This window comes from Frateuria flava (assembly GCF_017837635.1).
GTDB classification, from domain to species: Bacteria; Pseudomonadota; Gammaproteobacteria; order Xanthomonadales; family Rhodanobacteraceae; genus Frateuria_A; species Frateuria_A flava.
On record NZ_JAGJRS010000019.1, the window covers coordinates 1 to 175,622 of the forward strand.

The window sequence follows — 175,622 nt, forward strand, 5'->3', positions numbered from 1 at the left end:
AGGGCTACCGTCCGCAGTTCTACTTCCGCACCACCGACGTGACCGGCGCGGTCACGCTGCCGGAGGGTGTGGAGATGGTCATGCCGGGCGACAACATCAAGATGGTGGTGAGCCTGATCCACCCGATCGCGATGGACGAGGGCCTGCGCTTCGCCATCCGCGAAGGCGGCCGCACCGTCGGCGCCGGCGTGGTGGCCAAGGTCATCAAGTAAGCATCAGGCGGCGGTCCTTCGGGGCCGCCGCTTTTTCGCGTGGGTGCCGGCGCGGCTGGCATCTTGCGCAAGTTGACTGCTATACTTGTCAGCTTGACGGCTCCGGTGTTGCCTGGAGCCGATACCGCGAAATGAGGCGCAGGACGTGCTTCGAGTTCGCAGGCCGGGATGGCCCTCGCAACGCACCGATCCGTCGCAGATGACGTTCTGTTGACGTATGTGTGTTGTGCGACTTATAATTTTCTGTCTAGGCGAGCCGTTTGTGCTCGCCTAGCTTTTTCGCTCAACGCGCCATGGCGTGCTGAGCTGCTCCAGAAGGGTTGTGCGGGGCGGTGAGAAGCCACCTCGAGACAAGCATTTGTTCTTTCGATAACAGGACACGGTTTTATGGCGAACCAGAAGATTCGCATCCGCCTCAAGGCGTTCGATCATCGCCTGATCGATCGCTCGGCCAGCGAGATCGTCGAGACGGCCAAGCGCACCGGCGCTACGGTGCTCGGCCCCATCCCGCTTCCGACCAAGATCGAGCGCTACACGATCCTGGTCTCGCCGCACGTCGACAAGGACGCGCGCGACCAGTACGAGACCCGTACGCACAAGCGTGTGCTCGACATCGTCGACCCCAACGACAAGACCGTGGACGCGCTCATGAAGCTTGACCTCGCCGCTGGCGTGGACGTCCAGATCAAGCTCGGCTGAGCGATAGACAGGATACGAAGATGAGTATCGGACTGGTTGGCCGCAAGTGCGGCATGAGCCGGCTCTTCACTGAAGACGGACGCTCGATTCCGGTGACGCTGATTGAAGCGACCCCGAACCGCGTCACCCAGCTGAAGACCGAAGACAACGATGGTTACACCGCGATCCAGGTCACCGCGGGCGTCAAGCGCGCCTCGCTGCTGACCCAGCCGGTGAAGGGCCACTACGCCAAGGCGAAGGTTGAGCCGGGTCGTGGCCTGTGGGAGTTCCGCGTCGCTGCCGAGGACCTCGGCAAGTACAGCGTCGGTGCCGAGATCAAGGCGGACGAGATCTTCTCGGCCGGCCAGATCGTCGACGTCGCCGGCGTCTCGAAGGGCAAGGGCTTCCAGGGCACCATCAAGCGCCACAACTTCTCGATGGGCGATGCGACGCACGGTAACTCGCTGTCGCACCGCGCGCCGGGTTCGATCGGCCAGCGCCAGACGCCGGGCCGCGTGTTCCCGGGCAAGAAGATGGCCGGCCACATGGGTGCGGTGAACCGCACGCAGCAGGGTCTGGAAGTGGTCAAGGTCGACGCCGAGCGTCACCTGATCGCGGTCAAGGGCGCGGTGCCGGGTGCGACCGGCGGCGACGTCGTGATCCGCCCGACCACCAAGGGTTGAGGAGAGACGCCATGGAACTGAATGTCATTGGCGCCAAGCCGCTCAGCGTGTCCGACGAAGTGTTCGGCGCGGAGCTCAAGCAGGCCCTGATCCACCAGGTGGTGGTTGCGTACCAGGCCGGCGGTCGTGCCGGTACCAAGGCGCAGCTGTCGCGCGGTGAGATGTCGGGTACCACCAAGAAGTTCAAGAAGCAGAAGGGCGGCGGCGCCCGCCACGGCGACTACCGCGCCCCGATCTTCGTCGGCGGCGGTGTCACCTTTGCGGCCAAGCCCCGCAGCTTCGAGCAGAAGGTCAACCGCAAGGCATACCGCGTCGCGATCCGCTCGATCCTGTCCGAGCTCAATCGTCAGGATCGCCTGAAGGTCGTCGACGGCTTCGGCATCGAAGAGGCCAAGACCAAGGCGATGGTTGCCAAGCTGGCCGAGCTGCAGGTTGCAGGTCGCGTGCTGCTGGTGTCCGAGGATGCCAACGAGGCGCTGTTCCTGGCCGCGCGCAACATCCCGTACTTGCACGTGGTCGACGTGATGGCGCTGAACCCGGTCAGCCTGGTCGGCTCCGACTATGTCGTGCTGACCGCCGAGGCCGTGAAGAAGATCGAGGAATGGCTGGCATGAGCAACGAACGCATTCTCAACACGCTGCGTGCGCCGCACATCTCCGAGAAGTCCGCGCGCCTGGCCGAGAACAACCAGTACGTATTCGTGGTCGCCCCCGAGGCGACCAAGGCCGACGTCCGCGCGGCGGTGGAGCAAATGTTCGACGTCAAGGTCGAGCAGGTGAACCTCGTCAACGCCAAGGGCAAGGTCAAGTCCTTCCGTTTCCGCGCTGGCAACCGCCAGGGCAAGCGCAAGGCCTATGTCCGCCTCGCCGATGGCCAGTCCATCGACGTGTCGGCCAAGGCCTGAGCTCAAGGAGTTGAATTGAGATGGCACTGATCACTCACAAGCCGACCTCGCCGGGCCGCCGCGACTCCGTCAGCGTCCGCACTGAAGGTCTGCACAAGGGCGCGCCGTATGCGCCGCTGACCGAATCGCAGTCGAAGACGGGTGGCCGCAACCACTACGGTCGCATCACCACGCGTCATCGCGGTGGTGGCCACAAGCAGGCCTACCGCATCATCGACTTCAAGCGCGACAAGGAAGGCATCGCCGCCAAGGTCGAGCGCATCGAATACGATCCGAACCGCACCGCGCACATCGCGCTGCTGTGCTACGCCGACGGCGAGCGCCGCTACATCATCGCGCCCAAGGGTGTGGCGGTGGGCGACCGCCTGGTGTCCGGTTCCGACGCGCCGATCAAGGCCGGCAACAGCCTGCCGCTGCGCGCCATCCCGGTCGGTTCGACCATTCACTGCATCGAGATGAAGGCAGGCAAGGGCGCGCAGATCGCCCGCAGTGCAGGCGCCTCCGTGCAGCTGGTCGCCCGCGAGTCCGGTTACGCCACGCTGCGCCTACGCTCCGGCGAGATGCGCCGCGTGCCGGTCGACTGCCGCGCCACCATCGGCGAAGTCGGCAACTCCGAGCACAGCCTGAAGAAGCTGGGCAAGGCCGGTGCCAAGCGCTGGAAGGGTATCCGCCCGACCGTGCGCGGCGTGGTGATGAACCCGGTCGACCATCCGCACGGCGGTGGTGAAGGCCGTACCTCCGGCGGCCGTCATCCGGTCAGCCCGTGGGGCACGCCGACCAAGGGCTACAAGACCCGCAACAACAAGCGCACGCAGCATTTCATCGTGCGTCGTCGCAAGTAACAGGAAACGATCATGCCGCGCTCCCTAAAGAAAGGTCCGTTCATCGACCTGCACCTCGCAAAGAAGGTGGAAGCCGCCGTTTCCGCCAACAACAAGCGTCCGATCAAGACCTGGTCGCGCCGCTCGATGATTTTGCCCGAAATGGTGGGCCTGACCATCGCCATCCACAACGGTCGCCAGCACGTGCCGGTACTGATCAACGAGAACATGGTCGGGCACAAGCTCGGCGAGTTCGCGGTGACCCGTACCTTCAAGGGCCACGGCGGCGACAAGAAGGGTAAGTAAGATGAGCACCGAAGCCAAAGCGATCCTGCGCAGCGCCCGCATCTCGGCGCAGAAGGCACGCCTGGTGGCTGACCTGGTCCGCGGCATGCCCGTGGGCCGCGCCAGCGACGTGCTCCAGTTCACCAACAAGAAGGCCGCCCACCTCGTCCGCAAGGTGCTGCTCTCGGCTGTCGCCAACGCCGAGAACAACCTGGGCGCCGACGTCGACGAGCTGAAGGTCTCGCGCATCTTCGTGGACGAAGGTCCGTCGATGAAGCGCATGTTTGCCCGCGCCAAGGGTCGCGGCTCGCGCATCCTGAAGCGCACCAGCCACATCACTGTGGTCGTCGGCGAGTAAAGAGGACAGAAGACGATGGGTCATAAAGTTCATCCCACCGGTATCCGCCTCGGCATCGCCAAGGACTGGAATTCGAAGTGGTACGCCAACAAGGGCGAGTACGCCCAGTACCTCGCGGCTGACCTGAAGGTCCGCGAGATGCTGCGCAAGAAGCTGGCGCAGGCCGGCATCTCCAAGATCCAGATCGAGCGTCCGGCCAAGACCGCCCGCGTGACGATCCACACCGCCCGTCCGGGCGTGGTGATCGGCAAGAAGGGCGAGGACATCGAGAAGCTGCGCAAGGAAGTGTCCGACATGATGGGCGTTCCGGCGCACATCAACGTCAACGAAGTGCGCAAGCCCGAACTGGACGCGCAGTTGGTGGCCGAGTCGATCGCCCAGCAGCTGGAGCGCCGCATCATGTTCCGCCGCGCCATGAAGCGCGCGGTCGGCAACGCGATGCGCCTGGGCGCCCTGGGCATCAAGATCAACGTGTCCGGCCGTCTGAACGGCGCCGAGATCGCCCGCTCCGAGTGGAGTCGCGAGGGTCGCGTGCCGCTGCACACCCTGCGTGCCGACATCGACTACGGTTTTGCCGAGGCGAAGACCACCTACGGCATCATCGGCATCAAGGTGTGGGTCTACAAGGGCGAGATCTTCGACCTGGCGGCAGCGTCGCAGGAGTCGAAGGACGAGCAGTCGCAGCCGCGCCGCGAAGGTGGCGAGGGTCGTCGTGAATCGCGTCGCGAGGGCGGTGAAGGCCGCCGCGAGCGGACGGCGAAGTAAGGAGAGTTGCCATGTTGCAACCGAAGCGAACCAAATACCGCAAGCAGTTCAAGGGCCGCAACGATGGCCTGGCCCAGTGCTCGAACCTCGTCAGCTTTGGCGAGTACGGCCTGAAGGCGACCACCCACGGTGCGCTTACCGCGCGCCAGATCGAGGCGGCCCGTCGTTGCATCACGCGTTTCGTGAAGCGCGGCGGCAAGTTGTGGATCCGCGTGTTCCCGGACAAGCCGATCACCAAGAAGCCGATCGAAGTCCGCATGGGCGCGGGCAAGGGCGGCGTCGAGTTCTGGGTCGCGCCGATCCAGCCGGGCCGCATGCTCTATGAAATCGAGGGTATCGACGAGGCAACGGCACGCGAGGCGTTCCGCCTGGCCGCCGCCAAGCTCTCGGTGCAGACCCAATTCGTGACCCGGGCGGTGATGTGATGGCCACCAACGATCTGAACACCAAGTCGGCCGACGAGCTGAAGCAGCACCTGCTGGACCTGCGCAAGGAGCAGTTCAATCTGCGCATGCAGAAGGGCACCGGCCAGCTCAGCCAGCCGCACCAGCTGCGCCGCGTCCGGCGCGACATCGCCCGCACGAAGTTCGTGCTCGGCACGAAGAAGTAAGGGACCGCCGACATGAGCGACAACCAGAAGCAGGCGCGCACCCTCGAGGGTCGCGTCATCAGCAACAAGATGAACAAGACGGTCACCGTCCTGATCGAGCGCCAGGTGCAGCACGGCCTGCTGGGCAAGATCATCCGTCGGTCGACCAAGCTGCACGCGCAGGACGACCTGGGTGCGAACGAGGGTGACCTGGTCCGCATTACCGAATGCCGTCCGCTGTCCAAGACCAAGCATCACCGCGTGGTCGAAATCGTCACGCGCGCAGCGGTCTAAGGGGAGGGTGCAGACATGATCCAGATGCAGAGCACGCTTTCCGCGGCCGACAACAGCGGCGCCAAGGAACTGATGTGCATCAAGGTGCTCGGCGGTTCTCACCGTCGTTACGCCGCGATCGGTGACGTGATCAAGGTCACCGTGAAGGATGCGATTCCGCGCGGCAAGGTGAAGAAGGGCGAGGTCTACAACGCCGTGGTGGTGCGTACCGCCAAGGGCGTGCGCCGTCCCGATGGCTCGCTGATCCGTTTCGACGGCAACGCAGCGGTGCTCCTCAACAACAAGCTCGAGCCGATCGGCACCCGCATCTTCGGGCCGGTCACGCGTGAGCTGCGCGGCGAGAAGTTCATGAAGATCGTCTCCCTCGCGCCCGAAGTGCTTTGAGCGGAGATAAGAACCATGAACCGTATCCGCAAGGGTGATCAGGTCCTCGTGATCGCCGGCAAGAACAAGGGCCAGCGCGGCGACGTGCTGCGCGTGGACGGCGACCGCGTGTTCGTCTCCAACGTTAACGTCGTCAAGCGCCACACCAAGCCGAATCCGCAGGCCAACCAGGCCGGCGGCATCGTCGAGCGTGAGGCCTCGATCCACATCTCCAATGTGCAGCCGTTCAATCCCGCCACCGGCAAGGGTGAGCGCGTCGGTGCCAAGTCGCTCGAGGATGGGCGCAAGGTCCGCGTGTTCCGCTCCAATGGCGAACAGCTGGACGTGTAAGGAACCAATGTCATGACGCGCCTTGAAAGCTTTTACAAAGAACAGGTCGTGCCGAAGCTCACCGAGCGTTTCGGCTACGAGAACGTGATGCAGGTTCCGCGCATCACCAAGATCACCCTGAACATGGGTGTGGGTGAGGCCGCCGGCAACAAGAAGATCCTAGAGAACGCCGTAGCGGACATGACCAAGATCGCCGGTCAGAAGCCGATCACGACCAAGGCGCGCGTGTCCGTGGCCTCGTTCAAGATCCGCGACGGCTGGCCGATCGGCTGCAAGGTCACCCTGCGCCGCGCGAACATGTGGGAATTCCTGGACCGACTGATCAACGTCTCGCTGCCGCGTACCCGCGACTTCCGCGGAGTGTCCGGTCGCGCCTTCGATGGCCGTGGCAACTACAACTTCGGCATCAAGGAACAGATCATCTTCCCGGAAATCGACTTCGACGCGATCGACGCGATGCGTGGCATGGACATCTCCATTACCACCACCGCCAAGACCGACGAAGAAGCCAAGGCGCTGCTGGAAGCCTTCAGCTTCCCGTTCCGCAACTGATTAGCGAGAGAAACGCAATGGCAAAGACCTCGATGGTCAACCGCGACATCAAGCGGACCAAGCTCGTCAAGAAGTACGCCGCCAAGCGCGCCGAACTGAAGGCGATCGTGATCAACCCGAACGCCTCGTACGACGAGAAGATGGACGCGCAGACGAAGCTGCAGAAGCTGCCGCGCGACGCCAGCCCGGTGCGCCAGCGCAACCGCTGCGAGCTGTCTGGTCGTCCGCGTGGCGTCTATCGCAAGTTCGGTCTGGGCCGTAACAAGCTGCGCGAAGCGACCATGCGCGGTGACGTGCCGGGCCTGCGCAAGGCCAGCTGGTAAGTCTCCAGGCGACGGGCGCCACGCGCCTGTCGCTACGCAGGTGGCCTGGTGGCTGCCCGGTGCATAAATCGCGCCGACGTTCGCTAAAAGTGGAAATAGCTGCTATAGTCGTCGGTCTGCGCAATGCAGGCTGGCTTCTTTTTGCCGGCTCACAATCTGATTGATTTCCGGTTTTATCGGATATCGGTGCACTCTGAAGGATGTTTTCATGAGCATGACTGATCCCATCGCCGATCTGTTTACGCGCATCCGCAATGCCCAGCTCTCGGGCAAGCAGGCCGTAAGCATGCCGTCGTCGAAGCTGAAGGTTGCGATCGCCAACCTTCTCAAGAACGAGGGCTACATCCTCGACGCCAAGTCTTCCGACCAGGAAGGCAAGCCGGTGCTCGAGATCAAGCTCAAGTATTTCGAAGGCCGCCCGGCCATCGAGGCCATCTCCCGTGTTTCCCGCTCCGGCCTGCGCGTGTATCGCGGCAAGGACGAGCTGCCGAAGGTGCTCGGCGGCATGGGTATCTCGATCATTTCGACTTCCGCCGGTCTGATGACCGATGCGCAGGCCCGTGCCAAGGGCCTGGGCGGCGAAGTCATCGGCCAAGTGGCGTAAGGAGTTCCCATGTCCCGCGTTGCCAAACAACCGATCAACCTGCCCAAGGGCGTGGAACTGAAGTCCGACGCCAACGGCATCTCCGTCAAGGGCCCGAAGGGTACGTTGTCGGTGCATGCCCTGCCGGGCGTGTCCGTTGCCGTGAATGACGGTGTTGCCAGCATTGCGCTGGCCGAGGGTGCCGACGACAAGTTCGGCGGTACCGCGCGTGCGCTGTTGGCCAACATGGTCAAGGGCGTGTCCGAGGGTTACGAGCGCAAGCTGGAACTGGTCGGCGTCGGTTACCGCGCCTCGATGGCCGGCAAGGCGCTGAACCTGAGCCTGGGCTTCTCGCATCCTGTCGTATTCAACGCGCCGGAAGGCATCACGCTCGAGACGCCGACGCAGACCGAGATCCTCATCAAGGGCTCGGACAAGCAGCGTGTCGGCGAGGTTGCCGCCAAAATCCGCGCTTTCCGTCCGCCGGAGCCCTACAAGGGCAAGGGCGTGCGCTATGCCGGCGAGAAGATCACCCTGAAGGAAGCCAAGAAGGCGTAAGTGAGTTGATACGTAGTCCCTGCGTGTGGAAGTGGCCATCCGTGTCCGCCGTCGCAAGAAGAGCAGGGTAGTCCACTCATATAAGTCGATCCGCTTTCGAGGAACACACAGATGAACAAGAACGAATCCCGCCTGCGCCGTGCCAAATCCACGCGCGCCCACATCCGTAAGCTCGCCGTGGCACGCCTGTCGGTGCACCGCACCGGCCAGCATCTCTACGCCCAGGTGTTCGATGCTTCCGGCGAGAAGGTCGTGGCCGCCGCGTCGACCGTGCAGAAGTCGGTCGCCGAGGGCTTGAAGGGCACCAAGAATCTGACCGCCGCCGCTGCGGTGGGCAAGGCGGTGGCCGAGCGTGCGCTCGCTGCCGGCGTCGAATCGGTCGCTTTCGACCGCTCGGGTTTCCGCTACCACGGTCGCATCAAGGCTCTGGCCGATGCGGCGCGCGAGGCTGGCCTGAAGTTCTGAGAGGCCGGAATACGGGGTCGAAGATTCGGGATTCGAAAGAGCCCGCTTCTAAGAATCCCGAATCCCATCTCCCGAATCCCAGCAGTAAACACAACAACAAGCGGCCAAGCCGCAAGCAAAAGTCCCGGATGGTCCGGGCACACGGAATAGAGAAATGTCTTCCAACGATCGCGAAAATTCCGACGGCCTGCTCGAGAAGCTGATTGCCGTCAACCGCGTGGCCAAGACCGTCAAGGGTGGCCGCCAGATGAGCTTCACCGCCCTGACCGTGGTCGGTGACGGCGAGGGCAAGGTCGGCTTCGGCTATGGCAAGGCACGCGAAGTGCCGGTGGCCATCTCCAAGGCGATGGATCGCGCCCGTCGCAACATGGTGAGCATCGACCTGAACAACGGCACCCTGTGGTACGCCATCAAGGCCAACCACGGCGCGGCGCGCGTGTTCATGCAGCCGGCTGCCGAAGGTACCGGCGTGATCGCCGGCGGCGCCATGCGTGCTGTGCTGGAAGTGGTCGGTGTGAAGAACGTGCTCGCCAAGGCGGTCGGTTCGCGCAACCCGATCAATCTGGTGCGCGCCACCATCAAGGGCCTGCAGGCAATTGCCTCGCCCAAGCGCATCGCCGCCAAGCGTGGCAAGACCGTGGAAGAGGTGATGGGCAATGGCTAAGAACAACGACACCGCCGCCACCGTGCGCGTGCGCCTGGTCAAGGGCCTGCGCGGCGTGCAGGGGCGTCATCGCCTCAGCGTCAAGGCGCTGGGCCTGAACAAGCTCAATGACGTCCGTGAACTGAAGGACAGCCCGCAGGTGCGTGGCCTGATCAACACGGTCTACTACCTGGTCCGGGTCGAGGAGTAATCATCATGCGTCTCAACGACATCAAGCCGGCTGCCGGTGCGCGCAAGACGCGCCTGCGCGTCGGTCGCGGTATCGGCTCGGGCCTGGGCAAGACTGCCGGCCGCGGCCACAAGGGCCAGCACGCCCGCGCCGGCGGCACCCACAAGTTCGGCTTCGAGGGCGGCCAGATGCCGCTGCAGCGTCGCCTGCCGAAGGTCGGCTTCCGCTCCAAGAAGAAGGCCGAGAGCCAGGAAGTCTTCCTGTACCAGCTCGCCAACCTGAAGGTCGATGTGATCGATCCGATCGCGCTGCACCAGGCCGGCCTGGTGGACAGCAAGGCGAAGAAGATCAAGGTCGTCGCCAAGGGCGAAATCGGCCGCGCGGTCAAGCTCTCCGGCGTGCTTGCCACGGCCGGTGCCAAGGCGGCCATCGAGGCTGCCGGCGGCAGCGTGGAGTAAGACGGTGGCGCAAGCCCAGGGCAACGCGCTTGGCGCGCTCGGCAAGCTGACGGAACTCCGCCAGCGCATCTTCTTCGTGATTGGTGCGCTGGTCGTCTTCCGGCTCGGCTCGTTCATCCCCGTACCGGGTGTCAACCCGGAAGCCATGACGCGCCTGATCCAGGGCGGCGGCGGCCTGCTGAACATGTTCAACATGTTCTCCGGCGGCTCGCTGGAGCGCTTCTCGGTCTTCGCGCTCGGCGTGGTGCCGTACATCTCCGCCTCGATCGTGGTGCAGATGATGGGTTCGGTGGTGCCGAGCCTGCAGGCGCTGCGCAAGGAGGGCGAGGCGGGTCGTCGCACGATGACCATGTACACCCGCTTCGGCACGGTGGGCCTGTCCGCGTTCCAGGCGTTCGGCATTGCCGCGGCGCTGCAGACGCAGACGGCCGCCGGCGGCGCGCCAGTGGTGTACACGCCGGGGATGGGCTTCATCCTGTCGTCGGTGGTTGGCTTGACGGCCGGGTCCATGTTCCTGATGTGGCTGGGCGAGCAGATCACCGAGCGCGGTATCGGCAACGGCATTTCCCTGCTGATCTTTGCCGGCATCGTGGCGGGCCTACCTGGCGCGGTGTCCAGCACGCTCGGCATGGCCAGCAACGGTGAATTGTCGGTGTTGCGCCTCATCATGGTGGTGGGCCTGGTGCTGGCGGTGACGGCGTTCGTGGTGTTCATGGAGCGCGCGCAGCGGCGCATTACCGTGAACTACGCGCGGCGGTCCGGTGGCCAGCGCGCGTACATGAACCAGACCTCGCACCTGCCGCTGAAGATCAACATGTCGGGTGTGATCCCGCCGATCTTCGCCTCCAGTCTGCTGATGTTCCCGGCGACCGCGGTGAGCTGGTTCGGTGCGGGTCACGAGTCGCGCTGGCTGCAGGGGCTGACGCAGGCGATCGCGCCGGGACAGCCGCTGTACGAAATCATCTACGCGGTGCTGGTGATCGTGTTCGCCTTCTTCTATACGGCGATCGTCTTCAACTCGCAGGAAACGGCCGACAACCTCAAGCGGTCGGGCGCGCTGATCCCCGGCATCCGCCCGGGTCGGGCCACTGGCGAGTACATCGACGGCGTGATGACCAGGCTGACGGGCGTGGGCGCGATCTACCTGGTGCTGGTGTGCCTGGTGCCGACGTTCATGCAGAACTACTGGCACGTGCCGTTCTACTTCGGCGGCACCTCGCTGCTGATCATCGTGGTGGTGGTGATGGACTTTACCGCCCAGGTGCAGGCGCATCTGGTCAGCCATCAGTACGAAAGTCTGCTCAAGAAGGCCAATCTCCGCCGCAACTAGTGGCTGCTGGGGCGAACGGGGTTGGTCACGTTGGAAAGCGGGCGGCACGGTGCCGCGGGGCTTTCCTGTTAGGGTAATTCAGGTTAAAATTGCGCGTTTACCGCGCAAGAAACGCATCGGAGAAAGTACATCATGGCGCGCATCGCGGGTGTCAATTTGCCGGTCCACAAGCATGTGTGGGTTGGCCTGCAGAGCATCTACGGCATCGGCCGCAGCCGGGCCAAGAAGGTCTGTGCGGATGCCGGGGTGGTTCCGACCACGCCGATCAAGTCCCTCAGCGAGGGCGAGGTGGAGAAGCTCCGCCACGAAATCGGCAAGTACGTTGTCGAGGGCGACCTCCGCCGTGAGGTGGGTATCGCCATCAAGCGCCTGATGGACCTGGGTTGCTATCGCGGCCTGCGCCATCGTCGCGGCCTGCCGGTGCGCGGTCAGCGCACGCGTACCAATGCACGCACCCGCAAGGGCCCGCGTCGCGCGATCAAGAAGTAACGGACACCAATTATGGCCAAGCCTGTCAAGACCAAGAAGAAGATCAAGCGCGTTGTCACGGATGCCGTGGCCCACGTGCAGGCCTCCTTCAACAACACCATCGTCACCATCACCGACCGCCAGGGCAACGCGCTGTCGTGGGCGACTGCCGGCGGCGCGGGTTTCCGCGGTTCGCGCAAGTCCACCCCGTTCGCCGCCCAGGTCGCTGCAGAGAAAGCTGGCCGCGCGGCCGGCGACTACGGCGTGAAGACCGTGGAAGTGCGTATCAAGGGCCCCGGCCCGGGCCGCGAGTCGGCGGTGCGTTCGCTGAACGCGCTGGGCTACAAGGTCCTGAACATCATCGACGTCACGCCGATTCCGCATAACGGCTGCCGTCCCCCCAAGAAGCGTCGAGTCTAAGGAGTAACCCATGGCCCGTTATCGTGGAGCTACCTGCAAGCTCGCCCGCCGCGAGGGTGCGGATCTCAGCCTGAAGAGCCCGGCCCGCGCGCTGGACTCCAAGTGCAAGCTGGAGAACAAGCCCGGCCAGCATGGCGCCAACAAGCGCATGCGCATGTCCGACTACGCCGTCCAGCTGCGCGAAAAGCAGAAGGTCAAGCGCATCTACGGCGTGCTCGAGCGTCAGTTCAGCAACTACTACACCAAGGCGTCGACCCTCAAGGGCAACACCGGTGAGAACCTGCTGCGCCTGCTCGAGAGCCGCCTGGACAACGTCGTCTATCGCATGGGCTTCGCGGTCACCCGCGCCCAGGCCCGCCAGCTGGTCGCCCACAAGGCGGTGCTGGTCAACGACAAGAAGGTCAACATCCCGTCCTACCAGGTCAAGCCGGGCGACGTGGTCGCGCTGACCGAGCGCGCGCGCACCCAGCTGCGCGTGCAGGAAGCGGCGACCGTGTTCGACACCATGGACCTGCGTCCGATCTGGCTCGAAGTGGACTCCAAGAAGTTCACCGGCACCTTCAAGTCGGTGCCCGACCGCGGCGACCTGCCGTCGGATATCAACGAAGCCCTGATCGTCGAGCTGTATTCGAAGTAATTACCGGAGCCCTGCATGGCAGTTTCGTCAACTAGTGTGCTGCGGCCTCGTGGCCTCAGCGTCGAGCAGCTCGGAGCCAACCGCGCCAAGGTGGTGGTGGAGCCGCTCGAGCGTGGCTTCGGTCACACCCTGGGCAACGCGCTGCGCCGCGTGCTGCTCTCGTCGATCCCGGGCAGCGCCATCATCGAAGTGGAAATCGATGGCGTGCTGCACGAGTACACCACCCTCGAGGGGCTGCAGGAGGACGTGATCGAAGTCCTGCTCAACCTCAAGGACGTGGCCATTCGCCAGCATTCCGGCGACGAAGTCACCCTGACCCTGTCCAAGAAGGGCAAGGGCGTGGTCACGGCCGGCGACATCGTCGTCGACCACTCGGTGGAGATCGTCAACCCCGAGCACGTGATCTGCCACCTGACCAAGGACATCGCGCTCAACATGCGCCTGAAGGTGCGTCGCGGCGTCGGCTACCAGCCGGCCAGCGCGCGTCAGCATCCGGACGACGAAGCGCGTCCGATCGGCCGTCTGCAGCTCGATGCCTCCTTCGCGCCGGTGCTGCGCGTGGCCTACGAGGTTGACGCGGCCCGCGTGGAGCAGCGTACAAACCTCGACAAGCTGGTGCTCGATATCGAGACCAACGGCACCATCGGTGCGGAAGACGCGGTCCGCAAGGCCGCCGAGATTCTCAACGACCAGCTGTCGGTTTTCGGCGACTTCTCGCGTCGCGAGAGCTCGGCGGACAAGGCGGAGAAGGGCGGTTTCGATCCGCTGCTGCTGCGCCCGATCGACGACCTGGAGCTGACGGTGCGTTCGGCCAACTGCCTGAAGGCCGAGAGCATCTACTACATCGGCGACCTGGTGCAGAAGACCGAGGTCGAGCTGCTCAAGACCCCGAATCTCGGCAAGAAGTCGCTCACCGAGATCAAGGACGTGCTCGGTTCGCGCGGCCTGGCCCTCGGCATGAAGCTGGAGAACTGGCCGCCGCCGGGTCTTTCGCACGGCATGCAGCTGGGTTGATTGTCAGCGGCGGCGATCGGGAGATCGCCGCCGAAGTTTCAGGCTGGCGGCTCCTAGGGTTCCCGTCAGTCGTTGTTTTGGAGCGGTCGTTTTGGCTGCCCGTCGAAGGGCCGGTTTGGCCCATGCGGTCCCCGTGATCGCCAGAGCAATAGACGGCCACCCATGGCCGCACTCCTCACGAGAGCCTGTTCTTAAAAGGCTCGGAACAGCGGGCAACCGCGGAAAGCCGGACATGACCGCCGGTTTTTCATAACAACAGACCGAAGAGAGTTCACCATGCGCCACCAGAAATCGGGCCGCAAGCTCAATCGCACCAGTTCGCACCGCGAAGCGATGTTCAAGAACATGGCCGCCTCGCTGATCAAGCACGAGCTGATCCGTACCACCCTGCCCAAGGCCAAGGAGCTGCGCCGCGTCGCCGAGCCGCTGATCACGCTGGCCAAGGCTGACGGCGTGGCCAACCGCCGCCTCGCTTTCGCGCGCCTGCGCGACAAGGAAGCCGTGGGCAAGCTGTTCGTCGAGCTGGGCCCGCGTTACCGCGAGCGCCCCGGTGGCTACCTGCGCATCCTCAAGTGCGGCTTCCGTCCGGGCGACAACGCCCCGATGGCCTATGTCGAATTGGTGGATCGTCCGCAGACGGCCGTTGCCGCCGACGCCGAGTAAACTTCGCGCCGACGGGCGTCCAGACGTCCAAACGATCAACCCCGGCCGGGCGACCAGCCGGGGTTTTTCTTTTCCGGTCAAGCCTTGCTGACAGGGGGCCGGCAAGCGGTTAATGTCGGCTTTCCGCAACGCAGCACGCCGCCATGAATCCTTTGCACTGGTCGTACCGCATCAGCTTTCTCGTAGGCTTCCTTGTCTGCGTGGCGCTGCTCGGCTTCGCGCTGTACAGCGAATATGCCTGGGGGCTGATCCCTTGTCCGCTGTGCATATTCCAGCGCATCGGTTTCCTGGTAATGGCGGTCTTCTTCCTCGTCGGCGCTCTGCATGCGCCGCGGCGTGGCCTGCGCTGGGTCTACACCGGCGGCGTTTTGCTCGGGGCGCTGTGGGGCATGGCCGTCGCCGGAAGGCATTTGTGGATCCAGTCGCTGCCGGCCGATCAGGTGCCCTCGTGCGGGCCGCCGCTGGACTACATGTTTGACGCCTTCCCCTTTGCGCAGGTGCTGCGCATGGTGTTCACCGGCTCCGGCGAGTGCGCCAAGGTCGAGCCGGTGCTGGGCCTGCCGATGCCCGCCTGGACCCTGCTGTGGTTCGTGCTGCTGGCAATCCTCTCGCTTGTCGCTACTTTGCGCCGCCCCACTTCTGACCGGACAACGCCGTGAACGACCGCCCCAACCTGCTGGCCAATCTGCCCGCCGACTGGGAGCCGGCATCCTGGCAGCGACGCGTGGCGTTGCAGCAACCGCACTACGAGGATGTGGCAGAGCTGGCGCGTGCCACCACGCAACTGGCAGCCTTGCCTCCGCTGGTGACTTCCTGGGAAGTGCTGGCGCTCAAGCAGGCACTGGCCGAAGCACAGGAGGGCGAGCGTTTTCTGCTGCAGGGCGGCGATTGCGCTGAGAGTTTCGCCGACTGCACCAGTCCGGTGATTTCCAACCGGCTGAAAGTGCTGCTTCAGATGAGCCTGGTTCTGGTACACGGGCTCAAGAAGCCGGTGCTGCGTGTGGGCCGGTTCGCTGGCCAGTATGCCAAACCGCGTTCGGCCGATACGGAGACGCGCGACGGCCTCACGCTGCCGAGCTTTCGCGGGGACGTGGTCAACGGCCCGGCCTTCACGGCCGAAGCGCGCCGCGCCGATCCGCAGCGGCTGATCCGGGCGCATGCGCACTCGGCACTGACGATGAACTTCGTGCGCGCGCTGATCGACGGCGGCTTTGCCGACCTGCATCACCCTGAATACTGGGACCTGGCCTGGGTCGAGCATTCGCCGCTGGCGGCCGAATATCGCCGCATGGTTGCCGCGATCGGCGATTCGTTGCGCTTCATGGAAACCCTGGCCGGCCCCATCGCCAGCTTCTCACGGGTCGATTTCTTTACCTCGCATGAGGCGCTTTTGCTGCACTACGAGGAGGCGTTGACCCGGCAGGTGCCGCGCAACCCCGGCTGGTTCAACCTGTCCACCCACTTCCCCTGGATCGGCATGCGCACGGCGGCGCTGGAGGGTGCGCACGTGGAGTATTTCCGCGGCATTCGCAATCCTGTGGCGGTAAAGGTCGGGCCATCGGTGACCGCAGAGCAGTTGCTCCCCCTGATCGACGCACTCAATCCGCAGGACGAGCCGGGCCGACTGACCCTGATCCACCGCATGGGCAACGCCTCCATCGCCCGGGCACTGCCGCCGCTGCTGGAGGCGGTCCGGCGCGAGGGGCGGCGCGTGTTGTGGGTCGCCGACCCGATGCACGGCAATACCGAGAGCACGTCCAACGGCTACAAGACCCGCCGCTTCGACAACATCCGTGGCGAGCTGGACCAGGCCTTCGACATCCACGCGGCGGCCGGTACACGGCTGGGCGGCGTGCACCTGGAACTGACCGGCGAGGACGTCACCGAGTGCATGGGCGGTGCGCGCGACCTGTCCGAGACGGACCTCAAGCGGGCCTACAAGTCGATGGTCGATCCGCGGCTCAACTATGAGCAGTCGCTGGAGCTGGCCATGTTGATCGTGCGCAAGTCCGAGGGGGGTCGCGGGCTGACGTACGGCGTGCGCCGGAAAGCGCATTGGGCCGACCGCAACGCGCCAGAATGACAGGCGTCATGGGCGGAAGCTGGCAGTCGGTACTGGGTTCGCCCGGCGTATCGGCCCATGCTTGAATGCGGGCTCACAGGGAGAAATGACCATGGCGGGGCAACCTGCGCGGGTAGACTCGCGCGTCGACGTGTGGACCGTGGTTGGGCTGGCATTGTTGCTGCTGCCGCTGCTGACGATGGCTCACGAGCTGATGGGGCACGCACTCGCTTGCGTGGCGACCGGGCACCAGCCCAGCCAGCTTGGCGCCTACTACGTCGAATGCAGTGGCACTGGCGGTTGGAGCCGGCGTCTGGTGGCGATGGCCGGCACCTCGATGGACGTGCTGCTGGCCTGTCTCGGCTTCCTGCTCTGGCATCGGGCAAACCGTCCGCTGGCGCGGCTGGTCGGGTGGATCGTGTTCACTGTCAAGGGCATGGTGGCCGCTGGATACTGGATGTTTTCCGGTGTGACCAATCTGGGGGACTGGGGACCGGCCGCCGGCGGCGGCATCGGTCCGTTGCCCTGGCCATGGGCATGGCGCCTGCTGCTCTTCGGGGTGGGCCTGGTCGCCTATATCGCGGTGACGCGCAAGGCCATCACCATGATGGCCGCCATGCTGGGCGGTGGATCGGCTGCGCAGCGTACGCAACGGACGGTAGCGATGACGCTCTATATTGTCGGAGGCGTCGCGGCCGTGCTGGTCAGCCTGTTCAACCCGTTGGGGATATTTATCACGCTGGTGTCCGCCGTGGCCTCCTCCTTTGGCGGCACGGCAGGGCTGTTCAATGTCGCCTATGCCCGGCCGCGCGAGCGTCCACCGACCGACTTTGCGGTAGGGCGTCATCTGTCGCTGGTGGTTGCCGGCGCGGCCATGACCATCGCCTTCGCAGTCATCCTGGGACCGACCATCACGCTGGGGTGAGTGCGCCGCTGGTGCTGCGCGCCATCGGGCCGTCGCCGGACCGGCGCTAGTGCAGCGCAGTCCCCACCGGCCTGCACCCGGCATGCCGTGACTGGCAGGATCGAGCGACAGCGTACGAAACGCGCACGTCCGACGATTTCCTCCCGCCGCACGAATCCGAAGAGCCGCGAGTCGTAGCTGTCGTCGCGGTTGTCGTCGCCAGATAATGGTCCGCGAGATTGTGACGGGGCCATGCTCACTGGCAGGGCTCGGCAGATGCGTGACAGCCGGATGAGAGGGGCGGATCCGCCGCGCAGCGATTGCATCGCATAGCTTGACGGTAGCGTCCGGTCCGCTGCGATATTCCCTCCCACCTGCACGGACCTCCTCCAAGCCGCTCACCGGTTCCGCTACCGGCAACATCCTGTTTGCGCCTGCACCGGCGGACACGACATGTCGCCCCGGGAGCCGACGACGCGGCAATCGCCGGGTTTCGGCTCGCGCAGTGCACCGCAGCCGGGTCAGTCGTGGAAGAACAGGCAGGCATCGGTCGGCATGGTTTCCACCGATCGGTGCGTTCGGGCAGGTCAGTGCGCCTTGCAGGCGCAGCTAATGGATGCTCAGGGCGAACCCGCAACCGGCTTGCCACCGACCGTGTCCAGGAAGCGCGGCGGCTGCCAGGCCTGGGCATGCTGCTCGAAGCCGTAGCCGATCGAGATCAGCGTGGGCTCGCTCCACTTGGCGCCGAACAACACGATCCCTACCGGCAGGCCATGGGCGAAGCCGGCCGGCACGGTAATGGATGGATAGCCGGCCACCGCCGCTGGTTGCGATGCGCCGCCGACCGTCGGGTCGCCGCTCACGATATGGTCGCCGAGCACCAGGTCGGTGACGAATGCCGGACCCCACGACGGCGCCAGCAGCGCGTCCAGGTGATCCTTGGCCAGTGCCGCATCGATGCCTTCGGGGCCGGCCAGCCGCTTGGCCCTGGCCAGCGTGTCGGTGTATTTCTTTTCGGTGAGCGGCCCCATGCCTTGCGCCTGCTCGAACAACTCCTGGCCGAACCACGGCATCTCCTGCTCCGCGTGCGCCTTGTCGAAAGCGATCAGATCGGAGAGCGTTCTGACCTTGAGGTTCGGGCGGCTGGCCAGATACGCATTGATGTCGTGCTTGAACTCGTACAGCAGCACGGTCATTTCCGGTGCGCCGAGGTCCGACAGATGCGGCACGGTGACCGGGTCGACGATGACGGCGCCTTGCGCCTTCATCAGCGCGATGGCCTGCTCCAGCACGCGGTCGGCGTTGGGTTCGGCGCCGGCGAGCTGGCGCACCACGCCGATGCGCTTGCCCTTCAGGCCATTGGGATCGAGGAAACGGGTGTAGTCGGTGGCGTGCTTGTCCGCTTCGGCCGTGGCCGGATCGCGCGGATCGCTGCCGGCGATCACGCTGAGCAGCGCCGCGGCATCGGCCACGCTGCGCGCCATCGGCCCGGCGGTGTCCTGGCTGTGTGCGATCGGCACGATGCCGCTGCGGCTGACCAGACCCAGCGTGGGCTTGATGCCGACGATACCGTTGCTGGCGGCGGGGCAGATGATCGAGCCGTCCGTCTCGGTGCCGATCGCCACGGTCGCCAGCCCGGCGGCCACTGCCGCGCCGGAACCGGCACTCGAACCGCAGGGGTTGCGGTCGAGCACATAGGGGTTCTTCGTCTGCCCGCCACGTCCGCTCCAGCCGCTGCTGGCATGGTTGGAGCGGAAGTTGGCCCACTCGCTGAGGTTGGTCTTGCCCAGCACCAGCGCGCCGGCCTTGCGCAGCCGTTCGACCAGTCCGGCGTCGCGCGGTGCCGGCGCGTCGGCCAGCGCCAGCGAACCGGCGGTGGTGAGCATGCGGTCGCCGGTGTCGATGTTGTCCTTGAGCAGCACGGGCACGCCGTAGAGCGGGCCGCGCTTGGCCTTGGCACGCCCGGCATCGAGCGAGGCGGCGAGCTTGAGCGCGTCGGGATTGGTTTCGATCACCGATCGCAGGGTCGGTCCGGCCTGGTCGATCTGCGCGATGCGGTCGAGGAACTGCCGCGCCAGCGTGCGGCTGTCCAGCGAGCCGGCGTCCATCTGCTGCTGCAGCTGGTCGATCGAGGCCCAGGCGAGTGGCTGGACCGGTTGCGCCGCCATCGCCGGACCGGCGAGCAGCAGGGAGATGAGCAGGGCAAGGCGGGCGGGCGAGAGTTTCACGGCGGCCTCCGGTGGGTCGGTGTGCAATGGCGCATGACGGTGCGGCATGGTGTCGCGCCGGCGCAGCATATCCCTCCTGCGCGCCTGCCGCGCCTCCTGCCGCTACCTATAATCCCACGCATGAGCCTGCTTTCCTCCGTGTGCCTGGCGCCGGCCCTTCTGGTCGTCGCGCTGTCCGTCACCGCCGCGCGGGCCGCCGACGCGCCCAACGTGCCCGATACCCTCAAGCAACGCATCGCCGCCTGCACCGCGTGCCATGGCGAGCATGGCGAGGGCACGCCCGAGACCGGCTTCTTTCCGCGCCTGGCCGGCAAGCCCGCCGGCTACCTCGCGCGACAGATCCGCAACTTCCAGGATGGCCTGCGCAAGTACGCACCGATGGAATACACCGTGCGCGGCCTGTCCCCCGAATACATGCACGAGATCGCCGGCTATTTCGCCGCGCAGCAGGTGCCTTACCAGCGCTCGCCGCTGCCGCGTGTGACCGACGCGATCCTCAAGCGCGGCGAGGTACTCGCCACCCAGGGCGACCCCGCGCACAAGGTCCCCGCTTGCGCGGCCTGCCACGGCGAGCATCTGACCGGTGTGGAACCGGACATCCCGGGCCTGGTCGGGTTGCCCTACGACTACATCAGCGCGCAGCTGGGCGCATGGCGCACGCACACACGCGCGATGGTCGCTCCGGACTGCATGGCGACCATCGCCGGTCGCCTGAGCGAGGCCGACATCACGGCGGTGTCGGCCTGGCTGGCCGCGCACGACGTGCCGGCCAACATCCACGCCCAGCCGGCCGGGTCGGTGACGCCACCGCTGGCCTGTGGTGTCCTGCAGGCGAAGGAGGCCACGCGATGAAGTGGCTTCTGCGTGGTTTCTTCGCCCTGCTGGTGGTTGCGATCGCCGTGGTCGCCTGGTGGCTGTTCGCCCGGCACCACGCTGCGATACCACCCGCGCAGACCACCGCGGCCAAACTTCAGGACCCGGCATTGATCGCGCGCGGCGCCTATCTGGCTACGGTCGGCGACTGTGCGGCCTGCCACACCGCCCAGGGCGGCAAGCCCTATGCCGGCGGGCGCGCGCTGCCCACGCCGTTCGGCCAGGTGCCGGCTCCCAACCTCACGCCGGACGACGCCACGGGCCTGGGGCAGTGGTCGTTCGACGCGTTCTGGCGCGCGCTGCACGAAGGCGTCGGACGGGATGGCCATGCGCTCTACCCGGCTTTCCCGTACACCTCCTACACCAAGGTCAGCCGGGAGGACGCGTTCGCGCTGTTCGCCTACCTCAAGACCCTGCCGCCGGTGCGCAACCAGACGGGTGCGCCGTCGCTGCGCTTCCCCTACGACCTGCGGGCCGGCCTGGCCACCTGGCGCACGCTCTACTTCCGCCCCGGCGAATTCGTGCCCGACCCGAAGCAGTCGGCCGAGTGGAATCGTGGCGCCTACCTGGTGCAGGGCCTGGGCCACTGCAACGAATGCCACGTCGCCCGCGACAATCTCGGTGGCCTGCCCAGCAACGAAACGCTCACCGGCGGCCAGATTCCCGCGCAGAACTGGTACGCGCCCGACCTCAGTACGCACGCCCACGGCGGCCTGGAAGGCTGGAGCACGGACGACATCGTGACGCTGCTACGCACCGGCCAGTCCCGCAAGGGCGCCGCGTTCGGGCCCATGGCCGACGTGGTCATGCAGAGCACGCAGCACATGCACGAGGACGACCTGCGTGCCATTGCCGTCTACCTGCAGTCCCTGCCGCCGCGCCCCGCGCCGGCGCCCGGTGGCAGCCAGGTGGACGCGACCGCGCGGCTCGACCGCGGTGCCGACCTCTACGACCGGCAGTGCGCCAGCTGCCACGGCAAGGACGGCCAGGGCGTGACCAATGTCTATCCACCGCTGGCCGGTAATTCGTCAGTGACCGAGCCGACCGGCATCAACGCCATCCGCATCGTGCTGCTTGGCGGCTTCGCACCCACCACCGCCGCCCACCCGCGGCCGTATTCGATGCCGCCGTTCGCGCAGCAGCTGAGTGACGGCGACGTTGCCGCGGTCGTCAGCTACATCCGCCACGCCTGGTCGAACAACGCGGCGCCGGTGACGGAGCGCGACGTGGCGGCGTATCGGCACACACCGGTCGAGTGACATCGGCGCCTGCCCCGCGAGCATGGGGCGCGAGCGCGGCGGTGCGCCCTCAGCCGATGCCTTCGACAAGAAGCGGCAACTCGCTGCCGATGGAGCGCCGCACCGCGTCCAAAGCTGCCCTCGACCCTGCGGCGGAATGACCTATTGCAGCGAACGTGTGATACGCGTTTGGTGCAACCACGCATGATCCGGTCGTGCCGGTACGTTGGCACGCTTTCTGCTCACCGATCCGCGTCGTGAAAAGCAGGTAAAGATTCTCGGGTAGCACGGTGTCCGTGCGGCACGACGTTCCCTTTTCCCCCTCGACAGACTTCGCGTACGCGCCACTGGCGTGTGCGCTCCTTCAGTGCACCCGGAACGTTCCCCTCCCAATGAACAAAATCTTCCGCATCGTCTGGAACAAGGCGCTTCGTCAATTCATGGTGGCCTCCGAACTGGCGCGGTCCGCGCGCGCCGCCGGCACGGTGGACATGCGCCGCCGCACCGTGTTGTCTGGCGCGCTCGCGCTTGCCATGTTGACCGTGGCGCCGCTGAGCCAGGCGCACACCACTTCGGTCGGCTACGTCGCGCCGCTGGGTACCAGTGGCACCATCACGTTCTGGTACGGCACCTACCATCCCATCGGCTCCGATGCGGCCGGCACCTACGAGGGGCATTTCGAGCTGTCCGGCGACAACGGATTTTCCGCAACGGCGAACTTCTCGCAGATCGTGGGCGCAGGCCAGACCGACACCAACCGGCCCATCGGGCTGGAAGATGGCGTGAACAATTTCTATGCACTGAGCGATTCGGGCACGTATCTCTCTCCGACGCCAGGCTCGACCGGCCCGGCCAAGACCTGGGAAGGCGTGACCTTCGTCGGCCTGACCGCAGGCACCTATACGTACCGCTATGTCGCGGCCGACGTGCCGACCGATTTCTGGCATCCCTACGCGCCGGTCCTCACCAACACGCTGGTCGTGACCGCGGCGGACCTCAACGGCTTTCCGATGCTTCCAGGCGAGACTTATACGCAGGACGATCCGGAACTGAACCAGCCCGATTCGATCGTGTTCAACGGCGGCACGTATGCCCCGACGATCGACACCACGAACGGGCAGCCGGTGACGATCCGCGCCGGTGGCGGCACTGTCGATACCACCGGTGGCGACGTCGAATTTACCGGCGGCGTCGATGGCACCGGTTCATTGACCAAGACCGGCGACGGTACCCTGACGCTGGACGGCACCAGCAGCTACAGCGGCGGCACGACCGTGCAGCAGGGCACGCTGCGAGGCGATACCGACAGCCTGCAGGGCGACATCACCAACAACGGCACGGTCGATTTCGACCAGACCACCGACGGCACCTACGGCGGCGACCTGAGCGGCACCGGCACCCTGGTGAAGGACGGCAACGGCACGCTGGTGCTGACCGGCGACAACAGCTACAGCGGGGGCACCACGGTCAACGGCGGCACGCTGCAGGGCGATACCGACAGCCTGCAGGGCGACATCACCAACAACGGCACGGTCGATTTCAACCAGACCACCGACGGCATCTACACCGGCGACCTGAGCGGCACCGGCACCCTGGTGAAGGACGGCAACGGCACGCTGGTGCTGACCGGCGACAACAGCTACAGCGGCGGCACCACGGTCAACGGTGGCACGCTGCAGGGTGATACCGGCAGCCTGCAGGGCGACATCACCAACAACGGCACGGTCGATTTCAACCAGACCACCGACGGCACCTACACCGGCGACCTGAGCGGCATCGGCACGCTGGTGAAGGACGGCAACGGCACGCTGGTGCTGACCGGCGACAACAGCTACAGCGGGGGCACCACGGTCAACGGCGGCACGCTGCAGGGCGATACCGGCAGCCTGCAGGGCGACATCACCAACAACGGCACGGTCGATTTCGACCAGACCACCGATGGCACCTACACCGGCGACCTGAGCGGCACCGGCACCCTGGTGAAGGACGGCAACGGCACGCTGGTGCTGATCGGCGACAACCGCTACAGCGGCGGCACCACGGTCAACGGCGGCACGCTGCAGGGTGATACCGGCAGCCTGCAGGGCAACATCACCAACAACGGCACGGTCGATTTCCACCAGACCACCGGCGGCACCTACACCGGCGACCTGAGCGGCACCGGCACCCTGGTGAAGGATGGCAACGGCACGCTGGTGCTGACCGGCGACAACCGCTACAGCGGCGGCACCACGGTCAACGGCGGCACGCTGCAGGGTGATACCGGCAGCCTGCAGGGCAACATCACCAACAACGGCACGGTCGATTTCCACCAGACCACCGACGGCACCTACACCGGCGACCTGAGCGGCACCGGGACGCTGGTGAAGGACGGCAACGGCACGCTGGTGCTGACCGGCGACAACAGCTACAGCGGCGGCACCACGGTCAACGGCGGTACGCTCCAGGGCGACAGCCGCAGTCTGCAGGGCGACATCCGCAACAACGGCACGCTGGACTTCTCGCAGTCGACCAACGGCAGCTACATCGGTGCCATCAGCGGCAGCGGCGGCGTGGTCAAGGACGGCAGCGGTACGCTGACGATCACGGGCAACGCGTCGCACCACGGCGGCACCACGGTCAACGACGGCACGCTGGTGCTCAGCGGCAACAACACTTACACCGGCGGCACCACCCTCAACGGCGGCTCGCTGCGGATCGCCAGTGACCTCAACCTGGGCAATGCGTCCAGCCCGATCATCTTCAACGGCGGCGACCTCACGGTCACCCAGTCGATGGCGAGCGATCGCGACATGGTAATCAACGCCGACAACGCTTCGGTCACCACGCTGGCGGGCGTCACGCTCACCGCCAACGGCGACATGAGCGGCACCGGCGGGTTGGTCAAGCGCGGTGGTGGCACGCTGGTGGTGACCGGCAAGAACACCTTTACCGGCGGCGCGCTGATCGATGGCGGTGTCATCCGGATCGACAGCGGCTCCTCGCTGGGTACCGGTGTGATCGTGCTGCAGGGCGGTACCCTGCAGACGGTCGAGACGCTGGGCACGGGCCAGACCGTGCTGGTGAGCGGCAACTCCGGCGTCAATACCGAGGTCGGCACAACCACCGAGCTGAGTGGCCAGATTCTGACCACCGGCAGTGTCGGTTGCTTCGTCAAGAGCGGCAAGGGCACCCTCAACATGACCGGTGCCGCGACGCTCGCCAACGGCACCTGCGTGCAGGACGGCATGCTGCGCGCCAACGGCGAGCTGACCAGCTGGGTCCAGGTCGACCGCCCGGGCATGGTGCGTGGCGTGGGCTTGGTCAAGGGGGCGGTCAACGTCGAGGGCACGCTGGCGCCGGGCAACTCGCCGGGCACGCTGTCGGTCGCGGGCGCGGTAACGATGCACGAAGGCAGTACCCTGCAGATCGACATCGACGGCAAGGGCACCGGCACCGGCAAGGGCAACTACTCGCGCCTGCTGGTCGGCGACACGTTCGTGGCCGACGGCACACTGGCGCCGGTTCTGCGTGGCATCACCGGCGATGCGTCCAACACCTTCACGCCGGAACTGGGCGATGTTTACACCGTGGTCGAGGCAAGCGGAGGCGTACAGGGCCGTTTCGATGTCCTGCAGCAGCCATCGATGGGCCTGGCGGCCAACACCCGCTTCCAGGTGTTCTACGTGGACGGCCATGCGGTACAGCTGTTTGTCACCCCAGCCTCCTACGCCACCCTGGTGGGCGGCGCCGCGAACGGCAACACCGTCCGCGCGGGTGCGGCGGTGGATCGCATGGTGGCCTCACAGGACGCAGGCACCGACAGCGCCGACCAGCACCAGTTGCTGTTTGCCCTTGCTGGCATGCGTGCCGCGGCGCTGCCGCAGGTGATGCAGGATCTGGCCGGCGAGGCGCACGCGCAGACCGCCGCGATGGCGCGCGAGGCAAGCCTGGGCCTGTCCGGCGACATGAGCGATCACCTGGCCGAGTCGTCGATCGATCAGGCCGGACACGGCGACCGTGCGTGGGTCACGCTATCGCAAGGCGGCTACCGCGCGTTGACCGACGCGCAGGCATCGGGCTTCCACTCGCAGCAGAGCCGGGCCAGTGTGGGCCTGGATGCTTACCGCGGCGATGCCGTGATGTGGGGCGTCGGCATCGCGCACACCGAGTCGCGGCTGGAGAACATTCCCGCTTCCGGCAACGTGCGTGGTAACGGCGCGCTGCTGTATGGCGAACTGGCCGCCGGCCCCGCGCTGGTCGATGGCACCGCCTCGTGGTCGAAGGACCAGTGGCGCACCCGTCGCGCCGATCCGCTGGCGTCGGGGGGCAGCCTGTCCTCGCAGGCTGACGGCCACAGCATGGCCGCCAGTGTGACAGCGCGCTTCCCGCTGCGGCACGAAGGGCTGCGTATCGAACCCTACGTGCAAGCGGTGTGGCAGCGGGTCAGCCGCGACGGCTTCGTCGAGGCTGGCGACGCGGCGGCCCGCCTCGGCGTGGGTCGCTACGATGAAATCGGCACGCGCCTGCTGGCCGGTCTGAAGCTGGGCTCCACCGCGCAGGATCCGCTCGGCTCCAGCACCACCTGGCGCCTCGGTGCGGCGGCCGGGCGGGACTTCGGCGCCACGCTCAACCCGGTGGTCGACGCCACGCTGGCGGGCGAGTCGTTCGCGGTGCGCACGCCCTCGATGGGCGGGACCCTGCTCAAGCTCGACGCCAGCGGCACGCTGCGCCTGGGCAAGCAGACCTACCTGTACGGCGGACTCAACTCCACCACGGGCCATGACCGCGCCGCCTACGGCGTGAACGCAGGCGTGCGCGTGCAGTTCTAGGGACGGAGCCGCGCAGCCGAGACAGCCGCCGCCGGAGCAACCAGCGGCGGCTTTTTTTTATCCTGGCGTCACGCGCCACTTCCGTGTCCGAGGGAGTGCCCCCGTGTCGGACATCGCGCCGCCCACGCTGCGGGAAGAAGGCGGACTGGACGCGCCTTGCCCGTAACGGGAGGGAGCGAGCGCGGGAAGCGCCGCATGCGCTCGCCTCTGCGAAGGACGCCCTTCCCGCGGCATGCGGCAGTCGCGAACAGGGTGCGTTCCTGCAAGGCGCCTGGCGGCCGGAGCCACGCTTTACACCACGTCGTGTCCACACCCGGGCGGCCGAGGCAACTCGCGCCCCACCTCGGTGAAGCACGCGCTGTGCGTCCATCGTCGGACCTTCAAAGCTCGCCTCTTACGACGCGAGCGCTTGCAGGTGTTCATACGCCAATCTGATGGAGTTGCTGCGCCAGTTGCCGCCACGGTTCGATGTTCCAGTGCCGGCGTGCCTGACCTGAAGGGGAGGGCAGGACGTATACCCTCGCTTGCCCGAACCGCTCGGGTTGGTGGCCGTAGGCATCGATCGGCCGGCCCAGCGCCGCGCGCGCGGCGGCTTTGCTGGTGAAGGCGAGCAGGACGGGTTCGAAACGGTCGATCTTGGCCCGCAGCCCCGGGACGTCGAATGCCCCGCGCGGCAGGTCGGCATCGTTGCCGCTGTGGCATTTGGCCAGGTCGGTCAAGCCGATGCCCAGGGCCAGCAACTGCGGGTATTCGAAGGGCGCAAACCTGCGCGGTGCGATGCCCGCTTCGTGCAGGGCCCGCCAGAACAGGTTGCCCGGATGGGCGTAGTAGGCGCCTTCTCTTGCCGAGCGCTCGCCGGCGGCGGTGCCGCAGAACACCAGCGTCAGGCCCGGGCGAAGCAGGTCGGGCAGGACGTGCTCAGCCGGCCGGTTCATCGAGCAGGAAATCGGTGAACTGGAAGCGCTCGTCGCGCAAGACCGGCTCGCCGCGGCGCAGGCGCAGTTCGCGGGTGAACAATGGGCCGCCGCAGCTCAGCGTGTGGAATTCGCCGCGCTCGCCGCAGGGGTCGACGCCGGAAGGAAGGCTGTCAAGCAGCGCGCCGTCGTACGGACGGCCGCAGTAGTCCGCCGCGAGCTGTTGTGTATCCACGCAGCACAGCAGCGCGCGATGTCCCTCGCCCACGAAGCGGCGCGACAGGGCCGCGGTGTCCTCGCCCCAGATGGGAAACAAGGCGCGCCACTGCGCGCGGCCGAGCTGGCGCACGCGGTAGTCGCGCACGTCCTGCAGGAAAAGATCGCCGAAGGCGCAATGACGAATGCCCGGCCAGCGCATCCGCGCCTCGGCCAGCGCCCGCTCGTGGGCGGCTTCGTAGGCCTCGTTGCTGCCGGGCCAGTCCATCCCGACCTCCAGCAGCGGCAGGTCCAGTGCATCGGCCTGCGCAAGCAGCACGTCGCGACGCACGCCATGCATCGCGATGCGTCCATAGGTGCGGTTGACGGTCGTCAGCAGCGCGACCACCTGCCACTGCGGGTCGGCGCGCAGCCGCTGCAGGGCCATCAGGCAGTCCTTGCCGCCACTCCAGGCGAGCAGGGTGGGAATTGCAGTCATCGGCTTACTCTAAGGCACGCCGGTCACCGTAGGGTGGGCTTCAGCCGAACGCGGTCGCTGGTGCGCTGAAGCCCACCCTGCGGTGACTGGCCGGTCGTCTGAACATTCCGGCCATGGCCTGCCCACGCGACGTGGACGCTCGAGCGGGCAGGGTGTCGGGATGACGGAAAACCTGCTGGAGATCTGGAACAGCCAGCCCTGGATCCGCCTGGGCGTTACGGTGATCGTGGCGTTGCTGGTCGCGATCGTTGTGCATCGGCTGGCGCGCGCGCTGCTTTGGCGTGTCAGCGATGGGCATCCGATGGCGCGCGAAATGCTCAGGCAGGCGCGCTCGCCCATGGGCTGGCTGGTGCCGCTGCTGGTACTTGTCGTGGCGCTGCGTACCCGGCCCGAGGCAGACGAACTGCATATCGCGGCCTCGGCCGAGCAGATTCTGGTGATCGCCCTGATTGCGGTGGCGACGTGGCTGGGCGTGCGCTGCATCAACGCGGTCGAGTTCTTCTTCTGCCAGCGCTTCCCGGTCGACACCGAGAACAACCTGCGCGCGCGGCGGGTGCTCACGCAGGCGCGCGTGCTCGGACGTACGGGTTCCGTGCTGCTCATCCTGATCGGCCTGGCCGCCTGCCTGATGATGATTCCCGGTGTGCGCCAGATCGGCACCAGCCTGCTCGCCTCGGCGGGGTTGGCGGGCTTGGCCGTGGGCCTCGCGGCCAAGCCGGTGCTGAGCAACCTGATCGCCGGTCTGCAGATCGCCATCACCCAGCCGATCCGGCTGGACGACGTGGTGATCATCGAGGGCGAGTGGGGCCGGATCGAGGAGATCACCGGTACCTATGTGGTGGTGCGCATCTGGGATGAGCGGCGGCTGGTGGTGCCGCTGAACTGGTTCATCGAGAACCCGTTTCAGAACTGGACGCGCACCAGCTCGCAGCTGATCGGCACCGTTTACCTGTGGCTGGACTACCGCGTGCCGCTGGAACCGTTGCGCGAGGAGGTCAAACGGCTGTGCAAGGAGGCGCCGCAGTGGGACGGGCGCGTCTGCGTGCTGCAGGTGACCGATACCACCGACCGCACGCTGCAGGTTCGCATCCTGGCCAGTTCGGCCGATTCAGGCAGCAACTTCGACCTGCGCTGTCACGTGCGCGAAGGGATGATCGCGTTCGTGCAGCAGCACTATCCGGACAGCCTGCCGCGGGTTCGTGCCGAGGTACGCGATCCGGTCGGCTGATGCCGGCCGCGCTCAAAGGCGCCCCCATCCGCCTGTCGGCACCTTTCCCCGCGTTCGGGGAGGAAGGCTCGAACGTGCAGAGCTCGCCTTGATCCACCCCTGCATTGGCGAAGAAGGCCCGCGAAGTGCAGTAACCCGCCTTGGATCCTTCCCCTGTTGACGGGGGAAGGTGCCCGAAGGGCGGATGGGGGAGCCGTGCCTCAGCCCCACCCGAGCACGGCCGACAACCGCCCATCCTCCAGCTCGAAGCGCAGGTCCATGCCAAGCGCCTCCGCCGCTGCATGGACCAACGCCAGCCCGAGGCCCGCATGGCCGGCGTGCGGCGCCTGCTTGCGCCAGAAGCGCTGGCCGAAACGCGCGAGGTCCGCGGGCTCCAGCCCGGGCGCGGCGTTGCTGATGCACAGGCGGCCCCTGGCCAGGTCGACCTTCACGGTATCGCCATCCGGCGCGTAGGCGCAGGCGTTGCCGAGCAGGTTGCCAAGGACCACCTCCAGCAGGGCAGGGTCCGTGTGCAGGTGCGCCGGCGGCGTGCCATTCACCGCCAGCGCCAGACCGCGCGCGGTGGCGTACGCACGGTGGCGCTGGACGTGGCGCTCGAGCCAGGGTGCCAGTTCCAGCGGCTGACGTTGCGGTTGTTCCAGGCCCGATTGCAGGCGGGTGAGCAACAGCAGCGCTGAGACCGTGGCTTCCAGCTCGGCGCCGATCTGGCCGATCTCGCCGAGGATCTGGCCGAGCTCGCGGCCGCTCGGGTAGCGCGCTTCCACTTCCGCCAGCGCGCGCAGTTCGGCCAGCCGCGTGCGGGTCTCGTGGGCCAGGCCACTGGCGAACTGACGTTCGCGGGCGAGGCCCTCGTCCATCCGCGCCAGCACGTCGTTGAAGCGGGCTACCAGCGGGTCGAGCTCGCGCGTGCCGCTGGCGGGCAGGCGCTGGCCTGGCGCGTGCGGGCCAATGTCGCGCATGCGCTCGACCAGCGCGCGCACCGGCTTCAGCCCGCGCCGCACGATCAGCGGCACCGCCACCAGCGCGACCAGCAGCGCCAGTGCCGGACTCAATGCCAGGATCCAGTCCAGCGTGGTCAGCAGGCGGTCGAAGGCGCGGCGGTCCTGCATGAACAGGAGCGTGCAGCGGCGCGTGGGCGGGCGGGTGGCGGACGGTTCCTGGAAGGCGAACATCACCGCGCCCAGTCGTCCGGAACCGTGGCGCAGGTTGACGAAGCGCGGCGTTGTCCCGGCGATCTGCGGCCAGCCGGCAGGAACGGCCGGTGGCGGCGGGGTGCTGCGCTGGGGCGCCAGGCCCTCACAGCGCAGCTCGTACCAGCCATCGCTCTCTCCGAGCAGCCCGGCGGGCTGCTGCGGTTCGCCCGCCGCCTGCTCGATCTCCACCACCGTGGTCAGCGCCTGCGCCTGGGTCAGCAGGTTTTCGCGGTAGCGGCTTTCCATCGCGCGGTCGATGCGCCAGTCCATCAGCAGTGCGCCGCCGCCTAGCACCGCCAGGCTGGTGCCCACCAGCAGCAGGGTGATGCGGGCGGCGAGCGAGGGCGGTTTCACGGGATCAGATAGCCGGCGCCGCGGCGGGTCTCGATCAGGCCGGCCAGGCCGGCCGCGTCGAGCTTGCGGCGCAGGCCGAAGACCAGCACCTCGACACTGCGGTCGGAAACGTCGGTGTCGCTGCCGGCGGTGCGCTCGAGGATTTCCTGGCGTGTGAAGGCGCGGCCGCGGTGGCGTAGCAGCAAACCCAGCACGGCGAACTCGCGCGGGGTGAGCGGCAGCGGACGGCCGTCCACGCTGGCTTGCTGGGCCAGCGGGTCCCACGCCAGCGCGCCCAGGGTCAGCACCACCGGCTGCGCCTGCAGCGGGCGACGCGCCAGAGCGTGCAGGCGGGCAACCAGTTCGTCGAAAGCGAACGGTTTGACCAGGTAGTCGTCGGCGCCGGCGTTGAGCGCCTCGATGCGGTCGCCCACCTGGTCGCGGGCGGACAGCACCAGCACGCGCGGGCGACGGCCGCCCGGAGGCAGGCCGCGCAGCACGCCCAGGCCGTCCAGCCGGGGCAACATCAGGTCCAGCACCACCAGATCGTAGTCGTAGCCGGTCAGGAAACCCCGGGCCTCGATACCGTCGGCCGCCGCGTCGACGGTGAAGCCGGCCCCCCGCAAGCCGTGCTGCAGGGTGGTGCGAAGGCGTTCGGAATCTTCCACCAGCAGGAGTTTCATGAGCGCGGAGTCTAACCAGAGGGGCGCGCTTTGGCCCATCGTCCGGAAGGCGGTCGGCTGAAGCCCGCCCTGCGCGGCCCGGTATCCCGTGCGCTGGCGCATCGACAGTTTCATCGCCCACCCGCTATAAAGAGACAGATCAACGGGGGTGGGTGTGAGTGAAGAGATTCTGATCAACGTGACGCCCCGTGAGACCCGCGTAGGCGTGGTCGAGAACGGCATGCTGCAGGAGGTGCACGTCGAGCGCGCCTCCAAGCGCGGCTACGTGGGCAACGTCTACAAGGGCCGTGTGCAGCGGGTCATGCCCGGCATGCAGGCCGTGTTCGTGGAAATCGGGCTGGAGCGCGCGGCGTTCCTGCACGCCTCGGACATCGTGCGCCCGCCGCTGCCCGAGGGCGCGGAGGCGCACGGCAACGGTCACACGCCTTCGATCAGCGAACTGGTCCATGAAGGGCAGGACATCGTGGTGCAGGTGGTCAAGGACCCGATCGGCACCAAGGGCGCGCGGCTGTCCACCCACCTGTCGATTCCCTCGCGCTACCTGGTGCTGCTGCCGCACGCGCGCACGCTGGGCATCTCCGCGCGCATCGAGGACGAGGCCGAGCGCGCGCGCCTGAAGGACGTGCTCGGCGGCCTGATCGGGGAGAACCCCCTCGGCTATATCGTGCGCACCAACGCCGAAGGGCAGTCGGCCGAGTCGCTGGCCTTCGACGTGACCTACCTCAGCAAGGTATGGCGCGTGGTGCAGGAGAACATCGCCAAGGCGAAAGTCGGCGAGCGCGTCTACGAGGAGCTCTCGCTGCCGCTGCGCAGCCTGCGCGACATGCTCACCGACGACATCGAAAAGGTTCGCGTCGATTCGCGCGAGACGCACGAGAAGGTCGTCAAGTTCGTCCACAAGTTCATGCCGAGCCTGGACGACCGTATCGAGCATTACGCCGGTGAACGGCCGATCTTCGACCTATATGGCGTCGAGGACGAGATCCAGCGCGCGATGAGGAAGGAGGTGCCGCTGAAGTCCGGCGGCTACCTGATCGTCGACCAGACCGAGGCGATGACGACGATCGACGTCAACACCGGCGGCTACCTGGGCACGCGCAACCTGGAGGAGACGGTCTACCGCACCAACCTGGAGGCAGCGCAGGCCGCCGCGCGGCAACTGCGTCTGCGCAACCTCGGCGGCATCATCATCATCGACTTCATCGACATGAACGATGAGGAGCACAAGCGCCAGGTGATCCGCATGCTGGAGAAGGGCCTGGCTCGCGACCACGCCAAGACGACCGTCTACCCGATGTCCGCGCTGGGCCTGGTGGAGATGACCCGCAAGCGCACCACCGAAAGCCTGGAGCGCCAGCTGTGCGAGCCGTGCCCGGCCTGTGGCGGGCGCGGCACGATCAAGACCGCCGAGACGGTCACCTACGAAATCTTCCGCGAGATTACGCGTGCCGTGCGCCAGTTCAACGCCGAGAAGCTGCTCGTGATGGCCAGTCCCAAGGTGGTCTCGCGCATCCTCGAAGAGGAATCGGCGGCGGTGGCCGAACTGGAGGAGTTCATCTCCAAGAGCATACGCTTCCAGCCGGAAGAGCATTACTCGCAGGAACAATTCGATGTGGTCTTGCTGTAAGCGAGGGATTGCCCGCAACGCCGGCCGGGACGGATCGAGGTGAACGCGCGCTGGCAACGGCGCCTGCACCTGGCATTGCGCGCGCTCGGCTGGGGCGCCGGCATCGCGGTGGTCACGCTGGCCGTACTGGTGGCGCTGGCGCAGTTGCTGCTGCCGCTACTGGCGCGCCATCCGCAGTGGGTCGCCGCGCAACTTTCCGGGCGACTGCAGCGCCCGGTCAGCTTCGCTTCGATGGAAGGCCACTGGCGAGGCTCCGGCCCGTTGTTCGTGATGCGGGATGTCACCGTGGGTCCGGGGCCCAGCGGGGGCAGCCCGCTGCATCTGCCCGAGTCGGAACTGAAGATCGATTTCGGCGCCTGGCTGTTGCCCTCGCGGCACATGCTCGACCTGCGCGCCCGCGGACTGGAACTGGACCTGAGCCACGATGCGCAGGGCCGCTGGCATGTAAGCGGCATCGGCGGGCCCGAAGGCGGCGCGCGGCAGGACTTCTCGATGGGCCCGGTCTCGCTGGGCATCTGGCTGCGCGACCTGCGGCTGATCGTTACCGACGAGGCCAGCGGACATCGCTATGCCGTGCGCGCCGATCAGTTGCGCCTGAGCCGGCAGGGCAGCCGCGTACGCTTCGGCGTACTGCTGCAGCGCGAAGGCGCCAGCGGCCAGTGGCATGGCGCGGGCAGCTTCCGCGAAGACGGCAGCGAAGGCCGGCTGTGGCTGGCGGGCGATCGGCTCGACCTGCGCACGCTGCTCGGTGATGTGGCCATGGACGGCTATGAGGCCAAACGTGGTACCGGCAAAGTGGCCGCCTGGCTGGACTGGAAGGATCGCAAGGTCGTGCGCGCCACCGTGCGTTTCGAGCTCGCCGATCTCGCCATAGCGGGCCCTGCGGGAACCGCCAGCGCGCCGGCCCTGCGGGGCCTCGCCGGCATCAGCCGCAGCGCCGACGGTTACGAGGTCCGCTATGCCGACGACAAGGGTGGCGCGCTGGCGCTGGCGCTGCACGAGCCGGACGGCGCATTGCGCGTCGACATGGCCGCGCGCGATCTCGACCTTGCGCCGCTGCTGCCCTGGCTTGCGCTCAAGCCCGACCTTGCCCCGTCGCTGGGCGCCTGGCTCGGCAGCGGACATCCGCATGCCCTGTTGAAGCAGGCCGCGTTGCAGTGGTCGCGTGCCGATGGCGTGCAGGCTTTGCAGGCGTCCTTCTCCCAGGCCGGCATTGCGGCGGCCGGCAAGCTGCCGGGCATCAGCCGGCTCGCCGGCACGCTGCGCGGCGATGCGCAGGGCTTCTCGCTGGAACTGCCGGCGCAGGCCACCGTGGTCGACTTCACGCCGGGCTTCCGCCAGCCGTTCGTGTTGCCGCGGCTCGGCGGCACCCTCGCCGCGTGGCACGCCGATGGGGCCTGGCAGCTGGGGATGGATCCGCTTGCGTTCCAGGGCGAAGGCTTCGCCGGCAGTGCGCGGGGCACCATCGCGCTGCCGGATGACGGCGGGCGTCCCTTCCTGGACTTCTACGCGCACGTCGACCACGCACAGGTGCCGGCAGCCAAGCTGTTCTTGTCGCCCCACACCATGTCGCCCCATGCCGTCGAGTGGCTCGACCGCGCGCTCGTCGCAGGCACGGTGGACGAGGGCGACCTGGTGGTGCGCGGCAACCTGTCCGACTGGCCGTTCCGCCACAACGAGGGCCGCTTCGAGGCGCATGCCCGCATCAGCGGCCTGACCCTCGACTACGGCGAGGAATGGCCGCAGGCCACGGGGCTGTCGGTCGAGGCGAGCTTCGTCGACAACGGCATGTTGGCCGAAGCTCGCGGCGGCGAGTCGCTGGGCATCAAGCTCGAACGCGCGGTAGCACTGATCCCGGACTTTTCCGACACCACGGTCGACCTCAACGCGCAGGGCAATGGCAGCGGCGCCAGCCTGATGACGTTCCTGCGCCAGAGCCCGATCGCGCGCGAGCAGGCCGGCACCCTGGCGAAGCTGCGCCTGGGTGGCAGCGGCGCCTTCGGGTTCCACCTCTCGCTGCCGGTGAAGGACGTCAGCGCGCTGCGGCTGGAAGGCAGTGCCCGGCTCGCCGACGCGGACGTCGATGCGCCCGAGTGGAAACTGAAGCTGGACAAGCTGGCCGGGCCGGTCAGCTTCGACGCCCATGGCGTGCACGCCGGGCCGCTCGCCGGCCGGTTCCGTGGTCAGCCCGCGTCGCTGGACCTGGCGATCGCCGATGCCACCGGCGAGCCCGGGACCCTGCTTTCCGCTCGACTGCAGGGCCCCTTCACCATCGCCGAACTGGTGCAGGGTTTTCCGCAACTCGAATGGCTGGGCAAGGCCGCCGAGGGCCGCAGCGACTACACGCTGGGTTTCGACGTCACCCGCGGCAGCGGCGATGCGTCGGTGCAGACGCTCAGCGCGGACAGCACGCTCGCCGGCACGGCGTTGAAGTTGCCGGTGCCCTTGTCCAAGCCGGCCGATGCCGTGCTGCCTCTGCACCTGACCCTGGGCGTGCCGGTGGAGAACGCGCGCCTGGATGTGGCGCTGGGCGACGTCATGCGCGCGCGCTTCCGTCTTCCGGCGGGGGACACCCACCCGTTGGCCGCGGCGATCGCGTTCGGCACGGCGATGCCCGACAACCTGCCGGACCAGGGTCTGCGCATCCGCGGGCACGCGGCGGCACTGGACGTGTCCGGCTGGGTGCAGCATGCGGTAGCCGGCAGCAGCAGCGAGGGCCCAGGGCTCGAAAGCATCGACGCCCAGGCCGACCACGCACTGGTGTTCGAGCACGATTTCCCGGACATGCACATCAAGGCCGCGCCGGGTACCGGCGGTCTGGCGATCGATGTGGACAGCCCCGCGATGGCCGGCCACGTCGACGTGCCGGCAGCCGACCTGCGCAAGCGCGGCATCACGGCCCGCCTGCAGCGGCTTTACTGGCCGCAGGCGGCGCCAGCGCCCGACAGCAAGTCCACGACGGAGCCGGTCGATGCTGCCGCGCCGAGCGCATCGGCGAAAGAGGCGCAGACGCCGACCGAGCCGGTGGCGAACCCCGCCGCCACCGGTATCGATCCGGCGTCGCTGCCCCCCTTCCATCTGTGGATCGGCGATCTGCGACTGGGCACCGCCCGGCTCGGCGAGGCGCGACTGGAAACCTGGCCGACCGGCCAGGGCATGCACATCGACCAGTTGCGCGCGCTGTCCAAGAGCGTGCAGCTCAATGCCGGCGGCGACTGGAACGGCACGGCGCAGGCGAGCCAGACGCATATGCGTATCGATTTCGCCGCGCAGAACCTGGGCAGCATGCTCACCGCCTTCGGCTACGAGGGCCTGTTCAACGGCGGCAAGACGCATGCGGTGCTGGATGCGAGCTGGCCCGGTGCGCCCACGTCCTTCGCGCTGGCGAACATGACCGGCACGTTGGCCGTCGACGTCAGCCATGGCCGCATCCCCGAGGTGGCCCCGGGTGTCGGTCGTCTGTTCGGCCTGGTGTCCGTGGCCGAACTGCCCCGGCGGCTGACGCTCGACTTCGGCGACGTGTTCGGCAAGGGACTTGCCTTCGATTCGATCAAGGGCGACTTCCGTTTCGCCGACGGCAACGCCTCCACCGACAATCTGAAGATCCGCGGCCCGGCCGCCGACATCGACATCCAAGGCCGTACCGGCCTGCGGGCGCGCGACTACGACCAGCAGGTCTATGTCGTCCCGCACGTGGGCAACAGCCTGCCGGTGGTCGGCGCGGTGGTCGCCGGGCCGGTCGGCGCCGCTGCGGGCTTCGCCGTGCAGGGGCTGCTCGGCAAGGGCCTGAACAAGGCGGCCAGCGCCCGATACCACGTCACCGGCAGCTGGGACAAACCGGTGTTCACGCTGCTGGAGAAGCACGAGCTGCCGGCCCAGCCCGCGACGCCGTCCTCGACTCGGCCAGCGCCGGCCTCTCATCCCGCGGCTGCCTCCTCCTCGCCGCGCTGACAGGCGTTCGGCCGAGGGCCTCGGCGGACTCATCGTCCGTGATGAGTCCGCCTCAGCGTTGGTGCCGCGGTCGACACTCGTCCTCAGCGGATCCGGAAGAGGGCGGTCGTTTCCGCGGACAGGTAACTGGTCTGGCCCACCCGGCGGACGTGGGCAAGCAGACGGGACTCGGCGTGACGGGCCTGCTGCCAGTCCTCACGGGTGAAAGTGAACTGCCCGACCGGGCAACCGCGCAGTTCGGCTTCGATCTCCCGCAGGCGGCAGTAGTCCAGATAGCTGTTCACCTCGCCGCCGAGCTGCGGCCACGCCGCGTCTACCACGATCGCATCGTCCAGCCGTGCGGCCTGGCGCGGGACCAGCTCATGCTTGCCGTGGATGTAGCCCACGACCACGCGGGCGGGTGCGATGGCCTCGTTGGCAGCCTGCCAGGTCGTGTCTCGGATCATCCGCTCGACCGCCACGGCCAGCTGCAGGCGTTGCTCGATACCTGCCGCGCAGCGCTCGCGCGATGACCGGTCCGACAGCTCACGCCAGGCCGCGACCAGTTGTTCACGCTCCAGGGGCACATGCTGCAACCGGCCGAGCAGGCGATTGAAGCGGACCAGCGCCTTAGCGCGAATGGAAAGACCGTCGCCAGGGCGGCGGCGGGCCGGAGGGCCGCAACCCGGCAGGGAACGCGATTGCAGGGCGGCCGGCAAGGGCAGGAGGGTGGTGGCGAACTGGGCATTCATGGCGTCTCTCCGGTGGTAGGCGTGCCGCGGCTGGCGGCATGGCGCAGACTCCTCCGGCAGAACGTTTGAGTCATGATGGACATGCGAGGCTTGCAGGAGCGAACACCGAGGTTTGTGTGATCGCCTGAGGGTTTCCCGATGAACCGGACGGAATCGGGCGCACGCGACGGGGGAGCTACGCCTTATCGTTTTGGCGATGTCGTGGTCGATCCGGCCGCGCAGACCTTGTCGCGTGCGGGTGTACCGCAGCCGGTGGAGCCGAAGGCGTTCGCCGTGCTGCTGGCGCTGCTGCACCATCCGGGCGAGCTGATCGGTCGCGACGACCTGATCGACCAGGTCTGGGGCCATCGCCACGTCACGCCGGGCGTGCTGACCCGCGCCATCGCGCAACTGCGCCATGCCCTGGGCGAAGATCCCCAGCAACCGCGCTACATCCAGACGCGCCATGCACTGGGCTACCGCTTCATCGGGCAGTTGCAGGATCCGCCCGCGCCGCGCCCGCCGGACGCGACCGCTCCCCCGCCGTACGACACAATGCCGGCGGCCCACGAGCCGGCGGTGCCCGAGCCGGCCGGCTTGCCGCCGCCGGCCGCCGTCGTGCCCGCATGGAGCACGGTCGATCCGCCCGTGCACGGCCACCGCCCGGGTGCCTGGCGCTGGCCATCGCTGGCAGGCCTGGTGCTGCTGGGCGTACTGGCGGCCTGGGGCGTGCTCCAGTGGCGGGCGACAATGCACAGGCCGGTGGCAGCCTCGGTAGCGGTACTCCCGTTTGCCAACCTCAGCGGCAACGCCCATGACGACTACTTTGCCGAAGGGCTGGCCGAGGAAATGCGCGACGCGCTGGCGGGCGTGAAGGGGCTGAAGGTGGTCGCCTCGGTACCCTCCGTGCCCGACAGCCAGGCGGTCGATACCCAGGCGCTGGGCCAGCGTCTGGGTGTGGCCTCGATACTGGGTGCCAGCGTGCGACGCGAGGGCTCGCGTGTGCGCATCACCGCGCGGCTGACCGACACCTCGACCGGCTTCGTCCTGTGGAGTCACACCTACGACCGCCAGCTGACCGGCATCTTCGACACCCAGAGCGACATCGCCCGGGAAGTGGTGCACGCCTTGTTGGGGGCGATTCCCGATGGCGGCGAGCAGCTGGCCAGGCGCTTGGCGCCCACCCACAACGCGGCGGCGTTCGACACCTATCTGGCCGGGCTGCAGCTGCTCAACCGTGCCACCACCGAGCCGGAAGCCGCCGACCGGGCGATCGCCCGCTTCGGGCAGGCGCTGCAGCAGGACAGCCAGTTCGCGCGGGCCCAAGCCGGCATCTGCCGTGCCGAGATCTGGCGGTTCCAGAGCAGCCACAATCCTTCGGCGTTCGACAACGCCAAGGCCGCCTGCCAGCGGGCCGCACAGATGGATCCCTCCATGCCGGAAACCGACCAGGCGCTGGGCGACCTCTACCGTGCCAGCGGCGATGGCGCGCGCGCGCTGGAGCACTACCGCAAGAGCGCGCGGTCACCCGCACTGGCCGCTGCCTCGCACGTGGGCATGGCCAAGGTCTACGCCGCCCAGGGCCGGAGCGACCTGGCGCTGGCGCAATTCCAGCGCGCGCTGGAGCTGTCCCCCGACGACGCCGGCGTACACGCCGAACTGGGCTATCAGCAGTACCTGGACGGCAAGGTGCCGCAGGCGGTGTCCTCCTATCGCCGCGCCGTGGAACTGCAACCGGACCGGGAGGATCTGTGGGAAACGCTGGGCGCGCTGTACATCGAGGCGGGCGACGACACGGCCGCGCAGGCGGCACTGGAGCGCGCGATCGGCATCGAACCGACGGTCGGCGCGGTAACCAACCTGGGCCTGCTCAAGTACCAGCATGGCGACTATGCCGCCGCGGTGGCGCTGCAACGGCAGGCGACGACGCTGGGCCCGGACGATTTCATGGTCTGGGGCAACCTGGGCGAGGCGTTGCGGGTGGATCCGGCCTCCAGCAAAGCCGACATGCGCAAGGCGTTCGATGAAGCCGCGGAGCGCGCCGAGCGCTACCTGGTGGTCGAACCCAGGGACGCCCGCGCGGTGGCCGCGCTCGCCTTCTACCGGGTGATGCTGGGCGACCGGATTCGTGCGCGCGAACTGGTCGTCCGCGCCGAAGCGCTGCACGCGCAACCGGGCGAAGTGGCGCTGCTCAACGCCGAAACGCTGGCGCTGCTTGGCGATCTCGATGGTGCACGCCAGCGACTGGCGACTGCGCGCGCCGCGGGTATCCCCGAGACGCTGATCGCCAGCAACCATACCTTCCGGCAGCTGGGCCTGCTGTCGCCGCCGGCGACAGCCCGGCCCGGCGGTCGGAAACCACCCGCCCCGCACTCCCGTGCCGGGGCTTCAGCCGGAGAATGATCATGGCTACCAAGCTCAAGCGCGTCCAGGCGCTCGCCGCGCAGACTCCCTCCATCGGCCGCGTGGGCGCTGCGGCGCGTCGCGGCGGCGGCGAGGAAACAAGGCGAACGCCGCCACGGCCCGCACCAGAAACGCATGGCTACATGTTCAACCTCGCCGACGTTATCCGGAACACGCGGATCAGCCTCGTCTCCAAGGGTGTGGTGGTGACCCCGCCGAAGCCGAAGCGCCTGGTGATCGAGGTAACGCTCGAACTGCCCCTCGATACGCTTGGGCATTGAGCTGGCCTGGGGTTCGGGAACCCCGGCACCGGTGTTCCGGGAAACCCGGCCTTGTGCCGGGTTTCTCTTGCTCCCCGGTACGTTGAATCGGCGCGTCGTGCCACCATTGTTTCCTTTTACCGCACAGCCATGGGCCACTGATGGATTCCCTGATCGCGCAAGTCGAAAGCAAGCTGTTGGCCCCCGGCGGCCTGGCCACCCATGACCTGGAGCGCGTCTTCAGTCAGCTGATGGGGCCGTCGATCGACGCGGCCGATCTCTATTTCCAGCATTCGCGCAGCGAGTCGTGGCTGCTGGAGGAAGGCATCGTCAAGGACGGCAGCCATTCGATCGAACAGGGCGTCGGCGTGCGCGCCATCAGCGGCGAGAAGACCGGGTTTGCCTACTCCGACGAGATCGTGCTGCCGCAGCTGCTGGAAGCGTCCAAAGCCGCGCGCGCGATCGCCCAGGGCGGGCAGGGCGCGGGCAAGCCTTTGGCGCTCAACGGCGCGCGGCAGCTGTATCCGGCGCTCGACCCGGTCGAGAGCCTGCCCAATGCGGACAAGATCGCGCTGCTGCGCGAGGTGGACGCCTACGCGCGCTCGCGCGACCCGCGCGTCAAGCAGGTGATCGTCAGCCTGGCCGCGACCATGGACACCGTGCTGGTCGCCGGCGCTGACGGCACCCTGGCGGCCGACGTGCGCCCGCTGGTGCGCCTGAACGTCCAGGTGATCGCCGAGTCCAGCGGCCGGCGCGAGCAGGGCAGCGCCGGCGGCGGCGGCCGCTACGGCTACCGCGAACTGATCGAAAACGGCCGCGGCATGGCGTTCGCCGAGGAAGCGGTGCGCCAGGCGCTCGTCAACCTCGACTCGATCGACGCGCCCGCCGGGCAGATGACCGTGGTGCTCGGCCCCGGCTGGCCCGGCGTGCTGCTGCACGAGGCGATCGGCCACGGCCTGGAAGGCGACTTCAACCGCAAGGGCAGCTCCGCCTTCGCCGGCCGCATCGGCCAGCGCGTGGCCGCCCCGGGTGTCACCGTGGTCGACGACGGCACGCTTCCCAACCGCCGCGGCTCGCTCAGCGTGGACGACGAGGGCACGCCGAGCGAATGCACCACGCTGATCGAGGACGGCATCCTGGTCGGCTACATGCAGGACAAGTTGAACGCGCGCCTGATGGGCATGAAGCCCACCGGCAACGGTCGCCGCGAATCGTTCGCGCAATTGCCGATGCCCCGGATGACCAACACCTACATGCGCGCCGGCTCGCATGATCCGGCCGAGATCATCGCCTCGGTCAAGCGCGGCCTCTATGCCGTCAATTTCGGCGGTGGCCAGGTGGACATCACCAGTGGCAAGTTCGTCTTTTCCGCCAGCGAGGCTTACCTGATCGAGGACGGCAAGCTCACCGCGCCGGTCAAGGGCGCCACCCTGATCGGCGCCGGTCCGGAGGTGCTCACCCGCGTGTCCATGATCGGCAATGACCTCAAGCTCGACGAAGGCATTGGCGTGTGCGGCAAGGACGGCCAGAGCGTGCCGGTCGGAGTGGGCCAGCCGACCCTGAAGATCGATGGCATGACCGTGGGCGGCACTGCCGCCTGACGCGCGGGCCCCCGCATCTTCGGGAGCGGGTGTGACGGGCGGTTGGGGCTTCGTTGCGTACCGTTCGCGCTGTGCCCAGGCTCGGGCACGCAATTGAAGCACTCATCCGAATCCTCTCCCCCTGGTCGGTTGCCGACGGGTTAAGGGGGATGCCGGCAGAACCGGGGGTCTGACGCTACCGGGCCGTCATCCCGGCCATAAGTGATAGATGAGTGCAAAACCCAAAAAAAACACCGGCGCTAGGCCGGTGTTTTTCTATGCATGGCAACGGGGATCAGATCGCGAGATCTTTTTCCTTCTTGCCTGCCTTCAGCGCGTCGTTGAACCAGCGCGGGCGCTTGCCACGACCGGACCAGGTTTGTTCCGGGTTGGCCGGGTTGCGGTACTTCGGCGCCACCGTGCCGGTGCTGCGACGGGCCTTGCGGGCGCCACCGAAGATGTCTTCCATGGAGTAGCCCTCGGCCTTGACCATGGCATGGATCTTCTCGCGCAGCTTGGCGACCTTTTCCTTGCGCAGCTCGGTCTGGCGCACCTGTGCCTTGGTGATCAGTTCATTGAGCTGGTTGTGATTGAGGTTCTTGATGTCGACTGCCATGCGTGGGCTCCCGGATAAGTCATCGATTATGTGTTTTTGCCTCTCGTCATTGAGAGCGGTGCTTCCTGTCGGGAGGCATTCTCGCCCAATGGCGGGGGCAATTGCAAAACGGCCGATTATCCCGCGCGGAGAGTAATGCGATCCACCGCATAAAACCGCCTTGGTGCATCGCCAAACTCGACCGCATGGGAATTATCGCTTAACGGCAACAACCCACTTACTTTTGCGCGAGCAGTGTGAACAATTCGTCCTCGGTAATGGCGCGGTTTTCCGATTCGGAGCGGCGGCGGTATTCGAGGGTGCCGGCAGCCAGGCCACGCTCGCTGACCACTACCCGGTGCGGAACACCGATCAATTCCAGATCCGCAAACATCTGGCCGGGGCGCAAACCGCGATCGTCCAACACCGTTTCGATACCACGTTCCTCGAGCTTGCGATACAGGTTTTCCGCCGCGTCGCGCACGTCCGGCAGGTTCTTGGGATTGATGACGCAGACCGCCACGCGCCAGGGCGACATGGTTTCAGGCCAGATAATCCCCGCCTCATCGTGGGACTGTTCGATCGCCGCGGCCACGATGCGGCTCACACCGATGCCGTAACAACCCATCAGCATCACCTGGGCCTTGCCCTGGTCGTCCAGCACCGTGGCGCCGAGGGCCTGGGCGTATTTCTGACCCAACTGGAAAATGTGGCCGACTTCGATGCCACGTGCCAGACGTAGCGTGCCGTGCCCATCGGGTGAGGGATCGCCCTCGACCACCTGGCGGATGTCATCCACGCGGGTCGTGCGCGCATCGCGCTCCCAGTTGGCGCCGGTGTAATGGGTGCCATCGGCATTGCCGCCGCAAACGAAATCGGCCAGCACCGCGGCACTGCGGTCGACGATGACCGGAATCGTTTCCGGCAGGCCGACCGGGCCGATGAATCCTGGACGCGTACCGGTCGCGGCGAGAATCTCTTCTTCCGTGGCCAGTACGGGCTCGTCTGCCAATTCGGCCAGCTTGCCGGCCTTGACCTCATTGAGCTCGTGATCGCCACGCAGGCACAGCGCGACCAGCCCTTCGCGACCCCGCAGGAGCAGCGTCTTGATGCACTGCTGCGGAGAAACGCCAAGGAAGGCGCTGACCTCGGCGATCGTTTTCTGCCTGGGCGTATCCACGCGCTTGAGCGGGGCCTGCGGCGCCGGGCGCTGGATGGCCGGCGCGAGCGCTTCGGCCTTTTCGATATTGGCGGCGTAATCGGAATCGTCAGAAAACGCGATCGCGTCCTCGCCCGAATCGGCCAGCACCTGGAATTCGTGGCTGGCGTTGCCACCGATCGCGCCGGTGTCTGCCTGCACCGCGCGGAACGAAAGGCCGAGCCGCTCGAAAATGCGTGAATAGGCCTGGTACATCGCGCCGTAGGTATCGCCCAGCGATTCGGGCGAGAGATGGAACGAATAGGCATCCTTCATCAGGAACTCGCGCGCGCGCATCACGCCGAAGCGTGGACGGATCTCGTCGCGGAACTTGGTCTGGATCTGATAGAAGTTGACCGGCAGCTGCTTGTAGCTCTTCAGTTCGTTGCGCGCGAAGTCGGTAATGACTTCCTCATGGGTCGGTCCGAAACAGAATTCCTGGTCCTTGCGATCCCTGATCTTGAGCAACTGGCCACCGAACTTTTCCCAGCGGCCGGTTTCCTCCCAGAGCTCCTTGGGTTGCACCGCGGGCATCAGCAATTCGATCGCGCCGGCGCGGTTCATTTCCTCGCGCACCACGTTTTCGACCTTACGCAGCACGCGCAGGCCCAGCGGCGTCCAGGTGTAGAGGCCGGAGGCGAGCTTGCGGATCATGCCGGCGCGCAGCATCAGCCGATGGCTGGCGATTTCGGCGTCGGCAGGGACTTCCTTGACGGTGGCCAGGTGGAATTGGCTGAGGCGCATGACGGGTAATCCGGGGAATAAAGAGGCCGATTATACGTGGCCCACCCCCGGCTTACGCGTCAAGGACGCCGGCGCAAAGCCCTACTTGTTGCAGAACTGCTGGTACTGCTGTTCGGCCAGCGCGATCTGCTGGTTGCGCTGGGTCTCGTCCAGCGGCACCGACTTGCCGCCCTGTTCCAGCACCACACCCTCCTTGCCCTTGAGCAGGTCCAGGTTGGCCTTCAGCGACGTGCAGAGCTTGGCGCGGTTCTCGGGGGTGTTGGGCAGGCCGCCCGTGCTTGCGGACGCCGGCTTGGCCGCGGTGGCGTCTGATTTGGCCGCGGGTGCCGGTGAAGGAGCGGCCGGCTGTTCCATGCCATTGGCATTGATGCGCTTGAACTGGGTGCCCTGCGGAGGTGGCGTTTCGGAGTAGTGCACGGTGCCGTGGGCATCGGTCCACTTGTACACCTGCGCGGCGACCGCGGGCGCGAGCAGCAGCAACACGAGGGCGAGGGGCAAGCGGCGCATGGAATTCTCCGAGGGCATGGGGCCCCGGCACTAGTTAACACTCCGCGCGGCCGGACTCAAGCGTGGCGGGGCCGTTGACGGGCGATGGTTTACACTCTCGCGCATTCCGTCACGGATCGTTGCATGAGCGAGAACACGCCAGTCCGCACGCCCCGCCACCGGGGCATCTACCTGCTGCCGAACCTGTTCACCACCGCGGCGATGTTCGCCGGCTACTACGCCGTGGTGGCGAGCATCGGGCATCGTTTCACCGAGGCCGCGATTGCGGTCTTCGTGGCGGCGCTGCTGGATGGCATGGACGGCCGCGTGGCGCGCCTGACCGGGACGCAGAGCGAGTTCGGCGTGCAGTACGACTCGCTGTCGGATCTGGTCAGCTTCGGTCTGGCGCCCTCGCTGGTGATGTACAACTGGTCGCTGTCCTCGCTGCGCGACTACGGGCCGGTATGGGGCAAGATCGGCTGGGCCGCGGCCTTCCTCTACGCCGCCTGCGGCGCCCTGCGCCTGGCCCGCTTCAATACCCAGGTCGGGGTTATAGACAAGCGCTACTTCCAAGGCCTGGCCAGTCCGGCGGCGGCGGCGGTCTGCATGTCGTTCGTGTGGAGCATGGAGAAGTTCCGCGCCGAGGGCTGGGTCGTCAACGGGCCGCAGCTGTGCTTCGTCACGCTGGTGGTGGCGGTGGTGGTCGGCCTGCTGATGGTCAGCCGTTTCCGCTATTACAGCTTCAAGTCGCTGCCGATGGGCGAGCGCGACCGGGTGCCCTTCCTGTGGGTGCTGGTGGCGGTGCTGATTCTGGTCCCGTTCCTGATCGACCCGCCGCGAGTGTTGTTCGTGGTGTTCACGCTGTACCTGCTGTCCGGCCCGGCGGTGACCTTGTGGGGCCGCGCCGCACACCGCCGCCGGACCCGTCGCGCCAGGCCATGAGTCCGGCGTCGGCCAGCCGCGGGCCTGTTTCGCGTCGTGCGCGGGTGTTGCGCGTATTGGGCGTGACGCCGCTGGTGCGACGTGCGGCCGCTGCGCCGCAGGGGGCCGACCACGTGGCCGAGCCGTCTGCCGTCGCGTCGGTGCCGTCCGCTTCCTGCGTGGTGCTGTTGCCGGACGGTGGCGGCGCGCGCGAACTGGACCTGCTCGGGCGCGCGCTGGCCGCCTATGGTCCCGAACTGGCGCGCGCCGGGCGTATCCCGGTCAAGGATGGACGCCCGGCTACCCCCGTGCCGCCGGTACGCGCCTACCTGGTGTTCGGCCAGGCGCAGGCGCATGCGCTGGGGCGCGAGTTGCCCGCGGCGGTGATGAACCAGGCGCAGATCGTGCTGGCCGACGAGCCGAGCCAGGTGCTCGCGAGCGGCGCCGGCAAGCGCCGACTATGGACCGCGCTGCGCCAGTTGCGGCGGGCGCTGGCGGAACGTGCGTGATGGTCGCGGTGGCGCGCCCGCACGTCGAAATGCGCGCGATGCGGCGCGAGGACGTGGCAGCGGTCAGTGCCCTGGAAAATGCGTCCTACGAGTTTCCCTGGTCGCCGGGGATCTTCAGCGATTGCCTGAAGGCTGGACACCCGTGCTGGGTCCTCTGCTGTGAGGGCGACGTCGCCGGCTACGGCATCCTCTCGGTCGCCGCCGGCGAGGCGCACGTGCTCAACCTGTGCATCGGCCCGGACTGGCGCGGGCGCGGCCTGGGCCGGCACCTGCTCGGCCGGCTGCTCGACGTGGCGCGCTGGAGCGGCGCCGAGCGGGTGTTCCTGGAAGTGCGCCCGTCCAACCCGGTCGCGCACGAGCTCTACGCCTCGGTCGGCTTCAGGGAGATCGGCCGCCGCCCGCGCTACTACCCGGCCAAGGGCGGGCGCGAGGATGCGATCGTGATGGCGCTGGATCGCGAGCCGACGTTGCGCTGAGAGCTGACGTTGCGCTCCGTCCGTCAAACCCGGCCGCCGTGGTGGGCACGAGCCGGGCGTTTCAAGGCGCGGCGGTGGGCGGGCTTCAGCCCACCGGTTCCGATGCCGAGGGTGGGCTGATGCCCACCTACGGAATCACGTGCGGCCTCAGCCGAGTTTGCGTGCCTGCTCCCGCAATGCTTCGAGCTGGGTGCCCCAGTCGACGATGCGCTGGCGCTCCTGCGCCACTACCTCGGCCGGCGCGTTGGCCACGAAGTTGGCGTTGCCCAGCTTGCCCTCGCACTTCTTGATCTCGCCTTCGATGCGCGCGATCTCCTTGGCCAGGCGCGCCTTTTCGGCGGTGAGATCGATCAGCCCGGCCAGTGGGATCAGCACGCGCAGGCTGCCGACCACCGCCGCGGCGGCGGCCGGCTCGTCGGCGCCCGGCTCGATCCACCGTGGCGCGTCGGTGCGCGCGAGGAAGGCGATCGGCGCGGCGAACTTGCCCACCCGTGAGCGATCCAGCGTCTCGCCATCGGCAAACAACAGCGGAATGGTCTTGCCGGGCGCGATGTTCATTTCCGATCGGATGCGGCGGATACCCGAAAGCACCGACTTGACCCACTCGATCTCGGCGCTTGCGGCCGCGTCCGCGGGCAGTGCGGCGGCCTTCGGCCACGGCCGATCCATGATGCTGGACGCGCCGATGCCCAGCCGCGGCGCCACCGCCTGCCAGATCTCCTCGGTAATGAACGGAATGACCGGGTGCAGTGCGCGTAGCACGGTCTCCAGCACCACCAGCAGCGTGTGGCGGGTGGATGCGGCGGCCTGCGCGTCCTCGCCGTTGAGCGCCGGCTTGGACAGCTCGAGGAACCAGTCGCAGTACTCGTTCCAGACAAACTCGTAGAGCGCCTGCGCCAGCAGATCGAAGCGATAAGTGGCGAAGTGTTCCTCGACTTCGGTCAGCGTCTGCTTGAGGCGGGTGAGGATCCAGCGCTCGGCCTCGGTGGCCGGCCATTCCGCTGGCGCCGGAACTTCGCCCTCGGGAAGGTTCATCAGCACGAATCGCGCCGCGTTCCACAGCTTGTTGCAGAACGCCTTGTAGCCCTCGGCGCGCTTGATGTCGAAGTTGATGGTGCGGCTGTAGCTGGCCAGCGCAGCGAAGGTGAAACGCAGCGCGTCGGTACCGATCGCGGGGATGCCTTGCGGGTAGTCCTTGCGGATGCGCTTGTCGACCTTCTCGCGCACCTGCGGAATCAGCAGCGAGCGGGTGGATTTCTCCACCAGCGGCTCAAGCGCGATGCCGTCGATCAGGTCCAGCGGGTCGAGCGTGTTGCCCTTGGACTTAGACATCTTCTGGCCTTCGGCATCGCGCACGATGGCGTTGATGTAAACCTCGCGGAAGGGCACCTGCTTCGTGAAATACAGGGTCGCCATCACCATGCGGGCGACCCAGAAGAAGATGATGTCGAAGCCGGTGACCAGCACCGCGCTGGGCAGGAACAGTTTGTCCTGCTCCCAGTTCGCGACCACCTCGCCGCGCTCGTTCTTCACCGGCCCCTGCATCGGCCAGCCCAGCGTGGAGAAGGGCCACAGCGCGGAGGAGAACCAGGTGTCGAGCACGTCCTCGTCCTGGCGCAGTTCACCCACCGGTTCGGTGGTGGCGTGGCGTCGTGCGTCGTGCTCGTCCTCGCCGACGAAGATGTTGCCGGCCTCGTCGTACCAGGCCGGGATGCGATGGCCCCACCAGAGCTGTCGGCTGATGCACCAGTCCTGGATGTTCTCCAGCCACTGCGTGTAGGTGGTGGTCCAGTTCTCCGGGACGAAGCGGATCGTGCCCGAACGCACGGCTTCGAGCGCCGGAGCGGTGATCGCGGTACGCCCACCGGGGCGGCCATCGGCAAGAACCTCGGAGGTCAGGTCGACGAACCACTGGTCGGTGAGCATCGGCTCGATCACTGCATCCGAACGCTGGCTCACGGGTACCTGCAGCTTGTGCGGCTTGGCCTCGACCAGCAGGCCGGCGGCCTCCAGGTCGGCCAGCACCGCCTTGCGCGCCTCGTAGCGATCCAGTCCGCGGTATTTCTCCGGCGCGTTGTCGTTGACCCTGGCGTCGAGCGTGAAGATGTTGATCGGCTCCAGCTTGTGGCGCTGGCCGATGGCGTAATCGTTGAAATCGTGCGCCGGGGTGATCTTCACGCAGCCGGTGCCGAATTCGCGATCGACGTAGTCGTCGGCGATGACCGGAATCTCACGGCCGGACAGTGGCAGGTGCAACATGGAACCGATCAGATGCGCGTAGCGCTCGTCCTGTGGATGCACCGCCACCGCGACGTCGCCCAGCATGGTTTCCGGACGGGTCGTGGCGACCACCACCGAACCGGCGCCATCGGCGGTCATGTAGCGGATCGACCACATGTGGCCGTCGCGCTCGACATTGTTGACCTCAAGGTCCGACACCGCGGTGCCCAGCGCGGGGTCCCAGTTCACCAACCGGTTGCCGCGGTAGATCAGCCCGTCCCGATACCACTGGACGAACACTTTGCGCACCGCCGCCGAGAGGCCCTCGTCCATCGTGAAGCGCTCGCGCGACCAGTCAGCCGCCACGCCAAGCCGGCGCATCTGGTTGGTGATGGTGGAGCCCGATTCCTCCTTCCACTGCCATACGCGTTCGACGAACGGTTCGCGACCCAGGTCGTGGCGGCTTTTGCCTTCGGCGGCGAGCTGGTTCTCGACAATCTTCTGCGTGGCGATACCGGCGTGGTCGGTGCCGACCTGCCAGAGCGTGTTCATGCCGCGCATGCGCTGGTAGCGGACCAGCATGTCCATCACGGTCTGCTGGAACGCATGACCCATGTGCAACGTGCCGGTCACGTTCGGCGGCGGCAGCAGGATGCAATAGGGCTCGCCCTGGCCGGTGGGCTTGAATGCATTGCGCTGTTCCCAGTGCGCGTACCACTTCGATTCGATCTGACCGGGTTCGAAACTCTTGTCCATCGTGGGCTCGCCATGGGCGCGCCGAGTGCGCGCGTGTAAGGGAAGGCTGAACGGACCATTGTAAGGGGCTGGCGCGAACGGCCCAAGCCGGCCGGTATCTCCGGTGCTGCGCAAGCGCCGCGCGTTGGGTAAGCTGCCGCTCGGCAGGGGCAGGATGCCTGTCGCCTCCTGCGAAGGGGAACGCATTCAGTCAGGCACGACACAGGGGGCTTTATGAAAGGAATACGCGCGGCAGTCGCGGGACTGCTGCTTCTCGTTGCCGCTACACGCAGTCACGGCCAGCAGAGCCCGGTCGCCGAACTGCCGTGGCAAATGGGCCCGACCAAGGTGCAGGTTGGCAGCCACGCGACGCTCGACGTGCCCGAGGGCTACGCCTTCCTCGACGCGAAGGCTACCGAGCGCTTCAACGAGCTGATGCACAACCTGCCTGATCCGACGCCGACCTACACGCTGGCGCCGACCGATCTGAACTGGGTCGCGATGTTCTCCTACGAGGACATCGGTTACGTGCAGGACAACGAGGATCTCGACGCCGACGCCATCTTGAGCTCGGTCAGGGAAGGGACCGAAGAGGGCAACCGCGAGCGGGCGAAACGCGGCTGGGCCCAGTTGCACATCACCGGTTGGGGCCTGAAGCCCCAGTACGACCCGCAGATCAAGTCGCTGGCGTGGGCGATCCGGGCCAGCAGCTCGCAGAGCGACGAAGAGGTGGTGAACTACAACACCCGCCTGCTGGGCCGCCTGGGTGTGATGGACGTGGTGGTGATTACGGATGCCGACAAGCTGACCGGCGCTGTCGCCGACTTCAAGAGCAAGCTGCCGGGCTTCGGCTTCGTCCCCGGCGAAACCTATGCCGAGTACCGCTCCGGCGACCGTGTGGCCGAGTACGGCCTGGCCGCGCTGATCACCGGCGGCGCGGCGGCCGTGGCCGCCAAGAAAGGCCTGTTCACGGTCATCGGCGGGTTTCTGGCGGCGGCCTGGAAATTCGTGGTGGCGGGATTCATTGCCCTGGGTGCCTGGCTCAAATCGCTGTTCAAGCGCAGGCAAGGCGCCTGACATGGACGTGGGGCTGCCCGCGCTGCTGGGCGGGATCGTGCTGCTGTACCTGTACGACTCCGCCCTGCTGCTGTACCACGACGAGGTCGCCTTCGAGACCCGCAAGGGCGGTATCGTGGCCGGCGGGCTGGTCCTCGAACTGGGCGGTCGCCTGCTGTTCGTACCCAACCCCCTGACGCCGCATCGGCCGCTCTACCGGCTGAGCTGGCTCGCCGCACCGAAGCCGGATGCGGGTGGTGGCGTGGCAAGCCTGCGGCGCCTGGCGGGGCGATTGTCCGTGCTTGCGCCGTGGAGCCTGTGGTTGCTTGCGCTCTTCTTCGTCGGCCTGCCCGGATGCCTGTGGCTGTCGGGCAGCCATGCCGCCCTGCTGGCCTGGCTGGTGGCCATGTATGGCTCCATCCTGGCCGCGCTGGGGGTGGTCGTCGCCCGGCGTCGGCGACTGGCTCTGACGAACAGGCAGTTATGGTCGCTGGCGTGGGACGCGTTGCTCTGTCCGCCGTTTGCGCTCAACCTGCTCCGCAAGATCAGCCTGGAGCACAGCCGTCGGCTGGACCTGCGCGCGGTGCTCTCGGACACGGCCGGCGCGGGCGCGAGCGTGTCCCTTGCCCGCGTGGTGCAGTCGCGCATCGCCACGAGCCTCACCTTCGCCCAGGCGGGAGGCGACCAGGAAGGTGCGTTGCGCGGGGCGATGGCGTTCTATCGAAGGTTTGCCGACGATGCGGTCTGAATGGGTCGTGGTCCTGCTGGGCCTGGTCGTGGGCTACGGCCTGGTGAGTTTCTTCATGCGCGGAAAGGTACCGGCCGCGTCCGCACGCCAGCCGTTCCGCGGCCCCGGGCAGGGGCCGGTGTGGAGCGACGATCGCAGCGAAAGCATCGACGCGCAGCCGTGGTTCGACATCCTCGGTGTTCCCGAGTCGGCCAGCCGCGAGGAAATCGAGCAGGGTTATCGGCGGCGCATCGGCCAGTACCACCCCGACAAGGTGGCGAGGCTGGGCGAAGACATCCAGCGCCTGGCCGAAAAGCGGGCGAAGGAGATCAACGCCGCCTATGACGAGGCCATGCGCCGCTTGCCGCGATGACGGTATCGCCCAACCAACGGGTCGGTCGGTGATCATCCGCATGCCCGCGCGACCCTGGCCGGGCGCGGCCAGGGTCGACATCGCGGGCAGGCACCGTCAGACCACGAAGGCGTCAGCCAGAGAGGTCGCCGGCATCACCGGAGCGGCTTGCTGTTGCTCGTGCTGCTGCAGTTGCATGCGGGTCAGGCGCGCTACCACCAGCAGGAACAGGGCCGCCGCGCACAGGTTCAGACCCTGTCCGCAGAGCAGCAGCACCTGCTGGGTGTGCAGTCCCTCGAACGTGTGCTCGGGGCGCAGGTACTGCGTGACGAACCAGTAGGAAAAGTTGCCCGCGATCCAGAACACCCACCAGACGCGCAGCAGCGAGGGCGTGCCCAGTTTCTGCCAGCGGGCGGGCGCCTCCGACCCCAGCCAGATCTGGGTCATCGCGCGCAGCGGTCGCACCAGGTTCATGACCGGCACCGCATACCAGCCGACCGCCCAGCCGGGCGAATCGTCCAGGCCCCGGGCCCCCAGCGCCCGCACGTTGCAGGCCGCCCGGTACACCCAGAAGCCGGCCCAGATGTAGCAGGCCAGCATGAGCACCAGTTGCAGGCGGAACAGGTTCAATTGCAGCCAGCCGGCCCCCGCCAGCTTGTCCTGCAATGCCGTGGTGATCCCGCTGTCGATGCCCTGCTGGAGCAGTTGCAGCCCGTAGGCCATCACGCCCAGAACCGCCAGCGTAAGCAGGACGAACGCCCCGACCACGCCCCGGACCCCGTTGCCGAGTGAGTTCGGAGAGCGGAAAACGTATGGCTTCGATGGTGCCGACGATTCGCTCGTGACCGAGCCCGACGCACTGAAAGGATTGACTCGCGACATAACGGCACCCCCATGCCTTTTTGCCGACCGGCCAGACGCCGGCGGCCCCACTATGCGCCTGAGGTATGGACAGGGCAAGCGGGGGTGTGCTAACCGGCCGTCGCGGGTATCAGAGCAATTCGATCCCGAACCGCCGCATCGCCAGCGCGAACAGGCCGAAGCACGCCACCGTGATCAGGGCGCAGGCGAGCAGGGTGAACCAGAACCCCAGCCGGGGGAGCAGGGCCGGGAAAACCAGGAACATCGGCAGCGTGGGCAGCACGTACCAGAAGGTGTACCAGGCGTGGTTGGCGATCTTCTGCGCCGGCTGGTGCTCCAGGTAGAGCCAGATCAGCGCCAGCAACGTCACCATCGGCAGCGCACCGAGCAGGCCGCCGAGCCGGTCGCTGCGCTTGGCCGCCTCGGAGACCAGCACCACTACCGCGGCGGTGACCAGGTACTTGGCAATCAGCCAGGCCATCGCTAGCCCGCGCGCAACTGGCGACCGTACGCGTGGACTTCGTCGACCAGCACCTTGACGTGTTCCGGTTCGACTTCCGGCGTGATGCCGTGGCCGAGGTTGAAGACGTGGCCGGGGTGGTTGCCGTAGCTGTCCATCACGGCGCGGGCCTCGCGACGGATGACCTGCGGGTTCGAGCGCAACACGGCCGGGTCGAGGTTGCCCTGCAGGGCAACCTTGCCTGCCACGGCACGCCGCGCATCGCCCAGGTCGATGGTCCAGTCCACGCCGAGCGCGGCGCAGCCGGAAGCGGCCATCTCGACCAGGTGCAGGTGCGCGCCCTTGGAGAACAGGATGACCGGCAGCTCGCGGGCAACCGGATCGGCCTGCAACGCGCAGACCACCTGGCTCATGTAGCGCAGCGAAAACTCGCCGAACGGCGCCGGACCGAGCAGGCCGCCCCAGGTGTCGAAGATCATCAAGGCCTGCGCGCCGGCGGCAGCCTGTGCCCGTAGGTAGGCCGCGACCGAGCGCGCCAGCGTGTCGAGCAGCCGGTGGGCGAGCGTCGGCTCGTTCCAGCACATCGCCTTGAGCGTGGCGAAGTCGCGCGAGCCGTGGCCTTCGACCATGTAGCAGGCCAGCGTCCACGGGCTGCCGGAGAAGCCGATCAGCGGCACGCGCCCGTCGAGCTCGCGGCGGATCAGCCGCACCGCGTCCATCACGTAGCGCAGCTCGCCGTCCATGTCGGGTACCGCCAGCCGTGCAATGTCGGCGGCACTGCGCACGGGACGCGCGAACTGCGGGCCCTCGCCCTGTGCGAATGACAGGCCCAGGCCCATCGCGTCGGGAATGGTGAGGATGTCGGAAAACAGGATCGCCGCGTCGAGATCGAAGCGCTCCAGCGGCTGCAGCGTCACCTCGCAGGCGAACTCGGGGTTCTGCGCCAGGCCCATGAAGCTGCCGGCGCGCTCGCGCGTGGCGCGGTACTCGGGCAGGTAGCGGCCGGCCTGGCGCATCACCCAGATCGGCGTGGTGTCGGTGGGCTCCCGGCGCAGCGCGCGCAGGAAGCGGTCGTTCTTCAGCGGAGCGGTCATGTCAGCGTCCGTGCGGGCCATCCAGGCCCTGGGCGAACATCACGCGGAAGCCGCGCTTCAACTGTGCGTCGCGCGTCTTCTCGAACGCCGCGATGGCCGCGTCGCGCTCGAGGAACTGCTCGCGCTTGAGCGTGGCCTTGCCGCCCTGCGTGCCGCTCTCGCGGTACAGCGTCCAGCCGCCGAGCAGATCCTGCTCGAGCACGATCTGCACGTAACGCGGCGCCTCGGCCGAGGCGGGCATGGTTTGCAGGTAGAGGCGCATGGTATCCGTGATGGTGCGGCAGGGGCGCCGCAAGAGGCACATTCTAGAGGGCCATGGCGATGCTGGCGAGGCGCGTGGCCGCGTGCCGCAGGCTGGGCTTCAGCCCACCATCGTGGCTTGCAAGGAGGTGCGCTGGGCTGAAGCCCGCCCTACGAAGCGGTCGCGCGGCCGGATGCTGCGTTGACGGAGGTGGCTTCGGCCAGCGTCTCCAACACGGCGGTTTCCTCGACGCCCGTCACGATCTGCGCCTTGCCGATGCCGCGCCACAGGATCAGCCGCAGCGTGCCGGCGGTGTTCTTCTTGTCCAGACGCATCAGCGCCAACAGTTGCTCCGGCGCCATGCCGGCAGGCCGGGCCACCGGCAAACCGAGACGGTCGAGCAGCTGCTGCAGGCGAGCGGTGTCGGGCGCCTCGCTCATCCCTAGCCGCTCGGACAGCCGCGCGGCCAGCAGCATGCCGATGGCCACCGCCTCACCGTGCAACAGTGCGGTGTAATTGCCCGCGGTTTCCAGCGCATGTCCGAAGGTGTGGCCCAGATTCAGCAGCGCACGTTCGCCCTGTTCGGTTTCGTCGCGCGCGACCACGCCCGCCTTGTAGCGGACCTTGCGTGCGATGGCTTCGACGAGCGTGGTCGTGTGGCGGCGGACGAGGGCATCGGTGTTTGCCTCCAGCCAGGCAAAAAACGTCGCGTCGCCGATCGCCGCTCCCTTCACCACCTCGGCCAGGCCCGCGCGGTATTCGCGGTCGGGCAGGGTGGCCAGGGTGTCGATGTCAGCCACCACCGCGCGCGGCTGATGAAAGGCGCCGACGAGATTCTTGCCGGCGGGCAGGTTCACGCCGGTCTTGCCGCCGACCGAGGAGTCGACCATCGCCAGCAGCGTGGTCGGCATTTGGATGAAATCGATGCCGCGCATCCAGCAGGCCGCGGCGAAACCGGCCAGGTCGCCGACCACGCCGCCGCCTAGCGCGATCACGCAGGCGTCGCGTGTGGCGCCTGATGTGGCGAGGGCTTCCAGTGCGCGCCCGACATTGCCGAAGGTCTTGTGCGCTTCGCCGTCATCGAGGAGGAAGCTCGACCAGTGCAATCCATCGAGCCCCTGGGCGATCCGCTCGAGGTAGAGCGGCGCCACCGTGGTGTTGCTGACCACCAGGGCATGGCGGCCGCGCAGGCGCGCACGCCAGCGGGCACTGTCGCCGAGCAGTCCGCGGCCGATCCATACCGGGTAGCGCCGCGCGCCGAGCGCGACCTCGATCGTCTGGACGTCTGATTCGTTCATGCCGCCTGTTGCCGTTGCCAATGCTGTTCGAGCAGGGCGATGCAACGCTCGCTCGCGGTCGCTACGCCTTCGTGTTCGCCCGGCAGGCGCAGGTCGGCGATCTCGCGGTAGAGCGGGCCACGGAGCTGCGCCATGGCTTCGAGCTTGCCGCGGCGGTCTTCGCCCGTCAGAAGAGGCCGTTTGGTGTCGCGCGCCAGGCGTTCGAGCTGTTGCTCCACCGTGGTGTCCAGCCACAGCACAAACCCTCGTTCGGCCAGGCGACGGCGGTTGGCCGGGTCCAGCACGGCGCCGGCGCCGGTGGCCAGCAGCACGCCGGCGCGTGCGCTGAGCGCATCGAGCAGCGCGCTCTCGCGCTGGCGGAAACCCGCCTCGCCCTCGATCTCGAACACGCAACGCACGTCCACGCCACAGTGGCGCTCGATCTCCAGGTCCAGATCCAGGAACGGCAGGCCATAATGCGCGGCGAGACGTCGACCGATCGACGTCTTGCCGGCACCGGTCGGGCCGATCAGGAACAGGTTGCAGGAGGGGTTCATCCGCGCATGCTAGCAACCACGGACGAACGCGTCTTGCTGGCCGGCTGTGGCGACGTGGGGCTGCGCGTGGCCCGCCAACTGCGCGCGCAGGGGCACGAGGTGCATGCCCTGCGTCGGCGTCCTCCGGCGGGCAGCGACGACGGTATCCACTGGCTCGCCGGCGACCTCGCCGCGCCCGCCACGCTGGATGCACTCCCCGGCGGCGTCACCCGGCTGGTCTACCTGCCGGCGCCCGACGCACGCGATCGGGCTGCGTATGAAGCAGTCTTCCTGACGGGGTTGCGCGCCCTGCTTGCGGCGCTCGACCAGACAACGTTGCGGCGTGTGCTGTTCGTCTCCTCCAGCGCGGTCTACGGCGACCATGCCGGCGACTGGGTGGACGAGGACACGCCTGCCCGTCCACCGGGGTTCAACGGCAGCGTGCTGCTGGAGGCGGAGCGCTGGCTTGCGGACGCGCCGGTGCAGTCCACCGTACTGCGGCTGGCCGGCCTGTACGGGCCGGGACGGCTCCAGCTGATCGAGCGACTGCGGGCGGGGCTGGCACGCGTGCCGCGGGAGCAGGCGCACTGGGCCAACCGCATCCACGTCGACGATGCGGCATCCGCCATCGCCCATCTGCTGTTGTTGCCCGACGCCGACCCGCTTTACCTGGGCGTGGACGACACGCCGCTACCCCTGGACGTCCTGTACGACCACCTGGCCGGACTGGTGGGCGCACCGCCTCCGCCCGACGGTCCGGCGCCGGCCGGGGTGGGCAGCAAGCGGCTCAGCAACGCGCGGCTGCGGGCAAGCGGGTTCGTGCCTCGCTGGCCGGATGCGCGGTTGGGCTATGCGGCGCTGCTGGCGATGTGATGGCTTGTCTTCATCTTCCTCCCGGGATGAGAAATAGGTGAGAGGTTGGGGTTCGCGGGAAAAGGAGGGAAATCAACGCTCTGGCGTTGGTTTGTCGCAAGAATGGCCCCTCACCCCAACCCTCCCCCCGAAGGGGAGAGGGAGTCCGGCGACGCAACGCGATGCGGCAACACGGATGCCTCTTCCTCTCCCTCTCCGCTATGGGGAGAGGACCGAGGTGCGGGGCTGGGACTCGCGGGGAAGGAGAGAAGCCATCGCCCTGGCGTTGGTTCGTCGCAAGAATGGCCCCTCACCCCAACCCTCTCCCGGAGGGGAGAGGGAGTCAGGTGACGCAGCGCGATGCGGCAACACGGATGGCGGTGCTTGTCTTCCTCTCCCCTCCGGGGAGAGGACCGAGGTGAGGGGCTGGGGCTCGCGGGGAAGGAGGCAGCCATCGCTCTGGCGTTGGTTCGTCGCAAGAATGGCCCCTCACCCCAACCCTCTCCCCGAAGGGGAGAGGGAGTCCGGTGGCGCAGCGCGATGCGGCAACACGGATGGCGGTGCTTGTCTTCCTCTCCCCTCCGGGGAGAGGACCGAGGTGAGGGGCTGGGGCTCGCGGGGAAGGAGGCAACCATCGCCCTGGCGTTGGTTCGTCGCAAGCAGGGCCCATCGCCCCGATCTTCTCCCGAAGGAAGTGAGGGCCGACAATCATCAGGCGTGGGCGAGACCCGTGACGTGGCGGTCGTCGTCATACTCGACCACGCTGTCGGCCAGCGCGGGCAGGGTGGTGAGCGCGTGGCGGCTGAGGCGTTCGAAGTGCGCGAGGAAACGCACCATCGCTTCGGCGTCCATCGCCAGCGGCGCCTTGCGCGCCAGCAGCGCTTCTTCCTGTTCGCCACGCCAGCGACGCACGACGTCCCAGCTCGGCGCCTGCAGCACGATCAGCGCATCGAGTTTGCGCCACAGCGGCTGGTAGGCGCGCAGCTGCTTGTTCACCCAATGGCGCCAGCGGCAGTCCGGGTCATCGTCGCGTTCGAGCGCGTTGACTGGCGTTTCCAGCGCCGCCTGCAACTGTGGTCGCAGGCCCAGCGCCCAGCCTTCCAGGATCACCAGCTTCGGCGGGCGCGCGACCTTGGGCCAGCGCGACGGCGGTACGCGGGTATCGCGGCCCTTGTCGAAGCGCGGCCAGGTCACCGGCAGCTTCTCCGAGGCCTGCGGCAGCGCGGCCAGCACCGAGAGCAGCAGCTCGATCTCGTGCGTGCCCGGCACGCCGCGCGTGCGCAGCAGCGGATGCACCTCGCGCGCCAGCGTCTCGCGTTCGCTGCGTGGGTAGTAGAAGTCGTCCAGCGTGAGCACGTCGGTCGGCCAGCCGCGGCTCTCCGCCTCGGCCTTCATCACCCGCGCGAGCGTGCTTTTGCCACTGCCCTGCAGGCCGGACAGGCCCAGGATGTAGGGGCGGCGTGAACGCGCAATGCGGCCGGCATAGTGATCCAGAAGGTGGCCGGCGAGGGCGACGTTCTGCGTGCTAGCATCGTTGGTCATCCGCGCATGATGGCGCGGCGCCGCCACGATGCAAGAGTCATGCTCAAACGCGAGATCCTGGACACCTTCCGCGGCCTGCTCGACGAGGCCACCACCGGCGGCGACCCCGAACCCACCGCGATGAACCTGGCGACCGCCGATGCGGCCGGTCGGGTCAGCTCGCGCATCGTGCTGCTCAAGGGCGCCGACGAGCGCGGCTTCCGCTTCTTCACCAACTACGAAAGCGACAAGGGCGTGCAGCTCGACGCGCATCCGCAGGTCGCGCTCAACTTCCACTGGAAGCACCTGCGCCAGGGCGTGCAGGTGCGCGTCGAGGGCGCGGCACGCAAGCTGCTGGCGGAGGAGTCGGACGCCTATTTCGCCAGCCGCGCGCGCGGTAGCCAGATCGGCGCCTGGGCGTCGTTGCAGTCGCAGACGCTGCCGGATCGCGAAACGTTCGAGCAGCGCTTCGCCCGTTGCGAGAAGGAATACGAGGGACGCGACGTGCCGCGCCCGCCGCACTGGGGCGGCTTCGTGGTGGAGCCGGACATGATCGAGTTCTGGTACGGCGCACAGTTCCGCCTGCACGAGCGTGTGCGCTGGAGCCGCCACGGCCAGACCTGGACCAGCCGGCTGCTCTATCCGTGAGCCACGCCCAGCCCGCGCCGCACGTCGGCCAGAACGGTTTCTCCGTGCACACGCGTGGCCGTGGCTTTTGCGAAATCACCGTCAAGGTGGCCGAGGCGATCGCCGCCAGCCACGTGCAGACGGGCATCGCCCATGTCTTCGTCCTGCACACCAGCTGCTCGCTGCTGATTTGCGAGAACGCCGACCCGACCGTGCGCGACGACCTGGAGCGCTGGTTTTCGCGCGTCGTTCCCGATGGCGAGCCATTGTTCGAGCACGACGCCGAGGGCCCGGACGACATGCCGGCCCACGTGCGCTCGATCCTCACCGGCGTGAGCCTCACCGTGCCGGTGCACGGCGGCAAGCCGCAGCTGGGCACTTGGCAGGGCATCTACCTGTGGGAACACCGCCGCGAGCCGCACCAGCGCCGGGTCTCGGTGACCGTGCTGGGCCATTGATGGACGGCTTCCCGCAGCGCATCGTCTGCCTGACCGAAGAGCCGACCGAAGTGCTCTACGCGCTGGGCGAGGAGCACCGCATCGTCGGCATTTCCGGCTTTACCGTGCGACCGCCGCGGGCGCGCAAGGAAAAGCCCAAGGTCTCGGCATTCACCAGCGCGAAGATCGGCGAGATCCTGAGGCTGGAGCCGGACCTGGCGATCGGCTTTTCCGACATCCAGGCGGACATCGCGCGCGAGCTCATCAAGGCGGGCGTGGAGGTGTGGATCAGCAACCACCGCAGCGTGGACGGGATCCTGGCCTACATTCGCCGGCTGGGGGCGATGGTCGGGGCCCACGAAAAGGCGGAGGCCTACGCGGCCCGCGCGGAGGCGCACATCGCGCAGGTGCGTGCGGCCGCGGCACAGCTGCCGCGCCGGCCAAAGGTGTACTTCGAGGAATGGGACGAGCCGATTATCACCGGGATCCGCTGGGTGGCGGAGCTGATCGGTATCGCCGGCGGCGAGGACGCGTTTCCCGAACTGGCGCGGGAGCCGCTGGCGAAGCAGCGGATCCTGGCCGATGGCGCGGAAGTCGTGCGCCGCGCGCCCGACATCATCCTCGGCTCCTGGTGCGGCAAGCGCTTCCGGCCGGAGAAGGTCGCGGCACGGCCAGGTTGGGATGCGATTCCGGCGGTGCGCGACGGCGAGCTGCACGAGGTCAAGTCGCCGATCATCCTGCAACCCGGGCCGGCGGCGCTGTTCGATGGGCTGGCCGAAATGGACCGCATCATCGCAGCCTGGGCTCGCCGCGCCGTGTAGGAGCGCATGTGCGCGACCGTGCACCTCACGGTCCCGCACAAGTGCGCTCTTTCAGTGGACTGGATGCCTAGAACCCGCGCGCCAGCTGGTTGCCCCAGTCGAACAGCGGCGCCGCGATGAGGATGCGGGCGAGCAGCAGGCCGATCATCACCACTGCCGGTGAGAAGTCGAGCATGCCCACCACCAGCTTGCCGCGCAGTGGCTTGAGCAGCGGGTCGACGATGCCCTCCACCAGTCGAAGCACGGGATGGTAGGTGTCTGCGGCGAACATGCTCAGCAGCGACCAGCCGAACACCAGCACCAGGTAGAACAGCAGCACGAAGTCGAGCAGGTCGGCCAGCGCCAGCACCAGCAGGCCGGCCACGTGCGGCAAGGTGCCGACCAGCGCGAACAGCACCACGCGCTTGATGAGCATCACCAGGTAGCAGACCAGCAGCGCGGCCAGGTTGAGCCGGCGCCAGTTCGGCAGCACGCGCCGGATCGGCGCCAGTACCGGGTTGGTGTAGCGGTAAACAAACTGGCTGATGGGATTGCGGAAGTCGGCACGTCCGGCTTCGGCCAGCAGCCTCAGCACGAACAGCGTGGCGATCACATCGAAGGCGATTTCCAGCAGCAGCGAAAGCGCGTTCAGCAGGTAGATCACGGGCGTGGCTCCTTGGCATCCAGTTCGTCAGCCAGCTCCGCTCCACGGCGGGTGGCGGCGGCCACGGCGCGGGCGGCGATGCGCGGCAGGCCGTCGGCGGCGAAGCTTTCCAGCGCCGCCTGGGTGGTGCCGTTGGGCGAGGTCACCCGCCGCCGCAGCTCGCCCGGCGCTTCGCCGCTCTCCACCAGCATCCGGCCGGCGCCCAGACAGGTCTGCGCGGCCAGGGCGCGGGCGGTCTCGCGGGGAAGGCCCTGCGCGACCGCGGCGTCCTCCAGCGCCTCGACCAGTGCGAAAAAGTAGGCCGGGCCGGAGCCGGACAGGCCGGTCACCGTGTCCATCAGCGCCTCGTCGTCGATCCAGCGGGTGATGCCGACTGCGTCGAGGATGTGCTGCGCCTGCGCCTTCTGCGGCGGGCTGACCCGGGCGTTGGCGCACAGGCCGGTCGCGCCCGCGCCGATCAACGAAGGCGTGTTGGGCATGCAGCGCACGATCGGCAGGTGGGCGCCGAACCAGCGTTCGAGCTGGTCCAGCCGTACCCCGGCGGCGATCGAGATCACCAGCGGGCGCTGGCGCTGCAGCACGTCGCGCAGTTCCGCCTGCAACGCCGGCATGATCTGCGGCTTGACCGCCAGCAGCAGGATTTCCGCGTCTTCGGCGGCCAGCCGGTTCTCGGCGAAGGTCGTCACGCCGAACTCGCGGGCGAGCGCCTCGCGCGCCTGCGCCTGCGGCTCGGCCACGCGGATGGACGAGGCCGAGGCGCCGGTCTTGAGCAGGCCGCCGATCAGGCTGCGCGCCATGTTGCCGCCGCCGATGAAGGCAAGTCGTGTCATGCCGGTCCCTTGGGTTGTGGGGCCCGATACCTTAACCCGAAGCGGCCGGGCGGGTGACAAGGCCCGCCCAACCCCTTGGGGAACGCAGCTGTGCGCGACCGCCGTGTCCGGTCGAGCGCAGGAGAGGCGCTGCGACAACGGACAGGAAACCGGTGGGAAGCCATCGCAGTTTCCGCATTGGGAGGCGCCAACCCACTGGTCGCAAAGCCATTCGCGCGAGTAGTATCGGCTCGTTGCGAGGGGGTTGTCGGATGGCCGGCTCGAAGGCGACGGAGCGTGCGCGAGCGCGCGACCGGGCGGTCCCCTGCGCAGTACCGCTATTCATCCAGACGAACGTTTTAAGGGGAAACGCCCGATGGACATCGCCGAACTGTTGGCCTTTTCGGTCAAGAACAAGGCCTCGGACCTGCATCTTTCGGCCGGCCTGCCGCCGATGATCCGCGTGGACGGCGACGTGCGCCGCATCAACATCCCGCCGCTGGAACACAAGCAGGTCCACTCGCTGATCTACGACATCATGTCGGACAAGCAGCGGCGCGACTACGAGGAGTTCTACGAGACCGACTTCTCCTTCGAGATCCCGGGCCTGGCGCGTTTCCGCGTCAACGCGTTCAACCAGAACCGTGGCGCCGGTGCGGTGTTCCGTACCATTCCGTCCGAAGTGCTGACGCTGGAAGACCTCGGCGCGCCGCGCATCTTCCGCGAACTGATCGAGCAGCCGCAGGGCCTGATCCTGGTGACCGGCCCGACCGGCTCGGGCAAGTCGACCACGCTGGCGGCGATGGTCGACCACATCAACAAGAACGAATACGGGCACATGCTCACGGTCGAGGATCCGATCGAGTTCGTGCACACCTCGCAGAAGTGCCTGGTCAACCAGCGCGAGGTGCATCGCGACACGCACGGCTTCAACGAGGCGCTGCGCTCGGCGCTGCGCGAGGACCCCGACTACATCCTGGTCGGTGAGTTGCGCGACCTGGAGACCATCCGCCTGGCGCTGACCGCCGCGGAAACCGGCCACCTGGTGTTCGGCACCCTGCACACCAGCTCGGCCGCCAAGACCATCGACCGCATCATCGACGTGTTTCCTTCCGGCGAAAAGCCGATGGTGCGCTCCATGCTGTCCGAGTCGCTGCGCGCGGTGATCTCGCAGACGCTGCTCAAGAAAGTCGGCGGCGGGCGTATTGCGGCGCACGAGATCATGATCGGCATCCCCGCCATCCGCAACCTGATCCGCGAGGACAAGGTCGCGCAGATGTACTCCTCCATCCAGACCGGCCAGCAGTACGGCATGCAGACGCTGGACCAGAATCTGCAGGACCTGGTCAAGCGTGGCCTGATCGCGCGGCAGGAGGCGATCGGCTATGCCAAGAACAAGGATGTGTTCAAGTAAGGCCGGAAATGGGAAATCGGGAATAGGGAATCGCAAACCCGTTTCCGGTCTTCCGGTGTATCTCGCTCGGTGGATGACCGAGGGTGTGCTTTTGACGATTCCCGATTAACGATTCCCGATTCCCGGACATCAAGCCATGAGCGATTTCGATTTCACCTCTTTCCTCAAGCTGATGGTGCACAAGAAGGCGTCGGACCTGTTCGTCACCGCCGGCGTTGCGCCGTCGATGAAGCTGCAGGGGCGCGTCGTGCCGATCACGCAGAGCCCGCTTTCCGTGCAGCAGGCGCGCGACATGGTGCTCAACATCATGACGCCGGCACAGCGCGAGGAGTTCGAGAAGACCCACGAGTGCCAGTTCGCGATCTCGGCGCAGGGCGTGGGGCGTTTCCGCGTGTCGTGCTTCTATCAGCGCAACTGCGTGGGCATGGTGCTGCGACGGATCGAATCGAAGATTCCGACCTTCGAGGAGCTCACGCTGCCGCCGGTGCTCAAGACGCTGTCGATGACCAAGCGCGGCATCATCATCTTCGTCGGCGCCACCGGATCCGGTAAGTCGACCTCGCTGGCCGCGATGGTCGGCTACCGCAACCAGAACTCGACCGGCCACATCATCACGATCGAGGACCCGATCGAGTACGTGCACAAGCACGAGGGCTGCATCATCACCCAGCGCGAGATCGGCATCGATACCGACAACTGGGACAATGCGCTGAAGAACACGTTGCGCCAGGCGCCCGACGTGATCCTGATCGGCGAGGTGCGTACCCGCGAGACGATGGAGTACGCGATCAACTTCTCCGAGACCGGCCACCTGTGCCTGTGCACGTTGCATGCGAACAATGCCAACCAGGCGATCGACCGCATCCTGCACTTCTTCCCGGAAGACCGCCGCCAGCAGCTGTTCATGGACCTGTCGCTGAACCTCAAGGGCATCGTGGCGCAGCAGCTGATCCCCACGCCGGACGGCAAGGCGCGGCGCGTGGCGGTCGAGGTGCTGCTGGGCACGCCGCTGGTGCAGGACTACATCCGCCAGGGCGAGATCCACAAGATCAAGGAAGTGATGAAGGACTCGGTCAACCTGGGGATGCGCACCTTCGACCAGAGCCTGGTCGAGCTCTACCACGCCGGCGAAATCAGCTACGAGGATGCGCTGCGCCACGCCGACAGCTCGAACGAAGTGCGCCTGCGCATCAAGCTGGCGCAGGGCGGCGATGCGCACACCCTGTCGCAGGGCCTGGATGGCGTCGAGCTGGAAGAGACCCGCGACAACAACCAGTTCGGCGGCGGCATGCTGCGGCGTTGATGGTCCTCCCTGAAGTCCCGTAACGCCCTCTTGCAGGAGCGCACCCGGTGCGCTCCTGCGTGGAAGCGGAAAATCGGGACGTTCGTGGACAACAAAAAGGAGCCGGAAGGCTCCTTTTTGTTGTCCGACTGCGCCGGAATGGGCTGGCGTCAGCGATGACGGCAGCGCTGCCGACTACGGCGTATCGGCGCCCGCTGTCACGGTCAGGGCCGTGGCGTCGACGCTCTTCACGCCCTTTACGCTGTGCGCGACCTGGATGGCCTTGTTCTTGTCCATGTTGCTGGCCACCGTGCCGGTCAACCGCACCATGCCGTCACGGGTATCCACCGAGATCTTGCTGGCGGGAATTTCGGATGTGGTGGCGAATTCGGATTTGACCTTGGTGGTGATCCAGGCATCGTCCACCTTGCCCGGTACGGTCTGGTTGCTGGACTGCATGCTGCCGCTGGACTGCGCGTCGGCGTCCTGCGCGAGGGCCTGCGCAAACGGCACGGCGGCCAACGCAGCGGTCAGGCCGGCGGCGATGAAGGCTCGATGGAACGCGGAATGGGTACGCATGGCACTCTCCTTCGGGTGACTGTCGCTAAACGATGCATTTGCACCGCGGGAGTCATGGCAACAGGGCCACCGTGAACGGGTTGTGCGTCGGATACTTTGCCGTTCAGTGGCAATTACCGTTGTGAACGGCTGGCTGAAAGGAAGGTTCGGGCGGCGCGAAAAGACGGTGAGCCGCCCGTTGTGCACCTGCTTGGCGCGCGCGCCTGCCGTAGGCCGAAAAGCAAGCGGGGCGCCCTGGAGGCGCCCCGCATGCAAACCCTCGGTACCGCCTTACTTGAGCGTGGTCTGGCTGGTGATCGTCAGGCCATGATCGTCGACGTGTGCGTCAGCATCGATCGACTCGATGCGCGCGGCCTGCGCACGCATGGCGTCGAACTGCGCCTTGGTGCGCGCCTCGGCGGCGGCCTTGTCCACCTGGTCTTCAGTGCTGGCCGCGTCATCCTTGCCCAGCGCCGCGGCAGCGGATGCCAGGCTGTCGGCCTTCTGCTGCATCAGGGTGACCCAGTCCAGGTACATCTGGCCGCTCAGGTGCATGCGCAGCATCTGTCCGGCGTTGCCGATCGGCGCCTTGAGCGCGTCGGCCAGTTTGCCGTCCTCGCCCGCGCCGATGCCCAACCCCAGGCTCTTGGGGCCCATCGCCAGCCAGGCCGGCTGGCCGACCATGTTGGCGAGGGCCGGCGGCAGTGCCGCCGGCTTGCCATCGGCGGTGAGCTTCAGCTGCGCCAGGGCCGGGGTCATCATCTGACCCATCGCCAGCAGGCCAGCGGGGTTGCTGGTGCCGAGCACCAGTCGGCCGGTGAACTGCGGCATGGCGTTGGCCTGGCCCGGCGCGAAGCTGTCCAGTGACAGGCCAAGGCCCAGCAGGTCGCCGAACGGCGGGATGGCCGCTTTCTGCATGTTCTGGCCGAGCTTGGCGAACGTGTCGTTGAGGTCGGTCAGTGCGGGGCAGGTGAACGGCTTGGCCGCCACCGCATCGGCCTGCGCGCTCCAGAACGTGCGCACCTGCGCCACCGGCAGGCCGAGGAAAAACTCGAACGGCGACGTGGCTTGCATGGCGCCGAGCCCGGGCAGGTCGACCTTCAGCCCGCCGAAGGCCTGGGTGATGTCGCTGGCCAGCGAGACGTCCCAGCGCATGTCCTGATGCTTGGCCTCCAGCCGGGTGTAGCCGAAGCTCAGCTCCGGCACGCGGCTGGCGATGCGCGTGGCGTCGGCTTCGCAACTGGGCGGAATCTGCAGCTGGTTGGAAACCGGCTCGCCGGTCTTGGCCGACTCGGCCTGTGCGCGTGCCCTGAGCAAGGCGTTGAACAGCGGGTCCTTGCCACTGGCGGCGAGCGGCAGGGCGCGGGTCAGGTCGAGCTCGCCCACGGCCCATTTCTCGTAGCCCTTGGTCTTGGCCAGCTTGGCCAGACGGCCTTCGTCCTGCAGGTTCTTGGACGGGCGATCCAGGCCCAGCGCCTGGCGCAGCAGCGGCTGAGACGCATCGGCCGGCAGGATCGCGGCCACCGCCTGCTTGCCGACCACGGCCAGGATCAGCTGGGTGCCCGTGGCGGCCGAGACGTGGCGCCGGTAGCTCTGCTTGTCCAGATTGGCGACGTCGAGCTTCTTGCCATAGGCGGCTTCCAGTCGGCCCACGAAAGCCTCGAACGCGTCGGAATCGCTGAGCTGGAAGCGCAGCACCGGCGCCAGGCCCAGGCCGTAGAGCGCGGAGTAGCCCTTGAGATCCAGGCCGGCGCCCTGCGCGAACGTTTCGACCGACTTGCCGTCCAGCTCCTTGGCGAAGGCGCGCAGCAGGTTGGCGGTGTCCGGGTCCTTGGCCGCCATCTCGTCCGCGGCGGCACGAAGCTGGGTCACCTCGGCCGGCATCTGCGCATCGGCCTGGGCGAGCAGGGCGGCGCGGGTGTTGTCGTCGAGCACGTCAAGGTTGGCCACCACGTAGGGCGTGTCCGCCGGCACGAAGGCCAGCGGAGCGTCCTTGTCCTTGTGTCCACATGCCGCCAGCAACAGGCCGGCCAAAGCCAGCGCGAGGGTGCGCTTCGTCGATCGCATGATTCGGTTCCCTGAAAAAAGAAGAAAGGCGCGGCCATTATGCCGCGCCCCCGGGGTGGACCGCCTGTGCCTGCCGTCGGGGTACCGACGCCCGATCAGCGGGCGAGCAGCTCGCCCAGCACGGCCATGCGCACGAACACGCCGTTGCCGACCTGTTCGAGGATCTTCGACTGCGCGCCGTCGGCCACGTCCGAGGCGATTTCCACGCCACGGTTGATCGGGCCCGGGTGCATGACCAGGCACCCCTTGGCGGCGAGCGCCAGGCGGCGGGTGTCCAGGCCGTAACGGGCGAAGTAGGCCGCCTCGTCGGGAAGCTCGGTGGCGCTCATGCGCTCCTTCTGCAGGCGCAGCATGATCGCCACATCGGCGCCGGCGATCGCCTCGTCGAAATCCTGGACGAACACGCAGCGGGGAAATTCCTCCTGCGAGGGCATCAACGGCGCAGGGCCGCACAGGCGGATCTCGCGCACACCCATGGCGGTAAGCGCATGCACGTCCGAGCGCGCCACGCGCGAGTGCTTGATGTCGCCGCAAATCACTACCGCCAGGTTCTCGAAGTCCGGGCGGTGCTCGCGGATGGTCATCACGTCGAGCAGGCCCTGGGTGGGATGGGCGCGGTTGCCGTCGCCGGCGTTGACCACCGACACGCCGCTCATCGCGTGGCGCACCAGTTCCTCGGGCGTACCGGAAACCTTGTGCCGGACCACGATGGCATCCAGGTGCATTGCCTCGAGCGTATGCAACGTATCGAACAGTTCCTCGCCCTTGGCGGTCGAGGAGAAGCCGATGTCGAAGTTGATCACGTCGGCGCCCAGCCGGCGCGCGGCCAGTTCGAACGAGGTGCGCGTGCGGGTGGACGGCTCGAAGAACAGGTTGAGCACGGTCCGCCCGTTGAGCAGGTCCAGCTTGCGGGTGCCATGGGCGCAGGCGTCGCGCATCGACAGGGCGCGGTCGAGCAGGCGCTCGATGCAGGCGCGGGGCAGGTTTTCGAGCGTGGTCAGGTGGCGCAGGCGGGTGCTCATGGCGTGCGGTTCGAAAGCGCGGGAAGGAATGAACATGCGATGGCCTGGCTCAAGCTAGTGGGAGGCGGAGGCGGCGGCAAGCCAGCGTTCGAGGATCACCGCGGCGGCTTCCGCGTCGATATTGGCCGCGTCGCTGCGGCGCTTCGTGCCGGCGGCGCGCGCTTGCGCGAAGCGCTGTGCGGCTTCCTGCGAGCTGTGCTGTTCGTCCACCAGCGCGACCGGCGCCTGGTAGCGCTCGCGCAGGTGTTCGGCGAAACGGCGGGCAAGCCGGGTGGCCGGCTGGACGGTGCCATCGAGCGCCAGCGGCAGGCCGACGACCAGCGTGTCCGGCTGCCATTGCTTGTGCAGGTCATCCAGCTGCTGCCAGTCCGGGCCGCTGTCGCGGACCGGGACCACGGCCAGGGCACGGGCGCTTGCGGTGATGGTGTTGCCGACGGCCACGCCGATGAGTTTGCTGCCGACGTCGAAACCCAGCACGCAACTCATGCGCGGCGGTCCATGCCGTCGACCGCCCGCCAGGCGTTCACGCGTGGCCTGCGTAGCCGGGAAGTTGCAGCGGATCGACGCCGACCAGGCCGGCAGCGGCGCTCCAGCGCTCCTCCAGCGGGGTGTGGAACATCACCCGCTCGTTCGCCTCGGCGGTGAGCCAGCTGTTGTCCTTCAGCTCCTGCTCCAGCTGGCCGGCGCTCCAGCCGGCGTAGCCCAGCGCCATCAGCGCGTCGTGGGGGCCCTCGCCGGCCGCCATGGCGACCAGGATGTCGCGCGAGGTGGTCACCGACCATTCGTCGTTGATGCGATAGCTCGATTCCCAGTGCCCGTGCTCGCGGTGCAGCACGAAGCCGCGTTCCTGCTGCACCGGGCCGCCAATCAGCACCGGCCGATCGGCCAGCTCCAGGTCGCTGCAATCGAGCTTGAGTTGTGCCAGCACGTCGCCGAGCCGGTATTCGGAAAGCCGGTTGACCAGCAGGCCCACCGCGCCGTCCTCGTCGTGCTGGCACAGGAAGGCCACGCTGCGCGAAAACGGCGGTTCGGCCAGGCTGGGCATGGCGATCAGGAAATGTCCGGCGAGAGTCTGCGGGTTGGGGACGGCGCTCATGCGGCCATTGTAGTGCGGAGGCGGACGTTCGTTGTAACGCGTCCGATGTGAAGCGCCCGCGTTGGGCGGCCGACACCGACGCCTCAGCGATGGCGCAGCGTGTCGTCCGCGCCGAACTCCCACACCCGGTCGATGTAGAGAATGGTCGTGCCCTGCTTGTCCTGCGGCCACGGGGGGAACGGTGCCGACAGATGCACGATGCGCTTGGCCGCCTCGTCCAGCACCGGAGAGCCGGAGCTCCGGATGATCTGGATTTCCGCGATGCTGCCATCGCGGTTGAGGCCCACGTTGACCTCGAGGTCGCCATGGATGTGCTGACGCCTGGCCTCGTCGGGATAGTTGAGGTTGCCGACGCGCTCGACGCGCTTGAACCAGCCGTGCAGATAAGCCGCGTACATGCCTTCGGCGGTGTTGGCGGAGAGGAATTTCTTTACCGGGCGCTTGGCGTAGCGCTTGACCTTGCGGTCCCGCTCGGCGGTCAGCCGGGCCGCTTCCTGCCGGAGCTGCTCGAGGTCGGAAGGTGGCTGGTCGTTTTCCGGCCGGGCCTTGCTGGCCGTGTCGCTCGCCACCTTGTGCCGGCTGTTGCCGATGGTGGTCACCAGACGGTCCGGCGTGGCCTCCTGGGCCTGCAAGTGCTGCTCCTGCCGGGGCACGGGGGCGACGCCGTTGCCCGGCACCGGCAGCAGGCCCGACAGCCGCTCGGTCGGACGCCCGACCTCGTCGCTGTTGCCGCCGCCACGGTTGTTGGCCTGGGCCAGGAAGTCGGCCTGATCCGGCGCCTCGCGGTTGGCCACGTCGACCAGGGTCACGTCCAGCGTCGGCAGGCTCGGTGTCGGCTTGACGAAATGAAAGGTCAGGCCGAGCACCAGCACGCCGTGCAGCAACAAGGAAAACAGGAAGGTCGCCCCGATCGGATCCGGGGTGTCGGGGCGGCGGACGGTGGCACTCACGCGGGGGCGTTCTCGATCGCGTCGAACAGCAGTCCGGCGATATTAAGCCCGAACTGCGCGTCCAGTTCGCGCACACACGTCGGGGATGTGACGTTGATCTCGGTGAGGTAGTCGCCGATCACGTCCAGCCCCACGAAACGCAGCCCGCGGCGGCGCAATTCAGGCCCCACCTGTGCCGCGATCCAGCGGTCGCGCTCGCTCAGCGGCACGCCCTCGCCGCGTCCCCCGGCGGCCAGGTTGCCGCGGAACTCGTCGCCCTGCGGGATGCGCGCCAGCGCGTACGGCACCGGTTCGCCATCGACGAGCAGCACGCGCTTGTCGCCAGCGCTGATCTGCGGGATGAATTTCTGGGCGACCGTGAACTGGCGGCCCTCGCCGTGGGAATCACCGCCCACCAGCGTTTCGAGCATCGAGTTGAGGTTGGGGTCGCCCGCCTTGACGCGGAAGATGCCGCGTCCGCCCATCCCGTCCAGCGGCTTGAGCACCACTTCGCCGTGCTCGGCGACGAAACGGCGCAGCTCCGCCGGGTCGCGCGCCACCAGGGTGGGGGCCATGCACTGCGGGAAATGCAGGGCAAAGACCTTCTCGTTGCAGTCGCGCAGCGAGCGTGGGTCATTGACCACCTGCACGCCGTCGCGTTGCGCCGCCTCGAGCACCATGGTGTCGTAGATGAACTGGGCATCGACCGGCGGGTCCTTGCGCATCAGTACCACATCGATTCCGCGCAGCTCGCGCCACTGCGCCTGGCCCAGCTCGTACCAGCCGGCCGGGTCGTCGCGCACCGACAGCGGGGCCAGGCGCGCGTGGGCGACGCCATCGCGCAGCGCCAGATCTCCCTGCTCCATGTAGAACAGCGCGTGTCCGCGGCGCTGGGCCTCCAGCAGCATGGCGAACGTGGTGTCTTTGGCAATCTTGATGGCCCGGATGGGATCCATCAGCACGGCGACCGAAAGCGGCATGAAACATGCTCCGTGGCAGGGGAGTGCGCAGCCGGGGATGTGCAAGTGGCGTGCGCGGCAGGTCGAGATGGTGGCCGAGGGGGCGCAAAGCGGCAAGTTCTGACGCGCTCGCTCAAGAACTGACGTGATTGCCGATACGACCCTTAGCCGGCGCCACGCCTTGATTTTTGCTTGACGCCGCTTGTGACAGGCGGTAAACAGCAACGCAATGAGTGCGTTGCCGGCAATCGGAACGCAACCACAGAAAAAGTTGCGGTTTTTTTTGCACACTGGTCGGCATCCGTCCGGCCCGTGTGCCTTACCTGAGCCTCGGGCGGGCACCAGGGGGGTTGAGTGAACTTGAATACGAGCGACAACGGCTTGTCCGGTCTGAAAGTCATGGTGATCGATGACTCCAAGACCATCCGGCGAACGGCCGAAACCTTGCTCAAGAAGGAAGGTTGCGAGGTGCTCACGGCGGTCGATGGCTTCGAGGCGCTGGCGAAGATCTCCGACCAGAAGCCGGCGATCATCTTCGTCGACATCATGATGCCGCGCCTGGACGGCTACCAGACCTGCGCGCTGATCAAGAACAACCCGCAGTTCCGCGCCACGCCGGTGATCATGCTGAGTTCCAAGGACGGCCTCTTCGACAAGGCTCGCGGCCGCATCGTCGGCGCCGAGCAGTACCTGACCAAGCCGTTCACCCGCGACGAACTGCTTGGGGCCATCCATCGTCACGTCAGCACGGTCTGAAAAACCACTGACTGCAGCGTCTTATAGGGGAGACCTGTGGCAAAGATTCTCATCATCGACGACTCACCGACCGACGTGCGCGTGTTCACCACGCTGCTCGAGAAGGCCGGCTACGCGGTCGCCGCCGTCAGTACCGCCGAGGAAGGCATCGAGCGCGTCCGCGCCGAGCTGCCGGACCTGGTCATCATGGACGTCATCATGCCCGGCATGAACGGCTTCCAGGCCACCCGCACGCTCACGCGCGACCCGGTCACCTCGAACGTGCCGATCGTGATGATCACCACCAAGTCGATGGAAACCGATCGCGTCTGGGGCCTGCGCCAGGGCGCGCGCGCGTTCATCACCAAGCCGGTCAACGAGAGAGAATTGCTGACCTGCATCAACGACCTGTTGCCGAGCGCGGCATGAGCGAGAGCGCCAACCTCACGCCGTTCGAGATCCTTGCCCGCTACGAGCGCCTTTCGCTGGCGCACGCGCAGGACGTGCAGGACCGGATGGAAGCACCGGGCCTGTGGCGCGGCATCGGTTACCGCGTCGGTTCGCGGCTGTTCGTCAGTGCGATCGACGAGATCAACGAGTTGCTGGCGGTGCCCGTGCTGACCCCGGTGCCGCTGACCCAGCCCTGGCTGATGGGCGTGGCGAACGTGCGCGGCAACCTGGTGCCGGTGATCGATTTCAACCGCTTCCTGTTCGGTGAGCGCACCCAGCCGACCGAGCGCACGCGCCTGCTGATCGTGCGCCAGGGCGGCGGCAGCGTCGCGCTGATGGTCGACGAGGTGTTCGGCCAGCGTACGGTGGACGAGGAGCAGCGCCGGGAGTCCATTTCCGAGGACGATCCGCGCCTGACCCGCTTCGTCGGCGAACGGGTGGCCGTGGGCGAACAGCGGTTGGGCGTGTTCAGCATGAACCGGCTCGTGCGCGCGCCGGATTTCCGCCAGGCCGCGGCCTGAACGGAGCGAAATGTAGGGCCGGTGCCGCGCGTGGCCGGATACCAGGGGCGAGAGGTCCCGCAGGCGCAGCGCAGTCGAGCGTAGCCGAAGCGGGATGGAAGACGGACGAGGTGTAACGATGAGCACTACAGGGGGCATCGGCAAGGAACGGGGCTATACGGGCCTCATCGTCCTGCTGCTGATCGCGATCGGTTTCGCGGCGCTGGACTTCTTCATGCTGAACCAGAAGAACGGCGAGGACCGCCAGGCCAGCGCGCTGACCACGCAGATCCAGGTGCTGTCGCAGCAGACCGCCAAGTACGCCCTCGAGGCCGCCGACGGCAACGTCGACTCCTTCAAGGAACTGGAGAGCACCCGCAACGCGATCGACGCGGCGGTGCAGAAGCTGGCCAAGGGCGACCCCAAGGGCGGCATGGAAGCGTACGGCGACAACAACGCCACGCCGGCCGGTCGCAGCGTGACCGCGCTGGTCAACGCCTGGGGCCAGCTCGACGGCGACATCAAGAAGATCCTGTCCAACAAGGCGGTCGTGCTCGATTCGGCCCAGCGCGCCGACAAACTGTCCCAGCAGATGCCGCTGCTCAACTCGAGCATGGACCAGGTCACCAACATCCTGCAGCAGCGCAACGGCAGTGCCGAGCAGATGCTCGGTTCCTCGCGCCAGATGCTGCTGGCCGACCGCATGGTCCGTCGCGTGCAGGAGGTGCTGCAGGGCGGTGATTCCGCGCAGGCCGCGGCTGACGGCCTCGCACGCGATGCGCAGCTGTACGGCACCGTTCTCAAGGGCCTGACCGACGGCAACCCCGATGCCGGCGTCAAGGCGATGGGGGACGCCAACGCGCGCAAGATCCTCACCGACATGCAAGGCAACTGGGAGGCGCTGGCCGAGCCGATCGCCAAGCTGGTGTCCGCCGCGGCCCCGATCGCCGACGTGAAGAACGCCGGTAATCAGGCGTCCCTGGATTCGCAGAACGTGCTGCTGCGCGCCAACGAGCTGTCGGACCAGATCGGCAAGCTGCCGTACCGCCGTCTGTTCCCGAACGTCTGGTGGGGCGTGCTGGGCGCCGCCGGCGCGGTGGCCTTCGCGCTGCTGCTGGTGGTGACCCTGGTGCGCGACCAGCGCAAGCGCTTCCAGGATTCGACCGAGCTCAACCAGCGCAACCAGGAGGCGATCATGCGCCTGCTGGACGAGATGGGCTCGCTCGCGGAAGGTGACCTGACGGTCAAGACCACGGTGTCGGAGGACATCACCGGCGCGATCGCCGACTCGGTGAACTACGCCATCGACGAGCTGCGCACCCTGGTGACCACGATCAACGAGACCTCCGAGCAAGTGTCCTCCTCGGCGCAGGAAACCCAGACCACCGCGCGCCACCTGGCCGACGCGGCGCAGAGCCAGGCCGCGCGAATCAGCACGGCGACCTCGGCGATCAACCAGATCGCGAGCCTCATGGACAACGTGTCCAAGGACTCGGCCGAATCGGCCGATGTGGCCGAACGCTCGGTGCAGATCGCCTCGCGCGGCGCCGAAGTGGTGCGCGAGACCATCTCCGGCATGGACTCGATCCGCGACCAGATCCAGGAAACCTCCAAGCGCATCAAGCGTCTGGGCGAGTCCTCGCAGGAAATCGGCTCGATCGTGGAACTGATCAACGACATCGCCGAGCAGACCAACATCCTGGCCTTGAACGCAGCCATCCAGGCGGCCTCGGCCGGTGAGGCGGGCCGCGGTTTCGCGGTGGTCGCGGACGAAGTGCAGCGCCTGGCGGAACGCTCCGCCAGCGCGACCAAGCGAATCGAAACGCTGGTGCAGACCATTCAGTCCGATACCAACGAAGCGGTCAGCTCGATGGAACAGACCACCTCCGAGGTGGTCGCCGGTGCCCGCCTGGCCGAGGACGCCGGCAGCGCGCTGGGCGACATCGAACGCGTCTCGCACGATCTGTCGGCGCTGATTCAGAACATCTCCACCGCGGCGCGTCAGCAGTCCGCGGCGGCGACCGACATTTCGCAGTCGATGAACGCGATCCAGGAAATCACTTCGCAGACGTCGCAGGGCGCGAGCCAGACGGCCGACTCGATCGGCTACCTGGCGCAGCTGGCGAGCGACCTGCGGCGCTCGGTGGCGCACTTCAAGCTGCCGGGTTGATCAACGTTTACCGACAGAGGGCAACCTCGAACGGTTGTGCGATGCGTGCGTAGCGCGCAGCCGCTCAAGAGGGGCGCATGAGACTTCAAGACCACATCGATTTCACCACCCTGCAGTGGGTCAAGCCGGAGCTCGACGAGACTCTGGCACGGGCCCGCGAGGCGCTGGAGTCCTACGTAGAGAACCCCGGCAAGCGCGAGGTCATGCGCGCGTGCGTGGACCATCTGCATCAGGTGCAAGGCACCCTGCGCATGGTCGAGCTCTATGGCGCGGCCATGGTCGCCGAGGAGATGGAAACCCTAGCCATCTGCCTGATGGAAGACCACATCCGCCAGCGCGATGACGCCTTCGGCGCGCTGATGCGCGGCCTGATGCAGCTGCCCGATTACCTGGAACGGCTCTCGGGCGGCCACCGCGACGTGCCGGTGGTGTTGCTTCCGCTGCTCAACGACCTGCGCGCCAGTCGTGACCAGCAGGCCCTGTCCGAGGCGGCGCTGTTCAGCCCGAACCTGGAGCAGGCACTGCCGGTGCAGGCGCCCGGCGCGCAGGGCGAGGTCGATGTTGCTGCCCAGCGCAGCGCGATCACCACGCTGCGCCTGCGCTTCCAGCAGCAGTTGCTGGCCTGGTTCCGCGGCCAGAACGCGCCGCAGCAACTGGTCGGCATGCGCGAGACGTTGATGGGCATCGCCGGCCGTTGCTGGACCGTGCCCGGTCGCCGCCTGTGGTGGATCGCCGCCGGCGTGCTGGAGGGCCTGGAGCAGGGCATGCTCAAGAGCCATGCTGCCGAGATCCGCCAGTTGATCGGCAAGGTCGACCGCAATATCCGCCAGCTCATCGAACAGGGCGAGGCCAGCCTGCGCGGCGGTGACGCCGACGAACTGGCCAGCAAACTGCTTTACATCGTGGCGCAGGCCCGCCAGGCCAGCCCACAGATGGCGCAGCTGAAGCAGACCTACCGCCTGGATAGCCTGCTGCCCGACGCCGCCGAGCTGGAACACGCACGCGGCTCGATGGCCGGCCACAACCGCGCCCTGCTCGATTCGGTGTCCAAGGCACTGAAGGAAGACCTGCTGCGCGTGAAGGAAGCGCTCGATCTCTTCCTGCGCCAGAGCGATGGCGACCCGGCGCAACTTGCTGCGCAGGGCGAAGTGCTCGAACGCGTGGGCGATACCCTCGGCATGCTGGCGCTGGCCGTGCCGCGCCGCGTGGTCAACGAGCAGCGCCGCGTGCTGGAAGAAATCGTGCACAAGGTGCGCGCGCCGGAAGAGGGCGTGCTGCTGGACGTCGCCGGCGCATTGCTCTACGTCGAATCGTCATTGGACGACCACATCGAAAGCCTGGGCGCCGACGACAGCCTGGCCGATGAGATATTGCCGGTGGAAGGCGCGGCGGTCCCTGCGTTGCCGCGCAGCGAGGCGCGCAGCATTCTCGCCTCGCTGATGCAGGAGGCCATCGCCAACGCCGCCAAGGTGAAGGACGCGATCGTCGCCTTCGTCGAGGCCGGCTGGGATCATGCCCAGTTGCACGGCACCCCGGCGTTGATGGACGAAGTGGCAGGCGCCATGCGCATGTTGTCCGCGCCGCGCCCGTCCGAGCTGGCCGAAGGCATCGGTCGTTTCATCGGCAACGAAATGCTGGTCGACCGGCGCGTCCCGAGCAGCGCGCAGATGGACCATCTGGCCGATGCCCTGGCCGCGCTGGAGTACTACCTGGAAGCCGCGCGCGAGCATCGTGGCGGGCTTGAGCACATCCTGGACGTGGCCGAGCATAGCCTGGGCTCGCTCGGCTACTGGCCGTTGCCCACCGCACGCGCTGCGGTGGCCTACGAGGAGCCCGCGCCGGTCGCCACCGCCGAAACGCCGTCCGAGCCGTCGCTGTCCGAACCGGTCAGCCTGGCCGACGGTCACGGCCTCGACGATCTGATGGTCGGCAGCAGCGAGCCGCTGCAGCCCAGCGCGCACGAGCTGGCCGGCCTGCGCCTGGCGCAGACCGAGCCGCTCACCGCCTCGCCGATGGCTGGCGGGGAGGACGACTGGATCGAGATCGAGGAAGAAATCGTCGAGGAAGTGCCGGTCGCCGACGCGCTGGCGGGCAATGCCGGTTTCCAGCTGGGTACCGAGGGTATCGACGACGATATCCGCGAGATCTTCCTGGAAGAAATGCAGGAGGAGATCGACAACCTGCGCGCCGCCGAACAGGCCTGGCTGGCCGATCCGGCGCAGCTGGCCGCGATCACCCCGATTCGCCGTTCCTTCCATACGCTCAAGGGCTCCGGTCGTCTCGTGGGCGCCAGCGTGCTCGGCGAGTTCGCGTGGAAGGTCGAGAACATGCTCAACCGCGTGCTGGATGCCACCATCCAGCCGCACGAGGGCGTGCAGGCGGTAGTCAGTGCCGCCATCGGCGCATTGCCGCAGTTGCTTGCCGCGCTAAAGGGCGAAGGCACGCCGACCGCCCCGCTGGCCGCGATCATGGCGACGGCCGAGCGGCTGGCCGCGGGCGAAATGGCGCAGATCAGCGACCATGCGTCCTCCGCCACGGAAACCGTGCGTCGTGTGGTGCGCCGCCGCGTGCCGCGTCTGGATGCAGCTGCCGACACCGTGCCGGTCGCCGCCCACACCGACCAGACCGCAGCCGTCGATGTCCCGCACGAGCCGGTCGAATCGGTCGAGTCGATCGCGCTGCCCGTGATGCCGCCGGTCGACCCGGTGTTGCTGGAGATCCTGCGCAGCGAAGTAGCACAATACCTGCAGGCGATCCGTGGCGCGCTGGCTCGCGCCGATGGCGAACTGCGCATCGACGATGCCCTGCTGCGCGCGGTGCATACGTTGCATGGCGCCATCGCCATGGTGGACATCCCGCTGCTCACGCAGTTGCTGTCCCCGCTGGAAAGCCTGCTCAAGCGCCTGCGCGCGGCCAGCCAGCCGCTGTCCGAGGAAGGCACCCGCCTGCTCGCACAGTCGGCCGACGTGGTCGACCACGTGATGGCGCAGTTCGACGCGGCCGAACCGCAGCTGCCGTCCGTCGACGCGCTTACCGCCCGCCTGATCGAGCTTCGCGACAGCCAGCCGGAACCGAAGGTCGCGCACGTGCTGTTCGACCCGCACGCCGAAGACCTGGCGACCGAGCTGCCGGACGATGCCGTCGCTGCCGCGCTCGATGCCGGCCTCGGCGATGCGCTCGGTGAACAGGCGGCTGCCGATGCTTCCACTGAAACGGGCGATCACGAAGAACACGATGCGTACGCCGGCGAGTTGCTGGCCGCGCTCGATGCGTTCGACCTGGAAACCGCCGAAGCGGCCGGCGAAGGCCTGTCGGTCGACACCGGCCAGGTCGAGGACGAACAGAGTCTCGCCGCGTTGCTGGACAGTCTGTTGAACGAACCGGCCGACGGTCCGTCGACGACGCCGGTCGCGGAAGTCACCGCGGACGACAGCGAAGCCGGGCTGGACGACGTCCCGGGGCTGGCGCTGGAAGACGAGGTGCAAGGGCCTGAGCTTGAGGTTTCCAGCGATGCCGGCGCGGACCGGGACGCCAGCCCGATGCTGTCCGAGCAGGCGGATTTCCCGCACGAGTTCGTCGATGTCGGCGATGCCGTGGCTCAGACGGAAGTCGACGAGAGCATGGCATCGCCCTCGTCGGGAATCATCGAAGAAGAGGTGGCTGCGCAGGCCGAGCCGGAGGCTGTCGAGGTTCCGCAGATCGAGGCAGCGGAGGCACCGCTGACGATCGAGGCTACCGAGGCGCCGCACGCTGTCGACGCCGGCGAAGACGTCGACAAAGAAACAGCCGACGCAGCGTTCGTGCCGTTCGTGCCACTCGCCATCGACACTGCGCCGGCGCAGCCCTGGGTCGGTCAGATCGATCCGGACCTGCTGGAAATCTTCACCGAAGAGGCGAACGAGCTGCTCGACCACGCCGATGGCCTGCTGGCCGAGTGGCGCGCCGAACCGAGCGAGACATCGCACGCCACGGGCCTGCAGCGCGACCTGCACACCCTCAAGGGCGGTGCACGCATCGCCGGGTTGGTGCCGGTGGGCGACCTGACCCATGCCATCGAGACGCTGCTGGAGAAGCCGGTTGCCGAGCGCGACACGGCGCAGCTGATCGGCGCCCTGGAAGTCAGCTTCGACGCGCTGCATTCGCTGGTCAAGCGCGTTTCGCAGAGCCAACCGATCGAGTATCCGCAGGCGCTCATCGATCGTCTGCTGGCCTTGGCTGGCCATGATGCCCTGTCCGACGAAGGGCATGACACCGTGTCCGCGCACGGCGCGGCGACCTCGGCGAGGCTGCCGGCGGCACCGCTGCCGGAGTTGCTGCCCGAGCTGTTGCCCGAGCGGGAGGAAGAAGAGGTTCGCTCCACCCAGGAGCAGATTCGCGTCCGTGCGGAATTGCTCGACAACCTGGTAAACCATGCTGGCGAGGTCGCGATCTACCGCTCGCGCCTGGAGCAGCAGGTCGCTGGTTACCGCTTCAACCTGGTCGAGCTGGACCAGACCGTGCAGCGTCTGCGCAGCCAGCTGCGCATGCTCGAAATCGAGACCGAAGCGCAGATCATCGCGCGCTTCCAGCGCGAGCATCGCGAGGCGGGCATCGGCGTGTTCGATCCGCTCGAGCTCGATCGCTTCTCGCAGCTGCAGCAGTACTCGCGTGCGCTGGCCGAGTCGGTGTCCGACCTTGTCTCGATCCAGAACATGCTGGACGAGCTCACCCGCCAGTCCGAGACCCTGCTGATCCAGCAGTCGCGCGTAAGCGCCGAACTGCAGGACGGCCTGCTGCGTACCCGCATGCTGCCGTTCGACACCATGGTGCCGAACCTGCGCCGGACGCTGCGTCAGGCCGCGCAGGAAGAAGGCAAGAGCGCCCAGTTGTACGTCGAGGGCGCCCACGGCGAAATGGACCGCAATCTGCTCGACCGCATCAAGGCGCCGTTCGAGCACATGCTGCGCAACGCCATCGCGCACGGCATCGAGTCACCGGCCGACCGTCGCAAGGCGGGCAAGCCGACCGAAGGCGCGGTGCGCATCCGTGTCGCCCGCGAGGCCACCGAAGTGGTGGTGCGCGTCAGCGACGACGGCCGTGGCCTCGACCGCGAGGCGATCCGCGCCCGTGCGATCGAGCGTGGCCTGCTGCGTGCCGACTCGCGCCCCAGCGACGACCAGTTGCTCAGCCTGATCACCCAGACCGGCTTCTCCACCGCCAGCCACGTGACCCAGCTCGCCGGCCGCGGCGTGGGTATGGACGTGGTGGCCAACGAGATCAAGCAGCTGGGCGGTTCGCTGGCCATCGAATCGCAGCAGGGCCAGGGCACGACCTTCATCCTGCGCCTGCCGTTCACCCTCGCGGTGACCCAGGCCATCGTGGTGCGCATCGGCGAGGCGACCTTCGCCATCCCGATGACCTCGGTGCAGGGCGTGGCCCGGATCAGCCCGGACGACCTGGGCGCGCGCCTGGGCGAGGCCAATCCGACGTTCGACTACAACGGCGATGCCTACAGCATCCACGATCTGGCCGATCTGCTGGGCCTGCAGCCCAACCCGGTGATCGAGGAAGAGCAGCTCCCGCTGCTGCTCACCCGCGCCGGCGACCTGCGCGCGGCGATCCGCATCGACGCGGTGATCGGCTCGCGCGAGATCGTGGTCAAGTCGGTCGGCCCGCAGGTCAGTTCGGTGCCGGGCGTGCTCGGCGCGACCATCATGGGCGACGGCTCGGTGCTGATCATTCTCGACCTGCCGCCACTGGTCCGCCACGGCATCGCCCGTCGCGAACAGCGCCTGGCCGACGGCCTGAGCGCGGTCGCCTCGCCGCTGATCGAGGAACAGCGCGCCAAGCCGCTGGTGATGGTGGTCGACGATTCGATCACCATGCGCAAGGTCACCGGCCGCGTGCTGGAGCGCCACGACTACGAGGTGTTCACCGCGAAGGACGGCGTCGACGCGCTGGAGAAACTGCACGACCGCGTGCCGGACATGATGCTGCTCGACATCGAGATGCCGCGCATGGATGGCTACGAGCTGGCCACGCAAATGAAGGCGGATCCGCGCCTGCGCGACGTGCCGATCATCATGATCACCTCGCGCACCGGCGACAAACACCGCCAGCGTGCCTTCGACATCGGTGTCGACCGCTACCTCGGCAAGCCCTACCAGGAAGCCGAGCTGCTTGCGCAGATCGCCGAAGTGCTGGAGCAGCGCGCGATGGCAGTGGAGGCGATCCATGGCTGAGGCGGTACCGGCGGTCGCGCTGCTGTTCGACGACGCGGGCCTGGGTGAGCAATTGCGCAGCGCCTTGCAGGAACGCGGAGCGCGGATCGTGCACGAGGGGCCGTTGAACGGCCTGAGTCGCGAACTGCTGTCCTCGGTCGATGCGGACGTACTGGTGGTCAACCTCGATGACGAGGACGACAGCGCGCTGGATCGCCTCGACGACACCCTGGAAGGTGATCGCCCTCGCGTGGTCTTCAACGATGCCCAGGCCAGTCGTCGGCTGGAGGGCTGGGACCGTGCGCGCTGGGCGCGCCACTTGGCGATGAAGGTGCTGGCAATCGGTGACGCCGATCCGCCGCGCCCGCCGGCACCGGCCGAGGTTGCCGATGAGCACGCCACCGCCATGCCCGTGGCCGAACCCGTGCCCGCGGACGCCATGCAGGAGCTCGGCGACGCTCCGCAGGACGAGGAGGCGCGCCAGGCGGCCGTCTCCGAAACGCTCGCCGCCGAGCTGGAAGCCTTGCTTGCTTCCGACGCGCCCGCGGACGATGCCGACGATTTTGGTACGGGCCTCAATTACGCCGCCGGGGAAGGCGCGCCGTTGCACGATGGCGACTTTGGCGCATCCCTGCACGTGCAGGCCGAAGCCGACGATCAGGACGCCGCCGGTACGGTGGCCGCGGTAGCCGAAGCGATCGAAGATCCGCGTCCGCTGGCCGCCTTGGAGCTGTCGGCAATCGACGAAGATCCGGCCCCCGCCATCGAGGGCGGCGCCAGTACCCGGACGGAGACGGCGCCACGCGCCACCTTCGAGCTGGATCACCTGGAGCTTGCGCCGATCGGCGATGACGTGGCTCCCGCCGCGGCACGCGCGGTAGCCGACCCAGTGGTCGCGGCGCGTGTTTCCGACAGTTGGACCCTGCTTGACGGCGATGACCCCGCGCCCGCCACGGCTGCTCCCGTCGAGCAGCCGGCACCGGCCGAGTTCGGCATCGAAAAGGTCAGCGCCGTCGACTACCTCGCACCCGGCGATGACGTCGCCGGGCAGGCGGACCCGGCCGAGTTCGGCATCGAGAAGGTCAGTGCGGCCGATTACCTTGCGCCCGACGCCGAGGACGGCGCTTCCCCCGTCCTTCCGGGCCTCAGCCTGGAGCTGGTTTCCCTTGAAGAGGCCATCGCTCCGCAGGACTTCGCCTCGGCGCACGAAATGGTGCTCGAAGCGCCGGCCACCGCGCTGCGTCGGCTGGTAGTGCTGGGCGCCACCACTGAAAGCACGGCGTCGGTTGGCGAGTTCCTGGCGACCCTGCCCGCCGGTTTGCGTACCACCGTGCTGCATACCCAGCATCTGGCGGGGCGTCCGGCGGATGGCCTGGTCGAGTATTTCGCTTCGCAGTGCGCGCTGCCGGTGCGCCTCGCCGAAGCGGGTGTACGGGCCAGCGTGGGCGAGGTCATTGTGGTGCCCTCGGATCGCCAGGTGACGCTGCGGCGCGACGGTGCGATCGAGTTGCAACCGATCGAGGCGGGCGCCGGTCATGCGCCGTCGATCGACGTGAGCCTGACGCAGGCCGCCGAGGCCTTCGGCCGGGACGTGATCGCCATCGTGTTCGCCGGCCGGTCCACCGATGCGGTGGCCGGCTGCCAGGCGGTGCACGACCGTGGCGGCCAGGTCTGGGTCGAGGCCAGCGGTGGCCAGCACGTGTCTGATATGGTCAGCGGCGTGCTGGCCGAGAATCTGTCCCATCATGCCGGCACGCCCCGCGAACTGGCGGCGCGCCTGGCAGAGTTCATTTCGGAAGGTCAGCCATGAGCGAACAACCCCTGCCGCGCGAAATCCGCTGCGTCCTCGTGCCGGTGGGCCAGCTGCGCCTGTTGCTGCCCAATGCGACCGTGGCCGAAGTGATCACCCTGCCGACGCCCGAGCCGGTCGAGGGCGCCCCCGAGTGGCTGCTTGGCCGCATCGCCTGGCGCGGCTGGCGCGTGCCGCTGGTCTCCTTCACCAAGCTCGCCGGCGCGCCCGAGGGCGATGCCGACCTGGCGGTCCGCGTGGCCGTGCTCAAGGCCCTGGGCAACAACGCCAGGCTGCCCTTCATCGCGGTGGTGACCCAGGGCTTCCCCCGCCTGACCACGCTCAACGCCGAGCTCATCATTCCTACGCACGATGGCGCGCCCTTGCCGTCCGGCGTAAAGGCGCAGGTGCTGGTGCGCGATGACATCGCGGTCATCCCGGACCTGGAAGGCATCGAGGCGGAACTGGCCGCGTTGCTCGGCCTCGACGAGCAAGCCGGCGCGGCCTGAGAACCGCGCGATCAAGCACGACGGCGCCGCCACTGCTGGCTGGCGTGACCGCATCGGGCTTTGGTCGATCGCTCTTGCGGATGAATCCGGTAGGAACAACAGACAAAGCACCCTATGCGGGAAGCATGATCGCGAGCCCCGACCCCTCACCCCAACCCTCTCCCCGGAGGGGAGAGGGAGCCAAATGCGGCCCTTGCGCACGCCAGCCAGCAAGCCTCTTGCCTCAGCTCCCGAGCGCCCGCGGCAAACAGCTCCTCTGAGAGCAAGCGACCCACCCGACAAGGCGCACAGGCGGCTGGCCTTTTAATCCCCCGGTGCCTGGCTAACCATTTCTTTGGTTACTTTCGGGCGAGCAACGAAAGTGACCCGAGCGCCGGCAGGCGATCGGTAGCCCGCCGCTGGCGAGGTAAGTTGCGGAAAGACCCACGCAGGAACGCCAACGCCTAGATATCCCCGTGCAACGCCTGCAGCGCCGCCAGCGCCGCGAGCCCCGCCGTCTCCGTGCGCAGGATGCGGGGCCCTAGCCGCAGACCCGCAAAACCTGCGCTCGTGAGGCTGGCTACGTCACGCTCGCCGAGCCCGCCTTCCGGTCCCACTACCAGCAGGCCGCCGGCCGGGCCAAAGGCAAGCTCACGTGGCGACTGGCTGCCCTCGGGCAGCAGCGCCAGGCGCAAGACCCCATCCTGCGGCAACGATGCCAACCAGGCTTCGAGCGCTTGCGTAGGCAGGACTTCCGGCAACCGGGCGCGACCGCTCTGCTCGCAGGCACTGGCAGCGACGGCGCGCCAGTGCGCCAGCCGTTTTTCCGCACGCGTCGGATCGAGACGGACTTCCGAACGTTCGGTCAGCAGCGGCACGATCCGGGCTACGCCCAGCTCCGTTGCCTTCTGCACGATGAGGTCCATCTTCTCGCCACGCGCGACGCCCTGGGCCAGCGTGAGCGGCAACGGCGATTCGTTGGCGATCGCCTGCCTGTCCCCGACACGCGCGCGTACCTCGCGCTTGCCGACCTGGGTGATGACCGCCGCGTAGTCGTAGCCGTCGCCATTGAACAGCACCAGCGGCGCGCCTTCGCCCAGGCGCAGCACGCGTGCCACGTGCTCGCCTGCCTGCGCCGGCAGGCTCAGCTCAGCGTTGGGGGCAAGGTGTTCGTCGACGTGGATGCGGATCGTACGCATGAAGGTCCTGCCAGTGGGTGAGTCGCGAGGGCCGCTCAAGGTTCCCCATCGTGGGATGGTCACGCCACGGCGCGCTCGATCCCGGCGATGGCCACGTCCACGAGGTGGTCGATGTCCTGTGTCGTGACGACATACGGCGGCATGAAATACACCACGTTACCCAGCGGCCGCAGCAGTGCCTCGTTCTGCAGTCCATGCAGATAGACGCGCATGCCGCGCCGTTCGGTCGCTGGCCAGGGCTTGCGCGTGCGCTTGTCGGCGACCAGTTCCACCGCTGCGATCATGCCGGTCTGGCGCACGTCGGCAACATGCGGGTGGTCACGCAGCGGCGCGAGCCTCTTGGCCAGATGCTCGGCAAGCACGCGGTTGCGCTCCAGCACCGGTTCGTCGCGGAAGATCGCCAGCGTTTCCAGCGCCACGCGACAAACCAGCGGGTTTCCGGTGTAGCTGTGCGAGTGCAGGAAGGCCTTGCCGGCGTTGTATTCGGCATAGAAGGCCGCGTACACCGCTTCGGTCGTGAGCACCGCCGCCAGGGGCAACGTACCGCCGGTCAGTCCCTTCGAGAGGCACATGAAATCCGGTGCCACGGCGGCCTGCTCGCAGGCGAACAGCGTGCCCGTGCGGCCAAAGCCCACCGCGATCTCGTCGGCGATGAAGTGCACGTCGAACTCGTTGCACAAACGGCGCAGGCCGGCCAGGTAATTGGGGTGGTACATGCGCATCCCGCCGGCGCATTGCACCAGCGGTTCGACGATCACCGCACAGGTTTCGTGCGCGTGGCGTTCGAGCAGGACGCGCAGTTCTCCCAGACGCCGTGCCGCGACCTGCGAGGGCGTTTCTCCCGCCTCGCCCTCGTAGGCGTCCGGCGAGGGCGCGAGGATCGGTGTCAGCAGCAACGGCGCGTAGGTCTTGCGATACAACGCCACGTCGCTGACCGACAGCGCGCCGAGCGTTTCGCCGTGATAGCTGCCGGTGAGCGCGATGAAGCGTGTCTTCTGGCCGTGACCCTTGTTGAGCCAGTAGTGGAAGCTCATCTTGAGCGCCACCTCGACCGCGGCGGAGCCGATGTCGGCGTAGAACACGCGCTCAAGCCCCGGCGGCGCGATACGCACGAGTTCTTCGGCCAGCTCGATCGCGGGCTCATGGGTGAAGCCGGCGAAAATCACGTGTTCCAGGCGCTGCGCCTGGTCGGTCAATGCTGCGGCCAGGCGAGGGTTGGCGTGGCCGAAGATGTTGGTCCACCAGGAGCTGACGCCGTCCAGGTAGCGGCGACCGTCGGCATCGAACAGCCACGCGCCTTCGCCGCGCACGATCGGCACCAGCGGGATGCTTTCGTGGTCGTGCATCTGCGTGCAGGGATGCCACACGTGTTTGAGGTCCCGCGCGGCCAACGCGGCGTTGCCGGCAAGGGCCGGGGCATCGGGGGAGGGTGCGTCCATCCCGCTATGATCGGCGTTGCGGCGTGGCCGCTCAAGCTTGAGGACCGAAGTGAAACGCTCGCGCGTCTGGCTGACCGTCGCCATCGTGTTGTTGCTCGTTACCCTGCTGGTGCTGTTGCTGCCGGCACGCTGGGCGACTCCGTTCGTGCAGTCGCGCCTGCATGGCCTCAGGCTCGAAGGCGTGCACGGACTGGTATGGAACGGTGGGGCCCGGGAACTGCGCGGCCCGGATGGGCGTTCGCTGGGGCAGATGCAATGGCGGCTTTCGCGCGCCCTGCTGTGGGGACGACTGGACCTGCAACTGGATTTTTCCGGCCCGGGTCTTGTGGCCAGCGGGCATTTGCAGCGCGATGGCGCGGGCCGCCCCATGTGGACCGACGTGTCGCTGCGTGCCGACCTGGCGGCGTGGACACCCCGGCTCGATTCGTCGCTCGGCTCGCCGCGCGGCAGTCTGACACTGAAACTGCAGCGGGCGGTGCTCCAGGCGAACTGGCCGGTTGACCTCGATGGCCGGGCGCAGTGGCGCGACGCTTCCATGCGAACACGCGCACAGGCCGTCGTCCTGGGTGATTTCGGGATGGACCTGCACGGCTCGAACGGCGTGTTGACCGGCCAACTGCGCGACCAGGCCAACGGACCGCTGCGTGCCGAGGGTCAATGGCAAGCCAGCCCTCTGGGTTGGCGACTGGACCTGCTGCTGCAACCGCGGACAACCGATGCGGTACTGCGCCATTGGCTCGCGCGGCTGGACCGGCCGGATGCGAATGGCACCTTACGACTCCATCGCCGCGGCGGCCTCGCCGCCGCCACGCCGGAAACCTCGCCATGAGTTACGACGCCGAACATGCCCTTGCCGCCGCGCGCGAAGCTGCCGCCGCCGCGGGCGACATCATTCGCCACTACTGGAGCCGCGGCGTGGCGGTCGAATGGAAGTCCGATGCCACGCCCGTGACCGTGGCCGATCGTGAAGCGGAGCAGGCCATCCGCGCGCTGCTCTCCCGGGCCTTGCCGCAGGCGGCGATCTATGGCGAGGAGTACGGCCTGGAGGGCGCGCGCGATGGCCTGTTGTGGTTGGTCGACCCGCTCGACGGCACCAAGAGCTTCGTCCGCCACACACCGTTCTTTTCCACGCAGATCGCGCTGATGGACGGAGGCGAACTGGTGCTTGGCGTCTCCAGTGCGCCGATCTACGGCGAGACGGTGTGGGCGCGGCGGGGCGCGGGCGCCTGGTTCGAAGGCGAACGCGTGCAGGTGGCGCCCACCGGCACGCTGGCACAGGCGTCGCTCTCCATCGGCAACGTCAAGTCGCTCACCGCCGACGCCCGCTGGGACGCCCTCGGTGCGCTGATTCGCGACAGCAACCGCATCCGCGGCTATGGCGACTTCTGCCACTACCACCTGCTCGCCCGCGGCGGCCTGGATCTGGTGATCGAGTCCGACGTCAACATCCTTGACGTGGCCGCGCTGGCGGTCATCGTGCGCGAAGCCGGTGGCGTGTTCACCGACTTGCAGGGCCGCGCGCCCAGCCTGGAAACCACCAGCGTGCTGGCCGGTGTCCCGGCGATCCACGCCCAGGCGCTTGCACGCTTGCATCATGAAACCGCGGGCTAGAATGTCCTGATGCGCAAGCCACCGATTATCCACGCCACCCGCGAATGCGTCGACAGCCGCTTCCTGCGCGTCGAGCAACTGGACCTGGAATTCTCCAACGGCGAGAAGCGCACCTACGAGCGCTTGCGTGCCAGCGGCCTGGGCGCGGTGATCATCGTGCCGATGCTCGACGACGACACGGTGCTGCTGATCCGCGAGTACGGCGCCGGTGTGGGTCGCTACGAACTGTCGCTGCCCAAGGGCCGGCTCGACCAGGACGAGACGGCCGAGCAGGGCGCCAACCGTGAGCTGAAGGAAGAAGTCGGCTACGGCGCCAATCGCCTGAAGATCCTGCACAACCTGTCGCTCTCGCCCGGCTACATGACGCACATGGCGCACGTGGTGCTGGCACAGGATCTCTACCCCGAACGCCTGCCCGGCGACGAACCCGAGGAGTTGGACGTGGTCCCATGGAAGCTTTCCGAACTGCATACCCTTGTCGGCCGTGACGACGTGACCGAAGGCCGCTCGATCGCCGCGCTTTTCATGGCGCGCGAGTACCTGGCCGGGCGGTTCCAGCCATGAGCGCGGTCGCACCCGAAACCGGCCTGCTGGCCGAGGTGAGCGCGATCGCACGCGAAGCGGGCGATGCGATCCTGGCGATCTACCGCGACGAGTTCACCGTCGAGCACAAGGACGACAAGTCGCCGCTTACCGCCGCGGACCTGGCTGCCCAGCGCGTGATCGCCGCGGGCCTGGCACGCATCGCGCCGGATATTCCGGTGCTGTCGGAGGAGGCGCGCGCTGCACCGTGGACCACGCGCCAGGCATGGTCACGCTACTGGCTCGTCGACCCGCTGGATGGCACGCGCGAGTTCGTCAAGCGCAACGGCGAATTCACCGTCAACATTGCGCTGGTCCAAGACCACCGTCCGGTGCTCGGCGTGGTGTTGGCGCCGGTCACCGGCGAACTGTTCGCCGCCGCCGACGGCCAGGGCGCCTGGCTGCAGCAGCACGCGAATGGCCAATGGCAGCCGATCGGCGTGCGTGCGCTCGCCGCTCCCGCGGTGGTCGCCGGCAGCCGCTCGCACGGCAACGACACGCACGAGTTCCTCGATGCGTTGCTGGGCACGCCCTACCAGCCGTTCCCGATGGGTTCCTCGCTGAAGTTCTGCCTGATCGCCCGCGCGGTGGCCGACCTTTACCTGCGGCTGGGCCCGACCAGCGAATGGGATACCGCAGCGGCGCAGTGCGTGCTGGAACAGGCCGGCGGTGCCGTGCTCGACCTGGCCGGCGACCCGTTGCGGTACAACACCAAAGACTCCGTGCTCAATCCGGAATTCCTCGCCGTGGGTGATCGCGCGGTCGATTGGAAGGCACGGCTGGCCAAGGCGAGGCCCGCCTGATCCATGGCGGGTCGCTACACGCTCGACGACCTGCTCGCGATCATGGCGCGCCTGCGTGATCCCGAGCGGGGCTGCCCGTGGGACGTGCAGCAGGACTTCGCCACGATCGCGCCCTACACCCTGGAGGAGGCCTACGAAGTCGCCGACGCGATCGATCGGGACGACTTCGATGACCTGCGCGAGGAATTGGGTGACCTGCTGCTGCAGGTGGTGTTCCACGCGCAGATGGCCAGCGAGCGTGGCCTGTTCGATTTCGCCGACGTCGCCCACGGGATCGCCGACAAGATGCGCCGACGCCACCCGCATGTTTTCGGCGAGGAACGCTACGAGGACGGCGAGGCACAGGCGCGCGCGTGGGAGGCCATCAAGGCGGCCGAGCGCGCCGAACGCGGGCATGCGCATGATGGCAGCGCGCTGGCTGGCATCTCGCGCGGCCTGCCGGAGTGGAAGCGTGCTGCCAAGCTGCAACAGCGTGCCGCGAGCGTCGGGTTCGAGTGGCGCGAGCCCGGCCCGGTGCTGGACAAGCTGGCCGAGGAAGTGGACGAGGTCCGCACCGAGTTTGCCGCTGGCGCCGATGTAGATCGGCTGGAGGACGAACTGGGCGACGTGCTGTTCGTTACCGCCAACTTGGCCCGTCACGCGGGTGTGGATTTCTCGCGCGCCCTGCGACGCGCCAATGCGAAGTTCGAGCGGCGTTTCCGACAGATGGAAACGCTCGCCGCTTCAGAAGGCCGCCCGCTGGCCGAGCGGAGCCTGCAGGAGCAGGAGGCGCTCTGGCAGCAGGCCAAACGCGCCGAGTGACCCGTGGTGGGCTTCCGCCCACCGTAGGTCCGGGCACGGTAAGACCGGCGCGCCACCGGATGTTCCGCGCAAGGTGGGCTCAAGCCCACCCTGCGAGGCAAGGCGGTTTCAGCGCGCCGTCGGCGTGTTCTTCTGCTGCCATTGCGCACGCATGCGTTCGCGCTCGGCGCGCATCTTCGCCTCGTTGGCGAGGTTCTCCGACAGGCTCTTGCGCAGCGTGGCGATCGCCTGGTCGACGTTGGCCGGCTGCGCCTGCAGGCGGGCGAGGCGATGGTAGACATAAGTGCGCAGATGCGGATCCTGCGACTTGGCCAGCACCTCGTTGTAGATGCCGGCCATGTCCTTCTCGCGCCCAGCCTCCCGATACAGCCGTTCCAGCGAGTGCAGGTCGGCCATGGCACCCATGCCTGGACCGTGTTCCATACGCATCCGGTGTATGCGCTCGCCCATGCGAGGCTCCTTGTGCATGCGCTGCATGTGCTCGCCCGTCGGGGCGGGAGCGGGGAGGGTGCGGGCCTGGGGCGCAGGTGTTGCGGCGGGCGCGTCCTGCGATATGGCCAGGGGGCTGGTCAGCAGCAGGGCGAGGGCAGGGGCGAGCAGAAGGCGGGTTGCCATGAGTGAGCTCCGTTCGAGTGTGTTCCGGAGAACGCGACCCGATTGGCGGCGTTGACTGCAACCCTGCAGGCGCCGGATGCATCCTAGGGGTGTTCATTCAGCCAAGCGGAGTTTCCCCATGCGCCTCATCCTCGCCTCATTGCTGTTGCTCGCGCCGCTGGCCGGCCACGCAGCCGACCGCTGCGCCTTCGAGGCGCCGCGCAACCTCAGCGTCGACCTGGCCGGCGTGCGCGCCGTGCAGATCCAGGTGCACAGCTTCGATCTGCACGTGACCGGCCGGGCCGACGCCGGGAAGCTCGACGTGCGTGGCCGCGCCTGCGCGTCCGATCGCGACATGCTCGACCGGTTGGTCGTCACCCAGCGTCGCGAAGGCGACCAGCTGATTCTCGAACTGGGTAACGGGCGTGGCCTTCATTGGTTCGGCAGCGGCGAGGCGGGCCTCGACGTGACGGTCGAACTCCCGATCAACCTGCCGCTGACGGTAGAGGTGGGTTCCGGCGATGCCGAAGTCAGCGGCGTCGGCCAGCTCGACAGCCGTGTCGGCTCCGGTGACCTCAACGTCCGCAACGTGACCGGCCGCTTCGCCACCCGCGTGGGGTCCGGCGACGTGGAGGCGCATGACATCGGCAGCCTGGACCTGGGCTCGGTCGGTTCCGGCGACTTCAGCGCCAGCGGCATCGGCGGCGACGCGCGCGTGGGCAGCATCGGCTCCGGGGACGTGACCCTGCGCAACGTGCGCGGCAGCGTCCACGCCGACACGCTGGGCTCGGGCGACCTGGATGTCGACGGCGTCGGCGGTGACCTCAGCCTCGGTGCCAAGGGCAGCGGCGACGTCAGCCACAACAACGTCAAGGGCAAGGTGGACGTGCCGCGTGACGACGACTGATCGCACCGCACCGAACCCACCGTAGGGCGGGCTTCAGCCCACGCCCCCGCCGCGGCTAGCAACGGGGCGGAAGCCTGTCCTGCGCCCTCCGGCAATGCCTGCCTCAGCCCAGCCACCGCCATGCCAGGTACACCAGCGGTGCACTCACCAGCAGAAACGGCACCGATGCCTGATGCAGCGCGCGCAGCCCGTGTGGCTGGCGGGCCAGGCGCAGCGCAATGAGGTTGGCCAGCGAGCCGATCGCCAGTCCGAAGCCGCCCACGTTCACGGCGATGGCCAACGTGATCGGATCGTGCGCCCGTTCAAGCAACAGCACCGTCGCCGGCACGTTGCTGATGAGCTGCGAGGCGATGATGCCGCTCAGATAGAGCGTGAGTGGCTGGCTGAAATCCAGTCGGTCCAGCGTCGCGTTGACCGCCGGCAGTTCGGCCAGGTGGCCCAGTCCGAGGAAGATCGCGGCGAAGGTGAGCAGCAGCAACCAGTCCACCCGCGCCAGGCTGCGTGGGGCGGCGAGCACGAACACCAGCAGCAGCACGCCGGCGCCCAGCGCCGCGTGGCCGTACTCCATCAGTACCACCATCGCCGCCAACGCGATTGTCGACAGCGCGGCCAGTCCGCGTGCCACGGACTGGCGATCGAGCGCCTGCGGCGCCAGCGCGACCCGATCGCGCGGCAGCCAGATCCAGGTCAGCGCCGCCACCAGCGCGAACATCATCACGGCCGCCGGCGCCATGGCCCAGGCAAACCCCAGGAACGACAGCTGCCCGTGCTGCCACAACAGCAGGTTCTGTGGACTGCCGATCGGGCTCAGCGTCGAGCCCGCGTTCACCGCCAGCGCTTCCAGCACCACCATGCGCAGCACCGGCAGGTTCGACAGGCCGCCTATCACCACCGTCAGCGGCACCAGCACGAACAGGCTGACATCGTTGGTGAGCACCATGGACAGCAGCGCCGTGGCGGTCACCAGCAACAGGCCCAGGCTGCGCAGCGAATGCGCGCGAGCGACGAGCAGCGCGGCCACGTGTTGCACCATTGCGCTGTCGCGGATGCCCTGGATGGCGATCAGCAGCCCGGCCAGGCCAGCCAGCGTCGGCCCCTGCAGCCAGCGCCGCCAGGCGGCGATGGGCTGCGGATCGGCAAGCGCCAGCGCCAGCGTGAGCAGGGCGAAGGCGAGCAGCAGCCATTCGGCCTTGAGCCGATCCCGCCAGCGACGTGCCCTCATCGGTTCGATCGGCCTACCACTCGACCAGGCCCTCGATGTCGTACAACCGCTGCCAGCTCGGTCGCGCGCGTACCCGGTCGGCCAACCGCTTCAGCGCCGGCCAGTCGGTAGCCGGGCGCGGCATGTTGCGCGACCAGCGCATCAACATCGTCAAAAGCAGGTCCGCGCCGGAGAAGCGCTCGCCCAGAAGGTAGGGGCCATGGACGGCGAGGTGGGCATCGAGCAGGTCCCACACGCCCTCGATCCGCCGCTGCAGGGCGGCACGTACCGCCGGCGTGTCGTCCAGCTCCTGCGGATAGAACCAGAAGCGGTAGGCAGACATGAGCGTGTTGCTCAGATAGACGATCCACTGATACCAGGCCGCCCGCTCCGGCGTGCCCGGCGGTGGCGCGAGCGGCGAGTCGGGGTGCCGCTCGGCCAGCAGCATCAGCAGCCCGGCCGATTCGCTCAGCGGCGTGCCGTCGACCACCAGGGTGGGCACCACGCCGCGCGGGTTGAGCTTGAGGTAGTCGGGATCGTGCTGCGCCTTCGCGTCCAGGTCGACCCGTTTGAGCTCGTGCGGCGCGCCGGTTTCGAGCAGCGCGAGGTGCACCACCATGCTGGCGGTGCCCGGGGCGTAGTAGAGGGTGTACATGGACGTCTCCGTATTCACTCTCGCGGCGGATCGGTGTCGCCGCAACCTTTGGAGCCATTGCCCCGCACGGCGAGGCCGAGCGCGATGCCGAGGGCCACGCCGATACCGATGCCGGAGGCGACGTTACCCAGGGCCACGCCCATTCCTGCACCGATGCACGCACCCAGGGCAACGAACAGTCCCAGGCTGCCACCTCGGGGGCGGGGAAGTGCGCGACGGTCGGTCATGGGCGTGCTCCGGATGAAAGGATCAGTCTGGGGCCGCGCTCATCCTTCCCGCAACAATCGCATTGGGGAGGTGCGGGTGACCTTGCGGGTGCCGGCCAGGCCCAGCAGCATGATCACGACCGCCGCCGCCAGCGCCGAAGCCAGCAGCGGAACGGGCGGCGGCACGAAGTCGTCCAGCCGGAACACTGCGCGCCCGAGCCACCAGCCAGCGCCAAACGCGCCCAGTGCGGCGGTGAGGCCGGCGATCAGGCCGAGCAGCGCGAACTCGCAAGCGGCCGCCAGCCGCAACTGGCCACGGCGCGCGCCCAGCGTGCGCAGCAGCGCGGCCTCGTGCCGGCGCTCGGCTGCGCTGGTGGCGAGCGCCGCGGCGAGCACCAGTCCACCAGCCAGCAGGCTGAAACCCAGCACCCAGCGCACGGCGCCGCCGACCTGCGCGACGATCTCACGCACGCGATCCAGCAGCGCATCGACGTCGACCAGGCTCAAGTTGCTGTAGTCCCGCGACAACTTCGCCAGCGCGTCAGCATGTCCGCGCGGCAGGTAGAAGCTGGCCAGCCAGGTGTGCGGCAGGTCGCTCGCATGGGCCGGGTCCAGCAGCAGGAAGAAGTTCACCCGGAACGAGCTCCAGTCGACCTGGCGCACGCTGCCCACGGTCGCCTCCAGCGTGCCCTCGCCCACGTCAAAGCGCATGCGGTCGCCGATTTTCAGCGCGAACATGTCCCGCCACATCGTGTCTACCGAGACTTCCGCATCGGGCGGATGGGCGCCAGCCCAGCGGCCGGTGACCACCCGGTTGGACGGTGGCAGCGTGCCGGTCCAGGACAGGCGCAACTGGCGGTCGGCCCACTCCTTGGCGCGTGGGTCGGCGAAGTGCAGCTGGTCCACCGGCTTGCCGTTGATCGCGGCAAGCTTGCCCACCGCCAGTGGCAGCATGTTGAGCTCCTGCGCGCCCAGGCGTTGCAGGCGCGCGGTGAAATCCGCCCGCTGGTCGTCCTGCAGGTTGAGCACGAACCAGTTGGGCGTATCCGCCGGCAGCTCGCGGCGCCAGCCTTCGAGCAGCGCCGGCGCGACTACCGCGAGCAGCAGCAGCGCGACCAGGCCGAGGCTGAGCGCGGTGGCCTGCACCGTGCTGAGGCCGCGCCGCCGCGCCAGCGCGGCCAGCCCGAGCCGCAGCGCCGGGTGAGCACCCGGCGCAATACGCCGCGCGAACCACAGCAGCACCAGCGCGAGCAGGGCCGCGAGCAGGGCGACGCCAAACAGGCTGACAGCCAGGATGCCGGCCAGCTTCGCCGAGCCGCTCTGGCTCCAGATGAGCGCCAGCGCAACCAGCCCGGGCACGAGGTACAGCGCATCCACCCGACGCACCCGCCGGGCCATGCTGGCGCGGAACACGGCTACCGGCGGCACCTCCGCCAGCCGCGCCAGCGGAGGCAGCGCAAAGCCGGCGAGCACGGCCAGGCCCATTGCCGCGGCGCCCCATGCCGGCAACAGGGGCAGCGCAGTGGGCACGTGCACGAACGTGGCGCCGGCCAGGCGCCAGGCGCCCTCGGCCAGGGCCCAGGACAGCAGCACGCCAAGCAACGCCGCCGGCAGGGCGAGCGCGCCCAGAGTCGCAAGCAGCAGGGCGAAAACGCGGGCGCGCGCGGTCCCCAGCGCTCGCAGCAGGGCGATCTCCGGGGTCTTGCGCCGCGCGTAGCGCTGCGCGGCCAGCGCGATCGCCACCCCGGCCAGCAACGCCGAAAGTAGCGCGGTCAGGCGCAGGAACGCACCGGCGCGGTCGAACGCGTTGCGCATGCGTTGCTGGGTCTGCTCGGGCGTCACCAACTCAGCGCCCTGCGGCAGGGGACGGCTCTTGACCCAGGCGAGCCAGTCGCCGATGGCCGCGGGTGCGCCGGCCACGAGCAGGCGATGGCGCGCGCGGCTGCCCACACCGAGCAGCCCGGCGCGCTGCGCGTCGGCCAGGTTCATCAGCGCACGGGGGGCCAGGGCAAACAGCTGGCCACCATCGGGCTGGCTCACCAGCTCGGCCGCGACGGTGAGTTCCTGGCCACCCACCTGCACGCGGTCGCCCACGCCCAGCCCCAGCGCTACCAGCGCGCGATGATCCAGGTAGACGGTGCCGGCGGCCGGTCCGTGCCCGGCGGAGGTGGCTCCATGTGCGGCCAGCTCCAGCGTGCCGCGCAGGGGCCAGGCGCCGTCGACGGCATCGACGTCGAGCAGCTGGCCGCGTTCGCCGGCGAAGGCGACACTGGGGAAACCGGCGCTGCGCGTTACGGCCAGGTCGCGCTGGCGGGCCTCGGTAGCGTAGGGCGGCGGCAGCGCCTGCGGTGCGGACAGGCCCGCGTCGCCACCGATCAGCTCCGCGGCGCTGGCGAGCAGGCCGCGTTCGACCCGGCTGGCGAGCGTCGCCACCACGCCCAGTGACACGACGGCGAGCAGCAGCGAGGCGGCCAGTGTGCGCAGTTCGGGCAGATGCCATTCGCGGCGCAGGGTGCGCAAGGCAAGGCGGAGCAGCTTCATGGAGCGCCTCCGTGCCGGCGTGAATCCTGCGCGCGATGCGCCGTGGGAGGCGCGTGGTGGTCCCGCCCAGGATGCGCTCCTGCAGGATGCCGGCGCCTCATCGGGCGGCCGCCGGCGTGGCGACGCGGCCTTCCATCAGCTCCACGCCCCGGCCACAGCGCGCGGCCAGCTGTGCGTCGTGGGTTACCAGCACGAGCGTGGTGTGGTGATCACGGTTGAGCGCGAACAACAGGTCGGCGACATGACGCCCTGTGCGCTGGTCGAGGTTGCCGGTCGGCTCGTCGGCGAACAGCACCCGCGGGCCGTGCACGAAGGCTCGCGCGATCGCCACGCGTTGCTGCTCGCCGCCGGACAACTGCGCCGGGTAGTGGCGCCGGCGCGCATGCAGGCCAACCGCGTCGAGCGCGTCGTGCGCGCGCTGGCGTGCATCGTCGCGGCCTTCCAGTTCCAGCGGCAGCATCACGTTTTCCTCCGCGGTGAGCGCAGGGAGCAGGTGGAAGGACTGGAACACGAAACCGACCAGCCGTCGGCGCAGATCCGCCCGCGCCTCCTCATCCATCGCCTGCAGCGGCTGGCCCCCAAGATGGATGGCGCCGGTGCTGGGCACGTCCAGCCCGGCCAGCAGGCCCAGCAAGGTGGTCTTGCCCGAGCCCGACGCGCCGACGATGGCGAAGCTTTCGCCGGCATGGACCGCCAGGCTCACGCCGGCCAGGATATCCAGCCTTCCCTCGGGGCCACGAACCGTCTTGCTAACATCGCGGGCCTCCAGAAGCGGTTGGGAAGGTTCGCTCATGCGTCGGGTCCTCGGATGGCTGGCAGTGCTGTGGATGGGATGGAGCGGAGCCGCACTGGCGGCCGCGCCCAGGACGGTGCTCGTGCTGGGGGATTCGTTGTCGGCTGCGCACAACATCGCCGCAGACCAGGGTTGGGTGCATCTGCTGGAAGTACGCCTTGGCAAGATGCAGCCGCCCTGGCACGTGGTCAATGCCAGCATCAGCGGCGAAACCACGCTCAGCGGGCGAAACCATCTGCCCGGGTTGCTGGCGACCTACAAGCCCGCCGTTGTAGTGCTCGAACTGGGCGCCAACGACGGCCTGCGCGGCCTGCCGCTGGATGCGGTGGAGCAGAACCTTGCCGCGATGATCGACATGGCGCAGCGGGCCCATGCCAAGGTATTGCTGGTCGGTATCGAGTTGCCGGTGAACTACGGTCCGCGCTACCGCGACGCCCTGCGTGGTGTCTACGCCGATCTCGCGCGCAGCAAACGAACCGCACTGGTGCCTTTCCTGCTGGAGAAAGTGGCGCTTGACCCGTCGCTGATGCAGGCCGATGGACTGCATCCCACCGCCGCGGGCGAGCCGGCCGTGTTTGCCACGGTATGGGCGCAACTGGCACCGTTGCTGCAGTGAAACGGCGCTCGTCGCCCCTACCGAACTGGGCGTCGAAACACGTTCTGAACCACGCCTTGAAAATTTCACGCTGCTGTCACCCGTCGGATCGTTAGCTCTTCACATTTGTGAAAACCACCAACGGAGGGACCATGAGCCTGCGCGACGAACAGTCCGGCTTGATCCTGCTGGTCGAGGACAACCGGCAAATTGCTGAAATGGTTGGAGAATTCCTGGAGCGCCGGGGCTATTCGGTCGATTATGCCGCCGACGGCGTCAGTGGCCTGCACCTGGCCGTGTCCAACAGCTACGACGTCATCGTGCTGGACCTGATGCTGCCGGGCATGGACGGCCTGGATGTGTGCCGCAAGCTGCGCAAGGATGCCAAGAAGTCCACCCCGGTGCTGATGCTCACCGCGCGCGACACGCTGGAAGACAAGTTGATCGGCCTGGAAGCCGGCGCGGACGACTATCTGGTCAAGCCCTTCGAGGTGCGCGAGCTCGAAGCCCGCCTGCGTGCGCTGATCCGCCGCGATCGTCGCCAGGTGTCCTCCGAGGTGCTCACCGTCGGCGACATGACGCTCGATACCGCCACCCTGCGCTTGACCCGCGGCGGCCAGGAGCTGACCGTCTCGCCGATCGGCCTGAAGCTGCTTGCGATCCTGATGCGCGAATCGCCCCGCGTGGTAAGCCGTCGCGATATCGAGCGGGAGATCTGGGGCGACACGCTGCCCGATTCGGACACCCTGCGCTCGCACCTGTACAACCTGCGCCGCGTGATCGACAAGCCGTTCGACCGCCCGTTGCTGCACACGATCCATTCGGCCGGTTACCGCCTGGCCGACCTGGAAACCGAAGTGGCGACGGCCACCGCCTGATCGAGCGGGGTGAGCATCGCAACAACAGGTATGGACAGGGGATTGCCACGGAAACAGGGTGAAGGTCGAAGCCAGGCCGGTGCGTTCCATCGCCGGCTTGCGCTGATCTTCGGCCTGCATCTGCTGGGCGTGATCGTCTGCGTCATGCTGGGCGTGTTCAACGTCGCGCCCCCGGTGGCGGTGGTCGTGCTGCTTGCGATCATCAGCGCGCTGGCGTGGCTGGCGGCACGGCGCCAGTGGCGGCCGGTCGGCCGGCTGGCGCGCGTGATCGACAGCTGGGATGACGAGCCGGACGTCGATGCACTGGCGCCGAAGCACCTGTCCGAACAGGCCGATGCCGACGTGGTCACGCTCGCGCGCGGCCTGCATGGCTTTGCCACGCGCATCGCCGGCTACAACCAGCGCGAACGCAACTTCACCCGTGATGCCAGTCACGAACTGCGCAGCCCGTTGACGGTGATCAAGATGTCCGCCGACATGCTCTCGGACGAGTCGGAGCTGAGCAAGTTCGGCGTGCGCTCGGTCAAGCGCATCCAGCGCGCCACACGTGAGATGGAGGCGCTGATCGAGGCGCTGCTGATCCTGGCCCGCGAGTCGGACCTGGGCGCCGGCGAAGAGGAGTTCGTCGTCAACGACGTGCTGCACAAAGGTATGGACGACCTGCAGCAGATGCTCGAAGGCCGCGCGGTCGACCTCAGGATCGAGGAGCCGGCGCGATTTGCGCTGCGCGCCTCGCCGCGGGTGTTCATGGTGTTGTGCTGGCAGCTGATCCGCAACGCCAGCCAGCAGGCGGACCATGGCAGTATCGTGATCACCGTGCTGCCTGGCGCGGTAGCCGTTTCCAACCGGGTGGACGAAGCCCCGGCGATCGACCGGCATGGCTTCGAGCTTGCGATCGCCCAGCGCATCAGCGAGCGCTTCCATTGGCCGCTGGAACTGCAGACCCGCGACGGCTGCGAACACATCGCGAGCATCCGCTTCCCCGAAACGCTGCCGGCCTGAGCCGGCGCGGCGCAGGGCGGCCCAACATTCCGGTGCCGGTGCGAAGGTGGGCTGAAGCCCTCCATTCCGGTACCGGCGAAGGTGGGCTGAAGCCCACCCTGCGCGGGTGTGTTGCCGCTAGCTTTTCAGCGAGGGCGACACCGCGAAGTCGCAACCGGTCTTGGCCTTGACCTCGTCCAGTGACACGCCCTGGTTGAGCTCGATCAGGGTCAGGCCCTTGCCCTTCTCGACCTCGAACACGGCCAGGTCGGTGATGATCAGGTCCACCACTTCCTTGCCGGTCAGCGGCAGGTCGCACTGCGGCTTGATCTTCGGCGAACCGTCCTTCGCGGTGTGCTCCATCAGCACCACCACGCGCTTGACGCCGCTGACCAGGTCCATCGCGCCGCCCGGGCCCTTGACCATCTTGCCCGGCACCATCCAGTTGGCCAGATCACCGGTGGCCGAGACTTCCAGTCCGCCCAGGATCGACAGGTCGATATGCCCGCCGCGGATCATCGCGAACGAATCGGCGCTGGAGAAGAAAGCCGAGCCGGGCAGGGTGGTGATGGTCTGCTTGCCGGCGTTGATCAGGTCGGGATCGACGTTGTCCTCGGACGGAAACGGGCCGATGCCGAGCAGGCCGTTCTCCGATTGCAGGATGACGTCCATGCCCTCGGGAATGTAATTGGCCACCAGCGTCGGGATGCCGATGCCGAGGTTCACGTAGAAGCCGTCACGCAGCTCCTTCGCCGCACGCTGGGCCATCGCCGAGCGGGTCGGGTTTTCCTTGCCGGTGTTGGCGCCGGCAACGGTGCGGAACTCGATGCGCTTTTCGTACTTCGCACCCTGCACGATGCGGTCGACGTAGATGCCGGGCACGTGGATGTTGTTCGGGTCGAGTTCGCCGACCTCGACCAGGTGTTCGACCTCGGCCACGCACACCTTGCCGCAGGTGGCGATCATCGGATTGAAGTTGCGCGCCGTCTCGCGGAAGACCAGGTTGCCCAGGCGGTCCCCCTTCCATGCCTTGACGATGGAAACGTCCGCGTGGATGGCCTCCTCCAGCACATATTCCTTGCCGTCGAAGACCTTGGTTTCCTTGCCCTCGGCCAGCTTGGTGCCGAATGCCGTGCGCGTGTAGAAGCCCGGGATACCGGCGCCGCCGGCGCGCAGCTTCTCGGCCAGCGTGCCTTGCGGAGTCAGGTGCAGTTCCAGCTCCCCGGAAAGCACCTGGCGCTCGAACTCCTTGTTCTCGCCGACGTAGGAGGCATACACGCGCTTGACCTGGTGGGTCTTCAACAGCGGCCCCATGCCGAAATCGTCCACGCCGGCGTTGTTGCCGACGATGGTCAGCCCCTTGGTGCCAGCCTCCAACAGCGCGCCGATCAGGTTCTCGGGAATGCCGCACAGGCCGAAACCGCCCGCGGCGATCGTCATGTCGTCGAACAGCAGGCCGTCGAGAGCCGCCTTCGCGCTTGCATACACCTTGTCCATAGCAGTGCCTTCCGGGTGGAGAGTCAGCTGCCAAGGATACGATGGAACGCAGCCGCGCCGCGTCGTACCAAGGTCGCAATCCCTGCCGGCCTCATTCCCGCACGCGCACACGCCGCTACAGCCCGTGTAGGAGCGCACCTGTGCGCGACCGCCATCCGCACACCGGCGAAAGCCCCCGGCCATGAACCCCTGGTGGCATTCCCGCGCCTCTTGACATGTCTGTTTACGAGCGTAAACATAACGGCGTTTACACGTGTAAATGGAGTGACTCATGGCCATCAGCGAAGCCGAAGCCATCGTGATGGAAGTGCTCTGGCACCAGGCACCGCGCAGCGCGGAAGAAATCCTCGCCGAAGTCGGCCCCCGCCAGGCCTGGCAGGAAGGAACCGTCAAATCGTTGCTCAACCGCCTGCTGAAGAAGAAGGCGGTCAAGGCCGAGCGTGAGGGACGCCGCTACCTCTACACGCCGTTGCTCAGCCGCGAGAAGTACGTCTCGCAGGAGAGCAAGGGCCTGCTCGACCGCCTGTTCGGTGGGCGCGTCGCGCCGCTGGTCGCGCATTTTTCCGAGCAGCACAAGCTCTCGCGCAAGGACGTGGCCGAACTGCGTCGCCTGCTGGAGGAGCTGGACGATGAACGCTGAGGCGAGCGGGACCTTCGCCGCCTGGTTGTTGCTCCTGGCATGCACTCTGGCGCTGGCCTGTGTCGCGCTCCTGAGGCGGCCTTGCCGACGCTGGTTCGGCGCCGAGAGTGCCTTCCTGCTGTGGGGATTGCCGCCACTGGCGATGCTGGGTAGCCAGCTCCCGCACACAGCGGTGGCCAGCAGCGGGGCATGGGCGGGCACCGCGTGGGTGGCCGTGTCGGCCTCCGATGCCTGGTCAGGTGCGTGCATGGCCGACGTCGACGGGACCGGCGCACTGGCGTGGATATGGCTGTTGGGTCTGATCGTGAGCCTGGCGCGGGCTGCCGTGGCCCAGGCCCGCTACCGGCGTTGCCTGCGCGATGCCGAGCCGCTCGCCAGTGTGTCGCCGCACTGGTCCGTGCTGCGTGCAGCGACGATGGATGCCGGCCCCGCGCTCGTCGGCGCCTGGCGCCCGCGCATCGTCGTGCCGGTCGATTTCGAAACGCGATATGCGAAAGCCGAGCAGGCGCTGATTCTCGCGCATGAGGCCATGCATGCCCGTCGTCGTGACGGCTGGTGGAGCCTGCTCGCGCAGTTGTTGGCCTCGGTGTTCTGGTTCCATCCGCTGGCCTGGTGGGCGCTTACCGCCCTGCGCCAGGACCAGGAACTGGCCTGCGATGCGGCGGTACTGCGCGAGCGCGGCTGCCGACGCAGCTATGCCCAGGCCATGTTGAAGACCCCGGGCGCGACGCGCGCGTTGCCGATCGGGTGCAGTTGGTCGTCCCGCCATCCACTTACGGAGCGCATTGCCATGCTGAAAATGCCGACCCCGGGTTCCACCCGCCGCTGCCTGGGTTTCCTCGCCAGCGCTGCCATCGCCGTCGCGTTCAGCGGCGCGCTCTACGCCGCCAGTGCGCCAGTAATGCCGCAGTCCGCTCCAAGCAAAGACGCGGGCAGCGGCCGATACCAGCTGGACATCCAGCTTGTCCTGTCCAGCGACGGGGCCGAAGCCCGCCATGCGCGCCGGCTCGACCTGGCGGTGTGCGGGGCGGCCGGCGAAACGTCGACGGTGGCGACCCGGGGAATCGAGCTGGACGCCGTCACCCGGGCAACGGGCGGGCAGCACGTCAGCATCGATCTGGCGGTACGGGATCAGGCTGGCGCCCGGCCGGCGCAGAGCCGTCTGCAGGGCGTGCTGGATCAGCCGCTGCTGGCTTCCGGCAAGGTGCCCGGCAGTGACGTGCAGTACACCCTGCGGGTGACGCCGCGGCTGGGCTGTCCGGCGAGCGCCGTGACGGCCGCCGGCGGCGAGCGGCTCATCACCATGAAGGTCAAAGGCACCGCCGCCCGCACGGTGGCCAAAGCGATCGCCTCGCAGGCAGCGCTGGTGCTGGTCAATCCCGAGGCGCTCGACGAGCGCGCCATCGCGCTCGACTTTCAGCAGGTGCCTGCTGCCGCCGCGTTGCAGATGGTGGCCCGGACCGATGGCGTCCATGCGGTTTTCGATGGAACCCGCACGCGTTTCGAGCGGCTTCCGTAAGTGATCCGCGTGCTGCCGTTGAGGTGCGGCGGCAGCACGGAGGCGGCCGCTTCCTGCGGCCGCGCTTGCTCGGAACGTGGGGACGGCTGGATATACTCGGTGGCTACTGCCTGGAGACATCCAAGTGAAGCCGCTGCGCGTGTTCGCCGCCCTGACCACTCTGGGGATCGCCGCCATGAGCCACGCCGCCACCACGCCTGTCCTGGTCATCCACGGCGGGTCGGGCGTGGTTCGGCGCGACCTGAATCCGGCAAGGGAGAACGAGGTCCGCGCGGCGCTCGCCCGTGCGCTCCAGAGTGGCTATGCCCAGCTCAAGGCGGGCAAGCCGGCGCTCGACGGTGTCACGGCGGCACTGACCGTGCTGGAGGACGATCCCAACTTCAATGCAGGCAAGGGTGCAGTGTTCACCCATGACGGACGCAACGAGCTGGACGCGGCAATCATGGACGGCGACACGCTGCGCGCGGGCGCTATCGCCGGCGTGCACCGGGTAAAGAACCCGATCCTGCTGGCGCGCGCGGTACTGGAGAAGTCCGAGCACGTGATGCTGGTGGGCGACGGCGCCGAGGCGTTCGCGCGTGAGGCGGGTGTCACGCTGGTCGATCCGTCGTATTTCCGTACCGAGCAGCGTTGGCAGCAACTGCAGCGGGCATTGAAAGAAGACCGCGACGGCAAGCCGCATTCGGACGTGGAGACGGCCAAGCATTTTGGCACCGTCGGCGCCGTGGCGCTGGATGCGCAGGGACATCTGGCGGCGGGTACGTCCACCGGCGGCATGACCGACAAGCGCTGGGGCCGGGTCGGCGATTCGCCGATCATTGGCGCCGGCACCTACGCCAATGCGGACTGCGCCGTCTCCGGCACGGGTTGGGGCGAGTTCTACATCCGCACCGTGGCAGCGCATGCGATCTGCATGCGTGTGTCGCTGATGCACGTGCCGCTGGAGCGCGCCGCGGCCGAGGTGATCAACCAGGAAATCCCGGCGATGGGCGGCAACGGCGGCGCCATCGCGCTGGACGCCAGGGGCCACATCGCCATGCCGTTCAACACCGACGGCATGTATCGCGGATGGATCGGCGGCGATGGTGTGGCGCACGTGGCGATCTACGACGACGAGGGGAACGCCGCCGCCGATCTGGCGCCCGTCGAACACTCGCGCCAATGATCGGCGACCCGGCGTGATACGGCTGGTGTTGTAGGAGCCCGCGTGCGGGCGATGCTTTGTGGGCCACTTGCAAAGGGCATCGCCCGCAAGCGGGCTCCTGCAAAAGACCCCTGGCCGACGCCGCCGGGTAGCCTGTGATCATGGCGCCGCCTCCTGCGGGAGGAAATGACGGCCGGGCATCTCCCGGTTCTCCATGAGTGGCTACAATGGACGCGAGCATGGCCGACGGCCCAGTGGGGCGCGTGAGCCAGTCGCACCATCCACACGCCCAGGAGCACCGATGTCCATTTCGTTGATCGCCGCACTGGATGAGAATTTCGCCATCGGGCGGAAGGGGCAACTCCCGTGGCACCTGCCGGACGACCTGCGCTGGTTCAAGCAGCTGACGCTCGGCAAGTACGTGCTTATGGGCTACAACACCGCGGTGGCGATCGGCCGGGCGTTGCCGGACCGGCACAACCTGGTGCTTTCGCGTCGGCATGAGGCGCCTTTCCCGGGCCAGGTCGTCGTGCGTTCGCTGGAGGAAGCCCAGGCGCGCGCCGGCGGCACCGGGCTGATGGTGATCGGCGGCGGCCAGGTCTATGCGGCGGCGCTGCCGCTGGCGCGGCGCATGTATCTGACCTGGGTGAGTGCCGCCGTGGAGGGTGCCGACACCTTCTTCCCCGGTATCCACCTGCGCGACTGGACAGAGGTCGCCCGCACCCACCACAAGGCCGATGCGGAGCACGAATACAGCTTCGACATGGTCGAGTACGTACGCGAGTCCTGACCCCTTGGGTCTTGCTGTCATGCACGTGATGGCGGGCGTGCTGGTCGATACGGATGGCCAGGTGCTGCTCGCGCAGCGCCCCCCGGGGAAACACCTGGCCGGCATGTGGGAGTTTCCTGGCGGCAAGCTTGAACCCGGCGAACGCCCTGCCGCGGGCCTGGCGCGCGAGTTGCGCGAGGAACTGGGCGTGGAGATCGCCCTGGACCGGGCCACGCCCTTGGTCCGGGTGCGCTGGAACTACGGCGAGCGCGACCTGCTGCTGGACGCCTGGCAGGTCGCAGCATGGCGAGGGACGCCACGCTCGGTGGAAGGGCAGGCGCTGCAATGGTGCTGGCCGTCGGAAATCGCGCCGGCCGTGTTGGCCCCGGCGGACCGGGAAATCCTCAAGACACTCCCTTCCGGACGGCCCGTGCGCCAGTAGCGCAGAGGCGGGTCACGGGCTCCTTGCCTGCGCCGCCAATGCCAGGTATCGCCGGTGCAGCGCCTGGACGTGGGCGTCCAGCGCCGCCTCGCTGCTGCTGTTGTCGATCACGTCGTCTGCCAGGACCAGCCGTTCGCGGCGGCTGGCCTGCTGCGCAAGCATCTGCTCGGCGAGCGGCCGGTCGATGCCGTCGCGGGCGATGAGGCGTTCGAGCTGAACTTCCTCGGGCACGTCCACCAGCAGGATGCGGTCGATCCAGCGGTAGTGGGCGATGTTCTCGGCCAGCAGCGGGATCGCCAGCAGGCAGTAGGGCGCGGTTTCGGCCAGCGCGCGCTGGTGCAGCCATTCGCGCACGCGGGGGTGGATGATCGCCTCGAGCGCGCGCTTGGCCGTGGCATCGGCGAACACGCGCCGGCGCATGGCCGCGCGGTCGAGGCATCCCTGCGCGTCCAGCACCTGAGGTCCGAACTGGTCGGCAATGGCCGCCAGTCCCTCGCTGCCCGGCTCGACCACGACACGCGCGGCCACGTCCGCATCGTGCACCGGCACGCCCAAGGCCTCGAAGCGGCGGGCAACGGCGGTCTTGCCGGCGGCAATGCCACCGGTCAAGCCAACCACGTAAGCGCGCGCCACCATCACCGCAATCCAGTCAGGTGCATGTAGCCCTGCAGCAGGGGATCGCCGGCGACGAACCAGATCCAGCCGGCCATGGCGATGAACGGGCCAAACGGCATCGGCCTCTCGCGCTCATGCCGGCGCAGGGCAATCAGCAGGCCGCCGACGACCGCGCCGACCAGCGAGGACAACAGCACCACCGGCAACAATGCACCCGGTCCCATCCAGGCGCCGAGTGCCGCCAGCAGCTTGAAGTCGCCGTAGCCCATGCCCTCCTTGCCGGTGAGCAGCTTGAACAGCCAGTAGACGCTCCACAGGCTTGCATATCCCAGTGCCGCGCCCAGGATCGCCGAGGCGGGCAGCACGAACATCGGCAGTAGCGACAACAGCAGGCCAAGCCACAGCAACGGCAGGGTGAGCTGGTCCGGGAGCAATTGCGTGCGGAAGTCGATACCCGACGCGGCGATCAGTATCCAGGTGAGCACCAGCCCCGACAGCGCGGCCCACCCTGGCCCGAACTTCCAGACCACCAGCACGCTCAACACACCGCTGAGAAACTCCACCAGCGGGTACTGGATGGAGATGGGGGCGCGGCAATACCGGCAGCGGCCGCGCAGCATCAGCCAGCCCAACAGAGGAATGTTGTCGCCCGCCGCCAGCGGGTGCTTGCAATGCGGGCAGTGCGACGCCTCGCGCACGATGCCTGGCGGCAGCGGCTCGTCGGCCACGTCCAGCGCCAACTCCTCCTGCGCCTCGCGCCGCCACTGCGCTTCCAGTCGCGCGGGCAGACGCAGGATCACCACGTTGAGGAAGCTGCCCACCAACAGGCCGAGCACGCCGGCGAAGACAAGCCAGAGCCAGAGCGGAAGGTCGAGCATGTATGTCCTCAAGTCAGGTGGGAATGTCCCGCAAACCGCGCCCCCGGTAGGTGCGCACCTATGCGCGACCGTGGGCCTGGAGGTCGCGCACGGGTGCGTTCCCTGCGGAAGGCTTCTCGCGCGCGGTTGTTTACGCCTGATCCAGCCGCCGGACAGCATCGCCCGCGTGGCCCCTGCGACCGACGCCGCAGCGTGCACGGTTCCGAAGGCCCATGAAAAAGGCCCCCCTCCCGACGGGAGAGGGGCCCGGTGGTCCGAAAGATTACACCGTGCCGGCCAGTTTGAAGATCGGCAGGTACAGGGAGACGACCATGCCGCCGACCAGCACGCCGAGGATCACCATGATGATCGGCTCCAGCAGGGTCGACAGGGTGTCCACGGCCGTGTTCACCTCTTCCTCGTAGAACTCCGCCACCTTGAAGAGCATGTTGTCCAGCGCGCCCGATTCCTCGCCGATGGCGGTCATCTGCACCACCATGTTCGGGAACAGGCCCGTCTGGCGCATCGACAGCTGCAATTGGTGGCCGACCGCGATGTCGTCGCGCATGCGCCGCACCGCGTCGCCATAGACGATGCTGCCGGTGGCGCCGGCAACCGCGTCCAGTGCTTCCACCAGCGGCACGCCGGCGCGGAAGGTAACGCCAAGCGTGCGCGCAAAGCGCGCGATGGCCGACTGGCGCATGATGTTGCCCATCACAGGCAGCTTGAGCATCACGCGGTCCAGGAAGTGCGCGAACTTCACCGAGCGCTTCTTGGCCATCACCATGGCCACGATGCTGCCGACGATGATGCCGATCACCACCCACCAGTAGTGCTGCATGAACTGCGATGCGGAGATGACGATCTGCGTTGGCGCCGGAAGCTCGGCGCCCGCGTCCTTGAAGGTCTGCTCGAACACCGGCACCACGAACAACAGCAGGATCATGCTGACCAGCAGCGCCACCGCCATGACCATCACCGGGTAGAACAGGGCCTTCTTGATCTTGCTCTTGATGCCCTCCATCCGCTCCTTGTAGGTGGCCACGGTGTCCAGCACCGTGTCCAGCACACCGGCCGATTCGCCGGCGCGCACAAGGTTGCGATAGAGCTCGTCGAACTGGACGGGATACTTGCCCAGCGCCTCGTGCAGCGAAGCGCCCCCCCTCGATGCCCTGCTTGACATCGGTGAGCATATTCTTGAAGCGGACGTTCTTCTGCCCGCCGGCGATGATCTCGAAGGACTGCACCATGGGCACGCCCGAGGCCATCATGGTGGCGATCTGGCGGCTGAAAATGGCCACGTCCCGCGGCTTGACCGTGCTGCCGGAGGAGCCGAACAACGGCTTGGCCTTCTCGCGCACCGTCTGCGGGTTCATCCCCTGGCGGCGCAGCTCGGCCTTGACCAGCGAAGCGTTCTTCGCCGGCATTTCGCCCGACATGCGTTTGCCGCGCTTGTCCAGCGCGACCCAGTCGTACATGGTCATCCTGCTGACCTCGGCGCGCTGGGCGCCCAGGTTCGCGTTCTTCGCGAGTGCGTTAGCCGTAGCCATGCCCGATTTCCCCCGGTGGTTCGATCCGCGACGGCCGCCCGTGGCGGCGATCTTCGGTGAAGCTTATGCCAAATGTAGCCAGTTATTTCGTGCCGTTCCGCGCAACTTCGCGCTTTCCGGGCGGCTGCGCAGAGCTGCCGCAAAAGGGCGCGCGACCTGCTTTTGCGCGACCGGGTGCCGCCACTGCCTCAATCCTTCGTCACGCGGTCGATCTCGGCCAGGCTGGTCACGCCGGCCTTGACCTTGAGCAGGGCCGATGCGCGCAGGTCATTGATGCCGATGCCGCGTGCGACCTCCCCGATCTGCAGCGCGTTGCCGCCTTGCAGCACGATCTTCTGGATGTCTTCGGTCATCGGCATGACCTGGTAGATGCCCACGCGGCCCTTGTAGCCTTCGTTGCAATGGTCGCAGCCGACCGCCTCGTACAACGTCAGGCCGTTGTCGATGTCCTCCTGGCTGAAGCCCGCGGCCAACAGCACGTGCGGCGGCAGGGTTTGTGGCTTCTTGCAGTCGTGCAGGCGGCGGGCCAGGCGCTGGGCGATCACCAGCGTCACCGACGAGGTGATGGAGTAGGGCGGGATGCCCATGTTCATCAGGCGCGCGATGGTCTGCGGCGCGTCGTTGGTATGCAGCGTGGAAAGCACCATGTGGCCGGTCTGCGCCGCCTTGATCGCGATCTCGGCGGTTTCCAGGTCGCGGATTTCGCCGACCATGATCACGTCCGGATCCTGTCGAAGGAACGAGCGCAGGGCAGCCGCAAAGGTCATGCCGCGCTTGACGTTCTGCTGGACCTGGTTGATGCCCTCGACACGGATTTCCACCGGATCTTCCACGGTGGAGATGTTGCGCTCGGGCGTGTTGAGGATGTTGAGCGCGGTGTACAGCGACACCGTCTTGCCCGAACCGGTCGGGCCGGTCACCAGCACCATGCCGTAAGGCTTGTGGATGGCGTCCAGGTAGAGCTGCTTCTGCTGCTCCTCATAGCCGAGCTTGTCGATGCCCAGCTTGGCCGACGAACTGTCCAGAATACGCAGCACGATCTTCTCGCCGAACAGCGTGGGCAGGGTGCTCACGCGGAAGTCCATCGAGCGGCTTTTCGACAGGTTGAGCTTGATGCGGCCGTCCTGTGGCACGCGGCGCTCGGCGATGTCCAGGCCGGCCATGACCTTCAGGCGCGAGGAGATTCGGCTGGCCATCTTCATCGGCGGGTTCGCGACCGGCCGCAGCATGCCGTCCATGCGCAGGCGCACGCGGAAATTGGTCTCGAACGGCTCGAAGTGGATGTCGGACGCGCCGCGGCGAATCGCATCGACCAGGATCTTGTTGACGAACTTCACGACCGGCGCGTCATCACCGCCGGTGGCATCGTGGCCGGTGCTGTCAGCGACGTCCTCGTCGGCGGTTTCCAGCGACAGGTCATCGAACTCGTCGTTGCCCATCTCGGGCATCGTCGCGTTCACCGCCGCCAGCGCGCCGTCGATGGCGCGCGACAGCTGGCCGCGCTCGACCAGGATCGGCTCGACCATGCAGTTGGAGTGGAACTTGATTTCGTCCAGCGCGTGCGACTGCATCGGGTCGGCGATGCCCACGAACAGGCGCTTGCCCCGCTTGAACAGCGGCAGCGCCTGGTGCTTGGTCATCAGCGCCTCGCTGATCAGGTTCACCGGCATGGACGCGGCTGCGATCGCGCCGACGTCCATCATCGGCATGCCGAACTCGGCCGAGGCGACCTGCGTGAGCCGGGCGCTTTCGACCAGTCCATGGTCGAGCAGCCAGGCAGCCAGAGAGGTCTTCTGCCGGGCCGAATCGGCGACCGCCTTGCGGACATCTGCCTCCGGCAGCACGCCCTCGGACACCAGGCGACGCGCCATGCCGGTCAGGCCCGCGAGCGACGGTTGCAATTGGGATGACATGATAGATTCCGGCCTTAAGCCCCCTTATTGACAGGAAATTTACCCCAGAAATGCGGCGCGGTCATCTAGCGGCGAAGGGGCGCCTCCGGCAACTCCAAAAGCCGCCACGCGTGTCACGGAAACGCGGGGCCGACCCTTCCGGTTCCACGACAGCAGGCTCTGCCGGGGGTGGGTGAGCAACGGGGCGCGCCATGAAGTGTGCCGCCCGGCACACACGCGGGCCGGGCTTCGGCGGTGATCGCCTTCCCCGTGAAATGCCGCGTTATGATCGCCCGATACCCGGGGGAACCGATTTGAAACGCCTGAGCATCATCTTGCCCGCGAAAAACGAAGCGGCGGCGCTTGCCCGTCTGCTGCCGGCGCTGCGTACCGCGCAGCCGGATGCGGAGATCATCGTGGTCGACGACGGCTCGACGGACGACACGCGGGCCATCTGCGCCGCCAACGCGGTCGACTGCCTTTCCTCGCCCTACTCGATGGGCAACGGTGCGGCGATCAAGCGCGGCGCACGGGCGGCCCAGGGCGAATGGCTGGTCTTCATGGACGGCGACGGCCAGCACGACCCGGCCGACATCGACCGCCTGCTGGCCAAGCTGCAGGAAGGCTACGACATGGCCATCGGCGCCCGCGACTGGGGCAGCCAGGCTGGCGTGGGCCGTGGCCTGGCCAACACGTTCTACAACTGGCTGGCTACCCGCATGACCGGCCACGCCGTGCTCGACCTCACCTCCGGCTTCCGCGTCGTGCGTGCGGAGAAGTTCCGCGAGTTTCTGTACCTGCTGCCCAACGGCTTTTCGTACCCCACCACCAGCACCATGGCCTTCTTCCGCAGCGCCTACCCGGTAGCCTACGTACCGATCAAGGCCGCCCAGCGCGTGGGCAAGAGCCACATCCGGCCGCTGCGGGACGGGCTGAGGTTCCTGCTGATCATCTTCAAGATCGCCACGCTGTATTCGCCGTTGAAATTGTTCGCACCGGCGAGCGTGGTGTTTTTCCTTCTTGGATGCTTCAACTACTTCTGGACGTATTATCACTCGGCGCGCCTGACCAACGGCAGCTCGATGTTATGGAGTGCCGCGGTCATAGTTTTCCTAATCGGCCTAATCTCAGAACAGATAACTGCCCTTATGTATCGACGGGGCGACTAGTCCATTTGCACACTAGCTGAGGCATCAGGCTTCACGTAGCAAATGCTCAAACGAAATCCTCGGGAAGGATGGGCGAACAATGCAGAATCCGGATGGCCGGTTTGACGAGATTCGGCGGTTCTACAACAACAAATATTACGTGGCCATCAAAACGGAGTGCTCGCTGCCATGGCACTGCCGAACAATTGGTCGGCGGTTCGGCTCTCTGAAGGGTAGGGCGTTACTGGATGTTGCCTGTGGTACAGGCGAATGGCTCGCTTGGCTTCACCAGCACGGTGCCCGCTCGGTCACCGGTATCGACCTCTCCGAGAAGGCAATTCAGGCGTGCCGTCAGCGGCTTCCTCAAGGGGAATTCTACTGCTGCCCTGCCGAAGAGCTGCCTTTTCCCTCCGGCGCGTTCGATATCGTGACTTGCATGGGTTCGCTCGAGCATTTTCTCGACAAACTAGCGGCACTCAAAGAGATGCGCCGGGTGCTAAAACCTGGTGGATTCATAGTGCTGCTCGTTCCGAACGCAGGGTTTCTTACCCGTCGACTAGGTCTATACGGAGGAACTCAGCAGCAAGCCATAAGGGAGGATGTCCTGTCCCTTGGTGCCTGGCACCAACTTTTCAGTGATGCGGGGCTCCGAGTAGAGGCTCGTTGGCGCGATCTCCATCCACTAAGTCGGTCATGGATATTGAGAGGCTCGCCGCTGACGTGGCCAGCCAGGCTGCTTCAGGCGCTCGCATTGACCTTGTGGCCGATACGTTGGCAATACCAGGTCTACCACCGGTGTTCGGTACAGAGTTGCTGATGCCAGGTACCCGATGATGGACGTGCGTCCTCGTATCCTGATCGTAAGCAGAAACCTGCCCCCCCTGATAGGCGGCATGGAGCGGCTGAACCATCATCTAGTGCTGGAGCTCTCGAATCGCGCCGACTTGGAGATCGTCGGGCCGCCTGGATGCCGCACATCGATGCCCTTGGGCGTTTCTGTGCGGGAAGCAGGCTCATCGAGCCTCCGCGGTTACCTGATGGGGGCCGCGCGACAAACGCTCTACGCCGCCTTGGGGCAACGTTTCGATTGGGTGCTTGCGGGAAGCGGATTGGTAGCACCCCTCGCGTTAATGGCTGCGCGCTTGAGGCGCAGCAAGTGCGCCGTATATCTGCACGGTCTCGATATCGTCGTGCGGCATCCCACGTACCAACGAGTATGGTTACCGCTGATCCGGCGTTTCGATCTGTGCCTGGCGAACAGTCGGAACACGGCTGTTCTGGCGGCGCAGGCTGGCATCCCAGCAGACCGGATTCGTGTGCTTCATCCAGGCGTGGAGCTAGAGTCGGAGCTAACAGCCGATGCCGCTACGAATTGGCGGGCGCGGCATGGCCTGCAGGAGCGTCCCGTCATGTTGTCTGTGGGTCGGCTAACGCCGCGCAAAGGACTACTCGAGTTCGTGCAGTCGGTGCTACCGGTGATTGTCGGACGACATCCGAAAGCCGTGCTCGTAGTGATCGGCAACGAAGCTCCGGATGCGCTGGCCGGTCGTGCAGAAGGGATCACCGCGCAGATACGCTCCACCGCAGAAAAGCTTGGGCTGGCATCGAACCTCATTTTCCTTGGCATGTGTGATCAAGCTGAGTTGAACGCGGCATACCAAGGCTCTGATGTCCTGGTCTTTCCTGTACGTCAGATGGCTGGCGACGTCGAGGGTTTCGGCATGGTTGCAGTCGAGGCCGCCGCGCACGGCGTACCGACGGTCGCGTTCTCTGTGGGGGGCGTCTCCGATGCGGTCGAACCGGGCGTTTCCGGATGGCTGGTAGAGCCAGGGGACTACGCGGCGTTTGCCGAACGCACCCTCGATGCGCTTTCTCCAGCAAGATCGGTGCGGCCGGATGGCTGCCGTAGGTTCGCCAGACAATTCGCGTGGCCTGTGTTTGGCGAGCAACTCTGGGAGCTTCTTGGCGGCACAGCAACAGTTTGATTTACGTCCAAGACACGACGTTGCTTATGGAAATAGATCGAGTCAGACGATTGATATGAAAGTGTTGTTTGTGGGTAAGCGCTTCTACACCAATCGCGATGCGCTGCGAGAAAAGTATGGGCGTATATGGAATTTGCCATGGCATTGGGCACAAGCTGGCGTGCCGACGCGTTTGTGGCTGGTTGATTACCACTCACGAGATCTAGTGAGGAAGACCGAGGGCCAGCTTGACGTGGTCTCGACGCCAGTACGGACACTCTCGGTGTTCAAGCAGTATCTTCGGCAAAGCCGGCTTTCCTCGAAGCCGGACGTCGTCGTGGCCAGCGGAGACTGTTACATAGGGCTTTTGGCCTATCGCCTCGCCAGGCGGCTGAGGGCACGCTTCGTCTTCGACATCTACGACAAATACGACGAGTTCGGTGCCTTTGCAACTCTACCGGGCTTCGACCCATACGATTTCCTGCTGCGCCGTGCGGATGCATGCATGTTCGCAAGCCGTGCGCTAATGGAGCGAACGGGCGAGAGGGTAAAAAAGTCCGTTCTGGTTCGAAACGGAATAGATACCAGCAACTTTTATCCGCGAGATATGCAGGCGTGCCGGACCGCTCTCGGGCTTCCTCTGGATGCTACGATCATCGGATATTTCGGTAGTCTGGACAAAGGGAGAGGAATCGACGATTTGCTTTCCGCCCGGCAGCGGTTGCTAGCGAGCGGATCGGACCTTCAAGTCCTGATCGGAGGCAAGCCACGAGCGGGCTTGGTTCTCGATGGCAGCGGCATTCACTATCTCGGTGATCTTCCATATCCCGATGTACCGCGTGCGCTGGCATGTTGCGATCTGCTGGCATTGCCTTATCGGCGCTCAGCCTATCTCGACATGGCTTCATCCTGCAAAATAGTCGAGTACATGGCCATGCAGCGGCCGATTGTCGCGACCCGTACACCCAACTTCACCGAAAACTTCATCGATATCGCCGCCCAGTTGGGTGGGCTCATGGCGGAACCGGGGGATCCGGCAGATCTTGCGCGGGCGATCTTGGATCAAACCGTGGCGCGAAAGGTTCTTCCCGCGCCAAGCGAGCTGGGTTGGGACGCTATCGCTTTGGCGGCGCGGACCGCCCTGTCTCTCATTTAGCCGGAAATCCCCGGTGGTTGTTTTTGCTGACGCATGCTGCGCGGGTGGACGCTATTAACGCGACTTCAGTCGTCTCATCAGCCTGAGCAACTGGGGGCTCCCCTTAATGGCGTGAGCGACGGTCGCGCGGACGTTCTTGAATGCTCTGGCAACCATTGGGCTGCCGCGGCCTGCAAGCTTGCGGGTTCTTAGTTCTCGCAACAGGGCAGAGAGGCGATGCATTTCGGGGTAACCCTGCAGGGCTTGGCCCTCCGCCTCCCCGGAGGAGGCCATACTCTTGATCAATCTGACGACACGTTCTGACGAATGACCGTCTTCCCGTGGCAAGAATCGTGCGCGAGCCATGTCGCGGAGGGGCCTGCCAGGATCGACATGCTGTTGCAACGCCCCCAAGAATGAAATCACCTCTTCTGGAGAATCGGCCACGTCAATAAAAGGCAGAAGCGCCTGGCCTTCGTCGTTAAGCCCTTGTCCGGCTTGGTTCCGGAGATAGAGAAGCGGCTTCGCCGTGATCAAATATTCGATGAGGAACGAGCCGAGATCGGTGATGAGAGCACGCGATATTGCAAATGCATGTCGGTGGTCGCTGCGGACATCCAGGATGATGCCCGCAAGCCGCAATTCGTCCTTGAAATTTGCCAACGATCTTTCATCCAAGAGACCTGCGCGAAGGGCCGCAGGGAAGAGTCCCGGATGCGGGCGCCAAATGAGCGCGATATCGGGATTGTTCGCCGCAAAGGAAAAAACCTCAGGTCCGACGATATCGAAAGTAGAAAAGTCGGCGCTGCCTGTGTATTCAGCAGTGAAACTGAAGTGCGAGTTCCAAAGAACCGGGAGACGGTTCCCCACGGACGAAACCAGGTCGGGGTCGATCTCAAATTTGTCGAGGTTTTGCAGAGAGTCAAAGCGTGGTAGCCCCGTAACGTGCACATGTGCGCTCCCAGAGGGGCAGTACTTTGCGTACATTTCCTTTTCTTCGCGCGAGCGTGCGATAACGGCTGTTGCGTGTACCTGGACCGGTTGCGCATACTGATGCAACCTGTTTTTGTAACCCGCCCCTACCACTACGCCATACGGGACGTAAAGCGTCGCGCGCACCTTTTTCGCAACCTCTTTGAAGTGCAGTCCCGAGGGTCGCTCCCGATCATATGGGCTAGTGAATACAGCCACGTCGAATGCGAAATTGTCCCAGCGCTCGCGGTTTTCTTCCCATTCCGTGAAGGGAATACCGAGGCGGCCAAGCATGTCGCGTGTGATCTGCGCTTGCTGCTGGGACAATCGAAGATCTTCTGCGTTATAGGGCAGAAGCCATATCTCTGCATTGAACCCGGCGTCGGCGCAAATGAGATCCCAAATGCCGCTAATGTTGGTCCAACTTTCGGCTCGCTGGAGTAAGAAGGCGACATTGACGCGAGCACTCATGGCCCAATATGACCATTGGCAGTGTTCAATCCGTCGGGCATCGCAATAGTCAACGCCGCCGCGGCAAGTGCCGCGTTGGATTCGACTACGTTAGGGAAGAGATCAGCCGCCAGCGGAAGCGCTGAAGACAATTCCGTGCAACCGAGTATTAATCCGTCGACGCCCCTTTTACGCAGCGACCTGAACAGTTCTGCCAGATCCGCCAGCATGGACTCAGATATCCGACTGGTGGTCTTTACTTGTTCGATTGCTTGGGCGACCAAGTCCGCCTCAGTTTCCGAGAGCCTCGCAACAGCTATGCCTCCGGCCGCTAGCAAATTCTCGTAGAGACCGCTTGAGCGCAGCGAGGCCCCGCCCAAAATAGCCACAAGTTGAGCTTGCTTGCGCGCCATTTCGTCAACGCAGGCCTGCGCGATATGAGGGACAGGAACAGGCGGGCAATTGGCCCACCGTGCGTAATAAATATGCGCCGTATTGCAGGTCACCACGACCACGTTGGCGCCGGCGTCAGCCAATCGACGAATACTTTGTTCGATGGCGAACGAAAAATCCTCCTCCCCCAGCTCAAAATGACGACCACGACTGGGTATTTTTGTATTGATATCGACCAGTACACGCGGGTAGTGCCAGTCTTTTGTGGCGGTGACCATGCCGTAGAGAGTCTTGCAAAAATCTAGAGTCGACCAGGGCGCTACTCCAACCACGCCAATTACACCCTCTTGTTTGACGATCGTCGGTCGCATAATGACGTTCCTAAATAGTCCGAACGAACGATTCCGCTTGTTTCAGGTCGGAGGGAGTATCGATCTCACAAAGATCCAACATGGCGGCCGGGAGCGGCAATAGGGGGATGAGAGCCTCATACACGAACCCGTCGGCGGATGCGACGAGGTCAGGAGGGCCAGCTACGACATTTGCCCACTCGTAAGGTTGGGCCAATTCACGTGTAAATCCATTGGCGCTCAAGGGTTGCTGGGGGTTGCATGATGTCTGGACGAAGACGGCTTGTTCGCTTTTTGCGCGGGTAACCCCGAGCAGAACGTCAGACTCTTGAGCCTTCGTTACGAAGTTCGCGATTGATGCCTCCGAGATCAAAAGATCGCCGTCAAGGAACAGTACCTTTCTCCTGAGGCCGCGGGCTCCACAGGTCATGCTCGCTGCGGTGTTGGTGGTACGGAACTCCGGATTTCGAACGATAACCACGTTGCGGTGGAAGCGGGCGCAATGATCAATGATCAACTCTTCCCGGTAGCCAACTACTACGTGGATGCTGGGAACGTGCTTCTCGAGCACCGCAATCAGTCGGCTCAGAACAGTGGTCCCCTCGATTTCCAACATGCATTTTGGCATGCCTAAGCCGAGGCGGGAGCCAAGGCCGGCCGCGGCTATTACAGCGCCTTCAACAGGTTGCATAGTGTGTTTCCATCATGAACGACGTAATGTGCTGCGGAGGTGGCTGCGGGGGTTGGCGAGTGCACACCACCGAAGGCGATCCCAATGTCTGCGGCGGCCAACATCGGAACATCGTTGGCCCCATCCCCGATAGCCACAATCCGGACTGCCGCTTCCGCGCCACGCAAATCAGCGATCACGCGGCCCTTGTTGAGTACGTGGACCAGTTTGAGCCTTTCCTCGCCAAATTGAGCTTTCGAGGAAAAAGTCCTGCAACCTAATTGGCTTACTAAAGGTCCGATCCACACGTCGAGATTGCCGGTGACGACGAAGCATTCTTCCGGATGTCGTCGTATAAAGTTGGCGATCGCGGGGTCCAAGGGGATGGCCGCAATAATCGAGTGCACACGATCGATAGGGACCTGGCCTATCAAAAGGCAGCGAAGACGAAGCGAGTCTTCAAAGGAGATCAGACCCTCCATCGTGATCCTCGTGAGCGTCGCCATTTCGTCCGCAATGCCCATCTCCGACGCGATGCACGGCAGAACTTCGGTTGTGGTGATCGTGCCGTCCAAATCGAAGCAGTAGAGGGTCTTCATCAGTCCCTCTCCAAAACAAGCAAGCGCTGCCGTGTTTCACTCCTGTTATTGAGATCAGCATCCTGGAAGAGGTCTTCTGCACCGGCAGTTCTGAACCCTCGATCAAAAAGGGAATGGTTCGCGAGGTGAATGATCTCCTTTTCGGTCCGGTAGATCGCGTTGTAGGTCTGGTCCATTTCTTCCGAGTAGTGGTCTTTGATCGTGAGTCGTTGCTCGATCCCCATCGGCTCGCGGATCAAGATTTTTGCACTCGTCGAGCACGCCGCCTCGAAGCATCGGAATGCGCTGGCGACTTCTTCGTCGTTGAGGTACATCAGCACGCCGGCGCACAGTATGCGATCGAACGGTTCCCTCTCCCCTAGTGACGCGAGCGAAAAATCATCCGCCGAGCCCACCGAGAAGCGAACTGATGAGGACGCGTAATGCGTGCGAGCGTAGGTCACCAGGCCTTCACTCACATCGATGCCGTGATACGCGCGGCATAGCGAAGCGACCTGGGAGGTCCAGCGGCCGGTCCCGCAGCCTATATCGAGTAGGCGCTGCGAGCCTTCAAGTTGCAGCAGCGGCGTGAGTCGTTCTTTTTCGAGTGAGTCGCGACGCTCTGCAAGGTTGGCATGCTTGTCCTGATAGATGACCGCTCTGACGGGGCCTAGTTTTTCTATCTTCGAGGCGCGCTCCTCGAAGAAATCGACGATGGCCTGCCTATCAATCTCCGGGGCTGAGCCGTCGGATGCGGAAAACGTTCGAGACATCGTCTACTCCAATCGTCGGATGCTGGCCCCGCCCGTGCTAGGCGGACGATTACCACAGTAAGTCACCGTCCCCCTATAGCCGCGACGGCAGAAGTTCGTTCCGGAAAGCTGGCTTGCCAACACGGGCGCTCCCCGGAGCGCGCTACTTGCTCCCTCTGGGAGCACTGGCCGCGGGTCTGGCAGTAAGCCAGGCGAGCGACCAAAGGATCGTGCATGTTCCTGCCATCGCGAGGCTGATTGTCACGCAGGCGCCAAGCAGTTGGTAGCGAGGAATAATCAGCCATGACAAAAGGCACAACAACCCCACCCCACTAGCTTGAGAAAGTAGACGAAGGTGGCGCCTGTGGCTTGCTATCAGAACGTTGCATGCAATTGCGTTGAGGCCGTAGGCAAGAGGAACAGCAGCCATCCATCGCGCGGCCCGTGAGGCATCTTCGAATGCCGGGCCAAGCAGCCAAGGTAGAACGTGGGCAAGCAGCCACATGATCGGTATGGCAACTAAGCCGTAGGCGAGGCCGCAAAGAAAAAGCACCTCAACGAATCGCCTCTGGCTTTTTTGGACATCTAGCTTGAATAACTTAGGCAACGCAGCCATCGAGAGCGAGGTCACCGGTAGGGTCAACACGGCGACTAGCCGAAAAGCCGATGTATAGACGCCGGCCACCTCCGCTCCTGCGTATCTCAACACCAGACTCTTGTCCAACGACGTCAAAGCCAGGTCTACAACGCGAACCAGCGAAAAGCCCATGCCCTCGGCGAGGTCTCGCTTCGACATTGAGAGCCCGGCCTTATTCGGTCGAAGGCGGGAATGGACAGTCCATATCCCTGCCACCATCGAGCAAACCGCAAGTGTCGCGTGGAAAGGAGCGTAGGTTTGCAACGTACGGGGTAATCCACTAAACCAAAATACAAGAATCGCCAGAATATTCCCTATTGGCACCAACGTGTACATGCCGCCGGCCCAGCCAAAGCGCTCGCGCGTCTGGAACGCGTAGCTGCACACGATGGTCAACGGAAAACAAATAAGCTCCGGTATCCCTATCGCCAACATCGTCTGAAGATCGAGCGACGTGGTCGTAACCGTCCTGGCGAGCGGAATGAAGCCGAGCAGCAAGGCTGTCCCAGTGACGACCACCATCAATACCGCGCGTCGCCACGCGGGACCAAATTGGTTTGGCTCCCGCGTTGCGTCTTGGAGCATGACTAAGCCAAAGCCAAGGCCGGACAACGCGCCAAGCGCTGACGCGACTCCCGCCACGCCGGCAAAACTTCCATATCCTTGAGGGCCCAATGTCCGAGCGATCGCAACGGCCCACAGCGCCTGGCTCGAGGCCCTGATGGCAAGCCAAGCCGAGGCTACCGCCGTGTTCGTGGCTAGTGGATTGCCGCGAAGTGTCGGTACCAACCCCCAGGGCGCGCGTCGTATACCCAGCCTCATGGCTCCGCTTGCGCAGAAGATGTCCGGACTCTCGAAGGTTCGGGGATCGAACCGATTAGTTTTCGTAACCGCTGGATGTCCTCCGACAGACGGCCGCCGATGTTGAGCCTTTTCAACGAGCGTAGTTGCTCGGTGGCTTGCAGCTTCTTGCCTTGTGCCACAAGCATGTGAACGAGTGTGATGTGATAGGCGGGCTCCATTGGCTGGGCTTCCACCGCCGCGGCAGCCATTTGTTCACCCAGTTCGCGATCATCCAGAACGTTCCAGGCGTAGTCCCCATACGTCGCGAGTAGCCTCGCCGACGGGCGGGGATGTGAAAGCGCAGCTTGGAACGCATTGATCATGAGCTCCTTAGGCAATGCGCACAGCCGTTCAATCTGGCACTTGGTCAGTGATCCAAGCGAGCTTTCGTCTTGTACACCTGGCTTCCTCGATGCCAATTTTTCGACGAGGCTGTCCCACCATTCATCGCGGAATGGGCGATGCAAACGAGCGTTCATGAAAATTAGCGCTTGCTCGGGAAGGATCGAACTGTCGGGCAACTGCATCGCTCGCTCGAGTGGTGCGTAGGCTTGATCTGTAAAGAACGAGTTCGGGTCGTAATGCGAGTAGATGATGTACGTGCGCCCTAGTTCGTATTGGGCGCGCGGTGACTCTGGTGCACGCGCCGCCAATTCCTGCGCCAGGCTTAGCGGATTGCCCCACGCGATGGCGGTCATCGCGGTTTCCCCCGTCCAAAGCAGCATTAGTCCTGCCAAAAGGACGTATCGGGGCATCGACAGGGGCAGGGGGCGGTCAAACGCAACGTTGTCAGGACTGCCCGGTTCGGCAGGTTTGCCCAGGGACATGCGCGGTGCGGCGAGCAGCGGAACGAGCGCTAGCAGCAGACCAAAGCTAGCGAAGTAATTTCGATGCTCGTAGATGAGCTCGAGCGGGAGGATAGTGCCGGTGAGCAGATGACACGCCAGATAGAAGGCCAAGCCGAGCGAGGCCAAACGATTGCGGTGACGCAGGATCCAAGTTCCGAAAATGAACGCGGCCAGGAAGCCTATGCTGGCGAGCGTCGTCCAAGGTTTCAGCAAGCCGGTCGAAATGCGGAAGTCGTCGTGATAGAACGACAGTGCGCCGGGCGTGGGTAGCAGTGTCCAGCCTATGTAGTCGGTGACGATCCTTGCCTCGCTGAGCAGGCGGGTACCGAGCGTGAAGTCGCGCGTCGCCCAAGCGGAAGGCCGGAGCAGCCCCGGCACCAGCCAGGCCAGGCCCGACAGCATTGGCAGCAGGAGCACCAGGACGAACAACAGCAACAGTCCCCGATGTCTCGCCGGTTCCTGGGCGTTACTCACACGAGCGAACTGGAACACGATCCACTCGACGAGAAACGCATACAGCGGCAACATCACCGCCGTTTCTTTAGCAAGCAGTCCGATGGCGGTGGGTAGTAGCACGCTTGCGATGCAAAGCCAGATGCCCCGACGGCCGGCCATCATGCATCGCCGGCCCGCGACGTATCCAAGCAGGCCAATCAGCACGAACAGGTTGGCCAAGCTTTCCATGCGCTGGACGATATAAAGCACCGCCGTGAGATTGATCGGCAGGAGCATCCAGCCGGCCGCAATGAGCACCGCAAGCAACCCCGCCCGATTGCTCGGCTTTGCCCCAGTAGATTCCGCGGTGGCTCGCAGCAACGCCAGGGACAGCAGGTAGACCATCCACCCGTTAAGCAAATGGATGGCCAGGTTCGTCAGCTTCCAGGTGAACGGAGCCAGTCCGGTTACTAGATAGTTGGCCGCGAAACTTAACGAGGCGAGTGGCCGCTTGAACTCGCTTGATGGAGAAGACAGCGCCGCGCGCGCCAGGTTGGAAACGCTCGCGTCGGCGATCTGCAGGCCGTGGTTGTCAACAATGTTCGGATAGTCGTCGAACAGAAAAGCACCGGAAAGTCCGGGCCAGTAGGCTGCGGTACAGAGGACGAATGCCATGGCCATCAGCCAGAGGCTGCGGTTGCGAAGGCAGGAGGGGAGGTTCATCCGGAAGGGGCTTGGGTGCTGTGAAGGTCTTGTAGCAGTGTAGCCCGCAGGCGGGCCATTTCCCGTGGCCAGTAATTCTGCTGGCGCAATACATAGGCGTGCAGACGTCCCATGTTCCAGTCAGCGGCCGTGGGCGGTGGCGGGAGCGATCGGTAATAGTCTAGGTGAGCGAGCCCTTGCGCCGGAAAACCGGCCGAGCCGAGTTCGGCCGCCTGGCTGAGTGCGAGGCTCTCGCGCGGTTGCTCTTTCAGTCCGGCGTTGAACAGCGCCAAAGCCTGTCCCGGCTGGCCCTGGGCTATCGCGATGCGGCCCAGCAGATAGTCGATATCCTGCTTGCGGCCATGATTGCTGGCGAGTCGTGGGTTCTGCCGGGCGGCCAGCAGCAGGCGTTTGATCTCTTTGAGGTCCAGAGCCGGGCATCCATCGGATGCCGCCCCGTTGATTGCCCGGTTGAACCAGCTGGTCAACAGGGTGCCCGTGTCGCGAGTGGTGGCCAGCGCGTGTTCTGCGGCTGCGAGTGCAGCGCTATCGAGGTTGCCCGCGGCACACCGGGCGGCGAGCAGGTTCAAGGCGAGCTGTACCTGGTTGGGAGCGGACCGCAACGCGGGCTCCAGGCGCTGGATGGCCAATTGAGGGTAGCCGGCACGCATTTCCGCCTGTGCTGCAAAGGCCTGCGCTCGGGCCGAGGTAGGGTTCAAACGGGCCCACAGCAGCGCCTGCTCGCGGGTATTGCCCCAGAGACTCGCCCGGGACCAGGTCATGATCAGCAAGGCGGCCAGGCCAAGGATTGCCAGGGCCAGGCGGGAGCGGTGCCAGGGTAAGCGTCCATCGGGGGCGCCGGTGGATCGCTGTGCCACGAGCTTGACGTCGCACAACCACAACGCAAGCGGCCAGAACATCAGCAGTGCAGGCAGGTAGTTTCGGTGCTCGAAGAACAGTTCCAGTGCGATGGTGCTGGACTCGATCGACTGTGCGACGAAGAAGAACAGGGCGGCCGTCGCAAGCGCCGGCCAGCGGTTGCGACCTTTCCACGCGACGGCGATCAACGCAGTGATGGCCAAGAGCGAAGGCAGCGTGGTCCACGGATGCAGCAAGGAGGTGGACGCCTTGACCTGGTCATTGAACAGCCCGGCAGTGAAAGGCGTTGGCAGCCAGAGCATGTGCAGGTAGGTGAGAAGCACCCGCGGCTCGGTGAGCAACCGTTCACCCAGCGTCCATGGGCGCGCGTCGGAAATGCCGACCGTCAGACCGTGCCATCCTGCGTGCAACAGATACACAGTGATTGCCAGCGTGGGCAGCCAGCCGAACAGCAGCATGGCGCGCTCGTAACCGGACGGTGGAATTGTCCGGTGGGCGGCACGATCGCAGGGGCGCAAAAACGCGAACTCGAGCGTGAGCGCGAGGACCGGCAGGAGGATACCGTTGGCCTTGCTCAGCAGGGCCAGCACGGTGCAGGCGCCCAAACCCGTAGCGATCCAGGCCAGTCCTCTCCACAGGGCACGCTCGGTCATTTTCTTTCGGCCCTGCAACCAGGCCAGCAGCCCCATGAGCGTAAACGTGGCGGGCAGCATGGCTTCGCGCTGCACGATGTACAGCGTTGTCGAGACGAAGAGAGGGTGCGACATCCAGAAGCCGGCACCAAGGGCCGCCGCCACATCGAGGCGTTTGCGGTCTTGTTCGGGCCGCACGGCTGCGGCAGTGCCCAATCGGCGCAGCAGAAGAAACAGCAATACACCATTCAACAGGTGAACGAGCAGGTTCGTCCGCTTGAATGGATAGGGGTTTGCCGGCCAGTTGCGCGCATCCAGCAGAAATGAGAGCAGGGCAATCGGGCGGCCGGTCGGGTCAGCGGTACCGGAGGTTAGATAGCGGACAAAGGTTTCCCATCGGGTGATGGGGCCTGTCTCGCCCAGCGCGGGAAGATTGGCGAAATCGTCGAAGAGGAACCCGCCGTGCAGGCCCGGGTGGTAGGCGAGCACCGTAAGGCATGCCGTACAACTGAGCATCAGCCAGGCGGCCAGGCGGCTATTCGGCTTCATCGTTCCCGTTACCAAAAAAGAAGGGCCGCATCGCGGCCCTTCTTGATCAACGCACGTATCAGGAAATTACTGGCGGCAGGAGGCCGGCAGGTACTTGTCCTTGACGTAGGTGCCGTCGCCCTTGCAGTGCCACTCGACCGAGCCGGCGTGGGTGATCGGGGACAGGGTCAACGTCGAGGCAGCGTTCTTGATCGCGCTGTTGGCTTTGTCGCCCTCATACACAGCAACGATCTGGCCATTGGCGGCGGCGCCATCGACAGTGCCAACCTGGATTTCGCTCACATACTGGCCATGAATACTTTCACTCTTGGAAAGGCCAGCGGAAGCATTCGACTTCGGGAGTTCGCCCGTGTTGGTGTAGAACTCGGCCACGGCGGTCTTGGCACCATCGGCCAGCGACATGCCTTCGGACACCTGCGTGCGGATCACGTAGTCCTGGTAGGCCGGGATCGCGATGGCCGCCAGGATGGCGATGATGGCGATCACGATCATCAGTTCGATGAGGGTGAAGCCCTTCTGGATGCTCTTCTTCATGATGGTTCCTCGTTATTGCTGGTTAGCTAACCGTTTTGATGCCCCCTGAGCCCCGGTCCCGGATCCCCCTAGGCGGAATCGGACCCCACGTACGCGGTCAGGAACGACCAGGAAGCTCGCGGTGTACGAAGCAGTTTGCGTGCCACGCCCACTGCTTCTTTATTGCCGCATAGCTGCAGGCCGGGCGATTGTGCACGTCGTCACGAATGTCTACAACCCGTGTGTTTGCTGTAGCGCCCGGTTGAAGAATCGTGACGGGGCTGGCATCTGGCAGGCCTGCCTAAAAGCGGCACCTAGTGCCAAAGTTTGTCAAAGGTGCGTCTCTGGCCGTCAATGGCGACACGACGACGGAAGGTATTTGCCGGGCAGAGTGGTCCCCGGCCCGCTGCAGGTCCACGCAATGCTGCCGCCATGGGTGATCGGTGACAGGACAAGCGCGGCACTGTGGATCTGGATGTTGGCCTTGGGACCCTGGTAGGCAACGTCAATCTTGCCGTCGGTCACGTCGACGCTCGATACGTAGCTCCCTGTAATCGATGTCGCCTTCGACAGTCCGGCCGAGGCGTTGCTGCGCGGAAACCGGCCTGTGTTGGAGATGAAATCCCAGACCGCAGACTTGGGTCCCGTGGATAGGCTCAGCCCCTCGGTCACCTGGGCGCGGATGGTGTAGTCCTGATAGGCAGGTATCGCGATGGCAGCCAGGATGGCGATGATCGCAATCACGATCATCAACTCGATCAGCGTAAAGCCGCCGGTACGTCGAATCGTTCGCATGGAAGTCCCCTGTTGGTCATCCGGGCGAGGCAGGTTTTATACCAATCGGGTCGGTGCGGCGGTCGGTCGTGGGCGAGTTGTGATAGGTGTCACGTACGGTCGCGTCCGCTTGCCCCCAATGGCGCGACGCCATTCCCCAGGCTAGCCAGATGGCCCAGAGCGCCAGCAGGATTTCCAGCGGCCGAAAGGGAGTCGAATAGCGGGGCTCCGCCTGCAGCACCGTGTATACGAAGGTCACGTAGATCGTGAGCACGCTGGCAAATTGCAGCGACGGCGGCGCCTGTCGCCGGCGGATGGCGATGGCAATCCAGGCAACGACCAGTGCACCGAACAGGAGCGGATTCAGGGCCTTGCAGATTGCGGCCACAGCACGGAGTGCACTGTTTTCCCTGAATGGCGAGTGGCGTGTGGGGTAGACATAGACGTCCCCCTGTCCCATCTGGATATCCCATCCCCAGAAGAGCATGGGCTTGCTCGCATACCAGGCCGCGTAGTGAATCGGCTCTGCGGACAGGCGGCGAAGGATCGCTTGCAAGCCCTGTAGCGGTTCGCGCCGCAGCAGCGTGGTTTCCCGCTCGATCGCCGCAAGCGCCTCGGCCGCTTCGGGATCATGCCGGGAGGCACCCCGGTAGGCGGCGTGGTAATTGGGCCAAGACCCTTGGTCGAGGTTGATCAGCGCCCGTCCGCTCGACGAGGGCGAAGGTGGCAACAGCGCGCCCCGTATCTGCCAGGCAGTACAGAACACCACTGGGAAGATGAGCAGCGCCAACGCCGTGCGTCGGTTGATCCGGCGGCAGGCGAGCAGCCAGAACACCGCCAAGGGAACCAGGGGGATCAGCACCGCGTTGCTGAGCGCGGCCATGGCCAGGACGACGGTTCCACCGATGGCGTGAGCCGTGCGTCCCTTGTCCAGCGCCCAACCGGTCCATGCAAGACCGGCAACGGTGAGAAATCCGACCCATGATTCGCTGAGGATGAAACTGTTGCTGGCAATGCTGTGAGGCCACAGCGCCATCAGGAAGCCCGCGGCGGCCAGCCACGGCAGCGGCATCCAGCGCCGCGCCATGAGCATGCCCAACGGCACGGCCAACGCGCTCAATATCGCCTGGCTCAAAAGTACGGCGGCATACCAGTGGGTCCAGTCGGGCCAGGCTTTCATCCACGCGGCGAGAAACGACGGATAGCCTGGATCCCTGAAGCTGTCCGGAGGAGGGGGCGTGCCGGTTTCCGGCGCCATTGAGAACACGTGGTAACGGGCGAGGTTGCGTGCGTAGGCGTAGTACTCGACGCCGTCGCCCCGCACGTGTTGTTGATCGTCTACCGGCTGAAGCACCTGGGCGTGTATGACGTAGTGCAGGCGCACGCCCAGCGAGAGCGCGGTTATCAGCACAAGCAGGGCGGACCACATCCAGTGGCGTGCGCGTGTGTCGGGTTGGGACATGGTGCTTCGCGGGCCTTTGGTGAGCCGGGGCGCGTGAATGGTACTGGCGAAGGCACGCGTCGGTTGCGTCTGCATGCGCGCCCGCTTAAGTTGCGGGCTTCGCCTTCAACCAAGGGAAACTCCATGAAGCCGCTGTTCGCCGCGCTTGCACTGGGCCTGCTCGCCACACCGGCGCTGGCCGTCGACCTGGAAACCCACGCCCCGCACCCGTTCAATGTGCGCGACCTGGTGATGATGGATCGCGTGAGTGACCCGCAGCTCTCGCCCGACGGCCGCTATGCCGCCTTCGGCGTGCGCAGCACGGACTACGCCGCCAACAAGGGCATCAACGCGATCTATGTGCTGGATCTGAAGAAGGGCGGCGAGCCGGTCAAGGTGGTGGACAAGGGCAGCTCGGCACGCTGGGCGGCCGACGGGCACAGCCTCTACTACGTGGCAGCGGCCGACGGCATTTCGCAGCTGTGGCGGGTGGACCTGGGTACGGGCGACAAGCTGGACCTGGCCGGGCACAAGGCCGCGGTCCAGGTCAGTCACGGCGCGCTGGACCTGGGTGGCTACAAGCTTGCACCCGATGGCAAGAGCGTGCTGCTTTCCTACGAGGTCTACACCGACTGCGCGGACCTGGCCTGCACCAAGGAGCGCATCGACGGTCGCGAGAAGAACAAGGCCACCGGCACTGTCTACGACAAACTGTTCGTGCGCCACTGGGACGCCTGGGCCAACGGGCGCCGCAACCAGCTGTTCATCGCCCACTTCGACGGCCAGGGCATGTTGCCGGCCGAGCCGACCCTGCTCAGCCGCGGTATCGACGGCGACATCCCGAGCAAGCCCTTTGGCGACGAGAGCGAGTTCGCCTTCTCGCTGGATGGCCGCACGGTCTATTTCGACGTGCGCATCGCCGGCACGAGCGAGCCGTGGTCGACCAACTTCGACCTCTACCGTGTGCCCGCCGACGGCTCGTCCGCGCCGCAGAACCTGACCGAGGCGAACAAGGCGTGGGACGCCTATCCCGTGCCTTCGCCGGACGGCAGGACGCTCTATTACCTGGCCATGAAGGAGCCGGGTTTCGAGGCCGACCGCTTTGCGATCATGGCCATGGACCTGCAGAGCGGCGCCACGCGCGAGGTTGATCCGCAGTGGGACCGTTCGGCCGGTGCGCTGACCATCGCCGATGATGGCAAGACGCTCTACGCCACGGCAGACGACGAGGGGCAGCACCCACTGTTCGCCGTCGATGCGGCCAGCGGCAAGGTCACCAAGCTGGTGGGCGAGGGCACGGTGGGTGGCTATTCGCTCCAGAACGGCAAGCTGCTGCTGGCACGCGATGACCTCAAGCACCCGGTCGACCTCTACCTGACCGACGCCAGTGGCCGCGGCCTCAAGCAGGTGACGCACTACAACGCCGAGCGGCTGAAGAACGCTAGGACCGGCGACTTCGAGTTCTTCACCTTTAAGGGCTGGAACAACGAAACCGTGCAGGGCTACGTGGTCAAGCCGGTGGGCTACAAGCGCGGGCAGAAGTATCCGGTGGCCTTCATCATCCACGGTGGTCCGCAGGGCGCGATGTCCAATGGCTGGAGCTACCGCTGGAACCCGCAGACCTACGCCGGTCAGGGCTTCGCGGTGGTGACCGTGAACTTCCACGGCTCCACCGGCTACGGCCAGGCGTTCACCGACTCGATCTCCGGCGACTGGGGTGGCAAGCCGCTGGAGGACCTCAAGGCCGGCTGGAAGGCTGCGCTGGACAAGTACAGCTTCCTCGACGGCGACAACGCCTGCGCGCTGGGGGCCAGCTACGGTGGCTACATGGTCTACTGGATGGCGGGCGTGTGGAACCAGCCATGGAAGTGCTTCGTCGACCACGACGGCGTGTTCGATGCGCGGATGATGTATTACGCCACCGAGGAGTTGTGGTTCGAGGAGAAGGAGAACGGCGGCACGCAGTTCGACCATCCCGAGAACTACGAGCGCTTCAACCCCATCAACCACGTCAAGGACTGGCGCGTGCCGATGCTGGTGGTGCACAGCGGCAACGATTTCCGCATCCCGATCACCCAGGGCCTGGGCGCCTTTACCGCGCTGCAGCGCCAGGGCATCCCGAGCGAGTTCCTCACCTTCCCGGAGGAGAACCACTGGGTGCTCAAACCACAGAACAGCGTGATGTGGCATGAGACGGTGAATGCGTGGTTGAAGCGGTGGACGTCGAAGGATTGACCGTACCAGCCCTTCCGTGCAGGCAGGAGGGGCTCGGGCTGACAGGCATTTCTGTAGCAAGCGCAAGGTTGGAGCCGGCGTGCTTTTGCTCCTCCCCCTGCATGCAGGGGGAGGTTGGGAGGGGGTAGCCTTTGCCTCTCCAGGGACACGGATGTCGGGTCATGGAAACCAAATGGAAACGGGCGCGCTGGTTGCGAAACGCACCCACCGACGCCGAGCGCCATTTATGGCGTTACCTGCGCCGCGAGCGACTAGCCGGCTGGAAGTTCCGCCGCCAATATCCGATCGCGGGATTCATCGCTGATTTCGTCTGCGTTCCCGGCGCTCTGGTCATCGAACTGGATGGCGGACAGCATCTTGATGCGTCTGCCTATGATGGCAATCGGACGCGAATGATTGAGGCCGAAGGATATCGGGTCGTGCGTTTCTGGAACGATGACGTGCTTCTCCGCGTCGATGCTGTGTTGGAAGAAGTGCTGCGCCATCTCCACGGGCACTAGTTCAAGAGCACCCCTCCCCAGCCCTCCCCTGCTTTGCAGGGGAGGGGGTGTGGCAAGCGTCTGACTTTACTGATCGTGTGGCGCGGGGTGTGAGGAAAGGGCTTACAGCCACTTGACGCGCTTGAGCCAGGTATAGATCCCGCCCACCACACCCGCCACCACCACGATCACCAGCGGGTACGCCCACGGTTTGTCCAGCTCGGGCATATGGCTGAAGTTCATGCCGTACCAGCTGGTGATCAGGGTCGGCGCGGCCAGCAGCGCAGCGTAGCCGGCGAGGCGCTTCATCACTTCGTTCTGGCCGAAGGTGACCAGCGACAGGTTCACGTTGATCGCCGCGGCCAGCATCTCGCGCATCGCGCTGATCGACTCGTTGACGCGGGCCACGTGGTCGTAGACGTCGCGGAAGTAGGGGCGCAGGTCGTCCGGAATCAGCTGAGGGTGCATGCGCACGAGCTGGTTGGTGATGTCCTGCAGGGGGGCGACGGCCAGGCGCAGCGTGGTCAGGTCGCGCTGCATGTCGTACAGGCGGCGAACCGTGCTGCGCTTGAACGTCTCGGCGAAGATGTCCGCCTCGAGCCGGTGCAGCTCCTCGCGGAAGTCGCGCACGATGGGCAGCATGTTGTCCACGATGAAGTCCAGCACGCCATAGAGGCCGTAGCTCGGACCGTTCTGCATCAGCTCGCGCGCTTGTTCGCAGCTGCGGCGTGCCGGCGCGTAGGAGAGCGATGCGCCGTGGCGGACCGTCACCAGGTAGCGTTCGCCGAAGAAGATCTGCGTTTCGCCGAAGGCCAGGTCGCCATCGACCACCTGCGCCGTCTGCACCACCAGGAACAGGGAGTCGCCATAGGCCTCCAGCTTGGTGCGCTGGTGCGCCTTGTGCGCGTCCTCGACCGCCAGGTCGTGCAGGTCGAACTCCTCCTGCAGTTTGAGCAGCAACGGAGCATCCGGTTCGTGCAGGCCGACCCAGACGAACGTGCCGGGTTCCTGCAGTACGTCGCTGATGGCGTCGAGCGTGACGTCGCCGAGGCGGGTGCCATCGCCGTGGTAGGCGATGCAGTTGACCACCATGCCGTTGTAGGCCGGGAGCGACGCGGGTGCGGGCGAGCTGGACGAGGTCATCGCCGCATCATGCGCGGTGGTCGGGCATGAGGCAATTGCGCGGGCTGGGCTTGTGGATCACGTCCGTGCGCGAGCAGCTCTCGCGGCGTGCGGATGGTGGTCGCGCACAGGTGCGCTCCTACAAGCGGCGTTTTGCGCGAAGTGCCCATGCCATCGCCAGCCATGCCGGCATCGAGAACAGTAGCCAGGGCTGGTTCTGCTGGACGGTGCCGGGGAGCAGGTGCAGCAGCACGGCGGCCAGCAGGGCGAACAGCTGCAGCATGAGGACGGCATCGGCCAGCCGGGAAGCGGGCAGGCCATGCCTGGCGCGCCACGTCGATGGAAGCAGAACCAGCGCGAGCGGGTTGAAAAGCAGCAGGTTGACGTTGGCCCAGGCCGCATGATGCGTGGTCAGGAGCCACAGGAACAGCAGCCCGATGCCTGCCACGCCCGCGAACAGCAGGTAGAGCGTGCCGAGCAGGCTGAAGCCGGTGGGACTGAATCGGCGCGCGAGCAGCAGCACGATGGCCAGCGCCAGGCCGGCCAGGGCGAGCGGAAGCCGCAGGTCGGGTGCGGTCGCCGGCGGCGTGTCCAGGCGGTTGGGCGAGATCAATGCGGTGGCGGTAACCAGCGGGCCCGCACCCTGCGGACCGGCGAGCTGCACGCTGGCCAGCTGCTGCGAAAGCACGGACGGCAGGAAGCTTTCCTCCCACGCGTTGAGCGGCTGGTCGGCGTACGGTCCAAGGCCGAGGTCGAGCAGCAGCATCAGCCACGGTTGCGCGCTCATCAGGCGGGCGGTCTGCTGGCGGTAGGTCATGCCGCCGGGACGGGCGATCAGCTGGGTCTTGAGCACGCCGCCGAGCGCACGGTCCAGCGCGTCGCGCACGCGGGTGGTGCAGTTGTCGACGTAGTAGTCGTAGTCGTAGCGCGCGTTTTCCGGGCGCAGGTTCCAGAGCAGGAAATCGCGCAGTGCGGACGCCTGTTCCGGCGTGAGGTCCAGTTGCTGGCGAGTGACCGAGCGGCCCGCCTGGATGTACCAGTTCTCGTCCAGCGTGGTGGGCGCGGCATCCATCAGGTAGTGCATGCGACCGCGCGCGAAGTTCAGCAGGAATCCGCTCTCGTCGAAGTCGAACACGCCGTAGTTGAAGTTGTAGGCCTCCCCGCTGACCGTATCGCGCAGCTCGATCGCGTCGTGGCCGAAACGTTCCCAGTAGGTGTCGCCGGGACCGTAGGTGATCAGCGAGACCTCGAGATTGGCGCCGGGGGCGTTGGCGACGCCGGCGTGGGCCGGGCGCAGTGTGAACGTGAACAGGAGCAGGAGCAGCAAGACGTAGCCCGCGTGCCGGGCGATTCGGCTTGCCGGCAGGTGGCGGGCGCCCCCAAGGGCGCTCCTGCAAGGGTGGGTCGGCTCTGGTCGGAGCGCCCTTGGGCGCGACCCGGATGCAGGGATGCCCGCCTCAGGCATCGGCCGGCTGCCGGTTCACGCGGAACTGCTGCACGCGCCGGTCGTCGGCCTCGGTGACGATGAAGAGATAGCCACCGAACACCACTTCCTCGCCCACTTCGGGCAGATGGCCAAATTCCGCGGTCGCCATGCCGCCGACGGTGTCGAATTCCTCGTCGGAAAAACTCGCGCCGGTCCCCTCGTTGAAGTCGGCGATCGGCGTCAGCGCGCTGACCATCCAGCCGCCACCGCCGGGCAGTTCGTGCATCAGGCTCGGCTCGTCCTCGTCGTCATGTTCGTCGTCGATCTCGCCGACGATCTGTTCGAGCACGTCCTCAATGGTGATCAGGCCCGCGACACCGCCGTATTCATCCACCACCAGCGCCATGTGGTTGCGCGAGCGGCGAAACTCGGCCAGCAGCACGTTCAGTCGCATCGACTCGGGGATCAGCACCGCCGGGCGCAGCAGCATCGCGAGGTCGAAGCCCTCGCCGTCGCCGAAATACTTGAGCAGGTCCTTGGCGAGCAGGATGCCGATGATCTCGTCCTTGTCCTCGCCGTGTACGGGGAAGCGCGAGTGGCCGGACTCGACCACTTTGGCCAGCACGTCATGCAGGGAGGCGTCGGCGGGGATCATCACGATCTGCGCGCGCGGGACCATGACGTCATCCACGCTCAGTTCGGTGACCTTGAGCGCACCCTCGACCATGGTGAGGGTGTCGTTGGAGAGCAGGCCGTTGGCCTGGGCAGCGCGCAGTTCCTCGATCAGTTCGTCGCGGTTGCGCGGTTCGCCGGAAAACAGATGGCCCAGGCGATCCCACCAGGAGCGGTGGGGGGCTGGGCCGTTGGTACTGCCAGGGTCGTCGTTCATCAACTCAGGGAAGAGCGGCCCGTGAAGGGGCGGAAAGCCGGAGTCTAGCGGAAAAAACGTGGGGATTCAGGGCACAAGCGGGCGGGTGGCGCTGGCTGGTTCGTCTGGCGTCGCGCGCTGTCTGTAGGAGCGCACCCCGTGCGCGACCCCGATGCATGTTCGGATGCGGCGGTCGCGCACAGGGTGCGCTCCCACAAGGGACAAGGGCGCCTGTGCCTACCGATACGCTGATTACTGCGGCGCGTACGGATCGGCAATGCCCAATCCGGCCAGGATGCGCGTCTCCAGCGCCTCCATGGCCTCGGCTTCGGCGTCCTCGACATGGTCGTAGCCAAGCAGGTGCAGCGTGCCGTGGACGGTCAGGTGTGCCCAATGGTCGCGCGGCTTCTTGCCCTGTTCCGCCGCCTCGCGGGCGACCACCGGCGCGCAGATGGCGAGATCGCCGATCAAGGGCAGGTCAACGCCGGGCGGCAGTTCGGCGGGGAAGGAAAGCACGTTGGTCGCGTAGTCCTTGCCGCGGTAGTCTCGGTTGAGCGCCTGGCCTTCGTCGGTGTCGACGATACGGATGGCGACCTCCGCCGGCTTGCGTCGCCTGGCGCCTTGAAGCGCCGCCGCCACCCACTGGCGGAAGCTGGCTGGCGAGGGCACGCCGGCGCGGGGAACGGCATAGCTCACGGAGAGCTGGGGAGCGGGCAGGGCAGCGGCCGCCGGACGGGGGCGCCTGGCCATGGCGGTCACGCCGCGCCGCCCTTTTTCCCGGCCGCCTGTTCCTCGCTCGCCTGCTCGAACGCCTCGTACGCCCGCACGATCTTGGCCACCAAGGGGTGGCGCACCACGTCGCGCGAGGTGAAGAAGGTGAAGCTGATGCCGTCGACGCCGCGCAGTACTTCGATCGCGTGGCGCAGGCCCGAGCGGACGTGGCGAGGCAGGTCGATCTGGCTGACGTCGCCAGTGATCACCGCGACCGAGCCGAAGCCGATGCGCGTGAGGAACATCTTCATCTGCTCGACGGTGGTGTTCTGCGCCTCGTCCAGGATCACGTAGGAATCGTTGAGGGTACGACCGCGCATGTAGGCCAGCGGCGCGATCTCTATCACGTTGCGCTCCATCAGCTTGGCGACCTTTTCGAAGCCGAGCATCTCGTAGAGCGCGTCGTAGAGCGGGCGCAGGTAGGGATCGACCTTCTGGCTGAGGTCGCCCGGCAGGAAGCCGAGCTTCTCGCCGGCCTCCACCGCCGGGCGCACCAGCAACAGGCGCTGCACGCGGTTGGCTTCGAGCGCTTCCACTGCGCTGGCGACCGCCAGGTAGGTCTTGCCGGTACCGGCCGGGCCGACGCCGAAGTTGATGTCGTGGGTGGCGATGGCGTGCAGGTAGCGCGCCTGGCTCGGCCCGCGGCCCTTGATCACCCCGCGCTTGACCTTGATCGTCACGTCCTGGGCGCCCTCGGCCGCTTCGTCGACCATCGCGTCGATGCCCGATTCGGCCAGCTGCAGGTTGATCTGCGCGCCGGTGAGGGTTTCTTTCTCGGTGGCGGCGTAGAGCGCGCGCAGCACCTTTTCGGCGGCGCGGGCAGGTGGTTCTTCGCCGATGACCTTGAACAGGTTGCCGCGGTGGTCGATTTCCACGCCCAGGCGCAGTTCGATCTGGCGCAGGTGCTCGTCGAACGGGCCGCACAGGTTGGCCAGCCGGGCGTTGTCTTCCGGGTCGAGGGCGAAGTCGCGTTCGTTGAGGCCGTTGGTCATGGGGTCTGTCGAAAGGTTGGAGGGTGGGCCTTCTCCCTCCGGGAGAAGGTGCCGACAGGCGATGAGGGTTCGGGCGTAGCGTTTCGCTCGAGGCTTGCCGCGAGGGTCGGACCGTCTCCCCATCCCCTCTCCCGGCGGCAGAGGAGGCTTGCGTCAGGCAACCGCCACTTCCTCGGCCAGGTGCACGCGCCCGCGCAGCGAGTTGGTCATGGCCTCGGTGATCTGGACGTCGATGAACTGTCCGATCAGGCGCGCGTTGCCGGGGAAGTTCACGAAACGCATGTTCTCGGTGCGGCCGGTCAGCTCGTTCGGGTTCTTGCGGCTGGGCTTTTCGACCAGTACGCGCTGCACCGTGCCGACCATCGCCTCATTGATGAGCCGCGCGTTGTCGTTGATCTTCGCCTGCAGCCGCGACAGGCGCGCATGCTTGACCTCCGACGGCGTGTCGTCGGCGAGGTTGGCCGCCGGGGTGCCGGGACGGGCTGAAAAGATGAAGGAGAAGCTCTGATCGAAGCCGACGTCCTCGATCAGCTTCATGGTCTTGTCGAAATCGTCGTCCGTCTCGCCGGGGAAGCCGACGATGAAGTCCGAACTGATGCAGATGTCAGGCCGCACCGCGCGCAGCTTGCGGATCTTCTGCTTGAACTCGAGCGTGGTGTAGCCGCGCTTCATCGCCGCCAGGATGCGGTCGGAGCCGGCCTGCACCGGCAGGTGCAGGAAGTTGGCGAGCTTCGGGACGCTCGCGTAGGCCTCGATCAGCGAGTCGGAGAACTCCAGCGGGTGCGAGGTGGTGAAGCGGATGCGACCGATCGATTCGATCTGCGCGATGGCATGGATCAGCACGGCAAGGTCCGCGATGCCGCCGTCGTGCATCGGTCCCTGGTAGGCGTTGACGTTCTGGCCCAGCAGGGTGACTTCGCGCACGCCTTGTTCGGCCAGCTGCGCCACTTCCACCAGCACGTCGTCGAACGGGCGGCTGATCTCGGTGCCGCGGGTGTAGGGCACCACGCAGTAGCTGCAGTACTTGGAGCAGCCTTCCATGATCGAGACGAAGGCGGTCGGGCCTTCGGCGCGCGGCTCGGGCAGGCGGTCGAACTTTTCGATCTCGGGGAAGGAGATGTCCACCTGCGGCTTGCCGGTCTCGCGCTTGGCCTCGATCAACTCGGGCAGGCGATGCAGCGTCTGCGGGCCGAACACCAGGTCCACGAAGGGCGCGCGCTTGATGATCGCCTCGCCTTCCTGCGAGGCCACGCAGCCGCCGACGCCGATCAGCACCGGCTTGCCGCCCTGCTTGTGCTCCTTCCAGCGACCGAGCTGGCTGAACACTTTTTCCTGCGCCTTCTCGCGGATCGAGCAGGTGTTGATCAGGATGACGTCCGCCTCGGACTCGTCCTGGGTCAGTTCCAGGCCGTGCGAAGCCTTGAGCACATCGGCCATCTTGGCCGAGTCGTACTCGTTCATCTGGCAGCCGTGGGTCTTGATGAAAAGTTTGCCGCTCATGGGCTGGTGTACCGTCTGCTTGAGGCGCCAGCAGGGAGGGGCGCCGAACCGCGCAGTTTACGCGGGTGCTCAGTGGCGTGCCAGTTTTTGCTTCGGATCAAGCACTTGCGGCCGCCCCTCGCTTGCTACGCGAGCGCCGATCACGCTGCTAGATACCGGTAGGAACGCACCCTGTGCGCGACCGCGATGCCCGGTCGGGCCGGCGCGCCGGTCGGAAGCGCGGCGCGCGACCCGTCCCACGTTACATTCGGCTACCCGCGCAGCGCGGGAGCTACGGCGAATTCTTGCCGGTGCCGGCGGACCCGACATCCCGGTGGCGCGCAAGGCGCGCTCCTGGCGGGAGCATGGCTGGCGCCGGGCCGCTGGCCCGCGACGCGCCGCAACGGCGTGCCGTCCCGCACGGAACCGCATGGTCACGCTGGCGTCCGTCCTGGCATGGGGGCACACTCCGCGCATGTTTGCCGCCGCACGCCAAGGGGAGAGCGCCGGCGTGGCTTCCGCTGCTTTCCCGGGTCGGTCGATCCTTTACAGGGTCGCGCTCGCCTGTGCGTTGCTGGCAGGTCTGTTCTGGCTGCCGAAGGCGCACGCTGGCGCGCTTTACCAATGCGCCGGTGCGGGCGGGGAAACGGTCTACAGCAGCACCACCGCCGGCTACAGCGGCTGCCACAAGGTCGCGTCATTCGCCGATGCGCCCCGCCACAGGGCCGCGAACAAGCCGAAGCAACCGATAGCCTCTCTGGCGGGCGTCCACGGCTGGGTGCAGACCACCGCCCGGCTGGTGTCGCTGGCTGGTGTCGAGGGCTCGGTCGACACCACTGCAAAGGTCGTCGATGCAGGCAAGTGGAACTATCGGGAGGACGTCGCTGACGCGGCGCCCGCCGCGCCCGCGGCCAGTCGGGTACTGCGTGGCGCGGTCTACCGCGTGGAAAGGCCCGACGGCTCGGTCGAATACACCAACCTCGCGCCGCGTGGGGGGAAGGGCCGCGCGGTCACCACGCTGTTCACCTATATCGCCACCTGCGTGGCGTGCAATCTGCACTCGACCATCGACTGGAACCGGGTGCGCCTGAACCTCACCGCGTATGCCGACGCGATCCGGATGGCCAGCGCGGAATCGGGCGTCAACGAGGCTTTCCTGCGCGCGGTGATCCATGCCGAGAGCGCGTTCAATCCCAATGCGCTCTCGCTCAAGGGGGCGCAGGGCCTGATGCAGCTGATGCCCGGCACGGCCAGCGACATGGGTGTGCTCGATGCGTTCGATGCGGCGCAGAACATTCGCGGCGGCGCCCGCTACCTGGCGCAATTGCTCAAGACCTTCGACGGGGATGAGCAATTGGCGGCGGCGGCCTACAACGCCGGTCCCGGTGCGGTCCTGCGTTACAACGGCGTGCCGCCGTATGCGGAGACGCAGGTCTACGTGAAGCGGGTCGGCGAACTGCGCAAGCGATACGGCGCGGCCGTGCGAGGTTCGATGACCGCGATGCGAGGCAGCGGCGCGCCCTGAGGCCGGGCGGGTTCCCTGTAGGAACGCACCCTGTGCGCGACCGCCATGTCCGTCGAGCGCAGTGCCCAGCAAAGTCGGCGATAGCGGTCGCGCACAGGGTGCGCTCCTGCAGGGTCATCAACCGTCCAGCGTGGCGCGCGTCTGCAGCGGCGGGCGGCGGGCCAACGTGACCTCGGTGTGGAAAGGCACGCCATTGCGCAATCCGGAGACTCCCACCTTGGCCCCGGGCTTGAGCGCGGCTTCGTGGCGGCGCAGATCGGCCGGGTCGAGGATGTCGTCGGTGCCGATGCGCAGCAGGATGTCGTGTGGCTGGATGCCTGCCTGCGCGGCGGGTCCGCCGGGATAGACGTCGGTCACCTGCGCGCCGCGGGCAGCCGCGGGCAGGCCGCTGTCGGCCGCCACCGGCACGAAGGCGTAGTCGGCGCCCAGCCATCCGCGCACCACGTGGCCGGTGGCGATGATCTGGTCGAGCACGTTCTTGGCATTACTCACCGGGATTGCGAAGCCGATGCCCTCGGCGTTCGCCTGCCGCCCGATCAAAAGCGTATTGATGCCGACCAGTTCGCCTCCGGCATTGACCAGCGCGCCGCCGGAGTTGCCCAGGTTGATCGCCGCGTCGGTCTGGATGAAGTCCTCGGCGCTGGAGCTGGAGAGTTGCCGTCCGACCGCGCTGACGATGCCCATCGTCACCGTCTGGTTGAGTCCCAGCGGGTTGCCGATCGCGAGCACCACGTCGCCGGCGCGCAGCGAGTGACCATCGGCGATCTTGACCACCGGCAGGTTGCCGGCGTCGATCTTCAGCACGGCCAGGTCGGTTTCCTCGTCCGCGCCGACCAGCGTGGCCTTGGCGATACGGCCGTCGTAGAGCAAGACCTGGATGTCGTCGGCGTTGGCGATCACGTGATTGTTGGTCAGCACGTAACCCTTGTCGCTGACGATCACCCCCGAGCCGAGCACCTGCTGCGGGCGCTTGTAGGCCGGGCCGGTCGGCAGGCCGCCGAAGAGCCGCTGCAGTACGGGGTCGTCGTACATCTGCACGGCGCGGGCGGTGACCATCTTGTTGGCGTAGATGTTGACGACGGAGGGCGCGGCTTTGGCCACGGCGTCTGCGTAGGACACCGGGCCACTACCCAGCGCGGGGGCGGACGCTTGTGCGGGCGTGGCATGCCCGGTGGTGGCGGCAGCCTGAGGGGCATGGTCCAGGCCAAAACGCGTGCGCAGGCGGTCCCCGCTGCCGGGCCAGAACAGGCCGACCACGAAGGCGAGCGCCAGTCCCAGGATGACAAAGCGGGCGATAAAGGCGAGCGCGCCGGCGGCGTTCTTCATGGCTTCAATGGTTTGCGTGGGCCGGACTCGGGAGGCGCGCAGGGAGGTCGTCCCCTTGTGCGATTTATTGTACGGGCCAGGCCCTGACGCTACACTAACGCGATTTTTGCAGGCTCCCAAACGGGGCTCGCATCTCAATGGCATTGCATGTACCGGAGAGCCTGATGGCGAACGAAGTCGTCGATCATGGCCGCCGCCGCTTCCTGACAGCGACCACTTCCGTGGTCGGTGCTGTCGGAGTCGTCGCGGCGGCCGTGCCCTTCATCAAGTCCTGGGAGCCCAGCGCCCGCGCCAAGGCCGCCGGTGCGCCGGTCATGGCCGACATCGGCAAGATCGAGCTGGGCCAGAAGGTCGACTACGCGTGGCGCGGCCTGCCCGTGTTCGTGGTCCGCCGTACCCAGGACCAGCTCGCGGTGTTGCCGACCCTGGCGCCGCGCCTGGTCGATCCCAACTCCGAGGTCGACCAGCAGCCGAGCTACATCAAGGGCCCGGACCGCGCGATCAAGCCCGAGTGGCTGGTCGTGATCGGCATCTGCACCCACCTGGGCTGCGTGCCGGAGTTCTTCCCCCAGATCAAGCCCGAACCGTTCGATCCGAACTGGAAGGGTGGCTTCTTCTGCCCCTGCCACAAATCGCGCTACGACCTGTCGGGTCGCGTGTTCGCCGGCGTGCCCGCGCCGAAGAACCTGCAGGTGCCGCCGTACCACTTCGTGGACGACACCCACATCCAGATCGGCGTCGATCCCAAGGAGGCCGGCTGATGGCTAACGTATTCACCCGCATGGGCGACTGGGTCAACGAGCGCGCGCCCAACATGATGCCTGCCTACCGCAAGCACATGACCGAGTACTACGCGCCGAAGAACTTCAACCTCTGGTACTACTTCGGTTCGCTGGCGCTGCTGGTGCTGGTCAACCAGATCGTGACCGGCATCTTCCTCACCATGAACTACAAGACCAGCGCGGCGGAAGCCTTCGCGTCGGTCGAGTACATCATGCGCGACGTGGAGTGGGGCTGGCTGATCCGCTACATGCACTCCACCGGCGCGTCGCTGTTCTTCGTGGTGGTGTTCCTGCACATGTTCCGCGGCCTGATGTACGGCTCGTACAAGAAGCCGCGCGAGCTGGTGTGGTTGCTGGGCATGCTGATCTTCCTGGTGCTGATGGCCGAGGCCTTCATGGGCTACGTGCTGCCGTGGGGCAACATGTCGTTCTGGGGCGCCAAGGTGATCATTTCGCTGTTCGGCACGATCCCGGTCATCGGCGGCACGCTGGTGGAATGGATCATGGGCGACTACCTGCCCGCCGACGCCACCCTCAACCGCTTCTTCGCGCTGCACGTGATCGCGCTGCCGCTGGTGCTGTTGTTGCTGGTGGTGCTGCACATCGCCGCGCTGCACGAAGTGGGTTCGAACAACCCCGATGGCGTGGAGATCAAGAAGGGTCCGAAGGGCAACCGCTGGGACGCGCTCAAGCCGGCCGACGGCATCCCGTTCCATCCGTACTACACGGTCAAGGACCTGGTCGGCGTCGGCTTCTTCCTGCTGATCGCCGCGTTCATCATCTTCTTCGCGCCGACCATGGGCGGCTGGTTCCTGGAGCACGACAACTTCATCCCGGCGAACAACCTGGCCACGCCCGCGCACATCAAGCCGGTGTGGTACTTCACTCCGTTCTACGCGATCCTGCGCATGATCCCGTCGTTCCTCGGCCAGGCCTTCTGGGGCGTGCTGGCGATGTTCGGCGCGATTGCCCTGCTGTTCGCGCTGCCGTGGATCGACGTGGGCAAGGTCAAGTCGATCCGCTACCGCGGTACCGGTTACAAGGTCGGCCTTGGCCTGTTCGTGCTGTCGTTCATCCTGCTCGGCGCGGTCGGCGCGGGCGTCACCGCCGAGGTGATCCCGGAGTGGTTCGGCGACGTCGACGTGACCTTCTGGGAGAACCTTTTCGGTCGCTTCTGGACGCTGGTCTACTTCGGCTATTTCGTGTTCCTGTGGCTGTACACGCGCCTCGGCTGGGAAACCACCAAGCCGGTTCCGGAACGGGTGACCACGCATGACTAAGCGGCAGCTACTGATGAAGCACATTCTCCTTTCGATGACGCTCGCCCTGGGCCTGCTGATGGGCAGCACCCAGGTCCTGGCCTCCGAGGGCGGCGCGGAGCTGCCGTCCGCCGGCGTGAACCTGCGCGACCAGGCTTCGCTGCAGCGTGGCGCGCGCCTGTTCTTCAACTACTGCGTGGGTTGCCACTCGCTCCAGTACCAGCGTTATTCGCGCATCGCCGAAGACCTGGGCCTGACCGAGAAAGAGGTGATGGAAAACCTCAATTTCACCGGCGCCAAGTTCGGCGAGCCGGTGATCTCGCACATGCCCGAAGATCAGGCCAAGCAGTGGTTCGGCAAGGCTCCGCCGGACCTGTCGCTGGAAGTGCGCGCCAAGACGGCGGACTGGGTGTACGGCTACCTCAACAGTTTCTATGTCGACCCGAGCCGCCCGGTAGGCTGGAACAACACCGTGTTCCCGAACGCCTCCATGCCGTTCCCGCTGTGGGAGCTGCAGGGCGTGCAGACCGCGGTGAAGAAGCCCGGCAGCGAAGAGGTGGAGAAGCTGGAGCTGTCCCAGCCTGGCCGCATGACGCCCGAGCAGTACAAGCAGGCCTCACGCGACCTGACCAACTTCCTGGCCTACGTCGCCGAGCCGGCCGCGCTGCAGCGCCACGCCTACGGCATCTGGGTGATCCTGTTCCTGGCGCTGTTCACCCTGCTGGCCTATGCACTGAAGAAGGAATACTGGAAGGACGTCCACTAAGCCGGACGCCTGCCAGCATCGGATGCGGCGGCCTTCAAGCGCCGCCGCATCGCTTATACAAGGGGAGAAAAAGCGCATGGTGCAAAGCGCTCGTTCGCGTACCGTACTGACCCTGTATACCACCGCCGACGACATCCAGTGCCATCGCGCGCGTCTGGTGCTTGCGGCCAAGGGCGTCAGCTACGAGCGTGTGCTGGTCGATCCGGCCAAGCCACCGGAAGACCTGCTCGACCTCAATCCCTACGGCAGCACGCCGACCCTGGTCGATCGCGACCTCACGCTCTATGACACCGCGGTCGTCTGCGAATACCTGGACGAGCGCTATCCGCATCCGCCGCTGATGCCGATCGATCCGCTGTCGCGTGCGCGCTTGCGCCTGGCGACCGTGCGCATCGAGCGCGACTGGCTGCCCGAAGTGGACACCATCCGTGCCGGTGGCCGTCCCGCCGACGCCGCGCGCAAGCGCCTGCGCGAGCATTTGCTCGCCTCGCTGCCCCTGTTCAAGGCGGCCAAGTTCTTCCTGAATCCCGAAATGAGCCTGGTCGATTGCCTGGTTGCCCCCGTGGTCTGGCGCCTGCCGTGGCTGGGCGTGGATCTGGGTCGCGAGGGCAAGCCGATCGTCGACTACGGCGAGCGCCTTTTCCACAGCCAGGGTTACGCGCGCAGCCTGACCAGCGAAGAACGGGCCATGCGGCCATGACCGGCATGGGCCAATGACCGATCGCTCGCCACCGATGAGCTCCAACCGCCCGTACCTCTTGCGGGCGATCTACGACTGGATCACCGACAACCAGTTGACGCCATACGTGCTGGTGGATGCCACCGTCGAGGGCGTGCGTGTGCCGCCGCAGGTGGTCAAGAACGGCCAGGTCGTGCTGAACCTCGCCATGCGTGCGGTGGCCAATCTGGAGCTTGGCAACGACTACATCGGTTTTCAGGCGCGCTTTTCCGGTGTCAGCCAGGCCATCCGCATCCCGGTGCAGGCCGTGCTCGCGCTTTACGCGCAGGAAAACGGGCAGGGCATGATGTTCCCCACCGAGGATGGCGACCCACCGCCGCCGGCACCTGGTCCGGACGATTCCGGCCCGTCGGGCGAAGGCACGGAAAAGCCCCGGCGTTCACCCCATTTGCGCGTAGTGAAGTAAACCTGCCACCGCTGTTTTCCTTTGCGGGAACGGGTTTCCTGCAGGTGAGCTGCTACAGGGTCCATGCCGTGTCGGGGACAGGTTGGCGCGTTATTGCCCGATCCGCGGTCGCCGCGCCCGGAGCGGGATGACGTTGTCCGGCTGAGCCATGGAGTGTGATCCCGCCTCGGGCAAAGGTATCTCCACCTTGGGCAGGCTCACCCCCGCAAGCCGTTCGCCGTGCATCCACAGACGCCCGTCCAGGCGGTCGTCGCCATGCGCGCTTACCTCGAATACGTAACCGAGTTCGAGCTGGCGCCGGCCGTCGACCCGGCGCCAGCGGAGGCTTCTCAGGCCTACCGTCTCATCAAGCAGCTGCAGGCCGTGTTGCGCACATTGCCGGCGCGCTTCGTCCACCGCCCGTTCGCGGGAGCGGGTGAACTTGAGCCACGCGCCCGTCAGGGCGGCAAGCGTCGTCAGGGCAATCAGGTCGGAAACTTGGCTCATGGGTGGAGTGTGTGGGTGCCGCTGGCCAAGGGCAAGGTACGGCCCATGACAGGCGCTCGCCCATGCGCGATCGCGGGTTGCCACATACCCACGCACAAGCAGTGCCCTGCATGCGCGGGCGTGGGCCCTCAGCTATCCAGTTGCAGGCGCAGCGACAGATCGATCGCGCGCACGTGCTTGGTCAGCGCGCCGACTGAAATGAAGTCCACGCCAGTGCGTGCATAGTTGCCGATGGTGTCCAGATCCACGTTGCCGGAGATCTCCAGAGGAACACGGCCCGAGGCGGTGGCGACCGCTTCGCTCATCATCGCCGGTGTGAAATTGTCGAGCATGATGCGATCCACGCCCGCGTCGATGGCGCGCCGCAGTTCGTCCAGGGTTTCGACCTCGACTTCCAGCAGCAGCGAGGGATGCAGGCGGCGCGCCTCGGCCACTGCGGGCTCGATCCCGCCGGCGGCAGCGATGTGGTTTTCCTTCACCAGAATGGCGTCGAACAGACCGATCCGGTGATTGTGCCCACCGCCGCACCGCACCGCATACTTTTGCGCCAGCCGCAGGCCCGGTACGGTCTTGCGCGTATCAAGCACGCGTACGGCGGTGCCGGCGACGGCCGCCACGTAGGCGGACGTGATGGTGGCCGTTCCCGAGAGTAACTGCAGGAAGTTGAGCGCCGAGCGTTCGGCGCTGACCAGCGCGCGTGCGCGTCCGCGCAGATGGCAGATCACGCTGCCCGCGGCCACGCGCTCGCCGTCGCGGACCTTCCAATCGATCGCTACGTCTGGATCGAGCTTGCGGAAGCAGGCATCGAACCACGGAATCCCTGCCATCACTGCCTCTTCGCGACAGGTCAGCGCAGCGCTGGCGTTGGCCTCGGGGGGCAGCAGATCCGCAGTGGCGTCACCGGTGCCGAGGTCTTCGGCAAAGGCACGATCGACATCCGCGTCGATCAGTCGGATATCGGGCGGATCGAGGGCGAGCACGTCAGGCATGCGGCATCCATTCGGTGGTGGGAGTGACGACGGGGCAGACGATTTTCAGTCGACCGGGCCAGCCAGCAAGGATAACCGAGGCGAGCATTGGCCATCCCCATGCGCCGGACCGTCGCCCACGCAAGGCGCCTGCATGCAGGGGTGCTCGGCCGACGAACGCGACAGGCCATACCCATTGCTCGCCCGCTGACAGGAGTCGAAGACACGCCTCCGGCCAGGCAGCGCCAGCCTGTTCCGGCAACATGACGGCCGGGTCCGGGAAACCGGGGACCTCCGGCGTGTTCAGGCCAGGTCGTCAGTGCCTGCCGCGGCCGCCTGGCTCAGGCGATCGACGATGGCACCCATCGCACGATCGAACAGGGGTTCGGACGGCAGGATGCGTGCGCTGCCGGCGGCCAGCGCCGCGGCGAGCTCCTGCGGCGCATAGTCGCCGACCTTCAGGCCACGCCGGTTGACGAACAGGTAGCGCCCGCTCATCGGGCTGATCCACGACAGCTTGGCGCGGGTGACCGCATCGCCAGTGGGGCAGAACTCCAGCCACGTGCCCGGCTTGAGTTGCTCGACCTCGATCAGCTCGCCGTTGTCCAGGGCAACCGCCGTCGGCTGGTCTTCTGTCGGCTCGGGTTCGGCCGTGTCGGCGTCCAGTATCGGCTGGATGCTGTCGGGTATCGGCAACGCCACGTCTTCGGCGGTGCTCTCGGGCGTCATCTCGCCCAACTGCTGCCGATAGTAGGCATGCAGTTGGCCGAGCAACCGCTCGATGTCGCTTTCCTGGAACGCCACATTGGCCAGGCCGCGCCGCAACGCCCGCTCGATACCGGGCAGCATGCGCAGAAGGGCGCGGCGGTCATCGGTGGTGTGTACCGGACGGGCGCTGGCGATGAACTCGTTGACGAAGCGCAACGCGTCGGCAAAGGCCGGCGAATCGTCGCCCTGGCGCAGGATGGTCAGCACCAGGTGGTTGGCCCATGCACGGGCCAGCACGCCGTGGATCAGTGGCGGCAACGTCTGGCCGCCGATGCGGTCGAGGATCTCGCGGGCGGCGCGGCGGCGGGCCAGTTCCAGCTTCTCGCGGCCACGTGCCGATTCGGCCACGCGCTGCTCGGCCAGTTCCGCACGCTTGCGGCTCTGGTCCTGGAATGCCTGCAGTTCGTCGCCCAGGCGCTCGAACAGGCCCATGTCGTCGTCGAAGTCGTGCAACAGCCGTTCAACGATGGACTTGATCTTGTCGTGCACGCGGTGGTCGCGGTCGGACTCCTCCGACCAGCCCTTGGCCAGTTCGGCAAGGCCATCGAGCAGGCGACGCGCCGGATGATGGCGGTGGGCGAACAGCTTGCGGTCGAGGATCGCCGCCTTGAGATAGGGGATCTGCAAGCGTGCCAGCAGCACCTGCATCTCGGCCGGCAGGGTGTTGTCGGCCAGGATGAACTCGAACAACATCCCGACCAGGTCGATGGTGTCCTCATCGATCGCGGCGACCTGGCCTGGGCGTTCGCCCCGCAGGGCACCGATCTGGCCCAGCAGTTGCTCTTTCAGCTGGACGACCTCGCGGCCGACCACCGCCGGGTCCACCGACTGCGCAGTCGGCATGGGGCCGGCCGCGAGCTGGCTTTGCAGCACGCTGAGTGCGCCGAGCAGTTCGTTCGCCGTGGGGATGGCGAGGGACGCGCCCCGGGCGCCGGCCCCGATGCCGCCGACAGCGGCCACACCACCGGCGGCTTGAGCCCTGCGTGCACTGAACAGGGCACGCACGGTATGCAGCAGTTCGCTGGCCAGCTCGGCTTCCGTGTCGCTGGCGCCGTCGGTGCCGGGGGCGACGCCCCGCGCAGCCGCCGGGGCCGCCGTGGCTGCCGGGCCATCGCCGCGCAATACCTCGTGGCGAAGCTGCGGCAACACGCCCGCGCGCACCAGCTCGGTGTTGATTTCCTGATACAGCTCTTCGAGCGCGGAAAGCACGTAGCGGTCGAACAGCTTGTAGATGATGAGCTTGACGCGCATCTCCGCGGCCAGCTCGCGCATGGCCTGGCGGAACGCCTGCGCCAAGGCGGCGGGGGCCACCGGGTTGGTGCCGTCCTCGATCTTGATGCCGCCGCAGATGACCGACAAACGCTGGTTCACTGCGAACAGGTCGCGCGCCAGGCGCGACTCGTTCTTGGCCGTCATGCTGGTGATGGCAAGCGATTCTTCCAGCTCGTTTTCGGCCACCAGCGACAGCTCTACGGGAGCGAGCGAGGGACTGGTCGAGGGCGCGGGAGCAGGGCGCGTGGTGATGCTGGTCAATTCACGGCTGACCTGGGCCAGAAAGCTGCGTTCGACCATCGGGCGGCGCTTGCGCACTTCGCGCATGCCGTCGAAGTAATGCATCTGGGCGGCGTTGTTCTCGGCCTTCTCGGCCAGGTCGAACAGGGCGTCGTCGACGTGCTCGAACATGTTGCCCAGGAGAAGCTGGAGGCGGCGGCCGGCGATCGTGCGCACGGCGCCAAGCAGGTCGCCCACGCGCTCGGCCGACTCCTGCCGCTGGCTCAGGCTGACGACCTTGTTAGTCTCATTGGCTTCTTTCATCGCCACACCCCTGAAGCATCCCTTGCCGACGACCATGGCTGCCCGGCCACATGAAATTGGACCTTAAGCGAGGAAACGTGAACGACTCATGCACTGGCGTACACATTAGTCCACGCCATGTGTAAAAGGATGGCGCCGTTCACTTTTTCGAAAGGTCGTTTCAGGCAGTTGCCGGAAAGTCCTTCAATTGCACCGTTCCGATGCCTTCCTCTGGGAGCATGACCGGGATGCCGTCGTCGACCCGGTAGACCACCTTGCGGTCCACGGTGATGAGGCCTTCCCCGAGTCGCTGCTGGACGCGGGCACCTGCGACCGTGTCGACCTCGCCGCGCTCGATGGCGGTGTTGATCGCCTCCAGCTCCCCGCGCGCGAGCAGGCGGACGGGCGTCTTGCTTACCGGGCAGCACAGGATGTCGAGCAGGCGCTTGTCCATGGCGGTGGGGTGTCGTGCGGAAAGCCCGTACAATAGCCCTTTTGGGATGGCAGAACCATGACTTCGACCGCCAAGCCGGCCCGCGTGGGCGTGGTGATGGGTTCCCGATCGGACTGGGAAACCATGGAGCACGCCGCCACCGTTCTTGACCAGTTGGGCGTGCCCCACGAGGTGCGCGTGGTGTCCGCCCACCGCACTCCCGACCTGCTGTTCCGCTATGCCGAAGAGGCCGTCGGCCGCGGCATCGAGGTGATCGTTGCCGGCGCCGGCGGAGCCGCCCATCTGCCCGGCATGCTGGCGGCCAAGACGCGGCTGCCGGTGCTTGGCGTGCCGGTCCAGTCCAAGGCGCTCAACGGCATGGACTCGCTGCTCTCGATCGCCCAGATGCCGGCCGGCATCCCGGTCGGTACATTGGCGATCGGCCGCGCCGGCGCGGTGAACGCGGGCCTGCTGGCCGCCTCCGTGCTCGCGCTGCATGACCCGGTCATCGCGCAGGCGCTGGACGCCTACCGTGCGAAGCAGACGCAAAGCGTGCTCGACCAGCCGGATCCGCGCGCATGAGCCCGCGTCGCCAACCCGTGCTGGGCATCCTGGGCGGCGGACAGCTGGCGCGCATGCTGGCGCTCGCCGCCGCGCCGCTGGGCGTCAAGACGCTGGTAGTCGACAGCGTCGCCGACGCCTGCGCCGGGCAGGTCGCGCCGCTGGTGGTCGCCGACTGGAAGGACTACGAGGCGCTGGAGCGCTTCGCCGCCATGGTCGACGTGGTGACTTTCGATTTCGAGAACGTCCCGGCCGAGACCGCGCACTGGCTGGCCGGGCGCGTGGCCGTGTCGCCGGTGCCTGGCGCGTTGGCCGTGGCGCAGGACCGGCTTGCCGAGAAGACGTTATTCCGCGAATGCGGGCTCGATACGCCTGCGTTCGTGGCCGTGGACACACGCGAGGACCTTGACCGTGCCATCGTCGAGGTCGGCGCGCCCGCCATCCTCAAGACCCGCCGCCTGGGTTACGACGGCAAGGGCCAGTTCCGCCTGAAGACGGCCGCCGACGCCGATGCCGCCTGGGCTGCCCTGGGCGCGCAGGGCGCGGTCCATGGGCTGATTCTGGAAGCGTTCGTGCCGTTCGAGCGCGAGCTTTCCGTGATCGCCGTGCGCAACCGCGAGGGCGATTTCCGTACCTGGCCGCTGACTCGTAACTGGCACACCGACGGCGTGCTGAGCCTGAGCCTGGCGCCGGCCCCGGACATCGACGAGCTGCAGCGCCGCGCCACCGACCTGGCCCGCACTCTGGCCGAGCGGCTGGACTACGTGGGTGTGTTCGCGCTGGAGTTGTTCGTCAAGGACGGCCAACTGCTGGGCAACGAGATGGCCCCGCGCGTGCATAACTCGGGCCATTGGACCATCGAGGGTGCGCACACCAGCCAGTTCGAAAACCACGTGCGCGCAGTGCTCGGCATGCCGCTGGGCGACACCGGCGCGCGCGGGTTGTCGTGCATGTTCAACTGGATCGGCGATCTGCCCGACCCGGCGCCGGTGCTCACCACGGCCGACGCGCACTGGCACGACTACGGCAAGCAGGCGCGCCCCGGTCGCAAAGTGGGGCATGCCACCATATGCGCGCCTGACGAAGACACGCTGGCCGGGCGCGTTGGCCATGTCGCCCGTTCGCTGGATCGTGAGGAACAGGCCAATCCGGTGCTGCAGGTGCTCGCACAACCGGTTTGAAGCGTCCTGCAGGCGCGTGCCTGCGTGCGACGTGTGTCATGGCGCTGGCGACGCCGTGCCCGGATCGCGGTGGTCGAGTATGCGCGTTTGCCGGGAGTGGTTGGTCGGCTGAAGCCTACCCCTGCGAAAAAGCGGAGCCGGAGCTCCGCTTTTTTATTTACGCCATGTTGCTGGCGGCAAATTCCCAGTTCACTACGTTCCAGAAATTTTCCAGATACTTCGGACGGGCGTTGCGGTAGTCGATGTAGTAGGCGTGCTCCCACACGTCGCAGGTGAACAGCGGCTTGTCGCTGCCGGTGATCGGCGTGCCCGCGTTCGACGTGTTGACGATGCCCAGCGAACCGTCCGGACGCTGCACCAGCCAGGTCCAGCCCGAGCCGAAGTTGCCCGCGCCCATCTTGGCGAATTCCTCCTTGAACTTCTCGACCGAGCCAAACGCCTTAGTGATCGCGTCGGCCAGCTTGCCGGTCGGCTCGCCGCCGCCGTTGGGCTTCATCGAGTTCCAGTAGAAGGTGTGGTTCCAGGTCTGCGCGGCGTTGTTGAACACGCCGCCGGAGGACTTGCGGACAATCTCCTCAAGTTCCATCCCTTCGAACTCGGTGCCCGCGATCAGCTTGTTGAGGTTGGTCACGTAAGCGGCGTGGTGCTTGTCGTGATGGAACTCCAGCGTCTCGGCGGAGATGTGCGGCTCCAGCGCATTCTTTTCGTACGGAAGGGGGGGAAGTTCGATCGCCATGAGGGGCTCCTTGGACTTGCGGCTAAGGGGAAGCCGGGCGGGCCTGCCGGGCGGCGGGCCGTGCACGGCTGGTACACTTGTGGTCCTGCACGCATTGTAGAACCCCCGAGCTATGGACGTTAACGAGCGAATCAAGGCGGTGCTCGCCGAGCACCCCATGGTGCTTTTCATGAAGGGCACGCCGCAGTTCCCGATGTGCGGCTTTTCCGCCCGCGCCGCGCAGGCGCTGAAGGACTCCGGGGCAAGCGTCCATGCCGTGAACGTACTGGCCGATCCGGAGGTGCGTGCCGCACTGCCGCACTTCGCCAATTGGCCGACGTTCCCGCAGCTGTTCATCCAGGGAGAGCTGATCGGCGGCTGCGACATCGTCGAGGACCTCAAGTCCTCCGGCGAACTGGCCCGCATGGCCCTCGACGTCAGTGGCGCGGTGCGCGCATGACCCTGCCGATCGCACGCCTCCCGCAGGACATCGCGCCCGCGGCCGGCAGTCTGTCCGGCCGCGTGGTGCTGGTCACCGGCGCCTACGGTGGCCTCGGTCGCGCCATCTCGCTGGCCGCGGCGCGCGCGGGCGCGACCGTGGTGATCACCGGCAAGCGCAAGCGCCAGCTCGAACAGCTTTATGACCTGATCGTGGCCGAGCAACTGCCCGAGCCGGTGATCCACCCGCTGGACATGGAAGCCGCCACGCCGCGCGACTACGAGGCGCTGGCCGATGGACTCGAGCGCGACCTCGGCCGCCTGGACGGCATCGTGCACTGCGCCGCCAGCTTCGGCGGCCTTACCCCGATCAACATGCACAAGCCGGACGAGTGGCTGCGCACGATGCACATCAACGTGTCCGCGCCGTTCGCCCTGACCCAGGCCTGCCTGCCACTGCTGGCCAGGGCGCCCGATGCATCGGTGGTGTTCGTGCTGGACAACCCGGAGCTGGTCAATCGTGCGCACTGGGGCGCCTACGGCGTGTCCAAGGCGGCGCTGGAGCGTTTCGTCGAGATCCTGCACCAGGAGACCGACACCACCGCGATCCGCACGCATGCGCTGTTGCCGGCGCCAATGCGAACGGCGCTGCGGCACCTGGCGTATTTCGGCGAGGACCCGAATACCCAGCCGCTGCCCGATGCGGCGGCCGACGCGGCGGTGTGGCTGCTTGGGCCGCAAGGCATCGCCGCACGCGGTGCGATGCTGGACCTGCGCCAGCGCTGATCCCGATCCCTGCAGGAGCCCGCTTGCGGGCGATGTCTTTGCCGGCCGTGCAGACAGGCATCGCCCGCAAGCGGGCTCCTACAATGCCGTTCCAGACCCGACAGAAGGAAACGCGCCATGGAAACGCAGATGACCACCCTCTCGGCGGGCATCCTGCTGTTCCTGATCATGGATCCGCTGGGCAACATCCCCTTCTTCCTGAGTCTGCTCAAGCACGTGCCGCCCAAGCGCCGGCGGGTGGTGATGATCCGTGAGCTGCTGATCGCGCTGGGTGTGCTGCTGGGTTTTTTGATCGGTGGCCAGCACATCCTCAAGCTGCTGCAATTGCGCCAGGAGTCGATCAGCATCGCCGGCGGCATCGTGCTGTTCCTGATCGGCATCCGCATGGTGTTCCCGCCGCCGGAGGGCGGCATTTTCGGCAAGCCGGGCGAAGGCGAGCCTTTCATCGTGCCGATGGCGATCCCTGGCGTGGCCGGCCCTTCGGCGATGGCCGCGCTGCTGCTGCTGACCAATACCTCGCCAGGCCGCACCGCGGACTGGGCCACGGCGCTGCTGCTGGCGTGGCTGGCGACCTCGGCGATTTTGCTGTCTTCGACTTATTTGTTCCGCTGGCTCGGCGAGAGCGTGCTGACCGCGCTGGAACGGGTGATGGGCATGCTGCTGATCGCGCTGTCGGTGCAGATGTTCATGGGGGGCGTGGCGGCGTTCCTGCACATGCAGGTGTGACGCACGCTGCTTTGGCAGGGTGGACCCAGTCCACCGATCCCGGTTTTGCAAAGGACGGTGGGCTGAAACTCGCGCTGCGGACGACCGCGATCCTGCGAACCGTGCGCATGCGCATGTTTATGCGCCGAGGGTGCTCTGGCGCCGTCGCCCAACTGTCATACTTGGCGTCCAGCATGGGCGAAAACACCAGGAGGCGGTCATGCTCAGCGTCGAACGGAACCTAGTCGAACGCCTGCCATGGCTGGCGCAACATCCGCGGCTTCGCCGGCCCGTGGCCGGGTTGCTCGGGCGCCTGGCGGACGAATCAGGCTTCAACCGCGTGCTTGATGCGGTGGGCGAGGTCGAGGGTTTCGATTTCGTCGAGCGTGCGCTGGAGGTGCTCGGCGCGAGCTATCACGTCAGCCCGCGCGAGCGAGAGCACATCCCGACCGAGGGCCCCGTGCTGGTGGTCGCCAACCATCCGCTGGGCATGGTCGATGCGCTGGCGCTGCTGCAGCTGGTCGGCTCGGTGCGTCCCGACGTGCGGATCCTGGGCAACGACTGGCTCGCCGCCATCGAGCCGCTGCGCCGGCTGTTGCTTCCGGTGGATGTGTTCGGCAAGGGCGCGGCCTCCCGGTTGCGGGGTGTCTATCGCGCGCTGGATCAGGGCACCGCATTGATCGTGTTTCCCGCGGGGGAGGTCTCCCGCATGGGACCGGGCGGCGTGCGCGACGGCAAGTGGTCGGACGGCTTTGCTCGGCTGGCCAGGCACAGCGGGGCACCGGTCTTGCCGGTGCACGTGGCCGCACGCAATTCGGCCGCTTTCTACGGATTGTCGATGCTGGCCAAGCCGCTCAGCACGGCCATGCTGCCGCGCGAGGCGGTAGCGCCGATCAAGCGGCGGATCGGCCTGAGCGTCGGTGCGCTGATCGGTGCGCAGGAATTGTTCGAACGCAGCGGGGATTCGCCTGAGCGGGCCGCCCGGTTGATGCGCCGCCACGTCTACCGCATCGGTCGCCGGCGCGGGCTGATCTTCGGCGGGCAGGTGCCACTGGCGCATCCGGAGCCGGCCGAGCGGGTGGCTGCGGAGTTGCAGGGGCAGGGCGAGAAGCTCGCCGACCTCAGCGACGGCAAACAGGCGTGGCTGTTCAAGGGCACCGCCGACAGCGCCGTGTTGCGCGAGATCGGTCGGCTGCGTGAACTGACCTTCCGCAAGGTTGGCGAGGGCACCAACGCGCGGCGCGACCTGGACGCGTTCGACCCACATTACGAACACCTGCTGTTGTGGGACCCCGCCGCGCTGCGCATCGTCGGTTCCTATCGTTTCGGCCATGGCGGGCGGCTGATCGCCGAGCGCGGGCTGGGCGGGCTATACACCGCCAGTCTCTTCAACTATTCACCGGCGCTGGAGTCGCGCCTGGCGCAGGGGCTGGAACTGGGCCGCAGCTTCATCGCGCCGGCGTACTGGCGCTCGCGTGCGCTCGACCAGCTTTGGCAGGGCATCGGCCTGTACCTTCAGCGCCATCCGGAACTGCGCTACCTGTTCGGTCCGGTGAGCATGTCGGTAAACCTGCCGCGCGAGGCGCGCGAGTGGATCGCCGCCGCGCACCAACACTATTTCGGCAAGCCCGGCCTGGCCTCCGCGCGGCAGCCGTTCGTGATCTCGCCCAGCGTGATCGGGCTGGTGCGCCAGGCCCTCGAAGGCCTGGGCGCGCAGGAGGGGCTGGGCAAGCTCAAGCACCACCTGGATGCGCTGGGCGTGAGCCTGCCGGTGCTCTATCGGCAGTACGTCGACCTGGTCGAGCCCGAGGGCGTGCAGTTTCTGGACTTTGGCGAAGACCCGGGCTTTTCCGGTTGCGTCGACGGCCTGGTGATGCTCGACCTGGCCAATCTCAAGCCCGCCAAGCGGGCGCGCTACCTCGGCAGGACCGGCGCCTGAACCACCTCAGCGAAAACAGGTGAATCAGTCTCGGTCTTGTCATAAACTATCGTTAAGTTTGCTTAACAACTGGTTGGTAGATGGGGTGGCCCCATCGCTGCTGGACGATAGCTGCGCCAAGAAGTTAGGGGAAACACAAGCATGCGACGCATGCCTGGCCTGAGGCCCGGCATCGGCATGTTTTTGTTCCGACATCGAATTTTTCCGTTGCAAACCAATACAGGTCGATATAACGATGAACAGTCCAATTCGTGCCAAGGCCCTGCCGTTTGCCATCGCCACGCTGCTGGCGGTCGGTGCGGCGCCTGCGATTGCGCAGAACGTCACCTCCTCGGCGGTTGGTGGCCAGGTGGTCGACGCCTCGGGCCAGCCGGTTGCCAATGCCACGGTCACGATCGTGCATGAGCCCTCGGGCACCACCAAGGTGGTGACCACCGATGCCTCCGGCCGCTACACCGCGCAGGGCCTGCGCGTAGGTGGTCCGTTCGACATCACCGTGACGAAGTCCGGCCTGACCCAGGGCGAGCAGAACAACGTCTACCTGCAGCTGGGCCAGACCTCCGCGGTCAACCTGAAGATGGCCACCGTCGAGGCACAGAACCTCGGCGCCGTGACCGTCAACGCCTCGGCACTGATGAACACCTTCACGGCCGACAACAAGGGCATGGGCACCAGCGTCTCGCACCGCGAGCTGGTGGCAACGCCGTCGGCCAGCCGCTCGATCACGGACATCGCGCGCCTCGATCCGCGCGTCTCCATCACCGATCCGGGCGACAGCTCGATCTCGATGATGGGCATGAACAGCCGCTATAACTCGATCAGCGTCGACGGTGTGGGCCAGGGCGACCCCTTCGGTCTGAACTCCAACGGTCTGCCTTACGTGGGCTCGCCGATCTCGGTCGACACCATCGACGAGTACAACATCTCCACCGCCAACTACGACGTCACCTCCGACGCCGTCGGTGCGAGCATCGATGCGGTGACCAAGTCCGGCACGAACGACTTCCACGGTTCGGTCTACTACGCCTACCGCAACGCCAACAAGCTGGTTGGCGATCTGGAAGACGAGCCATACAACGGCTACAAGCGCGACTGGACCGCGGGCTTCACGCTGGGCGGCCCGATCGTCAAGGACAAGCTGTTCTTCTTCGTCAACTACGAGAAGGAGAAGACCGTCGGCCTGGGCGCCGATTCGGCCAATGGCCTGGATGCAAGCCTGGGCGATGGCCCGTCGACCTCCAACAAGGTCTCCCCGGGTGACCTGCAGCGCGTCATTGACGCCGCCAACGCGCTGGGCCTGAGCCCGGGCACCTTCAGCGGTGGCAACGTCGACCTGGAAGACAAGCGCTACCTGGCCAAGCTGGATTGGAACATCTCCAACAACCACCGCGCCAGCCTGACCTACCAGCGCACCAAGGAAACCCAGCCGATCGTGCAGGGGAATAGCTCGACCGCCATCGGCCTGACCAGCTACTGGTACACCAAGAACAGCGACACCAAGAACACCGTGCTGCAGTTCTTCGACGACTGGACCGAGAACTTCTCCACCGAGGCCAAGATCGGCTACCAGCGCTTCCAGCAGGTGCGTTCGGTCGAAACCCAGCAGCCGCAGGTGTTCGTCGACGTTACGCGCATCGACAACGCCAACGGTACGCAGCGCGGCACCACGCCGTTCGTTGATCTGGGCGAAGACCAGTACAGCCACTACAACGTGCTGGACGTCAAGACCTGGCGTGGCTACATGGCCGGCACCTACTACCTGGGCGACCACACCCTCAAGGGCGGCGTCGACTTCCAGCAGAACGAGATCTACAACCTGTTCGGCCGTACCCAGTTCGGTGCCTACACCTTCTACGGTATCGACAACTTCGAAAACGGCATCTACGGCTCGTACAACATCTACCAGCCGGCACCGGGTTACACGCTGGACGACGTCGCCGCCCAGTGGACGCTGCGTCAGTACGCGTTCTTCCTGCAGGACACCTGGCAGGCGACCGACAACCTGTCGCTGCAGTACGGCGTGCGCGTGAACCTCGCCAAGACGGGTGACAAGCCGGTCTACAACCCGACCTTCGAGCAGGCCTTCGGCTACCGCAACGACAACACCATCGACGGCATGCGCGTCGTCGAACCGCGCCTGTCGTTCAACTACACCTTCGACACCGAGCGCATGACCCAGCTGCGTGGCGGCGTGGGCCTGTTCCAGTCGAACCCGCCGACCGTGTGGGCGACCAACCCGTACCAGAACAACGGTATGACCACGGCCACCTACCAGGTCTTCAACGACTGCGGCTTCCTGCCGACCGGCACCAACCAGGGCCAGGTCTGCAACGGCCGCCCGGTCGGCGCCCTGCCGGTGTTCAGTGCCGACCCGTTCAATCAGAACCTCCCGCCGCCGGCTGGTTCGCAAATGAACGTCGACACGGTCGACCCGAACTTCAAGCTGCCGTCCGTGTGGAAGTTCAGCCTGGCGCTGGACCGCGAACTCCCGTGGCTCGGCATCATCGGTTCGGCCGAGTACCAGCACATCGACGTGCGCAACGGCATCCTGTACCAGAACATCAATATCGGTGAGCGTACCGGCGTGCTGCCGGATGGCCGCAACCAGTACTGGGCGACGCCCGGCGAGGCAGGCAGCTCGCGTGACGCGCGTGCCAACCAGAACCGCGCGTTCTCCGGCAGCTCGACCCTGCTGACCAACACCCACAAGGGTTCGGCCGACAGCCTGACGCTCTCGCTGAAGAAGCCGTTCTCCGAGTCGTGGTTCGGCAGCGTGGGCGTGACCCTGGGCCACTCCACCGAAGTGAACCCGGGCACCTCCAGCCAGGCCAGCTCCAACTACAGCAACAGCGCCTGGGTGAACCCGAACGAGGACGTCGCTTCGACCTCGAACTACAACGTCGGCCGTCGCGTCACCGCCGCCCTGACCTGGCAGCACCGCTTCTTTGGTGACTACACCACGGCCATCAGCGCGTTCTACGACGGTCACGAAGGCCAGCCGTACAGCTGGGTGTTCGGCAACGACGCCAACGGCGACTCCTACAGCGCCTCCGACCTGGTCTATATCCCGACCGCCGGCGGCGACTCGAAGGTCACCTTCGCCAACGGTACGGATCCGGCCGTCATCGCGCAGTTCTGGGATTTCATCCGCAGCGACAGCTACCTGAACAAGCATCAGGGCGAGATCGCCAAGCGCAACGCTACGCGCTCGGCGTGGGTGAACCAGGTCGACCTGAGCTTCCGTCAGGAGATCCCGGGCATCTTCAAGGGCAACAAGGGCGAGCTGCGTCTGGACGTGTACAACTTCCTGAACCTGCTCAACAGCGACTGGGGCCAGACGCACTACGTCGGCTTCCCGTATACCCGTAACCTCGCCGACTATGCCGGTGTGAACGCCCAGGGTCAGTACGTCTATGACCTGCCGACCGACGAGAACGGCAACTACGAGCCGGAACAGAAGATCGTTTACGACGCCGGTCGCAACACCAAGACCAACGTGGTTTCGCGCTGGTCCGCGATGCTGACGGTGCGTTACAGCTTCTGACCCATTGAAGTTGCATTGTCTGGAGCCGGCGCCCGCAAGGGCGCCGGCTTTTTTTTATGCTTGACCCTTCACGCCCGCGCGCGGGAAGCTACACGGTCCGCCACGGTCCAGGCATCAAGCCGGACACCGTCAGCGGCAGGAGAAGGCAAGCATGAACGACACCCACGCCGGCCGCGCCGGCAAGCCCGTCACCGTCAGCGCACGGATCTCGCCGGCGGGCGGACTGGACATCCTTTCGCGCAACGAGGTCGCGCGCCTGCGCGACGCCAGCGGCTCGGGCCTGCACGCGCTGTTGCGCCGCTGCGCCCTGGCCGTGCTCACTTCCGGCAACATCAGCGACGACCCGCGCTCGATGTTCGAGCAATACCCCGACTTCGACGTGCAGGTGCTGCAGCAGGATCGCGGCATCAAGATCGAACTCACCCACGCACCCGCACAGGCGTTCGTCGACGGCCAGATCATCCGCGGCATCAACGAACTGTTGGTCGCGGTGGTGCGTGACATCGTCTATGTGTCCACGCAGCTGGAGCAGGGCGGTTTCGATCTCGACGACACCGTGGGCATCACCCACGCCGTGTTCGAGATTCTGCGCAACGCGCGCATCCTCAAGCCGCACATCGACCCGAATCTGGTCGTCTGCTGGGGCGGACACTCGATCTCGCGCGACGAATACGAATACACCAAGTCGGTCGGCTACCAGTTCGGGTTGCGCGGCTTGGACATCTGCACCGGCTGCGGCCCGGGCGCCATGAAGGGCCCGATGAAGGGCGCCACCATCGCCCACGCCAAGCAGCGCCGGCGAAACAACCGTTACATCGGCATCACCGAGCCGGGCATCATCGCCGCGGAGTCGCCCAACCCGATCGTCAACCAGCTGGTGATCATGCCGGACATCGAGAAGCGCCTGGAGGCCTTCGTCCGGATGGCGCACGGCATCGTGGTGTTCCCCGGCGGCGTCGGCACCGCCGAGGAGATCCTTTACCTCCTGGGCATTCTGCTGCACCCGTCCAACGCCGGCATTCCGTTCCCGCTGATCTTCACCGGTCCGAAGCAGTCGGCGGCATACTTCGAGCAGATCGACCGCTTCCTCAAGCTCTCGTTGGGCGAGGAAGTGGCGCAGCATTACCAGATCATCGTCGACGATCCCGCCGCGGTGGCGCGCGCGATGATCAAGGGCATCGACAAGGTGCGCAACCATCGCCTGGACACCAAGGACGCGTTCTTCTTCAACTGGGCGCTGGACATCCCGTTCGCCTTCCAGCTGCCGTTCCGCCCGACCCACGAGGCGATGCGCTCGCTGGCCCTGCATCGCGGCCGCCCGCGGCACGAGCTGGCCGCGGATCTGCGTCGCGCGTTTTCCGGCATCGTGGCCGGCAACGTAAAGGAAGAGGGCGTGCGTGCGATCGAGCAAAACGGCCCGTTCGACATCGACGGTGAAGCGGACATCATGCGGGCACTGGATGCCCTGCTGCAGGCCTTCGTCAGCCAGCACCGCATGAAGCTCCCCGGTGGCTCGGCCTACGTGCCCTGCTACCGCGTGCGTGCCGAGGGCGCGGAGACCGTGCCGGCCGCTTGACAGCCCGCACGGCCCTATTCAAACTACGCAGCTCGCCCCGCCCGAATAGCTCAGCTGGTTAGAGCACTTGACTGTTAATCAGGGGGTCGTTGGTTCGAGTCCAACTTCGGGCGCCATATTGAAAGGCCTTGCAGCGATGCAAGGCCTTTTTTTTGTCCGGACACGGGACATCCCGACATCCTGTAAGAGCGCGCTTGTGCGCGACCGCCATGCACGGCGATGCGGGAAAACAACCGGTCAGGCGCAGCGTGCACTCCCCCCAGAAGGCATGCCATCGCACGCGGCCTCGTGTGACAGAGAGAATGGTCGACAGGCGCAGCCGGCCCGGTCAATCGCCAGATGTGTCAGGCAAAGGTGACGCCTGTTGCGCCAGCATTGTGAACAGCCGATCCGACGGCGATCCCACGGCCACCAGAAGGTCGCCGTCCGGGCTGCGCACCACGCAGGCCGAGACGCCTGCGCTGTCCAGGTGACGCTGCGCTGCGGCGAGCAAGGGCGCGGCGTCCGGGGGTGGTGTCGGCGGTGATGGTCGGCGGTCCGACGGTTCTCCGTAAGCCATGGCGCACCTCGGGAAGAAGTCCGCAGCGGTTGTTGCACCGACGCCGTGAACAGCCGGTATAGCCCGTAGGGCTCGGCCCCCCCAGCCTATGGCCGCCCTCTCTGGCGGGCTGAAGCCCACCCTACGAGCAGCTCTCGCCCCTCGGCCGGCTGCCACGCACCCGTCCGGAGTTCGATACCACCACTCCAAGCGGCTCCCCGCCGCCGCCCGGATTGCAGAAACGCAGGGTGAGGTTGCTTCCGCTAGCGCTGCCGTCGGAAAGGAACGTCACATGCCGGCGCGACTCGCTGCTCTGGATCACCAGCCGCGTGTGGCTGTCGCCCACGCGCAAGGGCGCGGCATCTGGCTGGTTGTCATGGTTGCGGTCGACGCCGACCAGCCAGCCACCGTCCCAGCGGCTCTCGTCACTGCAATGCACCCGGTCGCGGGTCGGGCAGAACAGCACCCGCGTGCGGCGCAGTACCGCCTCGCCGCGCGCATAGCCCAGCGCCTCGATGAAATCCATCTGTGCCGACTGCGTTCGCCCGCGACGGACCAGTCCGGCCAGCGATGGGCTGGCGATGCCGGCCAGGATGGCCAGGATCGTCACCACCATTACCTGTTCGACCAGCGTGACGCCGCGCATACGGCAGCGTCCGCTTTTCTGCATCCGTGCCATGCCGTCGCTCCCTGCGAGGAACGCGCATCATCCTTGGGGCTCCGCTCGCCGGAAAGCAGCCTGAACGCCGCCATCCGGTGGGCCTGTACTGACAGAGTCTGTCAGCAGGGCGCCTTTAAGATCGGCCCATCCGCCCGCATATCCGTCAGCCATGACCGACCGTTTCCAGCTCGTCTCCCCGTACAAGCCCTCCGGCGACCAGCCGCAAGCCATCGCGAAACTCAGCGAGGGCTTCGAGGCCGGCCTGGCCGCCCAGACGCTGTTGGGCGTCACCGGCTCGGGCAAAACCTACACGATCGCCAACGTGATCGAAAAAGTGCAGCGCCCGGCGGTGATCCTGGCGCCGAACAAGACGCTCGCCGCGCAGCTCTACGGCGAGTTCAAGGAGTTCTTCCCCAACAACGCGGTGGAGTACTTCGTCAGCTATTACGACTACTACCAGCCCGAGGCCTACGTGGTCGCCTCGGACACCTTCATCGAGAAGGATTCCTCGATCAACGACCACATCGAGCAGATGCGCCTGGCCGCGACCAAGGCGCTGCTCTCGCGGCGCGACGCGATCATCGTCGCCACCGTCTCGGCGATCTACGGCCTGGGCGATCCGGAAGACTACCTCTCGCTGCGCCTGATCCTCTCCACCGGCGAGCGCATCGACCAGCGCAAGCTGATCCATCAGCTCACCGAGCTGCAGTACACCCGCAACGAGATGGAACTGCGCCGCGGCACCTACCGGGTGCGCGGCGAGAACATCGACGTCTTTCCGGCCGAATCGGAAACCGAGGCGCTGCGCATCGAGCTGTTCGACGGCGACGTGGAAAGCCTGTCGCTGTTCGACCCGCTCACCGGCGAAACCATCCGCAAGGTCCAGCGCTACACCGTCTACCCGCGCACCCACTACGCCAGCACCCGCGAGAGCGTGCTCAACGCCATCGAGACGATCAAGGTCGAGCTCAAGGAACGTCTTGATCAGCTCTACCGCGACAACAAGCTGGTCGAGGCGCAGCGGCTGGACCAGCGCACCCGCTTCGACATCGAGATGATGGCCGAGGTCGGCTTCTGCCAGGGCATCGAGAACTACTCGCGCCACATGACCCGCCGCGGCCCCGGCGAGCCGCCGCCGACGCTGTTTGACTACCTGCCTCCGGATGCGCTGCTGGTGGTGGACGAATCGCACGTCACCGTCCCGCAGCTGGGCGCCATGTACAAGGGCGACCGCTCGCGCAAGGAGACGCTGGTCGAATTCGGCTTCCGCCTGCCCTCGGCGATGGACAACCGCCCGCTGCGCTTCGAGGAATGGGAGCAGCGAGCGCCGCGCACGATCTACGTCTCGGCCACCCCGCGCGACTACGAGCTGCAGAAATCCGGCGACGCCGTGGTCGAGCTGGTAGTGCGCCCCACCGGCCTGGTCGACCCGGAGGTGGAAGTGCGCCCGGTGCGCACCCAGGTCGACGACCTGCTCGGCGAGGCCAGGAAGCGTATCGCGATGGGCGACCGCATCCTGGTCACCACGCTAACCAAGCGCATGGCCGAGAACCTCACCGAATACCTCTCCGAGCACGACGTGAAGGTGCGTTACCTGCACTCGGATATCGAGACCGTCGAGCGCACCGAAATCATCCGCGACCTGCGCCTGGGCGAGTTCGACGTACTGGTCGGCATCAACCTGCTGCGCGAGGGCCTGGACATGCCCGAGGTCTCGCTGGTGGCGATCCTGGACGCCGACAAGGAAGGCTTCCTGCGCTCCACCGGTTCGCTGATCCAGACGATCGGCCGCGCCGCCCGCAACGTGCGCGGCAAGGCCATCCTCTACGCCGACCAGGTCACCCGTTCCATGCAGGCCGCGATGGACGAGACCAGCCGCCGCCGCGAGAAGCAGATCGCCTACAACGAGGCCAACGGCATCACACCGCAGACCGTCGTGCGCCGTATCGCCGACATCATGGAAGGTGCCCGCGCCGAGCCGTCCGCGCGCGGCAAGGGCAAGGCCGCCAAGGGCGCGCGCGGCAAGGCCGTGGCCGAAGGGGCAGGGGAATACGCCAACCTCAGCGCCACCCAGGCCGCCGCAGCGATCCGCAAGCTCGAGGGCCAGATGTACAAGCACGCCCAGAACCTGGAGTTCGAGGAAGCTGCACGCCTCCGCGACCAGATCCACAAGCTGCGCGAACAGGTGATGCAGAGCTGACGCCGCTCCCTGTAGCTCCATCTCTCCCCGGGAGAGGGGCCACTCTTGCGCGGAACCACCATCGGGCCTAAAAGGCTTGGCACGGCTCCCCACCCTTGCTAAACTTCGCGGCTCTTGGGCGGTTAGCTCAGCGGTAGAGCACTACCTTGACATGGTAGGGGTCACAAGTTCGATCCTTGTACCGCCCACCAAGAGTTGAAGCAAAGAGGCCGGCGTATTTCGCCGGCCTCATTTGTTTCGGGCCTTGGCCAGTGTACGCATCATACGCGCTCGCCCACTATGAGTAGCATGAAAGCTGACCAAAGCGCCCTGGAGCGCACCCTTCTCCAGTGCCTGGGCAAACCGGACGTCCACCGCCCGGGCGTGTTGATTTACAACCGCGACTGCGTGGATGCGCTCTCCAGCCTGCCCGGCGAAATCGTCGATCTCACGGTCACGTCTCCGCCGTACAACATCGGCAAGGAGTACGAGGAGCAGCGCGACGTTTCCGATTATCTGGACTGGTGCGCCGCGTGGATCAGCCAGATCCATCGAGTGACAGCCGGAAATGGCGCGTTTTGGCTGAACCTCGGCTATTTCGCCCTTCCTGGCCGCGCCAAGGCCATTCCCATCTCCTATCTGCTTTGGGATCGCATCCCGTTTTTTTTGCAGCAGGAAATCGTCTGGCATTACGGTGCGGGCGTAGCGTCCCGGAAGTCGTTCTCGCCACGCAATGAAAAATTCCTGTGGTATCTGAAAAATCCGGATTCCTATGTGTTCAATCTCGACGACGTCAGGGACCCCAACGTCCGGTATCCGAACCAGAAAAAAAACGGCAAGTTGAAATGCAACCCGCTGGGCAAAAATCCGACCGACGTGTGGGAGTTTCCCAAGGTTACCTCCGGCAAGGACCGCGCCTCTGCAGAGCGGACCGCTCATCCGGCACAGTTTCCGCTGGCCTTGATCAATCGGATCATTCGAGCATGTAGCAACGAAGGGGGGTTGGTCGTCGACCCGTTCCTCGGATCGGGGACCACGGCTGAAGCCGCCCTCGGCAACGGGCGCCTGGTTCTCGGATTCGAGCTGGACCCGCGCTACGTTGCGATCGCGGAAAAGCGCGTGGACCAATACCTGGAGTGGCGAAGGAACGCCGATTCCCGGGCAAAGCTTTCGTTTTCGGAGCAGGGAGATCAGCTTTCCCCGATCGACATCGGCTGAAAGTCGCGCCTGCCGGCCGGTCGCTGAGGCTTGGCCAATCCGGTCGGAATGGTCCAACCATCCGAACCGGATGCGACGTAACCGAGGCGCGGTGACCAGTGGGTCGATTCTGTCGAAGTTAACCGCCAGATAACAGCCAGACTTGCTCTTTTTCGCTACCTCAGTCTTCTGGGCCTTCGCTGTCAGGCTTTACTGCATTCGTGTGCGCGGTATCGCTTTCGACATAGCGTACCCATCAGGCGCCCATTGGAGCCATCGTGGATTCCTTCCCCAAGTACGCACGCGCGGAATGCGAACGTCGCTGGCGTGTCGACCCGCAGGCGGTGGATTCGGTGGCGTTGTTGCCTTTCCGCCAGATCGACGACCTGTACCTGCGTGACACGCGCTTGCGGCTGCGCCGGGTGCGTTCGGCAGAGGGCGTGGTGTTAAAGCTCGGCAAGAAGTACGGCAAGCGGTCCGATGGAGCCGAGCCCATCACCACTATCTACCTGACCGAAGTGGAATACGCGGCGCTGTCGCAGTTGCCGGGTTACGCTGTGAGCAAGCGGCGCTACTCCATGGGCGAGGGGGCGCTGGATGTCTACGAACTCCCAGTGTCGCTGGTGATCTTCGAGCAGGAGTTTGCTTCAGCCGCAGACGCGGCTGCCTTTGCGCCGCCGTCGTTCGCCATCGAGGAAGTCACGGATCGACCGGAGTACAGCGGCTTTTCCCTGGCGGTGGCGGCCCTCCGGAGCGAACGCTGACTCCCGAGTGCGCTGCACAGATGGCGATACGCACGCGCCGTAGACGAGCACGGCCGTATCGTGAGCTCTGCCCCGGGGTTCGGACGGCCGGTCGCTCGTCACGCTGGTGTCAGTCGATCACCGGGGCACCACTTCTTTCAGTGCCGGTGCCGGCGCGCACGGCTCGAGGCTGTGACAGGGCGTGAGGCCTCCGCGGCTGCTTCCCGGCCGCAGGGATCGCCCGCCACCTAACCGGCCCGGACGCACCGTTGCGCCGTTTCCAGCAGGTCGGCGACGGTGCCGACAAGCTCCGCCTGGCGAAAGGGCTTGGCCAGGCGAGGCAGGCCGCCGGCCTCGCGTTCGGTAAGGGTGGCGAAGCCGGTAATCATCAGGGCGGGAATGTCCGGTCGCAGCACGCGGACCTGGTGCGCCAGCTCGGCTCCGCTCATGCCGGGCATAGCGTAATCGGTGACCAGCGCATCGAACGCCAGGCCGGCGTGGATCTTCTGCAGCGCCTCGTGGCCGGAGCCGACAGAGACCACGGTGTACCCCGCGTCGGCCAGCATTTCGGCCGTCCCGCCGCGTACCAGATCCTCGTCATCGACCAATAGTACGGTCGCGACGGGAACCTCGGGGATCGCTGCATCGTTCGCGGCCGTGTGCTGGGTGGCAGGCACCTCCGTGGATACCGGCAACCACAACGTCGCCGTGGTGCCGCGTCCGGGCAGGCTGTCCAGCGCGAAACCGCCGCCGGACTGGGCGGCCAGTCCATGCACCGAGGACAGGCCAAGCCCCGTGCCGCGACCGACGCCCTTGGTCGTGAAGAACGGATCGATCGCGCGCTTGACTGTTTCCGGATCCATGCCGATGCCGGTGTCGGTCACGGAGAAGCGGATGTAGCGTCCCTCGGCCAGGCGGGGATGGTCGCCTGCCGCCGTCACGGTGACGCGCACGGCCAGATCGCCGCCGGTGGGCATCGCATCGCGAGCGTTGACGACGAGGTTCAGCAGCGCAAGCTCCAACTGGTTGGGATCGACCTGCGCCGGTGGCAGGCCATCGTCGCAGGAAATCGCCAGACGAATGCCCGGTCCGATCGACCGCGAGACCATATCGCCAAGGCCGGACAGGAGCCGCGCGACATCGACGGGTCGGGGCGCCAGGTGTTGCCGCCGGGAAAAGGCGAGCAGCCGCTGGATCAGCGTCCGCGCGCGCTCGGCCGCCTGCAGGCCGCCGGCGGTCATGCGGCGGGCGCGTTCGTCGCCGTCCAGCCGCCGCGACAGGGTGTCGAGCGCGCCGAGGATCGGCGTCAGCAGGTTGTTGAAGTCGTGCGCGACACCGCCGGTGAGCTGGCCGATGGTTTCCATCTTCTGCATCTCGTGCACCTGCGCGAGCGCCGCCTGGCGCTCCTCCACGGCAACCGCGATGCGCTCTTCCAGCTCGGCCGTGAGCTGGCGCAGCTCCTCTTCGCCACGCTTGCGTGCCGTGGTGTCGCTGGCCGCGCCGAACCATTCGATCACCCGGCCTTCGCCGTCGAGCATCGGCACCGCGCGGGCGTAGGTCCAGCCCAGGCTTCCGTCGGCCTGGCGGATGCGATGCTCGGACTCGAACATGCTGCGGCTTGCGATCGCCTCCTGCACGGCCGCGATGACACGCGGCTGGTCGTCGGGATGCACATAGGTCTGGAGCCAGTTCTCGCTCGGCTCGGTGGTGTCGGCCAGGAAGCCCTGGCCTTCGAGCGTGCGCAGTTCGCGCCAGTCCGCGCTCATCCGGAACACCGAGTACGCGCCCGTGGTGAGCAGGGCACGGAAGCGGGCCTCGCTCTCGCGCAGAGCGTTCTCCGCGGTGGCCTGCTCGATCGCAGCCCAGGTGCGCGTCGCAACGTCCTCGATGAGCGCGACTTCCTGCCCGGTCCAGCGACGCGGCTCGCGGAAGTTGACGTAGAGGGAGGCGACCAGCCGCCCCTCACGCACCAGTGGTACCGACACGACCGATCGCGTCTGAATCGCGCGCCAGACACCCGGATCCTCGCCCCCGGCCTCGACATCGTCGCAGACCTCGGTTTGGCCGTTCCTGTGGCGTGCCACCCGTTTCGCGCCGAAGCGGGCCAGCGGAACGCTGCCGGTCAGCGGTTCGACGCCGTCGGCGAAGCAGGCGTCGTAGAGAAGGGTCTCCCCGTCCGGCTGCAACCGGGCGTAGCCGGCGCGCTGGGCGCCGAGATGGCGGCCCAGCGCCGTGACCGCGCGCTCGACCAGCACACGCGGATCGCCCACCCCGTTGAGCGCTTCTTCCAGTTCGATGCGAAAGCGTTGGCGGCGCACGGCCAGCACCTGGTCGGTGGTTTCGGCGACGGCGCAGAACATGCCGCCGACAGAGCCGCTTTCGTCCCATACCGGCGAATACGAAAAGGTAAACCAGGTCTGCTCGTCGAAACCCTTGCGGTTCATCAGCAGTGGCAGGTTTTCGCGGTAGACGCCTTCTCCGGACATGGCCGCATCGATCAGCGGCGCGATGTCTGGCCAGATTTCACGCCAGATGTCTTCGAAGCGTGCGCCGAGTGCGGTCGGGTGCTTGGCGCCGAGGATTTCAGCGTAGGGATCGTTGTAGAGGAAGCCCAGTTGCGGCCCCCATGCGACGAACATGGGGAACTTCGAATTCAGCAGCAGGCTCACCACCGAGCGCAGCGATTGGGGCCAGCGGTCGGGCGCGCCCAGTGGCGAACGGGACCAGTCGTGGCCGCGCATCAGGGCGGCAACCTTTCCTCCGCCGGCGAGGAAACTCTCCTCCGGCGACGTGGCATCAGGCAGGGGCACGGGCTCTTCCTCATGGGGGTGGGCAGCCGACCCGTTCTTGGCTGACTGCTCACCTGGATGGTTAGAGCGCGGGGCTCGCGTCGCGACCGCAAGGCGACGGCACGGCAATCGTGTCGCCGCGATGCCCGGTCGAAGATAGAGCCTAGCAATAACACACTCCATGTGATGCTGCGCCAGGACACGAAACGCGGACGTGGTCGGCCGCTACTGTGCGCAGGCCAGTTGCCCGGCTGCGTCCGATGCCGGCCTCAGCCGGGTGCGTGGCGGGGCAAGCTGTCGACTGGGGGTTCGGAAAGGTGTCCGCGTTGGCGCCTGCTGCGAGCCCGGTCCCCGAGGCCGGTGCGCACGACCTGGCGGTTGCGCCGACTGTGCTAGCTAAACCCCCCATGAAGCATCTTCTGACGCCCGACGGGCGCTATCTCGTGGTGCGTGGCCGGCTGTGGCGCGCCGCCAACCCCGGCCTGCCGCGCACGCTGCGGGAGGCGTGGGTGCGCCGGCTGATGGCAGCGCGCCGGGCGGTGGGAGCGGCGCGCAGATCGGACGACGCCGAAGCGCTCGCGCTGGCCGGAAAGGCGGTGGATGAAGCGAAGGTGGCGCTTGGCGAGCGGGGTCCGGTGTGGTGGAGCGACGGCGCGCCCGACCTCAATCGCCACCTGGTGAAGAACACGCCTTACGCGGCGTGGTTCGAGAGCGTGGAAAGGGGTGCCTGAGCCGCCTCGCAACCGGGCCTTTCTCGCTTACCCTACGCGCCATGTCGGTCGACCAGAGGCCCGCCATGGAGATCTCGGCCCGTATCCGTAACACCCTCGACGATCACTCGTTGAGTGTGTCCACCGCCGGCCATGCGCAGTCGCTGCGCGTATCCGCCAAGCCCGGCGGGCGCGGCAGTGCGGTCAATGGCGGAGAATTGCTCGCCGCCGCGCTGGCCACCTGCTACTGCAACGACCTGTACCGGGAAGCGGATCGGCTCGGTGTCGGGATCAGCGCGTGCGAGGTGATCGCGACGGTGCAGTTCGGAGCCGTCGGACAGGCGGCCACGGTGGTCACGTATGCCGCGAGAGTCGAATCCCGGGCGCCGGCGGACGAGGTCGAACGGCTGCTTTGCGAAACGGACCGCCTGGCCGAAGTGCACAACACGTTGCGCAGCGGCTGCGCCGTCGAGCGCGTCGCATGGCCGCGGTCGGGGAATTGATGCCCGGATTGGGCGCGCGCGACATGCCAGTGCGCGGGTGGGACCTATCCCCGTGGCCCGGGCCAGGGCAGGGTCGAGCGCCCGCTGAGGATGCGAAGGACCATAGGGGCGAGGTTGAGCCCATCGTCCTGCCCTCAGGCTGACAACCCGCCCGCGTCAACGCGCTCGGCAACTTCCTTCCGACGCGCGATCTGCACTTAGAATCGCGTGCAATCCAGCCCGGGGGCACCTGTATGCGCTTGCTCCGCCGTATCCTGCTCGTGCTGGCCGGTCTGGCTCTCGCCGCGGCCGCCTTCGACGTGGCCACCTACGACGCACGCGCCTGGCAGACCGACTACAGCCGGCTAAAACAGGATATGGCGCAGGGTTATGCCAACCTGGACTGGATCGCCGAGCACCGCCATCTGGACCTGGCGGCGCTCGATCGCCGGACCACCGCGGACATCGATGGCGCGCATTCCCGCGTGCGTGCGTTCCTGGCGCTACGCCGCTTCGTCGAGGCGTTCCACGACCCGCACCTGAAACTGGTGCCGGGGCAGCGGGAGCTCACCGAGCGGCACCCGCCGTCGGCCGCCGCAGCGACACCGGCCGAGGTCGACGCGGGGCCGGTCGATGACGATCCGGCTGCCGGCGAGGATTGCGCGGCGGCCGGTTACGAGGAGGGTGATCACGCCTTCCGGTTCCCGTTCGCGCGGGCACGCGGCTGGAAGGCGGTGGGTGCCGGCGATTTTCCGACCGGAGTGATCGGCGACCTCGGGGTGCTCCGCATCGCGCAGTTCGGCGAGGACCGCTATGCCGCCGCCTGCCAGCAGGTGTTCCATCCGGGGATCGGCCGGCGCGCACTCAAGCTGGCGGTGCGCGACCTGCAACAGCACCGGCTTGTGGCGGCCATCCGCACGCTGCAGGCGCACGGCGCCCGGCGCCTGCTGGTGGATGTCACCGGCAACGGCGGCGGTACCGAATGGGTGACCGAGGTGGTGGCCCTGCTGACAGACCGCTCACTGTCGCGCGCCCAGGCCCGGCAGGTGCTCGCGGGCTGCGACCGCACAGTCGTCTGGAGCGGTGCCGCAGCGCCCTGCGCCATCCTCGAGCCCGAGGGCGAACGGGCCACATTGCAGGGCGCCGGCGTCTGGACCGGGCCCGTGCTGATCCTGGTCGACCACCGGACCGGCTCGGCTTCCGAGGACTTCGTCGCCTGGCTGAAACAGAACCGGGTCGCTCGCGTGTTCGGCGAGACCACCGCCGGCGCCGGCTGCGGCTACGTGAACGGCGGCAACCGCACGCCGTTCCACGCCAGCCCGTTCGATGTGCGCATGCCCAATTGCGCCCGCTTCCTGGACGATGGCACCAATGAAATCGAGGGTATCGCGCCCGACGTGCCGCTGGCGATGTCCGCTGGCGCCGCCGCGCAGGCGGATGCCCTGCTTGCGGCGGTGAGCGCGGAGCCAGTCAACTGAGGCCTGAGGGAGCGGTGGTCAGGCAGTGGAAAAAAAGGAACGGAGGCGAATCAATCCCACGCGCAGCGGAGACGCTCGCAAGGGAGAGAACTACCGCAATCCGCACTCGAAGCATCGGACGACCTCTCCTCAAAAGGGAGAATCTCTGCGCTGCCTGGGCCGTGCCGCGGCGCTTCCACTTTCCGGCGGACTCGACATCAGGGCATCGGTGATCCGGGCAGGCGGCATCGCGGCCGCGTAGAACCATCCCTGCGCAAGCTCGCAGCCGATCCTTTCGAGAAGATTGGCCTGACCTTCGGTTTCCACCCCTTCGGCCACGACGGTCAGGTTCAGGGCGTGCGCCATGGCGACGATGGCGCCGATGACTTCGACCGCGGTCGGGTCCTCGGGCGCGCCCTCCAGGAAGCTCTTGTCGATCTTGACCCCCGTGACGGGCAGGTGGCGCAGGTAGGCGAGCGAGGAATAGCCCGTGCCGAAGTCGTCGATGGCAATGCGCACGCCCAGGGCCCGGATGGCCTCCAGCGTCGTGGCGACCTCGGCTTCGGTACCCACCAGGGCGCTTTCGGTGATTTCCAGTTCAAGCAGTTCGCCGGGCAGCTGCGTGTGTGCAAGTGCGGATTCCACTGCCGCCACGAGACCCGGGCTGGCCAGTTGCCGGGCGAAAAGGTTGACGGCCATCCGCAGCGTCGATCCGCCAGCCCGCCACAGCGCCAGTTGGCGGCAAGCGGTCCTGATCACCCACTCGCCCAGTTCTTCGATGAGGCCGAGTTCTTCCGCGCAGGGAATGAACTCGCATGGCGATACCAGCTCGGTACCGCGACGCCATCGCAGCAGTGCCTCGACCCCCATGATCCTGCCCGAGCGCAGGCAGTGCTGCGGCTGGTAATGCAGTTCGAACTCGTCGCGCTGCAGGGCGTGGCGGATGGCGGTGCCCATGGTGACGAAGTAGCTGGCCTGCGCGCTCTGGCTGGCGCGGTAGAAGCTGATGGTGTTGCGCCCGTGCTGCTTGGCGCGCGACATCGCCGTGTCCGCGTTCTTCAGCAGGGCGACCCCGGTTCGCCCGTCATCCGGATGCAGGCTCACGCCCACGCTCGCGCTGAGGAACACCTCCTCGCCACCGATGAGCAGGCCGCGGGCAACCGTCTGTCGCGCCTGTTCGGCCAGGGCCGTGACCTGGCCGACATCGGCCGAACGCAAGGTCAGCACGAAGTCGTCCCCGCCGAGCCGGGCCACGGTGTCGATCGGGCCGACAAGCGCCTTGAGCCGGTCGGCGATCTGCTTCAGGAGCTCATCCGCGAGTGGATGGCCGAAGCGGTCATTGATCCGCTTGAAGTTGTCCAGGTTGACGAGCAGTACGGATAGCGCGAAATCCGGCTGGTCGAGAGTGTGGTCGATCCGGTCCAGCAGCAGGTGGCGGTTCGGCAGGCTGGTGAGCGGGTCGTAGTGTGCGAGGAAGCGCAGGTCGCGCGTGCGCTTCCTGACCGCCCGTCGCAGCGAATAGACCCACGCCAGCAGCAGGACACCCACCAGCGCCAGCGCCGAGGCCACGGCCTTGAAGCGTTGCGCGTAACCGGTCAGGTCGACGCGCTGGCCCATCCATTTGTCGTGCAGCCGTTCCCGCTCCTGCGGGGTGATCCACTTCGTGCCCTGCTCGACCAGCGCGAGGGTCGCGGCGTCGCGCTTGCGCACGCCCCGGCGGAAGCGGTCGCTGTAGAAGTCGAACGCCTTGACGAAATCGTCCTGCGCGTGCAGACGGTAGAGGTAGTACTCGGCGGGCGAGCGATCCATGCAGAAGATGCGGACGTCGCCGCGGCGCGCGGCGTCGATGATCTCGCTGTAGCTGGTGTACTCCCGCATGTTCGACACGCCCGCGCGGCGCAGCCGTTCGACGCACGCATCGCCGCGCTGGACGCCGACCACGAAGCCCCTGAGGCCGGAGGCGTCGGCGATGCCAGTCAGGTTGCGATCGGCGTAAATGCCTGTCTCCACGGTCGCGAAGGGCCGTGTGAAGTCCAGTGTGGCGGCGCGCTCTGGCGTGCGAAAGATCATGTCGATGACGTCGGCCTGGCCAGACCGCAGGCGCCGCTGGGCGTCGGCCCAGTTGGTCGCCGTCAGTTGCACCCTGATGCCGGTCTTGCTCTCCCAGAGCTTCCACGCGTCGGCGGCATAGCCTTGTGGCTTGCCATCGGGGCCAATGAACAGATAGGGCGGGTAGTTGTTGTCGCCGACGACCCGTAGCGTCCTTGGGGTGCCAGTGGCGGCGAGCGGCAGGCAAAGCACCAGCAGGCAGGCTGCAAACGTGGACCATTTCGTCACGCTTTCCCCTCGTCCTTGATCACGGGGACAGTTAACCCACGAATGGCCACGGGTCAACAAGGCTTTTTTTGGGGTACGCCCTCAAGGATCGAAACGCACGCACAAAGGGGGCCGCGCAACCACGCGACTCATCCGGGGCGCGACCGGTACCGCGCAGTGACCGCAGAGCTTGCCCCCGGACCGCGCGTGGGTCCGGAGGGCGCACCCTTTCCCGGCAAGAGCACGCCGAGGGACCCATCGGTTGTCAGATCGTTTTTGCCGCTGGCGTGTGGCGCGCGACGAAATCGTCGGCCGGCTCCGGGCGGCCCAGGTGGTAGCCCTGGCCGTAGTCACAGCCCATCGACATCAGCAAGTCCTGGGTGGCCCGGTCTTCCACGCCTTCGGCGACCGTGGCCATGTCCATGTGGTGCGCCATCTGGATGATCGACTGCACAAGCTTGGCGGTACGCGGGTCGTGGGCCACGTCGCACACCAGCGAGCGGTCGATCTTCAACTCGGAGGCGGGGAAGCGGCGCAGGTAGGCGATGGACGCGTAGCCGGTGCCGAAGTCGTCGATGGCGATGCGGGCACCGCGCTCGCGCATCCGCCACATCGCTTGCGTGATCGCGTCCAGGTCGTTCACCAGCGCCGTCTCGGTGATCTCGGCCACCACCACGCTGGGGGGCAGGCCCCAGATTTCCAGCAGGTCCATCAACTGTTCCACCAGGCCGGTTTTGGCGAACACCCGAGGCGAGAAATTGATGGCGAAGGTGAGCGGCGGCGCGTCACGCAGCATCGCCGCATGGCGCAATGTGGTGCCGATGCTCCAGCGGGTCAGTGCCTGGATCAGGTCGCTCTTTTCGGCGAACCCGACGAAGCTGGACGGCGGGATCAGGCCATGCCGCGGGCTGGTCCAGCGCGCCAGCGATTCCACACCGGCGATGGCGCCCCGCTGCAGGTCCCACACCGGCTGGAAGTACGTGCTCAGGCGGTTGGCTTCGATTGCTTCGCGCAGTTCCTCGTAGACGATCTCGACCTGCGTTTCGCATGGCTCGTGAAGCACACACGATTCGCCGCGCGCGTGGGCGGCGGACAGCGCCAGCTCTGCACGGCGGCACAACAGGTCCGGCGTGTCGGCGTGGTCGGGACAGAGCGCCACGCCCATTTCCGGGCGGCCCTGCAGGGGATAGGGCAGGTCGAGCAGCGGCCGCTCGAAGGTCTGCACCAGTCGCGCCGCGGCCAGCAATACATGGTTGTGGCTGTGCAGCCCGGGGAGCACCAGGGCAAAGCGGTCGTCGCCGGCACAGAAGACGCGGTCGATCGGTCGCAACGCGGCGCGAATACGCTCCCAGGCGTGCCGATGCGCTTCTTCGCCGATCGCGTAGCCCAGGCGCAGGCTTACTTCGTGCAGGCCTTCCACGCGCAGCATCATGACCGCCAGGTGGCCGTCGCCGGCCGACTGCGGCAGTCGGGCTTCGATGGCCCCGAAGATGTCAGCGCGGTTGAGCATCGCGCGCCGGGCTCATGCCGCCACGAACAGGTCGGAGGTGTCGATCGGACAATCGCCGGGCGCCAGGCTGCGCACGATGTTGATCGCGCCGGAGGCCTCGTGATGCATCAGGTCGATCACCTGGAAATCGTTGACGCGCTGCTTCTGCGGCGTGCTCAGCAGCACCACCCGCGGGCGAAGCCGGCGCGCCTGGTTCTGTGCCATGACCACGGCGATCTCGCCCGTGCTCAGTTCCACCAGCGATCCGGTGGGGTAGACGCCCATGCAGACCTGGAATTGTTCGACCAGCTCGTCCTGGAACAGCCGGTCGCGCTCGGCATAGATGCGGCGCAACGCCGTATGCCGCGAAACAGCCGCACGGTAGGGACGCGGGCTGACCATCGCATCGTAGGAGTCGACGATGCCCAGCATGCGACCGGGCAACGGGATGTGGGAGCCCATCAGGCGCGCCGGGTAGCCACTGCCGTCGTAGCGCTCGTGGTGGTGGCGCACGATGTCGAGCACGTCCGGATCGACAATGCGTGAGTCCGCGAGGATGGCGATGCCTTCGAGCACGTGCGCGCGCACCGTCTCCATTTCCTGCAGCGACAGCGCACCGGGATGCTCCAGCAGTTCGCGCGGCAGGCGCGCCTTGCCGACGTCCATCAGCAGGCCGCCGGCGGCCATGCTGATGATGGTCTCTTCGGCAAAGCCCATGTGCCGGCCAAATGCAGCGGCCAGCGCGCTGCAGCTGATGGCGTGCCGGTAGCTGTAACTGTCGTGGCCGCGAAGGCCTTCGACCCAGAAGAACGCATCGGCGTTGCGCAGCACGCTGGCCACGAGCGGGCGGACCGCCCGTTCCACGTGCTCGGCCGATAGTTCGCGGCCTGAGGTCACGTCTTCGAAGATCCGGTCGAGCATCGCCGTGGCGTTGTCCAGCGCCTCCTGCGCATGCGGCAGCTCGGTGTCCATCGATACGGCGCTGGCATAGCGGGTCGATGCGGTGAAGCGCTGGGTGGACACCTGCGAGCGGGTGATCACTGACGCCTGCGTGGCCGGGTCGGTCACCAGCCGCCTGGCGTCGATGTAGACGCGCTCGCAGTACGCGCGCAGCGCCTGGATACTTTCCATGCTGGTCAGGGCGAGCCCCTGCAGCGGAAACGGGGTTTCCTCCCACGGCCGGTCGAGCCGGCACACGTACATGCCGACCTGCAGGTCGGACACGTCCATGCAACGTTCCTCCAGCTCATAGGTCATAAGGCGTACCGCGCGTGGCTGGCGATCGACATGGTTCGGGAGTACTGGCGGGCAGCGAGGAAAAACGACCCGGGTCTGGCGTCATGGGCCGCACCTGTTGCATCGGCGCCGCCGCCGGTTTCTTTAGGTGGAGCACCGGGGCAGGCGCCGGAGCCGGGGAGGCGGCAGGGGCCGGCGGGCGCGCTCCCCACCGAGGTGGGGAG

At 66.6% G+C, this 175,622-nt stretch carries 166 protein-coding genes, 2 tRNA genes and 2 pseudogenes; 101 read left to right on the forward strand and 69 right to left on the reverse strand.

Annotated elements, in window-relative coordinates; all coding sequences use genetic code 11:
• The 31 genes from J7I44_RS09600 to J7I44_RS09750 form a co-directional block, all read left to right on the forward strand.
• Nucleotides 1-212 (forward strand): EF-Tu C-terminal domain-related protein (locus tag J7I44_RS09600; RefSeq protein WP_478293610.1); only part of this gene is annotated, 212 nt, incomplete at its 5' end.
• 387 nt (nt 213-599) lie between these two features.
• Entirely contained in the window at nt 600-911 is a 312-nt protein-coding gene (rpsJ, locus tag J7I44_RS09605; RefSeq protein ID WP_014402136.1) for a 30S ribosomal protein S10, read from the forward strand.
• 20 nt (nt 912-931) lie between these two features.
• Complete coding sequence (gene rplC / locus J7I44_RS09610) at nt 932-1,573, forward strand: 50S ribosomal protein L3 (protein ID WP_091340490.1); 642 nt, start codon at nt 932-934, stop codon at nt 1,571-1,573.
• 11 nt (nt 1,574-1,584) lie between these two features.
• Nucleotides 1,585-2,187, forward strand: coding sequence for a 50S ribosomal protein L4 (rplD, locus tag J7I44_RS09615; protein WP_209619569.1), 603 nt, complete (start codon nt 1,585-1,587; stop codon nt 2,185-2,187).
• Nucleotides 2,184-2,477 (forward strand): 50S ribosomal protein L23, encoded by a 294-nt coding sequence (gene rplW, locus J7I44_RS09620; protein WP_209619573.1) that lies wholly within the window; start codon nt 2,184-2,186, stop codon nt 2,475-2,477. Before rplD ends, rplW begins: the two co-directional genes overlap by 4 nt.
• 20 nt (nt 2,478-2,497) lie before the next feature.
• A complete protein-coding gene (gene rplB / locus J7I44_RS09625; RefSeq protein WP_209619577.1) occupies nt 2,498-3,319 on the forward strand; it encodes a 50S ribosomal protein L2 in 822 nt (273 codons plus the stop codon).
• Nucleotides 3,320-3,331: 12 nt separating this feature from the next.
• Entirely contained in the window at nt 3,332-3,604 is a 273-nt protein-coding gene (rpsS, locus tag J7I44_RS09630; RefSeq protein WP_091340502.1) for a 30S ribosomal protein S19, read from the forward strand.
• Nucleotide 3,605: 1 nt separating this feature from the next.
• Nucleotides 3,606-3,941: a 50S ribosomal protein L22 gene (gene rplV / locus J7I44_RS09635; protein ID WP_209619580.1), complete on the forward strand. Its 336-nt coding sequence runs from the start codon at nt 3,606-3,608 to the stop codon at nt 3,939-3,941.
• A 15-nt stretch (nt 3,942-3,956) separates the two neighbouring features.
• Nucleotides 3,957-4,706 (forward strand): 30S ribosomal protein S3, encoded by a 750-nt coding sequence (gene rpsC / locus J7I44_RS09640; RefSeq protein WP_091340508.1) that lies wholly within the window; start codon nt 3,957-3,959, stop codon nt 4,704-4,706.
• Nucleotides 4,707-4,717: 11 nt separating this feature from the next.
• A complete protein-coding gene (rplP, locus tag J7I44_RS09645) occupies nt 4,718-5,131 on the forward strand; it encodes a 50S ribosomal protein L16 (protein WP_091340510.1) in 414 nt (137 codons plus the stop codon).
• A complete protein-coding gene (rpmC, locus tag J7I44_RS09650; protein WP_091340512.1) occupies nt 5,131-5,316 on the forward strand; it encodes a 50S ribosomal protein L29 in 186 nt (61 codons plus the stop codon). Before rplP ends, rpmC begins: the two co-directional genes overlap by 1 nt.
• 12 nt (nt 5,317-5,328) lie before the next feature.
• Nucleotides 5,329-5,589, forward strand: a complete 261-nt coding sequence (gene rpsQ / locus J7I44_RS09655; RefSeq protein ID WP_209619583.1) for a 30S ribosomal protein S17 — start codon at nt 5,329-5,331, stop codon at nt 5,587-5,589.
• A gap of 15 nt (nt 5,590-5,604) precedes the next feature.
• Nucleotides 5,605-5,973: a 50S ribosomal protein L14 gene (gene rplN / locus J7I44_RS09660; protein ID WP_014402147.1), complete on the forward strand. Its 369-nt coding sequence runs from the start codon at nt 5,605-5,607 to the stop codon at nt 5,971-5,973.
• 15 nt (nt 5,974-5,988) lie between these two features.
• On the forward strand, nt 5,989-6,303 hold the full coding sequence (rplX, locus tag J7I44_RS09665) for a 50S ribosomal protein L24 (RefSeq protein WP_209619585.1): 315 nt from the start codon (nt 5,989-5,991) through the stop codon (nt 6,301-6,303).
• Nucleotides 6,304-6,315: 12 nt separating this feature from the next.
• Nucleotides 6,316-6,855: a 50S ribosomal protein L5 gene (gene rplE / locus J7I44_RS09670; protein ID WP_209619588.1), complete on the forward strand. Its 540-nt coding sequence runs from the start codon at nt 6,316-6,318 to the stop codon at nt 6,853-6,855.
• 17 nt (nt 6,856-6,872) lie between these two features.
• On the forward strand, nt 6,873-7,178 hold the full coding sequence (rpsN, locus tag J7I44_RS09675; protein WP_209619591.1) for a 30S ribosomal protein S14: 306 nt from the start codon (nt 6,873-6,875) through the stop codon (nt 7,176-7,178).
• A 208-nt stretch (nt 7,179-7,386) separates the two neighbouring features.
• Nucleotides 7,387-7,782 (forward strand): 30S ribosomal protein S8, encoded by a 396-nt coding sequence (rpsH, locus tag J7I44_RS09680; protein ID WP_209619594.1) that lies wholly within the window; start codon nt 7,387-7,389, stop codon nt 7,780-7,782.
• Between the two features lie 9 nt (nt 7,783-7,791).
• A complete protein-coding gene (rplF, locus tag J7I44_RS09685) occupies nt 7,792-8,319 on the forward strand; it encodes a 50S ribosomal protein L6 (RefSeq protein ID WP_209619597.1) in 528 nt (175 codons plus the stop codon).
• Nucleotides 8,320-8,430: 111 nt separating this feature from the next.
• The gene (rplR, locus tag J7I44_RS09690) at nt 8,431-8,784 is read left to right on the forward strand and encodes a 50S ribosomal protein L18 (protein ID WP_209619600.1); all 354 of its coding nucleotides are present in this window, start codon (nt 8,431-8,433) and stop codon (nt 8,782-8,784) included.
• A gap of 154 nt (nt 8,785-8,938) precedes the next feature.
• The gene (gene rpsE / locus J7I44_RS09695; protein ID WP_209619603.1) at nt 8,939-9,448 is read left to right on the forward strand and encodes a 30S ribosomal protein S5; all 510 of its coding nucleotides are present in this window, start codon (nt 8,939-8,941) and stop codon (nt 9,446-9,448) included.
• Nucleotides 9,441-9,638 carry a 50S ribosomal protein L30 gene (rpmD, locus tag J7I44_RS09700; protein WP_209619607.1) on the forward strand — a complete coding sequence of 66 codons (198 nt, stop codon included), beginning with the start codon at nt 9,441-9,443 and terminating at the stop codon, nt 9,636-9,638. The genes rpsE and rpmD overlap by 8 nt, the downstream gene beginning before the upstream one ends.
• Complete coding sequence (rplO, locus tag J7I44_RS09705; protein ID WP_342451969.1) at nt 9,638-10,075, forward strand: 50S ribosomal protein L15; 438 nt, start codon at nt 9,638-9,640, stop codon at nt 10,073-10,075. The genes rpmD and rplO overlap by 1 nt, the downstream gene beginning before the upstream one ends.
• Nucleotides 10,076-10,079: 4 nt before the next feature.
• Complete coding sequence (gene secY / locus J7I44_RS09710; RefSeq protein WP_209619612.1) at nt 10,080-11,405, forward strand: preprotein translocase subunit SecY; 1,326 nt, start codon at nt 10,080-10,082, stop codon at nt 11,403-11,405.
• Nucleotides 11,406-11,537: 132 nt separating this feature from the next.
• Nucleotides 11,538-11,894: a 30S ribosomal protein S13 gene (gene rpsM, locus J7I44_RS09715; RefSeq protein ID WP_209619614.1), complete on the forward strand. Its 357-nt coding sequence runs from the start codon at nt 11,538-11,540 to the stop codon at nt 11,892-11,894.
• 12 nt (nt 11,895-11,906) lie between these two features.
• A complete protein-coding gene (rpsK, locus tag J7I44_RS09720) occupies nt 11,907-12,293 on the forward strand; it encodes a 30S ribosomal protein S11 (RefSeq protein WP_007513384.1) in 387 nt (128 codons plus the stop codon).
• A 10-nt stretch (nt 12,294-12,303) separates the two neighbouring features.
• Complete coding sequence (gene rpsD / locus J7I44_RS09725) at nt 12,304-12,930, forward strand: 30S ribosomal protein S4 (RefSeq protein ID WP_209619616.1); 627 nt, start codon at nt 12,304-12,306, stop codon at nt 12,928-12,930.
• A gap of 15 nt (nt 12,931-12,945) precedes the next feature.
• Nucleotides 12,946-13,944, forward strand: coding sequence for a DNA-directed RNA polymerase subunit alpha (locus J7I44_RS09730; protein ID WP_209619618.1), 999 nt, complete (start codon nt 12,946-12,948; stop codon nt 13,942-13,944).
• 276 nt (nt 13,945-14,220) lie between these two features.
• A complete protein-coding gene (gene rplQ / locus J7I44_RS09735; protein WP_209619619.1) occupies nt 14,221-14,607 on the forward strand; it encodes a 50S ribosomal protein L17 in 387 nt (128 codons plus the stop codon).
• 143 nt (nt 14,608-14,750) lie between these two features.
• On the forward strand, nt 14,751-15,266 hold the full coding sequence (locus J7I44_RS09740) for a disulfide bond formation protein B (protein ID WP_209619621.1): 516 nt from the start codon (nt 14,751-14,753) through the stop codon (nt 15,264-15,266).
• Nucleotides 15,263-16,690, forward strand: coding sequence for a class II 3-deoxy-7-phosphoheptulonate synthase (locus tag J7I44_RS09745; protein WP_209619624.1), 1,428 nt, complete (start codon nt 15,263-15,265; stop codon nt 16,688-16,690). Before J7I44_RS09740 ends, J7I44_RS09745 begins: the two co-directional genes overlap by 4 nt.
• 91 nt (nt 16,691-16,781) lie before the next feature.
• A complete protein-coding gene (locus J7I44_RS09750) occupies nt 16,782-17,594 on the forward strand; it encodes a hypothetical protein (protein ID WP_209619627.1) in 813 nt (270 codons plus the stop codon).
• On the opposite strand, the gene J7I44_RS17025 is transcribed toward J7I44_RS09750, so the two are convergent.
• Together J7I44_RS17025 and J7I44_RS09755 are read right to left on the reverse strand one after the other, a co-directional pair.
• Nucleotides 17,513-17,899 (reverse strand): S26 family signal peptidase, encoded by a 387-nt coding sequence (locus tag J7I44_RS17025; protein ID WP_425599752.1) that lies wholly within the window; start codon nt 17,897-17,899, stop codon nt 17,513-17,515. The genes J7I44_RS09750 and J7I44_RS17025 overlap by 82 nt on opposite strands.
• 294 nt (nt 17,900-18,193) lie before the next feature.
• On the reverse strand, nt 18,194-19,741 hold the full coding sequence (locus J7I44_RS09755) for an amidase (protein WP_209620087.1): 1,548 nt from the start codon (nt 19,739-19,741) through the stop codon (nt 18,194-18,196).
• Between the two features lie 180 nt (nt 19,742-19,921).
• Between J7I44_RS09755 and J7I44_RS09760 the strand changes: the two genes are divergently transcribed.
• The 3 genes from J7I44_RS09760 (at nt 19,922) to J7I44_RS16850 (ending at nt 26,723) form a co-directional block, all read left to right on the forward strand.
• Nucleotides 19,922-20,653 carry a c-type cytochrome gene (locus J7I44_RS09760; protein WP_209619630.1) on the forward strand — a complete coding sequence of 244 codons (732 nt, stop codon included), beginning with the start codon at nt 19,922-19,924 and terminating at the stop codon, nt 20,651-20,653.
• The gene (locus J7I44_RS09765; protein WP_209619633.1) at nt 20,650-21,933 is read left to right on the forward strand and encodes a cytochrome c; all 1,284 of its coding nucleotides are present in this window, start codon (nt 20,650-20,652) and stop codon (nt 21,931-21,933) included. Before J7I44_RS09760 ends, J7I44_RS09765 begins: the two co-directional genes overlap by 4 nt.
• Nucleotides 21,934-22,304: 371 nt before the next feature.
• Nucleotides 22,305-26,723 (forward strand): autotransporter-associated beta strand repeat-containing protein, encoded by a 4,419-nt coding sequence (locus J7I44_RS16850; RefSeq protein ID WP_245188087.1) that lies wholly within the window; start codon nt 22,305-22,307, stop codon nt 26,721-26,723.
• Nucleotides 26,724-27,142: 419 nt separating this feature from the next.
• Here the strand turns inward: J7I44_RS16850 and J7I44_RS09800 are convergent, their stop codons facing one another.
• Together J7I44_RS09800 and J7I44_RS09805 are read right to left on the reverse strand one after the other, a co-directional pair.
• Nucleotides 27,143-27,658, reverse strand: coding sequence for a mismatch-specific DNA-glycosylase (locus J7I44_RS09800; RefSeq protein ID WP_209619636.1), 516 nt, complete (start codon nt 27,656-27,658; stop codon nt 27,143-27,145).
• On the reverse strand, nt 27,642-28,331 hold the full coding sequence (locus J7I44_RS09805; RefSeq protein WP_209619641.1) for a Dph6-related ATP pyrophosphatase: 690 nt from the start codon (nt 28,329-28,331) through the stop codon (nt 27,642-27,644). Before J7I44_RS09805 ends, J7I44_RS09800 begins: the two co-directional genes overlap by 17 nt.
• Before the next feature lie 160 nt (nt 28,332-28,491).
• Here J7I44_RS09805 and J7I44_RS09810 point away from each other — a divergent pair, with 160 nt between their 5' ends.
• Nucleotides 28,492-29,559 (forward strand): mechanosensitive ion channel family protein, encoded by a 1,068-nt coding sequence (locus J7I44_RS09810; protein ID WP_209619644.1) that lies wholly within the window; start codon nt 28,492-28,494, stop codon nt 29,557-29,559.
• A 200-nt stretch (nt 29,560-29,759) separates the two neighbouring features.
• Here the strand turns inward: J7I44_RS09810 and J7I44_RS16975 are convergent, their stop codons facing one another.
• Nucleotides 29,760-31,106, reverse strand: coding sequence for a sensor histidine kinase (locus J7I44_RS16975; protein ID WP_209619647.1), 1,347 nt, complete (start codon nt 31,104-31,106; stop codon nt 29,760-29,762).
• Complete coding sequence (locus J7I44_RS09820) at nt 31,103-31,768, reverse strand: response regulator transcription factor (RefSeq protein ID WP_209619650.1); 666 nt, start codon at nt 31,766-31,768, stop codon at nt 31,103-31,105. Before J7I44_RS09820 ends, J7I44_RS16975 begins: the two co-directional genes overlap by 4 nt.
• A gap of 154 nt (nt 31,769-31,922) precedes the next feature.
• Here J7I44_RS09820 and rng point away from each other — a divergent pair, with 154 nt between their 5' ends.
• Both rng and J7I44_RS09830 read left to right on the forward strand, forming a co-directional pair.
• Nucleotides 31,923-33,395, forward strand: a complete 1,473-nt coding sequence (gene rng / locus J7I44_RS09825; protein WP_209619653.1) for a ribonuclease G — start codon at nt 31,923-31,925, stop codon at nt 33,393-33,395.
• A gap of 39 nt (nt 33,396-33,434) precedes the next feature.
• Nucleotides 33,435-37,346, forward strand: a complete 3,912-nt coding sequence (locus tag J7I44_RS09830; protein WP_209619656.1) for a YhdP family protein — start codon at nt 33,435-33,437, stop codon at nt 37,344-37,346.
• Between the two features lie 83 nt (nt 37,347-37,429).
• Here the strand turns inward: J7I44_RS09830 and J7I44_RS09835 are convergent, their stop codons facing one another.
• Complete coding sequence (locus J7I44_RS09835) at nt 37,430-38,077, reverse strand: hypothetical protein (RefSeq protein ID WP_209619658.1); 648 nt, start codon at nt 38,075-38,077, stop codon at nt 37,430-37,432.
• A 138-nt stretch (nt 38,078-38,215) separates the two neighbouring features.
• Between J7I44_RS09835 and J7I44_RS09840 the strand changes: the two genes are divergently transcribed.
• From J7I44_RS09840 to tldD, 3 genes are all read left to right on the forward strand, one after another.
• On the forward strand, nt 38,216-40,459 hold the full coding sequence (locus J7I44_RS09840; protein ID WP_209619660.1) for a tetratricopeptide repeat protein: 2,244 nt from the start codon (nt 38,216-38,218) through the stop codon (nt 40,457-40,459).
• A 2-nt stretch (nt 40,460-40,461) separates the two neighbouring features.
• Nucleotides 40,462-40,740 (forward strand): hypothetical protein, encoded by a 279-nt coding sequence (locus J7I44_RS09845; protein ID WP_209619663.1) that lies wholly within the window; start codon nt 40,462-40,464, stop codon nt 40,738-40,740.
• A 140-nt stretch (nt 40,741-40,880) separates the two neighbouring features.
• Entirely contained in the window at nt 40,881-42,320 is a 1,440-nt protein-coding gene (tldD, locus tag J7I44_RS09850) for a metalloprotease TldD (protein ID WP_209619666.1), read from the forward strand.
• Nucleotides 42,321-42,594: 274 nt separating this feature from the next.
• On the opposite strand, the gene J7I44_RS09855 is transcribed toward tldD, so the two are convergent.
• The 3 genes from J7I44_RS09855 to J7I44_RS09865 all read right to left on the reverse strand — a co-directional run bounded on the left by J7I44_RS09855 (nt 42,595) and on the right by J7I44_RS09865 (nt 45,343).
• Complete coding sequence (locus J7I44_RS09855) at nt 42,595-42,915, reverse strand: H-NS histone family protein (protein WP_209619669.1); 321 nt, start codon at nt 42,913-42,915, stop codon at nt 42,595-42,597.
• 217 nt (nt 42,916-43,132) lie between these two features.
• Nucleotides 43,133-44,836 (reverse strand): proline--tRNA ligase, encoded by a 1,704-nt coding sequence (locus J7I44_RS09860; RefSeq protein ID WP_209619672.1) that lies wholly within the window; start codon nt 44,834-44,836, stop codon nt 43,133-43,135.
• A gap of 81 nt (nt 44,837-44,917) precedes the next feature.
• Complete coding sequence (locus tag J7I44_RS09865) at nt 44,918-45,343, reverse strand: DUF4124 domain-containing protein (RefSeq protein ID WP_209619675.1); 426 nt, start codon at nt 45,341-45,343, stop codon at nt 44,918-44,920.
• A 123-nt stretch (nt 45,344-45,466) separates the two neighbouring features.
• Here J7I44_RS09865 and pssA point away from each other — a divergent pair, with 123 nt between their 5' ends.
• From pssA to rimI, 3 genes are read left to right on the forward strand one after another with little or no spacing between them, the layout of a single operon-like run.
• Nucleotides 45,467-46,264, forward strand: coding sequence for a CDP-diacylglycerol--serine O-phosphatidyltransferase (gene pssA, locus J7I44_RS09870; protein WP_209619677.1), 798 nt, complete (start codon nt 45,467-45,469; stop codon nt 46,262-46,264).
• Nucleotides 46,261-46,752, forward strand: a complete 492-nt coding sequence (locus J7I44_RS09875) for a hypothetical protein (protein ID WP_209619681.1) — start codon at nt 46,261-46,263, stop codon at nt 46,750-46,752. The genes pssA and J7I44_RS09875 overlap by 4 nt, the downstream gene beginning before the upstream one ends.
• Nucleotides 46,752-47,228, forward strand: coding sequence for a ribosomal protein S18-alanine N-acetyltransferase (gene rimI / locus J7I44_RS09880; RefSeq protein WP_245188100.1), 477 nt, complete (start codon nt 46,752-46,754; stop codon nt 47,226-47,228). Before J7I44_RS09875 ends, rimI begins: the two co-directional genes overlap by 1 nt.
• 147 nt (nt 47,229-47,375) lie before the next feature.
• Here rimI and J7I44_RS09885 read toward each other — a convergent pair whose 3' ends face one another.
• Nucleotides 47,376-50,204 (reverse strand): valine--tRNA ligase, encoded by a 2,829-nt coding sequence (locus tag J7I44_RS09885; protein ID WP_209619687.1) that lies wholly within the window; start codon nt 50,202-50,204, stop codon nt 47,376-47,378.
• A gap of 213 nt (nt 50,205-50,417) precedes the next feature.
• Between J7I44_RS09885 and J7I44_RS09890 the strand changes: the two genes are divergently transcribed.
• From J7I44_RS09890 to J7I44_RS09900, 3 genes are read left to right on the forward strand one after another with little or no spacing between them, the layout of a single operon-like run.
• Entirely contained in the window at nt 50,418-51,260 is an 843-nt protein-coding gene (locus J7I44_RS09890) for a DUF2167 domain-containing protein (RefSeq protein ID WP_209619689.1), read from the forward strand.
• Nucleotide 51,261: 1 nt separating this feature from the next.
• A complete protein-coding gene (locus J7I44_RS09895; RefSeq protein WP_209619691.1) occupies nt 51,262-51,987 on the forward strand; it encodes a hypothetical protein in 726 nt (241 codons plus the stop codon).
• Entirely contained in the window at nt 51,977-52,339 is a 363-nt protein-coding gene (locus J7I44_RS09900) for a J domain-containing protein (protein WP_209619693.1), read from the forward strand. Before J7I44_RS09895 ends, J7I44_RS09900 begins: the two co-directional genes overlap by 11 nt.
• 96 nt (nt 52,340-52,435) lie before the next feature.
• On the opposite strand, the gene J7I44_RS09905 is transcribed toward J7I44_RS09900, so the two are convergent.
• The 6 genes from J7I44_RS09905 to J7I44_RS09930 all read right to left on the reverse strand — a co-directional run bounded on the left by J7I44_RS09905 (nt 52,436) and on the right by J7I44_RS09930 (nt 56,808).
• Nucleotides 52,436-53,086, reverse strand: a complete 651-nt coding sequence (locus J7I44_RS09905; protein WP_209619695.1) for a DUF4328 domain-containing protein — start codon at nt 53,084-53,086, stop codon at nt 52,436-52,438.
• 223 nt (nt 53,087-53,309) lie between these two features.
• Nucleotides 53,310-53,660: a DUF3147 family protein gene (locus J7I44_RS09910; RefSeq protein ID WP_209619697.1), complete on the reverse strand. Its 351-nt coding sequence runs from the start codon at nt 53,658-53,660 to the stop codon at nt 53,310-53,312.
• Between the two features lie 2 nt (nt 53,661-53,662).
• On the reverse strand, nt 53,663-54,733 hold the full coding sequence (hemE, locus tag J7I44_RS09915) for a uroporphyrinogen decarboxylase (protein WP_245188088.1): 1,071 nt from the start codon (nt 54,731-54,733) through the stop codon (nt 53,663-53,665).
• 1 nt (nt 54,734) lies between these two features.
• Nucleotides 54,735-54,995 (reverse strand): WGR domain-containing protein, encoded by a 261-nt coding sequence (locus J7I44_RS09920; RefSeq protein ID WP_209619713.1) that lies wholly within the window; start codon nt 54,993-54,995, stop codon nt 54,735-54,737.
• 149 nt (nt 54,996-55,144) lie between these two features.
• Complete coding sequence (gene aroB, locus J7I44_RS09925) at nt 55,145-56,272, reverse strand: 3-dehydroquinate synthase (RefSeq protein WP_209619716.1); 1,128 nt, start codon at nt 56,270-56,272, stop codon at nt 55,145-55,147.
• Entirely contained in the window at nt 56,269-56,808 is a 540-nt protein-coding gene (locus J7I44_RS09930) for a shikimate kinase (RefSeq protein ID WP_209619719.1), read from the reverse strand. Before J7I44_RS09930 ends, aroB begins: the two co-directional genes overlap by 4 nt.
• Before the next feature lie 6 nt (nt 56,809-56,814).
• Between J7I44_RS09930 and J7I44_RS09935 the strand changes: the two genes are divergently transcribed.
• Complete coding sequence (locus J7I44_RS09935; RefSeq protein ID WP_209619722.1) at nt 56,815-57,660, forward strand: NAD-dependent epimerase/dehydratase family protein; 846 nt, start codon at nt 56,815-56,817, stop codon at nt 57,658-57,660.
• A 690-nt stretch (nt 57,661-58,350) separates the two neighbouring features.
• On the opposite strand, the gene J7I44_RS09940 is transcribed toward J7I44_RS09935, so the two are convergent.
• Nucleotides 58,351-59,181, reverse strand: a complete 831-nt coding sequence (locus J7I44_RS09940) for a hypothetical protein (RefSeq protein WP_209619724.1) — start codon at nt 59,179-59,181, stop codon at nt 58,351-58,353.
• Nucleotides 59,182-59,220: 39 nt separating this feature from the next.
• On the opposite strand from J7I44_RS09940, the gene pdxH reads away from it, so the two are divergent.
• Genes pdxH through J7I44_RS09955 form a run of 3 tightly spaced genes read left to right on the forward strand, consistent with a single transcriptional unit; the run spans nt 59,221 to nt 61,045 of the window.
• Nucleotides 59,221-59,808, forward strand: a complete 588-nt coding sequence (gene pdxH, locus J7I44_RS09945) for a pyridoxamine 5'-phosphate oxidase (protein ID WP_209619727.1) — start codon at nt 59,221-59,223, stop codon at nt 59,806-59,808.
• Nucleotides 59,805-60,245: a secondary thiamine-phosphate synthase enzyme YjbQ gene (locus J7I44_RS09950; protein WP_209619730.1), complete on the forward strand. Its 441-nt coding sequence runs from the start codon at nt 59,805-59,807 to the stop codon at nt 60,243-60,245. The genes pdxH and J7I44_RS09950 overlap by 4 nt, the downstream gene beginning before the upstream one ends.
• A complete protein-coding gene (locus J7I44_RS09955) occupies nt 60,245-61,045 on the forward strand; it encodes an ABC transporter substrate-binding protein (protein ID WP_209619734.1) in 801 nt (266 codons plus the stop codon). The genes J7I44_RS09950 and J7I44_RS09955 overlap by 1 nt, the downstream gene beginning before the upstream one ends.
• A 67-nt stretch (nt 61,046-61,112) precedes the next feature.
• Here the strand turns inward: J7I44_RS09955 and J7I44_RS09960 are convergent, their stop codons facing one another.
• Nucleotides 61,113-61,688, reverse strand: a complete 576-nt coding sequence (locus J7I44_RS09960) for a YggT family protein (protein ID WP_209619737.1) — start codon at nt 61,686-61,688, stop codon at nt 61,113-61,115.
• Complete coding sequence (gene proC / locus J7I44_RS09965; protein WP_209619740.1) at nt 61,685-62,518, reverse strand: pyrroline-5-carboxylate reductase; 834 nt, start codon at nt 62,516-62,518, stop codon at nt 61,685-61,687. The genes J7I44_RS09960 and proC overlap by 4 nt, the downstream gene beginning before the upstream one ends.
• Nucleotides 62,519-62,873: 355 nt before the next feature.
• On the opposite strand from proC, the gene J7I44_RS09970 reads away from it, so the two are divergent.
• Together J7I44_RS09970 and J7I44_RS09975 are read left to right on the forward strand one after the other, a co-directional pair.
• Complete coding sequence (locus J7I44_RS09970) at nt 62,874-63,911, forward strand: type IV pilus twitching motility protein PilT (protein ID WP_209619743.1); 1,038 nt, start codon at nt 62,874-62,876, stop codon at nt 63,909-63,911.
• Nucleotides 63,912-64,047: 136 nt separating this feature from the next.
• Entirely contained in the window at nt 64,048-65,214 is a 1,167-nt protein-coding gene (locus J7I44_RS09975) for a PilT/PilU family type 4a pilus ATPase (RefSeq protein ID WP_209619746.1), read from the forward strand.
• A 174-nt stretch (nt 65,215-65,388) separates the two neighbouring features.
• On the opposite strand, the gene J7I44_RS09980 is transcribed toward J7I44_RS09975, so the two are convergent.
• From J7I44_RS09980 to gshB, 7 genes are all read right to left on the reverse strand, one after another.
• A complete protein-coding gene (locus J7I44_RS09980; protein WP_209619749.1) occupies nt 65,389-65,772 on the reverse strand; it encodes a BON domain-containing protein in 384 nt (127 codons plus the stop codon).
• Nucleotides 65,773-66,042: 270 nt separating this feature from the next.
• Nucleotides 66,043-67,818: a hypothetical protein gene (locus tag J7I44_RS09985; protein ID WP_209619752.1), complete on the reverse strand. Its 1,776-nt coding sequence runs from the start codon at nt 67,816-67,818 to the stop codon at nt 66,043-66,045.
• Nucleotides 67,819-67,913: 95 nt separating this feature from the next.
• Nucleotides 67,914-68,840 carry an aspartate carbamoyltransferase catalytic subunit gene (locus J7I44_RS09990; RefSeq protein ID WP_209619755.1) on the reverse strand — a complete coding sequence of 309 codons (927 nt, stop codon included), beginning with the start codon at nt 68,838-68,840 and terminating at the stop codon, nt 67,914-67,916.
• 54 nt (nt 68,841-68,894) lie between these two features.
• On the reverse strand, nt 68,895-69,326 hold the full coding sequence (gene ruvX, locus J7I44_RS09995) for a Holliday junction resolvase RuvX (RefSeq protein ID WP_209619758.1): 432 nt from the start codon (nt 69,324-69,326) through the stop codon (nt 68,895-68,897).
• Between the two features lie 37 nt (nt 69,327-69,363).
• A complete protein-coding gene (locus J7I44_RS10000; RefSeq protein WP_209619761.1) occupies nt 69,364-69,936 on the reverse strand; it encodes a YqgE/AlgH family protein in 573 nt (190 codons plus the stop codon).
• A gap of 83 nt (nt 69,937-70,019) precedes the next feature.
• A complete protein-coding gene (locus J7I44_RS10005) occupies nt 70,020-70,886 on the reverse strand; it encodes a TonB family protein (RefSeq protein WP_209619764.1) in 867 nt (288 codons plus the stop codon).
• Entirely contained in the window at nt 70,883-71,845 is a 963-nt protein-coding gene (gene gshB, locus J7I44_RS10010) for a glutathione synthase (RefSeq protein ID WP_209619768.1), read from the reverse strand. The genes J7I44_RS10005 and gshB overlap by 4 nt, the downstream gene beginning before the upstream one ends.
• A 378-nt stretch (nt 71,846-72,223) precedes the next feature.
• On the opposite strand from gshB, the gene pilG reads away from it, so the two are divergent.
• The 7 genes from pilG (at nt 72,224) to J7I44_RS10045 (ending at nt 84,177) form a co-directional block, all read left to right on the forward strand.
• On the forward strand, nt 72,224-72,580 hold the full coding sequence (pilG, locus tag J7I44_RS10015) for a twitching motility response regulator PilG (RefSeq protein ID WP_209620096.1): 357 nt from the start codon (nt 72,224-72,226) through the stop codon (nt 72,578-72,580).
• Nucleotides 72,581-72,616: 36 nt separating this feature from the next.
• Entirely contained in the window at nt 72,617-72,988 is a 372-nt protein-coding gene (locus J7I44_RS10020) for a response regulator (RefSeq protein WP_209619771.1), read from the forward strand.
• Nucleotides 72,985-73,530 carry a chemotaxis protein CheW gene (locus tag J7I44_RS10025; protein WP_209619775.1) on the forward strand — a complete coding sequence of 182 codons (546 nt, stop codon included), beginning with the start codon at nt 72,985-72,987 and terminating at the stop codon, nt 73,528-73,530. The genes J7I44_RS10020 and J7I44_RS10025 overlap by 4 nt, the downstream gene beginning before the upstream one ends.
• A 118-nt stretch (nt 73,531-73,648) precedes the next feature.
• Entirely contained in the window at nt 73,649-75,679 is a 2,031-nt protein-coding gene (locus J7I44_RS10030; protein WP_209619778.1) for a methyl-accepting chemotaxis protein, read from the forward strand.
• 77 nt (nt 75,680-75,756) lie between these two features.
• Complete coding sequence (locus J7I44_RS10035) at nt 75,757-81,900, forward strand: Hpt domain-containing protein (RefSeq protein ID WP_209619781.1); 6,144 nt, start codon at nt 75,757-75,759, stop codon at nt 81,898-81,900.
• A complete protein-coding gene (locus tag J7I44_RS10040; RefSeq protein ID WP_209619784.1) occupies nt 81,893-83,689 on the forward strand; it encodes a chemotaxis protein CheB in 1,797 nt (598 codons plus the stop codon). Before J7I44_RS10035 ends, J7I44_RS10040 begins: the two co-directional genes overlap by 8 nt.
• Nucleotides 83,686-84,177, forward strand: coding sequence for a chemotaxis protein CheW (locus J7I44_RS10045; protein ID WP_209619786.1), 492 nt, complete (start codon nt 83,686-83,688; stop codon nt 84,175-84,177). Before J7I44_RS10040 ends, J7I44_RS10045 begins: the two co-directional genes overlap by 4 nt.
• Before the next feature lie 443 nt (nt 84,178-84,620).
• On the opposite strand, the gene J7I44_RS10050 is transcribed toward J7I44_RS10045, so the two are convergent.
• On the reverse strand, nt 84,621-85,355 hold the full coding sequence (locus J7I44_RS10050; RefSeq protein WP_209619788.1) for a 16S rRNA (uracil(1498)-N(3))-methyltransferase: 735 nt from the start codon (nt 85,353-85,355) through the stop codon (nt 84,621-84,623).
• 59 nt (nt 85,356-85,414) lie between these two features.
• Nucleotides 85,415-86,794, reverse strand: a complete 1,380-nt coding sequence (locus J7I44_RS10055) for an adenosylmethionine--8-amino-7-oxononanoate transaminase (RefSeq protein ID WP_209619791.1) — start codon at nt 86,792-86,794, stop codon at nt 85,415-85,417.
• Nucleotides 86,795-86,843: 49 nt separating this feature from the next.
• Between J7I44_RS10055 and J7I44_RS10060 the strand changes: the two genes are divergently transcribed.
• From J7I44_RS10060 to mazG, 5 genes are read left to right on the forward strand one after another with little or no spacing between them, the layout of a single operon-like run.
• Nucleotides 86,844-87,623 (forward strand): type II secretion system protein N, encoded by a 780-nt coding sequence (locus J7I44_RS10060; RefSeq protein WP_209619794.1) that lies wholly within the window; start codon nt 86,844-86,846, stop codon nt 87,621-87,623.
• Nucleotides 87,620-88,405, forward strand: a complete 786-nt coding sequence (locus J7I44_RS10065) for an inositol monophosphatase family protein (protein WP_209619797.1) — start codon at nt 87,620-87,622, stop codon at nt 88,403-88,405. Before J7I44_RS10060 ends, J7I44_RS10065 begins: the two co-directional genes overlap by 4 nt.
• Before the next feature lie 9 nt (nt 88,406-88,414).
• Entirely contained in the window at nt 88,415-88,969 is a 555-nt protein-coding gene (gene nudE, locus J7I44_RS10070) for an ADP compounds hydrolase NudE (RefSeq protein WP_209619800.1), read from the forward strand.
• Nucleotides 88,966-89,790 (forward strand): 3'(2'),5'-bisphosphate nucleotidase CysQ, encoded by an 825-nt coding sequence (gene cysQ / locus J7I44_RS10075; protein WP_209619802.1) that lies wholly within the window; start codon nt 88,966-88,968, stop codon nt 89,788-89,790. Before nudE ends, cysQ begins: the two co-directional genes overlap by 4 nt.
• Before the next feature lie 3 nt (nt 89,791-89,793).
• A complete protein-coding gene (gene mazG / locus J7I44_RS10080; protein ID WP_209619816.1) occupies nt 89,794-90,591 on the forward strand; it encodes a nucleoside triphosphate pyrophosphohydrolase in 798 nt (265 codons plus the stop codon).
• A gap of 108 nt (nt 90,592-90,699) precedes the next feature.
• Here mazG and J7I44_RS10085 read toward each other — a convergent pair whose 3' ends face one another.
• Nucleotides 90,700-91,206 (reverse strand): YfgM family protein, encoded by a 507-nt coding sequence (locus tag J7I44_RS10085; protein ID WP_209619821.1) that lies wholly within the window; start codon nt 91,204-91,206, stop codon nt 90,700-90,702.
• A 118-nt stretch (nt 91,207-91,324) separates the two neighbouring features.
• On the opposite strand from J7I44_RS10085, the gene J7I44_RS10090 reads away from it, so the two are divergent.
• A complete protein-coding gene (locus tag J7I44_RS10090; protein ID WP_209619842.1) occupies nt 91,325-92,092 on the forward strand; it encodes a GIN domain-containing protein in 768 nt (255 codons plus the stop codon).
• A 103-nt stretch (nt 92,093-92,195) separates the two neighbouring features.
• On the opposite strand, the gene J7I44_RS10095 is transcribed toward J7I44_RS10090, so the two are convergent.
• The 5 genes from J7I44_RS10095 to J7I44_RS10115 form a co-directional block, all read right to left on the reverse strand.
• Nucleotides 92,196-93,314: an SLC13 family permease gene (locus J7I44_RS10095; protein ID WP_209619844.1), complete on the reverse strand. Its 1,119-nt coding sequence runs from the start codon at nt 93,312-93,314 to the stop codon at nt 92,196-92,198.
• Nucleotides 93,315-93,327: 13 nt separating this feature from the next.
• Complete coding sequence (locus J7I44_RS10100) at nt 93,328-93,948, reverse strand: glutathione S-transferase family protein (protein WP_209619847.1); 621 nt, start codon at nt 93,946-93,948, stop codon at nt 93,328-93,330.
• 14 nt (nt 93,949-93,962) lie between these two features.
• A complete protein-coding gene (locus J7I44_RS10105) occupies nt 93,963-94,175 on the reverse strand; it encodes a glycine zipper domain-containing protein (protein ID WP_209619851.1) in 213 nt (70 codons plus the stop codon).
• Between the two features lie 39 nt (nt 94,176-94,214).
• Complete coding sequence (locus J7I44_RS10110; protein ID WP_209619854.1) at nt 94,215-96,695, reverse strand: ABC transporter permease; 2,481 nt, start codon at nt 96,693-96,695, stop codon at nt 94,215-94,217.
• Between the two features lie 97 nt (nt 96,696-96,792).
• Entirely contained in the window at nt 96,793-97,488 is a 696-nt protein-coding gene (locus tag J7I44_RS10115) for an ABC transporter ATP-binding protein (RefSeq protein ID WP_209619857.1), read from the reverse strand.
• Here J7I44_RS10115 and J7I44_RS10120 point away from each other — a divergent pair.
• The 3 genes from J7I44_RS10120 to J7I44_RS10130 all read left to right on the forward strand — a co-directional run bounded on the left by J7I44_RS10120 (nt 97,487) and on the right by J7I44_RS10130 (nt 99,963).
• Nucleotides 97,487-98,104 (forward strand): arylesterase, encoded by a 618-nt coding sequence (locus J7I44_RS10120; protein ID WP_209619859.1) that lies wholly within the window; start codon nt 97,487-97,489, stop codon nt 98,102-98,104. The two genes, J7I44_RS10115 and J7I44_RS10120, sit on opposite strands and share 2 nt — an antisense overlap.
• A 131-nt stretch (nt 98,105-98,235) precedes the next feature.
• Complete coding sequence (locus J7I44_RS10125) at nt 98,236-98,961, forward strand: response regulator transcription factor (RefSeq protein ID WP_209619864.1); 726 nt, start codon at nt 98,236-98,238, stop codon at nt 98,959-98,961.
• A 42-nt stretch (nt 98,962-99,003) separates the two neighbouring features.
• On the forward strand, nt 99,004-99,963 hold the full coding sequence (locus J7I44_RS10130; RefSeq protein WP_209619867.1) for a sensor histidine kinase: 960 nt from the start codon (nt 99,004-99,006) through the stop codon (nt 99,961-99,963).
• Nucleotides 99,964-100,080: 117 nt separating this feature from the next.
• Here J7I44_RS10130 and J7I44_RS16980 read toward each other — a convergent pair whose 3' ends face one another.
• Nucleotides 100,081-101,439: a 3-oxoacid CoA-transferase subunit B gene (locus tag J7I44_RS16980; RefSeq protein ID WP_342451967.1), complete on the reverse strand. Its 1,359-nt coding sequence runs from the start codon at nt 101,437-101,439 to the stop codon at nt 100,081-100,083.
• Nucleotides 101,440-101,710: 271 nt separating this feature from the next.
• Between J7I44_RS16980 and J7I44_RS10145 the strand changes: the two genes are divergently transcribed.
• From J7I44_RS10145 to J7I44_RS10165, 5 genes are all read left to right on the forward strand, one after another.
• Nucleotides 101,711-102,079 (forward strand): BlaI/MecI/CopY family transcriptional regulator, encoded by a 369-nt coding sequence (locus tag J7I44_RS10145; RefSeq protein ID WP_209619870.1) that lies wholly within the window; start codon nt 101,711-101,713, stop codon nt 102,077-102,079.
• Entirely contained in the window at nt 102,069-103,598 is a 1,530-nt protein-coding gene (locus J7I44_RS10150; protein WP_209619873.1) for a M56 family metallopeptidase, read from the forward strand. Before J7I44_RS10145 ends, J7I44_RS10150 begins: the two co-directional genes overlap by 11 nt.
• A 175-nt stretch (nt 103,599-103,773) precedes the next feature.
• A complete protein-coding gene (locus tag J7I44_RS10155; RefSeq protein ID WP_245188107.1) occupies nt 103,774-104,763 on the forward strand; it encodes an isoaspartyl peptidase/L-asparaginase family protein in 990 nt (329 codons plus the stop codon).
• A 280-nt stretch (nt 104,764-105,043) separates the two neighbouring features.
• Complete coding sequence (locus tag J7I44_RS10160; RefSeq protein WP_209619880.1) at nt 105,044-105,532, forward strand: dihydrofolate reductase; 489 nt, start codon at nt 105,044-105,046, stop codon at nt 105,530-105,532.
• A gap of 4 nt (nt 105,533-105,536) precedes the next feature.
• Nucleotides 105,537-105,953 (forward strand): NUDIX domain-containing protein, encoded by a 417-nt coding sequence (locus J7I44_RS10165; protein WP_209619883.1) that lies wholly within the window; start codon nt 105,537-105,539, stop codon nt 105,951-105,953.
• A 12-nt stretch (nt 105,954-105,965) separates the two neighbouring features.
• Here the strand turns inward: J7I44_RS10165 and coaE are convergent, their stop codons facing one another.
• The 4 genes and pseudogenes from coaE to pilB form a co-directional block, all read right to left on the reverse strand.
• Nucleotides 105,966-106,589 carry a dephospho-CoA kinase gene (gene coaE / locus J7I44_RS10170; protein ID WP_209619886.1) on the reverse strand — a complete coding sequence of 208 codons (624 nt, stop codon included), beginning with the start codon at nt 106,587-106,589 and terminating at the stop codon, nt 105,966-105,968.
• A complete protein-coding gene (locus tag J7I44_RS10175; RefSeq protein WP_209619888.1) occupies nt 106,589-107,446 on the reverse strand; it encodes a prepilin peptidase in 858 nt (285 codons plus the stop codon). The genes coaE and J7I44_RS10175 overlap by 1 nt, the downstream gene beginning before the upstream one ends.
• 262 nt (nt 107,447-107,708) lie before the next feature.
• Nucleotides 107,709-108,975 (reverse strand): annotated as a pseudogene (locus J7I44_RS10180) (type II secretion system F family protein).
• A gap of 188 nt (nt 108,976-109,163) precedes the next feature.
• Nucleotides 109,164-110,888: a type IV-A pilus assembly ATPase PilB gene (gene pilB / locus J7I44_RS10185; protein ID WP_209619890.1), complete on the reverse strand. Its 1,725-nt coding sequence runs from the start codon at nt 110,886-110,888 to the stop codon at nt 109,164-109,166.
• A gap of 293 nt (nt 110,889-111,181) precedes the next feature.
• On the opposite strand from pilB, the gene J7I44_RS10190 reads away from it, so the two are divergent.
• From J7I44_RS10190 to J7I44_RS10205, 4 genes are all read left to right on the forward strand, one after another.
• The gene (locus J7I44_RS10190) at nt 111,182-112,036 is read left to right on the forward strand and encodes a glycosyltransferase family 2 protein (RefSeq protein WP_245188089.1); all 855 of its coding nucleotides are present in this window, start codon (nt 111,182-111,184) and stop codon (nt 112,034-112,036) included.
• Nucleotides 112,037-112,115: 79 nt separating this feature from the next.
• Nucleotides 112,116-112,832, forward strand: coding sequence for a class I SAM-dependent methyltransferase (locus J7I44_RS10195; RefSeq protein ID WP_209619904.1), 717 nt, complete (start codon nt 112,116-112,118; stop codon nt 112,830-112,832).
• 16 nt (nt 112,833-112,848) lie between these two features.
• Nucleotides 112,849-114,000 carry a glycosyltransferase family 4 protein gene (locus J7I44_RS10200; RefSeq protein WP_209619907.1) on the forward strand — a complete coding sequence of 384 codons (1,152 nt, stop codon included), beginning with the start codon at nt 112,849-112,851 and terminating at the stop codon, nt 113,998-114,000.
• Between the two features lie 55 nt (nt 114,001-114,055).
• Nucleotides 114,056-115,135: a glycosyltransferase gene (locus tag J7I44_RS10205; protein WP_209619910.1), complete on the forward strand. Its 1,080-nt coding sequence runs from the start codon at nt 114,056-114,058 to the stop codon at nt 115,133-115,135.
• A 54-nt stretch (nt 115,136-115,189) separates the two neighbouring features.
• On the opposite strand, the gene J7I44_RS10210 is transcribed toward J7I44_RS10205, so the two are convergent.
• From J7I44_RS10210 to J7I44_RS10260, 11 genes are all read right to left on the reverse strand, one after another.
• Entirely contained in the window at nt 115,190-116,557 is a 1,368-nt protein-coding gene (locus J7I44_RS10210; RefSeq protein WP_209619913.1) for a CDP-glycerol glycerophosphotransferase family protein, read from the reverse strand.
• On the reverse strand, nt 116,554-117,300 hold the full coding sequence (locus J7I44_RS10215; RefSeq protein WP_209619916.1) for an aspartate/glutamate racemase family protein: 747 nt from the start codon (nt 117,298-117,300) through the stop codon (nt 116,554-116,556). Before J7I44_RS10215 ends, J7I44_RS10210 begins: the two co-directional genes overlap by 4 nt.
• A gap of 10 nt (nt 117,301-117,310) precedes the next feature.
• Entirely contained in the window at nt 117,311-117,970 is a 660-nt protein-coding gene (locus J7I44_RS10220; RefSeq protein ID WP_209619919.1) for an NTP transferase domain-containing protein, read from the reverse strand.
• On the reverse strand, nt 117,946-118,548 hold the full coding sequence (locus J7I44_RS10225) for an HAD-IB family phosphatase (protein ID WP_209619922.1): 603 nt from the start codon (nt 118,546-118,548) through the stop codon (nt 117,946-117,948). The genes J7I44_RS10220 and J7I44_RS10225 overlap by 25 nt, the downstream gene beginning before the upstream one ends.
• Nucleotides 118,548-119,300, reverse strand: a complete 753-nt coding sequence (locus tag J7I44_RS10230; protein ID WP_209619926.1) for a class I SAM-dependent methyltransferase — start codon at nt 119,298-119,300, stop codon at nt 118,548-118,550. The genes J7I44_RS10225 and J7I44_RS10230 overlap by 1 nt, the downstream gene beginning before the upstream one ends.
• A 142-nt stretch (nt 119,301-119,442) precedes the next feature.
• Complete coding sequence (locus J7I44_RS10235) at nt 119,443-120,738, reverse strand: lipopolysaccharide biosynthesis protein (RefSeq protein WP_209619929.1); 1,296 nt, start codon at nt 120,736-120,738, stop codon at nt 119,443-119,445.
• Nucleotides 120,735-122,717 (reverse strand): hypothetical protein, encoded by a 1,983-nt coding sequence (locus tag J7I44_RS10240; protein WP_209619932.1) that lies wholly within the window; start codon nt 122,715-122,717, stop codon nt 120,735-120,737. Before J7I44_RS10240 ends, J7I44_RS10235 begins: the two co-directional genes overlap by 4 nt.
• 44 nt (nt 122,718-122,761) lie before the next feature.
• Nucleotides 122,762-124,804 carry a hypothetical protein gene (locus J7I44_RS10245; protein WP_209619935.1) on the reverse strand — a complete coding sequence of 681 codons (2,043 nt, stop codon included), beginning with the start codon at nt 124,802-124,804 and terminating at the stop codon, nt 122,762-122,764.
• Between the two features lie 66 nt (nt 124,805-124,870).
• Complete coding sequence (locus tag J7I44_RS10250) at nt 124,871-125,338, reverse strand: pilin (protein ID WP_209619938.1); 468 nt, start codon at nt 125,336-125,338, stop codon at nt 124,871-124,873.
• 330 nt (nt 125,339-125,668) lie between these two features.
• Complete coding sequence (locus tag J7I44_RS10255; protein ID WP_245188090.1) at nt 125,669-126,112, reverse strand: pilin; 444 nt, start codon at nt 126,110-126,112, stop codon at nt 125,669-125,671.
• 16 nt (nt 126,113-126,128) lie between these two features.
• Nucleotides 126,129-127,553, reverse strand: coding sequence for a hypothetical protein (locus J7I44_RS10260; protein ID WP_209619942.1), 1,425 nt, complete (start codon nt 127,551-127,553; stop codon nt 126,129-126,131).
• A 123-nt stretch (nt 127,554-127,676) separates the two neighbouring features.
• On the opposite strand from J7I44_RS10260, the gene J7I44_RS10265 reads away from it, so the two are divergent.
• Nucleotides 127,677-129,767 (forward strand): S9 family peptidase, encoded by a 2,091-nt coding sequence (locus J7I44_RS10265; protein ID WP_209619945.1) that lies wholly within the window; start codon nt 127,677-127,679, stop codon nt 129,765-129,767.
• 161 nt (nt 129,768-129,928) lie between these two features.
• On the forward strand, nt 129,929-130,267 hold the full coding sequence (locus J7I44_RS10270; RefSeq protein ID WP_209619948.1) for an endonuclease domain-containing protein: 339 nt from the start codon (nt 129,929-129,931) through the stop codon (nt 130,265-130,267).
• 102 nt (nt 130,268-130,369) lie between these two features.
• Here J7I44_RS10270 and J7I44_RS10275 read toward each other — a convergent pair whose 3' ends face one another.
• The 6 genes from J7I44_RS10275 to miaB form a co-directional block, all read right to left on the reverse strand.
• Nucleotides 130,370-131,389, reverse strand: coding sequence for a magnesium and cobalt transport protein CorA (locus J7I44_RS10275; protein WP_209619950.1), 1,020 nt, complete (start codon nt 131,387-131,389; stop codon nt 130,370-130,372).
• A 118-nt stretch (nt 131,390-131,507) separates the two neighbouring features.
• Complete coding sequence (locus J7I44_RS10280; protein WP_209619954.1) at nt 131,508-132,695, reverse strand: lipoprotein N-acyltransferase Lnb domain-containing protein; 1,188 nt, start codon at nt 132,693-132,695, stop codon at nt 131,508-131,510.
• 130 nt (nt 132,696-132,825) lie between these two features.
• A complete protein-coding gene (locus tag J7I44_RS10285) occupies nt 132,826-133,683 on the reverse strand; it encodes a CorC family transporter (protein ID WP_209619970.1) in 858 nt (285 codons plus the stop codon).
• Nucleotides 133,684-133,914: 231 nt separating this feature from the next.
• The gene (gene ybeY / locus J7I44_RS10290; RefSeq protein WP_209619990.1) at nt 133,915-134,412 is read right to left on the reverse strand and encodes an rRNA maturation RNase YbeY; all 498 of its coding nucleotides are present in this window, start codon (nt 134,410-134,412) and stop codon (nt 133,915-133,917) included.
• A gap of 5 nt (nt 134,413-134,417) precedes the next feature.
• Nucleotides 134,418-135,425, reverse strand: coding sequence for a PhoH family protein (locus J7I44_RS10295; RefSeq protein ID WP_209619993.1), 1,008 nt, complete (start codon nt 135,423-135,425; stop codon nt 134,418-134,420).
• Between the two features lie 153 nt (nt 135,426-135,578).
• A complete protein-coding gene (gene miaB, locus J7I44_RS10300) occupies nt 135,579-136,925 on the reverse strand; it encodes a tRNA (N6-isopentenyl adenosine(37)-C2)-methylthiotransferase MiaB (RefSeq protein ID WP_209619997.1) in 1,347 nt (448 codons plus the stop codon).
• Between the two features lie 409 nt (nt 136,926-137,334).
• Between miaB and J7I44_RS16860 the strand changes: the two genes are divergently transcribed.
• Nucleotides 137,335-138,429 (forward strand): lytic transglycosylase domain-containing protein, encoded by a 1,095-nt coding sequence (locus tag J7I44_RS16860; protein ID WP_245188091.1) that lies wholly within the window; start codon nt 137,335-137,337, stop codon nt 138,427-138,429.
• Nucleotides 138,430-138,546: 117 nt separating this feature from the next.
• Here the strand turns inward: J7I44_RS16860 and J7I44_RS10310 are convergent, their stop codons facing one another.
• Nucleotides 138,547-139,755, reverse strand: a complete 1,209-nt coding sequence (locus tag J7I44_RS10310; RefSeq protein WP_209620000.1) for a S1C family serine protease — start codon at nt 139,753-139,755, stop codon at nt 138,547-138,549.
• A 164-nt stretch (nt 139,756-139,919) separates the two neighbouring features.
• Here J7I44_RS10310 and petA point away from each other — a divergent pair, with 164 nt between their 5' ends.
• From petA to J7I44_RS10335, 5 genes are all read left to right on the forward strand, one after another.
• Nucleotides 139,920-140,516 (forward strand): ubiquinol-cytochrome c reductase iron-sulfur subunit, encoded by a 597-nt coding sequence (petA, locus tag J7I44_RS10315; protein WP_209620003.1) that lies wholly within the window; start codon nt 139,920-139,922, stop codon nt 140,514-140,516.
• Nucleotides 140,516-141,817, forward strand: a complete 1,302-nt coding sequence (locus J7I44_RS10320; protein WP_245188092.1) for a cytochrome b — start codon at nt 140,516-140,518, stop codon at nt 141,815-141,817. The genes petA and J7I44_RS10320 overlap by 1 nt, the downstream gene beginning before the upstream one ends.
• A gap of 13 nt (nt 141,818-141,830) precedes the next feature.
• Entirely contained in the window at nt 141,831-142,562 is a 732-nt protein-coding gene (locus J7I44_RS10325; protein WP_209620006.1) for a cytochrome c1, read from the forward strand.
• Between the two features lie 76 nt (nt 142,563-142,638).
• On the forward strand, nt 142,639-143,262 hold the full coding sequence (locus J7I44_RS10330; RefSeq protein ID WP_209620009.1) for a glutathione S-transferase N-terminal domain-containing protein: 624 nt from the start codon (nt 142,639-142,641) through the stop codon (nt 143,260-143,262).
• 13 nt (nt 143,263-143,275) lie between these two features.
• Complete coding sequence (locus J7I44_RS10335) at nt 143,276-143,707, forward strand: ClpXP protease specificity-enhancing factor (protein WP_209620012.1); 432 nt, start codon at nt 143,276-143,278, stop codon at nt 143,705-143,707.
• 90 nt (nt 143,708-143,797) lie between these two features.
• Here the strand turns inward: J7I44_RS10335 and J7I44_RS10340 are convergent, their stop codons facing one another.
• From J7I44_RS10340 to J7I44_RS10355, 4 genes are all read right to left on the reverse strand, one after another.
• Nucleotides 143,798-144,193 (reverse strand): DUF3301 domain-containing protein, encoded by a 396-nt coding sequence (locus J7I44_RS10340; protein WP_209620016.1) that lies wholly within the window; start codon nt 144,191-144,193, stop codon nt 143,798-143,800.
• Nucleotides 144,194-144,321: 128 nt separating this feature from the next.
• Nucleotides 144,322-145,182 carry a carboxylating nicotinate-nucleotide diphosphorylase gene (gene nadC / locus J7I44_RS10345; RefSeq protein WP_245188093.1) on the reverse strand — a complete coding sequence of 287 codons (861 nt, stop codon included), beginning with the start codon at nt 145,180-145,182 and terminating at the stop codon, nt 144,322-144,324.
• A 282-nt stretch (nt 145,183-145,464) separates the two neighbouring features.
• The gene (locus tag J7I44_RS10350; protein ID WP_209620020.1) at nt 145,465-147,744 is read right to left on the reverse strand and encodes a DUF1631 domain-containing protein; all 2,280 of its coding nucleotides are present in this window, start codon (nt 147,742-147,744) and stop codon (nt 145,465-145,467) included.
• Nucleotides 147,745-147,904: 160 nt separating this feature from the next.
• Nucleotides 147,905-148,177, reverse strand: a complete 273-nt coding sequence (locus J7I44_RS10355) for a Trm112 family protein (protein ID WP_209620023.1) — start codon at nt 148,175-148,177, stop codon at nt 147,905-147,907.
• A 57-nt stretch (nt 148,178-148,234) separates the two neighbouring features.
• On the opposite strand from J7I44_RS10355, the gene purE reads away from it, so the two are divergent.
• Entirely contained in the window at nt 148,235-148,738 is a 504-nt protein-coding gene (gene purE, locus J7I44_RS10360) for a 5-(carboxyamino)imidazole ribonucleotide mutase (protein ID WP_209620025.1), read from the forward strand.
• Entirely contained in the window at nt 148,735-149,898 is a 1,164-nt protein-coding gene (locus tag J7I44_RS10365) for a 5-(carboxyamino)imidazole ribonucleotide synthase (RefSeq protein WP_209620028.1), read from the forward strand. The genes purE and J7I44_RS10365 overlap by 4 nt, the downstream gene beginning before the upstream one ends.
• 157 nt (nt 149,899-150,055) lie before the next feature.
• Here J7I44_RS10365 and J7I44_RS10370 read toward each other — a convergent pair whose 3' ends face one another.
• Complete coding sequence (locus J7I44_RS10370; RefSeq protein ID WP_209620031.1) at nt 150,056-150,634, reverse strand: superoxide dismutase; 579 nt, start codon at nt 150,632-150,634, stop codon at nt 150,056-150,058.
• A gap of 112 nt (nt 150,635-150,746) precedes the next feature.
• Here J7I44_RS10370 and grxD point away from each other — a divergent pair, with 112 nt between their 5' ends.
• The 7 genes from grxD to J7I44_RS10405 all read left to right on the forward strand — a co-directional run bounded on the left by grxD (nt 150,747) and on the right by J7I44_RS10405 (nt 159,717).
• Nucleotides 150,747-151,073 carry a Grx4 family monothiol glutaredoxin gene (gene grxD / locus J7I44_RS10375; protein ID WP_209620035.1) on the forward strand — a complete coding sequence of 109 codons (327 nt, stop codon included), beginning with the start codon at nt 150,747-150,749 and terminating at the stop codon, nt 151,071-151,073.
• The gene (locus J7I44_RS10380; RefSeq protein ID WP_209620038.1) at nt 151,070-151,837 is read left to right on the forward strand and encodes an SDR family NAD(P)-dependent oxidoreductase; all 768 of its coding nucleotides are present in this window, start codon (nt 151,070-151,072) and stop codon (nt 151,835-151,837) included. The genes grxD and J7I44_RS10380 overlap by 4 nt, the downstream gene beginning before the upstream one ends.
• 129 nt (nt 151,838-151,966) lie before the next feature.
• Nucleotides 151,967-152,563, forward strand: coding sequence for a YhgN family NAAT transporter (locus J7I44_RS10385; protein WP_209620113.1), 597 nt, complete (start codon nt 151,967-151,969; stop codon nt 152,561-152,563).
• 199 nt (nt 152,564-152,762) lie between these two features.
• Complete coding sequence (gene olsF / locus J7I44_RS10390; protein ID WP_209620041.1) at nt 152,763-154,481, forward strand: bifunctional ornithine lipid synthase OlsF; 1,719 nt, start codon at nt 152,763-152,765, stop codon at nt 154,479-154,481.
• A 235-nt stretch (nt 154,482-154,716) separates the two neighbouring features.
• Entirely contained in the window at nt 154,717-158,025 is a 3,309-nt protein-coding gene (locus J7I44_RS10395) for a TonB-dependent receptor (RefSeq protein WP_209620044.1), read from the forward strand.
• 151 nt (nt 158,026-158,176) lie between these two features.
• Complete coding sequence (gene ppnN, locus J7I44_RS10400) at nt 158,177-159,601, forward strand: nucleotide 5'-monophosphate nucleosidase PpnN (protein ID WP_209620047.1); 1,425 nt, start codon at nt 158,177-158,179, stop codon at nt 159,599-159,601.
• Between the two features lie 39 nt (nt 159,602-159,640).
• Nucleotides 159,641-159,717, forward strand: a tRNA-Asn gene (locus J7I44_RS10405).
• 564 nt (nt 159,718-160,281) lie between these two features.
• On the opposite strand, the gene J7I44_RS10410 is transcribed toward J7I44_RS10405, so the two are convergent.
• On the reverse strand, nt 160,282-160,818 hold the full coding sequence (locus J7I44_RS10410; RefSeq protein ID WP_209620050.1) for a GspH/FimT family pseudopilin: 537 nt from the start codon (nt 160,816-160,818) through the stop codon (nt 160,282-160,284).
• Nucleotides 160,819-160,969: 151 nt separating this feature from the next.
• Here J7I44_RS10410 and uvrB point away from each other — a divergent pair, with 151 nt between their 5' ends.
• The 3 genes from uvrB (at nt 160,970) to J7I44_RS10425 (ending at nt 164,197) form a co-directional block, all read left to right on the forward strand.
• Nucleotides 160,970-163,000, forward strand: coding sequence for an excinuclease ABC subunit UvrB (uvrB, locus tag J7I44_RS10415; RefSeq protein ID WP_209620053.1), 2,031 nt, complete (start codon nt 160,970-160,972; stop codon nt 162,998-163,000).
• Between the two features lie 116 nt (nt 163,001-163,116).
• Nucleotides 163,117-163,191: transfer RNA gene (locus J7I44_RS10420), tRNA-Val, on the forward strand.
• A gap of 97 nt (nt 163,192-163,288) precedes the next feature.
• Nucleotides 163,289-164,197 carry a DNA-methyltransferase gene (locus J7I44_RS10425; RefSeq protein ID WP_209620056.1) on the forward strand — a complete coding sequence of 303 codons (909 nt, stop codon included), beginning with the start codon at nt 163,289-163,291 and terminating at the stop codon, nt 164,195-164,197.
• Between the two features lie 27 nt (nt 164,198-164,224).
• Here the strand turns inward: J7I44_RS10425 and J7I44_RS17030 are convergent.
• Nucleotides 164,225-164,383: pseudogene (locus tag J7I44_RS17030) on the reverse strand (ScaI family restriction endonuclease); the annotation flags it as partial.
• Between the two features lie 71 nt (nt 164,384-164,454).
• Between J7I44_RS17030 and J7I44_RS10435 the strand changes: the two are divergent.
• Nucleotides 164,455-164,940 carry a hypothetical protein gene (locus J7I44_RS10435; protein ID WP_209620059.1) on the forward strand — a complete coding sequence of 162 codons (486 nt, stop codon included), beginning with the start codon at nt 164,455-164,457 and terminating at the stop codon, nt 164,938-164,940.
• 227 nt (nt 164,941-165,167) lie between these two features.
• Here J7I44_RS10435 and J7I44_RS10440 read toward each other — a convergent pair whose 3' ends face one another.
• Nucleotides 165,168-167,729: a GAF domain-containing hybrid sensor histidine kinase/response regulator gene (locus J7I44_RS10440; RefSeq protein ID WP_209620063.1), complete on the reverse strand. Its 2,562-nt coding sequence runs from the start codon at nt 167,727-167,729 to the stop codon at nt 165,168-165,170.
• A 386-nt stretch (nt 167,730-168,115) separates the two neighbouring features.
• Between J7I44_RS10440 and J7I44_RS10445 the strand changes: the two genes are divergently transcribed.
• The 3 genes from J7I44_RS10445 to J7I44_RS10455 all read left to right on the forward strand — a co-directional run bounded on the left by J7I44_RS10445 (nt 168,116) and on the right by J7I44_RS10455 (nt 170,378).
• Nucleotides 168,116-168,439: a hypothetical protein gene (locus tag J7I44_RS10445; RefSeq protein WP_209620067.1), complete on the forward strand. Its 324-nt coding sequence runs from the start codon at nt 168,116-168,118 to the stop codon at nt 168,437-168,439.
• 65 nt (nt 168,440-168,504) lie between these two features.
• Nucleotides 168,505-168,921, forward strand: coding sequence for an OsmC family protein (locus J7I44_RS10450; RefSeq protein WP_209620070.1), 417 nt, complete (start codon nt 168,505-168,507; stop codon nt 168,919-168,921).
• A gap of 233 nt (nt 168,922-169,154) precedes the next feature.
• A complete protein-coding gene (locus tag J7I44_RS10455; protein WP_209620073.1) occupies nt 169,155-170,378 on the forward strand; it encodes a S41 family peptidase in 1,224 nt (407 codons plus the stop codon).
• Between the two features lie 129 nt (nt 170,379-170,507).
• On the opposite strand, the gene J7I44_RS10460 is transcribed toward J7I44_RS10455, so the two are convergent.
• The 3 genes from J7I44_RS10460 to J7I44_RS10470 all read right to left on the reverse strand — a co-directional run bounded on the left by J7I44_RS10460 (nt 170,508) and on the right by J7I44_RS10470 (nt 175,392).
• On the reverse strand, nt 170,508-172,694 hold the full coding sequence (locus J7I44_RS10460) for a putative bifunctional diguanylate cyclase/phosphodiesterase (RefSeq protein ID WP_209620077.1): 2,187 nt from the start codon (nt 172,692-172,694) through the stop codon (nt 170,508-170,510).
• 244 nt (nt 172,695-172,938) lie between these two features.
• Entirely contained in the window at nt 172,939-174,183 is a 1,245-nt protein-coding gene (locus J7I44_RS10465) for a putative bifunctional diguanylate cyclase/phosphodiesterase (protein ID WP_209620080.1), read from the reverse strand.
• A 12-nt stretch (nt 174,184-174,195) separates the two neighbouring features.
• Nucleotides 174,196-175,392, reverse strand: coding sequence for an HD-GYP domain-containing protein (locus J7I44_RS10470; protein WP_209620083.1), 1,197 nt, complete (start codon nt 175,390-175,392; stop codon nt 174,196-174,198).
• Between the last annotated feature and the right edge of the window lie 230 nt (nt 175,393-175,622).

What these genes read in the sequence shown, in the direction of transcription:
- J7I44_RS17025 (WP_425599752.1), bottom strand. Translation starts at nt 17,899, where the DNA reads ATGCAATCGCTGCGCGGCGGATCCGCCCCTCTCATCCGGCTGTCACGC.
- J7I44_RS10235 (WP_209619929.1), bottom strand. Translation starts at nt 120,738, where the DNA reads ATGAGGCTGGGTATACGACGCGCGCCCTGGGGGTTGGTACCGACACTT.
- rpmD (WP_209619607.1), top strand. Translation starts at nt 9,441, where the DNA reads ATGGCTAAGAACAACGACACCGCCGCCACCGTGCGCGTGCGCCTGGTC.
- rpsK (WP_007513384.1), top strand. Translation starts at nt 11,907, where the DNA reads ATGGCCAAGCCTGTCAAGACCAAGAAGAAGATCAAGCGCGTTGTCACG.
- J7I44_RS09990 (WP_209619755.1), bottom strand. Translation starts at nt 68,840, where the DNA reads ATGAGCACCCGCCTGCGCCACCTGACCACGCTCGAAAACCTGCCCCGC.
- ppnN (WP_209620047.1), top strand. Translation starts at nt 158,177, where the DNA reads ATGAACGACACCCACGCCGGCCGCGCCGGCAAGCCCGTCACCGTCAGC.
- J7I44_RS10065 (WP_209619797.1), top strand. Translation starts at nt 87,620, where the DNA reads ATGAGTTACGACGCCGAACATGCCCTTGCCGCCGCGCGCGAAGCTGCC.
- J7I44_RS10160 (WP_209619880.1), top strand. Translation starts at nt 105,044, where the DNA reads ATGTCCATTTCGTTGATCGCCGCACTGGATGAGAATTTCGCCATCGGG.
- ruvX (WP_209619758.1), bottom strand. Translation starts at nt 69,326, where the DNA reads ATGAGTTGCGTGCTGGGTTTCGACGTCGGCAGCAAACTCATCGGCGTG.
- J7I44_RS10200 (WP_209619907.1), top strand. Translation starts at nt 112,849, where the DNA reads ATGGACGTGCGTCCTCGTATCCTGATCGTAAGCAGAAACCTGCCCCCC.
- ybeY (WP_209619990.1), bottom strand. Translation starts at nt 134,412, where the DNA reads ATGGCCAGGCGCCCCCGTCCGGCGGCCGCTGCCCTGCCCGCTCCCCAG.
- J7I44_RS09840 (WP_209619660.1), top strand. Translation starts at nt 38,216, where the DNA reads ATGAACCGGACGGAATCGGGCGCACGCGACGGGGGAGCTACGCCTTAT.
- J7I44_RS10110 (WP_209619854.1), bottom strand. Translation starts at nt 96,695, where the DNA reads ATGAAGCTGCTCCGCCTTGCCTTGCGCACCCTGCGCCGCGAATGGCAT.
- J7I44_RS10100 (WP_209619847.1), bottom strand. Translation starts at nt 93,948, where the DNA reads ATGTACACCCTCTACTACGCCCCGGGCACCGCCAGCATGGTGGTGCAC.
- rplN (WP_014402147.1), top strand. Translation starts at nt 5,605, where the DNA reads ATGATCCAGATGCAGAGCACGCTTTCCGCGGCCGACAACAGCGGCGCC.
- rplF (WP_209619597.1), top strand. Translation starts at nt 7,792, where the DNA reads ATGTCCCGCGTTGCCAAACAACCGATCAACCTGCCCAAGGGCGTGGAA.
- J7I44_RS09755 (WP_209620087.1), bottom strand. Translation starts at nt 19,741, where the DNA reads ATGGCGGCGCAACCGGTCCAGCCACTCGCCTGGGCCTCGATCGACCAG.
- uvrB (WP_209620053.1), top strand. Translation starts at nt 160,970, where the DNA reads ATGACCGACCGTTTCCAGCTCGTCTCCCCGTACAAGCCCTCCGGCGAC.
- J7I44_RS10040 (WP_209619784.1), top strand. Translation starts at nt 81,893, where the DNA reads ATGGCTGAGGCGGTACCGGCGGTCGCGCTGCTGTTCGACGACGCGGGC.
- J7I44_RS10395 (WP_209620044.1), top strand. Translation starts at nt 154,717, where the DNA reads ATGAACAGTCCAATTCGTGCCAAGGCCCTGCCGTTTGCCATCGCCACG.
- J7I44_RS16850 (WP_245188087.1), top strand. Translation starts at nt 22,305, where the DNA reads ATGAACAAAATCTTCCGCATCGTCTGGAACAAGGCGCTTCGTCAATTC.
- J7I44_RS10270 (WP_209619948.1), top strand. Translation starts at nt 129,929, where the DNA reads ATGGAAACCAAATGGAAACGGGCGCGCTGGTTGCGAAACGCACCCACC.
- rpsN (WP_209619591.1), top strand. Translation starts at nt 6,873, where the DNA reads ATGGCAAAGACCTCGATGGTCAACCGCGACATCAAGCGGACCAAGCTC.
- J7I44_RS09820 (WP_209619650.1), bottom strand. Translation starts at nt 31,768, where the DNA reads ATGAAACTCCTGCTGGTGGAAGATTCCGAACGCCTTCGCACCACCCTG.
- J7I44_RS10120 (WP_209619859.1), top strand. Translation starts at nt 97,487, where the DNA reads ATGCGTCGGGTCCTCGGATGGCTGGCAGTGCTGTGGATGGGATGGAGC.
- J7I44_RS10000 (WP_209619761.1), bottom strand. Translation starts at nt 69,936, where the DNA reads ATGAGCGCCGTCCCCAACCCGCAGACTCTCGCCGGACATTTCCTGATC.
- petA (WP_209620003.1), top strand. Translation starts at nt 139,920, where the DNA reads ATGGCGAACGAAGTCGTCGATCATGGCCGCCGCCGCTTCCTGACAGCG.
- J7I44_RS09975 (WP_209619746.1), top strand. Translation starts at nt 64,048, where the DNA reads ATGAGCGATTTCGATTTCACCTCTTTCCTCAAGCTGATGGTGCACAAG.
- nudE (WP_209619800.1), top strand. Translation starts at nt 88,415, where the DNA reads ATGCGCAAGCCACCGATTATCCACGCCACCCGCGAATGCGTCGACAGC.
- J7I44_RS10470 (WP_209620083.1), bottom strand. Translation starts at nt 175,392, where the DNA reads ATGGACGTGTCCGACCTGCAGGTCGGCATGTACGTGTGCCGGCTCGAC.
- J7I44_RS10455 (WP_209620073.1), top strand. Translation starts at nt 169,155, where the DNA reads ATGCGCTTGCTCCGCCGTATCCTGCTCGTGCTGGCCGGTCTGGCTCTC.
- rplQ (WP_209619619.1), top strand. Translation starts at nt 14,221, where the DNA reads ATGCGCCACCAGAAATCGGGCCGCAAGCTCAATCGCACCAGTTCGCAC.
- J7I44_RS10295 (WP_209619993.1), bottom strand. Translation starts at nt 135,425, where the DNA reads ATGACCAACGGCCTCAACGAACGCGACTTCGCCCTCGACCCGGAAGAC.
- J7I44_RS10125 (WP_209619864.1), top strand. Translation starts at nt 98,236, where the DNA reads ATGAGCCTGCGCGACGAACAGTCCGGCTTGATCCTGCTGGTCGAGGAC.
- cysQ (WP_209619802.1), top strand. Translation starts at nt 88,966, where the DNA reads ATGAGCGCGGTCGCACCCGAAACCGGCCTGCTGGCCGAGGTGAGCGCG.
- J7I44_RS10320 (WP_245188092.1), top strand. Translation starts at nt 140,516, where the DNA reads ATGGCTAACGTATTCACCCGCATGGGCGACTGGGTCAACGAGCGCGCG.
- J7I44_RS10150 (WP_209619873.1), top strand. Translation starts at nt 102,069, where the DNA reads ATGAACGCTGAGGCGAGCGGGACCTTCGCCGCCTGGTTGTTGCTCCTG.
- J7I44_RS09920 (WP_209619713.1), bottom strand. Translation starts at nt 54,995, where the DNA reads ATGCGCCTCTACCTGCAAACCATGCCCGCCTCGGCCGAGGCGCCGCGT.
- J7I44_RS10265 (WP_209619945.1), top strand. Translation starts at nt 127,677, where the DNA reads ATGAAGCCGCTGTTCGCCGCGCTTGCACTGGGCCTGCTCGCCACACCG.
- rplR (WP_209619600.1), top strand. Translation starts at nt 8,431, where the DNA reads ATGAACAAGAACGAATCCCGCCTGCGCCGTGCCAAATCCACGCGCGCC.
- coaE (WP_209619886.1), bottom strand. Translation starts at nt 106,589, where the DNA reads ATGGTGGCGCGCGCTTACGTGGTTGGCTTGACCGGTGGCATTGCCGCC.
- J7I44_RS10175 (WP_209619888.1), bottom strand. Translation starts at nt 107,446, where the DNA reads ATGCTCGACCTTCCGCTCTGGCTCTGGCTTGTCTTCGCCGGCGTGCTC.
- rplC (WP_091340490.1), top strand. Translation starts at nt 932, where the DNA reads ATGAGTATCGGACTGGTTGGCCGCAAGTGCGGCATGAGCCGGCTCTTC.
- J7I44_RS10155 (WP_245188107.1), top strand. Translation starts at nt 103,774, where the DNA reads ATGAGCCACGCCGCCACCACGCCTGTCCTGGTCATCCACGGCGGGTCG.
- J7I44_RS10230 (WP_209619926.1), bottom strand. Translation starts at nt 119,300, where the DNA reads ATGTCTCGAACGTTTTCCGCATCCGACGGCTCAGCCCCGGAGATTGAT.
- J7I44_RS09730 (WP_209619618.1), top strand. Translation starts at nt 12,946, where the DNA reads ATGGCAGTTTCGTCAACTAGTGTGCTGCGGCCTCGTGGCCTCAGCGTC.
- mazG (WP_209619816.1), top strand. Translation starts at nt 89,794, where the DNA reads ATGGCGGGTCGCTACACGCTCGACGACCTGCTCGCGATCATGGCGCGC.
- J7I44_RS10450 (WP_209620070.1), top strand. Translation starts at nt 168,505, where the DNA reads ATGGAGATCTCGGCCCGTATCCGTAACACCCTCGACGATCACTCGTTG.
- J7I44_RS10425 (WP_209620056.1), top strand. Translation starts at nt 163,289, where the DNA reads ATGAAAGCTGACCAAAGCGCCCTGGAGCGCACCCTTCTCCAGTGCCTG.
- J7I44_RS09750 (WP_209619627.1), top strand. Translation starts at nt 16,782, where the DNA reads ATGGCGGGGCAACCTGCGCGGGTAGACTCGCGCGTCGACGTGTGGACC.
- miaB (WP_209619997.1), bottom strand. Translation starts at nt 136,925, where the DNA reads ATGAGCGGCAAACTTTTCATCAAGACCCACGGCTGCCAGATGAACGAG.
- J7I44_RS10285 (WP_209619970.1), bottom strand. Translation starts at nt 133,683, where the DNA reads ATGAACGACGACCCTGGCAGTACCAACGGCCCAGCCCCCCACCGCTCC.
- J7I44_RS16980 (WP_342451967.1), bottom strand. Translation starts at nt 101,439, where the DNA reads ATGGACAAGGTGTATGCAAGCGCGAAGGCGGCTCTCGACGGCCTGCTG.
- J7I44_RS10115 (WP_209619857.1), bottom strand. Translation starts at nt 97,488, where the DNA reads ATGAGCGAACCTTCCCAACCGCTTCTGGAGGCCCGCGATGTTAGCAAG.
- J7I44_RS10195 (WP_209619904.1), top strand. Translation starts at nt 112,116, where the DNA reads ATGCAGAATCCGGATGGCCGGTTTGACGAGATTCGGCGGTTCTACAAC.
- J7I44_RS09875 (WP_209619681.1), top strand. Translation starts at nt 46,261, where the DNA reads ATGAGTCCGGCGTCGGCCAGCCGCGGGCCTGTTTCGCGTCGTGCGCGG.
- J7I44_RS09940 (WP_209619724.1), bottom strand. Translation starts at nt 59,181, where the DNA reads ATGACCAACGATGCTAGCACGCAGAACGTCGCCCTCGCCGGCCACCTT.
- J7I44_RS10260 (WP_209619942.1), bottom strand. Translation starts at nt 127,553, where the DNA reads ATGTCCCAACCCGACACACGCGCACGCCACTGGATGTGGTCCGCCCTG.
- J7I44_RS10210 (WP_209619913.1), bottom strand. Translation starts at nt 116,557, where the DNA reads ATGAGTGCTCGCGTCAATGTCGCCTTCTTACTCCAGCGAGCCGAAAGT.
- rplD (WP_209619569.1), top strand. Translation starts at nt 1,585, where the DNA reads ATGGAACTGAATGTCATTGGCGCCAAGCCGCTCAGCGTGTCCGACGAA.
- pilB (WP_209619890.1), bottom strand. Translation starts at nt 110,888, where the DNA reads ATGTCATCCCAATTGCAACCGTCGCTCGCGGGCCTGACCGGCATGGCG.
- J7I44_RS09935 (WP_209619722.1), top strand. Translation starts at nt 56,815, where the DNA reads ATGCTAGCAACCACGGACGAACGCGTCTTGCTGGCCGGCTGTGGCGAC.
- aroB (WP_209619716.1), bottom strand. Translation starts at nt 56,272, where the DNA reads ATGAACGAATCAGACGTCCAGACGATCGAGGTCGCGCTCGGCGCGCGG.
- J7I44_RS09980 (WP_209619749.1), bottom strand. Translation starts at nt 65,772, where the DNA reads ATGCGTACCCATTCCGCGTTCCATCGAGCCTTCATCGCCGCCGGCCTG.
- rpsM (WP_209619614.1), top strand. Translation starts at nt 11,538, where the DNA reads ATGGCGCGCATCGCGGGTGTCAATTTGCCGGTCCACAAGCATGTGTGG.
- J7I44_RS10310 (WP_209620000.1), bottom strand. Translation starts at nt 139,755, where the DNA reads ATGAAGAACGCCGCCGGCGCGCTCGCCTTTATCGCCCGCTTTGTCATC.
- olsF (WP_209620041.1), top strand. Translation starts at nt 152,763, where the DNA reads ATGCTCAGCGTCGAACGGAACCTAGTCGAACGCCTGCCATGGCTGGCG.
- J7I44_RS10340 (WP_209620016.1), bottom strand. Translation starts at nt 144,193, where the DNA reads ATGAGCCAAGTTTCCGACCTGATTGCCCTGACGACGCTTGCCGCCCTG.
- rplW (WP_209619573.1), top strand. Translation starts at nt 2,184, where the DNA reads ATGAGCAACGAACGCATTCTCAACACGCTGCGTGCGCCGCACATCTCC.
- rplP (WP_091340510.1), top strand. Translation starts at nt 4,718, where the DNA reads ATGTTGCAACCGAAGCGAACCAAATACCGCAAGCAGTTCAAGGGCCGC.
- J7I44_RS10335 (WP_209620012.1), top strand. Translation starts at nt 143,276, where the DNA reads ATGACCGATCGCTCGCCACCGATGAGCTCCAACCGCCCGTACCTCTTG.
- rpsC (WP_091340508.1), top strand. Translation starts at nt 3,957, where the DNA reads ATGGGTCATAAAGTTCATCCCACCGGTATCCGCCTCGGCATCGCCAAG.
- rpmC (WP_091340512.1), top strand. Translation starts at nt 5,131, where the DNA reads ATGGCCACCAACGATCTGAACACCAAGTCGGCCGACGAGCTGAAGCAG.
- J7I44_RS09860 (WP_209619672.1), bottom strand. Translation starts at nt 44,836, where the DNA reads ATGCGCCTCAGCCAATTCCACCTGGCCACCGTCAAGGAAGTCCCTGCC.
- J7I44_RS10085 (WP_209619821.1), bottom strand. Translation starts at nt 91,206, where the DNA reads ATGGCAACCCGCCTTCTGCTCGCCCCTGCCCTCGCCCTGCTGCTGACC.
- J7I44_RS10205 (WP_209619910.1), top strand. Translation starts at nt 114,056, where the DNA reads ATGAAAGTGTTGTTTGTGGGTAAGCGCTTCTACACCAATCGCGATGCG.
- J7I44_RS09930 (WP_209619719.1), bottom strand. Translation starts at nt 56,808, where the DNA reads ATGAACCCCTCCTGCAACCTGTTCCTGATCGGCCCGACCGGTGCCGGC.
- J7I44_RS10250 (WP_209619938.1), bottom strand. Translation starts at nt 125,338, where the DNA reads ATGAAGAAGAGCATCCAGAAGGGCTTCACCCTCATCGAACTGATGATC.
- J7I44_RS10050 (WP_209619788.1), bottom strand. Translation starts at nt 85,355, where the DNA reads ATGCGTACGATCCGCATCCACGTCGACGAACACCTTGCCCCCAACGCT.
- J7I44_RS09885 (WP_209619687.1), bottom strand. Translation starts at nt 50,204, where the DNA reads ATGGACAAGAGTTTCGAACCCGGTCAGATCGAATCGAAGTGGTACGCG.
- rplV (WP_209619580.1), top strand. Translation starts at nt 3,606, where the DNA reads ATGAGCACCGAAGCCAAAGCGATCCTGCGCAGCGCCCGCATCTCGGCG.
- J7I44_RS10105 (WP_209619851.1), bottom strand. Translation starts at nt 94,175, where the DNA reads ATGACCGACCGTCGCGCACTTCCCCGCCCCCGAGGTGGCAGCCTGGGA.
- J7I44_RS10445 (WP_209620067.1), top strand. Translation starts at nt 168,116, where the DNA reads ATGAAGCATCTTCTGACGCCCGACGGGCGCTATCTCGTGGTGCGTGGC.
- J7I44_RS10365 (WP_209620028.1), top strand. Translation starts at nt 148,735, where the DNA reads ATGAGCCCGCGTCGCCAACCCGTGCTGGGCATCCTGGGCGGCGGACAG.
- rpsS (WP_091340502.1), top strand. Translation starts at nt 3,332, where the DNA reads ATGCCGCGCTCCCTAAAGAAAGGTCCGTTCATCGACCTGCACCTCGCA.
- J7I44_RS10220 (WP_209619919.1), bottom strand. Translation starts at nt 117,970, where the DNA reads ATGCAACCTGTTGAAGGCGCTGTAATAGCCGCGGCCGGCCTTGGCTCC.
- J7I44_RS10350 (WP_209620020.1), bottom strand. Translation starts at nt 147,744, where the DNA reads ATGAAAGAAGCCAATGAGACTAACAAGGTCGTCAGCCTGAGCCAGCGG.
- J7I44_RS16860 (WP_245188091.1), top strand. Translation starts at nt 137,335, where the DNA reads ATGGTCACGCTGGCGTCCGTCCTGGCATGGGGGCACACTCCGCGCATG.
- J7I44_RS09765 (WP_209619633.1), top strand. Translation starts at nt 20,650, where the DNA reads ATGAAGTGGCTTCTGCGTGGTTTCTTCGCCCTGCTGGTGGTTGCGATC.
- J7I44_RS09805 (WP_209619641.1), bottom strand. Translation starts at nt 28,331, where the DNA reads ATGACTGCAATTCCCACCCTGCTCGCCTGGAGTGGCGGCAAGGACTGC.
- J7I44_RS10325 (WP_209620006.1), top strand. Translation starts at nt 141,831, where the DNA reads ATGAAGCACATTCTCCTTTCGATGACGCTCGCCCTGGGCCTGCTGATG.
- J7I44_RS10240 (WP_209619932.1), bottom strand. Translation starts at nt 122,717, where the DNA reads ATGGCATTCGTCCTCTGTACCGCAGCCTACTGGCCCGGACTTTCCGGT.
- J7I44_RS09900 (WP_209619693.1), top strand. Translation starts at nt 51,977, where the DNA reads ATGCGGTCTGAATGGGTCGTGGTCCTGCTGGGCCTGGTCGTGGGCTAC.
- J7I44_RS10035 (WP_209619781.1), top strand. Translation starts at nt 75,757, where the DNA reads ATGAGACTTCAAGACCACATCGATTTCACCACCCTGCAGTGGGTCAAG.
- J7I44_RS10355 (WP_209620023.1), bottom strand. Translation starts at nt 148,177, where the DNA reads ATGGACAAGCGCCTGCTCGACATCCTGTGCTGCCCGGTAAGCAAGACG.
- gshB (WP_209619768.1), bottom strand. Translation starts at nt 71,845, where the DNA reads ATGCCGCTTTCGGTCGCCGTGCTGATGGATCCCATCCGGGCCATCAAG.
- J7I44_RS09760 (WP_209619630.1), top strand. Translation starts at nt 19,922, where the DNA reads ATGAGCCTGCTTTCCTCCGTGTGCCTGGCGCCGGCCCTTCTGGTCGTC.
- J7I44_RS10245 (WP_209619935.1), bottom strand. Translation starts at nt 124,804, where the DNA reads ATGAAGCCGAATAGCCGCCTGGCCGCCTGGCTGATGCTCAGTTGTACG.
- J7I44_RS09970 (WP_209619743.1), top strand. Translation starts at nt 62,874, where the DNA reads ATGGACATCGCCGAACTGTTGGCCTTTTCGGTCAAGAACAAGGCCTCG.
- J7I44_RS09865 (WP_209619675.1), bottom strand. Translation starts at nt 45,343, where the DNA reads ATGCGCCGCTTGCCCCTCGCCCTCGTGTTGCTGCTGCTCGCGCCCGCG.
- J7I44_RS10465 (WP_209620080.1), bottom strand. Translation starts at nt 174,183, where the DNA reads ATGCTCAACCGCGCTGACATCTTCGGGGCCATCGAAGCCCGACTGCCG.
- rplB (WP_209619577.1), top strand. Translation starts at nt 2,498, where the DNA reads ATGGCACTGATCACTCACAAGCCGACCTCGCCGGGCCGCCGCGACTCC.
- J7I44_RS09955 (WP_209619734.1), top strand. Translation starts at nt 60,245, where the DNA reads ATGGACGGCTTCCCGCAGCGCATCGTCTGCCTGACCGAAGAGCCGACC.
- J7I44_RS10090 (WP_209619842.1), top strand. Translation starts at nt 91,325, where the DNA reads ATGCGCCTCATCCTCGCCTCATTGCTGTTGCTCGCGCCGCTGGCCGGC.
- J7I44_RS10385 (WP_209620113.1), top strand. Translation starts at nt 151,967, where the DNA reads ATGACCACCCTCTCGGCGGGCATCCTGCTGTTCCTGATCATGGATCCG.
- J7I44_RS10095 (WP_209619844.1), bottom strand. Translation starts at nt 93,314, where the DNA reads ATGAGGGCACGTCGCTGGCGGGATCGGCTCAAGGCCGAATGGCTGCTG.
- J7I44_RS09910 (WP_209619697.1), bottom strand. Translation starts at nt 53,660, where the DNA reads ATGGCCTGGCTGATTGCCAAGTACCTGGTCACCGCCGCGGTAGTGGTG.
- J7I44_RS10380 (WP_209620038.1), top strand. Translation starts at nt 151,070, where the DNA reads ATGACCCTGCCGATCGCACGCCTCCCGCAGGACATCGCGCCCGCGGCC.
- rplX (WP_209619585.1), top strand. Translation starts at nt 5,989, where the DNA reads ATGAACCGTATCCGCAAGGGTGATCAGGTCCTCGTGATCGCCGGCAAG.
- pilG (WP_209620096.1), top strand. Translation starts at nt 72,224, where the DNA reads ATGGTGATCGATGACTCCAAGACCATCCGGCGAACGGCCGAAACCTTG.
- J7I44_RS10055 (WP_209619791.1), bottom strand. Translation starts at nt 86,794, where the DNA reads ATGGACGCACCCTCCCCCGATGCCCCGGCCCTTGCCGGCAACGCCGCG.
- J7I44_RS10030 (WP_209619778.1), top strand. Translation starts at nt 73,649, where the DNA reads ATGAGCACTACAGGGGGCATCGGCAAGGAACGGGGCTATACGGGCCTC.
- J7I44_RS10045 (WP_209619786.1), top strand. Translation starts at nt 83,686, where the DNA reads ATGAGCGAACAACCCCTGCCGCGCGAAATCCGCTGCGTCCTCGTGCCG.
- J7I44_RS10215 (WP_209619916.1), bottom strand. Translation starts at nt 117,300, where the DNA reads ATGCGACCGACGATCGTCAAACAAGAGGGTGTAATTGGCGTGGTTGGA.
- J7I44_RS09895 (WP_209619691.1), top strand. Translation starts at nt 51,262, where the DNA reads ATGGACGTGGGGCTGCCCGCGCTGCTGGGCGGGATCGTGCTGCTGTAC.
- J7I44_RS10225 (WP_209619922.1), bottom strand. Translation starts at nt 118,548, where the DNA reads ATGAAGACCCTCTACTGCTTCGATTTGGACGGCACGATCACCACAACC.
- J7I44_RS09800 (WP_209619636.1), bottom strand. Translation starts at nt 27,658, where the DNA reads ATGAACCGGCCGGCTGAGCACGTCCTGCCCGACCTGCTTCGCCCGGGC.
- J7I44_RS09835 (WP_209619658.1), bottom strand. Translation starts at nt 38,077, where the DNA reads ATGAATGCCCAGTTCGCCACCACCCTCCTGCCCTTGCCGGCCGCCCTG.
- J7I44_RS09810 (WP_209619644.1), top strand. Translation starts at nt 28,492, where the DNA reads ATGACGGAAAACCTGCTGGAGATCTGGAACAGCCAGCCCTGGATCCGC.
- rpsE (WP_209619603.1), top strand. Translation starts at nt 8,939, where the DNA reads ATGTCTTCCAACGATCGCGAAAATTCCGACGGCCTGCTCGAGAAGCTG.
- pdxH (WP_209619727.1), top strand. Translation starts at nt 59,221, where the DNA reads ATGCTCAAACGCGAGATCCTGGACACCTTCCGCGGCCTGCTCGACGAG.
- J7I44_RS10410 (WP_209620050.1), bottom strand. Translation starts at nt 160,818, where the DNA reads ATGGCACGGATGCAGAAAAGCGGACGCTGCCGTATGCGCGGCGTCACG.
- rpsQ (WP_209619583.1), top strand. Translation starts at nt 5,329, where the DNA reads ATGAGCGACAACCAGAAGCAGGCGCGCACCCTCGAGGGTCGCGTCATC.
- nadC (WP_245188093.1), bottom strand. Translation starts at nt 145,182, where the DNA reads ATGCCTGACGTGCTCGCCCTCGATCCGCCCGATATCCGACTGATCGAC.
- J7I44_RS09985 (WP_209619752.1), bottom strand. Translation starts at nt 67,818, where the DNA reads ATGCGATCGACGAAGCGCACCCTCGCGCTGGCTTTGGCCGGCCTGTTG.
- pssA (WP_209619677.1), top strand. Translation starts at nt 45,467, where the DNA reads ATGAGCGAGAACACGCCAGTCCGCACGCCCCGCCACCGGGGCATCTAC.
- J7I44_RS09740 (WP_209619621.1), top strand. Translation starts at nt 14,751, where the DNA reads ATGAATCCTTTGCACTGGTCGTACCGCATCAGCTTTCTCGTAGGCTTC.
- rimI (WP_245188100.1), top strand. Translation starts at nt 46,752, where the DNA reads ATGGTCGCGGTGGCGCGCCCGCACGTCGAAATGCGCGCGATGCGGCGC.
- J7I44_RS10025 (WP_209619775.1), top strand. Translation starts at nt 72,985, where the DNA reads ATGAGCGAGAGCGCCAACCTCACGCCGTTCGAGATCCTTGCCCGCTAC.
- purE (WP_209620025.1), top strand. Translation starts at nt 148,235, where the DNA reads ATGACTTCGACCGCCAAGCCGGCCCGCGTGGGCGTGGTGATGGGTTCC.
- J7I44_RS10330 (WP_209620009.1), top strand. Translation starts at nt 142,639, where the DNA reads ATGGTGCAAAGCGCTCGTTCGCGTACCGTACTGACCCTGTATACCACC.
- tldD (WP_209619666.1), top strand. Translation starts at nt 40,881, where the DNA reads ATGGATTCCCTGATCGCGCAAGTCGAAAGCAAGCTGTTGGCCCCCGGC.
- J7I44_RS10275 (WP_209619950.1), bottom strand. Translation starts at nt 131,389, where the DNA reads ATGACCTCGTCCAGCTCGCCCGCACCCGCGTCGCTCCCGGCCTACAAC.
- J7I44_RS09855 (WP_209619669.1), bottom strand. Translation starts at nt 42,915, where the DNA reads ATGGCAGTCGACATCAAGAACCTCAATCACAACCAGCTCAATGAACTG.
- rpsD (WP_209619616.1), top strand. Translation starts at nt 12,304, where the DNA reads ATGGCCCGTTATCGTGGAGCTACCTGCAAGCTCGCCCGCCGCGAGGGT.
- J7I44_RS10145 (WP_209619870.1), top strand. Translation starts at nt 101,711, where the DNA reads ATGGCCATCAGCGAAGCCGAAGCCATCGTGATGGAAGTGCTCTGGCAC.
- rpsH (WP_209619594.1), top strand. Translation starts at nt 7,387, where the DNA reads ATGAGCATGACTGATCCCATCGCCGATCTGTTTACGCGCATCCGCAAT.
- J7I44_RS09845 (WP_209619663.1), top strand. Translation starts at nt 40,462, where the DNA reads ATGGCTACCAAGCTCAAGCGCGTCCAGGCGCTCGCCGCGCAGACTCCC.
- J7I44_RS10370 (WP_209620031.1), bottom strand. Translation starts at nt 150,634, where the DNA reads ATGGCGATCGAACTTCCCCCCCTTCCGTACGAAAAGAATGCGCTGGAG.
- J7I44_RS10255 (WP_245188090.1), bottom strand. Translation starts at nt 126,112, where the DNA reads ATGCGAACGATTCGACGTACCGGCGGCTTTACGCTGATCGAGTTGATG.
- rplE (WP_209619588.1), top strand. Translation starts at nt 6,316, where the DNA reads ATGACGCGCCTTGAAAGCTTTTACAAAGAACAGGTCGTGCCGAAGCTC.
- proC (WP_209619740.1), bottom strand. Translation starts at nt 62,518, where the DNA reads ATGACACGACTTGCCTTCATCGGCGGCGGCAACATGGCGCGCAGCCTG.
- grxD (WP_209620035.1), top strand. Translation starts at nt 150,747, where the DNA reads ATGGACGTTAACGAGCGAATCAAGGCGGTGCTCGCCGAGCACCCCATG.
- hemE (WP_245188088.1), bottom strand. Translation starts at nt 54,733, where the DNA reads ATGACCGCTCCGCTGAAGAACGACCGCTTCCTGCGCGCGCTGCGCCGG.
- rpsJ (WP_014402136.1), top strand. Translation starts at nt 600, where the DNA reads ATGGCGAACCAGAAGATTCGCATCCGCCTCAAGGCGTTCGATCATCGC.
- J7I44_RS09890 (WP_209619689.1), top strand. Translation starts at nt 50,418, where the DNA reads ATGAAAGGAATACGCGCGGCAGTCGCGGGACTGCTGCTTCTCGTTGCC.